This window comes from Fulvimarina endophytica (genome assembly GCF_003403015.1).
GTDB lineage: Bacteria > Pseudomonadota > Alphaproteobacteria > Rhizobiales > Rhizobiaceae > Fulvimarina > Fulvimarina endophytica.
The window spans coordinates 1-230686 of sequence record NZ_QURL01000002.1 but is presented as its reverse complement, the minus strand read 5'-3'; the positions used below and the strand labels follow the sequence as shown (position 1 = coordinate 230686).

The following is a 230686-nucleotide window of genomic DNA, read 5'->3' as shown; positions in this document are numbered from 1 at the left end:
CAGCAGACGACGCCGCGATGGCCCACCACGCGCTCGACGCTCAAGGTCGCCTCCTTGGCGACCGCGATCACGTGGTGGGGATCGGAATCGTAGGAGACGCCGAATTCCACGTCGACCCGCACGAGATCGTTGGAGAAGGACCAGTTGATCACCTTGTTGGTGATGAAGTCCTCGTTCGGGATGAGATATTCCTTGCCGTCCCGCGTCACCACCGAGACGAAGCGCGCGCGCAGTTCGCGGATCCAGCCGAAGGTGTTGTCGAGGGAGATCGTGTCGCCCGGTTTGATCGAGCGATCGAGAAGGATGATGATGCCGGAAATGAAGTTCGAGACGACCTTCTGAAGGCCGAAGCCGAGACCGACGCCGATGGCGCCCGAAAGGACGGTCAGCGCCGTGAGATCGACGCCGACGGCTGCCAGCGAGACCGTCAGCGACAGGAGAATCAGTCCGATCTTGAGGAACTTGCCGATGAGGACGCGAAGGGTCGGCGTCAGCTCTTCCGATTTCTGCACCCGGCCGTCGAGATAGCGGCCGACGAGGCTCGCCAGCCAGAGCGTGATGACCAGGATCAGGATGGACTTGATGATCATCAGCGCCGAGATGCGGTTGTCGCCGACATAGAAGGCGGCCGCATCGAGCGTGACGGTGAGCGGCCCCAGAAGGCCGAGGATGGAGAGCGCGACGATGCCCCAGGCGATCCATGTGATGGCGCGCGACAGGAGGCGGTTGCGCACCAGGCGCGAGGAGACCGAGATGACGAGAAGCGTCAGCGACAGCTTGAAGACGATCGAGACGATCTCGCTTCTCGGCCCGCCCGCGCTGATGTCGAGAAGCGTCGCGAGGAACAGGAAGACGACGAAATAGAGAAGGCCCATGCGCCGGCGGATCGCCACGACGACGCGCAGGAGACCCGGGGCTCCCTTGATGCGCCGGGCTTCGCGCTCGATCGGCTTTCGGGTCAGCCGGTCGGCGGCGAAGGCGAGCACGAGACAGACGAGGACGGCCCCGACCTGGGCCATCTGCGAGGGCTGGTAGAAGAAATCGAGCGCCATCCGGCCCCGCAGCAGAATCTGCTGCCAGAGCTCGTCGAGGCGCTCGATATCCATCAGTCGCGATCCCAGACCGGCGCGAAGGACGGATCGATGAGACGCCCGTCCGGCGAAGCGAGAGCGGAGATCTCCGCGATCTCGTCCTCTCCGAGCTCGATGTCGAAGACCGAGATGTTCTCGGACAGGCGGTCGGGGTTCGACGTGCGGGGGATCGCGCCGACATTGTCCTGGCTCATATGCCAGGCGAGCACGATCTGGGCGGGCGAGCGCCCGTGCGCCTCGGCGATCCGCGTGATCGGCTCCTGGCCGAGAAGATCGCCTCCCTTGCCGATGGGCGAATAGGAGATCATCGCCGAACCGTTCTGCCGGCAGGCCTCCAGAACGCTGTTCTGGGACAGCATCGGGTGATACTCGACCTGGTTGCAGACGAGGGGCTTGTCGGACACCGTGACCGCTTCGCGGAAGAGCGCGTTCGGGAAGTTGGCGACGCCGATATGCTTCGTGAAGCCTTGGGCGAGCGCGCCGTTCAGCGCGTCGATACTCTCCTCGAGCGCGATGTCGGGATTGGGCCAGTGGATCAGCAGCAGGTCGACCGGGCCGATGCCCAGCCTGTCGACGCTGGATTTGGCGGCCTCGATCAGCTGGGCGCCGGAGATGTCGGTCCACCAGACCTTGGTGGTCACGAACAGGTCCGCGCGGTCGGCGCCGCTCTGGCGGATGCCCTCGCCGACCGAAGCCTCGTTCTCGTACATGCGCGCGGTATCGATGTGGCGATAGCCGGTCTCGATCGCCTTGGCGACGAGATCGACGCACTGGTCGCCTTTCAGCGTGTAGGTTCCGAGCCCGAGTGCGGGGATGGACGCGCCATGCGCCTCGATGATCTTCATGATGGTCTCTCGATTGGGCTTTGGTCCTGCCGGCACTTCCGGCCTCTCTCCAAAGAAGATAGGCAGGGAGCCGATCGATCCAGAACGGGAAAGCCCGGAAATGTCGGAAATCGTTTCATCGCGCGCGCCCGAAGGTTCGGCCGGACAATCGCCCGCTCCGAGCGAGCGCGGCCGCGTCGTCGCCATCGACGTCGCACGAGCCCTCGCGCTCGTCGCCATGGCGATCTACCACTTCACCTGGGATCTCGACAATTTCGGCTATGTGCCGCGCGGCATGGCGACGAGCGGTGGGTGGATCGTCTTCGCCCGCTGCATCGCCTCCAGCTTCCTGTTCCTCGTGGGTTTCAGCCTCGTCCTCGCCCATGCGAAGGGCGTGCGCTGGAAACCCTTCTTCACGCGCCTCGCGCAGATCGTCGCGGGCGGCCTCGCGATCACGGTCGTCACCATGGTGGTGACGCCGGAAAGCTATGTGTTCTTCGGCATCCTGCAGCACATCGCCTTCGCCTCGCTCGCAGGCCTTCTCTTCATCCGGCTTCCCGCCGCTCTCACCTTCCTCCTCGGCCTCGGCGCGATCGCCCTGCCCTTCGTCTTCCGCAGCGAGGTCTTCGATCCGATCTATCTCGTCTGGATCGGGCTCAACGCGACTCCGCCCTTCTCCAACGATTTCGTTCCGGTCTTCCCCTTTTTCGGGGTCGTCCTTCTCGGCATCGCCTTCGGGCGGCTGACGGTGGACCGAAACCTCCTCGCCTTCGTGCGGCGGAGCGTCGATCCGAAGCTCGGGCCCTTGCGCCATCTGGCACTGCTCGGCCGTCACTCGCTGGCCTTCTACCTGATCCACCAGCCGGTTCTGTTCGGTCTCGTCTTCCTCGCGACCCTCGTCGTTCCGCCCGATCCGAACCTCGCCTTCTCGCGCGACTGCCGCCAGACCTGCCTTGCCACCAATAGCGAGGCGTTCTGCGCCAACTATTGCAGCTGCTCGAAGACGGCGCTCGACGAGACCGGGCTCTTCGGGTCCATGATGGCCGGGCAGCTGGACGAGATCCAGCGACAGAGCGTGCGCGACATCACGCAGCGCTGCTCCTATGAAAGCTATGAGCGCGAAGGCTTCGGTGCCGCGGCTCCGGGCTCCGGCGGCTGACCCTTCAGGACTGGCCGGCCGTCTCGCCGATCTCGGAGAGGCGGGCCTCGCAGGTCTCCTCGGCATTCTTCAGATCGCTGAGGAGGTCGGAGATGTCCCGCTGCTTCTGTTCGAGCTCGGCCTTTCGTGCGCGCACCTTTCCGAGAATCGACTGGAGCTGCCCCACCTCGCCCGGCGGTGCCTTGTACATGCCGACGATCTCGCGGATCTCGGCGATCGAGAAGCCGAGCCGCTTGCCGCGCAGGATGTTGCGCAGAAGCTGCCTGTCGGACTGGCGGAAGAGCCGCGTGCGGCCGCGGCGAACCGGATGGATCAGCCCCTCGTCCTCGTAGAAGCGGATGGTCCGCGTCGTCACGTCGAACTCGCGCGTCAGATCGGAAATCGAGAAAAATTCGTCCTGCATGGTGGTCGCGCGCCTTCCGTTCGGGCGGCGCTCCGCTGCCGCCCGGTCCTGCGATGCATGAAGCCAGATTTACGTAAAAGTCAAATCCGCTTCCGCCGCGACATCACAGATTGAACCACCAGGCCGCGAGCCCCAGAAAGGCGAAGAAGCCGACGACGTCCGTGACCGTGGTGACGAAGGTGCCGGAAGCCAGAGCCGGGTCGGCGCCGAGATTGTCGAGGACGAGCGGGATCAGGATCCCGGCGAGCGCGGCGGCGATCATGTTGACGATCATGGCGATCGCGATCACCTGGCCGAGACCGGCATCCTGGAACCAGACGGCCGCGACGAGGCCGATGATGACCGCGAAGAGAACGCCGTTCACGAGCCCGATCAGGCTTTCGCGCCGGATGATTCGCCCGGCATTGCGCAGATCGATATCGCGCGAGGCGAGCGCGCGCACGGCGACCGTCATGGTCTGCGTCCCCGCATTTCCACCCATGGACGCGACGATCGGCATCAGGACGGCGAGCGCGACCATATGCTGGATCGTCGCATCGAACAGGCCGATCACGAGGGAGGCGAGGATCGCGGTCGCAAGATTGACGAGAAGCCAGGTGAAGCGCGAGCGCACCGCCGTCAGAACCGTATCGGAGATCTCTTCGTCGCCGACACCGCCGAGGCGCTTGATGTCCTCCTCGGCCTCGGCCTGCACGATGTCGATCACGTCGTCGATGGTCAGGACGCCCACGAGCCTCTCGTCGCGGTCGACCACGGCCGCGGAGAGAAGATCGTATTGCTCGATGATCTGCGCGGCCTCTTCCTGGTCCATCTCGGCCGGAATGGCGTGGCGCGTGTCGTGCATGATCTCGTCGATCTTCTCCAGCCGCTTGGCCCGGAGGATCCGGTCGAGTTCGACCGCGCCGATCAGCTTGAACATCGGATCGACGACGAAGATCTGGGCGAAAGAGGTCGGCAGGTCCTCGTCCTCGCGCATGTAGTCGATGGTCTGGCCGACCGACCAGTAGGGCGGAACCGCGACGAACTCGGTCTGCATGCGCCGACCGGCCGATTCCTCCGGATAGTCCAGCGAACGGCGCAGCCGCATGCGCTCGCGGAAGGGCAAGGCGGCGAGAATTTCCTTGCGGTCGTCCTCCTCGATATCCTCGAGAATGTAGACCGCGTCGTCCGAATCGAGTTCGCCGAGGGCGGCCGCGATCTGCGGATTGGGCATGGCGCCGACGATCGAGAGGCGGATGGCCTCGTCGACCTCGGTGAGCGCCGAATAGTCGAAGTCCTCGCCGAGAAGGCGCACGAGGCCCTGGCGCGGCTCGTTGTCGAGAGTTTCGAGAATGTCGCCGAGTTCGGACTCGTGCAGGGGCTCGACGAGGGATTTGAGCGTCGGCGCGTTTTCCGCCTCGACCAGATCCTCGATTCGCGACAGGAACGCGCTTTCGACGAAGCCGTCCTCGTCATAGATGCCGAGGTCGCGAGCCTGCTCCGAGGTGCGGCGTGCATCCAGGGTTTCGATCATGATCCCTCCCTCTCCGGGCTCAAGCGCGAACAGCTGCGTTGAGGAGGCTCTAGAGGCTTTCGCCGGCCGGCGAAAGGCGCGATCGCGCCATAGACGACACAGGATCGTCAGCAGGCCTCGCTTACGACATTCGGGAAAATGGCCGGAAGGACGCAGGACCGGCTGCGCCGTTACCTTGCTCTATACCTGATCCGATAATCGCCGACGTCGGGCTGCATGAGCAACCTCGAAGCTGAAGCGAAATGCGAGGGGGACAGTCTATCCCCGCACCTTGCAGGAAGTGCGGGGTTCAGGGCGATTTCCTTAATGAAATCAACTGCCCCGAAAAGTAATGGTGCGGTCGAGAAGACTCGAACTTCCACGGGTTGCCCCACAGCGACCTCAACGCTGCGCGTCTACCAATTCCGCCACGACCGCACGCCGTGTCCGAAGCGTTGGTATCGCTTCGGTGAGCGGGCATGTAACAAGACTTGCCGAAGGCCGCAAGAGCAATTCTCGACGGCAGAGCAAGGGAAATGTTCGCGCCGATCAGAGGCGGCGGTGCGGAGGATCTTTCGTGGCCCGCGATCGCCGACTATCTTGCCGCGATGGCCGACCTCTCTCCCGCTTCGTTCCCTGCCCCCGCGGCGGGGCCGCGTCTTTCCACGAATGCCCGGCAGTTCCTGCCCGCCGAGGGCGCGCCACCGGTCGCGTGGACGATTCTGGGCGGCCTCACGCCCTATCCGCAGGCCCTCGCCCTCATGGAGGAACGCGTGGCCGCGATCGATCTCGGCGAGGCGCCGGAGACGATTTTCCTTCTCGAGCATCCCCCGCTCTACACGGCCGGGACGAAGGCGAACGCCGCCGACCTCATCGATGCATCCCGCTTTCCGGTGTTCGAGGCCGGCAGAGGCGGCGAATACACCTATCACGGGCCGGGCCAGCGCATCGCCTATGTCTGCCTCGACCTGAAGCGACGGCGGCAGGACGTGCGCGCCTTCGTCGCCGCGCTCGAAGCCTGGATCATCGCGACCCTCGCGGAGTTTCACATCAAGGGCGAGCGCCGCGAGGAACGGGTCGGCGTCTGGGTGGAGCGGCCCGAGCGGCCGCCGCTCGCGAACGGCGCCCTGGCCGAGGACAAGATCGCGGCGATCGGCATCCGGGTCCGCAAATGGGTCACGTTCCACGGCATCTCGCTGAACGTCGACCCCGATCTCGACCATTTTTCCGGCATCGTGCCCTGCGGCGTCCGCGAATTCGGGGTCACGAGCCTCGCCGATCTCGGGCACCTCGTCTCCATGCCCGAAGTCGATACGCTGCTCAGACGCAATTTCGAGGCGATCTTCGGCCCGGTCGTAAGCCTGTCCGAAGCGGACGAGGCGCGCGGATGATCAGGCGGTCGGCCTGATCTCGAAGTTTTCGAGAACCGCGAAATCCTCGCCGCCGTCCTCGCCTATATCGATCCTCTCCACGCGATCCACCGCCGCAAGCGAGGGCCCCTCTTCGAGATCGGCGAGAAATCGCCGAAGATCCTCGCTCGCGCCGGCGGCGAGGACCTCAACGGCGCCGCTGGACCGGTTGCGGCACCAGCCGGTCAGCCTCCGCATCTCGGCAGCCTGCCGCGTCCATGCGCGAAAGCCCACGCCCTGGACCCGGCCGTGAACGAGGACCCTGATCCTCTCCTGCGCCACCGCCACGTCTCCGTTCTTCGTTCACCGGGGAGAAACCATATGGCGCGTCCGGCACCTGGGGCGAAGAGCCCGCAGCACCGGCGCCTCGGGACAATTCGGCGGAACGGACTGATTCGGAAACACGAAATGACGTCGCCGCCGGTGGCGGCCCCCTTTCGTTCGATCGGCCCCGGGTGTAGTATCCCCCTACAGGTGACGGGAATTTTATCCGCAGCGTTTCATCGGAGAGTCATGTCATGTTCGACGACAGACCGATCGCCTGTCACCGGCAGCCGGCTGGCGAATTCCAGGGCGATTTCACCGAGGACGGGCAGTTGCACCTGATGGTCGCGGGCCTTCGCAACTACAATCTCGGCTTGCAGAAGCTCCTTTCCGCGCTCGCTCCCCAGGAGCCGACCGCAAACCGTGAACTTCTGGCTTGCGAAAGGGCACTTTCGCCCGTTTTGGCGAGGCGATCGACGAGGGATGCGGCCTCCCGCATGCCGTCCTTCGTTCGCGCAGCCGAGAACATCTCGTCGCAATCGCTTCCCCACCGCGCCTGAACCCGGGTCCGCCGAACCTGCAGCATGAGGTGGCGGGACTTGCCCGGTCCTGTCCTGCCGCGATCCTCGACGTCCTTCCCCCATGGTGGACAAGGATGGGCGTTCGGCCGTCCGGTACCGGTCACGATGGACAAATGCCAAGAGACCACGTAAGCCCTATTAAGGACAATTTTCCTCACTCCGTTCGGATAGCGAGGCCCATGTTTTCGCACGAGAGTATCTGGTCGGCGATCGATGGCCTGGCGGCGCGTCACGGTCTCACGCCCTCGGGCCTTGCGAAGAAGGCGGGCCTCGACCCCACCACCTTCAACAAGTCCAAACGCATGAGCGCGGACGGGCGGGCGCGGTGGCCGTCGACCGAATCGATCGCCAAGGTGGTCGAGGCGGTGAACTCCTCCTTCGCCGAATTCGCGGTTCTCGTCTCGGGCGAGCGATCGCCCCCCCAGATGACGATCCGCGACCGGGCGATCTCTGTTCCCCTTCTCGGCCTTGCCGAGGCCGGCGGAGGCGGGTTCTTCGACGATGCGGGCTTTCCGGCCGGTCACGGATGGGACGAGATCACCCTGCCCGATTCCAGCGGCGAGCCGATGTATGCGCTCGAGGTTTCGGGCAAGTCCATGGAGCCGCTCTATCGGGAGGGCGACCGGATCATCGTCTCGCCCACGGCCTCCGTCCGGCGCGGCGACCGCGTGGTGGTCCGCACCCGCGCCGGAGAGGTGATGGCGAAGATCCTCCAGCGGCGGACGGCCCGCACCCTGGAACTCGCCTCCGTCAATCCGGACTTTCCGGTGCGCCAATTCGCGATCGAGGATATCGACTGGATGGCGCGGATTCTCTGGGCGAGCCAGTAGCGGGCCGTTCGGATGCGGACGTTCTCTTCCCTCGCCCTCACCGCCTCCGGCCCGCTCGCTCTGGCGCTGGGGCTCTACCTCTTCGCCCCCGCAGCGATCGAGACCGAGGGCATGGACGGGGCAGGCGAGACCCGCGAGGTCATGTCCGAACCGGAGGCCGAAGGCGCTGTTGCGAGGCAGACCGGACGCCCAGATCCGGGTGGTGACACAGCGGATGACAGCCCGTCTTCCGGCGAGAGTACGGTGGGCGTCGACGGCACCGCGCCTCCGGGCGAGCTTCGCCGACTGCCCCCGCGCGAACCGCTCTCGCAGATCGCAGCGCCGGCCGAAGCGCCCGATCCCGTTCGCCTGCGCCTCCTGCCGCGCCCGGTCGCGCTCGACACGGCACGCCTTGCCGTCGGCGAGGGCATCGTCGTCCTTCCCGGTGTGGAAGGCCTGTCATCCAGCGAGCGCTGCGGCCAAAGCGGTGCGCAATGGCTCTGCGGCGCAAGGGCGCGAACGGCGTTCCGCACCTATCTCAGGGGCCGCTCGGTGGAATGCGAAGCGCCGGAGAATTTCGGCCGGCGCGAGGAGACCGTCACCTCCGCCTGCACTCTGGCCGGAGAGGACGTCGCGCAATGGGTGGTCGCCAATGGATGGGCACGGGCCGAGGCAGGCGGCCCCTATGGCGAGGCCGAGGCGCAGGCCCGAAGGGCACGCCTCGGCATCTGGGGCGAGCCGCCCCCGAGCCTCACGCCTCGGCCGTGAAGCGGCCGGCAAGCGCGTCGGCGATCATGGCCCGCGTCTCGTCGATCCCGTAAAGCGCCACGAAGGAGCCGAAGCGCGGGCCCTTCTCCTGTCCCAGAAGCACCTCGTAGAGCGCCTGGAACCATTCGCCCGAGACCCCCGGCCCGCCATCGGGCCCCTTCTTCTTCTCGTCCTGGTAACGCGGGATCGGCCGCGCGACATCGAGAAGCGCGTCCTGGATGGTCGCGGCATCGGCGTCGCGGGGAAGCTCGGCGAGTTTCCCGTCGAGGGTTACGAGCGCCCGGCGCTCCACCTCGTCCGGTGCCCGGAACCGTTTCGCCGGCTTCACGAAGTCGTCGTAATAGCGGATCGCATAGCCGACGAGATGATCGAGCCGCGGATCGCTCGCCGGCGTGACGCCCTCGTAATAGCGCGAGATGAACCCCCACAGGGTTTCGGCATTGGACGCGTTCGAGGCCGAGACGAGGTTCAGCAGCATGGCGAACGGAACCTTGATCGCCTCCGCCGGCGGCTCGCCGGAATGGATGTGCCAGACGGGGTTCTGAAGCTGCTGCTTCTCGTCCTGCCGCTGATAGGCCGAGACGAACTGATAGTAGTCGTCGACGGCCTTCGGGATCACGTCGAAATGGAGCTTCTTGGCCGCCTTCGGCTTGTTGAACATGAAGAAGGCGAGGCTTTCCGGCGAGGCATAGGTCAGCCATTCGTCGATCGTCAGGCCGTTGCCCTTCGACTTGGAGATCTTCTCCCCGTTGTCGTCGAGGAAGAGCTCGTAGTTGAACCCCTCGGGCGGGCGCGCGCCGAGCGCCCGGCAGATCTTCGAGGAGAGGTTCACCGATTCGATGAGATCCTTGCCGGCCATCTCGTAGTCGACGCCGAGCGCTGCCCAGCGCATCGCCCAGTCGGCCTTCCACTGGCACTTGACCGCCCCGCCGGTGACCGCCGTCTCGATCCGCTCGCCCGTCTCGGGATCGAGATAGGCGATCATGCCGCGCTCGGGATCGCGATCGACCATCGGCACCTGGAGGACGATGCCGGTTTTCGGATGGATCGGCAGGAAGGGCGAATAGGTCCCGCGCCGTTCAGGTCCCAGCGTCGGCAGGATGATCTCCATCACCTCGTCATAGACGGCGAGCATCTTCAGCAGCGTCTCGTCGAACCGGCCCGAGGTGTAGACCTCGGTCGCCGACGCGAACTCGTAGTCGAAGCCGAACGCATCGAGAAAGGCGCGCAGCCGGGCATTGTTGTGGGCGGCGAAGGAGGGATACTCATTGGAGAACGGGTCCGGCACGCGCGACAGGGGCTTGCCGAGATGGGTCTCCATCATCTCGCGGTTCGGCACGTTCGTGGGCACCTTGCGCAACCCGTCCATGTCGTCGGAGAAGCAAATCAGCTTGGTCGCGACCGCGCCTTGCGTCATCACCTCGAAGGCATGGCGCACCATGGTCGTGCGCTGCACCTCGCCGAAGGTGCCGATATGCGGCAGGCCGGACGGGCCGTAGCCGGTCTCGAACAGAACCGTTTCCGGCATGCCGCCGGCCTCGAACCGCTTGACGAGTTTGCGTGCTTCCTCGAACGGCCAGGCATTGGAACTCGTCGCGAGTTCGGCGATCTGGGAGGGCACGGCTTGCGGTGTCATGGCTCTTGGTCGTCCAGGGTTGGGCAGGGAGAAGGCGGTCCGATCGCGCGATCGGCATCCTTACGCCCCGATGTCTCGGTTTCGCACCGGATTTTCGAAACTAACGGCTCACGCCCATTCGCCGATGGCCGAAAGGCGCCTCGGACCGGACACGAGGTCTCGTCGGGGACGTTGCGAAGATGCAGCGCCCTCCTGCTCTATGAAGGGAACGCGGGTCCCGTCAACCTTGCCGCCGTCCGGCCGAGGGGCCTTCGGACTTGTTCGGCGGCCACCGGCTGCCTAGCTAGGCCTTCGAACGGAACGACGAAGAGGAAACCGGATGTCCGACGGACAAATCCAGGACGCGCTGATCCAGCTGATGCTCGCGGCGGCTGCCGCAGACGGAGCGATCAGCGACAAGGAATTGCGCGAGGTCGACGAGCTGATCTCCTTCCTGCCGGTCTTCGAAAGCTTCGATCGCGGCCGCCTTCCCGACATCGCCGATCGAAATGCCAGCCTCCTGTCGAGCGACGACGGCATCGACGCCATCATCGAACATCTGGTCTCGGTGGTGCCGGTGCGTCTCTACGAGACCGCCTACGCGCTCGCCGTGGAGGTGATTTCGGCCGATATCCGCACCACACAGTCCGAACTGCGCCTTCTGGAGATGCTGCGCGATACCTTCGACATGGACCGCCTGACCTCCGGTGCGATCGAGCACTCCGCCCGGGTACGCTATCGCCGCCTGCACTGAGGCGCCGGCGCGGGCCTACCAGGGATCGACCGGGAAGTAGCGCAGCAGCAGTTCGGAGAATTTCCCGCTTTCGACGACCTGGACGAGGGCATAGTCGAGAACGCGCGCGAGCTCCCGGTCGTCCGCCGGGACCGCGATGGCGAGCCCCTCGCCCAGATACTGGTCCGACAGGAACGGTCCGTCGGAAAAGGCGCAGCAGCCCTCGGCCGGCTCGCTTTCCAGCCAGAACGACAGGCTGACGCCGTCGCCGAAATAGGCGTCGACCTCGCCGGACTTCACGGCCTCCAGAGCCTGGCTGCGATCCTCGAAGCGGCGTGACGCGGCGCCTGGAAAGAAGGCGTCGAACATCGCCGCCTGCGCGCTCCCCTGAAGAAGCCCCACCGTCTTGCCCTGAAGATTTTCAGCGGCGGGCGCCTCGATCATCCTGTCCTTGCGCGTCACGAACCGCGCCGGGAAGCGCAGATAGGACTGGGTGAAGGCGAACTCGTTGCGCGTCTGGGGATTGACCGCAAGGCCCGCGATGATGGCCTCGCCGCCACCCCCGCGAAGCGTATCGGCGAGCTCTCCGAAGGCGAGCGCCTCCACCTGGCAGATCGGCAGGATGTTGAGTTCCTCGCAGATCGCGCGGGTGAGATCGACGTTGAAGCCGACGAGACGGCCGCGATCGTCGAGGAAATTGAAGGGCGGATAGTCCGTCGCCGTCAGGAAGCGCAGACGCTGCAGGTCGGGAAGCTTCGGCTGGGTCGAGCGCTGGCGCTGGTCGATGAAATTCGGAAGCTCGCCGTCCTGCGCCCTCGCCTGCCCCGGTGCGGCAGCGCCGACAAGCCCGGCAAGAGCGAGAATCGTCCAAACTTTCAACGCTCGCGCGAGAATCTCGCGCTTCGGTTTGTTTGTCGGCTCGTCCATCGCGTGCACTCTTCAACTACAGGGGACGGCAGGCAGTATCGCGCCACGATCCGTCCGGAGGGTCGCGTATTGGGTGGTCTATTCCGTGAGCGTTGTCGAGCCTGATCTCATCGCAGGCGGCCGCACGCTGCCATTCGCGATCGATGCCGCGCCGCCCTGCCCGGCACCGCGCTGGAAGATTCGCCTCCCTTCCATCGCCAAACTGTCCGAGGACGCCGGATCTTCCGTCGACCCTTTGCTCGACGACCTGTCGGCCCGTCTGTCTCTCGGCGCCCGCGACATCGCGCACGCGCGCCAGCGAGCCCTGGCCAACGGGACGGATCTCGCCGCCGAGCTGATCGCCAACCGGGTCGTCGGCGCCGAGGACTATGCGCGTGGCGCCAGCGCCTGTCTCGGCATCCCGGTCGAGGCGCCGGGACCGGATCATCTGGTGCTCATGGAGCGGCAGGGCGGCTGCGGACCGATCCCCGGCGCCCTCGAAACGTCGACCACGGATCTCGAACATCGCATCTTCTTCCATCCGCGTATCGAAGAGCTGAGCGCGCTGAAATCCATTCTCGCGAAGGACCCCGCCCTTGCAGCACGCTGCCGGGTGACGACCGAGGCGAAGATCCGGGAGAGGCGGTTCCAGACCGACGAGAAGCAGCGCCTCGAGCGCGCGACCCTCAGCCTCTCGGCCGAGCGGATCGACCAGTCGGCCCGGATCGTGCTCTCCGCCGGCCAGGGCGCGGCGCTCGCCCTTCTCCTCGCCGTCCTCGCATTCGGTCTCGCGACCCGCTTCTGGACGATCGTCCTGATCGTCCATCTCGTCTGCGCTTTCTGGTTCACGGCCTGGGTCTGTCTCCGGGCGGTGGCGGCCTTCGCGAGGCACAGGGCGCCGCCCGCCCCGCATTCGCCATCGGAGGAACCAGCACCGATCTACACCGTCGTCGTCCCCCTTCACCACGAACACGAGATGGTGGCCGCCCTCGTCGCCAATCTCGATGCCCTCGACTGGCCGAAATCGCGCACCGAGATCTTTCTCGTCTGTGAGGCCGACGATCACGGAACGATCGAGCCTTGCCGACGCCACACCGCCGACAAGCCGCAATTCTGCGTGGTAACGGTCCCGCCGGGTTCGCCGCGCACCAAGCCCAAGGCCCTCAATCACGTTCTGCCGATCGCCCGCGGCCGCTATCTCGTCCTCTACGACGCTGAGGATCGCCCCCATCCGGGCCAGCTCGTCGAGGCCTCGGACCGCTACCGCAGCGCGGGCGAGAGGCTTGCCTGCCTCCAGTCTCCCCTGGTCGTCACGAATGGTGGCGAGCGTTTCCTTCCGGCCGTCTTCGCGATGGAATACGCGGCGCAGTTCCGCGCGCTGCTTCCCTTCCTCGCCGGGGAGACCCTGCCCGTTCCGCTCGGCGGCACGAGCAATCATTTCCGGGTCGATCATCTGCGAGCCGTCGGCGGATGGGACTCGCACAATGTGACGGAGGACGCAGATCTCGGCATTCGCCTCGGCCGGCAGGGCTACGAGATCGGGACCCTTAGCCTTCCCACTTTCGAGGAGGCGCCGGAAACGCTTCCCATCTGGTTCAGGCAACGAACGCGCTGGCTGAAGGGCTGGCTCCAGACCTATGCCGTGCACATGCGGGACCCGGTTCGTCTTTACCGGGAACTGGGCTTCCGACGCTTTGCCGCGTTCCAGCTCATCTTTCACGGCATGGTCAGTTCCGCGCTTCTCTTCCCCTTCGCCTTCCTCTTCCTCGCCATGACCATGTCCATGCTCCGGCAGACCGGCTGGCCATCGCTGCTCTCGACCGATCTCCTGATCCTCGACATGCTGATTCTCGCGGGCGGCTACGGGAGTTTCGTCGCTCTCGTGTGGCGCGGCTCGGCGCCGAGCGAATGGCAAGGCTCCCTTCGCTTCCTGCCACTGGTCCCGCTCTACTGGCTGCTCGTCTCGGCGGCGAGCTACCGGGCCGTCTGGCAGCTTTTCCTGCGCCCGCACGACTGGGAGAAGACGCCGCACGGCCTTGCCGCGAGGGCGGACAAGCGCGATCCGCGCCATCGCATCGAACCGATCTTCGATATCCCCGGCCCGTCATGGGAGGGGCCGGAACAGACCTTCGGGCGCGCCGCCGGATGAGCAATGGGCGGCGCGCCCGCTCAGGCGTTCGTGGTTACGACGCGAGGGCCCGCAGAGCCGGATAGAGGTCGCGATAGCGCCGATAGGCCTCGCCGAATTCTGCGCGCAGCTCCGCCTTCGGCTCGAAGCTTCGCGCGATCGGCGGCATCGTCATGATGGTCGCCGGATCATCGCCGGTCGCCGCGCACAGGCCGAGGCGGGCAGCGCCGAGGGCCGCGCCGAAATCGCCAGCCTCCGGCAACACGACCTGCGTATCGAGGACCGTCGCGAGCAGACTCAACCAGTAGGGCGAGCGCGAGCCGGCACCGACCGCGACGAGGCGCGTCGGACGCGCATTCGCCGCGCCCGCCTCGAGGCAGTCCCGCATGGAAAAGGCGACGCCCTCCATCACGGCCCGGGTCAGCGCATCCCGATCCGTATCGGACTGCAGACCGGTGAGGACGCCGCGGATTTCGGCATCGTTGTGCGGGGTACGCTCGCCCGAAAGATAGGGCAGGAACATCTCGCGGCCGGGGGCCGAAATCTCCTGCGGCAGCCGGCCGGTGAGGTCGCCCGGCGCCTCCTTCAGAAGCTTGGAGAGCCAATCGATCGAACCGGCCGCCGAGAGGGTGACGCCCATCTGGTGCCAGAGCCCCGGCAGCGCGTGGCAGAAGGTGTGGATCGCGGTATCAGGGGCCGGATCGTATCCGGCCGCCGGCGTGAAGAGGACGCCGGACGTTCCGAGGGAGAGAAACCCGCTTCCCGGCTCGGACACCCCGACGCCGCAGGCCGATGCCGCATTGTCGCCCGCACCGCCCGCGACGACGACACCCCGCCCGAGCCCGAAGCGCTCGGCGAGTTCGCCGCGAAGCGTGCCAGACACCTCGGTCCCTTCCACGAGCCTCGGCATCTGCGAACGCGTCAGATGGGTGCGCTCCAGCATCCTGTCCGACCAGTCCCGCCCGCCCGTGTCGAGCCAGGCGGTTCCCGCCGCATCGGACATCTCCGAGACCCGTTCGCCGGTCAGCCAGAGGCGCAGATAATCCTTCGGCAGGAGAACCACCGAGACCTTGTCGAAGATTTCGGGCTCGTGACGGCGCACCCAGTCGAGCTTGGGGGCCGTGAAACCCGGAAAGACGATATTGCCGGTGATCGCGCGCGCCTCGGCATCGTCGAGTTCGGCCGCCTCCTTCGCCGATCGGGTGTCGTTCCAGAGAATGCAGGGACGCAAGGGGCGCCCGTCCTCGCCGACGAGCGTCGCGCCATGCATATGGCCGGACAGGCCGATCCCGGCGACTTTGGCGAGGGCATCCGGGTGTTCGGACTTCAGCCGCGAAAGAACCGCCTCGCAGGCCACGATCCAGCTCTCCGGGTTCTGTTCGGACCATCCGAAGGCCGGCCGCTCCACGCTCAGGCTCTCGCTCGCGGAGGCGACGGGCTTGCCGTCCTCGCCTACGATCAGTGCCTTGAGGGAGGATGTGCCGAGGTCGAGACCGAGGGTATAGGGCATGGCGGATTCCATCTGACGGACGTAAGGACGTACTCGGCGCCCGTTGTGCATGGGAAAGGCCGCAGGAGACAAGACCGCTTCGACGAGCCCCGGTTCGCCTTGCGAAATTGCCTGCATGGTCCGCGCCCATCGCAGTCCGGCCCGCCATCGACTATGTTCCCACGGCAGGCTGCACGCGACAGCCAAACCGGGAAGGACGGGTAGACAGCCGCATGAACCATGATCACGCCCATTCCGAGCATTCCCATGCACCGGCCCGGAAGCTGACGCGCAACCAGACGCTGGTCCTCGACGAATTGCGGGCGGCGACCCGTCCGATGAGCGCCTACGCCCTTCTCGACAAGCTCCGACCCGAGGGCCTCAAGGCGCCCCTGCAGGTCTACCGCGCGCTCGACAGGCTCGTGGGCGACGGAGCGGCTCACCGGCTCGAAAGCCTGAATGCCTTCGTCGCCTGCAGTCATGGCGGGTGCAGCGAGCACACGGCGACCGGCTTCATGATCTGCGAGACCTGCGGCAATGTGACGGAATTCGAGGACGACGACCTCGCCGACGAATTGCTGCGCAAGGGCCGGCGCCAGGGATTCGCCGTGCGCCGCGCCAATATCGAGCTGATCGGCAGTTGCCTCGATTGCGCCGAGGGCGAGGAAAGCGCGTCCTCGTGACGCACACGGTCTCGTGAACGCAGCGGTCACCGGCCTATAATGGAACCGTCGCGAAGCGTGTCTATTACCGCAACGAAGCCTCGCTCACGCGGCCCTCGCGCCGTTGGCGTTCCCACCTGTGGGACAGCGCTCCACCGAGGCACGAACGATACGTAGAATTCGAAGGTGACAGACCATGGCCACGAAACGTCAGGCAACTCTCCATCCGACCAAGCATCCGCTGTCCGAGAACACGCGCGGCGCGATGGTCGAACTCCTCCAGGCTCATCTGGCGACGGCGCTCGACCTGACCTACCAGACGAAGCAGGCCCACTGGAACGTGAAGGGCATGAACTTCATCGCCGTTCACAAGCTGTTCGACGAACTGCACGAAGAGGCGGAGGAATTCGTCGATTCGATCGCCGAGCGCCTCACCGCGATCGGTGGACAGGCCCATGGCACCGTCCATGCGGCGGCCGAGAACTCGCTGCTGGACGCCTATCCGCTGGATCTCGTTGATACCGAAGGTCATCTGCGCCGCCTGTCCGATTCCTATGCCAAGTGGTCGGCCGCCCTGATGAAGGGTGTCGAGGAAGCCGGCGAGGCCGGTGACGACCTCACCGAGGATCTCCTGACCGAGGTCGGCCGCGGCATCGACGAGGGCCTCTACTTCCTCGAAAGCCATTTCCAGGTGGTCGATACGAGCTATCGCAAGCAGGACTGACGGGTCCTTCGATCCGTTCGCATACCGGAAGCGCCGCGCCCATCGCGGCGCTTCTGTCGTTTCCGGGCGCAGATTCCTATATCCCCTCGGATCCAGGAACGCGGCGAATCGGATGGACAGGTGACGGCGAACGGCGAGCTATTCCCGCAAAGGACGGTGCCCGTTCTCGTTCCCCTGCCGGTGGACCGGCCCTATTCCTATGCGGTTCCCGAAGGCATGGAGGCCGAGCCGGGCTCGATCGTTCAGGTGCCGCTCGGACCGCGCCAGGTCGCAGGCATCGTCTGGGAGACGGCGGACGGCGATGACCGCGTCGACCCAAAGAAGCTCCGCCCCCTCACCCAGGTCTTCGACTGCCCGCCGATCGCCGAGGACATGCGGCGTTTCATCGACTGGGTCGCCGATTACACCCTGACGCCGCCCGGCCTCGTCGCCCGCATGGCCCTGCGCGCGCCGGCCGCCTTCGACCCCGAGCCGTGGATCGAGGGTCTCGAACTCACCAGCGAGCGGCCCGAGCGCATCACCGATGCCCGAAGGCGCGTTCTGGAGACGGCGGCCGAGACACAACTCTGGACGAAATCGGGCCTCGCCCATGCCGCGGGCGTCACGCCCTCCGTCGTCGACGGCCTCCACAAGCTCGGCGCGTTTCGAACGGTCAAGGTGCCGCCCCAGCCGGCGGTCGCACTCCCCGATCCGGGCTTCGGCCGGGCCGAGATGAGCGCCGAACAGAGGCAGGCGGCCGACGAATTGTCGAAGACCGGAGCCGAGCGGGCGTTCTCGGTGACGCTTCTGGAAGGCGTCACCGGCTCGGGCAAGACGGAGGTCTATTTCGAGGCCGTCGCCGCCGCCATCGAGGCGGGACGTCAGGTTCTTATCCTCCTTCCTGAGATCGCCCTCACCCAGAGCTTTCTCGACCGCTTCCATGATCGCTTCGGCGCCCCGCCCGCCGAATGGCATTCCGATATCAGCCCCAAACAGCGCGAGAAGATCTGGCGGCAGGTGGCCGAAGGCCGGATCAAGGTCGTGGCGGGCGCGCGCTCGGCCCTGTTCCTGCCCTTCGACGATCTCGGCCTCGTCATCGTCGACGAGGAGCACGACCCGGCCTACAAGCAGGAGGACCGGACCTTCTACCACGCCCGGGACATGGCGGTGGTGCGCGGCCGGATCGCCGGTTTCCCGGTGATCCTCGCCTCCGCAACGCCCTCGGTGGAAACGCGGGTGAATGCCGATCTCGGTCGCTACAGGCATCTGCGCCTCGAAAGCCGTTATTCGGAGGCGGCCCTTCCGGATCTTTCCCTGGTCGACCTGCGCCGCGCGCCTCCCGCCCGGGGACGGTTCGTCTCGCCGGTGCTGATGACGGCGATCAAGGAGACGATCGCAAAGGGGCAGCAGGCGCTGCTCTTTCTCAACCGCCGGGGCTATGCGCCGCTCACCCTCTGCCGGGTCTGCGGACACCGGTTCCAGTGCCCGTCCTGCTCCACCTGGCTGGTCGATCACCGGCTGCGCGGAACCCTGCAGTGCCATCATTGCGGCTTCGAGGTGAAACGGCCGGAGGCCTGCCCGGAATGCGGGACCCTCGACCATCTCGTCGCCTGCGGGCCGGGCGTCGAGCGGATCGCCGAGGAGATGCTGACGGATCTGCCGGACGCGCGCACCATCCTCCTCTCCTCCGACCTACCGGGCGGGGCGCGGCGGCTGCGCCGCGAGCTCGACGCCATCGCGGAGGGCGAGGCGGATATCGTGATCGGCACCCAGCTCGTGGCCAAGGGGCATCATTTCCCCCTGATGACCCTCGTCGGTGCGATCGACGCCGATCTCGGTCTTGCCAATGGCGATCCGCGCGCGGCCGAACGCACCTTCCAGCTGCTCCATCAGGTGACCGGCCGGGCCGGGCGGACCGGACTTGCGAGCCGCGGCCTCATCCAGACCTATCAGAGCGAGCATCCGGTGATGCGCGCGATCGCGAGCGGCGATACGGAGGCCTTCTATCGGCGCGAGATCGCCGAGCGCGAGCGCGCGCAGCTGCCGCCCTTCGGACGGCTCGCCGCCGTCGTCGTCTCCGCCAATACGCGCAAGGAGGCCGAGAGCCACGCGCGCGCGATCCGCAAGGCCGCACCCGATGATCCCGATCTCGAAATGCTCGGCCCAGCCGAGGCGCCGATCGCGGTCCTGCGCGGTCGCCACCGGTTCCGCCTGCTCGTCCAGGGGTCGCGCCGCGCCCCGCTTCAGTCCTATTTGCGTGCGACGCTTGCCGGAGCGCCGAACCCGCGCGGTTCGGTCCAATTGCAGATCGATATCGACCCGCAAAGCTTTCTGTGACGACTGGCGGGCGATCTTCCCTTAGGGTAAGCGGGTCGGATCGCGCGAGAGGAGTGGAGCGAATGAGGACATTGGAGATCTTCGCAGGCCGTCGAAGCGGCCGGATCGCCGGACTGCTCGGGCTGCTCCTCGCCTCGCTGGCCTGTCTCGGTCCCGCGGGAGCCCAGACGAATTCGCAGGCGAACACGAAGAGCCCCGACCTTCCCGCGCCGCCCTTCGAGGACGTGACGCCCGGCCAGACCACCGAGCCGAACACGGGCGATCCTTCGAAGACCCTCATTCTCGGCCAGTTGCATTGGGCCCCCATCGCAAGCCAGTGCAGCTTTACCGGCGGCATCGAGGACGCGCCGGTGATGACGACGGACGAAACCCAGCCGCTGGTCTTCGTCACCATGGCCTCTCCCAGCGCGAACAATTCGGCCGCGATCGAGCGCGGCTACATCATGGCGAACGGCATCGTGCGCGAACTGGAGCGCGGAAAGTCCTCCCCCGACAAGGAAGGACGGGTGACCACGCTCTGGCGCTCGGCGGGCGAACCGCGGATCAACGTGTCCGTCGCCATCACCGAGACCATGCAGACCGCCGACGGCATCGAATATGACGGCTCGCTGACGGTCCACTGGGGGGACAAGAAGGAAACCATGTCAATCCAGGGACGCTGCGTGCAGCCCCCCGAGAATCGGCAGGCGGGCAAGAGCTGACCTTCTTGCCTCAGTCCTCACCGAGTGCTTCGGTGAACGCGTCGAACCCCGCGAGGATTACCAGCCGGACGGGCTGCGCATGGCAGGCCGGCCCGAACACGTTCGCTTGTGCGCCGGATCATCGCGCTTGCTCTTGGCTGACGATTACGTAAATTGCAGCAACCTTGCGTCCGGTCCGCCGGACGGCTCGCGCATCCCGTGACGCGCGATCCGGCTCTTCGAATGCCGGACGAAAACGAATTGCCAGAAAGAAGCGCCCGGGGGCCGGAGGCTGCTCCAGGCGGCGCAGTGCCGAGACCGGGCAGGAGGAGACGGACATGTATCAGGCGCCGACCGAGGAAATCGTCCACACGCTGCGCCATGTGGCGGGGCTCGAGGCTGCCATGGAGGCGGGGCGCACCGGCGATCTCGACGCCGAGCTTCTTGAGGCGATCGTCGAGGAGGCGGGACGCTTCGCAACGGAGGGCATGGCGCCCCGCTTCTCCAATGCCGACCACGAGGGCGCGGTGCTCTCGGCGGGGTCCGTGACGACGCCGAAGGGCTGGCCGCAGATCTACAGGGACTGGCGCGAAGGCGGCTGGAATTCCCTCACCGGCCCCGAGGAACACGGCGGCCAGGGCCTGCCCATGGCCCTTTCGGCCGCGACTTTCGAGATGTGGAATTCCACCTCCATGGGGTTTGCCATCGGACCCTGCCTCACCGTCGGCGCGGTCGAGGCGCTGCTCGAACACGGCTCCGAGGCGCTGCGGGCGACCTATCTCGACAAGCTCGTCTCGGGTGAGTGGATGGGCACCATGAACCTCACCGAGCCCCAGGCGGGATCCGATCTCTCCGCCCTCAAGACACGGGCGGAACCCAAGGGCGACGGCACCTACCGGATCTTCGGCCAGAAGATCTACATCACCTATGGCGAGCAGGATTTCACCGACAACATCGTCCATCTGGTGCTCGCCCGGCTTCCCGATGCCCCGGCGGGCGTCAAGGGGATCTCGCTCTTCCTCGTGCCCAAATTCCTGGTCGGGGAGGACGGCTCGCTCGGTGCGCGCAACGACGTCGTCTGCAGCGCGCTGGAAAAGAAGCTCGGCATCCACGGCTCGCCCACCTGCACCATGATCTATGGCGACGGTGCGGGCGAGACCGGCGAGGCCGGGGCCGTCGGCTGGCTGATCGGCGAGGAGAACCGGGGCCTCGCCTGCATGTTCACGATGATGAACAATGCCCGGCTGCTCGTCGGCATCCAGGGCGTCGGCGTTGCCGAGGCCGCGACCCAGAAGGCCATCGAATTTGCCCGCGAGCGCCGCCAGGGCCGGGCGACCCGTCTTGCCAAGGGTGCCGAGCCCGCCGGCACCATGTCGCCGATCATCGAACATCCCGACGTCACGCGCATGCTTCTCACCATGAAGGCGCTGACCGGCGCGGCGCGCTCGATCTCCTATGCCTGCGGCCATGCAGGCGACATGGCGCGACATCACGCCCGGGCCGGGGACGGGGATGCGGCAAAATTCTGGAAGGACCGGGTCGATCTCCTGACGCCTGTCGCCAAGGCATTCTCCACCGATGCCGGCGTCGAGGTGGCGAGCCTCGGCATCCAGGTCCATGGCGGCATGGGCTATGTGGAGGAGACGGGCGCGGCGAAATTCCTGCGCGATGCCCGCATCGCACCGATCTACGAGGGCACCAACGGCATCCAGGCGATCGATCTCGTCGCCCGCAAGATCGGCCTGTCCGAGGGCGGCGCGGTGGCGAACTACATTCTCGAACTGCGGGCCGTTCTCGAAGAGCTCGAAACCCGCAATTCCGACGCCTTCGGCCGCACCGCCTCCATGCTCGATGCGGCCCTGCGCGAACTGGAAGCCGCGACCCGCTTCCTTCGCGAGGCACTTGCACGGGGCGAGAACGACACCGCGCTTGCCGGCGCGACGCCCTATCTTCGCCTCTTCGGCCTTGCAGCCGGCGGCGTCTATCTCGCAAAATCCGCCCTTGCCGGGGATCCGAAGGGCGAGCGCACGGCTCTTGCCCGCTTCATGGCGGAGAACCTCCTCGCCGAATGCCCGGCGCTCTCCGCGCAGGTCTGCCAGGGTGCCGACAGCCTGTCGGCGGGCCGCATCGCACTGGGACTGGACGCGGCATGAGCGAGCACATCGAAATCGGCCGCGCGGATGGCGTCCTCACCATCCGCATGAACCGCCCGGACAAGAAGAACGCCCTGACGCGTGCCATGTACGAGGCGATGACCGGCGCCATCGCGGCGGCGGAAGCCGAGGACGCGATCGGCTGCATCCTCTTTGCCGGCCTTCCCGGTGCCTTCTGCGCGGGCAACGATCTCGCCGATTTCATGGAGATCGCGAAGGGCGGCGGCCTGCCGACCGAGGTGCGCGGCTTCCTGCATGCGCTGGCTTGTGCCGAGAAGCCGGTATTCGCCGCCGTCGACGGCCTCGCCATCGGCATCGGCACCACGCTTCTCTTCCACTGCGATCTCGTCCTCGCGACCCCCCGATCGGAATTCCGCACCCCCTTCGTCGATCTCGGGCTGACGCCCGAGGCCGGCTCCAGCCTCATCGCCCCGCGTCTGATGGGCTCCCAGCGCGCCTTCCAGATGCTCGCGATGGGCCGCCCCTTCGATGCGGCCTTCGCGCGCGAATGCGGCTTCGTGACCGAGATCGTCGAGGAGGATGTCGACGGCTCGGGCCACAAGGCGGCCCGCGCCGTCGCCGACAAGCCGCGCGAGGCGGTGATGCTGACCAAGCGTCTCATCCGGGGCGACAGAGCCGATCTCCTCGCCCGGATCGACGAGGAGATCGAGATCTTCGCCGGGCGGCTGACGTCCAAGGAGGCGATGGCGGCCTTCCAGGCCTTCTTCAGCCGAAAGGGATGACGGAGCGGGCCCCGCGCCCGTTCCCGAACCGCGTCCGCGAACCATCTATGGTCTCATGACAGAGCCATCCTTCACCCGCCGTGTTCCGGGCGACGACGAGCGTGCGCGCGATATCTGCGACCATTGCGGCTTCGTGGCCTACGAGAATCCGAAGATCGTCGTCGGCTCGGTGGTCCGGCACGAGGGGCGCATCCTTCTCTGCCGCCGGGCGATCGAGCCGCGCCGGGGCTTCTGGACGATTCCGGCCGGCTATCTGGAACTCGGCGAAACGCCCGAGGACGGCGCGCGCCGGGAGGCCGCCGAGGAGGCCAATGTGAGGCTGCACATGGACCGCCTTCTCGCGGTCTATTCCGTGCCGCGCATCAGCCAGGTCCAGCTCATCTATCGCGCCCGTCTCGCCGATCCCTCCTTCTCGCCGGGCCCCGAAAGCCTCGATGTCCGTCTGTTCGATCCCGCCGATATTCCCCGCGACGAACTCGCCTTCCCTTCGGTCCACTGGGCGCTCGACCATGACGCCGAAGCCGAGGCCGGCGCGCCGCCCGTTCCCTTCGCCAATCCGCAAGGGGCGTCCGGAAGCGTCATGCCGAACGGCGAGCGGTTCGGAACGGACGAGATGTAGCGGGGGCGCTCCACCTTCTTGCGAAACGCCCACGCCGAGTGCCGGAATACCTATTCCGCGCCGGCGGTCCGGCGGATTTCCCTCGCCAGTTCCTCGGGAAGGTTGAGGCGGGCGGCGAGGAGCTCGAGATAGGCCTTCTCGGCCGGATGATCGGCGTCGATCGCGAGAACCGAGGCGGTGTAGATCTCCATGGCGATTTCCGGCGTCTTGGCCGCGCTCGCCAGTTCGTCGACGCTTCTGGGCCTGCGCAATTCGTCCATGACGAGCCCCTTCTCGTCGGACGGCATATCCATCTCGTCGATCTTGCCGTAGATCGCCCGCTCCTCCTCGGCATCGATATAGCCGTCGGCCTTGGCCGCCGCGATCATCGCCGACAGCATCAGCCGGGCGCGGCTGTCCTCCTCGCCCGAGGGCATGAAGGCGGTGCCGTGCGGCTCGGGAACCTCGTCCGCAGCAGCGGTCGAGGGCAGGCTCTTCACCGGTTCGGCACCGGGCAGCGCGGTCGCGCCCGGACGCGTCTGATAGGACTGATAGGCCTTGTAGGCGAGGCCCGCCACGAGAGCCGCGCCGCCGAGCTTGAGGGCCGAACCGCCGAAGGATTTGAGGGCCTTGCCGGACTTCTTCTTTCCGAAAAGCTGCGAGGCGAGGCCTCCGGCCAGCGCGCCGCCGATCGCCGAGCCGCCTCGCCCCTGAAGCATTCCGCCGACCTGATCGATCAGAGAGCCGGCTCCGCCCGATTGCCCCGCGCGGCCCCCGTTACCGGACTGAAGACCGGACTGCCGGTGGGAACCACCTTGTGCCTGGCTTCCGACGAAATCGGACAGGAGACGTTGAATATCCATGGGTTCGGGGCCTTTCGCGCTCGTTCACTCGCGGGGGATATCGAAACGAACGCGTCCCATGACAATGGTCGATCATTCCCGAAAGCGTCAGGAGGCGTCGGTGCCCTCGGCAGGTGCGATGGAGTGCTTGCGGATGATCGGATACTGGAACAGCATGAAGACGACCGTGATCGGCATCGTCGCCCAGACCTTGAACGCCACCCAGAAATCGGTCGAGAAGTTGCGCCAGACCACCTCGTTGATGCCGGCGAGGAAGATGAAGAACAGGCCCCAGTTGAGCGTCAGCTTGCGCCAGCCCTCGGCATCGAGCTTGAAGGCCTGGTCGAAGACATAGCCGAGCAGCGACTTTCCGAAGCAGAGACCGCCGAGAAGGATCGCCGCGAACAGGCCGTTCACGATGGTCGGCTTCATCTTGATGAAGATTTCGCTCTGCAGGTAGAGGGTCAGCCCGCCGAAGACGAGAACGACGATGCCCGAGACGAGCGGCATCAGCGGCAGGGTGCGCTGGATCGCGTAGGAGACAACGAGGGAGATCGCGAGCGCCGCCATGAAGAGCGCGGTCGCGATGAAGAGCGGCCCGCCCAGATCGTGGAGGACGGGGAAGGTGTCCGCCAGTTGCTCGCCGCGCGAATTGGCGAAGAAGAAGACGAGAAGCGGCCCGAGCTCCAGCGCGAATTTCAGGAGCGGGTTCATCTCCTTCTTCGCCGGGTTGTTGGGTGAGCGCTCGATGATGCGATCGGCCATCTGATGAAACTTCCCGTCGGTCTTCTGGGTCTCGTCCGCCCCATATCGGCGGACTTGAAGGCATTTCATAGACAGGCCCCGGCAAAAAGGCCTGATTTTCGCCGATCGGCACTCCTATATCGCGGGTCGGGCCAATAAGGCTCGTCGAATTGGTGGAGAGACCGGCGACCATGCGAGACATTTCCGATCACGACGACTTCGGCCGCAGGACGCGCGTCTCCCACCGCTTCGAGCGGTTCCTGGGCGGCTCTCCGCTGGGTGTCGGCGTTCGCCTCGTCCTCATGTCGATCGTCGTCGGCCTCATCCTGTCCTGGCTGGACATCAGCCCGCGATCGGTCATCGACTGGGGCGTCGACAGCTTCAACCGGGTGATCGACGTTGCCTTCGGCTCGGTCGAAAACGTCGTCACCTACTTCCTGCTCGGCGCTGTGATCGTAGTGCCGATCTTCATTATCTCTCGCGTCCTGAAACTGGGCGGGCGGCGGCGCTACTGACCGGTCAGTCCGCGCTCGCCTTCAGCGCCGCTCCCGCCGCCACCGGACCGAGAGTGCCGAAGAACAGTGTGAGCGCGCTGAGGATCAGGAAGGGCGGCATGAAGGGTTCGGGATCGTTCACCGCGCCATAGGTCGCCGAGACGCCGAAGATGAGCACCGGGATCGCCAGCGGAAGGACGAGCACCGAGACGAGGAGGCCGCCGCGCGGCAGGGCGACGGCCACCGCCGCGCCCACCGCCCCGATGAAGGTGATGGCCGGCGTGCCCACGAGGAGCGTCAGCGCGCTCGCGGCGATCGCCGTGGGCTCCAGCGCCAGGAACAGGCCGAGAAAGGGCGCCGCCAGAACGAGAGGCAGGCCGCCCGCCGTCCAGAGCGCCGCGCATTTGACGGCGACGACCAGAGCCATGGGCGTCCGGCCCATCACGAGAAGATCGAGCGTTCCGTCGTCCCGGTCCGCCTGAAACAGCCGGTCGAGCGTCAGGAGCGCCGAGAGCAGCGCGCCGATCCACAGGATGGCCGGGCCGATGCGCGACAGAAGGTTGAGATCGGGACCGATGCCGAAAGGGACCGTCGCGACGACGGCGAGGAAGAAGATGACGCCGGTCATCGCCCCGCCGCCGCCCGAGACGGCAAGGCGCAGGTCCCGAAGGTAAAGCGCGCCGAGAGCCTTCATATCCAGCCCTCCGCCTCGGCAAGTTCGCGTTCGTCGATCGTCGGCCCGGCGCCGGCCGTCCGCCGCGTGCCGGCAGCTCCCGCCGCGAGATCGAGGCGCTTCGCCTCGTCGAGCCCCAGAGGCTGGTGCGTCGCGGCCAGCACGATCCCCCCCGCCGACAGATGCCGTCCCATCACCTCGCCGAACCGGACCTGCGCATCCGCATCGAGGGCCGCGGTCGGCTCGTCGAGAATCCAGACATCGCGCGGTGCGACGAGGAGACGGGCGAGCGAGGCCCGCCTCTGCTGGCCGGCGGAAAGATAGCCGAAGGGCAGGCCCGTGAGATCTGGAAGACCGAGCGCGTCGAGCGCGTCCCGGTTCGACAGGCCGCCGCCGGCGAGCGAGAGGCTCGCGCGCCAGAAATCGAGGTTCCGGCCGACCGTCACTCCCGGCTTCATGGCGTTGCGATGGCCGACATAATGGGAGATCTCGGCAAGGGTCCGGGCGGCTTCGCCATCGGCGGCCAACGCACCTTCGATGACCACTTCGCCCGCGACCGGTGGCAGGAGACCTGCGAGCGTGCGCAGGAGCGTCGACTTGCCCGCTCCATTCGGGCCGGTGACGACGAGGGCCTCGCCGGCGCTCGACCTGAAATCGAGCGGTCCTGCGGCGATGGTTCGTCCACGCCCGACCGACAGGCCCTCGACCGAGATCGTCAGCATGGGGATCTCGTCAAAACATCGTCTTCAGGTAGCGCTCTTCCATGGCCCTCTGGGTCTCCACGGCATCGTCGGAAAAACCGATCTGGTCCTTCAGCATCTGCCCGAGCGTCGGCATGGTCCGGCGGTCGATGTGGCGATCCGGGTTCCAGAGTTCGGAGCGCATGAACGCCTTGGCGCAGTGCAGATAGACCTCCTTCGTCGTGACCACGAGCGCTGCGACCGGCGCCTTGCCGCCGACGGCCAGCCGTTCGAGCAGCACCGCATCCGTCGAGATCCTGGCGGAACCATTGATCCGCAGCGTCTCATCCATCCCGGGAATGAGGAAGAGCAGGCCGACCATCGGGTTTTCGATCACGTTCTCGAAGGTGTCGAGACGCTTGTTGCCGGGCCGATCCGGGATCGCGATGGTCCGGTCGTCGAGAACCAGCGTGAATCCGGGCCTGTCACCCTTCGGGCTGACATCGGGCAGCCGCCCCGGCGCCGACGATCCGATCACGACGAAGGGGCTCTTCTCAAGAAAGGCCTTCGCGTGGGTATCGAGCTGGCGCATCTCCTTCTTTATGGAGCGCTCACCCGGCGCGCCGTAGAGACCGCGCAAGGCCTCGATCGTCGTGATGTCGCTCATCTTCGGGATCTCCCAGCCTCGAATGATCGTCCCGGCCTGCGGTCATGCTGCGGTGTAGCATAAAATGTCCGGCGAACACCGGCTTCCCCTTTATCACGGTTCTAATCGGCGCTAAGTGACGGGGGCAACCATGCCAGCGACCGGTGTGGAACGTCATCAGCGCCGATCAGCGCGGCACCTTTCCTTGCCGAAGGTGCCCGAGGTGGACACAGCGGAAATGGTCGTACCCGCATCTTCGACGCGCGTTTTCCGCCGCGCGATGGGTGTTCGCCCTTCGGCCCTGGCTCGGCTTCAGAAGGAACGACATGCCAATGTCAAACCACCCGGACAGTTTCAATTGCCGCAAGACGCTCGACGTCGGCGGCAAGCCCTATGTCTATTTCGATCTCAAGGAAGCGGAAAAGAACGGCCTTGAGGGCATCGCCCGCCTGCCCTTCTCCCTGAAGGTTCTGCTCGAAAACCTCCTGCGCAACGAGGACGGCCGCACCGTCACGAAGGACGACATACTCGCCGTCGCCAAATGGCTCGACGACAAGGGCGCGGCCGGTCATGAGATCGCCTATCGTCCGGCCCGCGTGCTGATGCAGGACTTCACCGGCGTTCCCGCCGTCGTCGATCTGGCCGCCATGCGCGATGCGACCGAACAGCTCGGCGCAGACCCGAAGAAGGTGAACCCGCTGGTTCCCGTCGACCTCGTCATCGACCACTCGGTGATGGTCGACTACTTCGCTTCGCCCGATGCCTTCGACAAGAACGTCGACGCCGAGTACGGCCGCAACAAGGAGCGCTACCAGTTCCTGCGCTGGGGTTCGGAAGCCTTCCGCAACTTCCGCGTCGTGCCGCCCGGCACCGGCATCTGCCATCAGGTCAATCTCGAATACCTCGCCCAGACCGTCTGGACGCGTGAGGAGAACGGCGAGACGATCGCCTATCCCGACACACTCGTCGGCACCGATTCGCACACCACGATGGTCAACGGCCTCTCGGTCCTCGGCTGGGGCGTCGGCGGCATCGAGGCGGAGGCCGCGATGCTCGGCCAGCCGATCTCGATGATGATCCCCGAAGTGATCGGCTTCCGCCTCGACGGCAAGCTGCCGGAAGGCACGACCGCGACGGATCTCGTGCTGACCGTCACGGAGATGCTGCGCAAGAAGAAGGTCGTCGGCAAGTTCGTCGAATTCTACGGCCCGGGCCTCTCGAACCTCACGCTCGAGGATCAGGCGACGATCGGCAACATGGCGCCGGAATACGGCGCGACCTGCGGCTTCTTCCCGATCGACAAGGACACGATCGCCTATCTCGAGGCCACCGGCCGCGAGAAGGACCGCATCGCGCTCGTCGAGGCCTATGCCAAGGCGCAGGGCATGTTCCGCGAGGACGGAACCGAGGACCCGGTCTTCACCGATTCGCTCTCGCTCGATCTTTCGACGGTCGTGCCCTCGCTCGCCGGTCCGAAGCGTCCCCAGGACCGCGTGCCGCTGACCGAGGCGGCCAAGGCCTTCCACAAGGCGCTCCACGAGATCCGCGGCGGCCGCAAGACCGACGACAATCCCCAGTCCACCGGTGATTCCCGGTTCATGGACGAGGGCGCGACGCTTCCGAACGACGTTCCCGGCGATGTCGGCTATCGTCACGACGTCGAAGGTGCGGCACACGGCCTGTCCCATGGCGACGTCGTCATCGCGGCGATCACCTCCTGCACCAACACCTCCAACCCGAACGTGCTCGTCGCGGCCGGCCTCGTCGCCCGCAAGGCGCACGAAAAGGGCCTGACGGTGAAGCCGTGGGTGAAGACCTCGCTCGCACCGGGCTCCCAGGTGGTGACGGAGTATCTCGCGAAGGCCGACCTCCAGAAGGATCTGGACGCGATGGGCTTCAACCTCGTCGGCTACGGCTGCACGACCTGCATCGGCAATTCCGGGCCGCTGCCGGAGCCGATCTCCGAGGCGATCAACCAGAACGACCTCGTCGCCTGCTCGGTGCTTTCGGGCAACCGCAACTTCGAGGGCCGCGTCAATCCGGACGTGAGGGCGAACTACCTCGCCTCGCCGCCGCTCGTCGTCGCCTATGCGATCGCGGGTTCGCTCTTCGTCGACATCACGAAGGATTCGCTCGGCAAGGACAAGGACGGCAACGACGTCTACCTGAAGGACATCTGGCCGACCACGCAGGAGATCGCCGAGATCGTCCGCGAGACCGTGACGCGCGACATGTTCGAGAGCCGTTATGCCGACGTCTTCAAGGGCGACGAGCACTGGCAGAAGATCGATGTCTCGGGCGGCCTCACCTATGACTGGGACGACACCTCGACCTACGTCCAGAACCCGCCCTACTTCGAGGACATGGCTCAGGAGCCCGAGCCCGTCACCGATATCGAGGGCGCGCGCATTCTCGGCCTCTTCGGCGATTCGATCACGACGGACCACATCTCGCCCGCCGGTTCGATCAAGAAGGACGGCCCGGCCGGCGACTATCTGGTCTCCCATCAGGTGCGGCCGGTGGACTTCAACTCCTACGGCGCCCGCCGAGGCAATCATCAGGTCATGATGCGCGGCACCTTCGCCAATATCCGCATCAAGAACCAGATGCTCGACGGCGTCGAAGGCGGGATGACCAAGCACTTCCCGTCCGGCGAGGAGATGCCGATCTACGACGCGGCGATGAAGTACAAGGACGAGGGCGTGCCGCTCGTCATCTTCGCCGGCAAGGAATACGGCACCGGTTCCTCGCGCGACTGGGCGGCCAAGGGCACGATCCTGCTCGGCGTGCGCGCGGTCATCGCCGAGAGCTTCGAGCGCATCCACCGCTCCAATCTCGTCGGCATGGGCGTTGCGCCCTTCGTCTTCGCGCAGGAAGGCCAGTCCTGGGAGAAGCTCGGACTCACGGGCGACGAGAAGGTGACGATCGAGGGTCTGACCGAGATCAAGCCGCGCCAGGAGATGGAAGCGGTGATCGAGCGCGCCGACGGGTCGAAGGAGAGCGTGAAGATCAAGTCGCGCATCGACACCCTGGACGAGCTCGAATACTACAAGAACGGCGGCATCCTGCACTACGTCCTGCGCCAGCTCGCAGCGTAATCGAGGCCGTATCGAGCAGTCCCCGAAAGGGATCGCGAACCGAGGCCGCCGGACCACCGGCGGCCTCTTTGTTTTGACGGGAGGCCGTCGCGAACCGTTCCATCACGGCTCTCTCGCGCGAACGTTTGGCCCCTCACCCGCACGTGATTGGAGACCGGCGGGGCTCGCCCCTATCGTCCCGGTGCAGGATGAGGAAACGTGGGCACCGGTTTTTCCGCTCGCATCCTGCTTAACTGAGGGTCCGGAGCGCGGGTGTTCGAGACAATCGAAGGCCATCGCGCTCTGGGCAGCATCGGACCCGATCGTCCCGCAACGACACGAACCGGCAATGACAGAAGAGCGCCTGCTCCCGCACCGCACCATCGCCTCCCGGACCGGCCCTCGCGCCTTACCGCGCGGAGGAAACCGGCCCGCCCGTCCGCCCAGGCTCTCGGTGCTCGCGCTCGTGTCGGCGAGCCTCGTGGCAGGCACACCCGCCTTCGCCCAGACGGCCCTCGAAGGGCAGACCTCCATCCCGGTCGAGCATGTGGTGGAGCTCTTCACCAGCCAGGCCTGCAGCACCTGTCCGCCGGCCGGCAAGGTGATGGACGGGATCGCCGGCGAAGCGGGCGTCCTTCCCCTCACCTACCATGTGGACTACTGGGACTATACCGGCTGGCGCGATACCTACGGCTCGCCGGAAAACACATCGCGACAGCGAGACTACGGGGCGAGCTTCAACCTCTCGACCCTGTTCACGCCCCAGATCGTGATCGACGGCCGCGAACAGTTCGTCGGCACCAAGCCCCAGGAAATCGAGCAGGCGCTCAACGCCTTGCGGCCGATCGATGCGGGCGGACAGGCCCTGGTGCGAGCGCGGATCGCGGGTCGCAATCTGAAGATCTATGCGAGCCTCGAAAATACGGCGACGCAGGACGCGATGCCCGTCCTCATCGTCGTCACCTACGACAATCACGCAAGCACCAGCGTGACCTCGGGCGAGAACGACGGGGCGACGCTCACGACCACCCATCCCGTGCGGGACTGGCGGGTTCTCGGCGCCTGGTCGGGCGAGCCCATGAAGGTCACCCTTCCGATCTCCACCCTCACGGCCGGCGCGATCGGCGACAATGGCTGCGCCGTCCTCATCCAGTCGATGGGACGCGACGGGAGCCCCGGTCCGATCCTGTCGGCCGCGCGCATCGACCTGTCCGGCTATCGCTGACGCGGCAGGGCCTTATACCCGGCCGGACGGAACGCGGCCGGCCCGCTTCCCTCTTCGTTTCGCGCTTTGCCGTCCCCTCCATTCCATGTCACCATACCGTCACCAATCTGCTTGGCGCTCTTGCGGCCCGGCTTTCGCGGCTCCACCTGCGGTCTCGGTATTGGAAACCGGAGCATCCGGCGGCGGCGCGTCACGAGCCGAGCCCGAAGCCCGGCACGGGAAGAGAACTGCCGAACCCGGTCGCGCGGTCGCAGCCGCCTTCGCGAGATCGTCCGGCATCAGGCTCCGAAAGGACACGCGATCCGCATGACCGTCATCACAGACGACGCCTCCAACCTCATCGCCTTTCCCAACGGCCGCACGAGTGACGCGCAGATCGTCTTCGACAGGCGCGAACTTTCCGCCATCCTCAAGGTCTACGGCCGGATGGTCGCCGCCGGGGAGTGGCGGGATTACGCCATCGACATGCTGAAGGATCGCGCGGTGTTCTCGATCTTCCGGCGCTCCAGCGAGATGCCGATCTACCGGGTCGAGAAGAACCCGAAATTCGCCCGGCGGCAGGGCGCCTATCAGGTGGTTGCGGCCGGCGGCATGGTGATGAAGCGCGGGCACGATCTTTCGACGGTGCTCAACGTCTTCGACCGGCAGCTGAAGAACGCCGATAGCGGTCGCTGAGGCCCACGGAAGGACGCACGCCTCAGCGGCCGGGTCTAGTGAGTGACAGGCGGGCCCGGCGATTAGCGCCCGATCGTTCCGGGAAACTCGTCGGCGTCGGGGATCGTCCGACCCGCTTCCCCGAGGGGGCGCTGCATGAGGACCGTATCGATCCAGCGCCCGAACTTGAGGCCGGTCGCCTTCATCACGCCGATCTCCGCAAAGCCCAGGCGGCGATGGACGCCGATCGAGCCGAGATTGTCAGATCCGCCGATCACCGCCACCATCTGACGAAAGCCGAGGGCTTCGCAGCGGGCGATGAGATCTTCGAGAAGCCGCGATCCGAGCCCCTGTCCGCGTGCCTCGCGGGCGAGATAGATCGCGTTCTCCACCATCCAGTTATAGGCCGGACGCGGCCGGTACGGCCCCGCATAGGCGTAGCCGAGGATGGCGCCATCGGCCGCCTCACCCACGATATAGGGATAGCGCGCGTTCACCAGCGTCTCGAAGCGCCGCTCCATCTCCGCGATCCCCGGCGGCACGAGCTCATAGGTCGCCGTGCCGTTGAGGACCTCGTCCTCGTATATGGCGGTGATTGCGGCGATATCGCCCGAGACTGCGGGGCGGATCGAGATGTCGCGGTTCACGTCTGGCTGCTCCTTCGAAGGTGGTCCCAGGAATTCCCGGACCCGATACCGGAAACGGGTCCGAGGCTGCGGTGTCTATCTGACGCGTCGGACGGCCCGAAGACCGGGTCCACGTCCGGTCCGATGCCCGGGAGGCCATACCGTCCTGGGCCAGCCCTTGCACCATGCATGAAAAAGGGCGGCCCGAGGACCGCCCTTTCCGTTTCGAAGCTCACCTGCGACCCGGAGGGATCGCGCTCGGCGCCGAGCGATTATTCGCGGTTGCCGAAGAGCTGGAGCAGCATGAGGAACATGTTGAGGAAGTCGAGATAGAGGCGAAGCGCGCCCATCACGGCCTTGCGGCCGGCGACTTCCGAACCGTCGCCCTCATAGTACATTTCCTTGATCTGCTGCGTGTCGTAGGCGGTGAGGCCCGCGAAGACCAGGACGCCGATCACGGAGATCGCGAACTGCAGCGCCGGCGAGGCGAGGAAGATGTTCACGACCATCGCGATGACGATGCCGATCACGCCCATGAACAGGAACGAACCCCAGCCGGAGATGTCGCGCTTGGTGGTATAGCCGAAGAGCGACAGCGCGCCGAAGGTGGCGGCCGTGATGAAGAAGACCTGCGTGATGGATTCGCCCGTATAGACGGCGAAGATCGAGGCGAGCGACACGCCGACCAGCGCGGCATAGGCCCAGAACGTGCCCTGCGCGGCCGCGACGCTCATCTTGTGGACGCGGAACGAGAGGAAGAACACCATGCCGAGCGGGGCGAGCATGATGACCCACTTCAGCGGCGAGCCGAACAGGGTCGCGCCGAGTTCCGTGTAGCCGACGATCTGACCGGACCCGTCGGTCACGAAGGACAGCATGTACATGACATAGGCCGCGACGCCCGTGAGCGCAACGCCGCCTGCCATCAGGTTGTAGACCTTCAGCATGTAGCTGCGAAGGCCCTGGTCGATATCCGCTCGCGTACCGGCAGCAGGCACCGAGCGCATGCTGGAATTCCGATAATCAGCCATAGTCGTCTGTATCCTTTTACGAGTGTCCCGTCGGGTGCTCGATTTTGGCCCTCGGGTCGCGAGAGCGGGTTGATCAAGGGCCGCTGGCGGGACGCCCAGCGATGGCCATAATATGCGGTCTGGAAAAGCGTGAAACAAGACTTTCCAGCCGGCTGGAAGGGCAGGAATGCCCTATTTTGCTGAACTTCGCGTGAACACGATCCGGGCTCGGGAAGGCATCAGAGATTGCGCAGGATGGGTGCCGCCTTCTGTCCGAGGATGCGCCACGTGCCCGCCAGCCCGAAGCCGACCGTCAGCACCAGCGAGGTCGCGAGCGTGGCGAGCGCCACCGTCCAATCGAAGATGTAGGGAAGCGACATGATCCGGTCGACGACGAACCAGGAGGCGAGCGCTCCGGCCGCGATCGCGAAGATGCCCGTCGCAAGTCCGAGAAGCGCGTATTCGGTCGCGAACGCCTTGATCAGCGTCACGCGTGTCGCCCCGAGGGTCTTCAGCACCACCGCATCGTGAACCCGTGCCCGGTTGCCGGCGGCCAGTGCGCCCGCCAGCACAAGGATCGAGGCGACGAGCGCGACGCCCGCCGCGACGCGGATCGCGAGGGCGAGCTGCGCGATCAGGCCGTTGACGGCGTCGAGCGCGTCCTTCACCCGGACCGTGGTCACCGCCGGATAGGCATTGGTGATCGTGTTGACGATCTGCTTCTCGCGCGCCGCGACCTCCGCGTTCGAGCGATCGGCCCGGCCGTCGTCGAGGCTGAGGGTCGCAAGCCAGGCATGGGGTGCGCCCGCGAAGGTATTGGGCGAGAAGACCATCACGAAGTTGATCGAGAGGTCCTGCCATTCGATCGCGCGCAGATTGGCGATCTCGGCCGTGATCGATCGGCCGAGGACGTTGACGGTGATCGTCTCGCCCACTTCGAGGCCGAGTTCGCGCGCCTCCTCGTCCGCGAAGGAGACGAGCGGGGGCCCGTCGTAATCGGCCGGCCACCACTCGCCGGCGGTCAGCGTGGAATTCGCCGGCTCCTCGGCGGCATAGGTCACGCCCCGGTCGCCGCGCAGCACCCAGCCGCCCTCCTCCGGAATCTCCATGGTCGCGACGTCCTGATCGCCGAGCTTGGTGATCCGGCCGCGAAGCATCGGCACCGCATCGAGGGTCGAGCCTGGCGCGGCCTCCTCCACGGTCTGGCGGAAGCCGTCGATCTCGGCGTTCTGGATGTCCACGAAGAAGAAGTTCGGCGCGCGGCTCGCGAGCCCCGTTCCCACCTCCTGGCGCAGGTCGTAATCGATGATCGCGAGCGTCACGAGAAGCGTGAGCCCGAGGCCGAGGGAGAGGACCACGGAAGGCGTCAGGGCTCCCGGGCGGTGGATATTGCCGAGGGCGAGGCGAAGCGGCGTGGAGGCGACCTTCGGCGCGCGCCGGGCGAGCGCCATCACGCCCACCGCCACGAGGCGCAGGATGACGAAGGCGGCGGCCGTCCCGCCGAGGAAGGTCAGCGCGATCTGCTTGTCGCGCGCCATCAGGAGAGCGAGGCCGGCGATCGAGAGGGCCAGCACCCCCGTTCCGATGGCATAGGTCCAGCGCAGCCGCCCGGATGCGGTCGCGCCTGCATCGCGGAAGAGGGCTGTCGCGGCGACATCGCGCGTGCGGCCGAGCGGCAGGAGAGCGAAGGTCAACGCCGTCAGGAAACCGAAGATCGCGGCGATCGCCAGCGCACCCGGATAGAAGGACGCGCTCGCCGCGACCGGGATCACGCGTTCGAGAAAGTTCGCCGTGACGAAGGGCGCGATGACGCCGAGGATGAGCCCGAGCACGACGCCGACGGCCGCGATGGTCATGATCTGGAAGAGATAGACCAGCACCACCAGACGTCCGGCCGCGCCGAGGCTCTTGAAGGATGCGATCACCGGTCGCTTGCCGTCGAGATAGGCGCGCACGGCATTGGCGACGCCGACGCCGCCGACGATGAGGGCCGTGAGGCCGACAAGCGTCAGGAATTGCGAGAAGCGATCGATATTGCGCTGGAGCGACGGGGCCGCATCCTCGGCCGTCCGGATGCGGAAGCCCGATGTCGGGAACGCCTCGCGCGCCGCATCCGCGATGGCCTCGGGATCGTTCGTCGGCGGCAGCTTCAGCCGCCAGTCGTATTCGACGAGGCTTCCGGGCTGGACGAGACCGGTCGCGTTCAGCCCCTCGCGCGACATCATCAGGCGCGGGGCGAAGGCGAAGCCATCGGAGAGGATGTCGGGCTCCCGCGTCAGGACGCCGGTCAGTTCGACCTCGGCGTTCCCGAGACGCACGACCGCGCCCGGCTCCAGATCAAGACGGTCGTAGAGTTCCTGGGCGGCGATCGCGCCATATCGGCCGTCGCGCTCCTTGAACAGCGTCGAAAGCGGCGCATCCGGCACCGTGTCGACCGTTCCGTAGAGCGGATAGGCGCCATCCACCGCCTTCACTTCGGCGAGCGATTGGTCGGACCCATCCCCGGTGCGAACCATGGAGCGCAGGCCCGCCGTGCGGGAGACCTCGCCGAGCCCGTCGATATAGCTCGCCTCCTCCGGCGTCAGCTCGCGCTGGACGAGCTGGAAGCGCAGATCGCCCCCAAGGATCGCCCGACCCTCGCGCGCGATGCCTTCGCTCATCATCGAGGCGACGGAGTTGACGGAGGCAATCGCCCCGACGCCGAGCGTGATGCACAGAAGGAAGATGACGAAGCCCGAAAGGCCGCCGCGCATTTCGCGCAGGGCGAACCGCCAGGCAAGACGGATCGTCGGAAGAAGACCGGCCTCGGCGGTTCCGGCGGTGGAGGCCGGGACCGAATGGATGTCCGCCGCGCTCATTGGGCGGCTTCGCGCTCGACCGGCCCGGCCTCGCGGGCCGTGCGCTCGCCCTCGATGCGGCCGGACCGAACGCCGATCTCACGTTGGCAGCGATGGGCGAGATTGGGATCATGGGTCACGAGGACGAGGGTCATGCCCCTGCGCTCGCGTTCGGCAAAGAGGAGATCGGCGATCTGACGTCCCGTCGTCTGGTCGAGATTGCCGGTGGGCTCGTCCGCGATCAGGATCGCGGGCTCGGGCGCGAGAGCCCGCGCCAGGGCGACGCGCTGCTGCTCGCCGCCGGAAAGCTCGCCCGGATAATGGGTCGCGCGATCCTTCAGGCCGACATTGTCGAGTTCCTTGAGGGCCCGGTCGAAGGGATTCTTCGCACCGGCGAGTTCGAGCGGAACCGCGACGTTCTCGAGCGCCGTCATGTTGGGAATGAGGTGGAAGGACTGGAAGACGATGCCCACATTGCGGCCCCGGAAGGAGGCGAGTTCGTCCTCCGAGAGGCCGACCAGCGAGCGGCCGGCGATCTCGATCTCGCCCTCGTCCGCGCGCTCGAGCCCTGCGAGCACCATCAGGAGCGTCGACTTGCCGGAGCCGGACGGGCCGACGATGCCGACGGACTCTCCGCGCGCCACCTCGAGGTCGACACCTTTCAGAACGTGAACGGAACTCGCCCCGCTGCCGAGGGTCAGATGAACCTTTCGTAATCGGATCGCTGGTTCCGTCAAATCTCTCAAAACCTATATGGGAGGCATCTTGTTGCGCCGCGCTCTGCGCCTGCGCCGCCATATGGGGACCTCGATGCAGCGCTTCCAACCGTTTCTCGCCGTTCTGACGCTAGTGTTACCGCTGGCGATGCCATCCTTCGCCTCCGCGCAGCAGGCGGATGCGCCCGAGGAGCGACAGATCGTCGCCTTCGGCGACAGCCTTTCGGCGGGCTACGGGGTCGGCCCCGGCGAGAGCTTTCCCGAACAGCTGCAGGCCGCCCTTCGCGAGAAGGGCTACGATGTCAGCGTCGCCAATGCCGGCGTTTCCGGCGATACGACGAGCGGCGGCCTTGCCCGTCTCGACTGGTCCGTGCCGGAAAGCGCCGATCTCGTCATCGTCGAACTCGGCGCTAATGACGCGCTTCGCGGGATCGATCCGGCGATCACCCGCGAAAATCTCTCCGCGATCCTCGAAAAGCTCAAGCAGCGCGGCCAGAGGGTGATCCTCGCCGGCATGCTCGCCCCGCCGAACATGGGCGCGAACTATGCCGAGCGCTTCGATCCGATCTTTCCCGAGCTCGCAGAGCAGTACGACGTCGCCTTCTATCCATTCTTCCTCGAAGGCGTCGCGGCCGAGGCCGATCTCAACCAGGCCGACAAGATGCACCCGAACGCGGAGGGCGTCGCGATCATCGTCGACAACATCCTGCCGGTGGTCACCGAGGCGCTGGAGACCGAGGGCGCCGGCAGCTGATCGCCGGATCTCAGCGGTCGAACGGGCGCGGCAGGACCATCTGGCGCAGTGCCCGGCCGAGGCCGAGCGCGCCGTAGAACGGCGTCATCGCCCGCTTCCACTGGGAGATCCGCCAATCGGTCGCCCAGCCGGCGATTGCCTCGGCCTCGCGCAGCCACTCGGCGCGCAGACTGCGCAGATCGGCGGGGCGGGCGGGCAGTTCCGCAACGATATCGGCGCCATCGACCGTCAACCGCGCCCCGTGACGGCGGGCGAGAGCGACGATGCGTCGATTGTCTCGCGCACAGGTGATGACGATGCGCCGCACGCCGCGATTGCGGGCGCTGTTGATCATGCGGTCGAAGAGACGCCCCCCGAAACCGCGCCCCTGAAAGAGGGTCTCGATCGAAAAGGCCGCCTCGGCCGCCTCCCGGTCGCCCCGGTCGATGCGCAATTCGCCGACGCCTCTCAGGACACCGTTCACGAACAGGCCTTCGATGACGCAGCTCTCCGTGATGGGCTGGGCAGCATAGGTTTCGAGAAAGGCCTCGCCGACGAGATGGCCGAAGCGCGCGCGCCGTGTCTCGGTGTCGAGACGCTGGAGATGGCCGAGAAGCTCGCCGTTTTCTCCCGCCGTCAGCCGGCGGACGCGCACGCTCTCGCGCCGTGCCTCGAAAAGTTCGAGAAGCGGTGAGGTTTCGGCGATGGCGGGAGACGGGACGGAAGGAGCTTGCATCGGTTCGGTCCTTGAATATCGACCGCCGCACCGGGGGTGCGGCGAAGAACGCCTCCCGATCGCTCGTTGATGCAATACCTAATTGTCCATTGTGCGATGCGGAAGTGAGCTGTGCGCAAACCGGCTTCCCCCTTGCGGCATGGCTCGATCGATGAAAGCCTCCATGCCGCGACCATTCCTCCGCCGCCTTTCACGAACGGAGACTGCTCATGCCCCGCCTCTTCACCGCAATCCCCGTTCCTCAGACGGTCGCAACGACGCTGGGCTTCCTGACGGGCGGGCTGCCCTCGGCCCGCTGGATCGATCCGGAAAACTATCACCTCACCCTGCGCTTCTTCGGCGACATCGAGCCCAGAACCGCCGACGAACTGGTCGAGGCCCTCGATCGCATCGAGCGCCCGAGCTTCGATCTGACGCTTCAGGGCCTCGGCGCCTTCACGCCGAAAAAGCCCCATTCGATCCATGCGAGCGTGAAGCCGACACCGGAACTCGTCGAACTCCAGGGCGAGATCGACCGCATCGCCAAGCGCCTCGGCCTGCCCGCCGATGGCCGCAAGTTCACGCCGCATGTGACGATCGCGCGCCTTCGCCAGCCCAAGGATGCGGATGTCGCGAAGTTCCTGACGCTCAAGGGCGGTTATCGTTCGCCCTCCTTCCGCGTAAAGCGCTTCGGGCTGTATTCGTCGAAGGCCTCCACCGGCGGCGGACCCTACATCCTGGAAGAAGGCTTCGAACTCTTCGGCGGGGCCGAGTGGACCGACCACGAGGACGGGGCGGTCTCGCAGGCATCCGGCCGCACCTGACCTGATGCCGCCGGACGAACGAATGGCCCCCTCGGGTCAATCCACGTCCATAGAGGGGCTCGGATGCCGCTCGGGCTGCCAGCGGACATTCGAAGGCGATGCTTTCCCATGACCGCTGGTCTTGCACTTTCGATGCGCGGCGACAGGCCGCCCTTGAGGAAGTCCCGCGCGCGTCCCATCTGAAGCAGCGACCAGAACCGGGAGACGACGATGGCGCTCGACAGCAGCCGCATTCAGGACATTCTGCGCCCGGGCAGCCGCGAGAAGCGGGAGGAGAACGAGAGGACCGTTCGCGCATCCTTCTTCGACAAGGTGCGCTCGAACCTCAAACGCATCCCCTTCATGGAGGATGTGGTCGCCTCCTATTACTGCGCCCTCGACAGTCGCACCCCGGCCATGAGCCGGACGATCCTGTTCGCCGCCCTCGCCTATTTCGTCCTGCCCTTCGACATCATCCCCGACATGTTCCTCGGCCTCGGCTTCACCGACGATATCGCCGTCCTGCTCGCAGCCTTCCGGGCGGTTCAGTCGAACATCAAGCCGGAACACTACGACCGGGCCCGCGAGACACTCGACGGCCTCTGAGATCGCGCGGGTCGCCCGGCCATGCGGCGGGCCGCCGGCTCGTGACATTTTGCCCGGCGATCGATGCGGGGATGCCGCACTCTCGCCCGATTCTTTCCGTTTTTCATCGAACGTGATCGCCCGGCATCCGGGGACGGCCGCCCTCGCGACCGCCCCTGAAGCCGGGATCGACGCATGCGCGCCGCTCGCGTTAAGCCTTATGAACGCGAAGACATGCCATCGTTAACCTGCGGTAAAGGCAGGCCGTGCAATTGATGGCTTCAGGCGATGCCTTTCGGGGAGCGGCAAACCGTCCGGGGGCGCGCAGGAAGCCGTCCAGGCTTCACGGAACACGCAATCGAAGTGGGGAACCATGACCTTTCGGAAACTCCTGACTGCGACGGCGGCAATTCTCTTGATCTCGAGTGCCGCAAGCGCCGCGCAGACACCGACCCGGATGAACCAGTACAACGACTGGGGCACCTACGCCTACAACGACCAGAGCGGCAAGGTGTGCTACATCCTGTCGACGCCCAAGCAGATGCAGCCGGCCAATGTGGACCATGGCGACATCTTCTTCCTCATTTCCCAGAAGCCGGGCCAGGGCATCGCCTACGAGCCGCAGGTCGTCATGGGCTACGCGCTGAAGGACGGCGCGAAGGTCGAGGTGGACGTGGACGGCAAGAAATATTCGATGTTCTCCAAGCAGGAATCGGCCTGGATGGAGAATGCGGCGCAGGAGCCGCAGCTCATCGCGGCGCTGCGGGCCGGCCGTTCCATGAAGGTCTCCGCGACCTCGGCCCGGGGCACGAACACCTCCTATACCTACTCCCTGTCGGGCGTGACCGCCGCGTTGAACTCGATCAAGGACTGCAAGTAAGCGGTCTTCGGCGCGCCGCCTCCCTGCGACGGCGCGAGGGACCCGAAGTCTGGACTTGAAGAGAGCGCCCGGTTCCGCCGCGGCGCTCTCTTCGCGTTCGGCCGGTCTCGTCGGAGCCGTGCGAATGCGCGGTCGGAGCCGTTCGAGAGCTTCTCGTGACGGCGACGGGTTGAACTTGGGCGTCGAAAACGGCATCTAGCAGGGCAATTCCGTATGTTTGCGTCCGGTCCGACACCGTTCATGCGCCCTTGGCGGTGCGTGTCGACCGATCCGCTCATCCGACGTCAGAACAAGGCCCGTGCTCCCGATGTCCGCCACACTCGATCTCGCCGATCCGGCCAACCGGCCCGCTCCCGTCTCCGCGCGATCGGCAGCAGGCGCCGGCGCCGGCGCCGAGAAGCCGTCGCTCGTCGGCATGAGCCGCGAGGAACTCGCCGAGGCACTCGGCACGATCGGCATACCGGAGAAGCAGCGTCGCATGCGCGTCGGGCAGCTCTGGCACTGGCTCTACGTGCGCGGCGCCTCGGACTTCTCGCAGATGGCGAACATCTCCAAGGAGTTGCGCACGAAGCTCGCCGAGGCGTTCGAGATCGCACGGCCTGAGATCGTCACCGAACAGGTCTCCGTCGACGGCACCCGCAAATGGGTCGTCCGCTTTCCGCCGCGCGGCGCGGGTCGGCCCGTGGAGGTCGAGACCGTCTACATCCCCGAGGAAGGCCGGGGCACGCTCTGCGTCTCCTCCCAGGTCGGCTGCACCCTCACCTGCACCTTCTGCCACACCGGCACCCAGCGCCTCGTGCGCAATCTGACCGCGGGCGAGATCGTCTCGCAGGTGCTCCTCGCGCGCGACCGGCTCGGCGACTTCCCCGATGCCGACACGCCGGCCGGCGCGATCGTCCCGAACGAGGGCCGGCTCGTCTCCAACGTCGTGATGATGGGCATGGGCGAGCCGCTCTACAATTTCGACAATGTGGCGACCGCCCTCGGCGTCATGTCCGATGGCGACGGGCTGTCCGTCTCCAAGCGCCGGATCACGCTGTCGACTTCCGGCGTCGTGCCGGAGATCGTGCGGGCCGGCGAGGAGACCGGCGTGATGCTCGCCATCTCGCTCCATGCCGTCAACGACGAACTGCGCGACGAGCTCGTGCCGATCAACAAGAAGTATCCGCTGGAAAAGCTGCTGGAGGCCTGCCGCAACTATCCGGGGCTCTCCAATGCCCGGCGGATCACCTTCGAATACGTGATGCTCAAGGGCGTCAACGATTCCATGGAGGATGCGCGCAATCTGGTGCGGATGCTCAAGGGCATTCCCGCCAAGATCAATCTCATCCCCTTCAATCCCTGGCCGGGCTCGCGCTACGAATGCTCCGACTGGGACCAGATCGAGCGGTTCGCCGACTATGTGAACCAGGCCGGCTACGCCTCGCCGATCCGCACGCCGCGCGGCCGCGACATCTTCGCGGCCTGCGGCCAGCTGAAGTCGGAATCGGAGCGGATGCGCAAGACGGACCGCGAGCGGATGGAATCGGCCCGCATCCTCGAACTCTCCGGCAACGGCGAGGCCTGAGGGCCCTGCGGTGCGGCATGCCGCACTCGAAATGGCTCGCTCCCTCCCATATGTCGGTGCGGTATGACGATGTCCTCCATTCCCGCCCGTCCGGCCTGCCCATGTCACCCAGCGCTCGCCGCATCGGGGGCGCTGCTTCGCGTGCATAGCAGAGGATCTGAACGCCGGAGCCGGTTTCCCGGATATCCGGCGGGAACGAGGCCGCTCCGCGCGGTGCGCACCCTCCCGGTTCGAAAGGCGGCGGTCTGATCCATGGCGACCGTCCTGCGCTTCCTCATCGTCATCCCCTTCGCCTTCGTCCTCTCCTGCCTGACGAGCGCCTTCACCATCCTGTGGCCCTATCTGGATCTCGCCGACACCCCCGAGATGCACCGGCCCTTCGCCTATATCGATGCGGCCTTCGCCTTCTGGGCCCAGAGCGGGCAGATCGGCTCGACGCTGCTGATCCCCTGGACCATCTTCATGGCGCTGACCGAGATGTTCGGGCTGAACTCGCTCGTCCTGCACCTCGTCGCAGGTCTCGTCGGATCGGTCGCGATCATCCTCGTCGCCTATGGCAGCCCGCCGCCGAGCGTCTCCATCCAGGCCGCGATCCTGATCTCGGGCACCGTCTTCGCGCTCACCTACTGGGTGGTCGCCGGGCGCAGGGCCGGGGCGTGGCGCCCCTTGCGCAGATCACGCAGGGCCGAGCCCGCCCCACAGGCCGCCATCGACCCGGACGGGAAGGATGCCTGAACCCCTCGCCCTTCGCAGTGCAGGCAAAGACGTCCGCATCCACCTGACGCCGCTCGACCGTGTCCCGCCCGAGACGAGGCAGGCCTATGTCGGCCTGCTCGATCCCGCGGAGGCGAGCCGTCACGATCGCTTCAAGGTGGAGGGCGCGCGGCTCGAATTCCTGGTCGGCCGGGCGCTCCTGCGTCTGCGGCTGACGGCCTGCCGGCCAGAGATCGCGCCGACGGACTGGCGCTTTACGTCAAATGCCTATGGCCGGCCGGCGATCGACTGGCCTTCGACGGGAGCCGAAGCCTCGCCCCTCTTCTTCAACCTCTCCCATACGCGCGGCCTCGTCGCCCTCGCGGTCGCCGCATGCGAGGATATCGGCGTAGATGTGGAGACGATCGCGCGCGGCGCGCCGGATGCCGATGTCGCCCGGCGCTATTTCACCGCCACCGAAGCCGACTGGATCGACGATGCGCAGGAATTATCGGAGCGAACCGAACGCTTCTTCGCGCTCTGGACCCTGAAGGAGGCCTATATCAAGGCGCGCGGCATGGGCCTTGCCCTGCCGCTCGACGGCTTCGGCTTCGACTGTTCGCGCCGACCGCCGGAGATCGCCTTCACGCAAAAGATCGACGACCATGCGAGCCGCTGGCGGCTGGAGCGCCGATGCATCGGCGACGGGCATCGGCTGGCGCTCGCCGTCCCGTCCGCCCTCAAGGCCTCGCGCTATTTCGAGACCATTCCCCTCGTCGCGGGGCCACGGGAAATCCGGCCGCGCGTTTGCGAGGCCTTCGCGTGAGGCTGTTCGCCCTCTCCGATCTCCATCTCGGCCATGCCGCAAACCGCGAGGCGATGCACGAGATCCGTGCGCGGCCGGACGACTGGCTGATCCTGGCCGGCGATGTCGCCGAGAAGAACGAGCATATCCGCTTCGCCTTCGAGCTCTTCTCGAAGAAGTTCCGCAGGCTCGCCTGGGTGCCCGGCAATCACGAACTCTGGACGCGTCCCGGCACCGAGACGGTCCGCGGCGCCGAGCGATACGGCGAACTTCTCGGGATCTGCCGCGAATACGGAGTGCTGACGCCCGAGGACGATTATCCCGTTCTCGATCTCGAAGGCGGGCCGGTTCGGCTCTGCCCGATGTTCACGCTTTACGACTATTCGTTCCGACCTGCCGAGATCGCGCTTGAGGATGCCGTTGGATGGGCACGGGAAAGCGGCGTCCTGTGCTCGGACGAATTCTTCCTGTCGCCGTCCCCCCATGGTTCGCGAAGCGAATGGTGCCGGGAGCGCGTGGCGCTGACGCGCGGCCGGCTCGACGCGCTCGATGACGGCCTGCCGACGGTTCTCGTCAATCACTGGCCCCTGCGCGAGGACATGGCGGCGACGCCGCGCATCCCGCGCTTCTCGATCTGGTGCGGCACGCGGCAGACCGAGGACTGGCACAGGCGCTATCGCGCGAGCGCCGTCGTCTCCGGCCATATCCACATCCCCTCCTCGCGCCGCCTCGACGGGACGGCATTCGAGGAGGTGTCCTTCGGCTATCCGAAGCAGTGGCGCGGGCGCCGACCCGAGCCGGATATGGCGGTCAGGCAGATCCTGCCGGCCTGACCGGCGCATGAGCCCGAAAATTGGACTGGATTTTCGGGCCCGTGCGGAGACACGACGAGTTGGAGGATGGCGCTCAGACGCCGCGGCCGAGCCTGTCGAGGATGCGCGCCCAGGACCGCTGCCCCCTGTGGAACGAACTCATCTCGTATTTTTCGTTGGGCGAGTGGATCGCATCGTCGCCATTGCCGAAGCCGACCAGCAGGGTTTCCATGCCGAGCTGGTTCTTGAACTCGCCGGCGATCGGGATCGAGCCGCCCATGCCGATCATCGCAGCCTTGTTCGGCCATTCCTGCGACAGCGCTTCGCTGGCGGCCGCGATCCACGGACTGTCGAAGGGGAGCTGGATGGCCGGAGAGCCGCCATGGGGGTGGAATTCGGCGGTGCAATCGGCCGGGAGGCGGTCCTCGACGAACTGGCGGAACGCCTTGCGGATCGCGGCCGGATCCTGGCGGAAGACGAGCCTGAAGGAAATCTTGGCCTTGGCCTCGGCCGCGATCACGGTCTTGAAACCCGCGCCCGTATAGCCGCCGATCATGCCGTTGACTTCCGCGGTCGGGCGCGACCAGGTCTGTTCGAGGACGGAGCGCCCCGTCTCGCCGGCAGGCACCGAGAGGCCGACCTCGCCCAGAAAATCGCTCTCGGAGAAGTTCAGCGCGTTCCACTGCGCCTTCACGTCGTCCGGCACCTCGTCGACGCCGTCGTAGAAGCCGGGAAGCGTCACGCGGCCGTCGGCATCGTGAAGATCGGCGATGATCTTCGACAGGATGCGGATCGGATTTGCGGCAGCGCCCCCGTAATAGCCCGAATGCAGATCGCGATTGGCGGCCTTGACGACCACTTCCTCGCCGACGAGACCGCGCAGGCCCGTGGAGATCGCCGGCGTGTCGCGGTCCCACATATTGGTGTCGCAGACGAGGGCGGCATCGGCCTTCAGCTCGGCGCGATGGGCTTCGAGGAAGGGCAGGAGCGAGGGCGAGCCGGACTCCTCCTCGCCCTCGAAGAGGATGGTGACCCCGCAGGGCAGCGAGCCGGTCTCCGCCTTGTAGGCCCGGCAGGCCTCGACGAAGGTCATCAGCTGGCCCTTGTCGTCGGCCGCCCCCCGCGCGACGATCCGCTTGCGTCCGTTCGCGTCCTCGCGGATCACGGGATCGAACGGATCGCTGGTCCACAGCTCCAGCGGATCCACCGGCTGGACGTCGTAATGGCCGTAGAAGAGAACGTGCGGTGCGCCGGCGGGACCCTCATGGCGCGCGAGCACCATCGGATGGCCGGGCGTATCGCGCACCGAGGCCTCGAATCCGATGGCCGCAAGATCGCCCGCCAGAAAGTCCGCAGCCTTGCGGCAATCCTCCGCATAGCGCGGGTCCGTCGAGATCGAGGGTATCCGCAGAAGATCGAACAGCCGGTCGAGCGAGCGATCGAGATTGAGGTCGATACAGCTGAGGACGCTGTCGAGTGAAGCCATGGGGTGGGTCCTGATCGGTCGTGATATCGCGGCGAACCTACGGCATCGGGCGCAAAAGGAAACCATATTCGACCGGATGCGTTCGGATGTCCGGCCGGCGATCTGCCATGGTACCGATGACAGGCCGGGCGCGACGGGACCGGCCCCGCCGACCTTCAGGAAGGACTGGAGTGAAAATAGGAACCCCGGAAACGACAAGAGAGCCGCAGGGCCTGGAGGGGGATACGCCGCTGCGACTCTCTTGGTCTTCTGATGAGCGGGGGTCCCGGAGAGGGGGATAAGGACCACGGCGCTCTTAAGCCGGCGATAAAGCGGGGGACATGCTTTAGAGCCGCTGCGACGTTTCTGACGTCGTTGAGGAAAAGATGCGACTTCGAATGAAAAAAATCAAGCGCACGTCGAACGACGGCACGTCACAAGAGTGTGAGCAGATCAGCGCTCACAAAAAGCATGGAAATCGCGGGGACACAAGCCGATCGATCACGAGAATTGACGAACTGTGTCATTTGGATCACCCCTCTTGCGCGGGCGATCAGGCTCGAACGGAGATGCCGCGTCCTCAGTAGTCGAGAACGAGAGGATCGTCCGAACGATCACCGTCGCCATAGCGCTCGACGATCGCCGAGGACATCAGGAACACCTCGGAGGGGCTGAGATTGGCCATTCCGAAACTGGCGAACTGGCTCTCGTCGATATCGACGCGGGTCATCAGGACGACGCCCTCGTGGCGCGGATCGCGCCTGATCATCTTGAACAGGTCGTCCACCGTCTCGCCGTCGCCCTCCAGGATCTGCGTGATGACGCGTCCGTCGAAGGCGATGACCCCGCGAACCCCAAGCTTGCGATTGTGCTCGGTGGAATAGGCGACGATCTGTCGGAATTCCTCGCGGCTCAGGCCGTTGGCGATGCTGCTATAGGTGATGTGACGCATGCGACCGGTGGCTGTCATGAAGAAACGCGGGATCGGCTCATAGGAAGGGTGAAGGGATGAGCGAGGTCTCCCGCTCCGGCCGTATATATGAACCTTCGTTCAGAGCGTCAAAGCGGCGGTTCGGCGGGGGCGACACGTGCGCGCGGCGGCCGTTCGGACGAAATGGGGCGAGCGGACTTTATACAGTATTTGACTCGGGGCCGGGATTGGCCGATTTCCTTGCGCGAACACTCGACGACAAGGACATCTTCATGACCGAAATGACCGCCGTGAACGACATCGAGGTCGCGACGACCCTCAAGACTTTCATCGATGAGGAAGCGCTTCCCGAGACCGGGATCACGTCGGACGCGTTCTGGTCGAGCTTCTCGTCGCTGCTCAACGATCTCGCTCCGAAGAACCGCGACCTCCTCGCCGTCCGCGAGGACCTTCAGGAAAAGATCGACCAGTGGCACCGGGACCAGCGCGGCAAGCCCATCGATGCGAAGGCCTACCAGGCCTTTCTGCGCGAGATAGGCTACATCGTTCCCGAGGGTGAGAGCTTCGAGATCCAGACCGCGAACGTCGATCCGGAGATCGCCCTCGTTCCCGGCCCCCAGCTCGTCGTTCCGATCATGAACGCGCGTTACCTCCTCAACGCGGCCAATGCCCGCTGGGGCTCGCTCTATGACGGCCTCTACGGCACCGACGCCATGGGCGACGAGCCGCCGAAGGGCGAATACGACCGCGCGCGCGGCGCCCGCGTCGTCACCTGGGCGAAAAGCTTCGTCGACGGCGTCGCGCCCCTCGACCGGATCTCCCATATCGACGTGGAGCAGTACACGGTCTCCGACGGAACGCTGATCGCGCGGTTCGGCGACGGAAAGACGGCCCGGCTCAAGAACCCGCTCGCCTTCGTCGGCTATCAGGGCGATGCCGAGGCGCCGACGGCCATCCTCCTCAAGCACAACGGGCTGCATGTGGAGATCCGAATCGATGCCAATGATCGCATCGGCAAGAACGATCGCGGCAATGTCGCCGACGTGGTGCTCGAATCGGCCGTCACCGCCATCTGCGACTGCGAGGATTCGGTCGCGGCGGTGGATGCCGACGACAAGGTCACGGTCTATCGCAACTGGCTCGGCCTCATGAAGGGAGACCTTCAGGAGAGCTTCGAGAAGAACGGCAAGACCGTCACCCGCAAGCTCAACCCGGATCGGCAGTATACCGCGCCCGACGGCTCGACCCTCACGGTTCCGGGCCGCGCGCTCCTTCTCGTGCGCAATGTCGGTCACCTGATGACCAATCCGGCGATCCGTCTGAAGGACGGGTCCGAGGCGCCCGAAGGCATGATGGACGCGATGATCACGACGATGATCGCGATCCACGATCTGAAGAAGATGGGGGGCCTGCGCAATTCGCGCTCGCGCTCCGTCTACATCGTGAAGCCGAAGATGCACGGCCCCGCCGAGGTGAAGTTCGCCGACGAGATCTTCTCGCGCGTCGAGGATGCCCTTGGTCTCGACCGCCACACGATCAAGATCGGCATCATGGACGAGGAGCGGCGCACGACCGTCAACCTCAAGGAGTGCATCCGCGAGGCGAAGCACCGGGTGTTCTTCATCAATACCGGCTTCCTCGATCGCACCGGCGACGAGATCCATACCTCGATGGAAGCCGGCCCCGTGGTCCGCAAGACGGTGATGAAGGACCGCACCTGGATCAAGGCCTATGAGGACTGGAACGTCGATGTGGGTCTTGCCTGCGGTCTGCGCGGCAAGGCACAGATCGGCAAGGGCATGTGGGCGGCGCCCGCCAAGATGAACGACATGCTGAACCAGAAGGTCGGTCATCCCCAGGCCGGCGCGAACTGCGCCTGGGTGCCCTCCCCCACGGCCGCGACCCTGCATGCGACCCATTATCACCGGGTCGACGTCCTGTCCTGGCAGGAGGCGATCGCGCAGAAGGGCCGCCGGGCGATCCTCTACGACCTCCTCACCATTCCGCTCGCCAATCGCGCCAACTGGCCGGAGGAGCAGATCAAGGACGAGGTGCGCAACAATGCGCAAGGCATTCTCGGCTATGTCGTCCGCTGGATCGACCAGGGCGTCGGCTGCTCGACCGTCCCCGACATCAACGATGTCGGCCTGATGGAGGACCGGGCCACCTGCCGCATCTCCTCCCAGCACATCGCCAACTGGCTGCATCACGGTGTCGTCTCGCAAGACGAGGTCATGGCGGCCATGAAGGAGATGGCCGCGAAGGTCGACGAGCAGAACGCGGGCGATCCGAACTACGAGCCCATGGCCGGGAACTTCGATTCCTCGATCGCCTTCAAGGCCGCCTGCGATCTCGTGTTCAAGGGCCGGGTCCAGCCTTCGGGCTATACCGAGCCGATCCTCCATGCCCGCCGGCTCGAAAAGAAGGCCGAACGGGCGGCCTGAGCCCTCTTAAGATATCCGAAGCGCCCGTCGCCCGATCCGTCGCGATCCCGGCGCGGGCGCTTCGATCGTTTCATCATCAGACATCACGAACGGTTTTCCCATGAGCGAGCGCAGACTTCTTCTCCTTCCCGGCGACGGCATCGGTCCTGAAATCATGGCGGAGGCCGAAAAGCTGATCGCCATCCTCAATGCCGAGCGCTCGACCGGTTTTGCGACCGAGACCGCGCTCGTCGGCGGTTCAGCCTTCGACGACGGCGGCGAAGCGATCAGCGAGGCCACCATGGGTCTTGCGATGGGCGCCGATGCCGTTCTGTTCGGCGCCGTCGGCGGGCCCAAATGGGACGGCGTCGCCTATGACAAGCGCCCCGAGGCGGGGCTTCTGCGCCTGCGCAAGGACATGGAGCTCTTCGCCAATCTGCGCCCGGCGATCTGTTATCCCGCCCTTGCCGACTCCTCCTCCCTCAAGCGCCATGTGATCGAAGGGCTCGACATCCTCATCCTGCGCGAGCTGACCGGCGGCGTCTATTTCGGCGAGCCCAAGGAGATCGTCGATCTCGGCAACGGCCAGAAGCGCGCCGTCGACACCCAGGTCTACGAGACCTACGAGGTGGAGCGGATCGCGCGCGCAGCCTTCGAGCTCGCCCGCACGCGGCGCGGCAAGGTGACCTCGATGGAAAAGCGCAACGTCATGAAGACCGGCGTCTTCTGGAACGAGACCGTGACGCGCATCCATCGCGAGGAGTTCCCCGACCTCACCCTCGAACACGAACTCGCCGATGCCGGCGGCATGAAGCTGGTGCGCGAGCCCAAGCAGTTCGACGTGATCGTGACGGACAATCTCTTCGGCGACATGCTGTCCGACATCGCGGCGATGCTGACGGGTTCGCTCGGCATGCTTCCCTCGGCCTCCCTCGGCAAGGCCGACGAGGCGAGTGGGCGGCGCAAGGCGCTCTACGAGCCGGTCCACGGTTCGGCGCCCGATATCGCCGGTCGCGGGATCGCCAATCCGATCGCCATGATCGCCTCCCTCGCCATGTGCCTGCGCTACTCCTTCGCGATGGAGAGCGAGGCCGACGCGCTCGACGCCGCGATCGCGCAGACCCTCGAGGACGGCATCCGGACCGGGGACATCATGGCCGAGGGCTGCCAGAAGGTCGGAACCTCGCAGATGGGCGATGCGATCGCCGAGCGCTTCCGCACCCGCCTCGCGGCCTGACCCGCGCCAGACGCCGATATCGAAGGCGACTAAGACAGGATGCGTCGAGGCCCCGGCCTCAGGCCGCATCCTGTTGCAGTCTGTGGCGGGCAAGGAGACGCAGGCCCACCACCGACATCCAGGTCAGCATCCAGCTCGGATTGCCGCGTTCGAAGAGGAAGGACTCCAGGAAGGAGTTCAGCAGCATGAAGGTCAGGATCATCAGGAAGAGATCGGCGAGGACCTGATTGTCCCGGCCGGCGACACAGCGCGCATAATCCTTCATCGGCAGGAGGACGAGCACGAGAACGCCCATGGCAAGGCCGGGCCAGCCGATCGCGATCGCCAGATCCAAATAGCCGTTATGGGCGTTGACGATGCCGCGCGGGTCCCAGGCGAGTTCGAAGGGCGGCTCGGCCGTGAGGACGATCGGTCCCGGCCAGAAGGAATCGACGCCGAATCCGAGCCATTGGCGCGACTGCATGAGTTCGAGCGTGAACCGCCAGAGATCGCTGCGGCCCGTGAAGGTCGTTCCCGGCAGGAACCAGTCGAGAACGCTCTGCAGCGTATCGCTCATCACGCTGCCGAGCGTCATCAGACCGAGAAGCGTGACGGCCGCGAGCACGAGGAAGACCGGCAGGATGCGGCTGCCGAAGACGCGGCCCGCGAGCACGATGACGATCACGGCCGGAATGAGCGCGAGCGTCGTCTTCGACCCGGTCTTGTAGGCGAAGGCGAAGCTCAGGAGACCGATCAAGAGAGCCAGCTTGCGATCACCGCATCGCCACAGATAGACGGCGACGAAGCCGAGCGCCGCCATCACCTGGCCCGCCACGTTCTTGTGGCTGTAGATGCCGCGCCAGAGCCCGGAGTTCTGGGTTTCGATCTCGAAGCTCTGATGGATCGCGGCAGCCGGATAGAACAGGACGCCGAAATAGCAGAGGCCGAGCACCAGGAGGGCCATGACCGTCAGGCACAGGCGAAAGGCTCTCGCATCGGGCGGCAGCGACAGGGCGCCGGTCGCCGCGACCATGGCCGCGAGGGTGAAGAGGGCCGCGCGGAAGGCGAGATCCGGCCAGATCGAATTCAACGAGCCCAGAAGCAGCCAGGCTGCCAGAACGAGCCAGGCCGGGCGCAGCAGGGTCAGCGCGACGCGCTTATCGGTGAACAGGAGATGGGCGATGAGCGCGACCGCCGCCAAAAAGGCGTAGCCGTATTTGTTCACCGGATTGCTGCTCTCGACCGGCGTCGCCTCGTAGCCCATCGGGAACGGCACGAGCGTCATCACGAGAAGCGTGATGAGGGCGATGGCCGCCAGCGTTCGCGCCGCCGAAAGCACGCGATGCTCGAATGCGGGGCCGATGGCACCGGACCTGATCGTTTCGTCGTGCATGGGCCGCCAATCTCGCCGTTCGACAGCCGGCATCCAAGCACAGGCGGACCTAAGACATGGTTAACGAGAGGTTTCGGCGGGCATCGTGTTGAAACGAGGCGGAGGCGGAGCGGACCCCTAAGGCCCCTTCCGGACAGCCTCTTCCGCCTCTTCCCTCAGGGGCGGAAGAAAGGGACGTCGCCCTGTTCAGCGCTGGACGACGACCCGCGTATTGCTCATGCCGTGCTTGCGAACGAGGTTGTAGAAGCGCTTCGCATTGGCCGGATGGAGACGAACGCAGCCATGGGAGGCCGGACGCCCGAGCTTGGAAATCGCGCCGGTGCCATGGATCGCGTAGCCGCCGTTATAGAAGACGGAATAGGGCATGGGGCTCATATCGTATTTGCGCGAATGCCACATGCGGTGGACGCGTTTGGCGCTCCACGTACCGGTCGGGGTCCGGTATCCCTTGCGCGCCGTCGAGACCGGCCAGCGATAGAGAACCTTGCCGTTGTCGGAGACGGTCATGCTCTGGGAGGACAGATCGACCTTCGCGATCAGCCGGGCTTCGGCGCCGCGCGTCAGTCCTGCGGTCAGGAATGCGAGGGAGAGACAGAAGAGAATCGTCAAAGTCTTCATGAAATGGGCTCCAGCCGAAATCTTCGGTGACTGGGCATGGACGGATGTCGATGCCGATCATGCTTTGGACGTCTTTTCGACACATCTTCGACGTTTCCGATGAAGAGTCCATATCGTGAACCGTTTGCTTTCCCGGCTACGAAATTTGCGGGCCTGCGGCATTTTCAACCGCTTCTATACCGGCGACCCGGACCGCAGACCTCGACCATGGGACGCTGAACGATTGGAAACCACCCTTGTCGCGGGCTTTTGGACATCGCAGATCAAGAGGAACCGGCTGACGAATACCTGTCCCGTTCCGCATCCGCACATGCGAACGCATCGGACTCGCCCGTTAAGCTTGAAAAAAATTTTACTTCTGCTGCCTAAGTTCGCCGTCAGGACACGAAACCGTCAGGCAGGCAGACTGTGCTTCAAGCACTCAAACGAAACATCGCCATTATCGCGGGTGGATTTGCGATCACGATCTTCGTGATGGTCGGTGTCGTTTACGTCGGCTCGCAGACCATCAACGAGATCGTGGAGACGGAAGTCGCGGGCCGAACCGACAATTTCGCCCACCTCCTCGTGTCGGAGCCCGATGCGGTCGACGCCTTTCTCACGGGAATCAGCCGCAACCCGGATGTCGAGGCCACGATCCGCAAGATCGCCAATCTGTCGGGAATCACCCGCTTCTCGATCTTCGATCGAACGGGCGACGAGATCTATACGTCGCGCTCGGATCGGTACGACTGGCTGCTGCGGGACCGTCCCGGCGGAATGAGCAGCAAGGACTCGCTCTCGTCCTCCATCTTGGAGAAGACCGGGAACTGGCGGGTCCTCGTCCCGGACGAAGAGCACAACATCTCCTCCGTCCTGCGCCCCCTCCTGCGCAATGGCGAGCGAATCGGCTTCCTTCAGGTGAAGGCCGACCCGACCGCGAGCCATGCCATGTTCACGGGCCTGCTCTTCAAGGCCTTCGCCTATACCGGACTGATTTTCCTCGCTGCGACCGGCGTGCCGATCCTCGCCTTCCTCATCCGCCGTCGCCGGATCGCGGAAGCCGACGCCCGCATCGCCTATCTCGCAAGCCATGACAGCCTGACGCAGCTTCTCAACCGCGCCTCCATGCATGCCGAAACCGACACGCTGATGATGACGGCTCGCGCCACGCGCGAACGCATGGGCTTCTTCTTCATCGATCTCGACGAACTCGGCGAGATCAATGCCAGCCTCGGCCAGGCCAATGGCGACGAGATCCTGAAGATCATCGCCGCGCGGCTGGCCGGTCTGTGCCACAAGGACGACCTCGTCGCGCGGATCGGGCCGGACGACTTCGCGGTGCTGCGCCGGCGCCTCGGCAGCCTGAACGATGCCCGCGCCTTCGCCCGCCGACTGACCAATGCGCTCTGCGAGCCGATCGAGAGATGCGGCGAGATGGTCAAGCCGAGCATCTCGATCGGCTGCGCCATGGTCCCCGGCGACGGGCGCAGCCATACCGAGCTCGTCAAGCACGCCGAACTCGCCCATATGCGACACAAGTCGTCCAAGCAGGACGATCTCGTCTTCTTCGAAGCCTGGATGGACGAGGACAATCACCGCCGCCGCCAGATCGAGGCCCGGCTGCGCCATGCGATCGAGAGCGACGGGTTCGAGCTCTACTACCAGCCGCTGGTCTGCGGCTTCGACAACCAGGTTCTCGGCTACGAGGCGCTGATCCGACTGCGCGACGCGGAAGGCAAGCCGATCCCGCCGAGCGAGTTCATCCCGATCGCCGAGGCTCGCGGCTACATCAAGAGCATCGGGACCTTCGTCATCCAGGAGGCGACACGGCAGGTCGCGCAATGGCCGCAGGAGATCTTCGTTTCGGTCAACCTGTCCACGGTCCAGTTCGTCGACGGCGACCTCCTGAACATCGTCGCCGACGCGATCAGTGCGGCCGGCATCGAGGGCAAGCGGCTCGAACTCGAGGTGGTGGAGTCCCTTCTTCTCGAGCGCTCGGACGACGTCCTGCGGCAGCTGAAGGCGCTCCGCGGTCTGGGCGTCAAGATCGCCATGGACGACTTCGGAACGGGCTATTCCTCGCTCAGCTATCTCTGGCGCTTCCCCTTCGACAAGCTGAAGATCGACCAGAGCTTCATGTTCGCCATGGCGCGAGGCGAGACCAAGGTGGAGCAGCTCGTGCGCACCATCGTGTCGATGGCCCATCACATGGGCATGAAGGTGGTCACCGAAGGTGTCGAGGAGAAGGTGCAGGTCGACATGCTGCGCGAATGCGGCTGCGACCAGATCCAGGGCTACTATTTCGGCCGACCCGTTCCCGCCGAAGAGCTTGCGATCGAGAGCCTGCGCCAGTTTCGCCGAAACCATTCGGACCCGCGATCGGGTGACGAGGAGGGCCGGCAGGAGCCCGCATCCACCGCCACGGCTCGCATGACCGGCGATGCGCGACCCATCGAGGGTGACGCAGGCCCCGATCTCGGACAAGATGGCCGCGAGGACAGGCGCGCTTCGGCCTGATCCACGCAAGACCGGGGGCCCCGATGGAGCATGCATTCTGGCACGAGCGGTGGGAGAAGCGGGAGACCGCCTTTCACGAAGGCAGGCCGAACGCCCTTCTCGTGAAACACCTGCCGGTGCTCGACCTTCAGCCCGGATCCCGCATCTTCCTGCCGCTCTGCGGCAAGACGATCGACATTCATTACCTCCTCGCGCAGGGCATGCGGATCGTCGGCATCGATCTCAGCCCCATCGCCGTCTCGGACCTCTTCGAAGATCTCGGCCTGACACCTCGCATCTCCGAGGCCGGTCGCCTGACCCACTACGGCGCACCGGGGATCGATATCTTTCTCGGCGATCTCTTCGCGCTCGACCGGGAGACCCTCGGCGAGATCGACGCGGTCTACGACCGGGCGGCGATCGTCGCCTTGCCCCGCGAGATGCGCGCATACTATGCCCGGCACCTCGTCGATATCTGCGTGGCGGCGCCCCAGCTCTGCCTGACATTCGAATATGACCAGGCCCTGTTCGACGGACCGCCCTTCAGCGTGGAGGCGGCCGAAATCGATCACCTCTATGCCGCGACCCACAAGATCGCGCTTCTCGAACGCGGACGGGTGCCGGGCGGGCTGAAACGGCGCGAAGCGGTCGATCAGGCGGCCTGGCTCCTGACCCGGCGCTGAAGCAGCGGATCGGACCCGCGCGATAAATTCACGAGCCTCCAACGAAAAACCCCCGCCGACCGGATCGATCGACGGGAGCCTCGTCTGTGGGTCCGCGAACGCCCGAAAGGCCGCCGACCGTCCGCCCTACTCGGCGGCCTGCCGCTGTTTGTCCGACACCGAAACGCCGGTTCCGCTCTTCAGATGCTCGGCCACAAGGAAGGCGAGTTCGAGCGCCTGATTGGCGTTGAGACGGGGATCGCAATGGGTGTGGTAGCGGTCCGAGAGGTTCTCGGGGAGCACCGGCCGCGCGCCGCCGATGCACTCGGTCACGTCCTTGCCGGTCATCTCGATATGGATGCCGCCGGCATGGGTGCCCTTGGCCTCGTGAACCGCGAAGAAGCGCTCCACCTCGGCGAGAATGCGCTCGAAGGGCCGCGTCTTGTAGTTGTTCTGCGAGATCGTGTTGCCATGCATGGGATCGCAGGACCAGACGACCGTGCGGCCCTCGCGCTGGACCGCATCGATGAGCGCCGGCAGATGCTGCTCGACCTTCTCGTGGCCGAAGCGGGTGATCAGCGTCAGCCTGCCCGCCTCGTTGGCCGGGTTCAGCTTGTCGATGATCCGCAGCAATCCGTCCGGGTCCATCGAGGGGCCGCATTTGAGGCCGATCGGATTGCGGATGCCCCGGCAGTATTCGATATGGGCGTGATCTTCCTGGCGCGTGCGGTCGCCGATCCAGATCATGTGCCCGGAGGTCGCGTACCATTCGCCGCGGGTCGTGGAGTCCTCGCGCGTCAGCGCCTCCTCGTAACCCAGAAGCAGGGCTTCGTGGCTGGTGTAGAAATCGGTCTCCTGAAGCGCCCGATTGGTCTTAGAATTGATTCCGATCGCGTTCATGAACTCGATCGTTTCGGTGATCCGATCGGCGATCCGCCCGTAGCGCTCGGCCTCGGGGCTGCCGGCGACGAAACCGAGCATCCATTTGTGGACGTTTTCGAGATCGGCATAGCCGCCCTGCGCGAAGGCGCGCAGGAGGTTCAGCGTCGCCGCCGACTGGCGATAGGCCGCGACCTGCCGCTCCGGATCGGGAATGCGCGAATCCGGGTTGAAGTCGATCCCGTTGATGATGTCGCCGCGATAGGAGGGCAGGGTCTCGCCGTCCTTGGTCTCGGTGCCAGAGGAACGCGGCTTGGCGAACTGGCCGGCGATGCGGCCGACCTTCACCACGGGCTTGGAGCCCGCGAAGGTGAGGACGACGGCCATCTGCAGGAAGGCACGGAAGAAATCGCGGATCGTGTCGGCACCGTGTTCGGCGAAGCTCTCGGCGCAATCACCGCCCTGAAGCAGGAAACCGCGGCCATGGGCAACCTCGCCGAGCGCCGCCTTCAGCTTGCGCGCCTCACCGGCGAAGACGAGAGGCGGGAAGCTCTTCAGGCGCTCCTCCGTGCGCGCGAGCGCATGGGGATCGGGATAATCGGGAACCTGTTCGATCGGAAGCTTGCGCCAGCTCGACGGCGTCCATGTCTCGCCCATTGGTGAAAACTCCTTGCGGCCGACCTGGTGCAGCCGGCCTTCCTGTCGTCCTGATGATCGGTCCCATGGATCCGGCACGCCCGATGCCACGAAGGGTCAGGCGCGCGGGGTCCTCAGGACCGATTTTCCGGGCGTTTAAGCATTTCCACAAGCTTTTGTCACGGTACGCGAAACCGGCCCTGGCCCTGGGGGCGCGAGTGGCCTCCCCTGCCGGAGACGGAGCGCTCGCGCGGCCCGTGGACGGGATCTAACGCTTAGGCAGCGTGCCGCCGATCACGTAGCGAAGGATCTCGACCACCTGCTCCGATCGCTCGACGACCGCGCTCGATGCGGCGCAGACCTCTTTCAGCGCATGGGCATGTTCGGGCTGGTGCATGACGACGAGCTTCTTGCCGAGGGCCGCCGCCATGCCGGCATCGAAGGCAGCGTTCCACTGCTTGTATTTCTCGCCGAACCGCACCACCACGATATCGGCCTCCTCGATCAGGGTCGAGGTGCGGATCGAATTGAGGAGGGCGCCCTTGCGGTCGTGCCAGACCTTGTCGCTCTCCGCCCCCATGATGACGACGCCGCAATCGTCCGAGGCCTCGTGATCGGTCACCGGTGCCGAAAGGCGCACGGGAAGCCCTGCGGCCTCGACGCCGGCGGCGATCTCGTCGCGCCAGTCCGTATGGATCTCGCCGGACAGGTAGACCCTCCAGATCTTCTCGCTCATCGTTTGGTTTCCTCTCTTTGCAATCGGCCCGCCGCTCCCGCACGAACTCTCGTCTTCCCGCTCGGGGCGCAGCCGCTCAGCTGGGGTCGAACGCCATGGCACCGCGCGCGAAGACGAGGCGGTCGAACAGCTCCGCCTCACCGTCGCGCAGGGTCACCGATCGCGGATAGCGCGGCACCTTTCGATCCGCGAGAAGCCGCGTCTCGAAGCCCTGGGTGTGCTCGACGAAGGCGCGCAGGCCCTCCTCGCCGTAGAGATCGCGAAAGCCCTGCATCACCGCGTCGAGATAGCTCTGAAGGATCGCGCATCCCGCCTCGTCCGCCTGCTCGGCATCGGGCTCGGCCTCGTAGATGTTGACGGTGACGTCGGCGAGCGGCGCGTCCTCGATGACGATCCGCTCGGGCGGGATCGTACGGCGCTCGTAGCTCGCCTCGCGCTGGTCGACGCTCGGCAGGTTGTCGATGAGATCGTAGACCACGACACCTTGGATCGTCTGGCCCTCCGCCGGCTGCACCGACAGGAGAGCCATGTCCGCATCGCGGCTTCTCGGAAGCCAGACGCGCTGCCAGCCGAAGGCGGCCGCACGCCGGATCGCGAGGAAGCGCGTGCGAAGGGTCCGCGGATTGACGAGCGAGCCATAGCCGAAATAGGCGACGACCCGCCCCTCGGCCGCAAGCTCCGCCAGCTCGGGCGCATCGGGATGGATGGGAGGCCTCTGCGTCATCGTCACGCGGCGATCCGCTCTCCCTTCCGCAGCACGTAGCTCGGCTCGTACATCGTGACGAGCTCTTCTGCGCCGGTCGGATGAACGGCCATGGTCTCATCGAACTGGCTCTTGGACAGCCGTGCTTTGACCGCGATGCCGAGGACCTGGGCGAGTTCGCCCGCATCCTCGCCGAGGACATGAACGCCGAGCACGCGGTCGGTCTCCCGGTCGACGACGATCTTCATCAGCGTCCGCTCGTCGCGGCCCGACAGCGTGTGCTTCATCGGCTTGAAGTCCGTCTTGTAGACCGCGACCTCCTCGAAGCGCTGCGCTGCCTCCGCCTCGGTCAGCCCCACGGTGCCGATCTCGGGATGGGAGAAGACCGCCGTCGGAACGCTGTCATAGTCCGGCTGGGTCGGGTTGTTCTTGAACACGGTCTCGACGAAGCACATGGCCTCGTGGATCGCGACCGGCGTCAGCTGGATGCGATGGGTGACGTCGCCGATCGCATAGATGTTCTCGGCCGATGTGCGGGAATGGTCGTTGACCTTGATGGCACCGCGTTCGTCGAGCTCGACGCCGGCCGCCTCGCAGCCGAGCGTCTCCGTGTTCGGGCTGCGCCCGATCGCCAGGAGCACCTGGTCGGCATCGAGGATTTCGCCGCTGGAGAGCACGGTCTGGAAGCCGCCATCGGGCTTTTGGCGGACTTCCGTGAAGGTCTCGCGGCAGCGCACGGACATGCCGTTCTTCTTCATCTGCTGGTGCAGGCTGCTGCGCACGTCGTCGTCGAAGCCCTGAAGGATCTCCTGGCCGCGATAGACGAGGGTCACGTCGGTGCCGAGACCGAGGAAGATGTTCGCGAATTCGACGGCGATGTAGCCGCCGCCGAGAATGACGAGCTTCTTCGGCAGTTCCTTCAGGTGGAACAGATCGTCCGAGACCAGGCAGTGTTCGGCGCCCGGCAGATCCGGATGCGGATTGGGCCGGCCGCCGACGGCGATCAGGATCTTGTCGGCGGTTACCGTCCGGCCGGTCTCTGTGAGCTCGATCTCGTGAGGCCCCTTCAGCACCGCGCGGCTGAGAAGCGGTTCGGCGCCGGCCTTTTCGAGATTCGAGCGGTAGATTGTCTCGAGCCGGTCGATCTCGCGGTCCTTGTTGGCGATGAGGGTTTCCCAGCTGAACTCGCGGGTCCCCACGTTCCAGCCGTAGCCGGCGGCATCCTCGAAATGGTCGGCGAAGCGCGAGGCGTAGACCATCAGCTTCTTCGGCACGCAGCCCCGGATCACGCAGGTGCCGCCATACCGGTACTCCTCGGCGATGCCCACCTTCTTTCCGAGCATGGCCGCCCGCCGGGCAGCGCGCACGCCGCCCGAGCCCCCGCCGATCACGAAGAGATCGTAGTCGTAGCCTGTCATCGTCCCGTCCTGTCTGTCACGTCGTCACACGCAACCTAGTCGGGACGGCGGTGTTCTCAATCGCGCTGTTTCGAAGCAGCGAATTACTGGGGCGATCCGCCCTCCGCAGCGCCTTCCGCAGCACCCTCTGCCGGCGCCGGGGTCTCACCCGCCTGGGCGGCGTAGATCTCGTTCATGCCTTCGAGCGAGGCCTGGCGCAGGTCGCGCAGGATCCCATTGGTCCAGACATTGGCGGCACCCAGCGATTCGCGCGCGGCCCGGGGGCCCAGTTCGAGAAGCTTGCGGCCGGCTTCGGTGCTGTAGAACCCGGCGATCTCATTGAGCTCCTCCTCGGTGAAGAGGCTCGCATAGGCGCGGGCGATCTCGGTCTCGAGGGCGGCGCGGCGCGGCGCGAGCTCGATCGCCTTCTCGTCGACCATGTCGGAGATCTCGGTCTGGAGATCGGGATTGTTCGGGATGAACTCCGCCTTGGTCTGGGTCGCGGCGTTGAGGAGGATGTTGTCGAACTCGTCGCTCGCGCCGATCGCGTCCACCGCCTTGCGGGCGGCGGCGAGATGGCTTTCGGAGATCTCCGCCGGCTGCTGCTGCTCGCTCGCAGCGGGCGCTGCGCCCGCGTCCTGGGCGAAGGACGGTGTCGTGGCGAGGGCCGTCCCGAGAAGCGCGATGGCGCCGAGCGCCGAAACGAAGTCTTTGGTACGCAAGAGTTCAGTCTCCGTCCTGTGGTTGGATGCGCCGGCCGATTTTCAAGTCCCGCGCTCTCGTCATTGTCATGTGGTCGTCGGAGGTCGGCGATGGCCGCCGGTCCGTCAAGCCTCGATCGTCTCGATGCCGTCCTCGCCGGCGAGAATGGCGAGATCTGCCAGCTTGATGAAGAGGCCGTGCTCGACGATACCGGGGATCGCCTTCAGCGCGGCGTCGAGGGCTTCTGGGTCGGGAATACGGCCAAAAGATGCGTCGAGGATCAAATGGCCGCTATCGGTGATGTAGGGATCGTCCCCTGATTTCCGCAGCACGATCTCGCCCTCGAGCCCGAGCTTCTCGCCGGCCCGTCTGATGGCCATGAAGGTGGAGGTGAGCCCGAAACCGTTGACCTCGATCGGCAGAGGAAACGCGCCCAGCGTCTCGACCTTTTTGGATCGGTCCGCGATGACGATCATCCTCGTGGATGCGAACGCCACGATCTTTTCGCGAAGAAGCGCGCCGCCCCCGCCCTTGACGAGGCGCAGATCGCCATCGAGCTCGTCCGCTCCGTCCACGGTGACGTCGAGGATCGGCAGTTCGTCGAGCGTCTTCAACGGCACGCCGAGTTCCCTGCAGAGCTTTTCCGTGCGCTCGGAGGTGGCGACGCCCATCATCGTGAATCCGTCCTTCACCTTTCCGGCGAGAACGCGGACGAATTCCTCGGCCGTCGACCCCGTGCCAATTCCGATATTCATGCCGTCCGTGAGTTCCGCGGCGGCGGCCTCGGCGGCTTTCCTCTTCAGCGACGCGGCGTCGGACATGGACGATCTCCTCATTGAGCTCTCGGCCGGATGGGCACCGGCCCGGCCGCCGGGTCTTTCCGGGACTGGGCGTTTGAACTAAGCCCTAGCCTCGCACTTGTCGACGGCAAAGGCCGGGCATCGCCCGCCCCCTCCCCGTTTGCCGGCTGGATGAGAACGAGAGATCGACGGTTTTGGAGACATCGGACATATGACGAAGCTGGCAGTCTTCGACCTCGACGGAACGCTGATCGACACCGCGCCGGATCTCGTCGCCAGCCTCAACATATGCCTTGAGGCCGGCGGCTTGCCGCAGATCCCGATCGAGGTCGCAAGACCCCATGCGGGACACGGGGCGAAGGCGATGCTTGCCGCAGCCTACGCCCATTTCGGCGCCGATCTGCCGGTGGCGCTCGCAGAGGCCCATCTCGACCGGTTCCTGCGCCATTACGAAGCGAATATAGCCGAGACCTCGAGGCCCTTTCCCGGCGTCCTCGACGCCATGGAGCGCCTGGAGGCGGCGGGCTGGACGCTGGCGGTGTGCACCAACAAGCGAGAGCGTCTGGCGGTCAAGCTTCTCGACGAGCTCGCGCTTTCGGCGCGGTTCGCCGCCATCTGCGGGCAGGACACCTTCAGCGGCATGAAGCCCGATCCCGTCCATCTTGGCGGCACGATCGAGCGCTCGAACGGCTCGCCCGCACGAACCCTCATGATCGGCGACACGATGACGGACATCGCCGCCGCAAAGGCGCTCGACCTGCCCTCGATCCTCGTCGACTTCGGCTACGCCCCGGACGAGGCCGCGCGGGACGGCGCGACGCGGGTGATCTCAAACTACCGGGACCTGACGCCCGAACTCGCCGGACATCTCATCGCGGGCCGGATGCCCTCGGGGGATATTGGCGCGCAGACCTGAAGAGGCGACCGGCCGGTCTCAGGCCTGCTTCTCGGGCACCCGGACCTTCAGCCCGTCGAGGTCGTCGCGCATGATGATCTGGCAGGACAGGCGGGAATTGGGCTGCGGCTCGTAGGCGAAGTCGAGCATGTCCTCCTCCATCGCTTCCGGTCCCGCAAGCGTGTCGGTCCACGCCTCGTCCACATAGACATGGCAGGTGGCGCAGGCGCAGGCGCCGCCGCATTCGGCATCGATGCCTTCGACGTCGTTGCGGGTGGCGTTCTCCATCACGGTCGTGCCGCTTCTCGCATCGACCTCGATTTCCTCGCCGGTCGGCGTGACGAAGGTGATCTTTGGCATCGGATCTGGCTTCCTGGTCCTGTTGCGGGAGCCTTCGGCCCGCGCCCTATCGAAGATGCCCGGAGCTATCGGCATGAGGCCTGCGGCTGTCAACCGGAGGCGAACCCGGCAGGGCCGAGCTGGTCGTCAAACCAGCGCCGCGGCGTAGAGACGCGTTGCGACCATGGCCGCGATCAAGGCGTCGAACCGCTCGCCGCTCGCAGGTCCCGCTTCGAGGTCGGCTGCGGCATCGGCAAGGGTAAAGGCGCCCACATTGCGGGCCGTTCCCTTGAGCCCGTGGACGAGCGGCGCGCGTTCCGAGGCCGGCAGGCGGCGCAGTTCGGTCTCGGCCGCCTCGATCTGGCGCGCCAGCATGGAGAGGACGCTCCGCTCCAGCGCCCGGTCCCCGCAGGTCTGCCGTGCCAGATGGACGAGATCGATCGGACGCCCCGACGAGGGCGGGGCGACAGGCTGGCGGATGGTCGGCTCTGCGACCTCGGACAGGCGGGCTGCGACGGACATCGCCGGGTTCTCCATGGGCCCGAAATCGAAGACGAGCGGCCCGGGCTCGCCGTTCGATGCTGCGGCAAACGGATCATCGAAGCGTTAACGCGGGTTCTGCCGGAACGCGTGTGTCCGAGGGATGCAACAGGTCTTCCAACCCTTCGAACCGGGCACGGATGGCTGTCGTGCCGAGCCTTCGCGCCCATCCACAGAAAACGCAGCGCTCTTTCGCATGCGGCACCAGCAAGGATCCGGGCGATGGCGGTCGCCGATTAACCTTATATTTAAACTTGTCGAAACCCGAATTCATCGCGGTTCCTTTCCCATTTCGGGACCGATACGATAAGACGGAATACGACCGCGCATGAGAACGGGTCCGGCACGCGCCCCATGGTCGAGGCGCATCCGATCCCTGCCGCGTCCGACGCGCGCCGCTGGCGACCTCCTCAAGGGGGTCCGGGCGCACGGCCGAGACGCGAGTAACGAGTATGAAGGCGTAACGACGATGTCGAAGTCCAAAGCCTATGATCCGCTTTCCGACGAAGATGTGAGCGAGCTCGAAGCTGCGCTCGCGGCCGACATGGACGGGGACGCGGACCAGCCGAAGGCCGAGGGCGAGGCTTACGGCGAACAGGCCCAGAAGCCGGACGAGACCGATATCGACTTCTCCCTCGACGAGTTCGAGCGCCAGCTCGGCGAGACGGCCGAGCAGCTGCGCGCCGAGGACGACGTTCCGTTCGGGCCGACGGCGGCGAGCGCGGGTCTTGCCGGGGCAGGTCTTGCGGGAGCGGCAGCTGCCGTGCCGGCGGCCCGCGGCGAACCGGTCGTTACGGGTCTCGCGGCCAATCAGGACGCCGGTTCGAGCGCCTACCGGCCCTCGGGCACGAATGCCGAGAACGAGAGAAGCTTTGCCCAGCAGCGCGCGGCCAATGACGAGGAACGGCGCACCGCGACCATGGCGGACGCCCTCCTTTCGCGCCGGGCCTCGAACACCCCGCTGTGGATCGCCGCCGGCGTTTCCGTCGTCTGGCTCGCCCTCGCCGCCCTCCTCTCCTATCAGGTCTTCGGCGACCGGCTGACCCTGTCCGATCCCGGCCAGGGAACCCTCCTCGCGCTCGTCACGGCCGGGGCGTTCCTGCCCGTTCTCCTCTTCTTCGCCTTCGCCGTGCTGGTGCGCCGTTCGGGCGATCTCAGGCTGATGAGCCGATCGCTGGCCGAAGTCGCCTTCAAGCTCGTCGAGCCCGAGACGGTGGCGAGCGACCGGGTGGCGAGCGTCGGACAGGCCGTTCGCCGCGAGGTCTCCTCCCTCGGCGAGAGCGTCGAGCGCGCGCTGTCGCGGACGATGGAGCTCGAGAACGTCGTCCATGGCGAGGTGTCCGCCCTCGAGCGGGCCTATGCGGATAACGAGGCGAAGATTCGTACCCTCGTACGCGATCTCGGCTCCGAGCGCGAGCAGATGCTGTCCCATGCCGAGCGCATGCGCTCCTCGGTAGTCGGCTCGCACGAGCAGCTTCTCACCGATGTGGACCAGGCTTCCGAGCAGATCCTGTCGCGCATCGAGGAGGCGTCCGCCCGCTTCACCGCGCTCTTCGACGACCGGTCGCGGGCGCTCGCGGAGGACTTCTCCCAGCGCTCGGACACCATGGCGAGCCTCTTCGACGAGCGCTCCACCGAGATCAGCGGCCGCCTGTCGGCCAATAGCGAAGACCTGATCGAGCGGATCACCCGCAGCGGCGAGCAGGCGACCGAGACCCTGCGCCTCACCGGAGAGAACGTCGCGGGCGAACTCGATACGCGCCTCGTGACGATGAGCGAGCGCTCCGACCGGCTGATGGAACGGCTTTCCACCATCGGCGAGGACATCGAGTTCCGGGTCAAGTCCTCGGAGGAGCGCATCGGTGCCCTCCTCGAAAGCCGCGCCCAGTCGCTGACCGCGAGCACCGACGAGCTGGCCACCCGTCTCACCGCCATCGGCCAGGAGATGGAGCAGCGCCTGATCGCCTCGGGCGAGGCGATCAACGGCCTTCTCGCCGATCGAAGCGCGCGCCTCGGCGGCGAGAACCATCAGTTCCTCGAAGATCTCACCTCCGCCCTCGACGAGCGCTCGGTGACGATGTCCTCCCAGACCCGCAACTTCCTGTTGGGTCTCGAAGCCGCCTTCGAGGAGCGGTTGCGGGAACTGGCCGAAAAGAGCGGCGGCTTCCTCGGCGACCTCGACCGGGTCATCGAGCATCGCAGCGACGAACTCGATGCCCGCGGCCGCGGCGTGATCTCCAATCTGGACGGACGCCTCGGCGCCCGCACGGACGAATTCGAGGCGCGCTCGAACGCGCTCGTCGATCGCCTGGAGGCCCAGGCCCGGGAATTCGATCGCCAGCTGATGGCGACGAACGAGTCCGCGAGCGGCCTGTTCGAGGCTCGCGGCTCCGCGCTTACCGAGGATACCTCGCGCTTCATCGCCGACATGGCGTCGATCTTCGACCAGCGCCTGCAGGGTCTCGCCGGGGAGGCCCAGGCCTTCCTCACCCAGCTCGACGGCGCCTTCAACGAGCGCCTGCGCGAGATCGGCGAGCGCGACACGGTCTATATCGAACGCCTCGGCGAGAGCATCGACAGCCGCCGCCAGGCGCTCGACGACAATTCCACGCGCTTCCTGACGACCCTCGAGACCAGCCTTTCGGAGCGGACCGAACGGGCCGCGATGCTTCTGTCCGACACCAGCGAGCGGACCATCAACGATCTCGACAACCGCCTCGAGGCGATCGACCGTTCGCTCACCGAGCGCGGCGGCAATCTCGTCGATGCGCTCGACGAGCGGGCGCGGATCATCGAGGAGGCCACCCAGCGCATCTCCTATTCCCTCACCGAGCGCTCGCGCGAATTCGCCCGCGCCCTCTCCGAGCGGGCGCAGGAGATCGTCGAGGCTTTCGAGGCCGGTCACCGCGCGATCGCGACGCGCACCGATATCGTCGTCAACGACAGCGGCCGCATCTTCGAGGAACGCTCGAATGCCCTGCGCGCGCTCCTCGACGAGCGCCTGTCCGGCCTCAATTCCGTGTTGGACGCCGGCTCCGGCCAGATCGTCGCGGCGTTCGATACCGGCAATCAGGGCTTTGCCGAGCGCAGCGACATGGTTCTGGCCGAAACCCGCGCGATGTTCGACGACCGCCTGTCGGACTTCACCCGCCTCGTTTCCGACCGCGTCGGCGATATCGGCGAGAGCTTCGACGCGCGCCAGTCGGCCTTCGACGAGAAGGCGCGGGACCTGCGCGCGCTGATCGACGAGCGTCTGGATCGCCTCAATTCGGCGCTCGGCGAGCGATACGGCCAGTTCGGCGCGGTTCTTCAGGACCGTCAGGCCTCGTTCGAGCACCAGGCGAACGATCTGCGCGACGTTCTCGACGGACAATTGCAGACACTGAGCGGCCTTCTGGCCGCCAATACCGGTCAGATCGCCTCCTCCTTCGAGGACCGCCAGCGCGAATTCGAGGATCGGGCGCGCTCGCTCGTGGGCGATATCGAGGACCGGCTGTCGCATCTCACCCGGCAGGTGGACGCCGATCGCAACGCGATCATCCGCAGTTTCGACGAGCGCCAGGCCGTGTTCGACGAGCGCGCCGAACGCGCCCGCGCCCTCTTCGACGACCAGATGGCCGATCTGCGCGGTCTCCTCGACGAGCGCATGACGACGATCGGCGGCATTCTCGCCGCCGGCGCGGGCCTCGTCTCGGGATCGATGGAGGAGCGCCAGCGCGAGTTCTCCGAGACCGCGCGCAGCGTCTCCCTGGAGATCGAGACCCGGCTCGGCGAAATGGCGCGCGTTCTCGACGAGCGCGGCGGCGAGATCAATTCGGGCTTCGAGGAGCGGCGCGCGCAGTTCGAGCGGCAGGCCGACGGCCTTCGCACCACGATCGACGACCGGCTCGAAAGCCTCGGCGCGATGCTCGACGAGAGCACGCAGCGCGTCTCGAACGCCTTCGAGGGGCGGCAGTCGGCGTTCGAGGACCGGGCGAGGACGATCTCGACCGATCTCGACACCCGGCTCACCGACCTCGCGGCGCTTCTGGATGCCAGCGGCGGCCAGATCGCCGGCGCGCTCGACGACCGTGCCAGCGCCTTCGCGCAGACCGCGGACGGCATGCGCCGGACGATCGACGAGCGGCTCGCGAGCCTCACATCCATGCTCGACGAGCGTCGCAACCGCATCGCCGACACGATCGACGAGCGCCGCTACGCCTTCGACGACGCGGCGAGCGAGATCCGCAATCTCGTCGACAGCCGCCTCGAAAGCCTGAACCGGACGCTGACGGAGCGTACCGGCGCGATCTCCACGACCTTCGAGGACCGGCAACGCGACTTCGATCGCCGGGCCGAGGAAGTGCGCACCTATCTCGACGACCGCCTCGGGGAACTCGGCTCGCTGATCGAGGCCCGTTCGGGCCAGATGGCAGGGCTCTTCGACGATCGCCGCCATGCCTTCGACGCCAAGGCCGAGGAAGTGCGCGCGCTCATCGACGAACGCCTCGCCACCCTGTCCGATACGCTGGATCGGGGGCGCGAGGACATGCGCGAGACCTTCGACCAGAACCTTCGTTCCATGGACGGCCTCACCAGCTCGCGCATCGATGCCATCCACGACCGCACCCAGTCGATCGGCAATGCGCTGATCGCGGCCGTCGGCAATCTGGAATCCATCCTCTCCAACCGTCAGACCAAGCTGGAACAGGCGTTCGGCGAGCGCAATGCCGACCTCGAATCCAGCCTCGCCCTGAACTCGCAGACCTTCCTCGCCAATCTCGACGGGAAGGCGGGCGAGATGCGAAACGTCATCGAGGACAGCGTCCAGCGCATCGAAGCCCTGATCGGCATGGCCGACGGCATCGTCGCAAGGGGGCTCGAGGACAAGCAGGAAGATCTCGTCCGGGTCTTCGAGGATCGCGGACGCGCCCTTCAGGACCTCGTCGCGGAGAGCCGCGACACGCTGACGGGCGGGCTCGACGACCGGATCGCACAGATCGCGACGCTCCTTTCCGACAGGTCCGAACGCCTGAGCCAGTCGCTGCAGAGCGAGGGCGGCCGACTCCTCTCCTCCATCGAGGACCGCTCGAACACCCTTCGCTCGACCATCGACCGGGGCGGCGCCGATCTTCTGGCCGGCCTCGATCGACGTTCGGAGGCCCTTCGCGGCGATCTGGAAGACCGCGCGTCGATCCTCGCCTCGATCACCGAGGAGATCCGCGAGCGCATGCTGGCGGGGCTCGACGAGAGGATCGGCACGCTCGACGGACGATTCGACGATCTGGCGGGCTCGGTCGCCGCGGACGTCGCCTCGCGGGTGGACGCCCTCGCATCGGCGATCGAGGACGCACGCGGGGCGATCCGCGACAGCATCGACCGCCAGAGCGAACGCTTCCGCAACGATCTCGACGAGCGCTCCTCGGCCTTCTCGTCCTCGCTGAACTACAATGCGACGACCCAGATGGAGGCGATCGAGCAGGCTCTGTCCATGGTCATCTCGGGTCTCGACGAGCGCACCGAGCGCATCCGTGAGCTGGCGCTCTCCACCGAAGGCAAGCTCGTCGAGGATCTCGACAAGCGCGCGAGCAGTCTTGCCGAACAGGTCGCCGGCCGCGTCCAGCTGGCCGAAAGCGGCCTCCAGGGCCGCGCGGAGACCCTGCGCACGATCATCGGCGAGGCCCAGCGGCTGCTGGTCGACGGGCTCGACGAGCGGCTCGGCGCCATGGCCGCCCTCGTCGCCGCCTCCGAAACCACGATGCTGGCCGGGCTCGACGAGCGACGCGAAGCGATCGCCAGCGAATTGTCGGGCGGCGGTTCGGCCATCGCCCGCACGCTCCGCGAGCGCGTCGACGAGATCAACCGCTCCCTGAGCGAGGCCGACCGCAATCTCTCCTCCATCCTCGATCAGCGGCGCGAAAGTCTCGCCTCGACCATTGAGGAAGCCTCGCGCGTCGCCGCCGCGACCCTCGGCGATCGCAGCGACGAAGTGCGCCGCGCCATCGACGAGAGCGTCGCCAATGTCTCGACCGCCCTCGACGAGCGGCGCGGCGAGTTCCTCCATTCCCTCAAGGAGGGCTCGACCAGCCTCGTCGAAGCCGTCGACAGCCGCAGCGCCGCGATATCCTCGGCGCTGGAGCGCGGTCTCGCCAATGTGGAGAGCACGCTCAACAGCCGTGCGGGCGCGATCGCCGAGACCATCCGGGACACGATCGCCGAAGCCATGCGCTCGATGACCGGCGAGGTATCGCGGGCCCGCGAGAGCCTGCAGGGCGAGACCGACCGGATGGCCGACAATCTCTCGGGCATCGAGAGCCTGTTCACGGCTTCGGGCGAGGCCGCCCGCCGCCAGATCGAGGACGAGGCGAACCGCCTGTCGGAGCGCCTGTCCGCGCTGGCGGGGGAACTCGGCTCGCGCATCGGCCAGGCGGAGACCTCGCTCGACCGCGAGAGCCAGCGGATCGCCGAGAACATCACCGGGGCGACCACGGCGCTGCGCACTCTTTCGGAAGAGTCGCGCAACCGCTTCGCCACCGAGGCGACACAGCTTTCGCGCACGATCTCCAGTCTTGCGGGCGACATGCAGCGGGAGGTCTCGACGGTGCAGGACGGGCTCGCGGCCCAGCGCATGGCGCTGGCCGACGCCCTGTCCAACGTCACCGTCGGCGTCTCGGCGGAGTTCGAACGCAATTCCAAGCGCTTCGAGGAGATGATCCGCGAGACGGAAGCGCGCTTCCTCTCCTCCACCGGCGAGGGCCGCGAGGCCATGCGCGAACAGGCCGAGGCCATCGCGGCGCAGATCGCGGCCTCCGCCAATCTTCTCAGCGAGCAGGCATCGACGTCGGAGGTGGCCCTGCGCGAGAACACCGATCAGCTCGCACAGCGCATCGCCGGCGCCTCCCTGAGGCTGCGCGACGAGACCAATCATGCGGCCCGCAGCCTCGAGGACCGGGCCACCCGCTTCACCGAGGAACTGACGATCGTCTCGGCGCAGCTGGAGGAACTCCTGCAGAACAGCAGCCTCGACGAGGGACTGCGCCAGGTCGCGCAGACCGTGCGCTCCGAGATCGAGAACGCCTCCTCCTCGCTGAGGACCGAGGCGACGACGATCGCGGGCGAACTGCGCGGGGACATCGTCGGCCTCTCCCAGTCCTTCGTGCAGGATGCGCGGGAGGCGCGCGAGGAGCTTCTGTCGCGCAGCGCCGATCTTTCGGAACAGTTCTCCACCATCTCCGAGACGATCCGCCGGCAGACCGAGCAGGCCCGCCGCCAGCTTCTGGATGCGGCCGGAGCCATGGGCGACGAGATCGCCGCCAAGATGGAGGACTCCGAACAGCGGATCGCGGCGCGCAGCCGCGCCATGTCCGAAGAGCTCGAAGAGCGCACACGGACCATATCGGCGGTTCTCGCGACGAGTTCGGCCGAGATCCGGCGCATCATCGAGACCGAACTGAAGGAGCGTCTGGGCGAAGGCGAGCGGGGCATCGGCGAGCGCGCCCGCCGTCTCAGCGAGGAGCTTCAGGGACGCACGATCGAGCTCACCAATGCGATCGGCACCCAGCGCGAACAGCTGGTCCGCCTTCTGGAAGACGATGCCCAGCCGCTGATGGGCCAGCTCGCGAGCCGCGCCGACGATACGGTCGCCGCGATCAACGAGGCCGCGAACAACGTGATGCGCGCCTTCGACGAACGGGCCCGCAGCGCGACGGCCGATGTCTCGGACCTGCGCGAGAAGCTTTCCGGCGAGCTCGGATCGCTCATCAGCCGCCTCGGCCAGACCTCGGGCGACCTGCGCGGCCTCGTGGAGCAGAGCGCCGCAGATCTCAGCGCGATCGATGCCACGCTCCAGCAGTCCGGCGAGAAGTTCGCCGCCATGGCCGAGCAGGCCTCGCAGCAGATCGCCGAGACCGCGCGTACGCTCGAGAGCAATGTCGAACGTCTGGACCGCATCTCGATGGGCACCTTCTCGAAGGTCTCCTCCATGGTCGACGCCTTCGCCGAACACGGCGCCGCGCTCGGCCAGACGGTCCGGCAGATCGAGACCAGCGAGAGCCGGCTGCGCGAGACGATGGACGGCGGGCGCGGCAATCTCGACGAACTCGCCAGTTCGCTGGTGGCCAGGTCCGAGGAGATCGGCCGCAGCGTCGGGTCCTTCGAGACGCTCATGAACGACCTGTTCGACCGGACCGAGGAGCGTTCACGTTCGATCTCGGAGCGTCTGTCCTCCGACGTCGGGGGGACCCTCGACGATGCCGGACGCCGCCTCCAACACACCGAGGAGCGCTCGCGGGCCGCAGCCCGGGCGATTCGCGAAGCCGTGCAGAGCGCCGTCGCGGAAGCCACCGAACGCTTCGAGGGCGCGACCGACGAAATCCGGCGCACGGCCTCCGTGATCCAGGACGAAATGCATTCGGCCCGTTCGGAGATCAAGAAGGGCGTCTTCGACCTGCCGGAGGAGACACGGGAATCCACGGCCGCCATGCGCCGGGCCGTGACCGACCAGCTGCGGGCGCTGCGCGATCTCTCCGAGATCGTCCAGCGCACCGGCGGCGCGCTCGACATCGCACCGACGGCCGCCGCCGCGAAGGGCGCCGCCGCCTACACGGCCCCGGAGACGCGCCGGAGCGAGCCGGTCCGGCCGAGCGAGCCGCGGATGTCTCAGCCGGCGCGCGAGCCGGAGGCGCCCCGCCAATCCGTCCCGCAGCGCCCCGCGGCACCTGCGGCACCCGATCCGCAGCGTCCCGCCGCAGCCGCGCCGCGCATTGAAGAGGAACTCAACGACAGCGATTTCGAGGACCGGCTCGCCGCATCCTTCCTGATGGACGGCAATCTCGCCCGCGACATGCGCGGCTCCGACCCCGTGCGCATGGAGCGTCCGGCGCCGTCCTCGCCGGCTTCGGCGCCGACCGCCGGGCGGACTTCGGCTTCCGCCTACTCCCCATCGCCGTCCGTTCCGAGCTCGACATCGACGTCGTCCAACTCGACGTCCTCGCCGACCGGCCCCCTCCAGGGCCCGCCGACCATGTCCTCTGCCCGCGCGTCTTCACCAGTCCAGCCCGCCGCCCCGCAGGCGCGCGAACAGAACCGGGCCGAACCGGCGCCGGCACCGCGAGCCGATGCCGGGCAGCCTGCGGAGCCGCAAAGCCGCGGCTGGGTTTCGGACCTGTTGCGCCGCGCCTCCCAGGACGAGGACGCAACGGTTTCGGCTCCGGCCACCCCTGCTCCATCGGCGAGCGAGGACAATCCGGGCGACCAGCTGAAGAACCTCACCGAGGAGATCTCGAAGGCGATCGAGACGCGGACGGCGCGTGATCTCTGGAACCGCTACAATCGCGGCGAGACCCAGGTCTTCAACCGCCGGCTCTACACGATCCGCGGCCAGCAGACCTTCGATACCGTGCGCCGGCGCTTCCAGCGCGACGAGGCGTTCCGCAAGAGCGTTCTCGAATATATCGCCGATTTCGAGAAGCTTCTGGCGGAAGCGCGCCGGAACGACCCGAACGTGGATCTGACCGAGACCTATCTCACGACGAATACGGGCAAGGTTTATACCATGCTCGCCCATTCGGCCGGCAAGCTCGACCAATAAGGTCCCGATCCGGCGGCCCCGTCTTCGCCCGTCGCCGCCGGATCACCGATAACGCGATGTAAGACGCATCGAAGCGCCGAGACTCTCGGGGGGTGTGCGGACAGTTCGGAAATATCCGGATGACGGCCGTCCCACGGTCCGGACGCGATGAGAGGCACTGCGCCCGAACCGAGCCGAGTCGAGAGCCTGCCCACTCCCGTCACCGGCGGATCCGGACCTTCCCCTCGCCAGGCGAACAGGAATGGCCGTCTCAGGCCGCGCGAACCGCAGGGCCTTCGCTGAGATAGGTCGCCTCGGCCGGCGCGAGGACCTTGAGGCCACCCTGATCGATCTCGATCACGGTCTCGCGTTCGAGGCGAACCAGCTCCCCGTCCTGCACCGCCCGGTCCTCGTGATGACGGCCGTTGTAGAGGATCTTCACCCGCTTCACCTGGCTCGATTCGAGGTCGACATTCTCGCGCCAGGCGCCGCGCATGATGTCGAGGACGAGTTTGGAGACCCGCAGGAAGCTCTTCGCCTTGCAGACATAGACCCCGAGAACGCCGCCCTTCGGATTATCCGCGAACGGCACGTGATTGGTGCCGTAGAAATTGTTGGAAAAGGCGACCGCTGCGGTCTTGATGGTCCGCGTCTTGCCGTCGAGTTCAATCTCGAGCTTGATCTGGGGAAGGGTGCGGATGGCGATCCAGCCCGCCCGCCAGCTCGCGATCACCTTGCCGAACCGGCTTCGATAGGAGAACTTGTCGCGCATGCGCACCATGCGCGCATGCAGGCCGACGGCATATTGGTGGACGAAGACCTCGCCGTTCACACGGCCCACATCCACCGGGGTCACCCGCCCGGATGCGAGCGCTGCGGCCGCGCGTTCGAGGTCCAACGGAACCTGGATGGTGCGGGCGAAAAGGTTCATCGTCCCGGCCGGCAGGATCGCGAGCGCGACATCGGTGCCGGCGCATCGCGCCGCGGCCGCCGAAACGGTGCCGTCTCCCCCGCCCACCATCAGCACGTCGATATCGGTGCGCTGGAGGGCCTCGTCGATCGAGCGGACGATGTCCTCGCCGGCGCTTCGCCGGACATCCACGCTGTGGCCCTGGACGGTGAACTCGTCTTCGATGATCCGCGACAGCCAGTCGAGGTCGGTCGTCTTCAGCGTCCCCCCATCCTGGTTGAGAAGAACCAGAACCTTCATCGCTTCGCCTTTCCTGTCCGCCAAGACCGCATCGATAGCCATCGGATCGGTCGCCGCTGCCTCAAACGCGTGGGCACCGGATTGGTGCCGGTCCACGCCGAAGGCATTTCGTCATGCATGAAATATCTAAGGCGGAAAGGCGCGAAGACGACGTGCCCGTCGAACGGGCTCGCGGAGCGGAGGGGTACGGATCGGTCAGGCGCGGCGGCGAGGAAGACGGCCTTGAAGCCTCGACCAGCGTTACGCTTCACATCGAGACCCTGCCCGCGACTGGCGGGGGCGAAAGCCTGCTCCATCTAGACCGCCATTCGACCGAACCGCGAGGCCCGTCATGCTCGAGATCATCGTCATTCTTCTCATCATCGCGGCGATCGCGAGCCTTCTCGGCCTTCGCGGCGTCGCGGGCGCGGCGGGCGGTCTGGCCAAGTTCCTCATCTTCCTGGTCCTCGTGGGCGTCCTCGTCCTCCTCTTTTTCGGCGTCATCGTCTTCGCCTGACGACGCCGATCCGGCAGAGGCGTGAAGCCTCGCCGTTCCGTCGGCGCACGGCCGGATCGCCCCTCGCACGCCTTCAGACGCATGCACGCAATGCGCGAGCGTGGTGCCGCCGCACCGCGCCGCGCATCGCGTTGCCGGATCGCGTCTTCCGGGCCCTAGCTGGCCGTTTCCCATTGAACCGATTGAAGGAAATGATCGGCGCATCGGCCGGAACCTTCGCCAGCCGCGGTCATTTACCAGCCATCACCGCCGCACCCGGAAGCTTGGGAAGGCCTCTCGCGGCGCTGTCGTAACAAAGACAGACAAGGACATGACAATGCTACGCAGACTTCTCGTTTCGACTGCCCTTGCCGGAGTTCTCGCGACCGGAGCCTATGCTCAGGATGCGAACCAGAACGCGACGCAGGCCCCCGAGGCCGCGCAGACCGAGCAGGGCATGGACGGCCAGGCAGCAACCTCTGCGGACGCCTCCGCACAGCAGGGCATGCAGGGCTCGGGCAACTTCCTGCAGAACCTCTCCTCCGATCAGTATCTGGCGTCCAATCTGAACGGCAAGTCGATCTATGCGAGCGATGCGCAGGATGCCGAAGCCGTCGCGACCATCGACAACTTCCTTCTCGACGCCGACGGTCAGATCGTCGCCGCGATCGTAACGACCGAGGGCGAAGAGTCGAAGCAGGTGGCCGTGCCCTTCGATCAGATCCAGTGGACCATGATGGACGGCGAGCCGCGCGCGACGATGGCCTCCGGCGGCCAGGATCTCGCAGCGATGCCGGCCTTCCAGATGCCGGACGAGCAGAACGCGCAGGCCAGCGGTTCGGCAACCGGCGAACAGGCAGCGGGCGGCACCGCCGGCGGCGACATGGCGACGGGTGGCGCGACCACCGGCGGCGATATGGCAGCGAGTGGCTCGGCAACGGGTGGCGACATGGCGGCCAGCGGTTCGGCGGCCTCGACGGATAGTGCGGCGACCGCACAGTCCGACATGGCGGCCAGCGGCTCGTCCGACGCACCGACCATGGTGGGTGAGAACCAGTATCTCTCCCAGAACATCATCGGCTCGAACGTCGTGACCGGCACCGGTCAGGATGCCGAGACGCTCGGCAGCGTCAACAACCTCGTCGTCTCGTCCTCGGGTGAGATCGTCGCGGGTGTCGTCGGTGTCGGTGGCTTCCTCGGAATCGGTGAGAAGGACGTCGCGGTTCCGTTCGACGACCTGACCTTCAACCGCGAGGAAGACGGCACGCCGCAGATCGTCTACGCGTCGAACCGCGAGCAGCTGGAAGCAGCTCCCTCCTTCGATGACGAGCGTCCGCAGGACGGCCAGCAGAGCTCCGACATGAGCGGTTCGGCCGCGACCGGAACGGCCGCAGCCACGGGCGCAGCCGCCGGTGCCGCAGCAGGCTCGGCCGTCGACCAGACGAGCCAGGCCGCCGATCAGGCTGCCACGGAAGTCGGTCAGGCTGCCGATCAGGCCGGCAACAGCATGAAGCAGGCCGGCGATCAGGCGGCGCAGTCCGCTGAGAACGCCGCGCAGTCGACCGAGAACGCCGCAGAGAACGCGACTGGTAACACCGATGCGGCCGGCACCACGGCAGCAGCAGGTGCAGCCGGCTCGCAGGAAGGCATGGAGCCGGTCTCCGATACCTCGACGCTTACCGCTGACGATCTGATCGGTTCGTCGGTTGTCGGCCCGAACAACGAGACCGTCGCAGATGTCAGCGACATCGTCCTGTCGCCGGACGGCCAGGTCGACGCGATCATCGTCGACGTCGGCGGCTTCCTCGGCATCGGCGCCAAGCCGGTCGAAATGAAGCTCGACGAGTTGAACATCATGCGCGACTCGGGCGGCGACCTCACGGTTCAGTCCAACATGACGCAGGAACAGCTCGAATCGGCCCCGGAATACCAGGCGCCCGAGGAAGGCAACCAGCAGCAGAGCAACTGATCGGTTTCCATCGATCGAACATGACGATAGGCCCGCCTCGCGCGGGCCTATTTTCGTTCATGCCATACGATCTCCGGATCAGCCCGCATGGCGAACCTGGCCATAGGGCGAATGCAGATGATCGGTAGCGCCGTTTGCGAAGCGGTGCGGCGACAGGCGGCCCGATCGAGATCGCTCGAAACGCTCGCGCGAAACCTTTTTCCGGGCCAGAACGAATAATCGACAAGGGGCTTTCGCGCCTGGCCGTGTCGGACACGAATGCCGCGCCCCATTCGAACCGGGAGATGATCTTGACCCTACGCTTCGCTTCGAACCTTTCCGCCTTCACCGTCGCCGCGACCTTGGCGGCGACAGCCATCGCCTCCACCACCACCGGAACCGCGACGGCCCAGGAAACCCAGACCGCCATCTTCGCGGGAGGTTGCTTCTGGTGCGTCGAGAGCGATTTCGACCACGTGAACGGCGTTCTCGACACGACGTCAGGCTATATCGGCGGCGAGAGCCAGAACCCGACCTATCAGAACCATTCGGGACATCTCGAAGCGGTCCGGGTCACCTTCGACCCGTCCAGGGTCAGCTACGACAAGCTGCTGGACGTCTACTGGCACTCGATCGACCCGACCGACGGCGGCGGCCAGTTCTGCGACCGTGGCCACTCCTATACGACCGCGATCTTCGCGACGAATTCCGACCAGTTGAAGAAGGCCGAGGCGACCAAGGCGCAAGTCGCCAAGGACCTCGGGACCGTTGCGACGGAGGTGCGCAAGGCGTCCACCTTCTGGACGGCGGAAGGCTATCACCAGGATTATTACAAGAAGAACCCCGTCAAATATAAGTTCTACCGTGCCGGCTGCGGACGCAATGCCACGGTGGAGCGTGTGTGGGGCGACAAGGCCTATCAGGGCATCAAGGACGCCGTCGGCTGATCGTCGAATGGTCGCGGCGCGCCGGAAGGGTTGAACTCCCCCACGCCGGTGCGTTGGCCCGGATGGCGCATTCGGGTCTTAGCCGTCCTAACCGGGGAAGAACGATCCCCGGCCTCCTTCGACGAGGCAGCGGCCGGTTTCCCATCCGTCTCTCCTGCCCCGGTCGATCCGAGCGGAAGCGGCGGATGCGGCAGGCGTCTTACCGCGCCGGGGCCGCGATCCGGCCGGCGACGATCTTCCTCGAAAGGTTCAGCATGGCGATCGCCGCCACCGCGCTGTAGATGCCCATGGCCGCGAGCTGCGCCTCGTAGGGAACTTCCATATCGATCAGGAAACCGGTGAGACCGGGCCCGATCGCCGTGAACAGCACCGCCGCGGACAGAACCATCGAACGGATCGCACCGAGATGGGCGGCGCCGTAGAGTTCGGGCCAGAGCGAGCCGACCAGCGTCGACGACAGGCCCGTGCTGATGCCGAGGAGACCCATGAAGACGAAGATCGTCCACGTCCCATCGCCCACCGCCGCGACGAAACAGGCGGCGGCCAGGGGAACGAGGAAACTCGGCAGCAGGCGAACCGAGGTGTACCGGTCGACCGCCGAGCCCGCGAGAAGCGTGGTCACCACCGTCATTGCGCTCATCGCCGCAAAGCCCAGGGCGAAGATGTCGAGCGACCAGCCCTTCAGCTCCGTCAGATAGACCTGATGGAAATAGATCGTCGTCCCGATGAAGGGCGGCGCCAGAACGCCGACCAGCGCCACGTAGAAATTCGGATCGCGGAGCACCTCTCTGCGCGACCAGTCGCGCACCGGGACCTTGTCCGGACTCGGCGGCTCGGATGCGACGGGATCGCGTTCGCGCCTGACGAGCCCTGCGATGAGCGGAAGCGCGAGCACCAGCATCACGGCTGCGCCGGCCATCCACGCTCCCCGCCACCCGAAAGCCCCGCTCAGGGCCACGAAGGCGAAGGGGAAGAGCGCGGTGCCGAAATGCAGGCCGAGCGTCGTTACCGCGATCGCCCGCCCCCGGCTCGCGACGAACCACTTGCCGATCGCCGTATGCGAGATCTCGGTCATCATGCCCTGACCGAAGAGGCGCAGGAGATAGAGCGCGATCACCAGCGTCACGATCGATCCGGCCAGGGGCAGAGCGAGGGTCGCGACCGTCAGCATCGCCATCGAGCCGATCGACACGGCCATGATCGAATACCGGTCGAGAAGACCGCCCAGAAAGGGAAGGGTCGCCGCGCTCGCGAGGGTCGCCACCATGTAGATGAGGCCGAACTCGCCATGGCTGAGCGCGAAGGCCTCGCGGATCTGCGCGTTCGACAGGGAGATGAAGAAGGTCTGCCCGAAGGACGAGAAGAAGCACAGGAGGAAACCTCCCGCGATCCAGCGCATGTTGCGCGACAGGAAGGTCAGAAAATCGGGCATGGTTTTCGCATTCGGTTTCCATGCGACGGCGCAGCGCGAGACCGGGCGGTGGCGGCATGGTGAGGAGGACGTCCCGTCCCGCCGCCCGACGAGGGCGCGAGACGCGTGGCGACGCCGGCCGTGCGCGGACGGCTGGAAACGCCGCTTCGATCATCGCATGGGGGGACCGCATCCGTCACCCACCCCGGATCGTCAGCCGGGAACATACACGGCCGTTCCCCCGTTACCGAATCCGATAATTTTAGTCTGGAGATGAGGCTTCATGAGCAATACCAATCCGCCGAGCGAGCCCCGGGACCGAACCGTCATCGTCAACAACGATCGCGGATCGGGTGGCGGCGGAGGCGGCGGCGGCGGATGGCTCCTCGCCGGCGCTCTCATCGTCGTCATCGCCATCGGGGTCTTCTTCGTCTTCGGTGGCGGCGTCCCGTTCCTCGGCGGCGGTGGTGGCGGCGGCGACATCAATGTCGAGGCGCCCGACATCAACATTCAGGCTCCAAGCGGTGGTGAGGCGGGCAACGCCAACTGATTGCCGCAGCGCCAGCCGGCCCGTTCGATCTCATCGGTCGTCGGGCTCATCGGGTTCCCGTCTTTCAATGACGGGCCCGATCGGCCATATAGCCGGCATGAGCGGACAGATTGACGACATGAAGCGGTTTTCCGTGCCCTTCGCGCGGATGAACGGGCTCGGCAACGAGATCGTCGTGGCGGACATGCGCGGCGCTGCGACGCGTATAGCGCCCGATGCCGCCCGCGCGCTCGCCCGGTTCGAGGATACGCGCTTCGACCAGATCATGGCGATCCACGACCCGCAGACCCCGGGCACGGACGCCTATGTGCGGATCATCAACCGTGACGGCTCGGAGGCCGAAGCCTGCGGAAACGGCACGCGCTGCGTGGTGCAGGCGCTTGCATCGGAGACGGGAACCCGTGCCTTCACCTTCGAGACCCGTGCCGGGCTCGTCACCGCGCGCGAAGGCGAAGACGGGCTGATCTCGGTGGATATGGGCCGGCCGCGCTTCGGCTGGCAGGAGATCCCGCTCGCCGAGGAATTCCGCGACACCCGCGCCATCGAACTCCAGATCGGCCCGATCGACGCCCCGGTGCTTCACTCTCCCTCGGTCGCGAGCATGGGCAATCCCCACGCCATCTTCTGGGTCGCGGAGGATGTCTGGTCCTACGATCTCGAACGCTTCGGCCCGGTGCTCGAAAACCATCCGGTCTTTCCTGAGCGCGCCAATATCTCGATCGCCCATGTGACCTCGCCCAACGCCCTGACGCTGCGCACCTGGGAGCGCGGTGTCGGCCTGACGAGGGCTTGCGGCACGGCGGCCTGCGCCGCCGCCGTCTCGGCCGCGCGCACCCGCCGGACCGGCCGCCTGGTGACGGTCACCGTCCCGGGCGGGGATCTCCTCATCGAATGGCGCGAGGACGACGGGGTCATGATGACGGGGCCGGCGGAATGGATGTGGTCCGGCCGCCTCGACCCCGAGACCGGTGATTTCGTGCGCGATCCCGAAGCCGAAGAGCTGCCGGAGATCGCCTGATGAGCGTCGACGTCGTCTCCTTCGGCTGCCGCCTCAACACCTACGAGGCGGAGGTCATGAAACGCGAAGCCGATGCCGCAGGGCTCGGCAGCGCGGACCGTCCGGCCATCGTCTTCAACACCTGCGCGGTGACCGCCGAGGCCGTACGCCAGGCCCGCCAGCAGATCCGCAAGGCGCGGCGCGAGAACCCCAACGCACGCATCGTCGTCACCGGATGCGCGGCCCAGACCGAGCCCGCGCGCTTTGCCGAGATGGCCGAGGTGGACGCGGTCATCGGCAACGAGGAGAAGCTCAAGGCCGCAAGCTATGCCGCGATCCCCGATTTCGGCCTCGGCGCCGAGGAGAAGGTCCGCGTCAACGACATCATGAGCGTCACCGAGACGGCCGGCCACATGGTGGACGCCATCGAGGGCCGGGCCCGGGCGATCGTCCAGATCCAGAACGGATGCGACCATCGCTGCACCTTCTGCATCATCCCCTATGGACGGGGCAATTCGCGCTCCGTGCCCATGGGCGCCGTGGTCGAACAGGTAAAGCGCCTCGTCGCCAGCGGCTATAACGAGGTCGTTCTGTCGGGCGTCGACATGACGAGCTGGGGCGCAGACCTGCCCGGTCGCCCGCGGCTCGGCAGGCTGATCCAGGCGATCCTCGCCCATGTGCCGGACCTGCCGCGCCTGCGCCTCTCCTCGATCGATTCGATCGAGGCGGACGAGGCGCTGGTCGAGGCGATCACCGGCGATCCGCGCGTCATGCCCCATCTCCACCTGTCGCTGCAGGCGGGCGACGACATGATCCTGAAGCGCATGAAGCGACGGCATCTGCGCGATGATTCGATCCGCTTCTGCGAGGAGATCCGGGCGAAGCGCCCGGATGTCGTCTTCGGCGCCGATCTCATCGCCGGTTTTCCGACCGAGACCGAGGCGATGTTCGAAAACAGCCTGAGGCTCGTTGAGGATTGCGGGCTGACCTTCCTCCATGTCTTCCCCTTCTCGCCGCGCCAAGGAACGCCGGCCGCACGGATGCCGCAGCTCGCCAAACCTGTCATCAAGGAACGGGCCGCGCGCCTGCGGGCCGCCGGAGACGCGGCCTTTTCCGCCCATCTCGACCGCCAGATCGGCTGCGAGCGCTCCATCCTCGTCGAGCGCGAAGGGCTCGGACGGGCCGAGGATTTCACCCTCTGCCGCATCGACCGGGGCGAGCCCGGCTCGCTCGTTCGCGCAAGGATCGACGGCATCGAGGACAAAATGCTCCAGGCCCGCGTGCTTGCGATTTGAACCGGCAACGCCAATTGATGCGTCAACGACGCCGCTCCCAGTAAGAAAGACGATATCGTATGGCCGAGAAGAAGGGTTTCTTCAGCAAGATTTTCTCGTTCGGAAACGCGAGCGAGGAAGAGCGGACGCCGGACCACGGGACGACCCCGCGCCCCAACGATGTCGAGGTCGGCCGCGAGGACGCGCCCGATCCGGACCTGCGTCCCCAGGCCGCCGCCAATGTGCAGGCCGATGCGGAAGCGGGCGCCGAGAATTCGGAGAACGGCGGAATCACGCCGGTCAGCGAAATGGGCAGGAACGGAGAGACCGCCGGTGATCACTCCGCCTCCGACGCGTCCTCTCAAAAAAAAACTTAAACGACGGGCCTGACGAGACAGCGCAGGGCGAACCGGCCGATCTTGCGGGCGCGGTCGACGCGCCCACATGGTCGCCTTCTCAGAGCGAAGACGGGCCCGAGGATGCATCGTCGGAATTCGGCTTCCTAGACGCAGACGATCCCTCGGACGACACCGAAAGCGAACATCCGGCAAACGGCAAAGCCGAGGACGACTTCTCGTTCCTCGATGAACCGGTCTCGGATTCGCCGGATGACGAGGAACGGCACGAACCGGCAGCGCTCGACGCCGATCCCCTCCCTTCGCGAAAGCCCGAGCCCCTTCCCGTCCCGATCGCGCCGACCGGGCGCCGCGAAGAGCGCTCCGAGCTTCAGGTCGGCGATCCTGACCGCGTCTCGGCCCCGGCCGATGCCGGCCATGAGACCCATGCGCCCACATCGGTGCCGCAGGCGGGCGAACATCATCCGGAATTGCCACCGGTCTTAGAGGACCCCGAACGCAAGACGGCCATTGAAGCTGCGGCGGACGACGAGCCGGACTTCCTGCGGCCCGGCACCGATGCCGGCGACAGCGATGACGAGGAGGCCGATTTCTCCTGGCTCGACGCCGATGTTCCGTCCGACGACGAGACGCCATCGGGCGGCGGCGCGCGGCGCGAGAAGCCGCTGCCGGAGATTTCCGGCGAGGACGGTTTCCGCCTGCGGGAAGCTGCCAAGCGCGACGACCAGGCCGTCGCGCAGGCTCCGAAGCTTCCCTGGCTCCAGCGCCTGCGCGAGGCGCTCGGGCGCTCGTCGAGCAATCTGACCGGCTCCATCACCTCGATCTTCACCAAGCGCCGCCTCGACGACGACGTGCTCCAGGATTTCGAGGACGTGCTGATCCAGGCCGATCTCGGCGTCGAGACGGCGATGCGGATCACCGACCGCCTGTCGGAAGGGCGCTACGGCAAGGAAGTCTCAGGGGGCGAGGTGAAGCGGGTTCTGGCCGAGGAGATCGAGCGCACGCTCGATCCCGTCGCCCTGCCCCTCGAACTCGACCTCGAAAAGGTGCCGCACGTGATCCTCGTCGTCGGCGTCAACGGCACCGGCAAGACGACCACGATCGGCAAGCTCGCCGCCAAGCTGACGAGAGCCGGCGTCAGCGTGACGCTCGCGGCGGGGGACACCTTCCGCGCGGCGGCGGTGGAGCAGCTGAAGATCTGGGGCGAGCGCACAGGCTCGCAGGTCGTCGCCCGGCCGATCGGCGCGGATGCGGCGGGCCTTGCCTACGACGCCTACGACGTCGCGGTGAAGAACAAGTCGGACGTGCTGATCATCGACACGGCCGGGCGCCTTCAGAACAAGACGGAGCTGATGGCGGAATTGGAAAAGATCATCCGCGTTCTTCAGAAGCGCGATCCGGAGGCGCCGCATACGGTTCTCCAGACGCTGGACGCCACCACCGGCCAGAACGCCATGAACCAGGTCGACATCTTCCGGAACGTCGCCGGCGTGAATGGGCTGGTGATGACGAAGCTCGACGGCACGGCCCGTGGCGGCATCCTCGTCGCCATCGGCGCCAAGCACAAGCTGCCGGTCTATTTCGTCGGCGTCGGCGAGGGCATCGACGATCTCGAGCCCTTCAAGGCCCGCGACTTCGCCAACGCCATCGCGGGCATCGAGGGCGACCGGGCGCTCCAGACGGCTGGTTGAGGCCCGCGGCGGGCGGCGGAGGTCGTCCGCCCTCCCGCCCGGCGAATGTCGGGAATGGGGAGCACCCTTCCGTCCGGTGGCCGGGGGTTCGCGGGTCCGCACGGACCGCTCGTCCCCCGCCCCGTTCGCCCGGTCTGCGAAGCGCCTCCGTGAGCGGTCTGCACTCGGCGACAAAACTTCCTCTCGCAGCGCTTGCGGCCATCCTTCGCACCGGTTATATGGACCTCCATCCACCGGCGCGGTTCCCGTTTTGCGCCGGATGGAACACAGTCGGAGTGTAGCGCAGCCTGGTAGCGCACCTCGTTCGGGACGAGGGGGTCGCAAGTTCGAATCTTGCCACTCCGACCACTAACCCCTTGCAGCGCAGGCCTTTGACGACGCGGTAACGGTGAACAATCACCCCGCCTCGAAGATCGGGGTGAAACCGGGGTGTTACGATGCCGTTTCGGGCCACAGTGATCGCTCGCAATGGCGGTCGATTTCTCGGATGATCGCATCCGTCGCCGCCGCCGCCTCACGCAAATATTCCGAGTCGACGATCTCGTAATGGGCCGTGGTATCCTGCTGCAGATGACCGAGCCAAAGTTGCCGCTGCTCCCGATCGACGCGGATGCCAGGCACCATCCTGACCCTGGTTGCCATGAACGAGCGGAACGTGCGCGACGTGATCCGATGCCCACCAGCCTCGACCAGCTGGTTGACCGCTGCGGTCAGCTCCTTGTTGTTCTCCTTGCGGGTGAGGCGCCGGATCTCCTTCTCATCGGTCCCGGCCTCGGCCAGCATCCAGCGAGCATTGGTCCGCTGCATCGCCTTCTTGATCACCCCGGCCCCCTGCCCGCGATAGATCAGCGGCCGGCCGGCCTTGAACTCGACCGGCCGTCCCTCCTCTCGCAGCGATTTCGCCAACGCCTTGTCGGCCTCTTCCCAGGCCGGCATCCAGGCACGCAGATTGTCGGTCAGGCGGATGATGGGACGCCGCTTGTGCGTCTGTAGCCGCCCGGGTTCGTTCAGATCGACGAGGCCATTGCGAAGGGACACCTGTTTCGAGAGATCGAGCTCCTCGATCGTCTCACGTCTGGCCCAGGTGTTGAGAGCGAGGATCACGAAGCGAAAGACGTGCTCGGCCCGGATCGCGTCGATGAAGCTCGCCACTTCCTCGTAGGTCGGCACCCAATCGGCCCGCCTTGGCATATCGACGGCGAGGTTGTTCTCGCGCGCGGTTTCGACGATCCACCTCGGCTCGAAACGGATCTGCGGTGCGCTCGATAGCAGCTGGACGTTTCGGCGGTTCCCGTCCGGGTCTCTCACCGCCTGCTCCTTCGTCGCGAACTTCACGGCAGCGGATACGACGCTGAGGTTCCGCGAGATCGTCGCGGACGAGTGGCCCTTCTCGGCCGCCGACCACACGACGAACTCTTCCTGCCAGTCTCGCCGAAACGCCGAGACCTTCACGGCCTTGGGGACCTTCTTCACCTCGAAGAGCCAGTGCAGAACCAGTTTCGCCGCGGCTCTTGCGTGCTCCTCGGAGACGATCCGCTTGTTTTCGAGGTAGTGGGAGAGGACCGAAACGAGCATGACGCGGTCCGGTCCGAGCGGATCTGCGGCGCCTGCCGCAGGGCTCAGTGCGATCGCTGCTAGTTTCTCTTTGGCTTCCTCGAGATCGCTTGTGCCAAGAGATTTGCGGCGGACTCTTCCTCCTCTCTCGTCATACCAATGGCGGAACCACCGTCCGCTTTGCTCGTGCTGCCCGAGCCACTGGCCTGCGATCTCGAAGCGTCCGTCGCCCGATCCTCTTCGTCTTGCCAAGGTTCCGAATCTCCACCGTGCAGCTGTCGCCGGACATAATCCTCCAGCCACTGTTCGGTCACAAGGCGACCCCTTCCGACACGGCAATGACGCAGCTCGCCCTTTCGGATGGCATCGAGCAGCTTGTCGCGCTTGAAGATCTGGAATCGTTCGACAGCCTGGTCGACCGTCATCAGCGCCGCGAGGTCGACTTTCTCAGTGCGATTGACCGCGTTGCTCATCGCCAGATCCTTTCCAGCCCGAACAGCTCGTAGATCGCGAGCCGTCCCTCAGGGTATCCGAAGTGGAAGGCGTTCTTCGACCACCTCGGCCGCCAGCGCTTGCTGTTCTGGAAGTGGTAGAGGCCGATGCGAATGTTGACGATCGTGTCGCTCATTGTTCGGTTCTCCCCTCTCCTGTTCTTGAACTGTTCATGTCGCTATCGTAGGTTTCCGGCATGGGATCGCTCTCGACCGGCAGTTCCATATCGCCGCCGCTCGGAACGCTCCGTCTCCGGGCGGCGGTTTCGTTTTCACGGAACGCCCGACGCGCCTCACATTCGGCCACGACGGCGGCAGTCCCTTTCACTCTGCGATCCAGCTGATCGCGCGGCTCTTGGGGACCAACGGGACCCGGCCGCCCCCGAGCCCTGATTGCGGCGACTTTCTCCTCGAATGCCGCCCGCTCGGGCCCGGTCATCTTCACCGGTGGCGGAGCCGGCAGCTCTTCGCGGAGCGTCAGGAGCCGTTCGAGGCGCGCGCGATCGAGCGCCCATCGCGCGGTGACATCGTCGACCACGCCGGCGACCTCCGTCGCAGTCGGCATCCAGGTGGGCGAGAGGCTGGTCTTGCGGCCGATGATCAGACGGACCGCCTCGCCGACGGCCTTGACCGGCTTGCCATCGAGGGCGAGCAGGAAGCCGTCGAAGACGCGGGCATCGTCAGCGGACTGGTCCGCTTCGCTCGCGAACTTCCGCCGCGCTTTGAAATTCGAGATCAGCATTTCCGCCGCCCACTCGACGACCTCGCTCTTCTCGGCCGAGCACCGTTCGCGTTCGAGGAAGTCGATGTCGCGGATCGCACGGCCGATCTCGCTTCGCTCGACCACGGACAGGCCGCGTCCTGCCGAAAAGACGTACATCATTCCGTCAGTCCGCTTCGTCCGGGTCTCCAGGGACGAAATCAGCGAACTGACGGCGTCGGAAGGCTGCTGCGGCTGTGAAACGGCCGGCAGCGGAGCGGAGCGGGGGGCGAGCTGAGTCATGTTCGTTTCTCGGATCGAAGGGAACGACGTTGCTGGAAGGGGGGCGGGCGGCGAGCGTCAGGCGGTGATCGCGGGCATCGAGGACCGCGCCCTCGAAATACGACCAGGTCCGGATCGGCGATCGTCGATGCTGGCGAGCCTTGCCGGCGATCGCCGGGATGATGTCCCGGTCGAGATCGCAGCCGGCGGCGATCCAGCTTTCGATCACGCTGAGATTTCGCAAGGCGGGCGAAGGCGCATGGATCGCGGAGGCCGCGGCCTCTCGCAGCCGGTCTTCGAGCAGGTCGAGATCGGCGTTCGGCGGCGGCGCGGCGGAAGCGGGGATCAGAAACGGCGGATCGGCGACATCGTCGCATTCCAGGACCGGCCGAGCGGCATCGCCCGATTTCGCATCGCGCGGCTCAGCTGAGCCGGCAGGCTCTCTGTTAACGAGGGTCTGTTCTTTAGATGTGACGCTAGGCGTCACAACAGATGTGATCTCTGGCGTCACAACAGATGTGACGTCCTGATCACATCTCTTCGTGTTCGAGCCCGCTTTCTTGATCGTGTTTTGATCGCACGACTTCAAGGAACCCCGTCCTATCGGCGCCTTCGTCTTGGCCTGTCGCGGTGCTTCGATCGCATCGAACAGACCGAGTTGGCCGGCCATGCCGTTCGAGACGAGCACGCGATAGTCGAGCGAGCGCTTCATGCCCGCGCGAGGCTTCGGCTGGACGTAGCCGAGGTTCGACAGCTTCTTCAGAGACCGGTTGACGGTCTCGCGGGAGAGGCCCAACTCCTCCCCGATCGCACCCTGCTTTCGGGTGCAGATGCCGGTCTTTCCGCTGGCGTGGGCGCATAGGATGCCGAGCACGCGAACATCGGTGCGCGATAGCCGGCCATCCGTGAAAGCATCTTTCGGAACTTTGCCCCACTCGCTCATCCGCACATCCCCCACTCATTGCAGGCTGTGCCGATGTCTTGGTGAAGCTGATCATTAAGCAGGCTGTATTGCCGTCCGCCTCGGTCCGTCTTCGCCCACTCGACCATGCGACGGACGCCAAAACCGGCTCCTATCAGGTCGTTAGGGATGTTTCCCGATCGATCGAGATCAACCCATTCGTCGCGCATGATCGGATCATTGACGATAGCGAAGAAGGTCGCGTGCCCTCGCTTACAGGCCTCCGAGACAAGGCGCTCCCATTCCTCCAGCCGATCGACCTGTTCGGGAAAGCGGCGATCAACAAGCGCGAGTTCGGCTTTCGAGCAGTTGATGCACGGAAAGCATCCAACGCGCTTGAGACCCCAGCCGTAGAGCGGGTTTGGCTCGACGCCATGTCGCCGAGCGATCGCGAAAACCTCGTCGACGCTGGTAACGCGCAGGAGTGGTCGGAAGACGTATAGGCGGCCCGGCAGATCGTTGTGAGAGACAAGCCGCTGGAACGGCGGCAGATCCCGTCGAACGATACTCTCGGCCGCGCGCACGCCCTGCCATGAGATTACGGTTGCGCCGGTCGCGAGAAGCGGGCGCGTCACCTGCTTGTCGATCGGCATGACCTTGAGTTCGGCCGTGCAGAACTGCGCCTTGCGGCTGGGAAACCGGCCCTTCCAGAGGCATAGATCTAGGAACGGGTTGCCGGTCGGGTGCAGGACGTCGAGCGCACGCGCGACGAGATCGGCCGGAACGCCGTGGTCCTCCCAATTCCGCTCGATGAAGCGCCGCTTGCCGGCGATCCGGTCGGCGAAGTCAGCTTTCACCCATTCGACCTTCGGGCCGCCCGTCTTTTCGTGCAGCGTGTTGACGGCCTCATAGGTGGCCGGGTGTTCGTTGCCGGTGTCGGCGGCAACGGCCCGGAACGGGAGACCGCGCTCGATCGCCCGGCAATAGGTGGCGGTGGAGTCCTTGCCGCCGGAAACGGAGACGACGTGTTTCATTCCGCCGCCGCCCCGAACAGGTCGACCTGCTCGCTTCTCGCGCGGCTGGGCCGCGGCGTCGACATCAGCGCTGCAGGCCGAGCTGCGGGCTGTTGCCCGTTGGTATCCAGAACCAGGCGACCGGCCTGTGAACGAGCGCTCGTCGCCTCGCCCCGCTCCTTCGCCGCTCCAGACAGTCGGTAGCGCACCGGAGCGATGCCCGGCCCGAAGACGAAGGCCGGACCGGGCAGCAATGCCGCCTCGCGGATATCCAAGGCGGTGACCGTTCCAGGCGCGGCCGAGCGCAGATGGCGGACAATGCCTGCGCCGCGCGTCTCGAGCGGGCCGGCGAGCCAGGACCCATCCACCGGCCCCTTCTCAAGAGCCGCAACGAAGTCTTCGAGACCGTTGTGAGCGGTACCGAAGAAAGACACGGACGCGATGCGGCCGGCTCGCGGGAAGGTGGAGACCGAAGCGATCATTCGGCGGCCTCCAGCATATCGAACATCGAACGCTGTGAGCGCGCCTGATCCAGGGCATATGTCGCCGCCTTATTGAGCCAAACGACCTCTTCACGCTCACGCGCGCCATCTGCGAAGGCCTTAAACGTCCGGCGCTCCCAGCCGGAGAGCTTCCGGTCGTAGAGCCAGTGGGCGTAGCCGGAGACGATCACCATCCCCTCGAGCGATTTAAGCGCGTCGAGAAGGGTCGCATGATCGGCATTGCTCAGTTCATGGCGATAGAGATGCTTCTTGCAGTAAGGATTCCGGCGCGACCGAGTCTCATGGACGTATGGCGGGTCCACGTAGTGGAGCGTCTGCGGCCCATCGTGCTGCCGCATGATCTTGATGGCGGGGCCGCATTCGATCGTCACCCCGCGAAGACGTTCGGTGAGTGGTGGAAGGCATGCTGGCAAATTGCGCCAGTCATGGGCCGGCGTTGTCCCGGAGCGTGTCGAGTTCGATCGGAAACCGGTCGAATTCGCCCCCGTCGACTCGCTATGAGCTGAGTTGGCCCCGAAGCCCTGAAAACTGCGAACCACGAGGCGGCGGGCGGTCTCTACCGGATCGTTGCTCGTCCCATAGGCAGATCTCAGTTCCGTTCTGGCATAGGGTGTCAGCTCTAGCCTCCGGATAAGCTCGCTCGCCTGCTCCGGGTCCCTCAGCACGCGGAAATAGGTCACGAGCTCGTCGTCGAGATCGTTGTAGATCTCGGCATAGGCGCGCGGCTTGCGCAGCAGGACGGAAGCGGCACCACCGAAGGGCTCCACGTAGCAACGGTGCGGGGGCATCATGGCGACGATCGACGGCGCAAGACGCCATTTCCCGCCGAACCAGCGCAGGGCTGGCCTCGTCGGCGCGATCATTCGGCGGCCTCCCGTCGCTCCGGATCGGCTTCAGCGCCCCATCGATCCCAGCCGGGCCGCGCACGACGCGCGAACATTTCGAGCTTCGGAAGGTTCGGGAAGTAGCCTTCGATGATCTCGTGAAATGCGTCGGGCTTGGCGCTGTGAGGTCCGACCCGCGCGTCAATCACGCTCGGGCTTTGCGTTCCCATCGCGGGTGCAGGAATTGCACCGCGCGTGGCGATGAGAAGCGGCTCGTGCTTGTTCCGGCTCCAGTAGCCGGTCCCGATCCGATCCTTGTTCCAGATCAGATGCGAGCGATACGAGAAGCCCCACGCGTCAACGACCCTCAGTGCATCAGGCAGCATCGGCGCCGTTGCCCAAAGGAAGAGAACGGCGTCTCTTGCGGCCGGGACTGGTAGCGCGCAGATATCGTCGGTCGACGACGTGGGATAGTGGTTATCGGCCGATCGATCCATGCCGGTGATGCGGCTATAGGTTTCGAACCGCCAAGGCGGGTCTGCGAGGATGACCCCATAAACCTTCGGGCCGTCGAGAAGTGCGGCGCCTTCGCGGATCTTCTCGGCGAGTTCAGCTTCCTTCGCATCGCGTGCCTCGCGCTTGGTCGCCGCGCGATACAGATCGTTCGTGACGCGCTCGTTCTCTTTCTCGAGACGCTCTCGACGTTCGGCCATCACACTCTCGAACTCGTGGTTCGGAATGGCTGCGAATTGCCGCGCGCGATGTGCGAGGTAGGGATCAATCCCGACGTCGGCGAGAGTCGGCTTTGAAGAACTGCACTCCTCGTCCGACGTAGTTCTGCGCCGCCCACCCTCGCTCAGATTTCCCTTCGCCCGCTCCTCTGACATAATCTCGCCGATCCGGCGCTCGGCCCGAATACGAATCTCGGATGCGTCGATTTCGAGGGTCTTGTTCTTGGCCTGTCGTGCGTAGGCTTTGAGCGCCTCGGACTGGTTGCGAACCTCCTTCACCTCGTCGACCGATTTGGCCTCGGCAATCGCCCGGCAAGCCGCATCGTAGAGAACGAGGGCGGCTGTCACGCTGCACCTGCGGTGTCAGTTGTGACACTTTCTGAAACCGTGCTCGTGATCTCGATGCCGAGCGCGGCCGCCCACTGGAAGAGATCCATGGCGTTCGGCGTCGACGTGCCGAGCTCCCAGCGCTTGACCGTCGCAAGGCTCATTCCGGTCAGGTCGGCAAGCGTCTGCTGGCTCCAGCCCAGCGCCTTGCGCTGGCGCATCAGCTGGCCCTGCAGCTTCATCCAGCTCTTCTGCCATGAAATGGGAGGGGGTCCCGATGGTCGGGTCGTCATGATCTTGCTCCGTCAGGTGTCAGGCGGCTCGCCCCGCCTCATTCGTCAGTCGGTTTGGGAAGGATCGCCGTCGGTGGCCCGATCGAACGGGGCGCATCGCTGCTGATAGGCTTGCTGAAGCGCGCGATAGGCGCCGCCCGCGACACCCGTCATTTCACGGGAGCGGTTCCACATGCGGTTGAAGTAGCTGGCCGGGATGTTGAGCTTGTCGGCCAAGCGACCGCGAGCCGCACCGATCGTGTCGCCGGGCCCCTGATACTCGTCCGTCGTCAGGCGCGAGAGCCAGAGCTTCGACTCCTTGAGCGCCTCGATATCGTGATCGACCGGTCTGCGGCGCAGTTCCGAGAACATCAGGATATGGACGGGCTCGGAACGAAGTGTTCCGTCCTCGGAAGAACTCTCGCCGGACGTGGCGCGTCCCCGGCCGGCAATCTTGAGCGCATGACGGACGAAGGCGATCAGCTCGAACTTTTCGAAGAACCGGACGCTGCGGTCCGGTGCGGCCGATGGGACGCCTACTGGTCGGCCCGCATCGCATCGTTCCGGCAGAACAGGGAAAGGGTCGATCGGGGCGAACATCAGGCCGCCTCGGATGCTGGCAGAAAGTCATCGGCGGAGAGGGTCAAACCGGTCTCTCGCGCTGCCGCGATCAGGGCGGGAGCGTGCTTGATCGGGATGATTCCTCCGGTGCCGCCCTTTTCCTTCGGGCGACACCAGTTTGAGACGCGCGTGCGATGAACACGAACGATCTTCGCGACTTTGGTGGGGCCACCGAGGGCCGTAACGATGGTCGAAGCAGGTTCCATGGCTACAAACGTAGCGCAACAATTCGGCGCTGTGAAGTAGCGATTTTAGAACGCGCGCGACGTAGCGCCACGCGCTACAAAGGGGGCATGTTGGATCAGTGGCTCACCGAACTGCTCGCGCGAAGCGGAATGTCCCAGGCCGAACTGGCGCGCCGGCTGACGGCCGAGCTCAATCGGTCGATCGACCGCGCGGCGGTCAACAAGATGACGAAGCGCAAGCGGAACATCGATGGTGACGAGGTCCTCGCGATCGAGCGGATCTTCGGCGATCAAGCACCGCGAAGCGAATCGCTTCCTGCAAGGCCGGTGGATGCGGCGCCGCCGCAGCATATCTCTGGGCGAGATCTGGTCGGCGGCGCTGATCTGCCGGTCTACGCCGCAGCTCGAGGCGGCGACGGACACATCATCGTCACCTTCGACCCGGTCGAGTTCGTCAAAAGGCCTGCGCCGCTGGCTCATGTGAAGGAAGGCTACGGCCTGCTGGTTACAGGTGACAGCATGGTGCCGGCGTATCGGCCGGGCGACACCGCTCTTGTCAATCCGCGCCTTCCAGCCGAGCGCGGCGAGGACGTCATCCTTTACCACAATCCGCCCGACGGCGAGGCCGAGGCTACGGTGAAGCATCTGGTCGCGTTCAACGATCGAGAATGGACGCTCCAGCAATACAATCCACCGGAGACATTCACCTTGTCGCGGATCGAATGGCCGATCTGTCACCGCGTCGTTGGGAAATACAATCGGCGATGAGCATCCGGTTGGGTCGTCCGCTGTCATGGATCGCAGCGGTCGGAGGGCTACTCGTCGTCTTGGCGGCCGGTAGTATCGCCCGGTACGACGTGGTTTCGAGCGACAAAGGTTTTGTCTTCGCTTTCGACCGCTTCTTCGGGCAGCACGAGGTTTGCTATCCGGCAGGCGGTTCGTTCTCCTGTTTCGCCATCGCATGGCCACAGGCGGGAGATGCAGTTTCGCCTGCTTCGATCCCTGCACAGGATCGCAATCTCTTCGAGGACCTCATTCCTCGCGGGGAATGAAAGCGGGGCCGCCGCGCCACCGCTCCCGTGTCTCAGGCGGCCATGTCCTCGACCTCGGCCGGCACCTGGCCCGACGCAAAGATGATCTGAGCCTCTTCGAACTCACCGAGGGCCGGGTCGCCCTCTCGCGAGAACGCGACAACCCCCACCTTTCTCTTTCTCTCCATGAGCCTCTGAGACATTCGCGTCGCTTGCTCCTGCGACTGCACCTCGACTGCCGGGTCCGCGATCAGCACGCCTCGCTTGCCGATCTCGAACGATTGCACGACGAAATTTGTGATCCTCACGCTCTTACTCCTACGCTGCTCACCGCGACATCGTGACTCGGAAATGAGAACATAACAAGAACTGTTCCGGTGCAGTTGTGGATTACCTGTGCGCAACGTTTTCGTTTATCGCTACATTTGTAGTTGACATGGGTAGCGTGTAGCGCTACGTTTTGTCTCATCAGACGATGAGAGCGAGACCCCCATGAGCGTCACCAGCAGCAGCCAGACCGTCGACCGCTCGACCTCCTACGGGCGGCCCGCTCCCTTCGAGGACGGCGGCGTTCTCTTCCAGATGCATAGTGCGATCACCGACCTCTACGGCGGCGATCCGCACGATCTCGAAACTCTGCCCCGCCTCGACGAGGCGCAGCGGCGGAAGGCCAATGCCCTCTTCAAATGGCGGCGCCACAGGCTGATCCGCGACCGTCTCCCCGCGGAGATCCGAACCCTCGCCCTCGAAGCCATCGACGAGCTCAACGCGCGTCGTCCGGCGGCCTGACATTGCGGTCGCCGGCATGCGGGCCGTCGTCTCCAACGCCAGGGAGATCGGCATGATGAAATCCTACCTCCAGCGGTTACGCCGCGTCCTCGTCTGGCAGGACGGGTCGACGGCCAAGTTCGAGGCCTATGCCGCGAACTATGCGCGAAAGGCCGGCCTTTCCTTCTTCACCGAACAGCAGCTTCGCGAGATTTCCGAAGCTCGTACCGCTGATTATCGGAGTGGGAGACGGCTCGAGCGCGAGAACCGCGCCCGGCGGACCTCGTCCGAGGGGAGTGCTGCGGCATGAACCAGGCGCGCACCATCGCCGTCGCATTCGCCGGCACCGCTCTACTCGCGGCCCTCATGACCCTCGGTTTCATCGCTGACGGCGCACTGGAGCGCACCGGTCTCGCCAACCAGGAAACGACCCTGGGTTCGTCCTACCGGACGGCATCGGAAGGTCCGCGATGATCGCCGCCATCAGCCTCGAAGATCGCGAGCGGATGCTCGCCGAAGCCCGTCTCGAAAATGCGCAGCGCCCGACCGATTGGCGGCGCGACCGCATCGACGAGCACGAACGCGCCATAGAGCGCCTCCTCAAGCAACGCGAAGGACAGCACCCATGAAGATCACCCTTTTCGAGCCCGGCGTTCCGATCACGAAACCCGGCCTCTATCCGGTTCCCGAAGCGACCTATCACGGCGACGATCTCTGCCACGAGCCGTCCCTGTCCTCGACGCTCGCCCGCATCATCATCGACGAGTCGCCGCTTCACGCCTGGCACGCCCATCCAAGGCTCAACTCCGACGTCGAGGACGAGGACGAGAGCACCGGCACGATGAATGTCGGCAGCGCGATGCACGCCATGCTGCTCGGCAACGGCCGGGGTATCGCGGTCTGCGACTTCAAGAACTGGCAGACCAAGGCCGCGAAGGAAGAGCGCGACATCGCGATCGAAAGCGGCCTGACGCCGATCCTGATCGGTCAGCATCGACGGGCCGAGGTCCTGGTCGCGCTCGCCCGCAAGCAGGTCGCGCAGTATCAGGATCTCCCCGACCTGTTCGGCCCCGGCGCGATCCTCGAACACGCGGCCATCTGGCAGGAAAACGGCCGTTGGTGCCGGGCTCTCATCGACATCATCCATCCCTACCCGGATTTCATCGCGATCGTCGATTACAAGTCGACCGAGCGCAGCGCGGCCCCTGCGACCGTCGGCCGTCAGGTGTTCGACATGGGCTACGACGTCCAGCTCGCGTTCTACCGGCGCGGCATCCGGCGCCTGTTCCCGAACGATCGCCGGCCCATCCGCTGTTTCCTGATGTCCCAGGAGCGCGGCGGGCCGGGCTGTCTCTCGATCACGGAGCTCGACGAGGATGTTCTGACGCTCGGCGACAAGAAGGTCTCGGCCGCGCTCGCCCTGTGGGATCGTTGCCTGACGGCAGATCTCTGGCCCGGATATCCGCCCTTCCCGTCGACCGTCACGCTGCCCCCTTACATCGAGAGCAAGTGGCTCCAGCGAGAGATCAACGACGACGCCTTGGCCGGCGCCGGCTATGCCTTCGCCGTTCCCCTTCATGACGACGAGCCGCGTGCGATCGATCCCCGCTATCTCGAGGCGGGCTGATGATGGACCGCGCCCTTCTTCTCCAGGCGCAGCGCCGCCTGACCGCGTCCTTCGCACCCGAGGACGATGATGGTCGGGTGCTCGATCGCACCGAGCGCGGCGCGATCGCGATCTTCGGCGAGGTCACCGGCACACGGAGCTTCGACCTCGCCCGCCGGAAATGGGACGCCGTCGCCCGCCCCCTCACCAAAGAACGCCACCGCCGCGAAGCCGCCGCCTGCCTGCGCGCGGCGGGCTGAACCTTACTCCGATCGAAAGACCCCGACCATGAGCGCAGTTGCCGAAACCATGACCGAAACCGGGACGGACATCGTCGCGACCGTCGAGCGAGACCCGTCCCTCGTCCTCGTCGACGAGACCAAGCTCGACGCCTTCTACGAGGCGATGGCCGAGAAGGTTCGCGCCCACAAGCCGGACCTGTCCACCGACAAGGGCCGGAAGGCCATCGCTTCGCTGGCGCATGAAGTCTCCAAGAGGAAGGTCGAGGTCGACAAGGCCGGCCTGCGGCTGACCGAGGACTGGCGCAAGCAGATCGGCAAGGTGAACGAGGCCCGCAGGTCGATGTCCGCGCGGTTCGACGCCCTGCGGGACGAGGCCCGCCAGCCGCTCACCGATTGGGAGACCGCCGAGGAGGTTCGCAAGAACGCCCGCGAGCGGGACATGGCTGAGCTCGCGGATCTCGCCGCGATCACGCCCTCGACGACGGCCGACGAGATCCGCGAGCGCATCGCGCAGCTCGAAGCGATGGAGATCACCAAGGAGACCCATCAGGAATATGCCGAGCCGGCGGGCGCCCGCCGTGACAACGCGCTTCACACCCTGCGATCCGAACTCGTTCGGGCCGAGCAGGCCGAGGCCGATCGCCGCGAGCTCGAAGCTCTTCGCGAGCAGCGGCGCCTGCAGGAGGAGAAGGAGGCGGCCGAAGCCGAAGAGAGGCAGCGGGAGGCGGAACGCATCGAGCGCGAACGGCAGGAAGCGGAAGCGGCCGAAGCCGAGCGTCAGCGCCAGGCGCGCGCGGCCGAAGCCGAGAGGATGCGCCAGGAGGAAGCGGCCGAACGGGCGCGGGAAGAAGAGCGGCGCCGCCTTCAGCTTGAACACGAGGCCGAGCTGCAGCGCATCCAGGACGAACACGATGCCGAGGCTCGCAGGCGGGAGGACGAAGAGAACGCGCGCATCGAGAATGAGAGGAAAGAGCGCGAAGCCGCCGAGGCCAGGGCCGCCGACATCGCCCACCGTTCCGAGGTCATGAAGGCGGCGAAGGTCGCGATCATGGACGCGGGCGAGATCGACGAGGCGAAGGCGAAGGCCGTCGTGCAGGCGATCGTCGCCGGCCTCGTGCCGAATGTCGCGATCCGGTTCTGAGGCGTCCCGTGAAGCACGCCCCCCCTCCGAACCCCCATCCACTTTTCGCCGATCGGCGGGCCGGGCAATGCGCCTGGCCCCTCTGGCCGGATCGCGCGCCGGCCTTCTCCGAAAAGCGCTGCTGTGGCGCGGCCGTCGAGGACGGCTCCCGCATCCCGTACTGCGCCGAGCATCTGGACGCCCAGCGCAACCCCGCCGCTGCGGCCCGACGGTCCGCTCCGCGCAGGACCCTTCAACTCACCAGTATCGGAGCGTGAAAATGGCTCATCAGCAGACCATCATGATCCCGCAGACCGAAGCCGATTTGTTGAACCTGATCGCGAAGCGGGTCACCGAGGCAATGACCTCCGTGATTCAGCTCGCCGAGACGCCCGAACAGGCTTTCGTCTTCGCCTCCATGGGGCACACCTCGGCCCTCGGATGCCTCGCCGGCGCATATGCCAACTTCGCCGGCTTGGACTTGAACGAGGTCGACCCGGTCGATGTCGCCGAAACCATCCTGCGGCTCGGGCGCGAGACAAAGGCCCGCAGCGCCCCATCGGCGGAGACATCAGATGGCCGATAACACCAAGATTGAATGGACCGACGCGACCTGGAACCCGATCACCGGCTGTTCCGTGGTCTCCCCCGGTTGCACCAACTGCTACGCCATGAAGCTCGCCGGCTCGCGGATGAAGAACCATCCGTCTCGCGCCGGCCTGACGCGCGAGAGCAAGGCCGGCCCGGTCTGGACCGGCGAGGTCCGCCTCAACGAGCAATGGCTCGACCAGCCGCTCCGGTGGTCCAAGCCGCGCATGATCTTCGTCTGCGCGCACGGCGACCTGTTCGCGGAGGGCGTGCCCGACGAGTGGATCGACCGCGTGTTCGCGGTGATGGCGCTCGCAGACCACCACAGGTTTCAGGTTCTTACGAAGCGCCCGGAGCGGATGCGAAAGTATCTGCTCAGTCCTGAGGTGAAATCGCGCATAGCGATGGCGATGGCGGTCTATTCATCCAGCGCCACTCTCGACGCCATCAGGCGTTGGTCGTCGCTTTGGGGCACGCGCACGGCAGAAGGTTGGCCGCTCCCCAACGTCTGGCTCGGCGTCTCGGTCGAGGACCAGACCCGCGCCGACGAGCGCATCCCGATCCTACTCGACACACCGGCGGCGCTCCGCTGGATCAGCGCCGAGCCGTTATTGGGGCCGCTAGATTTCTGCAAGACCAGCGCCGCCATGACATTCCCAAATCACCCCTGGCGCAATGGCCCCATCCTTCAGGGCATCGACTGGATCGTCGCCGGTGGCGAGAGCGGCCCCGGCGCCCGGCCGATGCACCCGGACTGGATCAGGTCTCTCCGCGACCAGTGCGAGGCGGCCGAGGTGCCGTTCCTGTTCAAGCAATGGGGGGAGTGGGTGCCGATCTGCGAAATGGAGGAAGAGGCGACCAATGCCTGTTACCGCAGCAACCGGATCGCGAAAGATCACGAAGATCAGGGAACGCTCGACGAGGTCTACGGCAGACGGCAGATCAAGCCTTCACATGTTCTGCATCGCGACGGCTCTCGACACGGCATTCTAGAACCGATGGCGTTCCAGGCGGGAACGGGCGCGATGACGATGTTCGCGATCGGCAAGAAGGCCGCTGGCCGAACGCTCGGCGGCGTCACGCATGACGGCTTCCCGGATGCGCGGCCATGAGCGGACGTAAATGGTGCCCAGACAATTGGCTCGACGAATTCATCCCCACGCTCTGTGACGATCCATCCGGCTTCATCGTCCCGACAGATGGCGGATGGCGCTTGCGACCGACGGATTGGGACGAAAGCCAAGAAGGGTGGGATCAACCGCTGGAGCCGGGGCAGATCGTCGACTTCTGCTACACGGAAGATCGAGGAACCGTCGTCGTCTCGTTCGAAGCGGACGGGTCATGGCGTGCGGTTACGCCGGTGCCATCTGCCTCTCACTTCTGGGTTTTCGAGCCGGACGGGCCGCTGGGAGATACGCTCGACGATCTGATGGATATGCTGAAATCGGACGGCTGGTTCGATGATGTCGGTCCGGGCGAGCATGAGATCGGCGCTTATTACTGGTCTCACGCCTTCTCTTTTCGGTTCGACGGCGCACGCTTTGTTCCGTGCCTGGAAGACACGCCAACGCAATGACCCGCCGTGCTCCAACGCCCCTTCCGCCGCCGACCATGGAAGAGCGAGCGGCCGCCGCCGAGGCCGCCCGCGCCATGCGCGCCGTGATCGCCGACCACTCGAAGCTCGGCGATCCGATGGTCGGGCACGTCGATCTTTCCCAGCCCAAACGCGCCTACTGGTTCAAGTCGTGGCGATCCATGCCCGGCCTGATGCTGATGAACGGCCGTTACAGCCACGCCTGCCTGCCCGGCTGGGAATACCGGCGGAGCGAAATCCTGTCCGAACTGATCCCTGATCTCGATGCACTCGCCGAACGCGGCGAACGCCCAACGGAGGCGACGTCCTGATGCCATATGCCGAAAAAACGAAGGTGCCGGTCGGTCAGACGAAGAGCGAGATCGAGCGCGAGGTGATGAAGCGGAATGGGTCCGCGTTCGGCGTGATGCAGGAGCGCGACCGCGCCATGGTCATCTTCGCGATCGGCGATCGGCGCATCCGCTTCATCCTGCATCTGCCGGCAGAGGCGTCCTATCAGGTGATCTGCTCGCGCTGGCGGGCTCTCGGCTTGGTCATCAAGGCGAAGCTCGAGTCCGTGGATGCTGGGATCGAGACGCTCGAAGACGCCTTCATGGCGCACATCGTCATGCCGGACGACAGCACGGTTTCCGAACACATCCGCCCCCGCATCGCCCAGGCTTACGCGACCGGCACAATGCCGGCCCTTCTCCCGCCGACGAAGGATTGAGCCGATGACCGATCGTTTGATCCCGTTCACCGGCTTAATGATGTCTGCTCTCCTCGACGGCCGGAAGACGCAGACGCGGCGGGTTTTGCGTCATCAGCCTGCCGAACCGTGCGATTTTGCGGGCTTCTATGAGGTTCCTGGAAGTGGGCTTTTGCAATGCCGGCTCCAAGGCGAAAGCACGCTTCTCTCGCAGGCAGTCGGTTACGCTACCGGCGATCGCCTCTGGGTGCGCGAGGCTTTCAGCGGCCCGCATGGATGCCGAAACCTCCCGCCGCGTGATTGGCCGGTCGGTTGTCCGATCTGGCGCTGGGCCGACGGCAACCCAACCGAAGGCGATTGGACGAAACCAAAGCCCCCCATGTTCATGCCCCGCTGGGTCTCGCGCCTGACCCTCGTTGTGACCGAGGTCCGCGTCGAGCATCTGCAGGACATCAGCGAGGACGATGCTCGGGCCGAGGGCATGGCCGTCACATGGTCCGGCAACATGGCCGAAGGGCCGTCGAAGTTTGCCGATGAGAACTTCGCGGAACTTTGGGACAGCCTCAATGCCAAGCGCGGCTACGGCTGGGACACGAACCCCTGGGTCGTCGCCATCACCTTCACCGTCCACCAGTCCAACATCGACGCCATGACCGAGCGCGAGGCCGCCTGATGTTCGCCGGCGGTCCTTTCGTCCTCATCCGCGACGGCGTCGAGATCGCGCGCCATCCGCACCGCATCACCTGCGTCATGGAAGCGATCGACCGCAAGCTTGCGGTCCGGAACCCGAACGGCACCGCCCTGGTCGAGGGCGTCGAGATCCGGCCCGTCCAAAGCACCCCGCAACAACACTGAAACGGAGCACACCCATGGGAATCACCTACAGGCCCGCCGTCCGCCAGGGCGAAAAGCTCATGATCGGCTTGGCCGGCCCCTCCGGAAGCGGAAAGACCTTCTCGGCGCTCAAGATCGCGACCGGTATCCAGGAAGTCGAAGGCGGCGAGATCTTCGTCATCGACACCGAGAACCGCCGCGCCGCCATGTATGCCGGCAAGTTTCGCTTCCAGCACGGCGAGATGCACGCCCCGTTCACGCCCGAGGCCTATTGCGAAGCCATCGAGGCGGCTGTGAAAGCCGGCGCGAAGAGCATCGTGATCGACTCCATGAGCCACGAGCACGAGGGCGAAGGCGGCATCCTCGAAATGCACGAGGCCGCGCTGATGAAAATGGCGGGCAACGATTTCGGCAAGCGCGAGAAGGTGAAGTTCACCGCCTGGATCGAGCCGAAGCGGCGTCACAACAAGTTCGTGAACCGGCTTCTCCAGATCAACGCCCACATCATCATGTGCTTCCGCGCGAAGGACAAGCTCAAGATGGTGAAGGTCCAGAAGGGCGACCGCGTTGTGAACGAGCCCGTCTCCGCCGGCTGGCAACCGATCGCCGCCGACCGTCTCGAATACGAGATGACGACGCTTCTCGTTCTCCCCCCGAACGCCAAGGGCAAACCCGACCTCTCGGCCGAAGCGACCAAGATCCCCGAGCCGATCCAGCCCATCATCAAGGAAGGCTGGCAGATCAGCGAAGGGCTCGGCGTCGAGCTCGCCAAGTGGGCGCGCGGCGACAACAGCAACGACAATGCGGCTCCCGGCCGCGTAACCAATCGGACGAACGGCGCGACCTCCTCCCAAGGCGCCGCGTCCGGTGACGGGTTTTCCCGCCCCTTGCGAGAAGATCCGGCCCACGGAGCCCCGCCGTCACCTCCTCCCGGCGGCGGGGCTTCGATCCTTCATCAGTTCAACACCGTTCTTCGGAGCGCCGCCGACCAGGATGAGATTGCCGCGCGCTTCGAGGGGTTCGAGGATTTCGGCAAGCTCGGCGAATACGAGCGGTCAATCGCCCGAAACGTCTACAAGCTGCATCTTCGCCGCGTGTCCGGCGATATGAGCATTGAAACGATGGACATCGCGGTTCGTGACGTCTTGGAAGAGGCTCCGGCATAAAGAGCCAAATGATGCCGGCACGCGTAAAACCGGTTGCTCGGTAAACTTCGATTGAAGCGGATACCGAACTTCGTCAGGGAATGTCCCCGTATTCGAATAACATTGCCGGCTCATCGAGAATGATAGAACTCGTACAATCGTGAGTAGGTTGTCAGCTTGAAAACTCCGTCACGTACACTGTGACACGGTATGTGTTGGATAAATGTTCCAAGTTGAAAATCGTTAATGAGGCGTGATCCCTAAGCCTGCCAAGCCGCACAGAACGGCTTGTAACAGCGAGAACGCGCGAAAACCGTCACTCTTCGTTTAAACGCACTGCCGCGCGCTCACGGCCTTCTTTGGCCGATTTTGAGCCACTCTGGTATTCAGGGCTTGCCGAAGCATTAACACTCAGGTACACGAATACTTGGATATGCCATCGGCGCCGCTCCACGCAGCTCTCCGTCATCCTCGAATTTGAGGAATACAGAAGCTTCGGCGGGTGATCTGTCGAAGGAGTGGCTAGGCTCATCCAGCCTTCGCAAGAAGGAGATGGCTATGCGCGTTGCATGTCCAATCTACCGCCCGGTGTCTGTAATAGACTACTGGCGGCTCCGGTTCGGCAAGTGGGAACATGTGGTCTCACATTGCCGTCGTTGGCCCCGTTCCTAGCGGGATCAACATAACCGAATAAGTGCCAACTTGGCCTCGCTTCGGCGAGGCCTTTTTTTATGCGCATCTAAGTGCGTAGGTCTTTCCTACGTTTCTTTCGTTTAAACGTAAAGGGGTTGACACCAAAAAGGCTTGACAAAGCCAATTGGAACGAAACGGGATCAGCCCATGTCCTGCGACCGTTGCGGCTAGCTCTCTAAAGGCGATCAAAGGCCTGAGAGCTTTTCCACAGGTTTGTCCGAACCCACTTCATCTGTCCAAGATAGACCGATTTCGGTAGGCGCTAGGAGGAAAGTCGGACATCGGTTGAAGTTACGGTCCGCTTCTTGAATTGGACAGTTGCGAGATCGGGATCAGGGACGGCTTTCAGAGCGCGCCTCCATCCTCGCGTCGATCCTCTCGAGAAGACCGACCACGTTCTTCAGCTGCGATTCCATCACCGCCATACGCGACGAGGATTCGCCCCCCACCTTTTCCAGCGTGCTGATCCTAGCGTCCGACCGGGCGATGTCCCGCTCGTTCATCTTCGATCGGCCGTCGATGCCGTTCACCCACGTCAAGCTCGATGCGGCCTGAACGAGGAAAACGATCAGGATCCCCGGCGCGAACCAGGCGCGCACGGTCTCCATGGTCTGGTTCATATCGTGTCTCCATCATCGATCGACGCCCCGAATGGAGCGCCGATCCTGGCCTCTTCAGGCGGTGAGCGGAAGCCGCGCGCGCAGACGCTCGGCGACGAGTTCCTTGAGAGCGGTTTCGGTCAGCCCCATCCGTTTCAGAAGGTCCGGGGACTTCTGGATCATCCGGTTCGCGACGGCCGCGACTTCGACGCTGTCGACGGTGATGGAGAGATGGGGCTGGATGCGGTCCACCGCCTTGTCCCCCAGCGTTTCGATGCCGCGCCGGATGCCCTCGTAGAGCATCAGGTTGTCGCCCTGCTGCATGATGGCGAGATCGATCCCGGTCTTCTTCTTCAGGACGGCAACGCCGTAGAGAATGATGCCGAGAAACAGCGATGCGATGGCCGGTGCGATGAGATCGATCGTGCCCTGCACGAGCGGCGTGAAGTCGATCTCCGCCGCATGGACAGGCAGCGCGGCGACGACAGGGAGGATGGCGATCGCCATCATGGATGCGAGAAAGCGCATGGTCGGTTTCCTTATGCTTCGTTGGTGAGGAGGGACGGCCATGGCGAAAGACGCGCCATAGCCTGATGGCTAGAGCCGAGCCGCCTGGACGTGCATCCAGTCGAAGTTCCGGGCGCGGCCGAGCGAGAGCCAGCCTTCGGCCTCCCACGCCTGCCAGAAGGGCAGCGCGTCAGCGTGCGACAGTCGCGCCTCGGGCCGCCCGGCGTTGAGCGGATTGCGCGCGTTGTCGAAGTCGATCGCGATGCCCCACGAATGCATCGAGTAGGCCGAGCCGCCTCGCATCCGGCGGACGTTCAAGGAGCCGGCGAAGAGATTGAGCCCGAGCTCGGCGCGCTCCTTCGCGCTGTAGAGCTGCGCCACGCGCTCGAGGACGCGCAGCGCGGACGGCGCGACCTTCTCGTGAAGCGACATGCGCCGAGCCCGCACGCCGCGATCGTAGGCGAGAACCATGTCGAAGGGGATTTCGATGAGCGTCTGGCGCGTTCCTATGGCGCCGAAGAACGCCGGCACATCCGCCTGCCGCGGCCAGGTCTGCGGGACGAGCTTGATCTTCTGAATTTCGGCTTCGGGCAGATCAGCCGGGCGAATGACGCCCGCCGGCAGCGCGCTCGCCGTGAGGCGCAGCGCCGCGACGACGCGCTCGTCTGCCGTGCCGTCGACAGGGAAGCCGCGAGAGCGCTCAAACGCCTTCAGGGCGGCGATCGTCACCGGACCGATGACGCCGTCGATCGCGCCGCACGGGAAGCCGTGCGCGGTCAGTCTGCTTTGCAGCCACTCTTCAAAGGACATGCTATGCTCCCTCACGCAAAAAACCCGCTGCGGCGGGATGCCGAGCGGGTGCGGAATGTTCAGACTGCTGTTGGGCTTGGAGTTGGACCACGCGACGATCGCCGCGATGGCGGCCGTCGTCCTTCTCTTCGGCCTCGTGGCGGGGCACCGCGTCCATTTCTGGCTCTGGTACGCATCGCCATGGGTCCGCCGGCATGTGCCGGCGGATTCGGGTGCATGGATCGGCCTGATTGCCGGATCCGCTGTTCTGCTACTGTGAGACCCGGCCGAGCTCTTCGCCGCGCTCGCCCAGCCGGTCGAGCTTTTCCATGATGTTCGCCATCGCGGCGTCGAAGGCGCTCTGACTGATCATGTTCCGCTCTCTCTGGCGGGCCAGTCTGCGGGCTTCGGTCCGCAGTTCATCCTGGATCTTTCGAAGGTCGTAGGCGCGCCAGGCGAGACCGGCCTCGACGTCCTGCGGTTTCAGCTTGATGCCGACGGACGAGGCAAGCGCTTCGCCGACACCGTAGGGCCGGCCCTGCGCATCCGTCGCGCCTCGCGCGGCGTTGCCGAGCTTCTCCCAATACCAAGAGCCGGGCACCCATGCCGCCGACGGCATCCACGCCTTCCATAGGTATTCGCCGTGCTTCGTCGCGATTTCGGCGCCTGTGTCGGTATCCCGATTGGCGATTTCCTCGCCGGTGAAAGCCTGTTTGTTGAAGGCCATTTCAAAGGCCATCTGGACCGGACCACCGAACTGGAGCGGAGCCGGGATCGGTAGAGCGCTCGAGCCTTGGTTCGTGTCGAAGACGTCGCCCGACGGTATCCATCGGCGAATGTCGAGGAAGACCGGATTGCCGTGTTCGTCGCGATACGGCATCCGAAGCATTCTCGGCACGCCCAGCCACGTCCAGCCTTGTTCCTGTTCGCGCAGGCTTGCGCGCTCCTTCTCCTCCTCGTCCTCGCCGTCCCAGGCGTAGGCGAGCGCGTTCACCGCGTAGGCGATGGCGAAATACTTCGCGAGCTTCCACGGCCGGGTGGCGATGGCCTTGGCGACGAGAGGGGTCGCCCGGTAGCTGTAGGAGATGAACGGCAGGACCGTGTTGCGGGCCGCGTTCACCCACGGCGCCCGGATGTCGTAGTCGAGGAACTGCTGACGGGCGTGATCCGCCGCCGCCTTCGGGCTGTCGCCCAGCTCGCGCCGGCGCATGTACGTCGCCATGCGGAAAACCTCGTCCTCGATCCGGTAGGCGTCGATCATCTTGCGATCGGCCGTCTTGAGCGCGGTCGCGACACGATCGGCCAGCTTGCCGAGGAGGCCAGCCCGGGCGAGGAACGAGTTCTCCGCGCCGCCCTGCTGCTGCTTCACCAGGTCGTCGAGGATCGGCTGAAGGATCGTCGTCCGGATTTCCTGGCTCATCATGTCGCCGCCGAACGCGCCGTTCTCCATGGCCTCGCGGAAGTTCCTGTCCCCCTTCGCATAGGACCGGATGCCGGACGCGAGATCCTGAAAGCGGACGTCGCCGAAGTCCATGAACATCAGGTTGGACATCACGTTGTTCATGTGAACGACCGGCGAGCGGGCCGTCTTGTTCAGCTTCCACTGTGTCAGGAGCATCCGCCACGTGCCCGGCCGGTTCATGACGTCGATCTCGTTGAGGTCGCGCCAGATTTCGGCACGCACGAACATGCCCGACAGCGCGCCCCACCGGCGCTTTCCGCCGGAGTTGGGGATTGCGGTATCGGGGACGCGGACCCACTGGAGTTCGGTGTCGATCGCGAGGCGGCTCACGTCGCCCGCGTTCTTCCACTTGCCGGCGGGCTCGTCGATCCTCGCCCATTCCTCGTTCTTGGCGATGTCCTGATAGAACCGGCCGGTTGCCAGGTCGTGCGCCATCATCATGTACGTCTTGCCGATGGTGTAGCGGGCGTCGAGGATCTCGCCCATCTTGCCGCGCTCGGCCTTCGTATAGTCGCGCCAGAGGACGAACCGGCCGTTCTGCCGGCCCCGAACCTCCCAAGTTCCGCGATCCTGGAAGCCCGCGAACGTCTCGGGGATCTTGCGATCGGCCGGCCAGTAGGCGCGCTCGAGCGTCTTGCCCTTGCCGCCCATCATGTCGTCCTGCACGCGGTCGAGGATGCGAACCTTCTCGCCCTTCTGCGGAACGCCGCGCCGGGCCTCGGACCATTCGGGATCGCTCTTCACCAGCTTCTCGAGCGGGACCTCGAAGAACATGCCGCGTCCCTTGAACTGGTCGCCGATGATCTTCTTCCGGTTGTTCCCCATGATCTTCGAGGCCATGCGGGCAAGGCCGTTCTGTTCGCTCTCGTGCTTGAGATAGACGCGGTGCAGATAGGCGCCGCGATTGCGCTCGAAGCTCTCGGCGGACAGGAGCCCAAGGTTGACCGCCTCCTGCCCGAGATCGTCGATCGCCACGCGGATCGGCTCGGCGAGCTTCTCCATCGCGGCGTCGTTCACCGGCTCGCCGCTCAAGATCGCCTGAAGGACTTTCGCCTCCTCGATACCGACCTTCTGTTCGGAGAGGGACTTGAGGACTTCGGTGCCCTGCATCATCACGCGGCGCTCGTCCTGCGCCCGATCGCGGTCCCGCTCGACATAGGCGGGATCGAGCCCGTAGCGATCGATCAGGCCGGCGCGGGCCGTCTCAAGCGCGCCGTCCATCCAGGCGAACCGGCCTTCGGGGTGCGGCCGCCACTTGGTGATCGCGTATTCGAGCGCACTGAACGCCTTCTCGCCCATCGCAAGTCGGCGATCCTTGGTGAGGCCCCCGGGGAGATACTGGAACGGGGCCGCGATGGCGCGGTCGATCGGCTGGCCTTTGGCGAGGAAGGATTGCGTTCGGCGCTGCGGTTCCAGATCGCGCCCTGCGAGATCGGGAGCGATGTCGAACTGTGCGCCGCCCATTTCCGAAAAGGCGTCGGAGCCGGACGCCATGCGGGCGTCTCGATCCTTCATTTTGCCGGAACGCGCCGTGTCGAACACGTCCTCGAACGTCTGATATCCGAGACCGCGCAGATAGTTTCGGGTGCGCTTCACCGCCTTGAGGATGCGATCCCAGGCCGTCCGAATGCGTCCCTTGATCCGGATCGGCGCTGGCCCGCCGGCATCCATGCGGTCGGCATAGATCGCAAAGGCCTCTGCCTCGACCTCGATCTGGCTCATTCGCAAGGCCTGCGCCTCGCGTCCGGGCGTTTTCGCGACGATCGCGCGAAGCGTCTCGGTCTCGTTCGCCAGAAGTGCCTTCTCCTGATCGCTCAGGAACAATCTCTGAAGGCGATGGAAGCTTTCATGATACGCCGTGCTGCGACCGTCGCCGGGGTTGTTGAGAGCGATCCCGATCATGTCTCCCACGGGCTGGTAGAATCCGCCGACGGCAACGGTCTCTCCATCCCTGCCGGCTCGTCCCCAGGCCTTGAGCCCTGGGTTGTTGATCGGAACGTCGATCCGTTCGTAGAACTTCGCCATCGACAGGCCGGAGACCTGGCGGACGATTTCGAGGATCGCCTGCTGTTCGTCTTCCGACAACCGCGGCTCGGCAGCGGCGTCGATGGAGCTCCATCCTTCGAACGCGGTGAACTGTGCGCCATCCGTTTCCGCTTTCGGCGCCGGCTTCGCCTTCGGCCTCAGTTTTGCGATGAGCGCGTTGTGCTTCTCGCGGGTCTCCTCGAACTCCTTCTCCTTCGGCCATTGCGTGACGCCGCGCGCTTCGAGCTTCGCGATGTCCTCGGCCTTCTCCGTCGCCAGGCGCTCGCTCGCGATGGCGTTCTCTTCGGATGCGCGGATCCTGTTGCGCAGCTTCATGATGACGCCGATCGCCGAGTCCTCGGCAGAGAACGGTGCTTCATGCGGAACGGCAGTCTCGACGGAGACGAACGGGATGCCGTTATCGGCGACGTCGAACCGGAGCTTGACGCCATAGAGCGTGCCGATCTCACCCTTCGTCGCGCCGGCTTCGGTCTTCTTCTTGACCAGGTTGCCGAGCGCCTCGGCCGCCTCGTTCGTCTTGTCGAAGGACGTCTTGCCGATCGTCGCACGGAACTCGTCCGTCTTGATCTTGGCGTCCTGACGATAAAGCGGCGCCTCTCGCTTCGCGCGGGCGAGCTGGCGCCTCATCATGTCGAGCGTGTCGGCGGTCCGTGTGATCTCGCGCATATGCTCGCGGCGCTGGTTTTCCAGCGTGCGAAGAGTCTTGCGCAGGCTCATTTCAGCGAGAATGTCGGGATTGCCGGATGCGGCGGCCTTCATCTCGGCCGCGTTAGCCGCTTCGCCGCCGACGTCCTCGATCTCGCGACCGCCCGCGCCTTTGCGGACCTGTTCGATGAACCGGGCCTTGGCCTCGATCGTCTGCCACATGCGGGCGTCGAGCGTCCGTTCGGTGGCATAGCGGTTGATCTCGATCTCGAAGCCGTCCGGATCGGCGGCATAGAGCTCGTTGCCCTGCCGGATGATCCGGCCTTCGCGCTGCTCCAGATCGGACGGACGCCACGGCGCGTCCATGTGGTGAAGGCCGACCAGGCGGTTCTGGACGTTCATGCCGGCGCCCATCTTCTGGGTCGAACCGAACAGCACACGGATGCGGCCCGAACGGACCTTACCGAAAAGCTCGTCCTTCTGAAGCTCCGTGTTCGCGTCGTGGATGAACGCGATTTCCGCTTCCGGAATGCCGCGCCGGATCAGCTTGGCCTTGAGATCGTCATAGACGGAGAAGTCGCCGGACAGGGCGTCGATCTCGTCCGGCGAGAGCTTGTCGAGTTCAGCCTGTGCCGCCTCGGCCTTGTCCGCATCCTTGCCTTCGGCGGCGTCGATCAGATCCCGGATGCGCGCGGCCTCACGGCCCTTTGCGGCCTTCGGCGTCGAAAGGTCGATGAACACGAGCTGTGTGCCGCGATCGGCGTTCCACTGGTCGTAGAGGGCACGGATGCGGTCGGCCGCATTGTTGATCTTCGACTTCGGATTGTCGCCGTAGTCGGGATCGATCAAGCGCATGTCGAGCGCGGCCTTGCGCGCATCGCCCATGATCTTGAGCATGTTGTCCGCGCCCTTCTCGGGACGCTTCGGCATGTTCTCCGAACGCCAGACGAGCGAGCCTTCCAGATAGTTCTCCGTCTCGTTCCCGTCCGCATCCTTGAGCGGGATGCCGATATAAGCCGCCTGGTCGTCGCTGCGCGGGACGATGATGTTCTGCGGCTTCCCGCCCTTGATCTTCGGGATCGGAAGCTTTTTGCCGAGCTTCGCGAGCTGCCGGTTGATGTCGTCGCGGTTGATGACGTCCGCGAACGTCAGGTAACGCTGCATCAGCTCGGGCATGTTCACGAACTTCGCGAACCGCGAGGTCAGCTTGTATTTGCCGGACGGGCTGATCTCCCAATCCTGGACGACTTCGCCGAACTGGCGCGCCCAGGCGTCGAAGTGGATCACGCCGCGCGAGCGCATGTCGTCATAGTCGAGGTAGCGGCCGACGGTATACATCTCGGCCATGGTGTTCGAGATCGGCGTGCCGGTCGCGTGGACCACGTTACGCTGGCCGTTCCGACGCAGGATGAACTGCGTCTTCATGAACATATCCATGGCCTTCTGGGAGCCGGTCGGGTTGCCGAGCCCCATCACGCCGCGCTGCTTCGTCACGAAAGCGAGGTTCTTGAACTCGTGCGCCTCGTCCACAAACAGGGCATCGACGCCAAGTTCGCCGAACGTCAGATTGTCGTCCTTCGCGCCGCTTTCGGCGAGACGCTTCAACCGCTCTTTCAGGCTCTCGCGCTGCTTCTCGGCCTGCTTCACCGTGCGATCGTCGCCGGCCCCTTCCTTGGAGGCGCGTTTCATCTCGACGATCGCGTCCTCGATGTCGGTCAGTTGCTCGTCGAGGATCTCCTTCTGGAAATCATGGTCGAGCTCCACCTTGCCGAATGAAGAATGGGCGACGATCACTGCGTCCCAATCGCCGGTCGAAATGCGCGCGAAGAGGCGCTTACGGTTCTGCTTCTCGAAGTCCTTCTTCGTCGCGGCCAGGATCCGTGCGCCCGGATAGAGCTTCACGAAATCCTCGGCCCACTGGCCGACGAGATGGTTCGGGACGACGAGCATGGGCTTGCGCGCGAAGCCGGTGCGGCGAAGCTCCATCGCGCCGGCAACCATCGTGAAGGTCTTGCCGGCGCCGACGACGTGATCGAGGAGGGTCGTTCCGCCCTGCACGATCCGCCAGACCGCGTTTTTCTGCGAAGGGCGAAGCTCGACGATGTCGTCGCCGACCTTGCCGGGGAACGTCAGGTGCGAGCCGTCGTATTCGCGGGCGATCGTCGTGTTGAACCGCTCGTTGTAGATCGCGGCCATGTCGCGCCGGCGAGCGTCGTCGGTCCACACCCAGCGCCGCCATTCGTCGGCGATCTTCTTGGACTTCTCCGTCGCGGCTTCGGACGCTGCCTGGTTGAGGATGCGGCTCTTGTCCGCCATCACGTCGTAGATCTGGACGCCGCGCTGCTCGAGCGCCGCACGGATCGTCGCGCCGATGTCGGCCCGGTCGGTCGCATACTCGACGTTCGCCGAGTCCTTCACTTGGCCGAGCGTGACGTTCCACTGGCCGGTGACGGGCGAATACGACGCCTTGCCGCCGCCCGCGCCGGTGATGTGGTCGATGAAATCAGCCATGTATTGCGGCGGCACCCAATGGGCGCCCGGCTTCACGTCGATGTCCGCGGCTTCGATATCCGCCGGCTGGACGGCTTCGAGGGCCTCGACGTTGCCCGCCATGTCGCGGTTCGTCTTCGCCGCCTCGCGGGCCTGGGCGAGCTTCGCCTTCACGTTGCCCGACAGGTATTCCTCGCGGGTGACGATATCGCCTGACGGCGTCTTGAACAGCAGGCCGGAAAGCTCGTCGAACAGCGACGTTTCCGAGCGGTCCGTCATGCGGGACATCATGTCGAGATCGACACGGCCGGCGACGGACAGGGATGCGGTGAGAGCGTCCTTTGCGTTCGCGGCCTTGGTCGGAGCCTTGTAAGGCGACTGCGTCCGCTTGGTGAAGATCGCGGCCTTCTCCGCGCTCGGCGCGCGGGGCGTCTCCCCGGTCTTCTTGGCGATCGCCGCCGAGATGCCCTTGTCGAACCGATCCTCGAGCGCGGCGAGCTGGGGCCAGGTCGGGTCCTCGCCGAAGATGCGGCGGTTCGCATCCGTCGAGATCGGCCCATTCGCCTTCACGAACGCATCGTAGGCGGTGTTGAGGTCCTGACGCGCGGCATCGATCTGGCGATCGGTGGCGTTCGGGTCGAGCTGGAGCGCACGGAGTTCGGTCAGCACGTCGCGAACCTCGATCATGCCCTTGGCTCGATCGAGACCCTTGCCGGTCAGTCCGGAAGGCTCCGCGTTCTGCTTCGTGCCGAAGTCCTCGCCGCGCACCATGACGTTGCCATCGCCGTCGAGGAACATCGATCCGACCTTCACGGTCTTATCGACCTGGGCGGCATTCGATCGCTCGACGATCTGGTTCGTCCAGTCGCCCATGACGTCGCGCGGGAGCTTGGCGATCGCCGCATTCAGATCGGCCGTGAGATCCTGCCCCTCGCGGGCGACCAGCGCGGTTGCGCCGGCCCGGTACATCGTGCCGTAGCTGCCGAAGTCGCCGAGCATCATGTCGGGGTTGCGGACGAAATACTCGTTGAGGGGAATGTCCTCGCCGCCGTTCGGATCGGTGACATACTGCGTCCCGGTCCATGTCTGGCCGGTCGGGGCTTCGCCGTCCTTCAGCTTGCGCAGGAAGATGATGTCGGTCGTGACGTCGGTGCCGGCGTTCTTCGAGAAGGCGTTGTTCGGCAGGCGGATCGCGCCGAGAAACTCCGTCTTCGACGCGATGTAGTTCCGCGCCTTGTCCTTCACGACCGCGTCGAGGAACGAGTTGGAGACCACCATGCCGAGGACACCGTCCTGACGCAGGAGGTCGACCGACTTGGCGAAGAACATATTGTGGATGGAGAAGTTGTTCAGATGCGGCCGCTTCGGGTCGAACAGCTTCTGGGAGCCGAAGGGCGGATTGCCGATCACGGCATCGAAATAGCCGTCGGGCGCGGTGAAATCCTGGAAGCCCTGATGATGAATGTCGGAGGCGCCGTAGAGCGCCTTGGCAATGGCGGCGGTAATGTTGTCGTACTCGACGCCGGTGAACCGCGCCTTCACGTCGGCCGGGCGAAGCCCGAGGAAGTTGCCGACGCCGACGGACGGTTCGAGGACGCGGCCGTTCTTGAAGCCGAACCGCTCCATCGCCTTCCAAACACCGGCCACGACCTGCGGGCTGGTGTAGTGCGCGTCCTGGGTAGAGCGCCGCGCTGCCGCAAGCTCTTCCTTGGAGAGCGCCTTTTCGAGCTTCTTCGCTCGGCTCTCCCATCCTTCGGCATAGGTGCCGTCTGGACGCTTGAAGGCCTGCGGGATGCCGCCCCAGCCGACATAGCGCGCCAGAAGGCGCTTCTCGGCTTCGGTCGGCGTCATGCCCTGGAGGTCTTCGAGAATATGGATAGCTTCGAGGTTGTTGTCGAACTTGGTCTTCTGACCGCCCGCGCCGATCTCGTCAGGCTCGGTTATGCGGAAGTCGCTTCGTCCTCGTCCTCGTCCGGTATCGCGATCTGTCCGCCGATCGCCGTCGCGAACAGTTGGTGTTCCGGCTTCTCGTCCGGTGTCGGCTCCGGTGTCGGGAGAAGGATCTCCATCGCGAACTCCTTCGCTTCGTCCTCCCTCATCCCCTGCGACCGGGCCTCGTCCATCGCTCGGCGCGCTTCGGCCACCTTCTGATCCAGCCAGATCGCCACTCGGCCCTTCTCGGCCAGTTGGGCGTGCAGCTTCGGCAGATTGTCCCTCAGGTGCGTCTTGGCGATTGCCCGCCATTTCGTTTCGTTCATCTGTGCGGGCTCCCTCTGTCTGCGGCGGGTTCTTCTCACCCTTTTCGATACGCTTGACGAGAGCATCGAAAAGATCATAGGCCTCATCCGAAATGGCTTCGGTCGTGTTGAAAGCCTTTGATCCGTCGGTGCCGTAGCGGTTGATGTCGAACGGATTTCGACGATCAAGAACACGGTCGATGTAGGACGAGTCGCCGTCATAGGCGCTTCCCAACAGGCGTTCGATCTTCTGCGCGGTCCTCTTGATAGAACGGCCCCAGGTGGGATCGTCGTAGAATTCCTCGAGCGTCTTCAGCCACTCGCGAACCATACCAGTCTCTTCGTCTGTGACGAAGGATTTCGAGGCGCTATCGGCAGGCGCGGCATCTGCCTTCGCGGGCTTGGGCTGGGCAGCTTCCGGCTCGGGGTCGGTCTGCACTTCTTCTGCACGAACTGGTGCAATTTCTGCACCAGTTGCCGGATCGGCCGGTTTTTCGGTTTCGGTTGCCTCGGGGACCGTCGGTGTTTCCGGCTGGGCGTCTGTTTTGGTTTCAGGTTTGGTCGCGCGCGCCAAATCGACCAAATCGGTCTGATCTTTCGACGAGCCGAACATGCCGATGTCCATGTCGGCCTGCGGCTTCGTTGACCGTTTCCCCTCGCTCGCGCGGCGCTGGAGAAGGTCTTGGTCGCGGACTTTCTCCGCGCCGGGGATTACGAGCTGAGGTTTGCCGTCGGCTCCGACTTCCTCATCCGGCGATCGGCTGCCAGCCTGGCGCTCGCCGCCGCCGCTTTCCTCGCCCGCTCCAAGGCTTCCGCCCTCTGCGGGTGCTGCTGGGCGAGCGTCTTCAACGCGCGGCTCGCCTGACCCCATTGCTTCGGTGTCAGCTTCCCACGGGAGTCGCCCGTCGCCCGGGGCGTCGTTTCCGAAGAATGGGATGCCGATGCTGGCGTCGACGTATTGGGCTTCATCAGGAGTAAGCTCCGTATCGAGAAGGCGTTCTGACGCTGCGATCACCGCGTCTTCGTGGTTCGCTCCACGATCGACGAAAGACATCGCAAGATCGAAGAATTCCGGATCGGTGGGAAATCCGTAGACGTCGATCAACCGTGCTATTTCTGTAGCGGAATCCGCGACAACGGGCGAACGGTTTCTTTCGGCCTTCGGCTCGAACTCCTGCTCGGCACCGAATGCCTGCTCCTCTGGCTGCACCGCTGCAATCTCGTCGGGCGTGCGGAGAGGATCGCCGGCCATCTCGCGCCGAAGGCCCTCGATGATCGCTTCCTCGCGGACGTATCCGTTGCCGTCGTCGGGACCATCATGGAACAACGGGTTCTCGGCCCAGACGAAATTGTCGGCCGCGCCGCGTCCGCCCTTGCGGAACAGGCCGGGCGCGGTTCGCGAGTTGATGCCCATGGCGCGCAGGTTGCCGGCGAGTGGCGAAGTCGGATCGATCCCGCCAGCCTGCTTCAGCATCGTCGTGACAGGCTTCTTCGGAAGCGAGGGCTGACGTGCCGGCGCGGCCGCGAACGCCTTGCCGGTCTTCCCGCTTTTCAGCCAATTCTTCAGCCCGTCGACCGTGGTTTCGGTGACTGCCTGCACGCGATCGAGCGCGCGACCATCCGAGAACGCGCCCTCATAGATCTGCGCCACGTCCTGCTCGCTGGTGACGCCGACGAAAACCTTGACCTCGTCGAACTTGCCAGTGTCGGCGTCCTTCTGGTCGACCACGAACACACGATCGGATGACGGATCCTCGCCGACATAGACGTCGACCGGGTCTCCATCGGCACCCTTCGTGCCTTTGAAATCCCCGTAATGGGCCGGCATGGTGACTTCCCATGCGGAGCCATCGCGCCCGACGCCGCGACGAGTGCCGCCCTTCGGCGTCTCGATCGCGATGTCCATGCCCTTCCAGCGGACATGCCCCTTCGCGTAATTGCCCGCCTCGGCCTGTGCCGGCGTCGGGTCCGCGATGCGCGGCGCGACGGTGTCGATATCCTGCGGGGCGGTGATCTCAAGCGGCGCTTTGCGCGAGCCGTCGCCCTTCGGCGTCAGTCCAGTCGACAGGGCTTCAGCGGGCAGGATGGGTTCGGCGGGGCGATAAGGCTTTCCGCTAACGACTGCATCTCTCTGCGCAAGAATCTCTTCGGTGTCGCGATACGGAATTGTGACTGAGCCGGACTCTCCACTAACGGTCACACCATAGGAGCGAAGCCGGGATATTTCGTCGGGGGTTAGAGAGATGATCGCACTGCCGTCGTTCGTGCGCGGCGCATCAATCAGAAGGCTTGAAAATTCACCAAGATCGTCGTTGCCAAGGATCTCAACTGGCGACGGTGTTGCGGGCCCGCCGATCGTGGCATCTTGGATCTCGCTATCGAACGACTGATCGGCCGCAAGCTCGCGGCCGAACGCCTGGTCGAAATCGGCATTGAACGCGGTCTCGCGTTTCGCCGCGGCCTGCACGTCGGTCGCGACCTCTCGATCGAGTGCGCGTTCGAAGCGGGAGTCGAAGGACTGATTGTCGTTCGTGACGGGAGGCAACCGGCCGGGTTCGCCGGGGGTGCGCCCATCGAGGATCGCCTTGCCGTCGTCGATCAGATCGTTCGAGATCGGCGAGGCGCGATCGTCAGCCGTCAGACGCGGGCTATCCAGCCGCTCGCGATCGACGGGAACGGGAACGACCGTCGGCTCGGGAGCCGGCGCCGAGATCTCGTCCTCAACCGGATCGAGAATGGATTCGGCCGGTGCCGCGCCGTCGGGGAGGAGATCGTCGAACCCGGATTGCGACGGGGACTTGCCGGCGATGCGCTCGCCAGCAGCGACACCACCGCCGACCACGCCGCCGAAGATACCGCCCGCGACAGCACCGGTCGCCATCCGCTTGCCGGCCTCGGCAAGGGACATAGGCGTCTTCGTGCCGGCCGTCTCGCCGGTATATTCGATGCCTTCCTGACCGGCTTCTGTCACGGCTTCTTTTGTGCCGGCCTTCGCGGCGCGGGACGCAATCCCGCCGACCGCATCGTCAAGGCCGAACACCCCTTTCGCGCCGATCCGCTCGAACAGGGCGGAGGCGACCGCCGCCGGCATCGCAGTCACGAGATCGCCGAACGTGACGTCCTCGGGCTTGCGCTCGTCGTTCGTCGCGCGGGCTTCACCGATCTCGTTCGTGCGCCCCATCACATAGGCGGGCAGATTGATGATGGCCGCCGCCATATCGGGGAGAGACGCGAGGCCCTGTTCGATGGCGAAGGGAACGGCGCGCTTGAGCGGCGCCTCCCACAGCTCGTCCATGGTCATCTGGCCGGTGTCGCCCTTCGGCGAGAAGTCCCGGAGCCAGCCGCCGACGGCATCGGTCGCCTTCTTCAGCGGCGTATCGGCTGCGATCTCTTCTTCGGTGAGGCCGGTCGGGAAGCGACGTTCGAGCGCATCGCCCCCGCCTTCGATCAGTCGGCCCGCGCCCTCGACGATGTTTCCGGCCAGTTCTGGAACGCGATAGGCGCCCGCCGTCAGGCCGGTGACGACGGAATTGCCGAGCGTCGAAGCACCGTCGTAGAGCCATGAGCCCCAGCCCTGTTCTTCACCTTCGGGCTCGGATGCAGGCTTGGATGCCGGGATCAGATCAGAGAACGCACCGCCTGCCGCAGACTTCGGCGAGGAGGAAGAAGGACGGGCGTTCGGGATCAGGTCGTCGAAGGCTCCCATGTCAGAGGCCTACCTTCGACGGATCGATCCCGAAGGATTCGAGCCGTGCCTTGACCGCGTTTGCCGGCGCGCCTGCCGCAAGAGCGTCGTTCGCCTGTTTGATGATATCGGCATCCGAAGCGCCTTCGGGGCGGGACACCGGCGCGGTGCTTCTGCTCGGCTCCTCTTCCGTCTCGAGGCCGAGGTTCGTGCGGATGCGGATGCGGTTGCGCTCGCGCGATTCCTCGATCGCTTCTCGCGACGGGGGCACGAGACCACCGCCCAGCTCGGTATCGACGGCCTTCTCCACCATCCGCTCGACGTCGGCCGGAGTGGTCTGCTTCTCGCTCGCCCTCTTGAGGATCGTCCATGCCTCCTTCGAGTCGGTGGCGATTCCCTCACGGACGAGCCAATTGGCGGTCTGCACGTCAGCCGGATCGTTGGACTTGGATGGGGCGGACTTGATGGGGTTGCCGTCCTGATCCTTGACAGGGCGCACGGTGTCGCCATCGCGAAGCAGCGTTACGCCGTCGGAGCCGGTCATGACCTCTTCCCGACCCGCGCGCGATTCCTCACGGCGCGCTTCGCGATCGAGGCGGCTTTCTTCACGCGACAACTCGTTCTGCTCGGCTTGGAAGCCACGCGCCGTCGCGGCCTCCTTCGAACGGAAATCGCGATCGGCCTGCTCACGCTGGAGCAAGCGGCTGTGTTCGAGTTCGGAGATCGCGGCCTCGCGCCGGGCCCGCGCCTCGGCGACGATGCCCGCGCCCGCACCCTTGGCCGCACCGGCGGCGAGAAAACCGAGAAGCCCGGCCATCAGCGTTCTCCTTGCGGCATCAGGCCGCCACGGCGTTTCGGGGGGGCTTCGGACGTCGCTGGCGCCTGGGGCTGCGCCCCGGCCGCCTCGTCCTTCTGAGCGAGGTCCATGAAGAGGCGTTCGAGCTGGCCGGACTGGTCCATCTCTTGGAGCATCGCGAGATCGGCCTTCGCGGCCTCACGGTCGATGTCGCCGCTTTGCTCGAGGATCATCCGAAGCTGATCCATCGTGCGGAACATCGCGCCTTCCAGCGCATCCCGGTCCTGGCTGTAATCCTTGATCCCCGCCCGCCGCGAGAGTTCGGCGAGGTCCTCGAAGATTTCCTTGGCGCCCGCGAACGCGACATCGCCGGGGAGCTTCTGGCCGGCATCCTTCGCAGCCTTCATGACGCGCGCGATCACCATCGAGGCGGTGACGGCGAGGCCTTCGAGCGGATCGTCGCCGCCCGCGAGCATTTCAAGAACCTTCGGGATGAACTTCTTGTCGTAGACCATGAGGAAGGCCTTCGAGACGAATTTCTCGTAGAGCGCCTGCTCTTCCGGCGAGGCCGGCTGCTCTTCGGAGGTCAACATGCGCGGCTGCGGCGCTGCGCCGGCCGTTGACGGGTCGGCGGACGGCGGCGCACTATTCTCGCCCATGGGAGCCTGACGAGGGTCCATTCGTTATCTCCCGAAATGGCACGCTCGATCGGAGACTGAGCAATGCTGAGAACGATGATGTTCGTGGGGATTTTGCTTGCAGCGGGTCCTGCTTGGGCCGGCTGCTATGACTACACGGACCCGGCGGCTCTTCAGTCCGCGCCGAGAGCCGAGATCTGCGTCAGCGGAGCGTGTGAAACGACCGCCATTCAGTTCGAGTGCGGCAACGCCAATGGTGCCACGGTGGCCTACCAGAACGGCTGGCGCGTGGATTATGCCGGGGATGCGGACCCGGTCGTCACCGCGCCCGACGGTAAGCCGCTCGAAGACCGCACCGCCCTCGTCTGCCGCGATATCGACGCGGATGCGTGTCGCTTCGGCTAGAGCCTATAGGGCGCCGATGACGGCGCTCCGCTCGCACCCCATTTCTCTTCCGGCGTCGGCCGCTTCGTCGGATCGTTGAAGCCGAGATACTTCGCCGCGAACTCGGTTGCGGGCGGGGGCGGCATCGCCGGGACGTCCTCGATCACAGGATCGGTCGCCCGCTCCTTCATGCCGGAACCGATGCCGGCACGGCCCGTCTCCCGGCGCTTGGCTTCCTTCGCGGCCTGCTCGTTCGGGTCGAACGTGTTCTTGTCCCGAAGCGACAAGGCCATATCCCCGGCCGTCGGAAGTCCCAGCATTGGTGCAGCCAGGCTGTAGGCCGCAGCCGGCATCCCAAGCCCCGGTATCATGCCGACGCCGATGTCGATCGCGCCCGCGACGGCCTTGTCGACGATCGTGCGCTCGGCCGGAACCGCAGCTCGGGTCGGAGCTTGGGTCGGAGCTTGGGTCACGCTCTCACGCGGGGCAGGTTTCGGCTGCGCGGCGGGCTTCGCCAGATAGGTCTCTGCGAAGCGCTGGGCCGGCTTCGTGGTCGGCGTGGGGGCGCGGGTCGGCTGAACTGCGGGTGTGGTGACGTCCGCGATTGCTGCCGGCGCTCCTGACTTGATCCTGTCGGGGGCGATCGTCGGAGAGTAGGCGGGAGCCGCTGGCGCGGGGACCGACGATGCCATTCGGGTCGGTTCGTTCGGGGATAGCCCCATCGGCGCGGAGAGCGCGTCCAGCCGTCCGGTCAGGGCGGTGTTCTGCCTGTCCGAAAGAACCGTCTGCGTCCCGCGCATGGTCGGCGCGGGAGCCGGGGATTGCGTCGGGGCCGCGAAACTCGAAGCGGCCGGCGTCATCGCCTGGGACGAGCGGAACGAGGGCGCTGCCTCGGCCGTCATGCTCGGGCGCGACGTCGGCGAGGGAATGCCAGCTCGGCCCGGGTTCGTGGCCCTGGCGGTCGGGGTCGGGCCGATGTCGGGGGTCGCTGCCTGTGCGACGGCCGATGGAGCGCCCGCGCCGCCGCGCCGCGACGTCACGCCGTCGATCGCACCGGAGTCGACGAGACCGCGTGCCAGACCGCCGACGGTCGCACTGGAGACCGATGCCTTGTTCAGCCCGTCGCCGTCGTATCGGCCTCTGCCGGTCGGCCCCTTCAGCGCGGCCCATTCGCTCGCGAGCCGATCGTGGAACCGTTCCGGCGCGATCTCACCGTTTCGTCTGGCCTGCGCGGCTCGATTGTCGATCAGGCCGACGGCGAGTTCGTCCTGCACCGCCTTGGTGAAACGGGTCGTGTCCGGATTGATGTTCGAGCGGGCGACCTGTTCGGCGAGCGTGCCCGCGACGGTCTGATAGGCGCCGACGGCCGTCGTCGGGTGGCCGCGCGCGATCATGCCGCGCTGATAGTCCTGAACCTCGGAGATTGTCATGTCCGTGAGGTTCGCGTGCGTGGGCGCGCCTCGGCGCCCGGTCACGAGCCCATTATACGGATCGGCAACGCCGGTTCTCGGGTTCGGAGCTCTCTGCGCTTCGGCGTTGCGAATGGTGGAGAGGGCGTCGGCGATGGCGGTCTGCTTCGCCATCGACTGATCTTCGGCTTGCCGGCGCGCCTGCGCGAAGCTCTGGCCGTAATTCGTGCCCTCGGCCCGCCTCTGCGCGCCCAGCGCTGCCATGCTGGCGTCTTCCGCCGCGCGGGGCGAGGAGACGGGGCCGCGTGCGTTGCCGAGACGGCCGGCAAGATTCCTGTCCTGCGAGGGCGAAAGCCCGGTCGGTGCGGCGCGTGCGCTCTTCTCGGCGGGTTGGCCGATCGCGCGTCCGGTACCGGCGTCGACTGCGCCGCTCAATCGGCCGGCGAGGTTCGCCTCCTGGGACCGCGAAAGCGTCGACTTCGCCGAGCTGGTCGCTTCGGACCGCGAGGTTTTCCCTGTCGCCGTCTGCGTGCTTGTCCGATCGGCCTCGGCGGCCGCCCTGGCTCCACCGGCTGGCGAGGAGGCCGCCGGCCCTCTGGTGTCGCGGGAGACGTTGCCCCGATCCGATTTCGATGAGCCACCGCCCGCCGCTGCGCGCGCGCCGCCCGCAGGCGACGAGGCGGATGGTCCGACGCTCTTCGACGTGCTTCGGCTCGAGTCTCTCGACGACGATCCGACGCGGCCGCCCTTGTCGCTGCTGGAGCTGGTCGACGACTTCGACGATTCGCGCCCCGAAGACTCGCGCCCTGACGATCCAGATGATGAAGACGATGAAGACGACGACTTGCCCGAAGACGATGAGCTCGACGACTTCGACGAGCTTTTCGTGGACTTGCCCGATCCGTCGCCGCCGGGATCGCTCGCGCCGCTGCCGCCAGGGCCGATGCCGCCGCCACGAGATGACGACTTGCTCGACGACGACGAGGAAGAGGACTTGCCGGACGACGATCCTTTCGATCCGCCACTCGGAGACGAGGATCGGCCGCCGCTGTTCTCGGAACTATCGCTGCGGCTACCGCCAGTGCCGCCTCGGGAACTGCCGAGACCATGGAGCGCCATCGCCCACAAGGACCAGCGAAGGGAGGAAAGGTGCCTCATCATCATCCTTTCCCTGCCCCAGAACGCAGAAAACCCCGCAGGCGGTTGGCCTACGGGGCTTTCTGTTCATCGTGGCGGGGACGGCATTCGCGCCGCCCCCTGGCTCTCCGGGTATGAAATGCGGGGGTCGACCTAGAAGGCCGGCACCCTGTTAATTCCTGCGTAAGCCCGACCGGGTCCGGCGTCAAGTTCACGCCATCACGACGCGGCCGGCATCCTTGTCATAGGTCCAACGGGAATACTTCTCGGCCGGCGACGGACGGGCCGTATTGTCGCCCTGGAACGGCGTCTCGTAGGCCGCCGGGTTGACGTTGTAGCTGGCCTTGAGCCGCATCTCCTTTTCGAGTTCGGCGGCGCGCTGCTTGTCGTATTCCTCGGCCTGCATCTGCATCTTCCGGTCTTCACGCTTGCCCTCGTACCAAGAGCTGATGCCCTCTCCGAGGCCGGCGATGACGTTCCCGCCCGTCTCGGAGGTCAGGAAGCCCATGAGCCCGCCGCCTCCACCACCGGCCCCTGCCGCCGCCGCACCGCCGCCTGCCGCCAATGAGGAAGGCGCGGCGCTCGTCGCGCCGGTCGGGGCAAGCCCGGTTGACGTGTTCGCCGGGGCAATGCCCCCGCCGCTGTCCGCCGCAGCCCCGGTGATCCCGCCTCCCGCGCCATAGCTCGAGATGCCGCCCGTCAGCGCGCCGATCCCGCCGCCGACGAGCGCGCCCTTCGCGAATCCGCCCCCGGTCAGCGCCGAAATGCCACCACCCACGACGGCGCCGATCGCCGCCTGCCCGATCGCGCCCGTCAGGACGCGGCCGAGCGTCGAGCCGCCGAACGACGAGGCAACGCTCGTCAGGCCTCCGGACGCCATCGACTTCGCCCCGGTCGCGGCCCCGGCCGTGAAGGTCGAGGCCGCCACACCGGCGACGGCACTGGTGACACGCGCGGCGGCCGAGCCGACGGCGGTGAAGGCTTTCGTGATCCCTGAAACGATTCCACTCATCGTTCGATCTCCATGCGATAGATTTCGCCGTAATGGGTCATACCGAGGCGTTCGAGGGCGCGCCCGGCCTCTTTCGGGTCATCGCGAATGATCGCCGACGTCCCGCATTTCACCTCGAAGCAGTCGGGGGCGGACTTCGCCCATTCGACCATGGACCGCATCAGCGCGACCGGGTCGCCCGGATCGACGTCGAGAGAGGCGAGCCAGAAGATATCGGACGCCATCATGCGATCGAGGATGCCGTAGAGCCGCGACATGGTCCCGAGGATGACGCCCGAAATCCGCCCGTCCGCCTTCTCCGCGACCATGAGGAAGGTGCCGCCCAGATTGACCGATCCGTGACGCTGGATGGACTGGACGAGGAGCCGCTTCGCCTCGCGCTCGTCGAGCATCACGTCGGTCCTGGCGTAATGCGATCGACGGTGCCCCTCGTGGAGGAGGGAGACGATGCCGGCGATGTCGGCATAGGTGGCGGGGCGGACGGTCATGGGTTCACCAGTTCAGATCGACGACGTAGAGCTGCTCCACGAAATTGATCTGCTTGTCGCGCATGGCGCGGGCCGACGCCAGTTGCGCTCCGCGCGTGTTCTCGTCGAGGTTCGTGTTCGCCATGATCGCCGAATACTGGTCGGCGAACATCGTCTCCATGTTCGTGAGGAACTGAGCGGCCGCGTTGCGATCGGAGGATTTCAGGTTCCAGCCCGCGAGCTTCTCCTGAAGCGCGCGATCAAGGTTCCGCTCGTTCTGCTGATAGGCGATCTCCTGCCCCTGCATGGCGGCCTGGGTATAACGCTGTTCGCGATCGAGAGTGACCCTGGTAGCCAGATCGCGGGCGAACTGGCTCTCCTGAAGGTTTCGATCCGCCCATGCCATCCCTTCACGAGAAGCGATGTCCCGGCCCTGCATGACCTCCTGCAAAGCCCGTTCCGCCGCCGCCAGTCCCTCACGGCTGGCGATGTCGCGGATCTGCTGGCGATCGGTCGCGCCGATGCTGGCGCTCTGCATCCGCTCCTGAAGATCCCGTTCCGCCGCGGCCATCTGCTCGCGCGAGCCGATATCGCGTCCCTGCATCGCTTCTTGCAGCGCGCGATCGGCGGCGGCGAGCCCTTCGCGCGAAGCGATATCGCGGATCTGGGCCTGTTTCGTCGCATCCAGGCTGGAGTTCTGGAGCTTCTCCTGAAGCGCCCTGTCCGCTGCGGCCATTCCCTCGCGGGACGTGATGTCCCGGCCTTGGAGCGCCTCCTGCAACGCCCGGTCGGCCTCTGCCATGCCCTCGCGCGACGAGATATCCCGCCCCTGCAAAGCCTCTTGAAGCGCACGGTCGGCGGCCGCCAGACCTTCCCTCGATGCGATGTCCCTGATCTGCGCCTGCTTGGTCGCGTCGAGGTTCGAGGCGAGGAGGCGTTCCTGCAAAGCGCGGTCCTGCGCCGCCATTCCTTCGCGGGACGCAATGTCCTTGCCCTGCATCAATTCCTGCAAGGCGCGGTTCGCCGCGTCCATGCCTTCGCGAGACGCGATATCGCGGATCTGCTGCCGGTCGGCGGCGGCGATCTGGTTCGACTGCAACGCCGTGTCGAGATCCCGCTGTGCCTTCGCGAGAGCCTCGCGGGAGGCGATATCCTTGCCCTGCATGTCGCGCTGCAGACCGCGATCCAGCTCGGACTGACCGGCAAGGAACTGTTGCTGATCCTTCTGGCCTTCCATCGTGTAACGGAACTGGTCGGCCGCCATGTTCTTCTGGAACGCCTGGTTGGCGTCCTGGCTGGCGATCGGGAGCGCCTGCCGGATCATCGCATCCTGACTGGCGCCGATCGCCATCGAGGAGTTCAGAAGGCCCCGCCGGTTGGCCATCTTGAGGCCGTCGGTCTTGGCCTGCTGCATCAGGGGCGAGTCCTGCGACGTGATCGCGTTGACCTTGTCGGCGACACTGTCGTTCAGCGTCGGCGTGGTCGGCACTTTCGGCGCGGCGCCTGTCCCGGCCGCGAGACCGTTGTTCGCCGGCTTCGCGGCGGCCGGTGCGGCGCCGGCCCCGGTGGTGGCGCTGGAAAGGAGCTTCATCGGGTCGGTGGTGGTCGCCATAGTCGCGCGCCTTTCAGGGTGTCAGTTTGGGGAGACCCAGCGCCACCACCACAAAGGCGGTGCCGGCAGGCGCGTTTTCAAAGGGACCGGCCGAAAGGACCAGCGTGCCGCGTGATCGCTTCACGATGATCTTCGCCCCGGTCGCGGTGATTTCGGTCGCGGTCGCCTCAACAAATTGGTCGCCCGACCAGCCCGGTACGGGGATGACCGCTGGCGGCGCCGCGAAGGGCTTGGCGAAGTTGACCGTGACGGCCGTGCCGGCCGTGACCACCGATCCGGTGATGCGTTCGGACTGGAATTGCCCGGCCCGAAGGCTCGCGATATCGGCGCGGATCTGGGCGATCTCGGCGGCAAAGCTTCTGTCCGCCGCTTGGCCGATCGCATCGACCGATGTGAGGGCGGGTTTTCCCTCGCTGCCGACGCGAACCAGCTCCTTGCCCGTCAGGGTGTCGAGGAGGGGAAGACGCGGGGCCATCAGTCGTCCGAGGGGGCGAGGATTTCGTCGGCGCGTTCGGCTCCGAGCGTATCGACGATGATGGTGCGGAGCGCGAGATAGACCTCGCTGCCGTGAACGAAGCGCATCGTTGCGCCGATCAACTCCATCGTCCGCACATCCGAGTTCGAGATCGCCAACGAGATCAGCGATGCCTCGTCGGTCGTGCAACGCTCGAAGACGTCGTACCGGCGCGTGGTCGGTGCCGGCAGGGATGGCGGATCGGACGGAATCTCGATGACCTGATCGCCTACGAGGCGCGCCCGCCCGACGAGACCGGATGCCTTGTCGAAGAGTTCTTCGGAGACCTCCGTGAACCCCTCGACGTTCATATTGCTCGTCATGGCCTGAACGATCAGGTCGGCATCATCCGTTAGAAGCTGATGGATCATTGTCATGCGGTGAGAACCCTGATGAAGCTCGAGCTTGCGGTGGCGAAGCCATCGTTGGTGCGGGCGAAGACTTGAACGCGATATCGTGTGCCGATCCCGAGGCCGGTGAACATTTCCGTCGACGTCAGCGTCTTGAAATCGTTGGCGTTGATGATCGTCGGCATCTCGACGCCGCCTCCGAAAACCTGCCCGTTATCGAGGTTCTGGAAGACCACTTTGCAGTAGCCAAAGATCGCACCTCCGGCGCTTAGTTGGACGAAACCCGTCGCGACCATGGTGGACCCGGTCGCGGTGAAATCGACGAAGGCGAGAGGTTCTGGCGCCGGGCCGACGGGCTGCTCGGCGCGCGATGAGCTGTAGGTCTGCGGGACGGCCAGTCCGAGGATGCTGCGCGCGGCTTGGGGATTTGCAGCCTGTACGAGCGCGCGGCCCGTTTCTCCCGAGTCGGTGATCTGCACGACGGGATGTCCGTGAGCAGTCGGCGCCTTCCCGGCCAGCGCGTCCGCGATCGGCCCCGACTGCGCCAGCTCCGTCTCGGACTTGTTCGTGACGCGGTCGATCGCAAGAGCCTGCTTGACCTTCGCCTTGGGCGTCGGGCGAGCGTAATTGTCAGTCCCGAGGCCGGTCGCGTTCTGGGTCAGGAAGAAGCCGCAAGACGCACTGCCATCGTCGCCGTATTCGGTGCGCAGGAGGCGCACGGCGATATCGCCGAAGACGTCTCGGACGGCGGCCGTGTCGGCGACATTTCCCGTGCGGGCATGGTAGCCGTCGATGAAGTCGGAATCCATGCCCGACCCCGGTCCGCCATTGCCGGGATACCAGACGTCCACGCCATTGACGCGGGGTGCCGCTTTCGTGTCCCAGCGGCCTGCACGGAAGTCGTAGAAGCCATTGATGGAGCCATCATAGGTCTCCATCCCCATGCCCCACCATCCGGAAAGCTTCATGTTGAAGACGCTGTAGCTCGCGAAATCGCCATTTCCGGAGAAAAGGCCGTTGGTACTGCCATAAGGGTTCGTGATCTTCAGACCCGGAACACTGAGCATCCCGGTCATTTCGTCGCCGCCCCTGTTCACCTTGTCATTGATGCCGAGGCGGGCCTTCACGACGCCCACAGATGTCGGGCGAGCATAGTTGTCGGCGCCGGCTCCAGTTCCGTTCTGCGTCAGGAAGAAGTGCGCGCCCGTGGAGTCATCGGCGGGGAATTCGGTCCGCACCAGACGGACGTTGATATCGCCGGCGCCGTCGCGAACCGCCAAGGTGGACGGCGTTGCGCCCAAGGCCGCATGGAAGCCATCGGTATCGTCGGCACTGAGGCCAGACCCAGGGCCACCATTGCCGGCGTGCCAGATGCGGTTGCCATCACGCCGCAGATCCTGGCCGCCGTTGACCTGGATAACGCCCGTCCCTTGGAGCGTGATATCCATCCAGCCGTTCTCGACCGGATCGGACAGGACACGAGCGTTCCCGAAATAGACCGCACCGCCGCCCGCCCGGATGTTACCGTTGACGTCGAGCCTCTGTTGGGGCTCCTGCGTGCCGATGCCGACGAGTCCATCACCTCGGATCTTGAAGAACGAGAGAAAGTCCCCGCCGACGAGATCGCTGCCGGCTTCCAGAACCGTCGAGCCGACGCCGCGCCAGTTATTCTTGATCAGCAGGCCGTTTCTGCCGGCCGCGTTGATCGCGTTGTAGATGATGGCCGCCCAAGTTCCTGCGGGCTGACTGTTGCTGTCCGGATTGGTTCCCGTCTTCACGACGAGACGGCTGAAAGCTCCCGCCATCCAGTCCCGCAACTGCCCGAGGCTGAAACGCCATTGGGTGCCGGACTTGCGCAGGTTGAGGAGATCGCCCTCCTCGAAGGTGCCCGACGCGCCATTCAGCGACGACCAGTCGGTGACGAGATATCCATCCTTCGATGCCAAGCCCGGACCGGTATTGCCGGCATCCCAGATGACCTGACCGTTGCGAAGAAAATGGCTGCCACCGTCGACGTTGACCGTGCCGGTGCCAAGCTGTGCGAGCTGCAAGTTGCCGTTTGCGCCTGGTCCTCGGCCCAGCCGTGCGCTGTAATCGCCGCTGCCGTCTGCAGCGTGGAGATCGATATAGGCAGGACGATCGCCCGCCCCATCTGCATTGACTTCGAGACCTTCAACACTGCTGACCCGTTGTTGAAAGAAGTTATCCAGCCAGTCGCGAAGCTGCCAGAGCCGGAAGCGCCACTGGCTTCCGCTCTTGCGGAGGTTCAGCTCGTCGTTGTCGTCGAACGTCCCGGCCGCAGCATTGAGCGTCGACCAGTCCGTCGCGATCGTCCGATCGACGTTCACGGCGCCATCGGCCAAGAGGCCGGCGCCAGCGGTCACGCGGCCAACGCCGAGAGCGGCGCGCGCGCCCTCTGTGGTGGACGCGCCAGTTCCGCCATGCTCGATCGCGAGATCCGTGCCGAGCGCCATGCCGCCGGCGAGGACCATATCGCCGTTCTTCGAGATCTTGGCCCGGTTCTCGCCCCCGACCTGCAGGCTGAGTAGCAGCGAGTCCGCAGCCGAGGCCGCGTCCGACACGTTCATTCCGATGGCGGTGAACGTCGTGAACGCGCTCGACCAGACATCGGTCATGTCGTGAATAGGCTGGGTCGCCATGATGACCTCCCTTATCGAAGCTGGCGGCGCGCCGCGTAGAACATCGTCAGCGCAGCGAGGGTGTGGGGATCTTCGGTTGTGTGGTCCGACACGATGGTCAGGGCGATGTTTCGCCCGAGGCCGGACAGATCGTCGGCGTGGATTTCGCCGGACATCGCGACCGTCCAGTCGATGCTGCCATAGGGCGCATCGGCCGGGTTGGAGAGCAAGGACCCGGCCGGGATGGCGTAGGACCGCAGCTCGCCGGCAAGGTTGTCGCCCATGCTGTAATCGACCGCGTAGGCGATCCCGATCGACATCGGCGAAAGGCTGTCCGTCTCGATGCGGGCGGACTGGAACCGCTTCTCGAGCATCGGCTGGCGTTCGCTGTTCCAGGCGAGGCGCACATAGGCCGGCACGGACGCGCCATCGAAGGACGGGCCCTTGTCGAGCTCGTAGACGTAGCCGTCGGTCGATCCGACGAACATGCGTTCGCCTTCGCCCTCGCGGAACTCGCCCGAACACGCGGAGAAGACCGGCGTCGGGAAGCGGATCGGCATGATCTCCGGAGCTTCGCGGCCGAGGTAGAGGATGATGCCGGACCCGTCGTTCCAGAACAGGCGGACTTGGTCCTTCGCCTTGGCGACGAGGGACGCGGCCACGGCTACGCCGGCATCACGTTTCGCGCGGAACAGCGGTTCGACCAGTTGGGAGAGCGTGCCGAGCGTCCAATCGCCGAAGGCGGCCGTCGTGGACAGCTTCCGGAGGCCGCCCTCGTCGAGGTAGATCGGCGTCTCGCCGCCCTGCTGGGTCGACCAGCGGGCCGCGCCGGCCGCGTCCGAGATCGGCCGCATCTCGAACGTGTCCTGATCCGTGCCGACCAGATACTCGATGCGGGACTGGCCGAAGATGACGAGCGACGTCGAGACCGACGAGAGGAGCCCGGTCGGGGCCGTACCGAAACCGATCTCGCCGGCACCGGACGAGGTCCGGAAGTCGAGCGGTTCGCCGACGCCCGAGTGCATCAGAGAGCCGGCGTCGAACGTCAGGAACAGGTGGTTGCTGTATTGGCCGATATGGGCCGGGCGATCGTATTCGCCGCGGGCGATGATGGTCGCGCCGGTGCGTGAGACGATCGTGGCGTTCGCCCGGGTGACGATCGCGACGACGTCGTCGAGCGTGCCCGCCTGATTGCCCGTCTCGATCGGGTGATAGGTCTCGCCGTCGAACTCGAACGCCTTGCCGACACCGTTCGCGCCGTAGAGGCGACGGCGCCGCGCCGCGCCGTAGAAATTGTGCGCCATCAGGTCATAGCGGCCGCCGGGCGAGATGGTGATCGGCTCGATCGTCCGCGCGTTCACGCGCCCGCCCTGCACGTCCGTCACGGCTTCCTGCGTGAACTCCCCGACGATATCGGACAGGACGAGGTAGCCCGCCGCCGAGCCGTCCCAGACGCCGGACTGGACGACGACGCGCCGGACGATCGCGCTCGCGGACGAGGTCTCGCCGACGAGTGCATTGCCCTCGACGATCTCCACGGAGCCGCCGGTGAAACGCATGACGTGGCCCGGCATGATCCGGCGCCATCCGGTCATCGTCGAGCGCCACATCGCGCCCTGGCCGTCCTCGTTGTCGCGGAAGGCGTAGAGTGCGCCGGCATAGACATAGACGCCGCGCACCGGACCGATGCCAGGCACCTTTCTGATGGCCGCGCGACGGGCGGCGATGTCTTGGGCGTTTGCGCCGAGAGACGGAGAGGGCCGACCGTCGAACCGCTCATATCCGCCGATGCGCCGATATCCCCGCGCCTCGGGCTCGTAGTTCATGGCGGCGATCGCCCGTCCCGCCGGCATTGCCATGGCCGGGGTGATGAGATCGAGCCCGCCCCTCAACAAGACGGATGAGGGACGGAGCACCATCAGCAGAAACCTTCCGCCACGCGAATGACCGGCAACTGCTCGCGCTCAAGCTGGCTGAACCCGCGAAGCTGGCGGAGCTGGTAGAGTGCCAGTGTCGGTGCGGCCTCGTCGTGCGTGGCAAGCAGGACAAGGGCCGTTTCGACGATGACGTCGTGGTGATGCGCCGGCATATCCGGCACGTCGGCATTACTCACCAGCTCCTGAGGAGCGAGCCGATAGGGCGCTCGAAACAGGAACGCGCGGGTCGGGCGCGGATGAAGGATGATCGCGCCGCGCGGGCTGATTGTGAACGAATGGGGGCGATCCCCTCCGAGCGATGTCCCGAGAAGCGAGAGATACGCGCGATAGTCCATGAACCGGAGGCGCGATGCCTGACCGGTTGAGGGATCGAGCAGGTGGAATCGGTCTTCGCGATCGTCGCCCGTGCATTCCCATTCGCGAAACCGGGTGATGCCGAGAGATGGCGCATCGTACTGCGCCTTGCCGGCGACGATCGTCCCGTCGAGAAGAACGTCGCGCAGCCAGCCCCAATCGCGGTTGGCGTTCTGGATCTGGCGGTAGGCGTCGTTCGTCCACCGCACGATCTTTCCGATCCGGTCGTTGGTGTTCTCGACGGTGGTGATCTGCGAGCCGGCGACGGTCCCCGACTCCGAGCCGACTTTTCGCGCGAGGTCGAGGAACGTCGGCATCGGATCAGTAGGCCCGGATTACCGAGAAGGGGTAGATATGGACCTCTTCCTTGCCGATGATCTTCTGGTTCTCGTCCTTCGTGAAGACGGTCTTCTTCGCGTTGTCGAGGACGCGGACGTACTTCACCGGGACGTCGACTTCGATGCCGCGCATCACGCGGGCAACCCGACCATTAACACCGATCGGAACGGCGTCCGTACCGCCCGGCACGCCTTCCTGCTTCGGGATGACGATGCGAACGGTACGTTCGTCGTCCATTTCGGCGATCTGGGCATCGGTCGGGTTCTCGACCGGCTCCACTTCCTCTTCGACCTCGAATTCGGTCTCGGAGAAGCCGGCTTCGGCGATCTTCGCCTTGAGCTGGGCCTTGGTCGGGGTGCCCTCGATTTCGAGGCCGAGGGTCTGGGTCGCGAGCATCATGAGCTGGGCGACGGTGGCATCGGTCATCTTGACCTTGGTGGTATCGGTCATGGGTTCGCTTCCTGATGGTTGAGGGGCATTCCGCCTTTCTGCACCGGCGATCGGTGCAGAAAGATCGAAGGCCGGTGCAGAAAGGCCGCCGCGAGAGATCCCGCGACGGCCGAGTTTGATGAGAGTTTGACGGACCCTGTGCGCCTTAGAGCTCGCTCGACGCGACCTCGAGACGAGCCATCCAGAGCTGGTTGAGGATGAGAGCGACGTGCCACATCTTCCAGCCGACGGTGCCGCGCTGGGCGAGTGGGTCCGACTTCTCCGCCTTGCCGACCGGGATGATGACCGGAGAGATGGCGCCGGGCCCCTTGAGCGGAACGATGCCCCAGGCTTCGCGACCGAAGTAGAGGATCGGGTAGACGTCCGCGTTGGCCCCACCCTGGGAGACCATGTTGCCCTTCGCACCACCGGCGTTGATGAACGGGTCGAGGTCGGGCGACAGGATGTAGCGAACATCTTCCACACGTCCGATCTCGTGCTCGCACAGCAGGGTGCGCGTGCCGTATTCCGACGTAGGGATGAAGCCGGGCAGGCCACGAATGTCGCTTTCGAGATCCGTGTGACCGACGGCGACGTACGCCGCCTCGACCGGCTTGGTGCCGATCTTGATCGAGGCGTCGAGGATGTTCGAGACCTTCTGCGCCTTTTGCGCCTTCAGCGTGCGGGTGATGGCGCGCTGCTTGGCGAGAGAGATCGGGGTGTTCACCACGTTGCGGGCGGCGCCGTTGGCATAGAAGACGTTCGTGCCGGCACGCAGGACGGCGTAGTTGAGCGCCTCCTTGGTGCGGCCGATGTTCTCGCCGTGCATCAGGGTGAGATCGTTGAGGACCGGGTCCTCGTGGGTGTCCTCGATGACGTCGGTGATCGAGGACCAGTCGCCGTACTGCGAGAGCGTCGCGCTGACGTCCTCGTAGCCGAAGTTGCGTTCACCGGGGGTGACGCCTTCGGTCAGCGGGGTGGTTGCCTCGGCGAACGGGATCGGACGACGAAACTTGATCGTCAGCGACTTGTTCTTCGGCATCGGCCGGACGAGGGGTCCGGTCTTTTCGAGAACGACGACGGCTTCCGCGTGCTTGAGCATCTGCCGTTCGGCATAGACGTTCGTGCGCTGCGAGATGCCCGCCTGATTGGACGTAATCATTGATCTGAACCTTCTGGATCAGAGTAAAGGGAGGGGTTCGGGTCTGCCGATGCGGTCAGCGCGCAGCCGCCTGTGCGGCTTCCGCCCGTTCGAACGCATCCCAAATCTCGTCGCGGTCGCCTTCCTCGGGGATGCCCGAAGAGGCCGGCCGGCGAGAGGCGCGGGAGGGGTTCGCGGTGGACTGGAGCTGGCGTTGACGCCGCGCATCGAGCGAAGGCTTACCGGTCTGGGTCGCGGCGGCCGCAGCGGCCTCTCCCATTCCAAGAAACGCCTTGTAGAGGCTGGCGACGTTCGAGGCCTCGGCGGCATTGACGATGGTCTGGGCGTTGCGGGCGAAGGCATCGCGGACCGCTTTCGGCTGGTCATCGACCCATGCCGTGAAGCGCCCTGCGTCCTGTCTCACAACCTCCTCGAAATCGGGATGCTGCTGGCTGAACTCGTCGGCCTCGGTCTGGAGAAATTCCGAAAGCTCGGTCTGGGCGGCGCTGCGGCGGCCTTCCTCTGCTTCGGCAAGCGTTGCGACGTCTCCCTGCACCGCTGCGAGCGCCTGCTGTAGGGGCCCTGCGATCTCGGGATAGTCTTCCTTGAGGGAGGCCAGAGACGTCTCCAGTGTCGGTCGATCGCCCGACGCTGGCTGACGCGGCTGTGCCGCCTTCACAAGCTCGTCGTACCGCCGTTGTGTGGCGGTGTACCGGCCGTTCGCGGATCGCTCCTTCTGGGCGAGCTTCGCGTTATCGGCCCTCATCTGTTCGAATGCGGCGCGGTGCGTTTCGGGGACGCCCGACCAGTCGAGATCCTGCACCGCCGCCTCGGCGGTCGCGGTGTGTTCGACGGCGCCGACTTCGTCGGCCGTCGCCTGGGGCTCTCCATCACCGTCAGCCGGCAAATCATCTTCGGCGTCCGCGCCGAAACCGTCGGCGGCTGCATCCGCGTCCGGATCGGCCGTAGTCAGGCCCTCGCTGGCGTCGAACTCGTCCCACAGGGCATCGGTGTCGTCGATCTCGACGGCTTCCGGTTCGACGGCTTCCGGTTCGACGGCGGCGTTCGGCTCTTGTCCCTGGACGGTCATGGTGGGCTCCTGTCAGGCAGCGCGCACGAAAAAGGCCCCGGTGGATTGCCGGGGCCGTGTGCAGGCGTGGAAGATTGATAAGGGGTGGGTCAGTAGGTCGGCGCGTCGCCGACGATCGGGGGTGTGGGCGTACCGAGCGCCAGGATCTCGCGCATGGCCGCAACCCGTCCGCGCTCGAACTGCGTCACGTCGTGCGCGGTCGCAAGCTCAAGACGATCCCGCGATTCCCCGATCTTCGTCTCGACGTGCTTCTTCACGGCGCCCCAGGTCGGGCTGGTCGGATCAACGCTCACTGATGGTTTCCGTGACAGTGTGCGTGAACTTCGGCCTGGCGCGATAGACCAAGATCGCACCGAAAAGCATGACCGCAACAGACGACCAGACCCAACCTGATGAGAACAGGAAGTAGCCTGAGGTACCAGCGAGGCCGACGACCGACAGGTAGAAGGCGATGAAGACCGCGAGGATCGACACGTTCATCGCACAATCTCCGCGAGCGCGCCCATGATCGCCGTCGACGCGCGAAGCCACGTCCGGAGCGGCGTCGGCCGGTCCATGGTGATCTCGAACACCGGATCATCCCGGAATGGTCTCACGTCTTCCATCAGAAATTTCCTCCGCCCGTCGGGCCTGTGCGTTCCGTCATAGCGGCCTCGGCCGCGAACATGCGTTCCTTCGAGGCGATTTCCCTCTCGGATTTCGCCATCATCGCGCGAAGCTGATCCATCTGCATGTTCATTTTCTCCGCGAGCGTCATCATCGCGGTCTCATGATTCAGCTCGGCGACCCTCACGCGGGTTCCGGCTTCCATGTTCGCCAGCTCGACCTTGACGCTCAACTCTTCACGCTTGAACTCGATCTCGATGGCCTTCGCGTCTGCAGCCGGGTCCGACGGCGGCTCGGAAGCCTTCGCCATGATTGCGTCGATCTCCTCCTCCGTCAGCAGCACTTCGTCCGCCGGGACCATCATCGACTGGAACAGCTTCTTGAGGAGCGGGCGGTTCTTCAGCATCGCGCCATAGACTGGATGCCCGCCGAGCTGCGTGGCGATCACCATGAGGTTTTGCGCCTGCATCTCTCGAACGAGAAGGACGGACGAGCCTCGCGCATCGACCCCGTAATCGCCCTTGATCTCGTCCTTCGGTGAGAACTGCATGTTCCAGTCGTAGAACCGGGTGATGTTCGGCACGGTCACGTCGTCGTCGAAGTTCTTTACGATGCGCCGGAACGTCACGTTGGCGGCGTTCATCAGGAGCGCCTGGCCGAACGCGGTCTTCTGCGGTGTGGCGCCCTGTTCGCCCTGCGCGATCGAGGGCATCGCCGTCATGTCGTCGATGAACTGCTTGGAGATCGCGATGATGTTCGCAAGCTCCTCCTGGTGCATGTCGATCTTGACGGCCGTGAGCGGGAGCTGATCCTTCGGGACGCCCTTCTTGGCGAGCCATACCTTGCGCGGCTCGATCTTCCACTCGCCGTTCGCCGGCTCGATGACGTTCTGATCCATCACGAACTGCGGGCCGGACGCGATTGCCGCATTGTCGAGCATTGCGCGCCAACCGGCGTTCAGCGAACGCTGCGGGTCGGCCATGATGTACGGGATGCCGTAGCCGAACAGCGAGCCCTCGTCCTTTTCGAGGTTGAAGACGGAATAGATCGTCTCGCCGGAATCGAACGGATACGGCGCGATCTTCAGGACTTCCCGGTCGCAGAACCACAGGACGACGTTGATCTCGTCGAGCGGATCCAGGTCCTCGACGTCGGCAAGCGTCTCATCGTCCTGCTTTGCGAGAGCGATCGTGCGGACGTCCTCGGCCGAGAGCGGCCCCGAATACTCGAAGACGTGATAGGTCTGCTTCCCGACGGCGTTGAGCTGCTGGGTGATGTCGCGGATCTGCGTCACGAACGACGGCGTCTCCTGCTTCGGCTTCGCCTTGAGAAGCCTGCGGATCGCATCCTTGTCGAAGCCGGGGAGACGGGAAAGCTTGCGAAGCTGCTTCTCGTTCATGAGGTGGCGCTCAAAGTCGCCTTCGCCATCCTGGATCGTGCGGGCGTCCATATCGGGGAAGAAGTGCCATAGGTCGACGTAGCGCATCGATGGCGTCGGAGCTTCCTCCTCGACAATCATCTGAAATTCGCCGGCCCGCTCGCCGTCCTTCTGCTTCTTCCAGCCCTTGCGGACGCGGTCGCCGGTGATCGGCCCCTTGCAGACGCCGGTGCCGTACTTGCAGGCGTCGTCGATCATGTCGCGCATCGCGGCGTGGTAGCTCGAAGCGCGAAGCTGATCGTCGATCTCGGCCGTCATCGCCTCGGAACGCTTGGTCGCCTCGTCGAGGATCTCGCGCAGGCTCTTTGCCTTCTCGCTCGCAAACGCAGCCTTGTCCTGCAGCTCCTTCAGCTTCGGGTCCGGTTGCCCGGCCGGCGCACCGTTTGGCCCGGTTGCGGCCTCCGCCTGCTGATCCTGCACGGCCTTGAGCTGCTTTTCGATCTCCTGCAGGGCACGCACCGAATTGGCTGCGTCTTCGATCAGGAGCGGCACGGGCGTGGGCTGAATGCCCCAATTCCGGTCATCAGTCGGGAACAGGAGGTCCATCAGGCGCGCGGACATCGCGTTCGTCTTCGGCCGGGTCAGGTTCACGAACAGCTTCGACTTGCCCGCGGCGCGAAGGCTCTTGTCCGTCGCCTCGTCGTACCGGCCGTGGTACTGCGCGAGATCGTCGAGCCAGCGTTGCTCGAGCGGCAGACGCTTGTCGATCCGGTCTCTCACTTCCTTCGTGAGATTGTCGACGACGGATGCGAGCCTCTCGCCCAGCGTGACCGGGTTGACCTCCGGCTTCTGGACGGCGAGCGCCGTGGAGCGGTCCATCAGTAGCCTGCCGTCGTGTCGGAAATGCCGGAGCCCATGTCGCCGTACCTCTCGGGAGCTTGGACGGCGGCGATCTGATCCCAATTGACGATCAGATACCGGAACGTGTCCATCAGGTGGTCGTGCTTCTTGATGATCTTGCCGTGCTCATCGCGCCGGTAGAGGCGGTATTCAGCGGCGAAGTTCTGAAGCGTGGTGAAGATCTTGATCCGCCCGAGGGAAAGCCCTTCCCAGCAGACGTAGAGGCCGCTCTCGACGCCGTTGAGCGCCGGGACGAGGTTGAGGCCTTGGTTCTCATAGGCCTCGAAAAGCTGCTCGCCGTCCTTCTGGGACCGGCCTCGGGATGCCGGGTCGATCGCACCCTTGATCCATGCGCCTCGCGCCTTGATCGCGGTCGCGTGGATGACGGGCTCGGCCTGGCCCCGGTAATGCTCGGCGTAGCAGTAGATCACGCCGTCGTTCGGGTTCTGCGCGCCCCAGAGCGCGGCGGTTCGATTCCAGCCGACGTCGAGGGCGTATCCCTTCTTCCAGTGGCGCGGGATCGCGAAGGGCTTCACCGAAACCTCTTCGAGCTGGATCGGATAGATCGCGCCGGCGCCGAGCGAGGGGATGCCCTTGGACCGCGCGTCCCGCAGGAACGGCGGGGTGGAGTTGAGAAGGTCCTTCTTCGTCTTCTCGGTCAGGTGCGGGACGTCGTCCCAGCCGGCCTGGATCATGAAGCGGGAGGGGGAGATTTCAGGCATCGAACCCCCTATTCGGCCGGCCGCATGTCGGCTGGCATGAACTGCAACACGGTCTCGGACAGACCCTCGAGCGGCGTGAACGTCAGGATCACGATGCCCTCCGTGGTCGCGGTGCGGATTAGGCACTCGCCGTAGACGTCGAGGGGGCATTCCTCGTCGAGCCAGATCCCGTGCTGCGCCGTGCCCTCGAACGATCCACGGCCCTGTTGGAAGCTCTTCATTCCGAGCGAGGACCATCCGCCCGAGACGTGCTTGATCTTGATGACGTCCGCGAAGTCCTGGACGCCCTGTTTCCACGTGACCGCGCCGATGTCCTGCCCGGGGATCATCCCGGCGCCCGAGAAGCCCTTGCGCCCCTTGCCGACCGGCACGACCTCGCCGAGCAGCTCTTTCTGGACGATGTCGCGGCTCGTCTCGTTGGTCTTGCCGGCGGCCCACCAGCGGACGGGGTTCTCGAAACGCTTGCCCTTCCACCAGTGCGGATAACGGCCGGTCAGATGCACCGTCGTCTCGAACGCCCCGCCGACCGTCTTGCCGACGCGGTTCGCTGCCATGAAGCACCGTTCCGAGTGGGTCGCGCCCAAGGAGAAGAACTCCAGGTGCTTCGGGTATTTCTCCCTTGCGAAGGTGGTCGATCCGTCGATCTGGATCGTGTCCTCGTCGGGGAACATCCGGAAGAACTTGCGCTGTTCGTGCCGCTTCTTCTTCTCGGCCAACAGGAGGGCGAGCCGTTCGCGTGCCTCGCGATCGGACATCGTCACCCCTTCGGCGTGTTCTGTGCCTGCAGGCGATCGATCTCTGCTGCGAGCTCGTCGTCGGAAAGCTCGGAATAGGCGTGCTTGACCTCGACCTCGCTCTTGTCGACGAACATGCCGAGATGGCGGGCGACGAGTTCCATCGCCTTGTCTTGGTCGCGCGTTTTGAGTTCGAGCCCGTCCTTCGTCTTCTTCACGCCGGCATAGAGCTTGCGGGCCGCGCCGGTGAGCTTGCGGGTGTCGGCGAAGAACACCGCCTCCTCGCCCTCGCCCGCGCATTCGGGACAGTCGGGGTGCGCCGGCCTGGTCGGGTCGAAGCCGAAGCCACCGGCCTCGTCTGGCAGCGCCTTCTCGGCCTTCACCGCCTCGTCACACGCGATCTGGTATTCGCCCTCGCGCCACTGGTATCCGTGGTTCTCGCCCCAGCAATGCCGGCAGTTGACGCGGCGAAGCTGGGAAAGCTCATTGGCCTCGGCCGTGGCGATGGCCCACCAATGCTGAAGCACCATGTCGGCCGTGATCTCCGTGCGCTCCGATCGCGCGGTCTGCGCCGCGGCGATGGCCGCCTGGATCTCCGGCTTGCCCAAGAGCTCGTGCCCGATCGAGTAGGCCGTCTTGTCGCTGTACCCGGCGCGGATCGAAGCTTGGGTCGCGTTGAGGTCGACGAGGTATTCCTCGACGAAACGGGCCTGCTTGGGCGTGAGCTTGTCAGTCATCGCGCGGCTGCTGTTCGCTCTCGTCGCGGATGTTGATGCGCTTCCAGACCTTGCCGCACCGGCAGCGGAGGCGGTGGCGGATGGCCGTCGGCGTGTGGCTCGCCTCGAGGATGGTGATGTTCTCCCGCGATCCGCACTGGATGCAGAGGAACGCCATCAGCGGACGCCAACGATCGACGAGGGCGAGGCCGATACCTGCCCGATCGCGTGAGGTACCGCCAGCCCGAGGGCGAGAGCCAGGAAGAGCGGAGGCAGGGCGTGGAACGGGATCATGCGGTCGCGATCTCGAACAGATCCGCGACGAGCTCGTCCTTCCGGGTGTGAAACCGCTCGGGGTTGCGGTCGCAGGGCGTCAGAACCTTCACCCGCTCGATCAGGTCGAAGAGGACCGAGCGCTTGATGGTGACGTCCGTGCCGGCCGTGTCGTCGGCCTGCATGTTGCGGGCGTGCGCGGGCGGCGTGGCCGTCGGCGCCGGGATGATGGAGAGCGGGGCTGGCGCCCCTTTATCCGTATCGGACATGGGGCACCTCAACAAAAAACCCGCCTTCGTGGGGCGGGTCGGGTCGGTCAAACTGTCAGGCTGCGTCCCAGGAGGCGGGTACGCTCTGTTTGTGTGCGCAGCTATAGCCCAGCTCCGGAGATCGCTCAAGTGGCACCTTGTCGGTGATCAGAGCGGACGCCCCGTATCGTCCTGGTGGAGCTCTCGCCCTTGCTCGGGCGGGTGCCGGGCCATGATGCGCCCGCCGTGCCGCAGGATGAGCCGAGTGCCGATCTCATACCAGACGATCGCCGCCCAGAAGCGGCGCGCCCAGCGCAGATCGGTGAACTCTGCGATGTGCTCCTCGCGTAGATCGCCAGGATCGAGGTCACGCTCGATGATGAAGCGCTGCGCCGTTCGTTTGGCCACTTGTTCCTCTTTCGTTCCGACCGATGGAACGAGATAGCAGGGCCGAAGCCGTCTGCCTACAGGAACCAGAAACCGAAGGCGCCACAAACGAGGAACACGACGATCAGGCCCACGACCGTTCGCCAGGTCGGCTCGGGACCGCCATAGTCCGGGGACTTGTCGTAACCACCCATCGCCTGTCTCCGCTTACTGTTGGGCTGTGCCTATCGCCGCGCGGGTCGCCAACCAGCCGCCTTCGCCTCGGCTTCCGAACAGAACCAGCGTTCGCCATCCGCCTCGTCGATCTTCGTCCGGCCGTAGTTCTGTTGACCGGGCATGTGGTAGATGCGGCCATTCGACGAGATGTTCCCTTTGATCGGGCATCCTTCCGGCTGGCCGGCGGCGACGCGCTCGCTCTTTAGCCGATCGCCGCGGCGCCACTTCGACGGCTCGACGAACTGACCCTGCCAGATCCCGCGACGCGCGGCTCGAGCCTCGGCCTCTTCCTGGTCGTAACGTCCGTCGCTGTATTGGTCGTATTCGACTGCCCAGCCTTGGCGGACGAGCTCAGCGTTCAGCACTACGTTTCCAGACGTGACGCATTCGGCAACGATCCGGCCATAGCGATCGCGATCCTCTTCGAAGCATTGGACCCGACCGTTCCGGCCGATGATCGCGGCCAGCGCGTCGGCCGATCGCGTACCGCAGAGATATCGCCGGCCGCTGGCATCGTCGCACGTTTGGCCGCTTTCGGGTGCATCGATCCCGTAGAGCCTGATCCGCGCATCCGTGCCGGTAACGCCGATCGTGTCGCCATCAACGACCGTTGCGGCCCCTGCGATTTGAGCAGCCGCTGGAGCCGTCGACATGAGCAATAATGCCGCGATTATGCCGGCAAACGGCTTTCCTGAAAGTAGCATATCGACTCCCTAAGACGTGCATGCAACCGTATCGGCACAGAGGGAGGATTGCCATGAAATTGCTGTTGGTTGCACTCGCGATTAGCCTCACGCCGGCGCCTACGGTCCAAGACCTTCGAGATCTCGGACGCAAGCCCGTCATCGAACAGATGACACCACGCCCGGACTATGCGCAGAGCTGCTGCAAGCGGTGCAGCAAGGGCAAGCCCTGTGGGGACAGCTGCATTTCGCGAAACAAGAACTGCCAGAAGGGCAAAGGGTGCGCCTGTTGATCGAGCAACGCCGATAGTACGGCGCCACCTCAGGTTTCTTCAACAACCAGCTGTCACCCGGATGTGCTCGGCGGTCGCAAGAGCGATGCCTTCCCGCTCGGCCGCGCGAATGACGGAGACGGACGCCTCGACCGGCGAAACCACCAGTCGAGGCCCGTGCAGGGGTTCCCGAGCCGGTGCCACCGTCTGCGACTGCGCCCGCCCCATCATGCTGCCACGACATGGTCGCGATCGGGATCCGGTCCGACGCCGAAGTGAGCGACGAGAGCCTTCACCCCAGCCAGGAACGCCGGAAGATGCCGGGGCAGGATCTCGACCTGATCGCGGATGACGCGGCCGACGGCCCATGTCGCGGTCGTCCCGTCCATCTGGCCGGCGAGGCGAAGAACGTCCTGCGCCTTGTCGAAGCGGTCGGTCGCAAGGGCGGTGGCTGCGCCTGATGGCCCGGCGGTAATCCGCCGCGGCTCGGAGGCGATCATCGCGCCGAGGGCGCTCTGGCTCTTGGGCTGAGGCGCTTCGGAGACGCGGGAGAAGCGCGCAACGACGCGGGCGTAATGTTCGAGGGCGAGGAGCTCGATACGGGTGATCTTGCCCTTGAGGTGCATCCGCCCCTCGATCGTCGAGGCGTGCGGACTTGCGGCCTGGGCTGCGGACAGTCCGTAGACCCGTTGGCGTGCCGCCTGCGTTCTGCCCTGGAGTGTGAGACCGAGCCGGACTTCGCGCCGCTCTGCGTCTCGTTGCTCGCGCCGAAGCTGCTCGGCGCGTTTCGCGATGTTGGTCTTCGACCTCGAGATCGCGCCGCTCGGCGTCCTCTCCACCCCGGCGATCGGCCGGCGTCCTGCTGCTGACATTTTCCCCACAGTCTGGCTGTGTGTCTCGACCACACGGCTAATCCCGAAGCACCATAAGCCCGAAGGTTCCATCGTCAGCAAGGTTTAATTTTTCAGACGGCTGTAAACGGCCTTTTACGGGGTCCAGGGCGTCGTTTTCAGCGAAGCTCTGTCGTCCCCTACCTTGATCAATGACGGGGTCAATTCGGGGTGTTATCTGTGTCGTTGAGATGGTCTGAACGGCCCTCGAAACACCCGCAATCCCTGTGAACAGTGCCGAAATTGCACCCCGATTACAGGAATACTCTCGTTCGGGACGAGGGGGTCGCAAGTTCGAATCTTGCCACTCCGACCATTTCTTCTTTGATCTCCATCACCTTCCGCATGAACGAGCGAATCGTCGTCGGCCTCGGCAGGGTCCTGCTTAGGCGATGGAGCGGAGCCATTTCTCGTAGTCGCGATCGCCGTAGACGCCTGTCGAAGCGGCAGATCCCGACGAGGTGCGGAAGGCTTCGCGGGCATCGCGCGGACTGAAGCCGAACTGTCGGCGGAATGCGCGGGAATAGTCGCTCTCGCTCGAAAAACCCCACTTCCAGCCGATTTCCGAGATCCGGACCTTGCCGGTCTGCGTCGACAGAAGATCCCGCAGGCTTCGTTGGAGCCGGCGCTGTCGCACATAGGTGCGAACGCCGCCGAGCGGCTCGAAGAGCGCGTAGAGGCTCGAGCGCGAGATGTCGAAGGCCGCCATGATCTGGTCGGGCCCGAGAGACGGGTCCATGAGCCTGTCGTCGATATACCGGCGGATGGCGAACAGCGCGGACTGACGACGCAGGTGCCGGGGCGCCTCCGAATGGCCCGACAGGCTGGTGATCAGCGATTTCCCAAGCTGCGCGACCGTCGCACCCATGGTCTGCGCGTCTTCGATCGACATGCGATGGCGCATTGCATGCACGGACTGGACGGCGCCCCGGAAGAATTCGGCGAGCGGCTGGTCGCCGGCGACGACGCGCATATGCTGCTCGTCGAGGCGGGCGATGTCGGCTTCGAATGCGGAGCGCGGCAGAACCAGGGAATAGTTGGCGAAATCCGCATTGACGTTCTCGATGGGTTCGGCGAGGTCGAGGATGAGGATATCGCCGGCCCTCGCCTTCATCCCGCCGCCCATGGCCTCGCTGCCGCCGCGATCGAAGAACTGCAGCATGAGATGATCGGCACCGTCTTCGATGATCTTCTTCGGCGATCGCCTGAAGATTTGCGAACCGGCCACGCACCGTCCGATCAGGCTGGTGCCGATATGGGCCGATTCCAACCGGGCCTCGAAGGGAGAGGAGGCCTGCCGCTCGTCCCGCTCGACATCGAAGATCACGGAGATGCTGCTCTGCCAGAGGGCGAACTTCTCCTCTCCCGTCACGTCCTCCGTCGTGAAACGGGACACTTCGACGGCCGGCTGTTCAACGCTCTCCATTCCCTGCCCTACCCAATACGCGGCGAATCACGCCCAAACGCCCGCCCGACATGTCCGTGATATAGGCAGGGAGAGAAGTTTGCGACCGCAGGATGCGATCCCTTGGGACGCCGCCCCCCGCGCATCCGTGATTCAATTCTGACGGACAGGGTGCCAGTGCGATGCCTGCATTATCACAAGTCCGTGTCCAGACGAACGGTCAAGAAATAGCCGATTCCTTCGGACGGCAGGGATAAAGCCTTCGCCCGCCCAGGCGTTAAGGAACGGCGAGTAAGGCGCAACGCCCCACGCTCCTTATCGAGAGCCGATTCGGGTCGGCCCCTCCGGCATCGTCCGGAATGTCCGACCCGGTGAAGCCGCCGCGGCCGTTCAACACCCCACGGTCGCGGCGACAGTTTCGGAAGCGTCGGTTCGGGTATGATGCCCGGGCCGGCGCAACCGTTCTGCTCTTCGCTCGCTCCGCTTCCGCTTTCCATCCAGGTCACCCCGCGACAGACCCCACGCAGTCGCAATCTTCGGCAGAAGGCAGGAGGGCGCCCGACGGGGCACCCCGTGCGAAGCCTCAGGGCCGACGGCGCGGACACGCATGGTCCGGTCTTGCCTTCCCGCGCCGTCCATCGGATGAAACGAATTGGGAACCATGACGCAGGGGAGCATCACGATGGACCGGACCGACACCATGCCGCAGGGCGAACTCACCGTTCGCATTCCCGCAATGCCCGGCGATGCGAACGCCAATGGCGACATCTTCGGCGGTTGGGTGGTCGCCCACATGGACATGGCCGCCGGCATTCGCGCGGCCGAGCGCGCCCGGGGCCGCGTCGCGACCATCGCCATCCAGACGCTCACCTTCAAGAAGCCGGTGAAGATCGGCGATACGCTCTGCGTCTACACATCCCTCGAAAAGGTCGGGAACACCTCGATGACCCTGTCCATCGAGGCGTGGACCCAGAGCCGGACCTCCCGCAAGGAGACCAAGGTGACCGAAGGCATCTTCGTCATGGTCGCCATCGACGACGATGGCCGCAAGATGTCGCTGCCGCCGGCTGCGGTCTAGGACGCCTGAGCGAAGGCTCCCTCCCGGGCGAAGAGGTGTGTCCAGGCAGGTCCGCCGGCCGGGCCAGCCATGGCGGACTTAGGCCAGGATGACGAACGGAAGAGCGGCAGTAATCTTTTCTTAACCATGGATCTTCATCTTCGGTTCATGGCTGCGGCACGCGCCCGGCCGGTCCCCGTCATTCCAGCCCGCAGAGATCCGCGCGAGCCATGGCCGCTTACCGTCCTTCCTCCGGTCCGATCCTGCCGCGCTCCCTGCTCGCAGCGACCGTTCTCGGCGGCGCGCTTCTTGCCGGAGCGCCGGTCCATGGACAGGACGCGCCCCGATCGCCCATCGGCCAGGATCGCCTGACCGACGACCGGCCTCTGACCGAGCGCCCGTCCCTCACAGACGACCTGCGGCTGAACGCGACCTCGGGAGATGCCCTCGCGCCCTTCGGACGAACCGGATCGCTCGCATCCGGCGAGATCGGCGATCGCGATATCCGCGACGGCGGTCTCGCAACCACTGCCCGCTCGCCCATCGAGACGGACGCGGAGGCGAACGAGGAGGACGACGGCGCCGATCGCGAGGACGAAAGCGCCGCAACCGGCTTCGACATCTTCGCCGGTCCTTCCTCGCAGCCCGCCCCGAACCGGGCACCGACGGCGAGCGCTTCGGACCCCGCATCCCCGGAGCAGGCGGGCGAAGCCGAGCCTCGCACCGTGGAGGCCAGCCAAAGCCTCCCGGGCGGCCGCGATCCGCTGGCGACAGGGGCTGTCGCGCCCCTCCCCGGCGATGCGGCGGGACCTGCCGCAAGACAGAACCCCCGTGCCCAGACCTTCGCGAACGCGCCTCTCCTGCCCGGAATTTCGGGCGAAGCGCTGCCGGTCGATTCGCTTCTGCGCACGGTCAGTCCGGCCCAGGCGATCGAGCGGATCGTGCGCCCGGCCGAAGCCGATCCCTTCGCGCCCGTGGGGCTCAGGGCCGGAAGCGTGCTGATCTATCCGGAACTCACCCAGCGGCTCGGCCTCTCCTCCAATCTCGAGCGGGAAGCCGGCGGCAAGGGCGGCGCATTCTCCGAGACGAGCCTCGAGATGCGCGCGCTCACCGACTGGGCGCGTCACGGAGCGGAACTCAACGCGCGCCTGACCTATCGGCGCAATTTCGCAGGGCGCGAGAAGGACGATCCGGAAGCCGCCGTCGACGGCCGGATCGATCTCGACCTCGGCGCACTCACCAGCGCGACGCTGCGCGGCGCCCTTAGCTATCGGCGGGAAAACGAACTCGATCCCGTCGTCGATGTCGGCGGGGCGACCCGGCCGGAAATCCTCACCAGTTCGCTCGGCGGCGAGATCAGCCACGAGTTCGGCCTCGGCACATTGACCGGCGGGGCGACGCTCGCGCGCGAACATTATCTCAGCAATGCGCCCGGCATTCCCGATCTCAGCTATACGACGGCGACCGCGAACCTGCGCGCCGGCTACGACCTGTCGCCGGCCCTGTCTCCCTTCGTGGAAGGCAGCCTCGGCAAACGCATCTTCGACGACGAGAACCGGATCGGCGGCGATGCGACGATCTCCTCGATCCGCACGGGGCTCGCCGTCGACATCGCGCAGAAGCTTCGCGGCGAGGTCGGGCTCGGCTATGCCTGGAACGCTCCCGAGAGCGGCGAGACGAGCAGCGCCCCGACGATCGACGCGAACCTGACATGGTCGCCCCGTCGCGGCACGGATATCGTCCTCGCCGCCCGCACCGCGTTCTCGCCCGAGGCAGGCGGCGGGTCGAGCATCGACTACGAGACGTCGATCGCCCTTCTCCACGCCGTCAACAACCATCTCGATCTCAACGGCTCGGTAAGGGCGATCGTCGAGACCGCCGACGATCTGCCGGCCGTAAGCTTCCAGGGATCGGATCCGTTCGGTCTCGCCGCCGAAGCCGGCTTCACCTACTGGATCAACCGGTCCCTCTCCCTCGTCGGCCTCTACGAATACGAACGTCGCTACGAGGCCCTCGACGAGAACGACTGGAGCGCCAACACCGTCAGCCTCGGCGTGCGAATGAGGCGCTGACGCCTCGTCGCGCCGACGCCTCTCGCATCACGGACCGGAGGCCGGACGGCAAATCCCGCGGGCCCTTGTGTTTCGGCCCGGTTCAGTCTCGCGGCTGAACCTCGTGCAGGAGGCGGTGAATGTCGTCGATGACCTTCTCGCGGATATCGGAGCGCCAGAGAGCGAAGGCGATATTGGCTTCGATGAAGCCTTCCGGCGAGCCGCAGTCGAAGGTCCGGCCCTTGAAGGGATGAGCCGCGAAGCTCTGCTCCTGGAACAGGGTCTGCATGCCGTCCGTCAACTGGATCTCGTTGCCGGCGCCGCGCTCCGTGCGCTCGAGAATCTTGAAGATCTCCGGCTGGAGAATGTAGCGGCCCGAAAGATAGAAGTTCGATGGCGCGTCCTTCGGATCGGGCTTTTCCACCATGCCGGTGATCTTGAACCCGGCGCCGACGTCCTCGCCCTTGCCGACGATGCCGTATTTGTCGGTCTCGCTCGGATCGCATTCCTCGACCGAGAGAACGTTGCCGCCGGTCTCGCTGTAGAGATCCATCATCGAGGCGAGGCAGCCCTTCTCGGCCTGCATGATCATGTCGGGAAGGAGCAGCGCGAAGGGCTCGTCGCCGACGAGCTCGCGGGCGCACCACACGGCATGGCCGAGGCCGAGCGGCGCCTGCTGGCGCGTGAAGCTCGTGGTGCCGGGTGCGGGCTGGAGGTCGTTGAGGATCTTCAGCCGGTCCGTCTTGCCCTTCTCGGCAAGGCTCGTCGCAAGCTCCATCTGGATGTCGAAATAGTCCTCGATGACCTCCTTCGAGCGCCCCGTCACGAAGATCATGTGCTCGATGCCGGCCTCGCGGGCCTCGTCGACCACATACTGGATGATGGGCCGGTCGACGACGGTCAGCATCTCCTTCGGGATCGACTTGGTGGCCGGCAGGAACCGCGTTCCAAGCCCTGCGACGGGAAATACGGCTTTGCGGACGCGCTTCATCGATCGAACTCCGGATGGCGGTGGCACAGGTCGGGTTCAAGAATAGTCTTTTCGCGCGAAAGGCAACACTGTCCGAATTTCGCCGGAAAAGATGGTTATCGACCCCGGGGGATGGATGAGAACCCGCTCGAACGGGACTTCACGGCCACCATGGTGAACGAAACGTTAACGGTCTTGAGCGATCGTCTCGTTTCACGACCGGATCAACGAGGGGACCGCGCAGTCATGAAGTATTTCACACGTCTTTCGTCACGACTTGCAGCGGTGGCCGGTGCAGCAGCGGTCGGGTTCGCGCTCACGCTGGCCCCGGGCACGGCCCGGGCCGATGCAGGCTTCCAGCGCTGGATCCAGTCCTTCGAGAACACCGCCGCCCAGAGCGGCGTGCGGCGGGACGTCTATCGCCGGGCGTTCGCGGGCGTCACCTCGCCCGATCCAGACGTTCTGGAAAAGGCCCGCTACCAGCCCGAATTCCAGTCCAAGGTCTGGGACTATATCGACAACCGCGTCAACGACATGCAGGTGCAGACGGGCCAGGCCTACCGGCAGCAGCTCTCCGGCTGGCTCGACCGGATCGAGAGCCGCTTCGGCGTCGACCGGGACATCCTGCTCGCCATCTGGTCGATGGAGACCGATTACGGCCGGATCCTCCAGCGCGACGACGTGATGAAGAGCCTGCCGCGCTCGCTCGCCACCCTCGCCTATCAGGACCAGCGCCGCGCGAAATTCGCCCGCCAGCAGCTCATCGCGGCCCTGAAGATCGTCCAGGACGGCCATATCAAGCCGAACGAACTGATCAGCTCCTGGGCCGGTGCCATGGGTCACACCCAGTTCATTCCGACGAGCTACCGGGCCTATATGGCCGACATGGACGGCGACGGGCACGCCAATATCTGGGAATCCGTTCCCGATGCGCTGGCGACCGCTGCGAACCTCCTCGCCAAGAACGGCTGGCAGACCGGCAAGACCTGGGGCTACGAGGTGCGCGTGCCGGCGCAGTATCGCGGCGGCAAGCTGGAGCGTGACAACCGCTCGATCAGCCAATGGGCCTCGCTCGGCTTCACGCGGGCCGACGGACGGCCGCTGCCCAATATCGGCGACCGGGCGAACCTCGTGCGCATGGCCGGCGATTCCGGCCCGGCCTTCCTGATGATGAAGAACTTCTTCGTGCTGAAGTCCTACAACAATGCCGACAAATACGCCCTCGCCGTCGGCATGCTGGGTGACCGGATCGGCGGCTTCAGCGGCCTCGTGAACGACTGGCCGCGAGGCTATACGCCGCTCTCGATGGACGAACGCTTCGAGCTGCAGAAGCGCTTGGCGTCGAGGGGCCTATATGACGGTAAGATCGATGGTAAGATCGGCTCCGGATCGAAGGGCGCAATCATCGCGGTCCAGTCTCGGGCGGGCCTTCCCCAGGACGGAAACCCGTCCAAGGAAGTGCTGAACTACCTGCGGCAGAACTGACGTCGCGCACGCGGCGAGGACGGCATGCGCCAGGCATCGGCGCGTGCCTTCACCGAGGAGACCACGCATGACGGCAACGGCGACGGCAAGGCATCGTGACATCGCAGCCCGGCGGCCATCGCTGCGCGCGGTGACGGCGCTCCTCGCCTTCGTGATTGCCGTCACGGCCGTCCTGCCTGACGGACGCGCCTATGCGCAGCAGCGGCCCAAGACCATCGTCGAGATGCTGTTCGGCCAAGGCAACCGGTCCGTCGAGACCCGCCCGACGGTCAGGAAGCGCGTGATCCGCAAGAAGAAGCGCATCAGCAATCCGCGCGCGCGGCCCGAGGCGAGCCGTTCGGCGAGCCGCAAACCGGCCGCCTCGCGCCCGTCTTCCTCGGCTGCCAAGCGCACCGGCACGGCAGCCGGCGCGACGGGAGCTGCGGCCGCAGCGTCCGGCGCGGCGGCCGGGGCCTCCGCCCCCATCGACAAGAACGCCGACGCCAAGACCATTCTCGTCGTCGGCGACTTCCTGGCCGATGGCCTCGCCGATGGCCTGTCGGCCCAGTATGCCGATGACGAGATGATTGAGGTCGTGGCCCGCACGAACGGCTCGTCGGGCCTCGTGCGGCAGGATTTCTACGATTGGCCGGCAGAGCTCGGCCCCTTGATCGACGAGATCGAACCCGACGTCCTGACCGTCATGATCGGCGCGAACGACCGCCAGCCGATGAAGCTCTCGGGCGGCATCCTTGCCGTGCGTTCGGATGGTTGGACGGCCGAATACGAAAAGCGCGCGACCGATCTGGCGCGGGTCGCCGAGGAGAAGAACGTCCCGGTGATCTGGATCGGCATGCCCTCGTTCAAATTCGATGCGATGAGCGAGGACATGGTCTTCCTCAACGACATCTACAAACGGGCGGCCGAGCGGGTTTCGGGCGAATTCGTCAGCGTTTGGGACGGCTTCGTCGACGAGGCGGGGGGCTTCGTCTATTCGGGCCCCGACATCAACGGCCAGAACGCACGTCTGCGCGCTGGCGACGGCATCGCAATGACGGAAGCGGGCAAGGAAAAGCTCGCCTTCTTCGCCGAAAAGGCTCTCTCCCGTGTGCTCGGCGAGATCTCCCCGCAGGTCGCCCTCGGCGAGGAGGCCCTGTCCACCATGCAGCTTCCGCCGGCAACGAACGCCGCCAATGCGGCGGTTGCCGCGCCCATCGCGCTCGGCGATCTCAGCCAGTCGGGCAGTGACGACCTTCTGGGCACGCAGCCCGCGGGCTCGCCCTTCGCCTTCGAACCATCCCCGCGCGACCGTCTCGTCCTCAAGGGAGACCAGATGGCCAGCCAGGACGGGCGCGCCGACAACTTCGCCTGGAATACCAAGACCGACGCCCTGCGCACCGACCCGCCGGTGCTCTATCGCGGCACGATCGATCTGAAGACGATCACCGAGGGTTCCGGCATCGAGCCTCCGCCCGAAATGCCGAACATCTTCGACGCGATCATCGAGGACTGGAAGAGCGAGGAGACGGCACCCGGCGAGACCGCTCGCTGAGATCGGTCAGCAAAAAGCCGCAACCTCGACAGGCGAGGCTGCGGCATTCTTTCATGCATCGACGGGCAGTACCCTGACTGGCGCCCTGGTCCCGCTCCGGGATATCCCCGGCACCCGTCGCCAATCGCGAGTCTCTGGTCTCGGGTCGCGGAGACGTTTCCTCCAGGCCAGACCGAAGGAACGTCCACGGGACGTCCCCTCGCCCATTCCGGATATTGTCGCCTCAGCGCGGCAGCGTGGTCTTTCCCATGAGATCGAGATCGATCGCGCGTGCCGCCTGACGGCCTTCGCGGATCGCCCAGACCACCAGCGACTGGCCACGACGCACGTCGCCGGCGCTGTAGACCTTGTCGACCGACGTTCTGTAGCCCTGATCGTCCGCCGCGACGGCGACATTGCCGCGCCTGTCCTTGGTGGTCTTCAGGCGGTCGCCGAGCTCGGAGAGGACACCGGTCTCGAAGGGACCGGCGAACCCGATGGCGATGAAGGCGAGATCGGCCTTGATGATGAATTCGGTGCCCTCGATCGGCTTGCGGTTCTCGTCCACCTCGGCGCATTTCACACCGGTGAGAACGCCGTCCTCGCCGACGAAGTCGAGCGTGGCGACCTGGAAGTCGCGCACCGCGCCCTCGGCCTGGCTGGAGGAGGTGCGCATCTTGGTCGCCCAATAGGGCCACACCGTCAGCTTGTCTTCGCGCACCGGGGGCTTGGGACGGATGTCGAGCTGGGTCACCTTGACCGCACCCTGGCGGAAGGCCGTGCCCACGCAGTCCGACGCCGTATCGCCGCCGCCGACCACGACGACGTGCTTGCCGCCGGCCCAGATATCCTCTTCCGGCCATCCGGTGGACGCGATATTCTCGCGGCCGACACGCCGGTTCTGCTGAACGAGATAGGGCATCGCGTCATAGATGCCTGAGAGGCCGTGATCGGGAATGCCGGAGGCGCGCGGCGTCTCGGCACCGCCGCAGTAGAGCACCGCGTCGTATTCGGCCATCAGCGATTCGACGCTCTTGTCGACGCCGATATTGACGCCGCAGAGGAAGCGGACGCCTTCGGCCTCCATCTGCTCGACGCGGCGGTCGATATAGTGCTTCTCCATCTTGAAGTCGGGAATGCCGTAGCGCATCAGCCCGCCCGGGCGCGACTCGCGCTCGTAGAGATGGACGTCGTGGCCGGCACGCGCGAGCTGCTGGGCGGCCGACATGCCGGCCGGTCCCGAACCGATGATCGCAACGGTCTTGCCGGTCTTCTCACGCGGCGGCTGCGGCTTGATCATGCCGAGCTCGTAGGCCTTGTCGGCCAGCGCCTGCTCCACCGTCTTGATGGCGACCGGCACGTCCTCGAGGTTCAGCGTGCAGGCTTCCTCGCAAGGGGCCGGGCAGATGCGCCCGGTGAATTCGGGGAAGTTGTTGGTGGAATGGAGGTTGCGGATCGCAGCCTCCCAGTCGCCCTGATAGACGAGGTCGTTCCAGTCCGGGATCTGGTTGTGGATCGGGCAGCCCGTCGGCCCGTGGCAGTAGGGAATCCCGCAATCCATGCAGCGGGCCGCCTGCTTGGCGACCTCGGGCTCGGACATCGGCAGGGTGAATTCCTTGAAATGCCGGATACGGTCCGAGGCCGGCTGATATTTCGGCGTCTGACGATCGATTTCGAGAAAGCCGGTGACCTTACCCATTCCCCACCTCTATCCAACCTGCATGCTGCCGCGATGCGCTGCGAAACGCCTCTTCGGATCTCTTCTAAAATGATTTTCCCGCCGGCGTCAGCCCCGCAGCCAATTCTCGGCGCGACAGGGGGAATGCGACGGGATGCTCATGCGTTGTCTGTCATCAAAACAGCGCCAAATGCAAGCGCCGGAGCCGCCTGAGCCTTATGTCGTGGCCGAATGAGTGCCGATAGGCCGCAGACGCGGTCGAAATGCCCTGCCCGGCCCTGTCTCCGCGAACGGCACTTCCTGCCGACGGGCGCACACCCGCCGACGCACCCGCGAACACGAAAAGGCCCGCTCGCGGCGGGCCTCGTCCTGTATCGGGAGTTGAAGACGGATCGTCCTCCGCTTTGCCTGCGCGGCGATCAGATCTCGGTCGCCTTGAAGCTCTCGCGATTGGAGATGAGCGCCCACCAGTCGGACAGGCCGTCCACCTCGGTCATGAACTCGTCCTTGTGGGGCGTCTTGCAGATATAGGCGACGAGCGGCGCCAGATAGAGATCGGCGATGGAGATCTGCTCGCCGGCGAGATACTGGTCCGAACCCTTGATCTTCATCAGCTGCGTCAGCGCGTGCTTGGCGTCCTTGATACCCTTCTCATGGGCCGCATCGTCCTTGCCGCCGACGAAATCGGGGAAGAGGTGATAGCCGACGACGCCTCCGACGACCGGGCCATAGGTGTAGGAGTCGACGATGCTCGTCACCATGTCCATGCGCGCACGGCTCTTCGGATCGGACGGAACGAGCGCGATTCCGGGCAGCAGCGTGTCGAGATACTGGCAGATCGCCGGCGTCTCGATGATGCGGAAGCCCTTGTGGTCGAGAACCGGCACCTTGCCGAAGGGATGACGTTCGAGATGCTCCTCGCTCTTGGGCTCGCCCTCGAGCACGTTCACCGGAACCTGCTCGTAATTGCCGCCGTGCTTTTCGGCGAACACCATCTTGACGGTGCGCACATAGGTGGATCCGTCGAAACCCCAGAGCTTGTAATCGGCCATCGTCTTTTTGTCCTTCCTTGCTGAACGATTCACGTGAAACCGGCGAAGTGAACGCCGCTTCCGGTCCCGTAACTAGGCAGGCTTGGCGATTATGCGATGGGCGAGCGTGCCCAGAAGGCACAATCGCGGCCTTCGAAACGAAGAACCCCGGATCGCGGGCGGGCGATCCGGGGCTCCGGAAAGACGTGAGGAAGCGGCTTATTCGGCCGCGACGCCCATTTTCATACGCTCCATTTCCTGAAGGGCCCGGCGATACTCGACCGGCATCACCTTCACGAATTTCGGACGGTAGTGCTCCCAGTCGTCGAGCATCTGCTTGGCCCGGGCCGAGCCCGTATAGTGCAGATGGTTCGAAATCAGCTGGAAGAGGCGCTCGTCGTCGTGCCGCGTCATGTCGGAGGAGACGTCGACGCGGCCCTTGTGCTGCAGATCGCCGCCGTGATGGTGCAGCTTCTCCAGGAGGTCGTCCTCCTCGGGAACGGGCTCCAGATCGACCATCGCCATGTTGCAGCGCTCGGAGAAGTCGCCGGCCTCGTCGAAGACATAGGCGACGCCGCCCGACATGCCCGCGGCGAAGTTGCGTCCCGTCTGGCCGAGAATGACCACGACACCACCGGTCATGTATTCGCAGCCATGATCGCCGACGCCCTCGACCACCGCGATGGCGCCCGAATTGCGCACCGCGAAGCGCTCGCCGGCAACGCCCCGGAAATAGCACTCGCCCGAGATCGCGCCGTAGAGGACCGTGTTGCCGACGATGATCGACTCCTCGGGGACGATCCGTGCGTTCGGATCGGGCTTGACGATCAGGCGGCCGCCCGAAATGCCCTTGCCGACATAGTCGTTGGCCTCGCCCGACAGCTCGAAGGTGATCCCCCGGGCGAGGAACGCCCCGAAGCTCTGGCCGGCGGTGCCCGACAGCTTCACCCTGATCGTGTCGTCGCGCAGGCCCTTGAGGCCGAAGCGCTTGCAGACCTCGCCCGAGAGCATGGCACCGGCCGAACGGTCCACGTTGATGATCTTCGTCTCGATCTCGACGGGCTGGCGCGAGGCGAGCGCCGGCTCGGCCTCGGCGATAAGCTTGCGATCGAGAACATCGTCGATCGGATGCTTCTGGCGCTGGGTCCAGCGCAGCTCCTCGGCTTCGGCCTGCGGCTTGAAGAAGACGTTCGCGAAATCGAGCCCGCGCGCCTTCCAGTGCTCGATCACCTCCCGCTTGTCGAGCCAGTCGGACTGGCCGATCAGCTCGGAGAGGGAGCGGACGCCCATCTCGGCCATGAGCAGACGAACTTCCTCGGCCACGTAGAAGAAGAAGTTCACCACATGCTCGGGCGCGCCCTTGAAGCGCTGGCGCAGGACCGGGTCCTGGGTCGCCACGCCCACCGGGCAGGTGTTGAGATGGCACTTGCGCATCATGATGCAGCCGGCCGCGATCAGCGGCGCGGTGGAGAAGCCGAACTCGTCCGCCCCGAGCAGCGCGCCGACGATGACGTCGCGGCCGGTGCGAAGGCCGCCGTCCACCTGCAGGCAGATGCGCGAGCGCAGACCGTTGAGGACGAGGGTCTGCTGGGTTTCGGCAAGGCCCATCTCCCACGGGCTGCCCGCGTGCTTGATGGAGGTGAGCGGCGAGGCGCCGGTTCCCCCGTCATAGCCGGAGATCGTCACGTGATCGGCGCGCGCCTTGGCGACGCCCGCCGCGACCGTACCGCAGCCGACCTCCGAGACGAGCTTGACCGAGATGTCGGCCGCCGGATTGACGTTCTTCAGATCGTAGATCAGCTGGGCCAGATCCTCGATCGAGTAGATGTCGTGATGGGGCGGCGGCGAGATGAGGCCGACGCCCGGCGTCGAGAAGCGCACCTTGGCGATGGTCGCATCGACCTTGTGGCCGGGAAGCTGGCCGCCCTCGCCGGGCTTTGCCCCTTGCGCGATCTTGATCTGCAGCATGTCGCCGTTGACGAGATATTCCGTCGTCACGCCGAACCGGCCCGAAGCGATCTGCTTGATCGCCGAGCGCTCGGGATTGGGCGTGCCGTCCGGCAGGGCCGAGAAGCGATCGGGCTCCTCGCCGCCCTCGCCCGTGTTCGACTTGCCGCCGATGCGGTTCATCGCCTTGGCGAGCGTCGTATGGGCCTCGCGCGAGATGGAGCCGAAGGACATGGCCCCGGTCACGAAGCGGCGCACGATGTCCTTGGCCGGTTCGACCTCGTCGAGCGGCACCGGCTTGCGCCCCTTCTCCTCCGCGCTCTTGATGCGGAAGAGCCCGCGAATGGTCTGCTGCTCGGTGCTCGCCTCGTTCACCTGGCGCGCATAGTCCTCGTAGCGCTCCCAGGAATCGGTGCGCACGGCATGCTGCAGGGTCGCAACGTTGTCCGGCGTCCACATGTGCTTCTCGCCGCGGATGCGATAGGCGTATTCGCCGCCGACGGCGAGCGAACGGGCGAGGACCGGATCGTCGGAGAAGGCCGCCGCATGGCGCGTGGCGCTCTCGCGTGCCACTTCCTCCAGGCCGATGCCCTCGATCTGCGTCGCCGTGCCCGTGAAGTAGCGCGCGACGAAGCTGGAATTCAGCCCGATGATGTCGAAGATCTGGGCGCCGCAATAGGACTGGTAGGTCGAGATGCCCATCTTGGACATGACCTTCAGGATGCCCTTGCCGATCGCCTTGATGTAGCGCGTCACGACCTCGGTCGCGTCCACCTCCGGCGGGAAGTCGCCGCGCTGGTGCATGGCGAGCAGGGTGTCGAAGGCGAGATAGGGGTTGATCGCCTCGGCGCCGTAGCCGGCGAGACAGGCGAAGTGATGCACCTCGCGCGGCTCGCCCGATTCGATGACGAGGCCGGCCGCGGTGCGCAAGCCCTTGCGGATCAGGTGATGGTGCACGGCCGCGCAGGCGAGCAGCGCCGGGATCGGCAGGCGATCGGGACCCACCTGCCGGTCGGACAGGATGATGATGTTGTAGCCGCCGATGACGGCCGCTTCGGACCGCTCGCACAGGCGCTCGAGCGCCCCCTCCATGCCGCCCGCCCCTTGCGAGGCCGGATAGGTCATGTCGATCGTCTTGGTGTCGAACCGATCCTCGGTATGGCCGATATTGCGGATCTTCTCGAGATCGCCATTGGTCAGGATCGGCTGGCGCACCTCGAGGCGCTTCTTGCGCGAGGAGCCTTCCAGATCGAAGATGTTCGGGCGCGGGCCGATGAAGGAGACGAGGCTCATGACGAGTTCCTCGCGGATCGGATCGATCGGCGGGTTCGTCACCTGGGCGAAGTTCTGCTTGAAATAGGTGTAGAGGAGCTTGGCCTCGGACGACATCGCCGAGATCGGCGTGTCGGTGCCCATGGAGCCGATGCCCTCCTGGCCGGTGGTCGCCATCGGCGCCATCAGGCCGCGGGTGTCCTCGATCGTGTAGCCGAAAGCCTGCTGGCGGTCGAGCAGGGAGACGTCCGAACGCGAGGCGCGCGGGGCGACCGGCTTCAGCTCTTCCAGGATGATCTGGGTGTTCTTGACCCACTCGCCATAGGGATTGGCCTCGGCCATCTCCCGCTTGACCTCCTCGTCGGAGACGATGCGGCCCTTCTCCAGATCGATGAGCAGCATGCGGCCCGGCTGGAGACGCCACTTGCGCACCACCTTGGACTCGTCGATCGCGAGCGTGCCGGCTTCGGAGGCCATGATGATCAGGTCGTCGTCCGTCACCACGTAGCGGGCCGGGCGAAGGCCGTTGCGGTCCAGCGTCGCACCGATCTGGCGCCCGTCGGTGAAGGCGACCGCGGCCGGTCCGTCCCACGGCTCCATGAGAGCTGCGTGATACTCGTAGAAGGCCTTTGTCTCGCGCGACATCTGCTTGTTGCCGGCCCAGGCCTCGGGGATCAGCATCATCATCGCATGGGCGAGCGGATAGCCGCCCTCGACGAGGAATTCGAGCGCGTTGTCAAAGCAGGCGGTGTCGGACTGGCCCTCGTAGGAGATCGGCCAGAGCTTGGAGATGTCGTTGCCGAAGAGCTCCGAATCGACCGAGGCCTGGCGGGCCGCCATCCAGTTCACATTGCCGCGCAGCGTGTTGATCTCGCCGTTATGGGCGACCATGCGATAGGGATGCGACAGCTTCCAGGAGGGGAAAGTGTTGGTCGAGAAGCGCTGATGGACGAGGGCGAGCGCGGATTCGAAGCGCTCGTCCTTCAGGTCGGCATAGTAGTCGCCGAGCTGATAGGCGAGGAACATGCCCTTGTAGACGATCGTGCGGCAGGACAGGGAGACCGGATAGAAGCCCTGGTCGCGGCCGTCTTCCTCGGCCTGCACCCGGTTCGAGATGACCTTGCGCACGATGTAGAGCTTGCGCTCGAACTCGTCCTCGCTCGCGATCTCCGCCGGGCGGGCGATGAAGAGCTGCTTGTGCACCGGCTCGGTCGCGACGATTTCCGGCGCGGTGGAGAGAGAGGCGTTGGAGACCGGCACCTTGCGCCAGCCGATCAGCGACAGACCCTCCGACTGGATCGACTCTTCGACGATCTCGACGATGCGCGCGCGCAGCGCCTCGTCGCGCGGCATGAAGAGGTGGCCGACGCCGTAATGGCCGGGCTCGGGCAGTTCGATGCCCTCTTCACCCATCACCGCCTTGAAGAAGCCGTGAGGGATCTGCACGAGCATGCCCGCGCCGTCGCCCATCAGCGGGTCGGCGCCCACCGCGCCGCGATGGGTCAGGTTCTCGAGGATCTCGAGACCCTTGGAGACGATCGAATGGGACTTGGCGTTCTTCATATGCGCGATGAAGCCGACGCCGCAGGCATCGTGCTCGTTGCGCGGATCGTAGAGGCCGGCGCGCGAGGGGCGGGCCGGATCGAACGGGACGGCGGTCGAAGGGGTCGTCGTCACGGCGGCCGAAGCGCCGAGTTCGAGGGATGGCGTCCTGTTCGTCATCGCGTCGTCGTCCTCTCTTCGCGCGGCAAGCGGCCGGCGCGTCTATCGTCAATCATGTCGATGGCTGCCGCGACCTTCCCCATCCTCATGGGTCGGCCGCGAATGGTCCCATCCGCCGGAGGGCCCGTGCACGGAAAGCCCTGTCGCTCCCGCCGGACCCGTCGTCAGGCATGTCGGCGCCGTTGCGACCGGCCCCTGATTTATGGCAGCAATGCTGTCCTATTAGCGGCAATATGCCAGATGCGCAAGATAGCGGCAAGCCGACCCATTGCCGCTCCGTCGCCGGGCAGCCCTCGCTCTGTCAGCGGAAACTTGCACGGATCGCCGGGCCACGATAGGGCCACGGCATGATCTTCGCATCCGACAACTGGTCCGGCGCTCATCCCGCCATCAACGAGGCAATGGCGCGCGAGAGCGCCGGCATGGCCGCGGCCTATGGCGAGTCCGTGCTCGACAAGGCGGTGGAAAAGCGCTTCGACGAGATCTTCGAGCGCAAGGTCGCCGTGTTCTTCGTCGGCACCGGCACGGCCGCCAACTCTCTCGCCTTTGCCGCCGTCAACCGTCCGGGCGGCGTGGTGCTGTGCCATCGCGAGGCGCATGTGATCGAGGACGAATGCGGCGCGCCCGAATTCTTCACCCACGGCGCGCGCATGGCGCCCGTCGACGGCGCGAACGGCAAGATCGATCCGGACAATCTGAGGCGCGAACTCGCCCGCTTCAAACCCGATTTCGTCCATGCCGGCCAGCCCATGGCGGTGACGATCAGCCAGCCGGGCGAAGCCGGAACCCTCTATTCGGCAGCCGAGATCGAGGCGATCGCCGCGATCACGCACGAGCGCGGACTGGCGCTCCACATGGATGGCGCGCGCTTTGCCAACGGCCTCGTGGCGGACGGTCGCTCGCCGGCCGACATGACATGGCGGCACGGCGTCGACATCCTCTCCTTCGGCGCGACGAAGAACGGATGCTGGTGCGCCGAGGCCGTCGTCTTCTTCGATCCCGCCAAGGCCGAGCAGTTCCGCTATATCCGCAAGCGCGGCGCCCAGCTCTTCTCCAAGACCCGTTTCGTCGCCGCCCAGTTCATGGCCTATCTGGAGAACGGCCGCTGGCTGGACATGGCAGCCGACGCCAACCGTATGGCGGACAGGTTGCGGGCCGGTCTCGACGCCTCCGCCGCCGGCCGGCAGGCCTGGCCGACGCGCTCGAACGAGATCTTCGCGGTCTTTCCGCGCGAGACGGCAGAGCGGCTGCGCGCCGGTGGGGCCGTCTTCTACGACTGGAACGCCCCCCATTCCATGCACAACATCACCGGCCCCGACGAAAGCCTTGTGCGCCTCGTGACCTCCTGGTCGACGAGCGAGGCGGATGTCGATCAATTCCTGGCCCTTCTCGGAACCCTCTGATCCACCCACGGATTGCCTCTTCGATCCGCCTCGAAAGACGGGTCCGACAAAGAAGAGGAGGCTTTCGATGTCGACCAGTGCATTCGAACAGGGCAAGCTCGCCTATCGGGCCAATCTGCCGATGTCGGCCTGCGAATATCCGCAGGGCTCCGATTTCAGAACCCAGTGGATGGCAGGCTGGACCCATTGCCAGCGAACAGACGAAGCTCGCGGCCATGCGGAACCGGCCTCGGACATGATGGCCGATGTGGCACGTCGGCGCATGCGCGCCTCGAACGTGCCTCGGCAGAGCTGACCATCGAGACCGCCCGGTCTCCGAAAGCGAGATCGGGCGGTCTTGAGGCCGGAAGCCGTTCCCTCGCGGACGCCAGAAAAGCCCGCCCAACAGAATACGGCGCCCCTTTCGGGACGCCGTCCAATCATCAGAGTCTGAACGGAGGATCAGGCCGCTTCGGTGTCGATCGCCTTGGCGTTCTGATTGCCGACGCTCTGGATCTCGATCTTGCGCGGCTTCATCGCCTCGGGAATGACCCGCTTCAGTTCCACGTGGAGCAGCCCGTTCTTGAGGCTGGCGCCGCGGACCTCGACGTGATCGGCGAGTTGGAAGCGACGCTCGAAGGCGCGCCCGGCAATGCCGCGATGCAGGTATTCCACCGACTGATCGGCTTCCGTCTCGGCCTTCTCGCCCTTCACGGTCAGCGTGTTCTCACGCGATTCGATGAAGAGTTCGGCCTCGGAGAAGCCCGCCACCGCCATGGTGATGCGGTAGTCGTTCTCGGCGGTCCGTTCGATATTGTAGGGGGGATAGGTCTGGCCACCCTCCGGCTGCGAGACATTGTCGAGCATCGAGAAGAGACGATCGAAGCCGACGGTCGAGCGATAGAGGGGAGCGAAGTCAACGTGACGCATGGATGTTCTCCTGAAGAAGCAACGATTTGCGTGAATGTCGAACCGATCCGAAGCGCCCCATTGAGGCGACGCTGTCCGGTCCGTGGCCCCTTTCGGCGGCCACGATCCAAAGATGGTTTTTCGCATTTTGCCGTTCAAGAGATCGCGGCGACGATGCGAGCGGATTTTTTTCGGGAGGGCCAAAATTTCTTTCGAACCCGGGGCGCGCTCCCGTCACTCGTATAAGAAGCTGATCGTACTGCCCGATTTCACCCCGGCTGTCGCAAACCTGAACTCTGGATGAACGACGGCGTCTGCTTTCGTTCACTTCTTCTCAAGCATGGTCGATCCGCAACGAGGGGAACGCGTCGACGTCGCCCATTCGCTCGCTATATTGATAAGGCAGGCGTATCGCCTTTTGATTCGCATACGGTTCGCAAGCGCCTCGCGCCCGAACCGATCCAAACCGGTCGCAGCGTCCCGTCCCTTCCGCTGTGGCCGTCAGAGCCGGAGGATTCCTCAGGAGGATCTTCCGGCTCGCCCTTCTCCTCAGATCGACATCGGCCCGGCATTTCTTCTCGCCCCCGGGATCGGCGGTCTTTGACGGCCGCGCGCCCGGCACGCTATGAGGTCTGGGACCGCCTGCCGGCTCCGCGAGAAACCGGATGCCGCCCGCCATTTCCGCCCGGAACCCCCATGTCGCAAGCTGATACACCCGCAGGGTTCGTGGAGATCCCTGGCAATCCGCCGCCGCCCAATCTCGTCGCCAAGCTCGTGACGACGCCCGATGGCCTGGAACTGCGCTGCGCGATCTCGCGTCCGCACGGTGCCTCGCGCGGCACGATCCTCGTTCTTCAGGGGCGGAACGAGACGATCGAGAAGTATTTCGAGACGATGGCCGATCTCAACGGCCGCGGCTTCACCGTGGCGACCTTCGACTGGCGCGGCCAGGGCGCGTCCGAGGCGCGCGCGCCCAAGCCCGGCGAGAGGGAAAGCGCGTCTGTCGAAGACGGCCGGCGGCTCGGCCATGTGCGCGGCATGGCCGGTTATCGCATCGATCTCGAATGCGTCATGAAGAGTCTGGTGCTGCCGGACTGCCGCCCGCCCTACAGCGTCCTTGCCCATTCCATGGGTGGGCTCGTCGCCCTGTCGGCGAGCGATGTCCTCTCCAACAGGATCGAGCGCATGGTGTTGAGCGCTCCGCTCGTCGCCCTGCCCGGACGCACGATCACGAAAAGGCTCGTGCGTGGCTTCTCACTCGGCGCCCGGCTTGCAGGCTTCGGGCGGTTTCCCGTCCGTCGCAACGCCCTGCCCGGTGCCGTCGGCACGCCGCCCGACAATCCGCTGACCAGCGATCCCCGGCGATTCGATCGCAATCGTCGTCTGGCGACGACATATCCCTCGCTCTTCCTCGGCGCGCCGACCTTTTCCTGGGTCGCGGCGATGACGGGCGCGATGGCCCGTCTCGAGCGCTCGGCGGTGATCGCGCGATACGGCATTCCGACGCTGTTCGTGTGCGCGGGCGCCGACCGCGTGGTCTCGACGAAGGCGGCCGAGCGGCTCGCCTGGCGGATGCGCTCGGCATCGAGCCTCAGCCTGCCGGGCGCGCGGCACGAGCTTCTGCAGGAAAGCGACCGGTACAGGCTGCCGCTTCTTGCGGCGCTCGAAACCTTCTTCGAGCCCTCGATGCCGATGCCGGAGGCCGGACATCGCCCCGAGGACGCCGGCGATGCCGCCGACGGGAAACAGGCGCCGGCAAGGCCGGCGGAGTTCGCCTGACGGCCCTTCGAGGGTTGCCGCAGCCTCGCCAGCGCCGGGCGCTTCAGGACCCGCTCATCCGGTCCATGATGTCGAGGGCGGCCGGGGCGAGAATGATGACGAGCAGCACCGGCAGGAAGAAGACGATCATCGGCACCGTCAGCTTCGGCGGCAGGGCGGCGGCCTTCTTCTCGGCCGCGTTCATGCGCAGATCACGGTTTTCCTGCGCCATCGTCCTCAAGGCCGAACCAACGGGCGTTCCGTAGCGCTCGGCCTGGGTCAGCGCGGTCATCGTGGCGCGCACGCCGTCGAGATCGGTGCGGGCGATGAGGTTCTCGTAGGCGGTCCGGCGGTCGGGAAGATAGGACAGCTCGGCGCAGGTCAGCATCATCTCCTCGGCAAGCGGCACCGACTGGACGCCGATCTCCTCGGCGACCTTGCGGAAGGCCGCTTCGATGGATTTGCCGGCCTCGACGCAGATGAGAAGCAGGTCGAGCGCATCGGGCCAGGCGCTCTGGATCGAGGCCTGACGCTTGGCCGCGGCATTGCGCAGATAGACCACCGGCAGGACGAAGCCGATATAGGCGAAGATCAGGCAGGCGATGAGCCGCATCAGCGGCGGCTTTTCGGCGAGAAGACCCGCGCCGTAGATGCCCGCGAGCGCGGCCGCGAACAGAAGACTGGCAAGCGAGATGCGCGCGAACAGGAACAGGGTGAGGTGACGCTGGGACCGGAAGCCCGCGACGCGAAGCTGGTTGGTCGTCGCATCGTCGACGAGGGCCTTCTTCAGGTTCAGCGATTCCACGACCCGGGCCGCAAAGCCCCGCTCCTCGGTCTGCCGAAGTCCGCGCTTGCCCTGCGCGCGTTCGCTGCCGAGACGTGCGCGCTCGCGCGCCCTCACCTCCTCGCGCTCCAAGGCCACCGACTTCATGCGGCCCTGCAAGCGGTTGCGGGCCATCTGCGGCAGGATGACGGCGAGAAGGCTCGCGAAGATCGCAAGCGACAGCACGATGCTGAAAAAGGTTTCAGGTCTGATGCCGATGATCGCGAAGACGCCCTGCACGTCGCGCTCCTTCCCTGCTTGCCGAATATGTGAGGCCGACTTGCGCCGGCCGATGATCCCGAAAGGCCGCTCGCGCCCCTAGACGTCGAAATTGATCATCCGCCGCATCACGAGGATGCCGGTCGCCATCCAGAGGCCGCAGCCCAGGAGGATGATGTTGCCGCGCGCATCATGAAAGAGTGCGGAGAGATAGTCGGGCGCCGTGAAATGGATCATCAGCGCCACGCAGACCGGGATCGCGCCGATGATGGTGGCGGACGCCTTGGCCTCCATCGAGACCGCATCGATCTTCTGGCGCATCCTGCGGCGATCGCGCAGCACGCGCGAGAGATTGCCGAGGGCCTCGGAGAGATTGCCGCCGGCCTGGGCCTGGATGGTGATGACGATGGCGAAGAAGTTCGTCTCGGGCAGCGGGATCTGGTTGTAGAGCCGCTCGCAGGCCTCGCCGAGCGGGACGCCGACCTGCTGGGCCTCGATGATCTTGCGAAACTCGCCGGCGACCGGCTCGGGAACGTCGCTGACGACGGTGCGCAGGGTGTCGTTGAGTGGAAGGCCCGCCTTCACGCCGCGCACGATGAGATCGATCGCCGTCGGGAAATGGTTGGAGAACGCCTTGATCCGCGCCGCCTTGCGCCGGGCGAGGAAGACGCGCGGAAGACCGAGGCCGGCCACGATGCCGATCCCGATCGCAAAGAGCAGCGGAATGCCGAACAGGAGGACGACGAAGCCCGTGACGAAGCCCGCCGCCGCCGAGACGAGACGGAAGGAGCGCGCCGAGATCTTCAGACCGCACTGCTTGAGGGTCTGCTCGAGCGACAGCTTCTGCCCCTTGAAGCCGCGCTCGCGCACGCGGTTCTCCATGTCCTTGAGATTGTTCTGCAGGGTCTTTCGGCGCTTGGCCTGTTCCTGCAGCCGGTCGCGGACCTGCCCGGCGCGCGCGCGCGCGGCCTCGTCGCGCGAATAGACGGTCTTGCGTTCCGTCACGCGCTTGTTGTTGGCGATCTTCGGCTGGAGGATCGCATAGGTCACGCCGCCGACCGCGATGGTCGACAGGACGACGAAGAGGAGGACCGCGAGGGGGCTCACCGGAAGGTTCCTTCCGGCTCGGCGCCCTGGCTCGCGTCGAGGGCGGCGGCGAGACGCTTTTCCTCGCCGAAATAACGCGCCTTGTCCCAGAACCGGGGACGACCGATGCCGGTCGAGCGATGCTTGCCGATCAGCTTGCCGTTCACGTCCTCGCCGAGGATGTCGTAGACGAAGAGATCCTGGGTGATGATGACGTCGCCTTCCATGCCGATCACTTCCGTGATGTGCGTGATGCGGCGCGAGCCGTCGCGCAGGCGCGCCGCCTGCACGATGATGTCCACCGAGCCGCAGACGATCTCCTTGACCGTGCGCGAGGGCAGCGAATAGCCGCCCATGGCGATCATCGATTCGATACGGTTCAGGCACTCGCGCGGCGAGTTGGCGTGGATCGTGCCCATCGAGCCGTCATGGCCGGTGTTCATGGCCTGCAGGAGGTCGAACACCTCCGGGCCGCGCACCTCGCCGACGACGATGCGTTCGGGCCGCATGCGCAGGCAGTTCTTGACGAGATCGCGCATGGTGATCGCGCCCTCGCCCTCGATATTCGGCGGGCGGGTTTCCAGGCGCACGACATGGGGCTGCTGGAGCTGGAGTTCGGCGCTGTCCTCGCAGGTGACGATGCGCTCGTCGGCGTCGATATAGTGGGTGAGGCAGTTGAGCAGCGTCGTCTTGCCCGAGCCCGTGCCGCCCGAGATAACGACATTGCAGCGCACCCGGCCGATGATCTGGAGGATCTGCGCGCCTTCCGGCGTGATCGAGCCGAACCGGACCAGTTCGTCGAGGGTCAGCTTGTCCTTGCGGAACTTGCGGATGGTCAGCGCGGCACCGTCGAGGGCGAGCGGCGGGGCGATGACGTTGACGCGGCTTCCGTCCGGCAGGCGCGCGTCGCAGATCGGCGAGGTCTCGTCGACGCGGCGGCCGACCTGGCTGACGATGCGCTGGCAGATGTTGAGGAGCTGCTGGTTGTCCCGGAATCGGACATTCGTCTCGATCGTCTTGCCGCCGACTTCGATGAAGGTCTGCTTGGCCCCGTTTACCATGATGTCGGCGATGTCGTCGCGCGCCAGAAGCGGCTCGAGCGGACCGTAACCCAGAACGTCGTTGCAGATGTCGGCGAGCAGGTCTTCCTGCTCGGCGATGGTCATCGCGTAGTTCTTGATCTGGATGATGTCGTTGACGATGTCGCGGATTTCCTCGCGCGCCGTCTCGTTGTCGAGGGCGGCGAGCTGCGACAGGTCGATGGTGTCGATGAGGGCGCCGAAGACCTGGCTCTTGCGCTCGTAGAAGGCCTCGTCGCGGCGACCTGCGCCGCGCGCGCTCTCGGCGGCGGGCTTGGCCGGCGCGGCAGGTGGCGCGGCGCGGCGCGATGCGGGCGGGGCGACGTCCAGAAGCTGGGACCGCATGCCGCCCGAAGACTGCACGGGGCTTGGCGCGGCCCGCTCCTTCAGGGCGACCGTCTGGGAATGGGCGGGTGCCGCCGGCGGCGGCGGAGCGGCATTCCCGGTCTGCGTCCGTTTACCGAACATGGTGGGTCTCCCGACCTTGTTTGACAGGGGTCGGCCGGGTGGATCGCGGGCGCGGAGCAGGCCTCCGCATCCGCGACCCCTCGGCCGAGGAAGCGCCTCAGGCGGCCGACTTGCGCAGGCCCAGCCTGTCGAGGAGGCTCGGCTTCTTGCGGATCTTCGGCCCGGACCGCGACGTCAGGCGATAGGCGAGTTCGTCGAAATGGTCCGCGATGGGGCTCTTGGGCGCGCTCTGGCGGATCATCAGCCCGCCATTCGCCGCCTCGCCGAACACCTGCGGGTCGAAGCCGATCTGGATCGCGGGTTCCAGATTCAGCGGCTCGCAGAACTCCGCGATGCTGATTTCCGGACGCTTGGGCATGCCGACCTGGTTGAGGACCAGGATCGGCGGGGTATCGTTCGGCCTCAGCTTGGCCAGCGTCTCGACGAGGTTCTTGCCGTTGCGCAGATTGGCCAGATCCGGCGTCGCGGTGATGACCACCTGGTCCACCTCGGCGAGGACCGCGCGCGTCCAGTCGCTCCAGACATGCGGCAGGTCGAGCGCGACGATCGGCGCGGTGCGGGTCGCGGCCTCGAGAAGGATCCGATAGGCCTCCACCTCGAACTCGTAGGTCCGGTCGAGTACGGAGGGCGCGGCAAGAAGCGACAGATGGCTTCCGCACTTGGACAGGAGGCGGTCGAGAAGGGTCTCGTCCATTTCGGCGGACGAGGCGAGCGCCTCGAAGACGCCCTGCGGGGGATCGCGGTCGAAATCGATATTGGCCGTGCCGAAGGGCAGGTCGCAATCGACGAGGATGGATTCGGTCTCGAACAGGGTCGAGATCGCCCAGATGGCGTTGTGGGCGACGGTGGAGGACCCCACCCCGCCCCGCGCGCCGAGAAAGGCGATGGAGCGGCCGAGCGGCTCCTCGGCGCCGCTGACGAAGATATCGGAGATCGCGCCGAGAATATCGGCCATCGAGATCGGGGCGACGAGATATTCCGAGACCCCGCAGCGCAGGAGCTCGCGATACAGATGGACGTCGTTGTCGTGGCCGATGACGACGACCTTGGAGCCCGGATCGCAGACGTCGGCGAGCCTGTCGAGGGCCGCCATGAGGTCCACCGAACTCAGGCGAGCCTCCAGGATGACGAGGTTCGGCGTCGGCGCCGAGGCGAAATGGTCGAGCGCCGCACGCAGGCCGCCCATGTTCACCTTGAAGTTCGTCTTTGAGACGCGGCGATCCACGCTGGCGGTTTCGAGCGTCTTGCGCACGCCGTCGCTTTCGCAGAAGGCCTGGATCGAGACACGGGGGATCGGCCGGATGTTCTCGACGACCTCGGCGGAGGGGTCGTCCGAGTGCGGATCGGCGATATCGGAACGGGACAGATCGGCCATCAGTAAGCGCTTTCCATTCGGGGCCTGCTGGAGGTGAAGCTCTCGCCCTTGCGGTATTTCTCGATGACCGTGTCGCGACGCTCGCCGTCGACCGGTCCCATGCCGCGCGGTGAAAGAAGATCGCGCGGATCGGCGATCTGGGCCGCGAGGTTCTGCTGGCTCGCGCAGCCGAAGTTGAAGTAGTTCTCGTTCTCCGACGTATCGCCGAGATCGCTCGGCCAGCGGCCGCAGGGTGCGGTCTTCGCCGTCAGCGTCGCGAAGGCGAGACGGATCGGCGTCGGCCGCAGCGCATCGTGGGCGGCATAGCTCTGCAGGATCACGCGGTCGCGGGAGACGCCGGATCTGGCGAGGACGGCCAGCGCTTCGTGGGCGACGAGCGAGGCGGCGGCCGAGTTGCGCGAGCCGTAAGGAACCAGCACGGCCATGGTGTCGGCACCCGACATCCGGAACCGGCCGGCGAAGTCCTGGACACGCGAGGCGTCGGCGGTCGCAAGCCTTCGGTCGCCGCTTACGATGGGGATGTCGATGGCCGTCTCGGATTCCGAGACGACGATCGGATGACGGGTGCGGTAGTCGTCCGGGATCGAGCCGACCTCGATGTGATGGACGTTTCCGCAGCCGCCTGCCGCAAGGAGCAGGCCGAGGAGCGATGCGGCTGCGAGGGGCCGGGCGAACGAGGGTCTCATGGCGCAGGCGTCTCCCGGTTCACTTGTAGATATAGCCGACGACCCCGTGGTAGCGGCCGGGCGGCAATTGGGTTTCGGAATGGCCGTAGATGCGGTTGATGCGGCCGAGGAAATTGCCCGCGCCATCGCTCGAGAAGGCGAGACCGTCGTCGGGACGGGCGAGCGCCTCGCGGGCGACCGGGCGCACCAGATAGGGGGTGACGATGATGACGAGTTCCGTTTCGTAACGCTGGAAGTCGCGCGAGCGGAACAGGCTGCCGAGGATCGGGAGCTTGGAGAGGCCCGGGAAGCCGGAGATCACCTGGCGGACCTCGTCGCGCACGAGACCGGCGATGACGAGGGAGCCGCCCGATGGCAATTCGACCGTGGTATCGGCGAGGCGCTTCCTGATGCCGATGACCGCCGTCGCCGGGATCCTGGACTTCTGATCGCTGCCGAGATTGAACGGGCTTTCGAAGGTGGGCTCGGAAACGCTCGTGCGCAGCTTGAGGCTGATGCGGCCCGGGGACAGGACGACGGGCGTGAAATCGAGACCGATGCCGTATTCGACGTTGCGGGAATTGAGGGTGTACTGGCCGTCCTCGATCTCGACATCGACGACGCGGCCGTTCGCGTCGCGGATATTCGTCCGCTTTTCGGGCGTGAAATCCCGTCCGCTCGGCACCGAGAACTCGCCGCCGACCTTGAAGCTCGCGCTCTCGCCCGAGATCGCCGTCAGGCTGGGTTCGGCGAGCGTGCGCATGACGCCGGCTTGCTCCATGGCGCGCAGCTGGGTCGACACATCGGTCGAACCGTTGTTGTAGCCGAGGCCCGCGAACTGTCCGCCGAGCGCGTTGCCGAGGCCGAAGACGTTGTCCGTCACCGCGCCGAAGGTCACCCCGTCGATCGCGGTGGACACCGCGCCGTCGAGGCCGAGCTGCTTGACCACGGACCGCTGCACTTCGGCGACCGTGACCTTCAGCGTGACCTGATCCTCGCCCTCGATCTGGAGGAGGTTGATGATCTGGCTCTCGCGCCGGGACTCGCTCGCAAAGGCGACGTCCGCGCCGCCATTGGCTTCGCCGCCGGCCGAGGCCTGCCGGATGTAGTTGCCCGTCGTCGCCTCGCCGCCCGTCAGATAGGCGCCGGCGATCTGGCCGACGCGCTTGGCGTCGAGCGGGGTGCGCACGCGGCCGGTGAGGACGACGTTGTCGTTCATGATCTCGACGGTGACGTCGGAGTCCGGCACGTAGCGGCGGATCGCAGCGGCCAGCCCCGTCACGTCGCGCTCGATCCGGATCTCGATCGAGGCGATCTGGCGGTTGGCCTTGTCGAAGACGATGAGATTGGTCTGTCCGACCTGCTTGCCGAAGAGGTAGATGTGGCGCTTGTCGCGCGTCAGGGCGTCGGCGACCGAGGGATTGGCGACGAGGATGTCGTGGGCGTCGGCGGAAAGCTCGATCACCTTGGACTTGTCGAGGCCGAGCTGGATCGTCGTGTTGCCCATGCCCACGGGGACGTAGTTCTCGTCGGCCATGGCCGGCAGGGGCGTGCCGACGACAGCTCCCGCGAGCGCCGCCGAGATGCAGAGGGTCCGCAGGAAGGCACTGATCGTCATCGCCGGCTCCTTTGCCTTGGTTCGAATGGGGGCAGCGGTCATTGCGGCACCTTCACGTCCTGGACGTTTCCGTAGCGCACGATGCGCACGTCGCTGTTGCGGGCCTTTTCCTCGGCGAGAAGGAAGGCGGCATAGCCCTCCGAACCCGGGATCGAATCGGCGAGAGAGCGCAGGGAGAGAACGAAGCGATCGGCGATCTGCTGGGCCGCCGTCAGGGCCTCGGCCTGGGGAGCATCCACCTCGAGCGTCGCGACGGAGCCGAGGACGGTCCGCTGGCCGTCGGCATCCTCGACGGTCTGGTCGATGGCGAGGACCCTGAGATTGCGCAGCACCGTCTCGGTGATGATCTGCGGCTCCCCACCCTCCGGCGATTCCTTGCGCCGGGTCATGATCACGTCGACATGGTCGTTGGGAAGGATGAAGCCGCCTGCGGCCGTTGCGGCCGCGATCTGCACGGCGACGGCGCGCTTGCCGGCGGGCAGGAGAGCGGAGAGAAATCCGGAATCCGACTTGATCAGCTTGGCTTCGCGAACTGGCTCGCCCGAAAAGAAGGCCTGCCGGGCGATCGTGCCGCTCAGTTCCTCGATGGCGTCGGGTCGGCTGGTCTTCATGATGAAGCCGCCGCCGATCCCGTCCACCGGCCATTTCTGCCAGGAGAAGCCGGATGCGGCGATGCGAGCCCCCATCGGAACGTCGCCCGAGGAGACGAGGACGTCCTCGAGCTTGACGGGAGGCTGTGCCGGGGATGCGGTGATGATCACCGTCTCCGAGGGCTCCGGCGTCGCAAGATTGAGTGCGAGGAAACCGGCGCCCACGGCGGCGAGGCCCGCGACTGCGATAACGATGATCTGACTTCGGTTCATCGAGCCTTCCCCTGCGTCATGCCCGATCGGTCTTCGGGCCCTCTAGGGGTGTTATTGCTCGGCAATCATCAATGTATGGTTAACGGACCGTGAAAGATTTCGTCGGTTGGGATTTCAACTGACCCGTGCGGCAAGTTCCCTTCGGGCGCGCGGCGCCGCGCCGCGCAGGAGCACCGCATCGGTCAGCGCCATGGCCAGAAGGAAGGCGACCGCGCCACCGATCAGGTCGAAGAGGTGGTGGCCACCATGGATGACGACCGCCGGCAGCATCAGAAGGTTCAGAACGAGCATCGGAGGAAACAGCCAGCGCACCGAGGCGGCCGAGACGATCGCCAGAAGGGCGAGCACGGTGTGGAAGGAGGGAAAGGCGACGAGACCCAGGGTCCGGACGGGATCGATCACCGTGACGCCGACCTCCGAGACCTTGCGCAGAAGCGCTCCATAGGCCGGATCGACGACGGGGTTCACGGCCGCGACGACGGCCTGCGGCAATTCATAGTAGGCCATGGTCCCAAGGCTCGGCCAGAGCGTCCACCAGGCCACCACGCCGATCGCCGCGAAGGTGTAGCAGAGGAGAAGACGGTCGAATTCGGCCTGCCGGCCGGAAAAACCGAGAACGAGCAGCAGCACGACGAGTTGGATGCTCGTGCTCTGATAGACGTAGCGCAGGATCTCGCAGGCCAGAGGATACCGGGCCGCGAACTCCATGGCCTCCCGCCAGTCGAAGCCGATCAGCGCGTCCATTCTGACGAGAGCATCGTCATGGGTCCCGCCCGATAGCGGCAGCAGCAGGAGGTTCAGCGTCGCAAGGGCTGCCGTGACCACCAGCAGAAGGGCGATACCGATCGCGACGGTCCCGATGGCGAGGCTTCGTCCGGTGATACGGTAGACCAAGCCGATGGCGAGCATGAGCGCGCCGCAGATCGCGAGAAAGACGAGGCCGCCGCTTTCGACGGACACCGCCTTGCGGACGAGGAGGACCGCGCTGAGGGCGATGGCGATCGCCGCGATACCGGCGAGCCATTTCTCGCACCGGGTCACGAACATCGGCGGGGCTCCCGCGTGACGCGACCGCATCAGAGACGAGGTCGCCGGACCCGTCCGCAGGACGGGCCGATGAAAGGGCGGACGGGCCGGCCGAAAGCCGGCGGTTCTAAGTGAGACGCTTCGCTGCGGCAGATCAGAAGCGCAGAGCCGCGTCCAGGAAGGGCCCCTGCGCATAGGCGTGAAGGCCCGCGAAGGCCAGCGCCACGCCGAAGGGGATGCCGGTTTCCCTCGACAGAAGTCGGTCGGCGAAGACGATACCCGTCGCCGGAACCGCGATGGACCTGACATAGATCATGGCGATCGCCATGATGCCGCCCACGATCGTCGCGTCGAACACGAACGGCAGGGCTGCCTCGGGACCGATCCAGAAGGCGGTCGCGGCCATCAGCTTGGCGTCCCCGCCCCCGAAGACGTTGAGGGCGAAGAGGGCGAAGCCCATGACGAAGGCGGCAAGGCCGAAGGCCATGTGGAGAGCGGCCGTCTCGAGGGACATGCCGGACAGATAGGCCGCGAGGGGAAAGCCGGCGGCAAGCAGCAGGCAGAGCCGATTGGGGATCGTCATCGTCAGGATGTCCGAAACCGCGGCGGCCGAGAGGCAGGCTGCGAAATAGAACACCAGAAAGAGATAAGCGAGGCTCATATCGAAGCTCCCGGCTGGCGGATCATGCAAGACGAAAGCAACCGGCCATGCGGATCACGACCGGTTGCCGACATTCCTGACCGAGACGTGTCTTCGACCGATGGAGCCCCGCGCGGTCGTCGCGTGGCAAGGCTCCCTCTACGAGAGCGGGCTCGATCTCCCGGTCGCGGCATCGGACGGGAGCCCGATGCCGGCGACCGATGAGGATTAGCTGGCAGGCGCGAGAGCGTTCTTGATCGTCTCGAAGGTGTTCTCCATGGTCGTGCCGAGCGCGGTGATGGCGCTGATGCAGACAACGGCCATGAGACCGGCGATCAGAGCGTATTCGATGGCGGTTGCGCCGGATTCGTTCTTCAGAAAACGGCTGAACATCTTGGACATGGAAGTCCCCTTTCGTTGATTTCGACAGCACGCCCGTCGACTTGTTCTCATCGATCGGATGACAGCAACCTAGCGCCGTGATCTTTCTCCGCTCTTAACGGCCGACTTGAGAAATGCGGCCCGCCCCCCCGCTGCGGGCATGGTTAACGCAGCGTAAAGAGCGTCTTTACGCTCCATTCATCACGATCGGGCAGATTGACGCCATCCTTCTCTCCACCGTCATTTGCCAGGACCGCCCATGACCGCCCTTCTCCGCACGACCGGTTTCGCGCTCCTTGCAGCCTGCCTCGGCGCCCTCGGCACGAGCGGAGCGCTCGCCTCGGACCCCCTCCTCTCCGTGGAGGTGGATCATGCCAAGATCCTGGAGATCGATCGCGGGGCCGGCACGGTGATCATCGGCAATCCGGCGATCGTCGATGTCGAGGTCCTGAGCGGATCGCGCCTCGTCCTCACGGGCAAGAGCTACGGCATCACCAATGTGATCGTTCTCGACCGCAACAACGAGGTGCTCATGGACGAGCAGGTCGCGGTTCATACCTTCGAGGACAACACCGTCCGCATCTATCGGCAGGCGCAGCGCCAGACCTATGCCTGCGCGCCGAAATGCGAACCGACCGTGACGATCGGCGACAACGAGTCCGTGTTCACCGCCGCCTCCGATCAGTACAATGTACGCCGCGGCATCGCGGAGACTGCGGCGAAATAGGCGTCCGGGTTCTTCGGCAGTCGCCCCCGTCCTCGCGCAGCATTCCTCCAAGCTTCGGCCCCGATCGCGCATCGGGTCCGGGGCTTTCATTGCTTGACGAAGGATCGGACGATCCGCACACCGGGTCCACTTTTCGTCCCGATGCTTTAGTTTCCACCGCGCAAGACATGTCGCGGAGGCATCGGTGCCAAGGGCCATCATCATCGTTCTGGATTCCTTCGGCATCGGGGCAGCGCCCGATGCGGGCGATTTCGGCGACGCGGGCGCGAACACGTTCGGCTCCATCCTGAAAGCCTGCGAGAGCGGGGCGGCGACCCGCACCGGCCTGCGATCAGGTCCGCTCCACATTCCGAACCTGAAACGCCTCGGCCTCTTCCATGCTGCCGGCATCGAGACCGACGGGGGCGCCGCCGAGGCGATCCACGGGCGGGCGCGGGAGATCTCGCGCAGCAAGGACACGCCCTCCGGCCACTGGGAGATCGCCGGCGCGCCGGTCCCTTTCGAATGGGGGACCTTCCCGAAGACCCGCCCCGCCTTTCCCGCTTCGCTGATCCGCCAGATCATGGATGACAGCCATATCCCGGGCATTCTCGGCGACCGGCACGCCTCGGGCACGGATATCCTACGCGAAGAGGGAGAGGAGAGCGTGCGGACCGGCAAGCCGATTTTCTATACCTCGACCGATTCGGTGCTGCAGATCGCCGCCCACGAGACCCATTTCGGCCTCGAACGCCTGATGGCGCTGTGCGAGACCGCACGCAGGCACTGCGATCCGCTCAACATCGCTCGGGTCATCGCGCGGCCCTTCACGGGGGAGAGCGCCGAGACGTTCAGGCGGACGGCGAACCGGCGCGACTTCTCGGTCCCGCCGCCCGGCGAGACGCTTCTCGACCGGGCGACGGCAGGCGGACGATGCGTCTTCGCCGTCGGCAAGATCGCCGACATCTTCGCCCATCGCGGCGTGAGCGAAGTGCTGAAGGCCGACGGCAACATGGCCCTCGTCGACGCGACCCTCGCCGCGATCGGCAGGGCGCGGAGCGGCGATCTCGTCGTCTCCAATCTCGTCGATTTCGACATGGTCTACGGCCACCGCCGCGACGTCGCCGGCTATGCCGCGGCCCTCGAGGCGTTCGACGCGCGGCTGCCCGAGATCGAGGCGGCGCTTGATCCGGGCGATCTTTGCGTGCTTACCGCTGACCACGGCTGCGATCCGACCTTCCCCGGAACCGATCACACCCGCGAAGAGGTGCCGATTCTGGCCTTCGGACCGTCGATCGCGCCTCACGACATCGGAGTGAGGACGAGCTTTGCCGATATCGGCGCGAGCATCGGCGTCCATCTGGACCTCGGCCCCGGCCGGTTCGGCACTTCGTTTCTCTGACACGGCGCGAGCGAGCCGCCTCGCCGCGCCGACAACACGACGGAAGATCTCATGGACGGCGTCACCATCATCGACCACCCCCTCGTGCAGCACAAGCTGAGCCTGATGCGCAAGAAGGAGACCTCGACGGCCTCATTCCGCCGGCTCCTGCGCGAGATCTCGACGCTCCTCTGTTACGAGGTGACGCGCGACCTGAAGATCACCCACGAGACGATCGAAACGCCCATGTGCGAGATGCAGGCGCCGCTTCTCGAGGGCAAGAAGCTCGTCTTCGCCTCGATCCTCAGGGCCGGAAACGGTCTCCTCGAAGGCATGCTCGACCTCGTGCCGGCCGCCCGCGTCGCCCATGTGGGCCTCTACCGGAACGAGGAGACGCTGGAGCCGGTCGAATACTATTTCAAGGCCCCCGAAAGCATGGCCGACCGGCTGACCATCGTCGTCGATCCCATGCTCGCCACCGCCAATTCGGCGATTCTCGCGGTGGAGCGGCTGAAGCAGCAGGGCGCCTCGAACATGCGCTTCCTGTGCCTCCTCGCCGCCCCCGACGGGCTCGAACGCTTCACCAAGGCTCATCCGGACGTTCCGGTCTTCACCGCCTCGATCGACAGCCATCTCGACGAGAACGGCTATATCGTGCCGGGCCTCGGCGATGCGGGCGACCGCATGTACGGCACCAAATAGCCCTCGGCCGGGTCCGAGCACGGCCGCGAGGGGCCGGGTGCGTTAGGACGCCGTTCACCGCTGCGAGCGAAAAAGCGCGAGCAGGCCCGTCCTTGATCCTTCGTAAGGCTCACCCGGTTTAGGTTCGGAGGCGATATCGAACCGCTTCCGGACCGGCCCATGCTCAATCGCGCGATCGTCCTCCTGTCAGTCTGCTCCTTCGGCGGGCTCGCGATTCCTTCGGTCTACGAGACCTATGTGAAGGACAATCGCGCAGGGCTTGAACTGGTGGAGCCGAAGACGGCGGTGGTGGAGGCGAACATCGGCCCGGACACCGCCGCTATGGGCATGACCGGCGGTCCGTCGGTCACGCTCGATGCCGATGCGTCCGGCCACTTCGTGACGAAGGCGCGCCTCAACGGCATGGCGAGCGAGGTGCTCATCGATACGGGCGCGAGCCGCGTCGCCATCCCGAAATCGGTCGCCGCCCGGATCGGCATCTATCCCGCGCCGGGCGACTGGACGGCCGAGGTGAAGACCGCCAACGGCACGGCAAGAGCCGCGCGGGCCCGGATCGATCGGATCGAGATCGGACCGATCGCCGTACGAGGCGCCGACGCCCTCATCCTCGAGGACGGAGCGCTCGGCATCACCCTCATCGGCATGAGCTTCCTGTCGGAGCTGAAGCGCTATTCCGTGGAGGACGGCCGCCTGACCATGGTGAGGTGACGGGTTCGAACGCCGACAAGCGTGCCGGAAACGCCGACGGCTTGCGCAGTCACGGCGCGAGCGCACGGCGCGCAGCGCCCCGTCAGCCGAGATCCTCGGTCTCAAAGGCGAAGGGCAGAAGCTCGCCCATGGTCGTAGTCCGCTTCTCGCCCGATTGCGGATCGCAGAGATGGATCTTCGTCTGCGGATCGGCGAATTCGGCGATGCGCTGCCGGCATCCCCCGCACGGGGTGCAGAATGGGAGCTTCTCGGCGATCACCGCGAGTTCGGCGATCCGCCCGCCCCCATCCATCACGAGATGGCCGATCGCCGTCGTCTCGGCGCACCAGCCTTCGGGAAAGCTCACCGATTCCACGTTGCAGCCGGCATAGATGCGCCCGTCCGTGGTCCTCAGGGCCGCGCCAACCGGGAACTTCGAATAGGGCGCATGGGCCTTCCGCATGGCGGACCGTGCCTTGGCGAAGAGGTCGTCGGCCATTGAGGAACTCGCTTTCTGTCGAAGGATCACCGGGTGTCGGAAGAGGCTATCCGATCGCGCGGGGGATGGCATCCGTTTTCCGCTGCGGGCAACCGGTTGCCCTTCACCACCTCCGGGCGCCTCGCTTCGGCGGCGAAAATGGTGGACAAGACCCCGGTTTTCGCGCCAGTCTCGGGCTCGAACTTCACATCCGAACGGAGCGTTGACCGTGGCCGAGACCGATTCGTCCATCCTCAGCCGTCTGGAGGATCTGGAAGTCCTGACCAGCCATCAGGCCAAGACGATCGAGGAATTGTCGGACGAGCTTGCCAAGGCGTTCGCCGCGATCCGGCAGATCCAGCGCAAGCAGGAACACCTGACCGACCGGATCGGCGCGGTCGAGGATGGCGGCAACAGGCCGGAAATCACCAAGCCGCCCCACTACTGAGACCGGCTCGTTCCCTGAAGACACCGGCCGGCCTCATCGCCGGCCGGAGGATCCTTCGAGATAGGCGACCGCCTTCGCCGCCCCCATCATCCGGGCCGCATCGAGCGCGCTCGTCCCATCCGCGCCCCGGGCGTCGAGATCGGCGCCCCGACCGGCGAGCATCGCCAGGAGTTCCACCCTGTCGAACATCGCCGCGATGACCGCCGGCGTCTTGCCGGACGGCCCGCCGTCGTTCACGTCGGCCCCGGAGGCGATCAGGAGCTCGGCGATCGCCCCTTCGCCCTTGAACATCGCGCCCGCGAGCGGCGTCTGGCCCCGATCGTTCGCAAGCCCCGGATCGGCGCCGTGATGAAGCAGAAGGCGGACCGCCTCGATCTGCCCGTGATAGCTCGCGAGCATCAGCAGCGTGTCGCCCTTCTCGTTGCGCAGATCCGCCGGTAGTCCCCCTTCGAGCAGCGGCGCGAGCGTTTCCGTGTCGCCGGACCGGGCGGCCCCGAAGACGCGGCCGGCAAAATCGACGACCTCCTGATCGGGTGTCTGTGCATCGTTCATGGACGTCCTTTCGGTCTTGGTTTCGAGCGCGAAGGCTTCGGTATTCCTATTGCAGCGGCGGGATCTGGCCGAGCGGCAGGACGCCCGCCGAAAGCCGGCCATTGTCGGCGTTGATCCGCAGGACGGTCCGCCCGTTCTCGGTCCTGCCCACGAACGGCACCACCGATGCGACCGTCTGCGCGATCGAGGCCGCCTGCGGCACGGCCTCACCGACGATCGCGGCAAGCCGTTCGGGCGAGGTCAGGGCGAGTTCGAAATCGCCGTTGAGGAGCCCGGTATCCGTAAAGGAAAAGTCTCCCGACAGTTCGGCCCCGGAGGGCTCGCCTTCGAAGGTGAGCGCGAGCGAGCGCAGGGTGCCGCTGCGCCCAGCGAAGAGGTCCAGCGGGGTCTGGCCGGCCGCGCGCCCGGACAGCCAGTCCGCCGCGCCGGCGATGGTCAGATCCGTCGAGAGGTCGAAGGCCGGAACGGCGCTTGCCGCCGCAAGCTCGACCCGCGCCCCCGTCTGGCGCCCGGAGATGTCGAGATCGCCGTCGCGCCGGCGCGCATGCAGCTCGCCGTCCGAGGCGGAATAGACGGGGGTGCCGTCGATCGTCGTCGTCGGGGCGTCCGTATGGAGCGAGAAGCGGTCGAGCCCCTCGGTCCAGAAGCTCGTGCTTGCCTGGGCGAGGCTCCAGCCGAGATCGATCACCGGACCACCCGCCATCTCGATGCGCACCGGGGCGTCGAGTTCGCTGACGACCCGGTTCGGCTGATAGATCTGGGCGGCACTGCGGAACGCGCCGCCTTCGACGGTCAGACCCTCGGCCGGGTTCGAGATCCCGACATCGTCGCAGACGAGACCGATTCGGAACGGATAGCCGGTGACGTCCTGCCCCGAGCAGGTGATGGAGACGCCGCGCGCCTCGGCCTCGGCGATCTGGCGGGAGACGAGACGGTCGAGTTCGTGGGCGGCATAGAACCAGAAGCCGGTGAGCGCGAGGACGAGAAGGACCGCGACCGCGATGATCCAGCGATAGGCGCGCGCGACGCGGCGCGGTTCCGAGGTTGACGAAGACACCGCAACTCCCTTTGACATATTGAGCTTGGACGAAACGACATAGCGGATACAAATGGGCGGAAACGATGACTTCTGGGTGTTCGGTTACGGCTCGCTCGTCTGGAACCCGGGCTTCGACTACCTGGAGCGCAGGAGCGCGCGGCTCGCCGGCTTCCACCGGTCTCTTTGCGTGCGCAGCCATGTCCATCGCGGCACGCCGGAGCGGCCGGGTCTCGTCTTCGGGCTGGACCGCGGCGGCTCCTGCGTCGGCATGGCCTACCGGGTCGCGGGCCGCGACCACGAAGCGGTCATGGCCTATCTGCGCGCCCGCGAACTCGTCACCCACGTCTATCGGGAACGGGCCGTCTCGATCAGGCTGACGGGCGGCGGCAGCGTCCACGCGGTGACCTATGTCGTCGATCGGGGCCACCCGCAATATGGCGGCAAGATCGCGGCCGAGGACGCTGCGCGCATCGTCATGACGGCCCATGGGCGGTCCGGCCCGAACGTCGAATACGTGACCAATGCGCTGACCGAGATCCATGCCCTCGGCCTTCGCGATCCCTGGCTCGAAACCGTCGCCGCTCACCTCAAGCGCTGACTTGTCGACCGGCGAGGCCGGTCGCGGTCAGTTCCGCGCCGGCCTCACCCCCTCGCCCGGGTCCTCTTCCGGCCATTCGACCAGATGGTCCTCGAAGTCCTCGATCGGCATGCCGTCTTCGCTGATCGTGCGGCCCTGCACCGAGACGCCGGCCTGATGGACCGTCTCGCGGTCGCCGGAGACGAGATGGTGCCACCAGTAGAGATCGCGCCCCTCCTCAACCAGACGGTAGGCGCAGCTCGGCGGCAGCCAGCCGATCTCGCGAACGGTGCGGGGGGTCAGGCCGACGCAATCGGGAACGGTCTCGTGCCGCCTCTCGTAGTTCGAGCAGCGGCAGGTCGCATCGTCGAGAAGGGTGCAGGCCACATTGGTCCAGACGATCTCGCCCGTGTCGAAATCCTCCAGCTTGTTGAGGCAGCAGCGCCCGCAGCCGTCGCAGAGGGATTCCCACTCCTCGACGCTCATCTCGTCCAGCGTCTTTTCCCGCCAGAACGGTTTGTTGCCGGATTCACGCATCGCCGAATTCTCTGAATTGGTGTCGCAACTTTTTACCGCCGGGATTATAGATAAGGGACGATCCTGCGAAGTTTGAATTGCCCGTCCTTCTGCAGTTCGGGCCATACAGCATTTCGACCCATGGCGGCACCCGACGCGTGACAGACCAGCCGAAACCCAAGCGATCCCATAAGACTCCCTCGCGCCTCATCGAGGTGGATGCCTGGATCGATTCCTCGCTGTTCCGCTTCCGGAACGGCTTCTCCCAGTGGTGGGAGGGCGTGACGATCCAGTCGCGGCGTATGCGCGCACGCGGCTTCTACAGGATCGTCTTCGAGCTGGCCGGCGAAGGATTCACGCTCGGCGTCGCCGGCTTCATCCTGCTTCTTCTCCTCGCCCAGCCCGCGATGCGGATGACGGCGAACGGGCTTCCGGAGGAGGCGGACTTCTCGGTCACCTTCCTCGACCGCAAGGGCAACGAGATCGGCCAGCGCGGCATCCTGCGCGCGGCCGCGGTTCCGATCGACGAACTGCCGGACCAGTTCATCAAGGCGGTGCTGGCGACGGAGGACCGTCGCTTCTTCGAGCACTGGGGCATCGACTTCTTCGGCCTGGCCCGCGCGCTCGGCGAGAACGCCAGAGCCGGCGGCGTCGTCCAGGGCGGCTCGACGCTCACCCAGCAGCTCGCCAAGAACGTCTTCCTGTCGCCCGAGCAGTCGCTGGAGCGCAAGATCAACGAGGCGTTCATCTCGCTCTGGCTCGAGACGCACCTTTCCAAGCGCGAGATCCTCGCGATGTATCTCGACCGCGCCTATATGGGCGGCGGCACATTCGGAGCGGCGGCGGCGGCCGAATTCTACTTCGACAAGTCGATCCGCGACGTCAATCTCGGCGAGGCCGCGATGCTCGCCGGCCTGTTCAAGGCGCCGGCCAAATATGCCCCGCACATCAACCTGCCGGCGGCGCGCGCCCGCGCCAACGAGGTTCTGACCAATCTCGTCCAGGCCGGCTTCATGACCGAGGGCCAGGTGGTCGCGGCCCGGCGTCAGCCCGCCTCGGCGGTGGACCGCTCCCAGCGCCAGTCGCCCGACTACTTCCTCGACTACGCCTTCGAGGAGACCCAGCGGCTGGTGCGCGAGAACGATCTCGGCACCCGCAATCTCGTCGCGCGCACCACGATCGACATGAAGCTCCAGGCTCTCGCCGACGAGGCGGTCGACTACAACATGCGCCAGTTCGGCAAGACCTACGACGTGGAGCAGGCCGCGATGGTGGTCCTCTCCGACGATGGCGGCGTGCGCGCCATGGTCGGCGGGCGCGATTACGGCCAGTCCCAGTTCAACCGCGCGACCCGCGCCCTTCGCCAGCCGGGCTCCTCATTCAAGGTCTATGTCTACGCGACGGCCATGCAGCAGGGCATGAAGCCCGACGACACGATCATGGACAGCCCCTTGCGCATCGGCAACTGGGCGCCCCAGAACTACGGACGCTCCTTCGCCGGACGGGTGACGCTCAAGAGCGCGCTCGGCCGCTCGCTGAACATTCCGGCCGTGCGCCTCTATCAGAAGGTCGGCTTCGACAACACGGTCAAGCTCGCCAAGGAGATGGGCATCGAGTCCGATCTGCGCGGCGACAAGACCATGGCGCTCGGAACCTCCGAGGTGACGGTTCTCGATCAGGCGACCGCCTATACCGTCTTCGCCAATGGCGGATATACGCCGAACCGGCATGCGATCTCGCAGCTGACGAGCGCCGAGGGACGCATCCTGTGGGATGCGCGCCGCGATCTGCCGCCGCGCCGGGAACTTCTGAACCCGGAGGCCACGAAGAACATGAACGACATGCTCGTCGGCGTGACCGAATCCGGCACCGCACGGCGCGCGCAGCTCTCCATGACCCGCGCCGGCGGCAAGACCGGCACCACCCAGGGCTATCGCGACGGCTGGTTCGTCGGCTTCACCGGCAATTTCGTCGGCGCGGTCTGGTACGGCAATGACAGCTTCCGACCGACCAAGAAGCTCACCGGCGGCTCGCTGCCAGCGATGACCTGGCAGCGCTTCATGGAAGCGGCCCACCAGAACATCGAGCTGAAGCCGATCCCCTATATCGACAACCCTTTCCCCGAGGGCGGGCGCGATGTGGGCGAGCCGGTGGACAATCCGCTGATCGCGGCCGGCCAGACCGGGCTGACACCCGATGCCGAACATGTCCTGTCGGAGATCGGCACGCGGTTCGAGGATCTGGCGCCGTTGACCGGCGAACAGGTCGCCTCCGCCGCCTCCGAGAAGCCCGTCCCGCTCGCCGCATCGAGCGACGAGCGGCAGACGGTCGAGAACTAGCCTGCCGTGGAGGGACTGACCGACAGATGCGGCGAACACGCGCGTCGCGGGACCGCCGGCCCGAACGCGGCTTTTCGCAGCCGGTCGCTCGCCGCGCCCGCGTTTTGCGTCTAGACCCCGCCCCACGATCGGTTGGAAGCAGCATTCATGCGTTATCTCCTTGCCATAGTCCTGGCGATCGGCATCGCGCTCGGCCTCGGCGGCTGGTCGGCCAAGCTTGCGATCGACGGCGGGACGAACTTCGATACGGTGCAGCTCGGCCCTTGGGTCGCAAGCCCGCTGATCGGGACCCAGGACGCCGATCCCTATGCGCGCGCACGGCTCGCAAAGCTCGCCCAGCTCACGCTCGGCGGCGGCGAGGGCATCATGTTCCAGGCCGAGGAGGACGATGCCGGGCGCAGGCTGCGTCTCGAATGCTCCTATCTCCTGTCGGGAAGCACGCCGGCAGCACGCTTCTTCACGGTCTCGGCCCATTCCGATACGGGCCTCGTCGACCTGCCCCAGCGCGGACGGCCGGGCTGGCTGACCTCGAACGCGCTGCTTCGGGGCGAGGACAACGGCTTCACCATCGCGGTCGGCCCGAGCGCGCGGGCCGGCAACTGGCTGGCGACGGACGGAAGCGGTCCCTATCGCCTGACCTTCGCCCTCTACGACACGCCGGCCAGCGCCATCACCGGGGCCGCTGGGCTGGCGATGCCCTCGATCACCCGGCAGGAGTGTCGCACCGATGGCTAGATATGTCCTCGCGATCCTGATCGGCCTCGTCGGCGCCGGCCTCGTCCACATCGCCATCGTCTTCATGATCCCGAACGTCTCGGACAACAGCGCCTGGAGCCGCCTCAGCGGCCTCGGCGACTATTTCGAGGTGGTTCGCATCGGCCCCTTGCGCGATGCCTCGGTCGTGCGGCCGCCACTGGCCGAGGAGGAGCTTCCCGCCGACGGGGGCCTTCGCCGGTCCTTCGCCTTCTCGGACCCCGCCTTCCTCGTGGCCAGCTGCCGATTCGCCCTCGACGGCGGCCCCGTCGAAATCAGCGCCAACGGCACGATCGACAATTTCTGGTCGGCCTCGATCTACGACAGCCAGGGCGACAATCTCTATTCGATCAACGATCGCGCGGCGATCGGCGGGCTGGTCAATCTCATCGTCGGAACGCCGCAGCAGATCGAGGATGTGCGCGCGACGACCCTTCTGGAGGACAGCTCCGCCCTCCCCGTGGTCGTCGACGTGCGCACCGGCTACATGACGATCCGCGTCCTGATCGACGAGGAGAGCAAGCGTCCGGCAGCCGACGCCTTCCTGAAGACGGTCTCGTGCCTGCCCATCGATATCCGACCGACCGCAGCCATGCCGTCGGAACCGGGCCCAGCCGGCGAGGCCCGAACCGATGCGCCCGGCCCCGCCCCCGCCCCCACCTTGGCGGGCTGATCGCAAGATCGCGGTAACCACGCGCATCGAACGCCTCGCCCCTGGCGCCTTGCGAGCGCCCTCGCGGCGCCATGGATCGGCCACGGGTCCTCATCTGTTGCCGAATGGTCTCAGCCCTTGTGGTTCCGGCAAGACGGGCTCGATCGCTTCAATTTGAACGATTGCGTTAACCATTCCACTTAACGGCGCGGCAATCTTTCTTACGGCATTCTCACCTTCGTCGAAACCTTCGGGAAACCATCGGAGAACGGGATGCGCAGCCAGTTGCCGAGCCTTTACCGGGCGTTGGAAAAGCCGAAGGCGGCAAATGGCTACGACGCGATCGCAACGGCGGCGGCGCTGAATTTTCTCGCGCTTCCCTCCCCCTCCAAGCGCCAGGAAAAGGCGCTGACCAGCCTGATCGCACCGGTCTGGTCGCATCTTGCCGCAGAGACCCAGGCCTATATCAAGGCCGAATTCGCCCAGCGGGGCACGGTCCCGGCCGCGATTCGCGCAATCTACGAGACGAGCGCCGGCGGAGCGCCCGTCACCAGTTCCGCGGAATCCGCCTCCCCGATCGCCGATATGGGCGTCCTGGCCGAAACCGCCGTGGGCGAGCCCCGGCCCGAGCGCACCGCCCGGTCGGCGCAGGAGGCCCGCGACACGCTGAAATTCCTCGTCGCGAAACCGGAGCGTCCACGCAACGCGCCCAAGGGCAAGAAGCCGATCGTCGAGATCGCCCGTTCGCGCAATATCGACGCGCTTCGCGATTTCCTGGCGCAGGAGCTGTTCCTGGGGCAGGAGGAAGCGGCGCGCTTTCTGTCGTCCGCCGATAGTCCCCTGCTCCTCGCGGCGCTCAAGGCCCTCGACCTTTCGACCAGCGATGCGATGACCATTCTGATGTTCGTCGACGAGACGGTGGCGACCAGCATCAGCGCCTTCACGGTGGCCAAGAACCAGTACGAGCAGCTTTCCTTCGAAGCGGCGGCCGCACGCCTCGGTCTTGCCCCGATCGAGGGTACGCCCGCAGCCCGCCACGAGCCCCTGAGCGCCGATCTTCCGAGCCCCAACCGCTCCGATCGCCCCCGGCGCGCCTTCTTCGGACGAAGGTTCGGAACCGCGAACCTGCGCAAGGCGAGCCGGTCCTGACGAAGCCTCGCACGGGTTACGGAGAAGACCGGCGGATCGCCGCTCCTTGAGGTCTCGGACCGCTCAGCGAACCACGGTCAGCGTCTTCGCCGCGCGGGTGATGGCGGTATAGAGCCAGCGTTCGCGGCTCTCGCGGAAGGCCCAGGCCTCGTCGAACAGCATGACGTCGTCCCACTGGGAGCCCTGTGCCTTGTGGACCGTGAGCGCATAGCCGAAATCGAAATCGTCGAACCGCTTCTTGGTCGACCAGGGCGTGTCGGCCTCGGGATCCTCGAAGGCAGCCTTGAGGAGCCGGATCTTCGCCGCACCCTTGTCGATGTCGTCGTCCTCGGGCCTGACGATGAGGTTGATGCCTGGCTTCACGGACTCCTTGCTCGCGGTCATCACCTGCCAGAGGGAGCCGTTGAGAAGGCCCTTCTGGGGGTCGTTGCGCAGGCAGACCAGCTTGTCGCCCACCTGGGGCAGGACGTCGGCGAAGCCCTTCAGTTCGCGCAAGCGCCGATTATAGGCCCGCCGCGTGCGATTGGTGCCGACCAGCACCTGATCGGCAGCCAGCACCTTGGCCTGCTCGACCTCGCGCTTGCCGATGACCTGCACGGTTCCGTAGTCCCCATGCATGATCTCCCGGCCCTCGCGAACGTCGAGGGCGAGCCGCACGATCGGGTTGTCGCGCGCCTGGCGGTGGATCTCGGTGAGGAGGAAGTCCGGTTCGGCCTCGGTGAAGAAGCCGCCGCCCGAGACCGGGGGAAGCTGGCCGGGATCGCCGAGGACGAGGATCGGCGTGCCGAAGCTCATGAGGTCGCGCCCCAACGCTTCGTCCACCATGGAACATTCGTCGATGACGACGAGCCGGGCCTTCGCGACCGGGCTCTGACGGTTGAGGGAGAAGGTCGGCGAGACGCGGGCCGTTCCGGTCTCCTCGTCCGCCACCTCCTCCTCGCCCTTGGGCCGGTAGATGAGCGAATGGATCGTGCGGGCGGTCTTGGCGCCCTTGGAGCGCAGCACCTGGGCGGCCTTGCCGGTGAAGGCGGCGAACTGCACCGGCCCGTCCACTCCTTCGGCGAAGTGCCGCGCGAGCGTGGTCTTGCCGGTTCCCGCATATCCGAACAGCCGGAAGATCGGGCTGTCGCCGTTCTCCAGCCAATCGGCGACGGCCTTCAGCGCCGCGTCCTGTTGTGGTGAAAACTGCAAGGAGAAGCGCCTCGTCCGGTTTCCCGTTTCGTTCCCTTCGGCATAACCGCCCTCTCGGACCGGCGCAATGGACGCGGCCGCTTTCACGGGAAGGGCGCATATTTCCGGTTTCACGCCGCAACGCCTTCGCGTATCGTCCCCCCATGAAACGGCAATTCCCCTTCACCGCGATCGTCGGCCAGAGCGAGCTCACCTCGGCCCTCAAGCTCGCCGCGATCGATCCGGGCATCGGCGGCGTCCTCGCCTTCGGCGACCGGGGCACCGGCAAGTCGACGGCGGTCCGCGGGCTGGCGGCGGTCCTGCCGCCCCTGAAGGCCAATGACTGCCCCTATCGCTGCGATCCGGCAAGAGCGGACGCGTTCTGCCCGGTCTGCGCGGCCGAGCTCGAAGCCGGCCGCAAGCCGAAGATCGTAACGGTGCCGGTTCCCGTGGTGGATATGCCGCTCGGCTCCTCGGAGGATCGGATCACCGGCGGGCTCGACCTCGAACACGCGCTCCTCACCGGCGAACGCCGGTTCGAGCCCGGGCTCCTCGCCAAGGCCAATCGCGGCTTTCTCTATATCGACGAGATCAATCTCCTCGAGGACCACCTGGTCGACCTCCTCCTCGACGTCGCGGCCTCCGGCGAGAACGTGGTCGAGCGCGAGGGTCTGAGCCTCAGGCATCCGGCCCGCTTCGTCCTCGTTGGCAGCGGCAATCCCGAAGAGGGCGAATTGCGGCCCCAGCTTCTCGACCGTTTCGGACTGTCCGTCACGGTCACGACGCCGAACGACGTGAAGACGCGCATCGCCGTGGTAAAGGCCCGCGACCGGTTCGAGCGCGACCCCTCCGCCTTCCTCGATGAATGCGAAGCCGCGGAGCGGGCGCTGCGCGATCAGTTGGAGGCCGCCCGCGCCCGGCTCGACGCGGTGAACGTCTCGGACCGTATTCTGGAACAGGCGGCCCAGCTCTGCATCTCGCTCGGAACGGACGGACTGCGCGCCGAACTGACCCTGGTTCGCGCAGCGCGGGCGCTGGCGAGCCTCAGGGGCGAGAGCGAAGTCGGCTTTCCCCATCTGGCGGAACTCGCGCCCTCGGCCCTCGCCCATCGCCTGCGCCGCAATCCGCTCGAGGAGTCGGGGTCGGGCGCCCGCATCGAACGGGCCCTTGCCGAACTCGACGCCGCCTGATGGAGGCCCTGTTCGCCGAACGCCTGAAGCTCTCGCCGCTGGCAGAAACCGCGATCGCCCTTCTCAACGCCGACCCGAGCCTCGGCCTCGTTCTCACCGCCCGCCCCGGCCCCTTGCGCGACCGCTTTGTCGAGACGCTGTGCGCTTGTCCGCGCTGGCACGGTGCCCGCCACTTGGCGCGCCGCGATCTCGGCCCCGCCGCCTTCGGGGCGGATCGGCTCGGCTCCCTCGTACCGATGCCCGAGAATGCCGGGACCGAGACCCCGGCGCCTCGATCCCTCGCACCAGCGCGGCCGATGGGGAGGACGGCAGGGGGCCACCGGGCCGCACCGCTCATCCTCGCCGGTGTCGATCGCTGCACGGTCGCCGATGCGGCGGGTCTCCTCGGCCAGATCGGCGACGGCCATCCGATCCTCGCCCTCGACGAAAGCCTCGGCGACGATGCCCTGCCCAGCAATCTCGCCGATCGTCTCGGCCTCTGGCTCGACCTGTCGGCGCCCGATGCCGGAGCCATCGAGGACGCCGACGGGTTCGGCGACGATCTGGCCTGCCTCGCCCCGGCCGTGCCGTCCGGTCCCGTGGATCCCCTCTCCGTGCATGTGCCGGAGCCGATGATCGACACGATCTGCGAGGCAGCGGCGGCCTTCGGCATCGCCAGCCTGCGCGCGCCGCTTCTGGCGCTTTGCGCCGCGCGGGCCTCGGCCGTCTGCGCCGGCCGCGAAAGGGTGGAAGACGAGGACGTTCTCCTCGCCTGCCGCCTCGTTCTCGCCCCGCGCGCGACCCGGGCACCGGTCGCCGGGGAGCCCGAGACCGGCGAGAGCGAGGAGCCCGGCCGGGACGAGACCGAAGACGCTTCGCCGCAAACATCCCCCGACGAAACGCAGTCGGCGCAGGAGAAGCGGCAAAGCGCCGCCAATGACAGCCGGTCCGACCCCGAGGAGAGCCCGGAAGGCGGCGAGACCTCCGATGCGGACCATCGCAGCGAGATTGCGACCGAGGATGTCGCGATCCCCATCGATCTTCTCCAGAAGCTCGCCGCCATGGTGCGTGGAAACCAAAAGCAGGCCGGCGGGCACGGGCGGCGCGGCGCCGGCGCGAAGACCAAGCCGGGCGCATCGCGCGGGCGCCCGCTCGGCAGCCGGCCCGGCCATCCGCGCAACGGGCCGCTCGATCTCTCCGCGACCCTGACGGCCGCCCTGCCCTGGCAGCGGTTCCGCAAGAGGCTATTCGAGCGCCTTTCGGACCGCGCGGTCATCCTCATGCCGGACGATCTGCGCATCCGCCGCCTCGAGGCCCGGCGCGAGACGGCGACGATCTTTCTGGTCGACGCCTCGGGCTCGGCCGCGCTCGCACGCCTCACCCAGGCCAAGGGCGCCGTCGAACGCATTCTCGCCGAATGCTACAAGCGCCGCGACCGGGTGGCCATGGCAAGCTTTCGCGGAACCGGGGCCGAGACGCTTCTGCCCGAGACGCGCTCCCTGACCCGCGCGCGCAAGGCCCTCGCAGGCCTTGCCGCCGGCGGCGGAACGCCGCTTGCCGCAGGTCTCGAACGGGCCGGCGATCTCGCGCGCGCCTCGGAGGGGCAAGGGCGAACGCCTCTCATCGTGGTTCTCACCGACGGCAAGGCCAATGTCGCGCTCGACGGGGTCGCCGGCCGCTCGGCGGCATGGGAGGATGCCCGGCGCAAGGCCGAAGGTCTGAGATCGGACGGTTTTGCGAGCCTCGTCATCGACCTCGCCTCCCGGCCCGGCCAGCATGCCCGCGACCTCACCCAATCCTTAGGGGGGCGCTATCTCGCTTTGCCCGCCCATGACGACGGCGCGGTGCTGGCCGATGCGGTCGCCGCCGATCCCACCAAGAAGGCCCGCCCATGATCGCCGGACACGGCATGCCGCCGACCGACTGGCCCCTTGCCCGCCACAGCCGCCGCGTAACGGCCGGCGGCGTCGACTGGCACGTGCAGGTGATGGGCGAAGGCCCCGATCTCCTTCTCATCCACGGCACCGGCGCCTCCACGCACTCCTTTCGGGACATCGCGCCGATCCTTGCCGAGAGCCATCGAGTGATCATGGCCGACTGCCCCGGCCTCGGCTTCACCTCCCGCCCCTCGCGCCCCCTCACCCTCCAGACCATGGCGAGCATGCATGCGGAGATGCTGGCAAAGCTCGGCGCCGCGCCGAAGGTCGTCGTCGGCCATTCGGCCGGTGCGGTGATCGCCATCGAGATGGCGCTCGACGGCCGCATCGCGCCGGAGCTTCTCGTCTCCCTCAACGGTGCGCTCCTGCCCTTTCCGGGCCTTGCCGGCCGGCTGTTTCCGAAGATCGCGAAGGTGGTCTATCGCAATCCCATCGTGCCGCGCTTCTTTGCCTATCGCGCCAAGAGCGAAAGCGCGGTCTCCGGTCTTCTCGACGGAACGGGATCGGTGCTGAGCCCCGAGGGCAAGGCGCTCTACGCCCGCCTCTTCCAGGACAGGCACCACGTGGCCGGCACGCTGTCCATGATGAGCCATTGGGATCTCGACCGTTTCTCAGGCAGGCTCGACCGGCTGACGATCCCCCTGCTCCTCCTCACCGGCGACCGGGACAAGGCGATCCCGCCTTCGGTGAGCCACCGCGTCGCGGACCGGGTTCGAAACGGCCGCGTCGTAGTGCTCGACGGGCTCGGCCACCTCGCTCACGAGGAAGCGCCCGAACGCGTCGCAGGGATCATCGCGGAGGAAGCGAAGACGGTTTCCGACGGGTCGAAACAGGCGGAGGTCTGATCGGTCCGGTCGATCCGACGACGCCGCGAGCGCCGGCGTCGCCGGTTTGCTCCAAGCGCTTTGGGGAGACGCCGACCATGGCGACGCATCTGATCCGCATTCTGGCCGTTGCCGGTCTCGCATGTCTTTCGCCCTATCTCGCGCACGCCCAGTCGAGCGGCGCGAACGGCTCCGGGGACATGGCGGGATCGAAGGACGGCGAGGCACGATCGGCGATCGAGCAATGCCTTGCGGGAGCCGGCGCACAGGATCCGCAGAGCTGTATCGGGACCTATGCGCAGAGCTGCGGCGAGAGCGAGGAGGGCCAGACGACGCAAGGCATGACTGATTGCATCGGCCAGGAAACGGATGCCTGGGACGCGCTTCTCAACGAGAACTACGAGGCGCGCATGACCGAGGCCAAGTCTCTCGATGCCGAGCGCGATGCCGAGGGCGTCCTCTCGGACAACGAGGCCGCCCCGCTCCTTCGCAAGGCCCAGCGCGCCTGGATCGCCTATCGCGACGCCGAATGCGACCGCATCTTCGAACTCAGCAAGGACGGCACGATCCGGCTTCCCGAGACCGCCTCCTGCACGAACCGCCTCACCGCCGAGCGCGCGCTGGCGCTCGGCGATGATCAGCCATGATCCCGTGCGGGGCTCCGGGTTCCGATCGAGAGCCCATCGGGCTGTTCAGAGCGGCGTGAAGTCGGTATCGGCACGAACCCTGCGGCAATAGGCGGCCATCAGCCGGGCGCAGTTCTCGATATCCTCGAGGCTGACGACCTCGCACGGGGTGTGCATGTAGCGCAGCGGAACGCCGATGAGGCCCGTCGCCATGCCGGCCCGGTTGATCTGCATCGCGCCGGCATCCGTCGGCGTGGCGGCGGGCGCGCCGATCACCTGACAGTCGATACCCGAATCCTTCGCGGCGTCCTTCAGCATGGAGAAGACAACCGGATTGATGTTCGCGCCGCGCGTGATGCTGGGGCCCTTTCCGATGTCGAGCCGCCCGTGGCGCGTCTTGCTGACGCCCGGATAGTCGATCGCGTGGCTCATATCGACCGCAAGACCGGTCTGCGCCCCGATATCGAAGGCGGCTGTCCTTGCGCCCCGCGAGCCGATCTCCTCCTGCACGGTCGCGACCGTGTAGACGCCGACTTCGGGATCGAGACCGCCCTCCTCCTTCAGGAGCCGAAGCGCTTCGGCGACGATGAAGCAGCCCGCCTTGTTGTCGAAGCCGCGCGCGCTCGCCCGCCCGCCCATGAGCGTCTGGAACTCGTACTGATAGGTCGCGATGTCGCCGATCTCGACGACGGCCTCGGCCTCTGCACGTGAGGAGGCGCCGATATCGATCCACAGATCGTGCATTTCGGGCTTGGCCTTGCGCTCATCGGCGGTCAGGAGATGGATCGCCTTGCGCCCGATGACGCCCGCGACGCGCTCCTTGCCGTGCACCCAGACGAGCTGGCCCACCGGCACGACGCTGTCATGTCCGCCGACCGGGCTGAAATAGAGGAGACCCTCGTCGCTGACATGGTGAATCATGAAGCCGATCTCGTCGAGATGGCCAGCGAGCATGATCTTCATCGGCGCGTCGGGATTGAGGACCGCGCTCACATTGCCGTTCACATCCGTCACCGTGCGGTCGGCGAAGGCTTTCGCATAGGTCCGGTAGACCGCCGCCGCCGGTTGTTCGTATCCGCTCGGCGAATGGGCCCGGACGAGGTCCTTCAGGAATTCAAGAGATTCGGTTCGCATATGCGTCAGCCCCTCCGTGTCGCAAAATCGTTTCGCCGCATCCGCGGCCTGGGGTGGCCCGGCGAGCGAGCCCCAGGGCCGAGGAACCTCGATCGCCGGATTTCGATCCGGCAAACGCAGAATTGATTGTAAGGCGCAGCCGGCAACGAGTTTCATCCCCGGGTGAGCGTTGCACGCCCGGCCCTTTCCTCTGTAGGAGACCGGACAGTCGCCGGCACGAAGGAGTGGCTCATGCGTCTTCGGGTCGAGGCCGATCTCAGATACTGGCTTCCGGGGCCTTCGGACGTTCTTCTGGCCATCGAGGCGGCGCCCACCGAAGAGCAGACGCTTCTCGACGACGGCCTCGTCGTCAACGCACTCGGCCCCCTCACCACCGTTCCGGGCGACGACGGCATCGGCCGGCGCACCTGGCTGCGCGCCGATGGCGAGTTCGTGGCGAACTACCGGGGCACCTTCGAGGTCGAACGCGAGGTCGATCAGCTGGCCCGGCTCGCGGTCACACCCCGTCACGAATTGCCGGCAGCCGTCATCCCCTATCTGTGGCCGAGCCGCTTCTGCCAGTCCGATCTCTTCGTCTCCTTCGTGGAAAGGGAGTTCCGGGGCCTCGAAGGCGGCGCGCTGATCGCGGCCATGGCTTCCTGGATCGGCTCCCATATCGACTACACCATCGGCTCCAGCCACGGCCGCACGAGCGCGGTCGACACCTTCGTCGCCCGCCAGGGCGTCTGCCGGGACTATGCCCATGTCATGGCGGCCTTCACCCGGGCCGCCGGCATTCCCGCCCGCCTCGTCTCGGCCTATGCCTGGAAGCTCGAACCCCAGGATTTCCACGCCGTCGTCGATGTCTGGCTGGACGGGCGCTGGCGGCTCGTCGATGCGAGCGGCCTTGCGCCGACCGAAGGCCTCGTGCGCATCGCCGTCGGGCGCGATGCGACGGATATCTCGTTCATGACCGTCTTCGGCTCGGCCGAATTCGTGGCGCAGGACGTCAGGGTGACCCGGCTCGAAGAGGATGCGAGCCCGTCCTGCGGGGCGACCCGGCCGGATGCTGCGGACGAAAAGGCGGCCCCGTCCTCCGCCGCCCCCGCGCAATGACCTCGCCCGCCCGCCCGCCGGCTCAGAAGAACCGGCGCGGCATCTTGTAGGGCAGCATGGTCTGGACCACCGGATTGCGGAACCGGTCGAGATCGAGGCTCTCGTGCATGGCGACCGTCTTCGTGCCGAACAGGGTCGTCTCCACCAGCGAGCGGGCATAGAAGGGCGAATCCTCGAGGGTCTTTCCCACCCGCGTCCCATCCGGGTCCTCGGTGCGCGTCGTTCGCTTCATGCGCCAGAAGCTGGTGGCGAGCCGCTTCAGGGCCGGAGGTTCGAAGTCGATGACGTCAGCCTTCGGGTCGAACTTGATGGCGAGCGTCAAGGTCTCGCCGTCGCGCTCGATCAGGTCGTAGAGGACGGCGGCGCCGCCGGGCACGCAGGCCCGGCTCCAGTTCCAGCTGACGAACCGGTCTTCCAGCGGCTCGGCGCCGGTGTTGAAATCGAGATAGCCGTGGCCGTTCCAGGCAAGGCCCGGATCCTCGAAGCGCGCTTCGACCCGGGCGCAGGGCGCGATCGGCCACCAGCAGTGACGGCCGGCCCGGTCGAGCGGCATCGGCCGGTGCTGCAGGGCTTCGGGATAGAGTTTGACGGTGCCGCGCACACGCCTCGGGATCAGCGGAGTGATCTCGTCGATCGTCACGGTCAGGCAGTCGCCGTCCCATTCCATCGCACTGGGGCCCACGGACAGGACCCCGGCGCTGCGGGACAGATCGCGGCTGCCCCGTTCGGTCATCGCCCATCGCCGGGCGCCGCGCCCGTAGAGCGCGCAGTTGATCGAGACATGGTTTTCGGGTCGTCCGCGCCCGGTCATCTTGTAGTAGGGTGAGAAGACCGAGCCGACGAAGCCGATGATCGTCAGCCCGAACGCGCCGTCGTCCGAGATCGCGTCGCAATACCACCAGGCATATCCCCCCGGCGGGACCCGCTGGTCGAAGCGTGGTCCATCGCGATAGCCCTCGCCGCCAGGGTCCCCGAGAGGGAGGCCATCGGCACGCCCGCTCCCGGATGGGCGCTCCCGCCGCACAGATACAGTCCCGGGATCGCCGAGCGCGCGGTGGGCCTGCGGAACGACGCCGTCGACCCATGAGAGGCCCGCCCGTAGAGCGCTCCGCCCGTCCCCGGAAAGAGGTCCGAGTACGCCGAGGGCGTCGAAACTCTGATCGAATCGGGGTCCCATCGGAGCGTGAGCCCCGACGCCCGGAGCCTGGAAAAAGCCGCGTTCACGCATGCTTCGATCTCCTCCTGGTGGAATGGGCGGCGCCCCTCGCCGAGCGCCGGCGCATTGACGATCAGAAACAGGCGCTCGGGGCCCTCGGGCGGCGGGGCGCCGTCGTCGCCGCGATCCTCGGCGCAGACATAGACATTGGGATCGCTCGGCAGGCGCGCCTCGGCGAACACCTCCGTGAACTCCAGCATGGGATCTTCGGCGAAGAAGACCGTGTGATGGGCGAGCGCCGGACCCGCGACCTCGGCGCGCACGGCGATGCCGAGCGCCGACAGGGACCGCTGGCGCGGATCTTCGGGCGGGTCGAAGGCCTTCGCGGCGGACGAGCCGAAAAGGCCGCCGGTGATCGCATCCGCATCGCAATTGGCAAGGACGATATCGGCGCGGATGGTCTCGCCGCCCGCCAGCGCGACGCCGCAGGCCCGTCCGTCCGCAACGAGGATCTCGCGCGTCTCGGTGCCGTAGCGCATCTCGACGCCCCTTCGCCGCGCAAGCGCCTCGACCGCCTCGGCGAGCTTCGACATGCCGCCCTCCACACGCCAGACGCCCCGCGCTTCCACGGCCGCGATCAGGCGCAGGGTCGAAGGGGCCTCGTAGGGCGAGGAGCCGACATAGGTGGTGTAGCGAGCGAAGAGATGGCGCAGGCGCGGGTCCGAGAATTCCGAGCGCAGCACGTCCCAGACGCTGCGATGGGCCCCCAGCCGCGCGATCCGCAGGGCTCCGGACAATCCGGCGCGCATGGTCAGCTCGATCGGGCTCGCCGGACGATCGACGCTCATGAAGATCGGATCGAGAAGATCGAGGACGTCCTGCGACCGGTCCATGAACGCGGCGAATTCACGGGCCGAGCGGCGTCCGGCAAAGGCTGCGACCGCAGCGACCGATCGCGCCCGATCGGGATAGAGGTCGAGGCTCGATCCGTCGGCAAAGACGTGCCGGGCGACGATGTCGAGGCGCTCGATCGCGACATGGTCGTCGAGCCGCTCGCCGCAATCCTCGAACAACGCGTCGAACACGTGGCGCTTGGTGAAGACCGTGGGCCCTGCATCGATGGCCGCCCCGCCAACCTCCACCCGCCGCATCTTGCCGCCGGGCCCGGCCGCGCGCTCGCACACCGTCACCGCGTGGCCGGCCGCGCCGAGCCTTGCGGCTGCGGTCAGCCCGCCGATACCGGCGCCGATGACGACGACATGCATGCGCGTTCCTCTGGCGTGTCTGCAGCAAAGCGGATGGCCGACGCGAGCGATCGGCAAAAGTGTCAATTCAATTTGACACTTTACCGTCCTCATGTCCATTTCAACCGGCCCCTTGAGGAACCGCTTCGCGCTTTCACCGGTCCCCGACCCGGGTTGAAGGGACGACTGGACGGACACGGAGAACGGATAGTTGGACGAGACGAGGCCGACATTCGCGGTGCGCTGGCGCTCGCTTAGAAACCGTATCCTTCTGGCGCCGCGCTTCCATCGCATTGCACTGGCATCGCCCGTCGGACGCTTCTTTGCCCGGCGGTCCGCCCGGAAGCTGTTCGATCTGACGGCGGGCTTCGTCTATTCGCAGGTCCTCGTCGCCGGCGTTCGCTCGAAGCTTTTCGAGCATCTCGTCGAAGGTCCCGCCACTGTGAGCGAGATCGCGGCGGCGACCGGCCTGCCCGAGGATGCCGCGAGGCGGCTTCTCGCCGCGTCGGCATCCCTGGATCTCACGGACCGGCTCGCCGACGGCCGCTTCATGCTCGGCGCGCAAGGGGCGGCCCTTCTCGCCAATCCCGGCGTCGCCGCGATGATCCGCCATCACGACGCGCTCTATGCCGACCTGCGCGATCCGGTCGCCGCCTTGGAGCGGCGCGGCGGCGGCGATCTCGCACGCTTGTGGAACTATGACGGCGATACGGGAGAGCCGAGCGCCGAGACCGCGAGCTATACGGCCCTGATGGCCGCGAGCCAGGATCTCGTCGCGCGCGAAACCCTGCGTCTCTTCGATGTGCGGCCGTTTTCGGCGATCGTCGATATCGGCGGGGGAAACGGCCGGTTCCTCACCCATGTCGCAGATCGGAACGCCCACGCGGAACTCCACCTTCTCGACAGGCCGAGCGTCCTGCCGCTTGCACGCGACGCCTTGTCCCACCGCCCGGACAAGGAGCGGTTCACCCTGCATGGCGGGCATTTTCTCACCGCACCCCTTCCCGAGAACTGCGACCTCGTGACCCTGATCCGCGTTCTCCACGACCATGACGAAGAAGTGGTGGAGCGCCTTCTCCGGCGCGTCTACGAGACCCTCGAGCCGAGGCGCGGCACCCTCCTCGTCTCCGAGCCCATGGCCGGCGCGCGAGCGCGCTCGCGAATCGGCGACGCCTATTTCAACCTCTACCTTCAGGCGATGGGTTCGGGCCGGCCGCGCATGGCGTCCGAGCTCTGCGACATGCTGAGGCAGGCAGGCTTCAGACGCGTGCGCGCCCTGCCCTCCGGCATGCCGATCGCAACCTCTGCGATCGTCGCCGAGATCGGCTGAGCCGGGCGGTCAGCGTCCTTTTCGATTGACATTCGAACGTGTCTAGATAGGTTGACACCAACCACAGGAGTCCCCAGAGGATGCCCCGCACCGACGCTATCATCTTCGAACAACCCGGACGGATCGCCCTCGCGGCAACCGGGCTGAAGACGGTAGAGACTTGCGAGGCGCTCATCGAGATCGAGGTTTCCGGCATTTCCACGGGAACCGAGCGGCTTCTCTTCACCGGCGAGATGCCGCCCTTCCCGGGCATGGGCTACCCCCTCGTTCCCGGCTACGAGGCCGTCGGCCGCGTGGTCGAGAGCCGTGCGGAGGACCGGATCGCACCCGGCACGCGCGTCTTCGTTCCCGGCTCCCACGGATTCACCGAAGCCCACGGCCTGTTCGGCGCCCAGGCGAGCCATCTGGTCGCCCGCACCGACAGGCTCGTGCCCGTGCCCGCTGGAAGCGGCGACGACGCCGTGCTCCTCGCACTCGCGGCCACCGCCCACCACGCGGTGGCGGCGGGGGAGACGCTGCCGGAACTCATCGTCGGTCATGGCGTCCTCGGACGCCTTGCAGCCCGTCTCTGCCGAGCCCTCGGGGCAGCGCCGACCGTCTGGGAAACCAACGAGGCCCGCCAAGCGGGCGCGGACGCCTACACCGTCGTCGATCCGGGCGAGGACGAGCGGCGGGACTATCGCTCGATCCTCGATGTCAGCGGCGATGCGGGCATTCTCGATACGCTGATCGGGCGGACCGCGCGCGGCGGCGAGATCGTGCTCGCAGGCTTCTACAAGGCGCCCCTGTCCTTCGTCTTTCCGCCCGCCTTCATGCGCGAGACGCGCCTGCGGATCGCCGCCGAATGGGCGCCGGGCGACATGGACTCGGTCCTTGCGCTGATCGCCGACGGACGCCTGTCGCTCGGCGGTCTCGTCACCCACCGGGCCGAGCCGCGCCAAGCGGAGGCGGCCTATCGAACGGCGTTCGAGGACGCCGACTGCCTGAAGATGATCATCGAATGGAGGGAAGGCGCATGAGCGCACTCGCACAGACCGAAACCCGAAAGGGCCAGGCCGAGATGCATTCCGCCCTCCGGCAGGAAGCGTCCGAACCGATCGACACGCCGGCGACCGGGCCGGCCACCAAGGAAACCCAGATCATCGCGATCTACGGCAAGGGCGGCATCGGCAAGTCGTTCACCCTCGCCAACCTTTCCTACATGCTGGCCCAGCAGGGCAAGCGCGTCCTCCTCATCGGCTGCGATCCGAAGTCGGACACCACCTCGCTTCTCTTCGGCGGCAAGGCCTGCCCGACCATCATCGAGACCTCGTCCAAGAAGAAGGCGGCCGGCGAGGAGGTCGACATCTCCGATGTCTGCTTCAAGCGCGACGGCGTCTTCGCCATGGAACTCGGCGGCCCGGAAGTCGGGCGAGGCTGCGGGGGACGCGGCATCATCCACGGCTTCGAGCTTCTGGAAAAGCTCGGCTTCCACGAATGGGGCTTCGACTACGTCCTTCTGGACTTCCTGGGCGACGTGGTCTGCGGCGGCTTCGGCCTGCCGATCGCCCGCGACATGTGCCAGAAGGTCATCGTCGTCGGCTCCAACGACCTGCAGTCGCTCTACGTCGCCAACAATGTCTGCTCGGCGGTGGAATACTTCCGCAAGCTCGGCGGCAATGTGGGCGTCGCCGGCATGGTCGTGAACAAGGACGACGGCACGGGCGAGGCCGCGGCCTTCGCCAAAGCCGTCGGCATTCCGATCCTGTCGGCCATTCCTGCCGACGAGGACATCCGCAAGAAGAGCGCGAACTACCAGATCGTCGGCAAGCCCGGCGGTCGCTGGGCATCGCTTTTCGAGGAGCTGGCCGTCGGCCTTGCCGAAGCCCCGCCGCTGCATCCTACGCCCCTCGATCAGGACGGGCTGCTTGCCCTGTTCTCCGGCGAGGAGACCGGCCGGGACTACGTGCTCGCGCCGGCGAGCCAGGAGGACATGCGCGGCCGCCCCGTCGAGACCAAGCCGTCCCTCGAAGTCGTCTACGACAACGCGTGAGGCGACCCTGATGGCTATCGACCCCCACGATCATCGCAAGGACGACGGGCCCGGCAGCGCTCCGCGTGAGCCGTCCCGCGCCAATGTCGTCCAGGCGAAGGACGGCGATGTCGGCTGCCATGCCGGCAAGGCCGAAATGCTGGCGGCGGCGCGCAAGGCCGGATCGAGCGAGATGCTCGACCGCTATGCCGCCGACTATCCGCTCGGACCCCACGACCAGCCCCAGAGCATGTGCCCCGCCTTCGGCTCCCTGCGGGTGGGCCTTCGCATGCGCCGCACGGCGACCGTTCTGTCGGGCTCGGCCTGCTGCGTCTACGGCCTCACCTTCACCTCGCATTTCTACGGGGCGCGCCGCACCGTCGGCTACGTGCCGTTCAATTCCGAGACCCTGGTGACGGGCAAGCTCTTCGAGGATATCCGTGACGCGGTGCACGACCTCGCCGACCCGCTGCTCTACGATGCGATCGTCGTCACCAATCTGTGCGTGCCGACGGCCTCCGGCGTGCCCCTGCGCCTCCTGCCTGAGACGATCGACGGCGTGCGCATCATCGGCATCGACGTGCCGGGCTTCGGTGTGCCAACCCATGCGGAAGCCAAGGACATTCTCGCCGGCGCCATGCTCAAGCGGGCGCGCGAGGAAGCTGAGGCCGGTCCCGTCTCGCGTCCGAACCGCTCGGCCAGCGACAAGCCCGAGATCGCGCTTCTGGGAGAGATGTTCCCGGCCGATCCGATGATCATCGGCCAGCTTCTCGAGCCGATGGGCCTTGCCGCGGGACCGGTCGTTCCGACCCGCGAATGGCGCGAACTCTACGGCGCCCTCGATTGCGCGGCGGTCGCGGCGATCCATCCGTTCTATACCGCGAGCGTTCGCGAGTTCCAGGCGGCCGGCCGCCCGGTCGTGGGCTCGGCGCCGGTCGGCGTCGAGGGCACCGAAGCCTGGCTCTCGCGCATCGGCGCAGCAGCAGGCGTCGGTGAGGACGCGATCGCGAACGCCAAGAACGCCATCCTGCCCGCAATCCGGGGAGCCCTGTCGGCCAAGCCGATCTCGGGCCGCATCACGCTTTCGGGCTATGAGGGGTCCGAGCTGCTCGTCGCCCGCCTCCTCGTCGAGAGCGGCGCGGATCTTCGCTATGTGGGCACCGCCTGCCCGCGCACGCCCTGGTCCGATCACGACCGCGAATGGCTGGAAGCGCGCGGCGTCCACGTGAACTTCCGCGCCTCGCTGGAGGAGGATCTCGCGGCCTTCGAGGAGTTCCGCCCGGATCTCGCCATCGGCACGACGCCCGTCGTCCAGAAGGCCAAGGAAAGCGGCACGCCCTCCCTCTACTTCACCAATCTCATCTCCGCCCGGCCCCTGATGGGTCCGGCCGGAGCGGGCTCGCTCGCCGAAGTGATCAATGGCGCGATCGCCTCCAAGCCCCGCTTCGACGCGATGAAGGCCTTCTTCGAGGGCGTTGGGTCCGGCGAGACCGCCGGCGTCTGGTCGAAGGCTCCCGAGAAGAAGGCCCCCGTCAGCCGCCGCGAGGATGTGCCGATCCGCGCAAGGTCGCGGGCCGATGCCGTCGCCGACAGCGTGGCCGCGAGCGAGGGAGGCGTCTGATGCTGGTCCTCGATCACGATCGCGCCGGCGGCTACTGGGGCGCCGTCTACGTCTTCACCGCCGTCAAGGGTCTTCAGGTCGTCATCGACGGCCCGGTGGGCTGCGAGAACCTGCCGGTGACCTCCGTCCTTCACTATACGGACGCCCTGCCGCCCCACGAGCTGCCGATCGTCGTGACCGGGCTTGCGGAGGAGAACCTCGGCCAGACCGGCACCGAGGGCGCCATGAAGCGCGCCCATGCTGTGCTTGATCCGAGGCAGCCCTCGGTCGTCGTGACGGGCTCGATCGCCGAGATGATCGGCGGCGGCGTGACGCCGGAAGGCACCAATCTCAAGCGCTTCCTGCCGCGTACCATCGACGAGGACCAGTGGCAGGCCGCCGACCGGGCGCTGAAATGGCTCTATACGGAATACGGGCCGAAGAAACGGAAGCCCCGTGAGAAGGCGGCGGACGCAAAGCCGAAGGTCAACATCGTCGGGGCCGCCTACGGCATGTTCAACATGCCCTCCGATCTCGCGGAGATCCGCCGTCTCGTCGAAGGCATCGGCGCGGAGGTCAATCTCGTCTACCCGCTCGGCTCGCATCTGCGCGATACGCCGAAGCTCGACGAGGCCGACGTCAATATCTGCCTCTATCGCGAGTTCGGACGCCAGCTCTGCGAGGCCCTCGACAAGCCCTATCTCCAGGCGCCGATCGGCCTCCACTCGACCACCGCCTTCCTGCGGGCGCTTGGCGAGCTGACCGGCCTCGACCCCGAGCCCTTCATCGAGCGCGAGAAGCACACGACGATCAAGCCGCTCTGGGACCTGTGGCGCTCGGTCACCCAGGATTTCTTCGGCACGGCAAGCTTCGCGATCGTGGCGGCGGAAACCCATGCCCGGGGCATGCGCCACTTCCTCGAGGACGAGATGGGCCTGCCCTGCCGGTTCGCGATCTCGCGCAAGGCCGGCGAGAAGACGCGCAACGACGAGGTCCGCGCGAAGATCCGCGAGACCAAGCCGCTGATCGTCTTCGGCAGCTACAACGAACGGATGTATCTGGCCGAAGCCGGCTCGCGCGCAGCCTTCATCCCGGCATCCTTCCCGGGTGCAGCCATCCGGCGCGCGACCGGTACGCCTTTCATGGGCTATGCCGGGGCGACCTATCTCGTCCAGGAAGTCTGCAACGCGCTGTTCGACGCGCTGTTCTTCATCCTGCCGCTCGGCACCGAGATGGACGCGATCCCCGCAACGCCCGCCCGCGAGAAGTCGAGCATCGGCTGGTCGCGGGCTGCCTCCGCCGCGCTCGAGCGCGCGATGGCGGGCGAGCCGATCCTCACGCGCATCTCGGCCGCCAAGCGCTGGCGCGACGACGCCGAGCGCCGGGCGCTCGCCGACGACGCGATCGCCGTCGAGCCGCGCCATCTCGATCCGTCCCTTCTCGGCGAGACGGAGGATGCCTCGTGATCCGATGCCCAGCCTTCAGCATGCCCTTCCCACAGCCAAAGGAGACTGTCCGATGAGCCTGGTTACCCGTCATGCGTCCCCATCGCTTTTTTCGTCGGAGCGCCGCGAATATCGCCTGATGTTCGCCCTGAGCTTCCCGCTCTTTCTCGCGGTGGCCCTTCTGTCGCGCGTTCTGCCGGCCTCCGTGAGGCCGCTCCCCTTCGAGCCCGGACGGTATCTGTCCGTCCTGTCCGATGCGCGCCGTGCGGCGCACTCGGTCCTGCCGCACGCATTCATGCGCTGAGGCTCGAACCCCGCTTCCTCGCCGCCCGTTCCCGCAGCGGTCTGGCGACGAAGGCATCCGAAACAACGGAGAAAGGCAATGTCCAATACATCACATACCGGGTCGGACGCGGGAACGCTCACCGGCCTGACCGAGAGGGAAGCGAACGAGTTCAACTCGCTCTTCATCAAGTCCTTCGCCGGTTTCACCGGAGTCGCGATCGTCGCCCACATCCTCGTCTGGATCTGGCGGCCGTGGCTTCAGACCCCCGAGGTCGCGGCCAGCCTGCATGACGCAGCGCACCCGCTCCTCTCCATGCTCAGCTAGGAAAGGCTCGCATCATGGCCCAGATTTGGCTGCTTTTCGATCCGCGCCGCGCGCTTATCGGCCTCTTCACCTTCCTCCTGGTGTTGGCGCTCCTCATCCACTTCATCCTCCTGTCGACGGCCCGCTTCAACTGGCTGGCAAACCCGACAGCCGAGTCCAGTCAGAACCAGCAGGTGGGTGCACTCGTCGTCGATCCCCGGAACGGCTGACGCGTCTCAATCCATTCACACCGGGGGCGTGCGTTCCGTTCGGCCCCGGTTTTCCTCAAGACGAAAAGCCTGTCACCGCCGAAGGGAGCCGGACGCCATGGCCATGTTGTCATTCGAACAAAAGTACAGGGTCCGCGGCGGCACGCTCGTCGGCGGCGATCTGTTCGATTTCTGGGTCGGCCCGTTCTATGTCGGCTTCTTCGGGGTCACGGCGGCCTTCTTCGCCCTGCTCGGTTCCCTGCTGATCTTCTACGATATCAGCCAGGGCACCGAGACCAACATCTTCGCCTTCTCGGTCAATCCGCCATCGATCGAATACGGGCTCGGACTTGCGCCTCTCAACGAGGGCGGCATCTGGCAGATCGTGACCATGTGCGCCGTCGGCGCCTTCGCGTCATGGGCGCTGCGAGAGATCGAGATCTGCCGCAAGCTCGGCATCGGCTGGCATGTGCCGATCGCCTATTCCGTCGCGGTGTTTGCCTATGTGACCCTCGTGGTCTTCAGGCCGCTGCTTCTGGGCGCCTGGGGCCACGGCTTCCCCTACGGCATCATGAGCCATCTCGACTGGGTCTCGAACGTCGGCTACCAGTTCCTGCATTTCCACTACAATCCCGCGCATATGCTCGCCGTGACCTTCTTCTTCACGACGACCATGTTCCTCGGGCTCCATGCAGGCGTCATCCTCGCGGTCGTCAACCCGCCGGAGGGCGAGACCGTCAAGTTCGGCGAGACTGAGAACGCCTATTTCCGCGACTACATCGCCTATTCGGTCGGCCCCTACGGCATTCACCGGCTCGGCCTGTTCTTCGCGTTGAACGCCGGCTTCTGGAGCGCCGTCTGCATCGTCATCTCCGGCCCGTTCGTCGATGTCGGCTGGCCGTATTTCTATGACTTCTTCCTCCAGACACCTGCCGCCATCGGCAACATCTCTTACTGAGGGGACGGGACCCATGGGCTACTATTCCTCAATCTACTTCCGTTCCCAGATCCGGGGGCCGTTCGATCCGGGTGTCGCGCTGCCCAAGCACGACCTGCCGCGCATCCAGGAGGCGAAGGCCTTCAGCTACTGGCTCGGCAAGATCGGCGATCCGCAGCTCGGGCCGCTCTATCTCGGCTGGTCGGGAACGCTCTCGCTCCTCTTCGGCTTCATCGCCATCGAGATCATCGGGCTCAACATGTGGGCCTCGGTGGACTGGGACCCTTACGCCTTCGTGCGCAATCTTCCCTTCCTCTCCCTTGATCCGCCACCGGCCAAATACGGGCTCAATCCGTTCGTGCCGCTCGGCGACGGCGGCTGGTGGATCCTCGCGGGCTTCTTCCTGACGGTCTCGATCCTCCTGTGGTGGGTGCGCAGCTATTCGCGCGCCCGGGCCTTAGGGATGGGAACCCACACCTCCTGGGCGTTCGCCTCGGCGATCTTCCTCTTCCTTTCCCTCGGCCTCTTCCGTCCGATCCTGCTTGGCACCTGGTCGGAGGCGGTTCCCTTTGGCCTCATCACCCATCTGAACTGGACGGCATCGGTCTCGGTCCTCTACGGCAACTGGTACTACAACCCGTTCCACATGCTCTCGATCGTCTTCCTCTACGGATCGACCATGCTCTTCGCCATGCACGGCGCGACGATCCTCGCCGTGTCCCGCTTCGGCGGTGAGCGCGAGGCCGAGGAGATCGTCGATCGCGGAACGGCGGCCGAGCGTGCCGGTCTCTTCTGGCGCTGGACCATGGGCTTCAACGCCAGCTACGAATCGATCCACCGCTGGGCCTGGTGGTTCGCGGTCCTCACCACCTTCTGCGGCGCGATCGGCGTCCTTCTCACCGGCACGGTCGTCGACAACTGGTATCTGTGGGGCGTCAAGCACGGCATCGCACCCACCTATCCCTCGGTCTATCCCGACTTCCCCGTTCCGACAGGCTCCGTGCCGGGAGGCGCACAATGACGAACGAACGCCGCAAACGTAAGGCGCCCCGCCACCGCGTCGCCCCCATCATCACCGGCGTCCTGGCATTGGCCGCCGTTCTCGTGATCCTGACGGTTCCGCCCTGGGTGCTGCCGCCGATCGACGCGATCTCCACGGGACCGCGGGCGATCGAGATGGTCCAGTTCAAGGACGCCGACCGCAAGCCGAACTATACGCTTCCCGAAGCCTTGCCTGCGGCCGAGCCCTATGAGGGCGAGCAGAAGGCGAGCGAGCTCTACGAGAACGTCGAGGTTCTCGGAGATCTGTCGGAAGGCGAGTTCACGCGCCTGATGCTGGCGATCACCGAATGGGTCTCGCCGGAACAGGGCTGCGAATACTGCCACAATGTGGAAGAGGGTTTCGCGTCCGACGCCGTCTATACCAAGGTCGTCGCACGCCAGATGCTGAAGATGACGCGGCATCTCAACACCGCCTGGCCCGAGCACGTCGCTCCGGCCGGCGTCACCTGCTTTACCTGCCACCGGGGCAAGAACGTTCCCGACGAGAGCTGGTACAAGCAGAACCCGCCCTCTGGCGACCAGTTCATGGGCAAACCCCGCCCCTGGCATCTCGAAGCGAAGACCATCCAGCAGTTCTTCCCGAGCGTTCCCTATCAGGAATACTATCTGGACGAGCAGCCCCAGTATAAGATCCAGGCGAGCCAACCCCTGGTCTCGGCCTCGGGTCGCTCCAACACCGCGCGGGAACAGTCGGCGGAAGACATGTATCTTCTGATGATGCAGAACGCGAACTCGCTGGGCGTCAACTGCACCTACTGCCACAATTCGCGCGCCTTCTGGGACTGGTCCCAGTCGCCTCCCTTCCGCTGGATCGCCTATTGGGGCATCCGGATGGTCCGCGACATCAACATCGACTACATCACGCCGATCACCGACGTGTTCCCGCCCGAACGCCTCGGCCCGCTCGGCGATCCGGCCAAGGTCCATTGCGGCACCTGCCATCGCGGCGAGACCAAGCCGCTCGGCGGATACGACCTGATGCACGCCTATACGGCGGGTCTCAGCGAGGACGGCAACGTGCCCGACCCCTCGCCCAAGCAGGCGATCCTTCTCGGCACGGCCAAGCCCGTCGCCGCGGAAGGCAACGCCTTCGACCAGGAGGGCGAGGTTCAGCCGACCCCGGCTCCCGTCTCCGAAAGCGCGATCGAACAGTCGGTCGCACCGGATCAGAGCGGTTCCCAGTCCGGCGACGGTGTCGAGTACGAGTCGCAGACCGAACCCGGCCAGCCGGTCGATGCACCCGCCATCGAGGGCGCGACGGAAGCCCTGCCGCCGGAAAGCCCTACGCAATCGGCCCCTCCAGGCGATTATCCGACGGGCGTCGATGCCCCGGACGGGGCGGCGCCGCAGCAGATGCGGCCAGGCACGTCCGTCGTCGATGAGGACGGCACCGCCGATGCCCCCTCGGCCGGAGATCCTGGAACCGGTTCGGAAGCCCTGACGGCGACCGATCCCGAGCCCGCCTCGCCGACGGATGGCACGAGCCAGCCGACGCCGCAGAACGAGGGCAACACCAGCATGACGCCCGGCCAGCAACCGGAGAACAGCGTCGGCGGGGCAGGTTCCGCCGGCGAGGCTTCGGCCCAGCAGCCGTCCGGATCGGCATCCGGCGCCTCCGCGGGGAACGGCTCGCAAGCGGCACCGGCGAGCGGCGGTTCCGGATCGGGCGGCAACCGCACGCCGACGATCACGGTCCTGCCGCGCCCGTCGAACTGACGCCAGGACTTCCAGCCTCGGGCGCCGCCGATCTTCACCGGCGGCGCGCCGGGCAAGGTCCGAACCCAGCATCGGAACAAGAGCCTCGCCGGTCCGACGGCGAGGCTTTTTCGTCTCCGGTCACGGGCGGCCTCGAACGAGACGATCCGCAAGGCGATCGAATGCGGCACAGCACGTCGCTTCACGGGGTCGCATCACGGGTCAGCCGGACCCCGGATCGGAACCAGCCCATGCGGCCTTTCGCCTCGCAGCGAGTCTGGCGGCGTATCGTTCGCCTTTAACGGATCAGCCGAAACGGGAAGCTTCATCGCGTTCCTTACGGCGAAACGCCGCCTTCCCACACGCTTCGGAACCTTGCGGGCAGGCATGCGAGATCGTGCCCATGCGGGGCCGCTAACCACCAGACGAAAGATGGCCCGGCGCCCCCCGTCGGTGATCTTGCTCGCCGGTCGCCCCGGCATAATTTGTCGGCAAACAGGGGACGGACTTCCATGAAATTACCGATGAGCTTCGACCAGGCGGTCGACGCCCTTAAGGGTGCCTTGCCCATCAAGGAGACGACGGCCGAGGTGACGCGCGAGCGGGCGGGCCCCGCGCGGCTCCTGATGTTCGGCTATCTGTCCTACATCATCCTCGGATGGATCCTCCTGAGCCTGCCGCTCTCCCACGGCGAGACAACCGTCTCGGCCCTCGACAATCTCTTCGTCGCCGTTTCGGCCGTGTCAACCACCGGTCTTTCGACGGTGGATATCGGAACGAACTACAACTTCATCGGTCAGATCGTCATTCTGATCCTGATCCAGTTCGGCGGTCTCGGCTATATGACGCTGAGTTCCTTCGCCTTCCTGGCGATCCACACGAATATGAGCGAGACGCAGGAGAAGACGACGCGGGCCGCGTTCCCCCTGCCCCATGACATGACGCCCGCCTTCTTCATCCGCTCGGTCGTCTTCTTCACCTTCGCAACGGAGATCGTCGGCGCCACCGCCCTCTACGTCTTCTTCCGCCTCTACGGCGTCGAGGACGCTCTGTGGAGCGCAATCTTCCATTCGATCTCGGCCTTCTGCACGGCCGGCTTCGCGCTCTACTCCGACAGCTTCATGCGCTTCTCCGACAATACGGGCATTCTCCTCGTCATTTCGGCGCTGAGCATTGCCGGCTCGATGGGGTTCATCATCATCGCCGATGCCGTCCGGCGCTTTGCGGGACGGGCGAGCCATTTCGGGTTCACCAGCAAGGTGATCCTGCGCATGACGACCATCCTGATCGGGTTCGGCACCCTCCTCATCTTCCTCGCCGAGCCGACGGTGGCGAGCCTTCCGCCCGCCGAAAGGCTGCTGACATCCTTCTTCCAGGCCATGACGGCCTCGACCACGGTCGGTTTCAACACCATCGACATGTCGACGATCTCGAACGCCGTCATCATGGTGCTCCTTGTCCTCATGGTTATCGGTGCGTCGCCTTCGGGAACGGGCGGCGGCATGAAGACCACCTCCTTCGCCGCGCTCATCGCGCTTGTGCGATCGACGCTGAAGGGCCGCGACAGCGTGCGGTTCTTCAAGCGCACGGTGCCCGATACCCAGCTCAACCTCGCGGCGACGACCCTTTGCTGCTATCTCGGCTGCATCTGCGTCGCGCTTTTCATCCTGTTCCTCACCGAGTTCGGCGCGAGCTTCAACGCGCTTCTCTTCGAGGCGGTCTCGGCCCTCGGCACCGTCGGGCTGTCCCACGGCATCACCGGGGATCTGTCGGATCTCGGCAAGCTCACGATCATCGGCCTGATGATCATCGGGCGCCTCGGCGTTCTCACCTTCGGCCTGGCCCTCGCGATCCCCGACGAGACGCGTGAGGAAGAAAGCGACAACGATCTCGCGATCTGACGATCAGCGGGAGGAGAAATCATAAGGACGGGCTCGAAGAGCTGAGGCGGGAGACGGGTTCGGCTGGGCTCGAGGCTTCGGCGCTTCGGGCGTGCCGCTCAAAGCTCTCGGCAAGGCCGCTCACCCGCCCCCGGACGGGGGCGAGCGGGTCCAGACCCCATCGCACGCCCGGCACGAAGCCGAGGCACTGACATGCAGTGCGGCGCACACGTAAGGGCATGGGATGCTGGAGTGTGGGTCGGACGATCCGTCCCGCCGGGACCCGATCCTGCCTGATCTACCGATACGCCGCGGCATCGGGCGCAGCTACGCCTTCCGGTTCCGGATGATCCGATGGCACGGGACGCGAAGAGGGGTGCGGCTCGGATCCCGAAGCCGGCCCATCGGCTCGAGTAAGCGATCGCCGAGCGGACTCCCGACCGGCTCAGATGCCGGACCGGACGGCCGTCACCACGCCGTCCTCATCGTCCGGTCTCGTCCGTGCCGGTCCTTCGGTCAGCCGGCGAAGGCCGGAGTGGCACCGAAGCTGGTGTCGGGGCGTTCGTCCTCGACAGTCTGGCGGGCTTCGCCCGGAATCTCGAACAGACGGTCGAGCTTGGCGAGATCGAGGGATTTGCCGATGGCAAGCGCCCGAGCCGTTTCGTTGACGGCCGGGATGTGCACCGCCATGGACGGGCGACCACCAGCGATGTCGAAGCGCATCCACCCCTCGCCCGAGCGCACGATCCCTTTCATCCGATCGACCCGTCCGGCATAGCCGCGCGCCACCTGATCGAGACGGGCGGCGAGCTCGTCCGGCCCGATCGGCCGCGTCAGCGCGCGGCTCCAGGAGCCGAGGCCGAGGCCCGGCTCGGGATGACGATGGCCGTGACCATGGCTTTGACCATGATGATGCCCGTGATCATGCCCGTGCCCGTGCCCGTGGCCGTGGCCGTGGGCATGACCATGGTCGTGATCGTGATCGTGCTCGTGATGGCCCGCGTGCTCGTGACCGTGGCCATGGTCGTGATGGCCCGCATGAGCGTGACCGTACTGATCCTCGTCCTCGAACTCGGAAGCGGCCGCGTGGACATAGATCGCCTGGTTCGGTGCGAGCTCTTCCTCAACCGCCCCGTAGCGGGCCGGCAGGATCTTCGCTTTGGGATTGAGCGCGATCAGCGTTTCGCGCACGGCGCCAAGCTCGCTCGGCGAGACGAGATCGATCTTGTTGAGGATGAAGACCGGCGCGATCCGTGCCTGAATGTCGAAGTATTCGGGCATACGGGCGTAATCGCCGAGAAACGCCCCGGCATCGATCACCGTGAAGAGCTTCGTCGCCTTCACGTTCGTCGCGATCTCGGGGGCTGCCAGCACCTGGAGAAGGGAGGCGACATCGGCAACGCCCGAGGGCTCGATCATGACCCGGTCCGGCGCCATGGTCGCCACGACCTCGCGCAGCTGGGCCGAGAGATCCTTGCGCAGGGAACAGCAGATGCAGCCGTTCGGCAGTTCCACCACATCGGCCCCCTGCCCCGAGAGCAGCGACCCGTCGATCCCGAGCTCGCCGAAATCGTTGACGAGGACGACCGTTTTTTCCGCCGGGTTCGCCTCGTTCAGCATGCGGCGAAGCGTGGTCGTCTTGCCGGCACCGAGGAAGCCCACCACGATCTCGACGGCGAAGGGCTTGCGGGCACCGCGCGACTTCAGCGCCGGGGACCAGATCGCCCCGGCCGGCATCGGCAGGACGAGCATCCAGTGTTCCAGGATCGCAAGCGCCATCAGAACGCCGAGGAAGGTGTAGCCAGCCTTCTCGAAGGCCGTCGCACCCTCGGCGAAGGCAAAGGCGAAGAGCAGAACCGTGATCACCGTCGAAATGGTGACGGAGAACGGGAAGAGGAGGTTCATCGAGCGCTTGTTGAGGAAGCCCTTGAGGAATTCCAGATGCTCCGGCAGAAATTCCTCGTTGAGATTGCGCACGCCGAAGAAGACGTTGAGCTTGGCGCTCTGGTGCATCCACCACAGCACCATGAAGGTCCACATGCCGATCTGGTTCGGCGCGCCCCATGTCAGCCAGACCACCGCGACGGCCGCGACGATGATGGCGAGCTCGTGATAGAGGCTCGTCTGCACGGCATGGACGAAATGCGGCCAGCCCCGGCAGTTCTCCGGACAGGGCTGTTTCCGCGAGCCCGTGACATAGCCCATGTAGAAGCTCATCTCCTGCCAGCCCCAGGCGAGAAGACCGAAGGTGAAGGCGTAATAGGCGCCGGTGACGCTCGTATCGCGGGCCGACCATTCCAGACCCCAGAGCGAGAGCGCGAAGACGACGGTCGCGCCGATCATGGAATACTTGAACGTCTTCTGGGGCAGGCCGTCGAGATAGATGATCACGACGGTCGAGGCCCACCAGACGACGAGGGCGAAGAGGGCCGGGAGGACATATTCGGTCATTGGAGATCGTCCCTTATGCAATGGGGTGTTCGGGCGACGTGTCGTCGCGCCGCAGGTCGCGAAGGCCGCCCCTGCCCCCGCGATAGGCTTAAAAGCTCCGTTCGGCGGCCGATCACCGGCACTGACGCGAACGGTTGCCGCCGAGGCGACCCGCCAGAGGATCCGGCCGGCGCTGCCGCCGCCTCAGTAGGCCGGAACGAGCGTTCCGTCCGCGGGGATCTCGTTGGGGATCGCCGGCATGGCGTAGAGGCTGGCGAAGATCGCCGTCGCCCTCGCGCGGCCCGCCGCGACCTTGAGCTTGCCGCCAAGGCCGCCTTCGCGTCGGCCCGCCTCGATCTGCCGGCTTGCGGCAAGAAGCCGGTCGAGCCCGCGCTGGAACCTCGGATTTTCGATGTCGAGGGCGAGCGGGAAGACCTGTTTGGAAATCTCGGTCGTGATGCGGAAGACCGTCATGCCGTATTGGCTGGGATCGATCGCGAAGGCCTTGTGGAATTCGGGCCGCGCATGGTCGCGGACATACATGGTCGAGAAGACCGCCAGCAGGAAGAACTTGATCCAGAGCTTGTTGCGGCCCTTCAGCACCCGGTCGTCGGCCCGCATCAGGAGCGCGAAGGCCTCGCCGTGGCGGAACTCGTCGTTGCACCACTTCTCGAACCACTTGAAGATCGGATGGAAGCGCTTCTCCGGATGACGCTCCAAGTGGCGGAAGATCGTGATGTAGCGCGCATAGCCGATCTTCTCGGACAGATAGGTCGCATAATAGATGAACTTCGGCTGGAAGAAGGTGTACTTCTTCTCGCGGGTGAGGAAGCCGAGATTGACCCCGATGCCGAATTCCTTGAGCGCGTCGTTGATGAAGCCCGCATGGCGCGCCTCGTCCCGGCTCATATAGGAGAAGAGCTCGCAGATATCGGGATTGGTCCCGCGCCGCTTCATCTCCTTGTAGAGGACGCAGCCGGAGAACTCGGCCGTGAGGGAGGAGACGAGGAAATCGACGAATTCCTTGCGCAGCCCTTCCGGCAGGTCTGCGAGATCGATCCGGTCCCAGTTCTCGTCGCGCTTGAAGTGGCCGCGATTGGGATCGGCCTTCATCTCCGCGATCAGCGCGTCCCATTGCGGACGAACGCCGGAGACGTCCACCTTGTCGAGCTTGTCGAAATCGGTGGTGTAGAAGCGCGGGCTGAGAAGCGTGTCTTCCTGGGCGGACTTCGTCGTCTCGTTGATCGGCTTGGCGTAGGGGCGTGCGCCCGCGATCTTTGCAGGAGCGTTCATAGGGTCGCCTTTTCGGAGAATGAGAACTCGCAGAGCTCCATGAATTCGAAGTCGCCGGTCATCCGTGTCCAGGTGCGCTCGATCCATCCCGCACGGCGGATCGTGGCCGTCCGGCGAAACTCGGCTTCGTCACCATAGGGAACGGCGATCGGCTGACCATGAACCACGACTTCGTCGCCCGGCCCCACCGTCACGCCGCCATCGAAGCGGACGTGAGCATGCAGGCTCTCGAAGGTGTTGGAGATCTCGACCGTGCAGTCGACGGTCTCTTCCGCTCCGCCGAAGAGGGTTCGCAACATCAGCTTTTCGCGTCCTCCCAGTTCAGGAATCCGGCGAACACCTCGGTGTTCTCTCTGCCGAACGCCCTCAGTTCGACCAGCCGCCCGGTTTTCGGGTCCTCGATCACGAGGCGTCCGTCCGCCTTGAGGGCCAGCGTATAGGCACCGCTTTCCGGCACCCCCCTGATTGTGCGGTAACGCTTCAGATTGCGCAAGGACTCCACAGCGAAGCCGCCCGATGCGGTGGGCGCTTCGAGGAGCCTCTCGCCGGTATTTGCGTCGCTGACGACCGCGATCTCGGGATTGGTGTCGTCGAGCGCGAGCGCCCGCGAGGCGACCGTCTGGATGGCCGGCGTATGGAAGGCACCGACGCCGGTTCGATTGCTGACGAGGCCGAAGACGACGGTCGAAAGCGCAAGGAGCCCGGCCGCGACGAGGATCGCGGCGGGGATCGGACGCTCGGGCGTCGGATAGAACTTCAGCGGCTTTCCGTCCACGCTGGTCAGGCGGCGGCTCATGCGAGAGCGGCCTCCGACCCGTATGGTTCGGCGCCGGCCTGCCCGACGCTCTGACCGAGCTGCGCGGTGCCGCCGGTCGCGGCAAGCGCCCGTGCCAGCGTGCCCGCGACCCTTTCGGCGTCCGGAATGGCGCGCAGCATCGGCTCGGCCGCCCGCAGCCTGAACGGGCGCGCGAACGGCCAGAGCTGGAAGTAGAACGGACGCGAGCCCTTGGGCAGGACAAGCGGAATGTCGCCCGTGCCGTCACGGTAGACGCGAAGGCCCGCGGCCTCGATATCCTTCAAGGGGATGTTCAGCTGCGAGGGCAGTGCGACGCCGTAGCGCATCACCACCCGTCGATCCGTGACGATGAAGCCGGTGCTGCGGGCATAGAGCAGCGCCACGACCATCAGGATCGTGCCGACGATGCAGAAGGCGATGACGAGCGGCATCGCATGGGCGAAGCCCATGGCCCAGGACCCGGTATCGTTGTGGACCGAGCCGATGCGCCAGGCGATGAGGACGGCGAAATACGCCGTCACCCATTTCATGCGGAACGCCTTGACGGCGAAGCGCCACCAGTCGGGCTTGCCCTGCCACAGGATGCGTTCGCCCTCCGGAAGCTCGGCTTCGGAGATCTCAGGCCGGATATCCGCGGTTTCGTCGAGTTCGATCTGTTTCATAGGAAGGGTGCCTGTGCGCCGTTCTTGGTATAGAGCGTACCGCCCGCGAAATAGGCCGTGAGACGATCTTCCTCGCGCGCCGTGATGTGTTCCTCATTGCCGAGAGGCGGTACGCGAAGGAGCTGTTCGCGGCTGAGCATGCCGAAGGTCATCCGGCCCTTCCGGGTGTCGGCGAAGGCGAAGGGAGCCAGAACGACGCCGCCGGGCGCCCCCTCGCTCATCTCGATCTCCACATAGCGGATGAAGTATTCGATCTCGTTCACCCACAGGTCGCGGACCGTGCCCACCGGCGCGCCGTCGGCCGCATAGACCGGCATGCCGACGAGTTCGGGACCGGACGATTCGACATGGTAGTTCGGGTTCTTGCGCAGGGGCGAGAGCTGGAGATGACCGTCGATGGTGCGCAGGGGCTCCTCGGCCTTCAGCGCGTAGGACGCCGGACCGACGCCGTCGAGAAGGGGATCGCCGTGGGGAATGATCGGCGAGCCGGGGAAGGCGTAGGCGGGGCCTGCGTTCAGCTCGCGCTCCTTCTCGGGATGGGGAGCGTATTTCACGGTGCCGTCGGGCAGCAGGAACGCCTTCGGCTTGGGCAGCCCCGGGAAGCCGACCACGGCCATGCGATTGGCGGTTCCGCGCGTGCGGTCCGAGACCAGGGGATAGCCCTCGCGCTTGTCCTCGCCGCGCAGGTAGAAGACCAATGCGAGGAAGAACAGAAAGAACGTGATGACGAGAAGCAGTGGCAAGTCCAGCTGCTCGGTGAACGCTCCTGTCGGCATGGCTCTTGACTCCTTGGTCAGTTCGGAAGGTCGGGGAGACCGAAACGCCCGGTCGGGGCGGATCGCGGCTCCAGGAGTTGCGGGCGCACGAGCGGCCCGAGAACGAGGAGAGCGGCGAACAGAAGTCCGATCTCCAGATGATAGACGACGCTGTAGGCGGCCGCGGCGCCCTGGAATGCGGGGCCGAGCACGTTGATGTCGGCGAGTTGGGCGACCTGATCGCGCACGGCACCGCCGGCGGCGACCGACAGGCCGATGGCGACCGCCTGGACGGCGCCCCAGATGCCGAGGACGAGCCCCGAGCCGAGCTTGGCGTGGCCGATGCGGTGCATGACGGCAAGGAGCATGGACACCGAGAACAGACCGCTGCCGAGGCCGATGATGAAGACGCCGGCCGAGAACAGGGCGACCGAACCGAGGGCCCCGGCGAGGATCACCAGCGAGAAGGCCGGAATGCCGCCCATCAGCCCGATCGCGGCGACCACGTTGGGATTGGCGTTCCAGCGACTGTGAAGGCGGGCCGCGAGGGCGAAGCCCGCGAGACTTCCCGCCGCGAGAAGCGCCGTCAGGAGCGTCGTCGCGCCGACGCCCATGTCGAAGACCTGACCGCCATAGGGCTCGAGCAGCACGTCCTGCATGCCGAAGGCGGCCGTCCCGACGGCGAGCGCCAGAAGAAGGCGCTTCAGATCGGCCTGCCCCGCCAGAAGCTCGCGCACCACGGTGAAGAAGCGCGGTGTGTCGCGGGCCGCCTGCGGGCTCGGCTCACGATCGCGCCGACGCGGCTCCTGCTGCCAGATGGCGATCGTGGTCAGGAGGATCGTCAGGACGGCCGACCCCTGAAGCACGCGCACGAGGCCGATATAGGAGAAGTCCTTCAGCAGCTGACCGATCGCCAGGGCCCCGCCGAACATGCCGACGAGCAGCATGGTGTAGAGCATCGCCACGATGCGCGGACGCTTCTCGTCGGTCGCAAGGTCGCAGGCGAGCGCAAGTCCCGCGGTCTGCACCGTATGGACGCCGAAGCCGACGAGAACGAAGGCGAGCAGCATTGCCGCCTGGCCGACGATCAGGGCCTGCGACTGTCCCTCCGAGACGATGAAGAGGGCAAAGGGCATGATCGCGAGCCCGCCGAACTGGGTCATCGCCCCCATCCAGACATAAGGCGTGCGCAGCCAGCCCATATAGGACCGGCGGTTGTCCGACTTGAAGCCGATGAACGCGCGGGCCGGGGCGATGACGAGCGGCAGGGCCATGGCGACCGCGATCAGCGAGATCGGAATGCCGAGTTCGATCGCCATCACGCGGTTGAGGGTACCGCCGAGGATCACGAGGGTGATGCCGACCGAGACCTGGAACAGCGACAGCCGCATCAGGCGCGGCAGCGGCAATTCGTTCGTGCCGATATCGGCGAAGGGCATGAGGGCGCGCCATTGCCCGATGCGCTTCGCCTTCAGCCGGTCGAGATCGGTCGGAACGGTCATGCCCGTCTCAGCTCCAGGGCATGGCTCTTGTAGAACCCGGTATCCACCCGCGCATCGCGGCCCGGACGGAAGGCGACGAGCGCCGGTTCGCGGGATATCGCCTCGAGCAGCCGAGCCTTGGCGACCGGAACGATGGCCGGCGAGCGGTCCGCGCGCGGAAACAGCTTGCCGACCCGGTGCATGGCGGCCAGAAGCGGCGTCTTCGGCGCGAAGGTGACGACGAGCGAGCGTTCGGTGCGGCCGGCCAGCCGCGACAGGGTCATCACCGCATCGGCCGGTTCGTAATGGATGAGGGAGTCCATCATCACGACATGGTCGAAGCGCCCGAACCGCTCGTCCAGCATGTCGCCGGCAACGAACGAGATGCGATCGCCGAGACCTTCGGCCGCTGCAAGCTCGGCCGCATGGCCCGTCAGCGTCGGCGACAGGTCGACCGCGACCACCTCGGCCCCGCGCCGTGCCGCTTCCATGGCGAGGGCGCCGGTGCCGCAGCCGGCATCGAGCAGGCGGCAGCCGCCAAGATCGGCCGGCAGATAGGACAGGAGCGTCTCGCGCATGGCGTCGCGGCCGGCACGCACGGAGGCGCGCACCCGGCCGACCGGCGCGGTGGAGGTGAGCTTCTTCCAGGTCTCGGCCGCCGTGCGATCGAAATAGGTCTCGATCTCGGAGCGCCGGGTCTCGTATGTCATCGCCTCGCCCATCGGGGTCCCTATTCGAAACCGAGGAAGTCGAAGATTTCGCGGTCCTTCATGGACCGGGCCTCGTTGGGCTCGGTGCCGGCATAGAGCGTGGCGGCAAGGCGCAGATATTCGTTCTGTACGGCCTCGAGTTCCGGCGAGGGCTCCATCTCGAAGAGGGTCGACTTCTTCAGCCGCGAGCGGCGGATCGCGTCGAGATCGGGGAAATGGGCAAGCCGCGTCAGCCCCGTATGGGCGGCGAAGCGATCGATCTCGTCGGTGCCGGCGGAGCGGTTGGCGATGATGCCGCCGAGGCGCACGTCGTAGTTCTTGGCTTTCGCCTGGATCGCCGCGACGATGCGGTTCATGGCGAAGATCGAATCGAAGTCGTTGGCGGTGACGACGAGGGCCCGGTCGGCATGCTGGAGGGGTGCCGCGAAGCCGCCGCAGACGACGTCGCCGAGGACGTCGAAGATCACGACGTCCGTGTCTTCCAGCAGGTGATGCTCCTTCAGGAGCTTCACCGTCTGGCCGACCACGTAGCCGCCGCATCCCGTGCCCGCGGGCGGCCCGCCGGCCTCAACGCACATCACGCCGTTATAGCCCTCGAAGACGAAGTCCTCGGGCCTCAGTTCCTCGGCATGGAAATCGACGGTCTCGAGAATGTCGATGACCGTCGGCTGCAGCCGCTTGGTGAGGGTGAAGGTCGAATCGTGCTTCGGATCGCAGCCGATCTGCAGCACGCGCTTACCGAGCTTGGAGAAGGCGACCGACAGATTGGAGGAGGTGGTCGACTTGCCGATCCCGCCCTTGCCGTAGACCGCGAACACCTTCGCGCCGTCGATCTTCGGGCCCGTGTTCATCTTCACCTGGACCGACCCCTCGCCGTCCTCGCGGCGATAGACGGTTCCCGGCAGCTGCAGCGTCGTCTTCAGACCGGCCATCACGCAGCCTCCATTTCCTTGGTGTGTTTGTCCGTCGGCTGGGGCAGGATGCCCTCCAGCCGGTCTTCGAGATCGGCGCTCGCATCGAGGAGCGCTGCGCGTTCGGCATCGCTCGGCCGCCAGAACTTGCGTTCGTCGGCCTCCAGCAGACGTTCGGCCATGCGGGCGGACGCCGTGGGATTGAGCGCCGCCAGACGCTCGCGCATCTCGGCGTCCAGCACGAAGGTCTCGGCGAAGCGCTTGTAGACCCACGGGCTCACCTGGCCGGTGGTCGCCGACCAGCCGAAGGTGTTCGTGAGATGGTTCTCGATCTGGCGCACGCCCTCATAGCCGTGGGCGAGCATGCCTTCGATCCATTTGGGATTGAGCGCGCGGGTGCGGGTCTCCAGCGCGACCTGCTCTTCAAGGGTCCGAACGGTGCCCTTTCCGCGCGTGTCGTCGCCGATATAGACCGGGACCGGACGGCCGCGAACCTCGGAGGCCGCGCGGCTGACGCCGCCGAGCGTATCGAAATAGTGGTCGATGGTGGTGACGCCGAGTTCCACCGATTCGAGGTTCTGATAGGCGAGATCCACCGTCTTGAAGGCCGCCGTCAGAAGCGCGCGCCGCTCGCTGGTCTTGCCCGTCCGGTCGATCGCGAAGCATTTGCGGCGGGTATAGGCGTTGGCGAGTTCGCCCGCCTCCTCCCAGGATCCGCCATCGATCATCAGATTGACGTTCGAGCCATAGGCGCCGTCGGCATTGGCGAAGACGCGAAGGCAGGCCGTCTCGATATCGCATCCAGCTTCCGCCGCATGGGCGCGGGCATGCTTTGCGACGAAGTTCATCTCGTCCGGCTCGTCGGCGGTGGCGGCAAGCCAGGCCGCTTCTGCGACGAGCTTCGACTGGAGCGGCAGGAGATCGCGGAAGATGCCCGAAAGGGTCACCAGCGCGTCGATACGCGGGCGTCCGAGCTCTTCGAGGGAGAGGAGCTTCGCGCCGGCGAGGCGGCCATAGCTGTCGAAACGGGGCACCGCTCCCATCAGGGCGAGCGCCTGGGACAGGGAGACGCCCTCGGTCTTCAGGTTGTCGGTTCCCCAAAGGACGAGGGCGACGGTCTGGGGCAGTTCGCCGCCACCGGCCGCATGGCGTTCGAGCAGGCGATCGGCCTGGCGCCGGCCTTCCTCGACGGCGAACGCGCTCGGAATGCGGAAGGGATCGAAGCCGTGGATGTTGCGCCCGGTCGGAACGACCGCCGGATTGCGCAGGATGTCGCCCCCCGGAACGGGCTCGATATAGCGGCCATCGAGGGCCCGCATGAGGGCTGGCGTCTCGTGGTCGGCGGTCAGATCGCGGGCGAGATTGCGGAGGGTCTCGACGACCTCTTTCGCCTTTGCCGGATCCTCGGCCGCAAGGCTTGCAAAGGCCGGCTCGGACCGGAGCGCCCCCTCCGCCTCGCCGTCCGCGATCCGCATCGCGCTTTCGGGCGTGATCGGCGTTCCGATCTGGGCCTCGGCCACCGCCTTCAGCCAGCCGGCGCGGTCCTCGCGCGAGGCGGGACGGCCGAGAACGTGGAGCCCGTTCGGGATGAGCGTCGCCTCGAGTTCCAACAGCCCCGCCGAGAGCGCGGCGATCCCCGTCTCGCCCGGAGCGAAGTCGAGATCGAGCAGACCGGCCTGATCGGCCACCAGGGCAAGGAGATCTTCCCGCTCGCCTTCGGCCTCCGGTTCGAGGCGGCGCAGCCGGTCGAGCGAGGATTTCAGGTCGATCAGGCCCTTGTAGAGCCCGGCCTCTGCGAGCGGCGGCGTGAGGTGGGAGACGAGAACCGCGTTCGCCCGGCGCTTGGCGAGCGCGCCTTCCGAGGGATTGTTGGCCGCATAGAGATTGACGTTGGGCAGATCCCCGATCAGCCGGTCCGGCCAGCAGGTCTCGCCGAGCCCCACCTGTTTGCCCGGCATGAATTCGAGCGCGCCATGGGTGCCGAAATGCAGAACCGCATCGGCGCGCAGATCCTCGCGCAGCCAGCGATAATAGGCCGAGAAGGCATGAGTCGGGGCGAAGCCGCGCTCGAAGAGAAGGCGCATCGGGTCGCCCTCGTAGCCGAAGGCCGGCTGGACGCCGACGAAGACATTGCCGAAGGACCGGCCGTAGACGAAGAGGCTCGCCCCATCGCTCTGATGACGGCCCGGCGCCGGGCCCCACTGGGCCTCGATCTCGGCGAGATGGCGCTCGCGACGAAGATGGTCCTCGGCCGGGATCTTCGCATGGACGTTGACGGGCGTGCCCGTCCGTTCGGCATTGCCGCGAAGGATCGCCTCGCGCAATTCGTCGGTGCTTGCCGGCACGTCGACCCGGTAGCCCTCGGTCTTCAGCGCCTTCAGCGTGTTGAAGAGCGACTCGAACACCGAAAGGTGGGCCGCCGTTCCGACGCTTCCGGCATTGGGCGGGAAGTTGAAGATGGTGATGGCGAGAACGCGCTCGGCCCGGGCCTTGCGGCGAAGCGCGACGAGGCGCGCCGCCCGGCCGGCGAGCATCTCCGCCCGGCCCCTGTCACAGGCCATGGCCCGGTGGCCGGAGGGCTGCGCGACGGCCGTGCGCCCGCCATAGACGTTCGCGCCGATCGCCCCGTCGATTTCGGGGATGGCGACCATCATCGTCGCTTCCACCGGCGACAGTCCTGCGGCGGAGGCGCGCCACTCCTCCAGCGACTGGAACTCGATCGCCTGGCCGGCGATCAGCGGCACGTCGAGTTCGCGCATGGCCGTCTTCGCGGCGTCCGCATCGTTATAGGCGGGACCGCCCACCAGCGAGAAGCCGGTGAGGCAGACGAGCGCGTCGATCGCCGGCTTTCCGTCGGGCGTCTTGAAATAGGCATCGATCGCCGGACGCGAGTCGAGACCGCTGGCAAAAGCCGGAACGACCTTCAGACCCCTGGCCTCGAGCGCCTCGATGACGCCGTCGTAATGGGCGGTGTCCCCGGCGAGCACGTAGGAGCGCATGACGAGGATGCCGACCGTGCCGTTCGCCCCCTGCCCCCGGTTCGGCAGGCTCTCGAGCCGCGTCGCGATCTGACCGCGAAGACGCGGATGGTAGAGCCCGACATTCGGGTATTCGATCGGCTCGGGCGCCGTCAGCGGGTCGGCGCCGAGGGCGCTCCTGTCCGGCGCATAGCGCGAGACGAGGAAACGAATGAGGTTGGTGAGGTTCTCCGAGGAGCCGCCGAGCCAGTATTGCAGGGTCAGGAAATAGGCACGCAGGTCCTGGGCGGTGCCCGGAATGAAGCGCAGGATCTTCGGCAGGCGGCGCAGCACCGTCATCTGCCTTGCGCCGGACGCCGGCCTGTCCTTCTTGCCGTCGCCCTTCAGCTTCTTCAGGAGCTTCAGGACACCGCCGGCTTCGCGGCCCATGTCGAGCTTTCCGGCGCGCGTGAGCTTGACCACTTCGCCCGCCGACAGGATGCCGAAGAACGCCGAGCAGGTCTCGCGGCGAGCCTTCAGGGCCGGCAGGATCGGGGCGATATGCGGCTCCATGAACAGCATGGACGCAAAGACGATATCGGCCGCCTCGATATCGCGGATGCAGGCATCGATCGCCGCCGGATCGCGATCGAAATCGGTCGCGGCGTGGAAGCCGATGACGAGACCGGGGATCTCGGCGGCGAGCCGTTCGCGGGCGACGGACAGGGCGCCGCCCATATGGCTGTCGAGCGTGACGACGACGAGACGGGGGCCGGCGCTCTCCTTCGAGACCGGGCCGGCCGAACCGCTCGCGCCCTCAGCGCGCAAAGTGGGCTTTGGCGTCATAAAGCGTCTCCACGGTAATCTCGGTCAGACCACGGTCTTCTGCGAATTTCTCCGTGTTTCTCCGGGCCTTTGCGCGCACGAAGAAGGGAATTTTCTTGAGTTCGGCTTCCGCATCCCCGGCCCACAGGCTGGTCCGGGTTTCGGGGGAGCGTGCGGCGGCTTCCGTAGGCATTGGCGCGGGCGCAGCGACCCGGATCGCCTCGCTCTCGGCCGAAACGCGCGCGCCGGGGCCCAGATGCGACGGCAGGGCATCGTCCGTGAACTCGAAATCCTCCCGGAACATGCCGAGCAGATGCTCTTCGAGACCCATGACGAGGGGATGGACCCAGGTGTCCCACAAGACGTTCGCACCCTCGAAACCCATCTGGGGCGAGTAGCGGGCCGGATAGTCCTGGACGTGGACGGGCGCCGAAATGACCGCGCAGCCGATGCCGAGCCGCTTGGCGATGTGGCGCTCCATCTGGGTGCCGAGGACGAGTTCGGGGCCCGCCTCGGCGATCGCCGCCTCGACGTCGAGATAATCGTCGGTGATCAGCGCCTCGAGGCCGTGGGACTTCGCCGCCTCGCGCACCGAGCGCGCATGCTCGCGGCTGTAGGTGCCGAGACCCACGACCTCGAAGCCGAACTCCTCGCTCGCAACGCGTGCGGCGGCGACGGCGTGGGTCGCATCGCCGAAGACGAAGACGCGCTTGCCCGTGAGGTAGTTGGAATCGACCGAGCGCGAGAACCACGGAAGCCGTGTCGCACCATTCGCTTCGTTCGCCGGAAGGCCCGCGAGCCCCCTCACCTCCGCCAGGAATTCGCGGGTCGCGTTGACGCCGATCGGCACGATGGTCGTGAAGGGCTGGCCGAAGGTCTTCTTCAGGAGCCGGGCCGCCTGCTCGCCGATCTCGGGATAGAGAACGACGTTGAAATCGGCATCCTTCAGGCGGGCGATATCGGCAGCGCTCGCGCCCAGAGGCGCGACGACGTTGACGTCGATCCCGGTCTCGGCGAGCAGCCGCGAAATCTCCGTCACGTCGTCGCGGTGCCGGAAGCCGAGGGCCGTGGCCCCGAGGATATTGCAGGAAGGCCGCGCTCTGGCGGGCTTCTCTCCGGCCTCGGGCTCGCCCGAAAGGTGCCGGACGATCTGGTAGAAGGTCTCGCCCGCGCCCCAGTTCTCCTTGCGCTGATAGGAGGGCAGTTCCAGGGGCACGACGGGGCAATCCAGCGCGGCCGCCTTGGCAAGCCCCGCCGGATCGTCCTGGATGAGTTCGCCCGTGCAGGAGGCGCCGACGAGCATCGCCGCCGGCTGGAAGCGCTCATAGGCCCGGATCAGCGTCGACTTGAACAGCTCGGCGGTATCGGAGCCGAGATCGCGGGCCTGGAACGTGGTGTAGGTCACCGGCGGGCGCTTGTCGCGCCGCTCGATCATGGTGAAGAGCAGATCGGCATAGGTGTCGCCTTGGGGCGCGTGAAGAACGTAGTGCACGTCCGTCATCGCAGTCGCCACGCGCATGGCTCCCACATGGGGCGGTCCTTCATAGGTCCAGACGGTCAGTTGCATCTCCGCTCCTCCTCAGACCCGAAGCCGCGTGCGCCGGTCGAACGGGCGCGCGAAGAGGCCGGCGAGATCGCTCGCCTGGTCGTAGCCCTGGATCGGCGTGAACAGGAGTTCGATCGACCATTTCGTGGTCAGACCCTCGGCCTCCAGCGGATTGGCGAGACCGAGACCGCAGACGGTGAGATCCGGGCTCGCGGCGCGGACACGGTCGAGCTGGCGGTCGACGTCCTGCCCCTCGGAGAGCGTCACGCCCTCGGGCAGGAGCGCCAGCTCCTCCGACAAGTGCGCCTTGTGGATGAAGGGGGTCCCGATCTCGACCGGCTCCATGCCGAGTTCGCGCGACAGCATCCGGGCGAGCGGGATCTCGAGCTGGGAGTCGGGCATGAAGAAGATGCGCCGGCCGGCGAGCGTCTCGCGGAACGGCTCCAGCGCCCGCCTGGCGCGCGCCTCGGCCGAAGCGGTCGCCGAGCGGAACGTCATCGGATCGACGCCGAACGCATCGGCGGCGGCCTTCAGCCAGGCGGTCGTTCCCTCGGCGCCGAGAGGGAACGGGGCCGGGATATGGGTGGCGCCGCGCTCGCCGAGCATCCGCGCCGTCTCGGCGAGGAAGGGCTGGGCGAGCAGCATCTTCGTGTTCGGGCCGACGGCCGGAAGATCGCGCGAGCGGCGCGGCGGCAGGAAGGCGACCTTGCCGAGACCCATGGCGCCGAAGAGACGGGCGAACTGATCCTCGACCACATCGGCGAGCGCGCCCACGACGAGGAGCTCGGGCGCCTTGGACCGCGACTGCGGAAGTTCGGGAACGAGGCTCGCAAGGCAGCGATCCTCGCCCTCGGTGAAGGTCGTCTCGATGCCTGAGCCGGTATAGTTGAGGACGCGCACATCCGGCGAATACTGCGCCGACAGCCGGGATGCGGCCCGCGACAGGTCCAGCTTGATCACCTCGGACGGGCAGGAGCCCACGAGGAAGAGAAGCTTGATATCGGGCCGGCGCTCCAGAAGGCGCGAGACGACCTTGTCGAGCTCCTCGTTCGCATCGGCCATGCCGGCGAGATCGCGCTCCTCCATGACCGCCGTTCCGAAACGGGGCTCGGCGAAGATCATGACGCCGGCGGCGGACTGCATCAGATGGGCGCAGGTGCGCGAGCCGACGACGAGGAAGAAGGCGTCCTGGATCTTGCGATGCATCCAGACGATGCCGGTCAGGCCGCAGAACACCTCGTGCTGGCCGCGTTCGCGAATGACCGCAGGCTCGGTGCAGCCGGCCTTCGCCGTCGCGCGCTCGGGAAGGAGGGAGACCGTTCCGCTCATGCCGGCACCTCGCGCGCACCGGCACCGGCGGTCGCGGGCACCCCTTCGAGGCGTGCGGCCCTCAGCTTGAGAACGAATTGCGCGGCATTGATCGCGTAGGCGGCATAGGCGACGAGAGCGACGAGAAGCTGCTCGGTCGCGGTGCCGTAGCCGGCGAGCGCCATCACCACATAGGCCGTATGGAGGGCGATGACGCCCATGGAGACGACGTCCTCCCAGAAGAAGGCCGGCGCGAACAGCCACTTTCCGAAGACCACCTTCTCCCAGATCGAGCCGGTGACCATGATCGTGTAGAGGACGAGGGTCTTGACGATGACGGAGGCCATGGCGGCACCATGCCCCTCGCCGGTGAGAATGGCCCTGACGACGAGACCGAGGGAAACCAGGAAAACGAGGAACTGGACCGGCGCTAGAACGCCCTGAACCAGGGTCCAGCGCGTGCCGTCGCGCCTGCGGCGCTCGACGGCGGAGTAAAGTCCGCGCCCACGGCCGCGACCATCGGTGAGGAGGCCTGGACCATGACCGTTCGAACGTGAGGCGTTGGTTTCGAGGCTCGACATGGATGGCACTCTGAACCTCCGCACCGAGCACTGTCAAGTTGACTTTACACTTGGCTCCCGGCCATCCCGTCGCGATCCAGTTTGGCTTGGTTCCAGGGAAAACGCCGCACGCCGCCTTGCGCGGCCTCGCGTAATGAGCGAGGATCGACTTTCAACGGCAGGGCGGTCACGAACGCGGCACTTCGGTAGCGTTCCGCCTCGGCCGCAGATCGCCGGAATGCTGAGCTTTGCCTCGGATCATCGCCGCTTCGATCGGGAGAGTTGTTATCGAAGCCGCCAATTTCGCAGCGCGTTCGGTCTCCGTGTATCGATAGCTGGATGGGAGGGGAAGCACGCATGGCTTACATAACCCATGATGGCGACATCGCTATCTCCGATCGCTACCCGAACGACCCCCGGGACAAGTCAAGCAGGATTGACATGAGCACGGCGCCTCGGCCCGCGCGGCAGGAATCGGACGGCATGTCCGCGGCCGGCCCGGACGCGGAACGCTTCCTCAACGCCGGTTGCGGATTGGAAGAGGCCGTGCGCCGGGCCGTCATACCGCGCCTCTATGCCCATCGGCTCACGAGCCCGCCGGCCGCAGCCCATGGGCGGGCGGTGGACGAGACCATCGCCTCGAACGGGGTGGACATTCTGTCGGTCGGCGCCGCGGTCGAGCGTCTGCGCCGGCTCGTCCTTGCGGGCCGCACGGACGACCAGCGGGCGCTCCTTCTCCATCTGCACGGCAAGGGTCTCACCCTTCGCTCCATCATCGAGCAGATCGTGGTTCCCGTCGCAGACGAGATCGGCAGGGCCTGGGCGGACGACGAGATGAGCTTTGCCGAAGTCACCCTCGTGACCGGCAGGCTGCAGGTCGCCGTCACCGATCTCCTGTCCCGAACAGTGCGGCCGCAAGGCGGCACCTCCTCCCTTCTCATCGCTTCCATGCCCGGCGACCAGCACGTGTTCGGCGCATCGGCCCTGTCCGGCCTTTTGAACGAGGAGGGCTACGGCACGGACACGATGCTTTCGCCGAGCGCGGAGGATCTCTGCCGGATGGCGGGCGCGCGCGCCTACGCCGCGATCGGACTGAGTTGCAACAGCGACAGGACCGCGCCGCACCTTGCGCGGCTCATCGGCGACCTGCGCTCGGCCAGTCTCAACAGGCATGTTGCGATCATGGTCGGAGGATGGGCTTTCAAGAGCGGGAGCGAGTCGCTACATGATATCGGCGCCGATTTGATCGTGACCGATGGACGCAGCGCGATCGAAGACATCAGGAACCTTCTCGCCCCCGCCGTCGAGAGATCGATCTCTCGCGAGGCCCACTGAACGGATCTGGACGTCATGGGAGTAAATTTCGCAGAAGGCGGACGGGCATTCTCCAATCCCGATCGGTCTTTCGCCAATTTGGATCCCGGACTGATCGCCTCGCTCGTCACGGCGACCGCCGACTTCGCGCTTCTCATCGATCGTGAGGGTGTCGTCACCGATATCGCCATGCGGCAGGACGTCTGCCCGCCCGACGTCTATCGAAACTGGATCGACCGCCCCTTCGTCGACATCGTGACGAGCGAAAGCCGCCTGAAGGCCAAGCGCCTGCTCGGCGATATCGACCGGCAGAACGAGACGCGGCGCGAGATCAACCATGCCATTCCCGGCGCGCCCGATCTGCCCGTCAGCTATACGATCCTGCCGCTCGAGCGGGACAGGGGATGCGTCGCGCTCGGGCGCGATCTGAGATCGGTCTCCGACCTTCAGCAGCGCCTCATCTCGGCACAGCTCTCCTACGAGCACGAAGCAGAGCGCCTGCGCACCGTGGAGGCGCAGTACCGCATCCTCTTCGAGACCGGAGCGGCCTGGCATCTCGTCGTCGATCCGGCGACCCGGACCCTCGTCGAGGCGAACGCAGCCGCCCGCAACGGGCTCGGCGCGGCCAATCCGAAGGGCATGTCGGTCGAGACTCTGTTCGCCAAGACCTCCCTCGAAGACTTCGACCGGATGATCGCCGGCGCCTATTCGTCGGGCCAGACCGTGCAGGGCATGCTGCGCTGGCGCGCAAGCGAGGGAGACGCCGCCCCAGTCGCGGTGCGGTTCTTCCGCCATCTCGGCCAGTCGCGCCTGTCCCTGCAGATCGGGACCGCCCTGCCCGCCACGGCCGCGAGCCAAGCCCGCGACGCGGAAAACCTCCTCGGCGAACTTGTCTGCGCCTCGCCCGACGCGATGGTGGTGCTCGACGACGCGATGCGGGTGCGCACGGCCAATCAGAGCTATCTCGACCTCGTCCAGGCGCCCGATCTTGCGCAGATCATCGATCAGGATCAGAGCGACCGGATCGGCCATCGGGGCGTCGAGATGCGCGTTCTCAGAAACGCCATCGACAATCAGGGCACGGTGCGCAGCCTCTCGACGACCATGCGCCCCGATCACGGCATGCCGGTTCCCATCGAGATCGGCGGTTCCGCCTTCGAGACGGAAGACGGCCGCCATTACGGGCTGGTAATCCGCCGCAGCGAGCGCGGCGCCCTGCCCCAGGCCGGGCAGGCAGCGCCCGAAATGCGCCCCGCCAACGACATGGTGGGCCTGATCGGGCAGATGCCGTTGCGTGAGATCGTCCGCGACACGACGGATATCATCGAACGTCTCTGCATCGAGGCCGCGCTGGAGCTGACCGGTGACAACCGGGCCTCGGCCGCCGAACTCCTCGGCCTCAGCCGGCAGGCGCTCTACACCAAGCTGCGCCGCTTCGGCATTATCGGCGAAGCCGGCGAGGCGCGCTGACCGGCGGATTTGCCGTAAATTCCTTCTCTCGCAAGGCGCTCGTGAGTGTCCGGGGATGGCTTTGCCGCCTTTAAGGCATTGGTGATCGCCGCGTTCTCGCGGATTGCGGAACGCAATCGGGCATGCCGCTTTAGAACCTGTCAAGTTTAGTTGACATGTAAGGTCCAATGGACCTAGCATCCTCGGCATGAGCCGAACCGTTGCCCCCCTTCCCAGAGCATCGCGCATCAAGGCCTCGGCATTGCTGGCGGTCCTCAAGCCCGTCACGTGGTTCGCACCCGTCTGGGCGTTCGCATGCGGCGGCATCTCGGCGCTCGGCAGCATGCCCGCCGGCACGGACCCGATGGCGGTCCTGCGCGACGTGCTGCTCGGCCTGATCCTCGCCGGCCCCATGCTGTGCGGGGCGAGCCAGGCGGTGAACGACTGGTTCGACCGCCATGTGGACGCGATCAACGAGCCCCATCGCCCGATCCCCTCGGGCCGGCTTCCCGGACGCTCCGGCCTGATGATCGCGATATGCTGGACGGCGGGCTCGCTGCTTCTGGCCTCGCTTCTCGGACCGGTCGTCTTTGCCGCAGCGGCGCTCGGCTGCGCCTTCTCCTGGGCCTACAGCGCACCGCCGCTGCGCCTCAAGACCAATGGCTGGTACGGCAATGCCAGCGTCGCGATCTCCTATGAGGGTCTGGCCTGGATCACCGGGGCCGCGCTCGTCGCGCAGGGGCTTCCCTCGAGCGAGACCGTCCTCCTCGCGCTTCTCTATTCGCTGGGCGCCCACGGCATCATGACCCTCAACGACTTCAAGTCCATCGAAGGCGATCTGCGCTTCGGCATCCGCACCCTGCCGGCCCGCTACGGCCCGGGGCCCGCGAGCCGGATCGCCTGTGCCGTCATGGCCGGGGCGCAGGTCCTCGTCGTCGCCTGCCTTCTCGCCTTCGGCCATGTCCTCGCCGCCATCGGCGTCGCGCTCCTCCTTGCAGGCCAGATCGCCCTCATGCCCCGCTTTCTCGCCGATCCCGCAGGCGAAGCGATCCGCTACAACGCAACCGGCACCGGCCTCTACGTTCTCGGCATGATGATCGCGGCCATCTCGCTGGGGCTCGCATGAGCCGGCCCGCGACGTCCGGTTTCACCTGGGGCCAGATCTTCCGCCTCGCCCTCGTCCAGACGGCGATCGGCGCCATGGTGGTCCTCACCACCTCGACCATGAACCGCGTTCTCGTCGTCGAGCACGGGCTCGCGGCCATGGTGCCCGGCGCGCTCGTCGCGCTTCATTACGTCGTGCAGATGGCCCGGCCGGCCTTCGGCCACAGGGCCGATCGCGGCCGCAACCGCACCCGCTGGATCGTCGGCGGCCTTGCGGTTCTCGCCGCCGGAACGGTGCTCGCGGCCTATGCCACCGGGCTTTCCGGTTCGAACCGCCCGGCCGGCCTCTCGCTCGCGACCCTCGCCTTCGTCCTCATCGGCGCAGGCGTCGGCGCCGCCGGCACCAATCTTTTGGCGCTCGCCGCGGCCGGAACCGCGCCCCATCGCAGGGGACCGGCCGCGACCTTGATGTGGACGCTGATGATCGCCGGCTTCGCGATCACCGCGGGCCTTACCGGCAGCTTCCTCGATCCCTTCTCCGACCTGCGCCTTCTCCAGGTGACCGCGGTGGTCTCGGTGCTGGCGCTCGCCATCGGAACTCTTGCCACACGCGGCGTCGAGGCCTCCGTGCCCGCCCTCGGCGCGGACGCGCCCGCCACGGACGAGGCGCCGGTCTTCTCGGCGACCCTCGCCGAGGTCTGGCGCGAGCCGGCCACGCGCCGCTTCACGATCTTCGTCTTCGTCTCCATGTTCGCCTACAGCGCCCAAGATCTCGTGCTGGAGCCGTTCGCGGGGCTCGTCTTCGCGATGACGCCGGGCGAGACGACGCAGCTTTCCGGCATGCAGCATGGCGGCACGCTGATCGGCATGATCGCGGTCGCCCTTGCGGGTCTTGCCTTCGGCAAGGCCTATCCCGGCCTTCTACGGCTTCTGTGCGTGGCAGGCTGCATCGGCTCGGCCGCCGCCTTCTGCGCCCTCTTCGCCGCCTCGCGCACAGGTACGGGCTTCCCGCTGAGTGAGGCCGTCGCGACCCTCGGATTCTTCAACGGCCTCTTCGCCGTGGCCGCCATCGGCTCGATGATGGGCCTTGCCTCGGGAACCGGTAGGGAGGCCTCGCCGCGCCACGGAATCCGGATGGGATTGTGGGGCGCGGCCCAGGCGATCGCCTTCGCGCTCGGTGGCTTTGCCGGAACCGCCGTGGTCGACATCACCCAACATGCGACGGGATCGAGCGCGGATGCCTATGGCGCGGTCTTCCTCGCCGAATGTGTGGGCTTCCTCGTCTCGGCCGTCCTTGCCTGGCGCTGCGTCGGCTTGGCTGCGCAAGGGACCGAAAGCCGGTCTCTCGCCCCCTCCAACCTTTCGGGATATGCGGCATGACGACGACGACGAGGACAGACCTCCGACCGACGTCCGAAACCCCGCCGAAGACGGCCGGGGCATCGGGACCGGGCATCGACGACTTCGATGCCGTCGTCATCGGCGGCGGGCCGGCCGGAGCGACCGCCGCCCTGCGCCTTCGCGAGGCCGGTTTCCATACGGCGATGATCGAGCGCGGCGGCCGCATCAAGCCGTGCGGCGGGGCGATCCCGCCCAGGCTGATCGAGGATTTCGCCATCCCGCAGCATCTCCTGAAGGCCCGCATCTCCTCCGCGCGCATGATCGCGCCGTCGGGCAAGACCGTCGATATGCCGATCGACGGCGGCTATGTGGGCATGGTCGACCGGGAGGAATTCGACGAATGGCTGCGCGAGCGCGCGGCGGCGCGCGGCGTCGTGCGCATCACCGGCGTCTTCGACGATCTGGCCGATGGTCCGACCGGCAGACGGCAGATCAGCTACAAGGCTGAGGACGGCTCGCTCCACAGCGTACGGGCGCGTCTCGTCATCGGTGCGGACGGCGCCCGCTCGGCGGTCGCGAAGAAGGCCCTGCCCAACCAGAAGCAACCCAAATCCGTCTTCGCCTATCACGAGATCGTCGAGGCGGACGGCGGCGCGGCCGAGTGTCCCATGGCGCGCGCCGACCGGTGCGACGTCTTCTATCAGGGTGCGATCTCGCCGGATTTCTACGGCTGGGTGTTTCCCCATGGGAAGACGGTCAGCATCGGCACGGGAACGGCGAAGAAGGGCTACGGCCTGCGCAAGGCGGTCGCGGATCTGCGCGCTGCCTCCGGCTATGAGATGGCCGGCACCGTGCGGCGCGAGGGCGCGCCGATCCCGCTCAAGCCCATGAAGCGCTGGGACGACGGGCGCAACGTGATCGTGGCAGGCGATGCGGCAGGCGTCGTCGCACCCGCCTCGGGCGAAGGCATCTACTATGCCATGGAAAGCGCCCGGATCGTCGCCGATTGCGGGATTGCGTTCCTGCGCACCGGCGAGGCGTCCGAGCTCGCCCGTGCCCGCAAGATCTTCATGGGCGACCATGGGACGATCTTCATGATTCTTGGAATGCTTCAAAGTGTCTGGTATCGGTCCGACTGGCTGCGCGAACGGTTCGTCTCGATCTGCCGCGATCCCGACGTCCAGCGCCTGACCTGGGAATCCTACATGCACAAGCGCATGTCGAAGGCCAGTCCGACCGCCCATGCGCGGATCCTCTGGCAGAATCTTGGACACTATCTCGGATGGAGAACGGCCTGATGCACGCGACGAAGACCGAGGCCGCAACTCTGTCCCGCAAGCCGGCGACGTCAAGGACGAACTGCCCGCTCGGATATGAGCGCGTCGAACTTCCCCCGGAGGTCGATTACGCCCGCCATTTCGCCCATGCGATCGAAGCCCTTCACGCCGAGAAGCGCTACCGGGTGTTCGCCGATCTGGAGCGGATTGCGGGCCGGTTTCCCCAGGCGATCTGGCGCAACGAGGGCGAGGCGCGCGAGATCACCGTCTGGTGTTCCAACGATTATCTTGGAATGGGGCAGAACGCGGCCGTCACCGAGGCCATGACCCGCACCGTCACCGCCATGGGCTCGGGCGCCGGCGGCACGCGCAACATCTCCGGCACCAACCATCCGCTGGTCGAGCTCGAGCACGAACTCGCCGACC

At 66.0% G+C, this 230686-nt stretch carries 210 protein-coding genes, 2 tRNA genes and 1 pseudogene (1 of these 213 cut by a window edge); 101 read left to right on the top strand and 112 right to left on the bottom strand.

Annotated elements, in window-relative coordinates; translation table 11 throughout:
- Positions 1-1106, bottom strand: the 5' portion of a protein-coding gene (locus tag DYI37_RS04485) for a mechanosensitive ion channel family protein (RefSeq protein WP_116682015.1). It extends 295 nt beyond the left edge of the window; the window shows 1106 of its 1401 coding nt (coding positions 1-1106); its start codon is at positions 1104-1106; the stop codon falls past the left edge of the window.
- On the bottom strand, positions 1106-1936 hold the full coding sequence (locus tag DYI37_RS04480; RefSeq protein WP_116682014.1) for an aldo/keto reductase: 831 nt from the start codon (positions 1934-1936) through the stop codon (positions 1106-1108). Before DYI37_RS04480 ends, DYI37_RS04485 begins: the two co-directional genes overlap by 1 nt.
- Before the next feature lie 100 nt (positions 1937-2036).
- On the opposite strand from DYI37_RS04480, the gene DYI37_RS04475 reads away from it, so the two are divergent.
- Positions 2037-3074, top strand: a complete 1038-nt coding sequence (locus tag DYI37_RS04475) for a heparan-alpha-glucosaminide N-acetyltransferase (protein ID WP_245413773.1) — start codon at positions 2037-2039, stop codon at positions 3072-3074.
- Positions 3075-3078: 4 nt separating this feature from the next.
- On the opposite strand, the gene DYI37_RS04470 is transcribed toward DYI37_RS04475, so the two are convergent.
- From DYI37_RS04470 to DYI37_RS04460, 3 genes are all read right to left on the bottom strand, one after another.
- Positions 3079-3477, bottom strand: a complete 399-nt coding sequence (locus DYI37_RS04470; protein ID WP_116682013.1) for a MerR family transcriptional regulator — start codon at positions 3475-3477, stop codon at positions 3079-3081.
- A 103-nt stretch (positions 3478-3580) separates the two neighbouring features.
- Positions 3581-4990, bottom strand: coding sequence for a magnesium transporter (gene mgtE / locus DYI37_RS04465; RefSeq protein WP_116682012.1), 1410 nt, complete (start codon positions 4988-4990; stop codon positions 3581-3583).
- Between the two features lie 332 nt (positions 4991-5322).
- Positions 5323-5407, bottom strand: a tRNA-Leu gene (locus tag DYI37_RS04460).
- A gap of 170 nt (positions 5408-5577) precedes the next feature.
- Between DYI37_RS04460 and lipB the strand changes: the two genes are divergently transcribed.
- Complete coding sequence (lipB, locus tag DYI37_RS04455) at positions 5578-6360, top strand: lipoyl(octanoyl) transferase LipB (protein WP_116682392.1); 783 nt, start codon at positions 5578-5580, stop codon at positions 6358-6360.
- Here the strand turns inward: lipB and DYI37_RS04450 are convergent, their stop codons facing one another.
- The gene (locus tag DYI37_RS04450; protein WP_116682391.1) at positions 6361-6660 is read right to left on the bottom strand and encodes an acylphosphatase; all 300 of its coding nucleotides are present in this window, start codon (positions 6658-6660) and stop codon (positions 6361-6363) included. It lies immediately after the preceding gene.
- Positions 6661-6896: 236 nt separating this feature from the next.
- On the opposite strand from DYI37_RS04450, the gene DYI37_RS04445 reads away from it, so the two are divergent.
- From DYI37_RS04445 to DYI37_RS04435, 3 genes are all read left to right on the top strand, one after another.
- A complete protein-coding gene (locus tag DYI37_RS04445) occupies positions 6897-7202 on the top strand; it encodes a hypothetical protein (protein ID WP_116682011.1) in 306 nt (101 codons plus the stop codon).
- A 200-nt stretch (positions 7203-7402) separates the two neighbouring features.
- Positions 7403-8053, top strand: coding sequence for a S24 family peptidase (locus DYI37_RS04440; RefSeq protein WP_116682010.1), 651 nt, complete (start codon positions 7403-7405; stop codon positions 8051-8053).
- A 12-nt stretch (positions 8054-8065) separates the two neighbouring features.
- On the top strand, positions 8066-8800 hold the full coding sequence (locus DYI37_RS04435) for a thermonuclease family protein (RefSeq protein ID WP_116682009.1): 735 nt from the start codon (positions 8066-8068) through the stop codon (positions 8798-8800).
- Here DYI37_RS04435 and DYI37_RS04430 read toward each other — a convergent pair.
- Complete coding sequence (locus DYI37_RS04430; RefSeq protein WP_116682008.1) at positions 8784-10436, bottom strand: lysine--tRNA ligase; 1653 nt, start codon at positions 10434-10436, stop codon at positions 8784-8786. The genes DYI37_RS04435 and DYI37_RS04430 overlap by 17 nt on opposite strands.
- Before the next feature lie 319 nt (positions 10437-10755).
- Here DYI37_RS04430 and DYI37_RS04425 point away from each other — a divergent pair, with 319 nt between their 5' ends.
- Positions 10756-11169 (top strand): tellurite resistance TerB family protein, encoded by a 414-nt coding sequence (locus tag DYI37_RS04425; RefSeq protein WP_116682007.1) that lies wholly within the window; start codon positions 10756-10758, stop codon positions 11167-11169.
- A 15-nt stretch (positions 11170-11184) separates the two neighbouring features.
- On the opposite strand, the gene DYI37_RS04420 is transcribed toward DYI37_RS04425, so the two are convergent.
- Positions 11185-12075: a transporter substrate-binding domain-containing protein gene (locus DYI37_RS04420; protein WP_116682390.1), complete on the bottom strand. Its 891-nt coding sequence runs from the start codon at positions 12073-12075 to the stop codon at positions 11185-11187.
- Positions 12076-12160: 85 nt separating this feature from the next.
- On the opposite strand from DYI37_RS04420, the gene DYI37_RS04415 reads away from it, so the two are divergent.
- Positions 12161-14203: a glycosyltransferase family 2 protein gene (locus DYI37_RS04415; protein WP_158555083.1), complete on the top strand. Its 2043-nt coding sequence runs from the start codon at positions 12161-12163 to the stop codon at positions 14201-14203.
- A gap of 34 nt (positions 14204-14237) precedes the next feature.
- On the opposite strand, the gene xylB is transcribed toward DYI37_RS04415, so the two are convergent.
- Positions 14238-15692, bottom strand: coding sequence for a xylulokinase (gene xylB, locus DYI37_RS04410; protein WP_116682389.1), 1455 nt, complete (start codon positions 15690-15692; stop codon positions 14238-14240).
- Positions 15693-15904: 212 nt separating this feature from the next.
- Between xylB and DYI37_RS04405 the strand changes: the two genes are divergently transcribed.
- From DYI37_RS04405 to DYI37_RS04375, 7 genes are all read left to right on the top strand, one after another.
- Positions 15905-16354, top strand: coding sequence for a Fur family transcriptional regulator (locus DYI37_RS04405; RefSeq protein WP_116682005.1), 450 nt, complete (start codon positions 15905-15907; stop codon positions 16352-16354).
- Between the two features lie 175 nt (positions 16355-16529).
- Complete coding sequence (gene dps, locus DYI37_RS04400; RefSeq protein ID WP_116682004.1) at positions 16530-17057, top strand: DNA starvation/stationary phase protection protein Dps; 528 nt, start codon at positions 16530-16532, stop codon at positions 17055-17057.
- A 120-nt stretch (positions 17058-17177) separates the two neighbouring features.
- Complete coding sequence (locus tag DYI37_RS04395; RefSeq protein WP_116682003.1) at positions 17178-19373, top strand: primosomal protein N'; 2196 nt, start codon at positions 17178-17180, stop codon at positions 19371-19373.
- A gap of 62 nt (positions 19374-19435) precedes the next feature.
- Entirely contained in the window at positions 19436-20074 is a 639-nt protein-coding gene (locus tag DYI37_RS04390; RefSeq protein WP_147307883.1) for a hypothetical protein, read from the top strand.
- Between the two features lie 317 nt (positions 20075-20391).
- On the top strand, positions 20392-22206 hold the full coding sequence (locus DYI37_RS04385) for an acyl-CoA dehydrogenase family protein (RefSeq protein ID WP_116682001.1): 1815 nt from the start codon (positions 20392-20394) through the stop codon (positions 22204-22206).
- On the top strand, positions 22203-22949 hold the full coding sequence (locus DYI37_RS04380) for a crotonase/enoyl-CoA hydratase family protein (protein WP_116682000.1): 747 nt from the start codon (positions 22203-22205) through the stop codon (positions 22947-22949). Before DYI37_RS04385 ends, DYI37_RS04380 begins: the two co-directional genes overlap by 4 nt.
- Positions 22950-23004: 55 nt before the next feature.
- Positions 23005-23568 (top strand): NUDIX hydrolase, encoded by a 564-nt coding sequence (locus tag DYI37_RS04375; protein ID WP_116681999.1) that lies wholly within the window; start codon positions 23005-23007, stop codon positions 23566-23568.
- 50 nt (positions 23569-23618) lie between these two features.
- Here DYI37_RS04375 and DYI37_RS04370 read toward each other — a convergent pair whose 3' ends face one another.
- Both DYI37_RS04370 and DYI37_RS04365 read right to left on the bottom strand, forming a co-directional pair.
- A complete protein-coding gene (locus DYI37_RS04370) occupies positions 23619-24410 on the bottom strand; it encodes a tellurite resistance TerB family protein (protein WP_116681998.1) in 792 nt (263 codons plus the stop codon).
- 87 nt (positions 24411-24497) lie between these two features.
- Entirely contained in the window at positions 24498-25154 is a 657-nt protein-coding gene (locus DYI37_RS04365; RefSeq protein WP_116682388.1) for a septation protein A, read from the bottom strand.
- Between the two features lie 170 nt (positions 25155-25324).
- On the opposite strand from DYI37_RS04365, the gene DYI37_RS04360 reads away from it, so the two are divergent.
- Positions 25325-25648, top strand: a complete 324-nt coding sequence (locus DYI37_RS04360) for a DUF6460 domain-containing protein (RefSeq protein ID WP_116681997.1) — start codon at positions 25325-25327, stop codon at positions 25646-25648.
- Between the two features lie 4 nt (positions 25649-25652).
- On the opposite strand, the gene ccmB is transcribed toward DYI37_RS04360, so the two are convergent.
- The 3 genes from ccmB to DYI37_RS04345 are packed head-to-tail and all read right to left on the bottom strand — an operon-like array spanning position 25653 to position 27647.
- Positions 25653-26321 (bottom strand): heme exporter protein CcmB, encoded by a 669-nt coding sequence (gene ccmB, locus DYI37_RS04355; protein WP_116681996.1) that lies wholly within the window; start codon positions 26319-26321, stop codon positions 25653-25655.
- On the bottom strand, positions 26318-27022 hold the full coding sequence (gene ccmA, locus DYI37_RS04350; protein ID WP_116681995.1) for a heme ABC exporter ATP-binding protein CcmA: 705 nt from the start codon (positions 27020-27022) through the stop codon (positions 26318-26320). The genes ccmB and ccmA overlap by 4 nt, the downstream gene beginning before the upstream one ends.
- A 10-nt stretch (positions 27023-27032) precedes the next feature.
- Positions 27033-27647, bottom strand: coding sequence for a pyridoxamine 5'-phosphate oxidase family protein (locus DYI37_RS04345; protein WP_116681994.1), 615 nt, complete (start codon positions 27645-27647; stop codon positions 27033-27035).
- A 311-nt stretch (positions 27648-27958) separates the two neighbouring features.
- Here DYI37_RS04345 and acnA point away from each other — a divergent pair, with 311 nt between their 5' ends.
- The 3 genes from acnA to DYI37_RS04330 all read left to right on the top strand — a co-directional run bounded on the left by acnA (position 27959) and on the right by DYI37_RS04330 (position 32603).
- Positions 27959-30724, top strand: a complete 2766-nt coding sequence (gene acnA, locus DYI37_RS04340) for an aconitate hydratase AcnA (RefSeq protein ID WP_116681993.1) — start codon at positions 27959-27961, stop codon at positions 30722-30724.
- A 433-nt stretch (positions 30725-31157) separates the two neighbouring features.
- Positions 31158-31928 (top strand): DUF1223 domain-containing protein, encoded by a 771-nt coding sequence (locus DYI37_RS04335; protein ID WP_158555082.1) that lies wholly within the window; start codon positions 31158-31160, stop codon positions 31926-31928.
- Between the two features lie 306 nt (positions 31929-32234).
- Positions 32235-32603 carry a DUF2794 domain-containing protein gene (locus tag DYI37_RS04330; protein WP_116681991.1) on the top strand — a complete coding sequence of 123 codons (369 nt, stop codon included), beginning with the start codon at positions 32235-32237 and terminating at the stop codon, positions 32601-32603.
- 62 nt (positions 32604-32665) lie between these two features.
- Here DYI37_RS04330 and DYI37_RS04325 read toward each other — a convergent pair whose 3' ends face one another.
- The 4 genes from DYI37_RS04325 to DYI37_RS04310 all read right to left on the bottom strand — a co-directional run bounded on the left by DYI37_RS04325 (position 32666) and on the right by DYI37_RS04310 (position 37792).
- On the bottom strand, positions 32666-33229 hold the full coding sequence (locus DYI37_RS04325; RefSeq protein ID WP_116681990.1) for a GNAT family N-acetyltransferase: 564 nt from the start codon (positions 33227-33229) through the stop codon (positions 32666-32668).
- Positions 33230-33480: 251 nt separating this feature from the next.
- Positions 33481-34239, bottom strand: coding sequence for a Bax inhibitor-1/YccA family protein (locus DYI37_RS04320; protein ID WP_116681989.1), 759 nt, complete (start codon positions 34237-34239; stop codon positions 33481-33483).
- Positions 34240-34457: 218 nt separating this feature from the next.
- Complete coding sequence (locus DYI37_RS04315; protein ID WP_116681988.1) at positions 34458-37076, bottom strand: ABC transporter permease; 2619 nt, start codon at positions 37074-37076, stop codon at positions 34458-34460.
- Positions 37073-37792: an ABC transporter ATP-binding protein gene (locus DYI37_RS04310; RefSeq protein ID WP_116681987.1), complete on the bottom strand. Its 720-nt coding sequence runs from the start codon at positions 37790-37792 to the stop codon at positions 37073-37075. Before DYI37_RS04310 ends, DYI37_RS04315 begins: the two co-directional genes overlap by 4 nt.
- 61 nt (positions 37793-37853) lie before the next feature.
- Between DYI37_RS04310 and DYI37_RS04305 the strand changes: the two genes are divergently transcribed.
- A complete protein-coding gene (locus DYI37_RS04305; RefSeq protein ID WP_116682387.1) occupies positions 37854-38525 on the top strand; it encodes an arylesterase in 672 nt (223 codons plus the stop codon).
- Positions 38526-38535: 10 nt separating this feature from the next.
- Here the strand turns inward: DYI37_RS04305 and DYI37_RS04300 are convergent, their stop codons facing one another.
- Positions 38536-39240, bottom strand: coding sequence for a GNAT family N-acetyltransferase (locus DYI37_RS04300; protein WP_116681986.1), 705 nt, complete (start codon positions 39238-39240; stop codon positions 38536-38538).
- Positions 39241-39449: 209 nt separating this feature from the next.
- Between DYI37_RS04300 and thpR the strand changes: the two genes are divergently transcribed.
- The 7 genes from thpR to DYI37_RS04265 all read left to right on the top strand — a co-directional run bounded on the left by thpR (position 39450) and on the right by DYI37_RS04265 (position 45385).
- Positions 39450-40043, top strand: a complete 594-nt coding sequence (gene thpR / locus DYI37_RS04295) for an RNA 2',3'-cyclic phosphodiesterase (RefSeq protein ID WP_116681985.1) — start codon at positions 39450-39452, stop codon at positions 40041-40043.
- 210 nt (positions 40044-40253) lie between these two features.
- Complete coding sequence (locus DYI37_RS04290) at positions 40254-40628, top strand: YkvA family protein (protein WP_116681984.1); 375 nt, start codon at positions 40254-40256, stop codon at positions 40626-40628.
- 352 nt (positions 40629-40980) lie between these two features.
- Complete coding sequence (locus DYI37_RS04285; RefSeq protein WP_116681983.1) at positions 40981-41487, top strand: invasion associated locus B family protein; 507 nt, start codon at positions 40981-40983, stop codon at positions 41485-41487.
- A 307-nt stretch (positions 41488-41794) separates the two neighbouring features.
- A complete protein-coding gene (rlmN, locus tag DYI37_RS04280) occupies positions 41795-43054 on the top strand; it encodes a dual-specificity RNA methyltransferase RlmN (RefSeq protein ID WP_116681982.1) in 1260 nt (419 codons plus the stop codon).
- Positions 43055-43306: 252 nt separating this feature from the next.
- On the top strand, positions 43307-43789 hold the full coding sequence (locus DYI37_RS04275) for a hypothetical protein (RefSeq protein ID WP_116681981.1): 483 nt from the start codon (positions 43307-43309) through the stop codon (positions 43787-43789).
- Positions 43782-44573 carry a 4'-phosphopantetheinyl transferase family protein gene (locus DYI37_RS04270; RefSeq protein WP_116681980.1) on the top strand — a complete coding sequence of 264 codons (792 nt, stop codon included), beginning with the start codon at positions 43782-43784 and terminating at the stop codon, positions 44571-44573. Before DYI37_RS04275 ends, DYI37_RS04270 begins: the two co-directional genes overlap by 8 nt.
- Positions 44570-45385 carry a metallophosphoesterase family protein gene (locus DYI37_RS04265; RefSeq protein WP_116681979.1) on the top strand — a complete coding sequence of 272 codons (816 nt, stop codon included), beginning with the start codon at positions 44570-44572 and terminating at the stop codon, positions 45383-45385. Before DYI37_RS04270 ends, DYI37_RS04265 begins: the two co-directional genes overlap by 4 nt.
- 73 nt (positions 45386-45458) lie before the next feature.
- On the opposite strand, the gene DYI37_RS04260 is transcribed toward DYI37_RS04265, so the two are convergent.
- Positions 45459-46850 (bottom strand): M20/M25/M40 family metallo-hydrolase, encoded by a 1392-nt coding sequence (locus DYI37_RS04260; protein ID WP_116681978.1) that lies wholly within the window; start codon positions 46848-46850, stop codon positions 45459-45461.
- A gap of 559 nt (positions 46851-47409) precedes the next feature.
- Positions 47410-47799 (bottom strand): BLUF domain-containing protein, encoded by a 390-nt coding sequence (locus DYI37_RS04255; protein ID WP_116681977.1) that lies wholly within the window; start codon positions 47797-47799, stop codon positions 47410-47412.
- Between the two features lie 233 nt (positions 47800-48032).
- Here DYI37_RS04255 and DYI37_RS04250 point away from each other — a divergent pair, with 233 nt between their 5' ends.
- On the top strand, positions 48033-50204 hold the full coding sequence (locus DYI37_RS04250) for a malate synthase G (RefSeq protein ID WP_116682386.1): 2172 nt from the start codon (positions 48033-48035) through the stop codon (positions 50202-50204).
- A 100-nt stretch (positions 50205-50304) separates the two neighbouring features.
- Complete coding sequence (gene leuB, locus DYI37_RS04245; RefSeq protein WP_116681976.1) at positions 50305-51420, top strand: 3-isopropylmalate dehydrogenase; 1116 nt, start codon at positions 50305-50307, stop codon at positions 51418-51420.
- A 58-nt stretch (positions 51421-51478) separates the two neighbouring features.
- On the opposite strand, the gene DYI37_RS04240 is transcribed toward leuB, so the two are convergent.
- Positions 51479-52792, bottom strand: a complete 1314-nt coding sequence (locus DYI37_RS04240; RefSeq protein WP_158555081.1) for an O-antigen ligase family protein — start codon at positions 52790-52792, stop codon at positions 51479-51481.
- 186 nt (positions 52793-52978) lie between these two features.
- Complete coding sequence (locus DYI37_RS04235; protein ID WP_116681974.1) at positions 52979-53410, bottom strand: L,D-transpeptidase; 432 nt, start codon at positions 53408-53410, stop codon at positions 52979-52981.
- Positions 53411-53818: 408 nt separating this feature from the next.
- On the opposite strand from DYI37_RS04235, the gene DYI37_RS04230 reads away from it, so the two are divergent.
- Positions 53819-55909: a putative bifunctional diguanylate cyclase/phosphodiesterase gene (locus DYI37_RS04230; protein WP_245413770.1), complete on the top strand. Its 2091-nt coding sequence runs from the start codon at positions 53819-53821 to the stop codon at positions 55907-55909.
- A 23-nt stretch (positions 55910-55932) separates the two neighbouring features.
- Positions 55933-56571, top strand: coding sequence for a thiopurine S-methyltransferase (tmpT, locus tag DYI37_RS04225; RefSeq protein WP_116681973.1), 639 nt, complete (start codon positions 55933-55935; stop codon positions 56569-56571).
- A gap of 126 nt (positions 56572-56697) precedes the next feature.
- Here tmpT and DYI37_RS04220 read toward each other — a convergent pair whose 3' ends face one another.
- The 6 genes from DYI37_RS04220 to rpiA form a co-directional block, all read right to left on the bottom strand.
- Positions 56698-58086, bottom strand: a complete 1389-nt coding sequence (locus DYI37_RS04220; RefSeq protein ID WP_116681972.1) for a class II 3-deoxy-7-phosphoheptulonate synthase — start codon at positions 58084-58086, stop codon at positions 56698-56700.
- A 247-nt stretch (positions 58087-58333) separates the two neighbouring features.
- Positions 58334-58801: a YtoQ family protein gene (locus tag DYI37_RS04215; protein WP_116681971.1), complete on the bottom strand. Its 468-nt coding sequence runs from the start codon at positions 58799-58801 to the stop codon at positions 58334-58336.
- 76 nt (positions 58802-58877) lie between these two features.
- On the bottom strand, positions 58878-59525 hold the full coding sequence (locus tag DYI37_RS04210; protein ID WP_116681970.1) for a gamma-glutamylcyclotransferase family protein: 648 nt from the start codon (positions 59523-59525) through the stop codon (positions 58878-58880).
- A gap of 2 nt (positions 59526-59527) precedes the next feature.
- Positions 59528-60922, bottom strand: a complete 1395-nt coding sequence (gene gor, locus DYI37_RS04205) for a glutathione-disulfide reductase (RefSeq protein WP_116681969.1) — start codon at positions 60920-60922, stop codon at positions 59528-59530.
- Positions 60923-61005: 83 nt separating this feature from the next.
- Positions 61006-61623 (bottom strand): DUF2059 domain-containing protein, encoded by a 618-nt coding sequence (locus DYI37_RS04200; protein WP_116681968.1) that lies wholly within the window; start codon positions 61621-61623, stop codon positions 61006-61008.
- Between the two features lie 105 nt (positions 61624-61728).
- Positions 61729-62424 (bottom strand): ribose-5-phosphate isomerase RpiA, encoded by a 696-nt coding sequence (rpiA, locus tag DYI37_RS04195; RefSeq protein ID WP_116681967.1) that lies wholly within the window; start codon positions 62422-62424, stop codon positions 61729-61731.
- 190 nt (positions 62425-62614) lie between these two features.
- Here rpiA and DYI37_RS04190 point away from each other — a divergent pair, with 190 nt between their 5' ends.
- Positions 62615-63319 (top strand): HAD hydrolase-like protein, encoded by a 705-nt coding sequence (locus DYI37_RS04190; RefSeq protein WP_116681966.1) that lies wholly within the window; start codon positions 62615-62617, stop codon positions 63317-63319.
- Between the two features lie 18 nt (positions 63320-63337).
- Here DYI37_RS04190 and DYI37_RS04185 read toward each other — a convergent pair whose 3' ends face one another.
- Together DYI37_RS04185 and DYI37_RS04180 are read right to left on the bottom strand one after the other, a co-directional pair.
- Positions 63338-63658 (bottom strand): 2Fe-2S iron-sulfur cluster-binding protein, encoded by a 321-nt coding sequence (locus tag DYI37_RS04185; RefSeq protein WP_116681965.1) that lies wholly within the window; start codon positions 63656-63658, stop codon positions 63338-63340.
- A gap of 126 nt (positions 63659-63784) precedes the next feature.
- Complete coding sequence (locus DYI37_RS04180) at positions 63785-64159, bottom strand: Hpt domain-containing protein (protein WP_147307882.1); 375 nt, start codon at positions 64157-64159, stop codon at positions 63785-63787.
- A gap of 487 nt (positions 64160-64646) precedes the next feature.
- On the opposite strand from DYI37_RS04180, the gene DYI37_RS04175 reads away from it, so the two are divergent.
- A complete protein-coding gene (locus DYI37_RS04175) occupies positions 64647-73745 on the top strand; it encodes an apolipoprotein A-IV repeat region-like domain-containing protein (RefSeq protein WP_116681963.1) in 9099 nt (3032 codons plus the stop codon).
- 250 nt (positions 73746-73995) lie between these two features.
- On the opposite strand, the gene DYI37_RS04170 is transcribed toward DYI37_RS04175, so the two are convergent.
- Positions 73996-74934, bottom strand: a complete 939-nt coding sequence (locus DYI37_RS04170) for a diacylglycerol/lipid kinase family protein (protein WP_116682384.1) — start codon at positions 74932-74934, stop codon at positions 73996-73998.
- Between the two features lie 331 nt (positions 74935-75265).
- On the opposite strand from DYI37_RS04170, the gene DYI37_RS04165 reads away from it, so the two are divergent.
- From DYI37_RS04165 to msrA, 3 genes are all read left to right on the top strand, one after another.
- Entirely contained in the window at positions 75266-75430 is a 165-nt protein-coding gene (locus DYI37_RS04165) for a DUF1328 family protein (RefSeq protein ID WP_116681962.1), read from the top strand.
- Positions 75431-75746: 316 nt separating this feature from the next.
- Positions 75747-77378, top strand: a complete 1632-nt coding sequence (locus DYI37_RS04160; protein WP_158555080.1) for a PRC-barrel domain-containing protein — start codon at positions 75747-75749, stop codon at positions 77376-77378.
- A gap of 341 nt (positions 77379-77719) precedes the next feature.
- Positions 77720-78304, top strand: coding sequence for a peptide-methionine (S)-S-oxide reductase MsrA (gene msrA, locus DYI37_RS04155; RefSeq protein ID WP_245413799.1), 585 nt, complete (start codon positions 77720-77722; stop codon positions 78302-78304).
- A gap of 199 nt (positions 78305-78503) precedes the next feature.
- Here the strand turns inward: msrA and DYI37_RS04150 are convergent, their stop codons facing one another.
- Positions 78504-79736: an MFS transporter gene (locus tag DYI37_RS04150; RefSeq protein WP_116681960.1), complete on the bottom strand. Its 1233-nt coding sequence runs from the start codon at positions 79734-79736 to the stop codon at positions 78504-78506.
- A 262-nt stretch (positions 79737-79998) separates the two neighbouring features.
- On the opposite strand from DYI37_RS04150, the gene DYI37_RS04145 reads away from it, so the two are divergent.
- The 4 genes from DYI37_RS04145 (at position 79999) to DYI37_RS04130 (ending at position 82913) form a co-directional block, all read left to right on the top strand.
- The gene (locus DYI37_RS04145) at positions 79999-80265 is read left to right on the top strand and encodes a hypothetical protein (RefSeq protein ID WP_245413769.1); all 267 of its coding nucleotides are present in this window, start codon (positions 79999-80001) and stop codon (positions 80263-80265) included.
- Positions 80266-80362: 97 nt separating this feature from the next.
- Positions 80363-81283 (top strand): diaminopimelate epimerase, encoded by a 921-nt coding sequence (gene dapF / locus DYI37_RS04140; RefSeq protein ID WP_245413768.1) that lies wholly within the window; start codon positions 80363-80365, stop codon positions 81281-81283.
- Positions 81283-82557, top strand: a complete 1275-nt coding sequence (gene mtaB, locus DYI37_RS04135) for a tRNA (N(6)-L-threonylcarbamoyladenosine(37)-C(2))-methylthiotransferase MtaB (protein WP_116681959.1) — start codon at positions 81283-81285, stop codon at positions 82555-82557. The genes dapF and mtaB overlap by 1 nt, the downstream gene beginning before the upstream one ends.
- Before the next feature lie 59 nt (positions 82558-82616).
- A complete protein-coding gene (locus tag DYI37_RS04130; protein WP_116681958.1) occupies positions 82617-82913 on the top strand; it encodes a hypothetical protein in 297 nt (98 codons plus the stop codon).
- A gap of 125 nt (positions 82914-83038) precedes the next feature.
- Here the strand turns inward: DYI37_RS04130 and DYI37_RS20225 are convergent, their stop codons facing one another.
- Complete coding sequence (locus tag DYI37_RS20225) at positions 83039-83320, bottom strand: hypothetical protein (protein ID WP_116681957.1); 282 nt, start codon at positions 83318-83320, stop codon at positions 83039-83041.
- A 12-nt stretch (positions 83321-83332) separates the two neighbouring features.
- Between DYI37_RS20225 and ftsY the strand changes: the two genes are divergently transcribed.
- Positions 83333-84583, top strand: coding sequence for a signal recognition particle-docking protein FtsY (gene ftsY, locus DYI37_RS04120; protein ID WP_116681956.1), 1251 nt, complete (start codon positions 83333-83335; stop codon positions 84581-84583).
- 271 nt (positions 84584-84854) lie between these two features.
- Positions 84855-84931, top strand: a tRNA-Pro gene (locus tag DYI37_RS04115).
- An 84-nt stretch (positions 84932-85015) separates the two neighbouring features.
- On the opposite strand, the gene DYI37_RS04110 is transcribed toward DYI37_RS04115, so the two are convergent.
- The 11 genes from DYI37_RS04110 to DYI37_RS04065 form a co-directional block, all read right to left on the bottom strand.
- Positions 85016-86158, bottom strand: coding sequence for a hypothetical protein (locus DYI37_RS04110; RefSeq protein ID WP_116681955.1), 1143 nt, complete (start codon positions 86156-86158; stop codon positions 85016-85018).
- A gap of 59 nt (positions 86159-86217) precedes the next feature.
- Positions 86218-86610 (bottom strand): helix-turn-helix domain-containing protein, encoded by a 393-nt coding sequence (locus tag DYI37_RS04105; protein ID WP_116681954.1) that lies wholly within the window; start codon positions 86608-86610, stop codon positions 86218-86220.
- Positions 86607-86765: a hypothetical protein gene (locus DYI37_RS19910; protein ID WP_158555079.1), complete on the bottom strand. Its 159-nt coding sequence runs from the start codon at positions 86763-86765 to the stop codon at positions 86607-86609. The genes DYI37_RS04105 and DYI37_RS19910 overlap by 4 nt, the downstream gene beginning before the upstream one ends.
- Positions 86762-87511, bottom strand: coding sequence for a hypothetical protein (locus DYI37_RS04100; protein WP_116681953.1), 750 nt, complete (start codon positions 87509-87511; stop codon positions 86762-86764). Before DYI37_RS04100 ends, DYI37_RS19910 begins: the two co-directional genes overlap by 4 nt.
- 4 nt (positions 87512-87515) lie before the next feature.
- Positions 87516-88553: a helix-turn-helix domain-containing protein gene (locus DYI37_RS04095; protein ID WP_116681952.1), complete on the bottom strand. Its 1038-nt coding sequence runs from the start codon at positions 88551-88553 to the stop codon at positions 87516-87518.
- The gene (locus DYI37_RS04090; protein WP_116681951.1) at positions 88550-89545 is read right to left on the bottom strand and encodes a phosphoadenosine phosphosulfate reductase domain-containing protein; all 996 of its coding nucleotides are present in this window, start codon (positions 89543-89545) and stop codon (positions 88550-88552) included. Before DYI37_RS04090 ends, DYI37_RS04095 begins: the two co-directional genes overlap by 4 nt.
- Complete coding sequence (locus DYI37_RS04085; RefSeq protein WP_116681950.1) at positions 89542-90006, bottom strand: hypothetical protein; 465 nt, start codon at positions 90004-90006, stop codon at positions 89542-89544. The genes DYI37_RS04090 and DYI37_RS04085 overlap by 4 nt, the downstream gene beginning before the upstream one ends.
- Positions 90003-90890, bottom strand: coding sequence for a DNA adenine methylase (locus DYI37_RS04080; RefSeq protein WP_116681949.1), 888 nt, complete (start codon positions 90888-90890; stop codon positions 90003-90005). The genes DYI37_RS04085 and DYI37_RS04080 overlap by 4 nt, the downstream gene beginning before the upstream one ends.
- The gene (locus DYI37_RS04075; protein WP_147307881.1) at positions 90887-91861 is read right to left on the bottom strand and encodes an MT-A70 family methyltransferase; all 975 of its coding nucleotides are present in this window, start codon (positions 91859-91861) and stop codon (positions 90887-90889) included. Before DYI37_RS04075 ends, DYI37_RS04080 begins: the two co-directional genes overlap by 4 nt.
- Positions 91862-91926: 65 nt before the next feature.
- Positions 91927-92151: a helix-turn-helix domain-containing protein gene (locus DYI37_RS04070; protein WP_158555099.1), complete on the bottom strand. Its 225-nt coding sequence runs from the start codon at positions 92149-92151 to the stop codon at positions 91927-91929.
- 96 nt (positions 92152-92247) lie between these two features.
- On the bottom strand, positions 92248-92781 hold the full coding sequence (locus DYI37_RS04065; protein WP_116681946.1) for a hypothetical protein: 534 nt from the start codon (positions 92779-92781) through the stop codon (positions 92248-92250).
- 155 nt (positions 92782-92936) lie between these two features.
- Between DYI37_RS04065 and DYI37_RS04055 the strand changes: the two genes are divergently transcribed.
- Both DYI37_RS04055 and DYI37_RS04050 read left to right on the top strand, forming a co-directional pair.
- Positions 92937-93755, top strand: a complete 819-nt coding sequence (locus tag DYI37_RS04055; protein WP_245413767.1) for a LexA family transcriptional regulator — start codon at positions 92937-92939, stop codon at positions 93753-93755.
- Positions 93752-94039 carry a hypothetical protein gene (locus DYI37_RS04050; protein ID WP_116681944.1) on the top strand — a complete coding sequence of 96 codons (288 nt, stop codon included), beginning with the start codon at positions 93752-93754 and terminating at the stop codon, positions 94037-94039. Before DYI37_RS04055 ends, DYI37_RS04050 begins: the two co-directional genes overlap by 4 nt.
- Positions 94040-94071: 32 nt before the next feature.
- On the opposite strand, the gene DYI37_RS04045 is transcribed toward DYI37_RS04050, so the two are convergent.
- Entirely contained in the window at positions 94072-94305 is a 234-nt protein-coding gene (locus DYI37_RS04045; protein WP_147307879.1) for a hypothetical protein, read from the bottom strand.
- Positions 94306-94510: 205 nt separating this feature from the next.
- Here DYI37_RS04045 and DYI37_RS04040 point away from each other — a divergent pair, with 205 nt between their 5' ends.
- The 15 genes from DYI37_RS04040 to DYI37_RS03975 all read left to right on the top strand — a co-directional run bounded on the left by DYI37_RS04040 (position 94511) and on the right by DYI37_RS03975 (position 102624).
- Positions 94511-94807, top strand: coding sequence for a hypothetical protein (locus DYI37_RS04040; protein ID WP_116681942.1), 297 nt, complete (start codon positions 94511-94513; stop codon positions 94805-94807).
- Between the two features lie 52 nt (positions 94808-94859).
- Complete coding sequence (locus DYI37_RS04035; protein ID WP_147307878.1) at positions 94860-95096, top strand: hypothetical protein; 237 nt, start codon at positions 94860-94862, stop codon at positions 95094-95096.
- The gene (locus tag DYI37_RS19905) at positions 95093-95260 is read left to right on the top strand and encodes a hypothetical protein (RefSeq protein WP_158555078.1); all 168 of its coding nucleotides are present in this window, start codon (positions 95093-95095) and stop codon (positions 95258-95260) included. The genes DYI37_RS04035 and DYI37_RS19905 overlap by 4 nt, the downstream gene beginning before the upstream one ends.
- On the top strand, positions 95257-95415 hold the full coding sequence (locus tag DYI37_RS19900; protein WP_158555077.1) for a hypothetical protein: 159 nt from the start codon (positions 95257-95259) through the stop codon (positions 95413-95415). Before DYI37_RS19905 ends, DYI37_RS19900 begins: the two co-directional genes overlap by 4 nt.
- On the top strand, positions 95412-96413 hold the full coding sequence (locus tag DYI37_RS04025; RefSeq protein WP_116681939.1) for a PD-(D/E)XK nuclease-like domain-containing protein: 1002 nt from the start codon (positions 95412-95414) through the stop codon (positions 96411-96413). Before DYI37_RS19900 ends, DYI37_RS04025 begins: the two co-directional genes overlap by 4 nt.
- A complete protein-coding gene (locus DYI37_RS04020) occupies positions 96413-96652 on the top strand; it encodes a hypothetical protein (RefSeq protein ID WP_147307877.1) in 240 nt (79 codons plus the stop codon). The genes DYI37_RS04025 and DYI37_RS04020 overlap by 1 nt, the downstream gene beginning before the upstream one ends.
- A gap of 28 nt (positions 96653-96680) precedes the next feature.
- Positions 96681-97775, top strand: a complete 1095-nt coding sequence (locus DYI37_RS04015; protein ID WP_116681937.1) for a hypothetical protein — start codon at positions 96681-96683, stop codon at positions 97773-97775.
- Between the two features lie 259 nt (positions 97776-98034).
- Positions 98035-98340, top strand: a complete 306-nt coding sequence (locus tag DYI37_RS04010; RefSeq protein ID WP_116681936.1) for a hypothetical protein — start codon at positions 98035-98037, stop codon at positions 98338-98340.
- Positions 98330-99454 carry a phage Gp37/Gp68 family protein gene (locus DYI37_RS04005; protein WP_116681935.1) on the top strand — a complete coding sequence of 375 codons (1125 nt, stop codon included), beginning with the start codon at positions 98330-98332 and terminating at the stop codon, positions 99452-99454. The genes DYI37_RS04010 and DYI37_RS04005 overlap by 11 nt, the downstream gene beginning before the upstream one ends.
- Positions 99451-99918, top strand: a complete 468-nt coding sequence (locus DYI37_RS04000) for a hypothetical protein (protein ID WP_116681934.1) — start codon at positions 99451-99453, stop codon at positions 99916-99918. Before DYI37_RS04005 ends, DYI37_RS04000 begins: the two co-directional genes overlap by 4 nt.
- A gap of 74 nt (positions 99919-99992) precedes the next feature.
- Positions 99993-100247 (top strand): hypothetical protein, encoded by a 255-nt coding sequence (locus tag DYI37_RS03995; protein ID WP_147307876.1) that lies wholly within the window; start codon positions 99993-99995, stop codon positions 100245-100247.
- Positions 100247-100645, top strand: a complete 399-nt coding sequence (locus DYI37_RS03990) for a hypothetical protein (RefSeq protein ID WP_199520077.1) — start codon at positions 100247-100249, stop codon at positions 100643-100645. The genes DYI37_RS03995 and DYI37_RS03990 overlap by 1 nt, the downstream gene beginning before the upstream one ends.
- Before the next feature lie 4 nt (positions 100646-100649).
- Entirely contained in the window at positions 100650-101297 is a 648-nt protein-coding gene (locus tag DYI37_RS19750; protein ID WP_147307875.1) for an ASCH domain-containing protein, read from the top strand.
- On the top strand, positions 101297-101479 hold the full coding sequence (locus DYI37_RS03980) for a hypothetical protein (protein ID WP_116681930.1): 183 nt from the start codon (positions 101297-101299) through the stop codon (positions 101477-101479). Before DYI37_RS19750 ends, DYI37_RS03980 begins: the two co-directional genes overlap by 1 nt.
- A 14-nt stretch (positions 101480-101493) precedes the next feature.
- Positions 101494-102624, top strand: a complete 1131-nt coding sequence (locus DYI37_RS03975) for an AAA family ATPase (protein ID WP_116681929.1) — start codon at positions 101494-101496, stop codon at positions 102622-102624.
- A 1004-nt stretch (positions 102625-103628) separates the two neighbouring features.
- Here the strand turns inward: DYI37_RS03975 and DYI37_RS03970 are convergent.
- From DYI37_RS03970 to DYI37_RS03960, 3 genes are all read right to left on the bottom strand, one after another.
- Complete coding sequence (locus DYI37_RS03970) at positions 103629-103916, bottom strand: hypothetical protein (RefSeq protein ID WP_116681928.1); 288 nt, start codon at positions 103914-103916, stop codon at positions 103629-103631.
- 54 nt (positions 103917-103970) lie between these two features.
- Positions 103971-104423 carry a hypothetical protein gene (locus tag DYI37_RS03965; RefSeq protein ID WP_116681927.1) on the bottom strand — a complete coding sequence of 151 codons (453 nt, stop codon included), beginning with the start codon at positions 104421-104423 and terminating at the stop codon, positions 103971-103973.
- A gap of 69 nt (positions 104424-104492) precedes the next feature.
- Complete coding sequence (locus DYI37_RS03960; RefSeq protein WP_116681926.1) at positions 104493-105212, bottom strand: peptidoglycan-binding protein; 720 nt, start codon at positions 105210-105212, stop codon at positions 104493-104495.
- A 55-nt stretch (positions 105213-105267) separates the two neighbouring features.
- Here DYI37_RS03960 and DYI37_RS03955 point away from each other — a divergent pair, with 55 nt between their 5' ends.
- Positions 105268-105471 carry a hypothetical protein gene (locus DYI37_RS03955; RefSeq protein ID WP_116681925.1) on the top strand — a complete coding sequence of 68 codons (204 nt, stop codon included), beginning with the start codon at positions 105268-105270 and terminating at the stop codon, positions 105469-105471.
- Here DYI37_RS03955 and DYI37_RS03950 read toward each other — a convergent pair.
- The 3 genes from DYI37_RS03950 to DYI37_RS03940 are packed head-to-tail and all read right to left on the bottom strand — an operon-like array spanning position 105463 to position 119145.
- Positions 105463-117777, bottom strand: a complete 12315-nt coding sequence (locus tag DYI37_RS03950; protein ID WP_158555076.1) for an Eco57I restriction-modification methylase domain-containing protein — start codon at positions 117775-117777, stop codon at positions 105463-105465. The genes DYI37_RS03955 and DYI37_RS03950 overlap by 9 nt on opposite strands.
- A 1-nt stretch (position 117778) precedes the next feature.
- A complete protein-coding gene (locus tag DYI37_RS03945; protein WP_116681924.1) occupies positions 117779-118573 on the bottom strand; it encodes a hypothetical protein in 795 nt (264 codons plus the stop codon).
- Entirely contained in the window at positions 118573-119145 is a 573-nt protein-coding gene (locus DYI37_RS03940) for a hypothetical protein (RefSeq protein WP_147307874.1), read from the bottom strand. Before DYI37_RS03940 ends, DYI37_RS03945 begins: the two co-directional genes overlap by 1 nt.
- 150 nt (positions 119146-119295) lie before the next feature.
- Here DYI37_RS03940 and DYI37_RS03935 point away from each other — a divergent pair, with 150 nt between their 5' ends.
- The gene (locus DYI37_RS03935) at positions 119296-119595 is read left to right on the top strand and encodes a hypothetical protein (RefSeq protein WP_147307873.1); all 300 of its coding nucleotides are present in this window, start codon (positions 119296-119298) and stop codon (positions 119593-119595) included.
- Here DYI37_RS03935 and DYI37_RS03930 read toward each other — a convergent pair.
- The gene (locus DYI37_RS03930) at positions 119592-121247 is read right to left on the bottom strand and encodes a lysozyme family protein (RefSeq protein ID WP_116681921.1); all 1656 of its coding nucleotides are present in this window, start codon (positions 121245-121247) and stop codon (positions 119592-119594) included. The two genes, DYI37_RS03935 and DYI37_RS03930, sit on opposite strands and share 4 nt — an antisense overlap.
- On the opposite strand from DYI37_RS03930, the gene DYI37_RS03925 reads away from it, so the two are divergent.
- Complete coding sequence (locus tag DYI37_RS03925; RefSeq protein WP_147307872.1) at positions 121246-122277, top strand: hypothetical protein; 1032 nt, start codon at positions 121246-121248, stop codon at positions 122275-122277. The genes DYI37_RS03930 and DYI37_RS03925 overlap by 2 nt on opposite strands.
- Before the next feature lie 54 nt (positions 122278-122331).
- On the opposite strand, the gene DYI37_RS19895 is transcribed toward DYI37_RS03925, so the two are convergent.
- The 23 genes from DYI37_RS19895 to DYI37_RS03815 form a co-directional block, all read right to left on the bottom strand.
- The gene (locus DYI37_RS19895; protein ID WP_158555075.1) at positions 122332-123132 is read right to left on the bottom strand and encodes a TrbL/VirB6 family protein; all 801 of its coding nucleotides are present in this window, start codon (positions 123130-123132) and stop codon (positions 122332-122334) included.
- Positions 123129-123620 carry a GNAT family N-acetyltransferase gene (locus DYI37_RS03915; protein WP_116681919.1) on the bottom strand — a complete coding sequence of 164 codons (492 nt, stop codon included), beginning with the start codon at positions 123618-123620 and terminating at the stop codon, positions 123129-123131. The genes DYI37_RS19895 and DYI37_RS03915 overlap by 4 nt, the downstream gene beginning before the upstream one ends.
- Positions 123621-123624: 4 nt before the next feature.
- Positions 123625-125211, bottom strand: a complete 1587-nt coding sequence (locus DYI37_RS03910) for a coiled-coil domain-containing protein (protein WP_116681918.1) — start codon at positions 125209-125211, stop codon at positions 123625-123627.
- A gap of 13 nt (positions 125212-125224) precedes the next feature.
- Positions 125225-125686: an H-type lectin domain-containing protein gene (locus DYI37_RS03905; RefSeq protein ID WP_116681917.1), complete on the bottom strand. Its 462-nt coding sequence runs from the start codon at positions 125684-125686 to the stop codon at positions 125225-125227.
- Entirely contained in the window at positions 125686-126102 is a 417-nt protein-coding gene (locus DYI37_RS03900; protein ID WP_147307871.1) for a hypothetical protein, read from the bottom strand. Before DYI37_RS03900 ends, DYI37_RS03905 begins: the two co-directional genes overlap by 1 nt.
- A complete protein-coding gene (locus DYI37_RS03895) occupies positions 126099-128657 on the bottom strand; it encodes a hypothetical protein (RefSeq protein ID WP_210209327.1) in 2559 nt (852 codons plus the stop codon). Before DYI37_RS03895 ends, DYI37_RS03900 begins: the two co-directional genes overlap by 4 nt.
- An 89-nt stretch (positions 128658-128746) precedes the next feature.
- A complete protein-coding gene (locus DYI37_RS03890) occupies positions 128747-130633 on the bottom strand; it encodes a hypothetical protein (protein WP_116681914.1) in 1887 nt (628 codons plus the stop codon).
- Positions 130633-131322, bottom strand: a complete 690-nt coding sequence (locus DYI37_RS03885) for a phage adaptor protein (RefSeq protein WP_116681913.1) — start codon at positions 131320-131322, stop codon at positions 130633-130635. Before DYI37_RS03885 ends, DYI37_RS03890 begins: the two co-directional genes overlap by 1 nt.
- A 4-nt stretch (positions 131323-131326) precedes the next feature.
- Positions 131327-131794 (bottom strand): hypothetical protein, encoded by a 468-nt coding sequence (locus DYI37_RS03880; RefSeq protein WP_116681912.1) that lies wholly within the window; start codon positions 131792-131794, stop codon positions 131327-131329.
- 145 nt (positions 131795-131939) lie between these two features.
- Positions 131940-132935, bottom strand: coding sequence for a N4-gp56 family major capsid protein (locus tag DYI37_RS03875; protein WP_116681911.1), 996 nt, complete (start codon positions 132933-132935; stop codon positions 131940-131942).
- Between the two features lie 55 nt (positions 132936-132990).
- A complete protein-coding gene (locus DYI37_RS03870) occupies positions 132991-134004 on the bottom strand; it encodes a hypothetical protein (protein ID WP_116681910.1) in 1014 nt (337 codons plus the stop codon).
- Between the two features lie 89 nt (positions 134005-134093).
- Positions 134094-134297, bottom strand: coding sequence for a hypothetical protein (locus DYI37_RS03865; protein ID WP_116681909.1), 204 nt, complete (start codon positions 134295-134297; stop codon positions 134094-134096).
- Positions 134287-134484 (bottom strand): hypothetical protein, encoded by a 198-nt coding sequence (locus DYI37_RS03860; protein ID WP_116681908.1) that lies wholly within the window; start codon positions 134482-134484, stop codon positions 134287-134289. The genes DYI37_RS03865 and DYI37_RS03860 overlap by 11 nt, the downstream gene beginning before the upstream one ends.
- Positions 134485-134608: 124 nt before the next feature.
- Positions 134609-136867 carry a hypothetical protein gene (locus DYI37_RS03855; RefSeq protein ID WP_116681907.1) on the bottom strand — a complete coding sequence of 753 codons (2259 nt, stop codon included), beginning with the start codon at positions 136865-136867 and terminating at the stop codon, positions 134609-134611.
- The gene (locus DYI37_RS03850) at positions 136867-137610 is read right to left on the bottom strand and encodes a phage terminase large subunit family protein (protein ID WP_116681906.1); all 744 of its coding nucleotides are present in this window, start codon (positions 137608-137610) and stop codon (positions 136867-136869) included. The genes DYI37_RS03855 and DYI37_RS03850 overlap by 1 nt, the downstream gene beginning before the upstream one ends.
- A gap of 8 nt (positions 137611-137618) precedes the next feature.
- A complete protein-coding gene (locus DYI37_RS03845; protein ID WP_116681905.1) occupies positions 137619-138365 on the bottom strand; it encodes a terminase large subunit domain-containing protein in 747 nt (248 codons plus the stop codon).
- Positions 138366-138367: 2 nt separating this feature from the next.
- Complete coding sequence (locus DYI37_RS03840) at positions 138368-139081, bottom strand: terminase small subunit (RefSeq protein WP_116681904.1); 714 nt, start codon at positions 139079-139081, stop codon at positions 138368-138370.
- The gene (locus tag DYI37_RS19890; RefSeq protein ID WP_158555074.1) at positions 139074-139238 is read right to left on the bottom strand and encodes a hypothetical protein; all 165 of its coding nucleotides are present in this window, start codon (positions 139236-139238) and stop codon (positions 139074-139076) included. Before DYI37_RS19890 ends, DYI37_RS03840 begins: the two co-directional genes overlap by 8 nt.
- 112 nt (positions 139239-139350) lie before the next feature.
- Positions 139351-139602 (bottom strand): hypothetical protein, encoded by a 252-nt coding sequence (locus tag DYI37_RS03835; protein ID WP_116681903.1) that lies wholly within the window; start codon positions 139600-139602, stop codon positions 139351-139353.
- A 147-nt stretch (positions 139603-139749) separates the two neighbouring features.
- Positions 139750-139989, bottom strand: coding sequence for a hypothetical protein (locus DYI37_RS03830; RefSeq protein WP_116681902.1), 240 nt, complete (start codon positions 139987-139989; stop codon positions 139750-139752).
- 203 nt (positions 139990-140192) lie between these two features.
- Positions 140193-140888: a thermonuclease family protein gene (locus DYI37_RS03825; RefSeq protein ID WP_116681901.1), complete on the bottom strand. Its 696-nt coding sequence runs from the start codon at positions 140886-140888 to the stop codon at positions 140193-140195.
- A 478-nt stretch (positions 140889-141366) separates the two neighbouring features.
- A complete protein-coding gene (locus DYI37_RS03820; RefSeq protein WP_147307869.1) occupies positions 141367-142011 on the bottom strand; it encodes a hypothetical protein in 645 nt (214 codons plus the stop codon).
- A gap of 403 nt (positions 142012-142414) precedes the next feature.
- Positions 142415-143455: a helix-turn-helix domain-containing protein gene (locus DYI37_RS03815; RefSeq protein ID WP_116681899.1), complete on the bottom strand. Its 1041-nt coding sequence runs from the start codon at positions 143453-143455 to the stop codon at positions 142415-142417.
- Positions 143456-144095: 640 nt separating this feature from the next.
- Here DYI37_RS03815 and DYI37_RS03810 point away from each other — a divergent pair.
- Together DYI37_RS03810 and DYI37_RS03805 are read left to right on the top strand one after the other, a co-directional pair.
- Entirely contained in the window at positions 144096-144512 is a 417-nt protein-coding gene (locus tag DYI37_RS03810) for an acyl-CoA thioesterase (RefSeq protein WP_245413766.1), read from the top strand.
- A 209-nt stretch (positions 144513-144721) separates the two neighbouring features.
- On the top strand, positions 144722-146563 hold the full coding sequence (locus DYI37_RS03805) for an outer membrane beta-barrel protein (RefSeq protein ID WP_116681898.1): 1842 nt from the start codon (positions 144722-144724) through the stop codon (positions 146561-146563).
- 82 nt (positions 146564-146645) lie between these two features.
- On the opposite strand, the gene galU is transcribed toward DYI37_RS03805, so the two are convergent.
- Positions 146646-147533: a UTP--glucose-1-phosphate uridylyltransferase GalU gene (galU, locus tag DYI37_RS03800; protein WP_116681897.1), complete on the bottom strand. Its 888-nt coding sequence runs from the start codon at positions 147531-147533 to the stop codon at positions 146646-146648.
- Positions 147534-147758: 225 nt separating this feature from the next.
- Between galU and DYI37_RS03795 the strand changes: the two genes are divergently transcribed.
- A complete protein-coding gene (locus DYI37_RS03795) occupies positions 147759-148997 on the top strand; it encodes a lytic murein transglycosylase (protein ID WP_116681896.1) in 1239 nt (412 codons plus the stop codon).
- A 67-nt stretch (positions 148998-149064) separates the two neighbouring features.
- The gene (locus tag DYI37_RS03790) at positions 149065-150528 is read left to right on the top strand and encodes an SGNH/GDSL hydrolase family protein (RefSeq protein ID WP_116681895.1); all 1464 of its coding nucleotides are present in this window, start codon (positions 149065-149067) and stop codon (positions 150526-150528) included.
- 223 nt (positions 150529-150751) lie between these two features.
- On the opposite strand, the gene DYI37_RS03785 is transcribed toward DYI37_RS03790, so the two are convergent.
- The 3 genes from DYI37_RS03785 to gltB form a co-directional block, all read right to left on the bottom strand.
- Positions 150752-152206 carry a glutamate synthase subunit beta gene (locus DYI37_RS03785; RefSeq protein ID WP_116681894.1) on the bottom strand — a complete coding sequence of 485 codons (1455 nt, stop codon included), beginning with the start codon at positions 152204-152206 and terminating at the stop codon, positions 150752-150754.
- A 398-nt stretch (positions 152207-152604) separates the two neighbouring features.
- Positions 152605-153237, bottom strand: a complete 633-nt coding sequence (locus DYI37_RS03780; protein WP_116681893.1) for a glutathione S-transferase family protein — start codon at positions 153235-153237, stop codon at positions 152605-152607.
- A 198-nt stretch (positions 153238-153435) separates the two neighbouring features.
- On the bottom strand, positions 153436-158157 hold the full coding sequence (gene gltB, locus DYI37_RS03775; protein WP_116681892.1) for a glutamate synthase large subunit: 4722 nt from the start codon (positions 158155-158157) through the stop codon (positions 153436-153438).
- Positions 158158-158504: 347 nt separating this feature from the next.
- On the opposite strand from gltB, the gene DYI37_RS03770 reads away from it, so the two are divergent.
- Positions 158505-159560 (top strand): threonine aldolase family protein, encoded by a 1056-nt coding sequence (locus tag DYI37_RS03770; protein WP_116681891.1) that lies wholly within the window; start codon positions 158505-158507, stop codon positions 159558-159560.
- A gap of 67 nt (positions 159561-159627) precedes the next feature.
- The gene (locus DYI37_RS03765) at positions 159628-159855 is read left to right on the top strand and encodes an Rmf/CrpP family protein (protein WP_116681890.1); all 228 of its coding nucleotides are present in this window, start codon (positions 159628-159630) and stop codon (positions 159853-159855) included.
- Between the two features lie 146 nt (positions 159856-160001).
- On the opposite strand, the gene DYI37_RS03760 is transcribed toward DYI37_RS03765, so the two are convergent.
- On the bottom strand, positions 160002-160469 hold the full coding sequence (locus DYI37_RS03760) for an Hsp20 family protein (RefSeq protein WP_116681889.1): 468 nt from the start codon (positions 160467-160469) through the stop codon (positions 160002-160004).
- 675 nt (positions 160470-161144) lie between these two features.
- Here DYI37_RS03760 and DYI37_RS03755 point away from each other — a divergent pair.
- A complete protein-coding gene (locus DYI37_RS03755; protein ID WP_116681888.1) occupies positions 161145-162227 on the top strand; it encodes an alpha/beta fold hydrolase in 1083 nt (360 codons plus the stop codon).
- A gap of 43 nt (positions 162228-162270) precedes the next feature.
- On the opposite strand, the gene DYI37_RS03750 is transcribed toward DYI37_RS03755, so the two are convergent.
- The 10 genes from DYI37_RS03750 to DYI37_RS03705 all read right to left on the bottom strand — a co-directional run bounded on the left by DYI37_RS03750 (position 162271) and on the right by DYI37_RS03705 (position 172470).
- Positions 162271-163269: a type II secretion system F family protein gene (locus tag DYI37_RS03750; RefSeq protein ID WP_116681887.1), complete on the bottom strand. Its 999-nt coding sequence runs from the start codon at positions 163267-163269 to the stop codon at positions 162271-162273.
- Positions 163270-163347: 78 nt separating this feature from the next.
- A complete protein-coding gene (locus tag DYI37_RS03745) occupies positions 163348-164355 on the bottom strand; it encodes a type II secretion system F family protein (protein ID WP_116681886.1) in 1008 nt (335 codons plus the stop codon).
- Positions 164352-165881 (bottom strand): TadA family conjugal transfer-associated ATPase, encoded by a 1530-nt coding sequence (locus DYI37_RS03740; protein ID WP_116681885.1) that lies wholly within the window; start codon positions 165879-165881, stop codon positions 164352-164354. Before DYI37_RS03740 ends, DYI37_RS03745 begins: the two co-directional genes overlap by 4 nt.
- Before the next feature lie 97 nt (positions 165882-165978).
- Positions 165979-167256, bottom strand: coding sequence for a CpaE/TadZ family protein (locus DYI37_RS03735; RefSeq protein ID WP_116681884.1), 1278 nt, complete (start codon positions 167254-167256; stop codon positions 165979-165981).
- Positions 167256-167942, bottom strand: coding sequence for a CpaD family pilus assembly protein (locus tag DYI37_RS03730; RefSeq protein WP_116681883.1), 687 nt, complete (start codon positions 167940-167942; stop codon positions 167256-167258). Before DYI37_RS03730 ends, DYI37_RS03735 begins: the two co-directional genes overlap by 1 nt.
- A 19-nt stretch (positions 167943-167961) precedes the next feature.
- Complete coding sequence (locus DYI37_RS03725; protein WP_116682377.1) at positions 167962-169539, bottom strand: type II and III secretion system protein family protein; 1578 nt, start codon at positions 169537-169539, stop codon at positions 167962-167964.
- A gap of 38 nt (positions 169540-169577) precedes the next feature.
- Positions 169578-170402, bottom strand: coding sequence for a Flp pilus assembly protein CpaB (gene cpaB, locus DYI37_RS03720; RefSeq protein WP_116681882.1), 825 nt, complete (start codon positions 170400-170402; stop codon positions 169578-169580).
- A gap of 114 nt (positions 170403-170516) precedes the next feature.
- Positions 170517-171449 carry a phosphatase PAP2 family protein gene (locus DYI37_RS03715; protein ID WP_158555073.1) on the bottom strand — a complete coding sequence of 311 codons (933 nt, stop codon included), beginning with the start codon at positions 171447-171449 and terminating at the stop codon, positions 170517-170519.
- A 133-nt stretch (positions 171450-171582) separates the two neighbouring features.
- Positions 171583-172089 (bottom strand): A24 family peptidase, encoded by a 507-nt coding sequence (locus DYI37_RS03710; RefSeq protein WP_116681880.1) that lies wholly within the window; start codon positions 172087-172089, stop codon positions 171583-171585.
- Between the two features lie 207 nt (positions 172090-172296).
- Positions 172297-172470, bottom strand: coding sequence for a Flp family type IVb pilin (locus DYI37_RS03705; RefSeq protein WP_116681879.1), 174 nt, complete (start codon positions 172468-172470; stop codon positions 172297-172299).
- Positions 172471-172708: 238 nt separating this feature from the next.
- On the opposite strand from DYI37_RS03705, the gene DYI37_RS03700 reads away from it, so the two are divergent.
- The 4 genes from DYI37_RS03700 to DYI37_RS03685 all read left to right on the top strand — a co-directional run bounded on the left by DYI37_RS03700 (position 172709) and on the right by DYI37_RS03685 (position 175946).
- Positions 172709-173176, top strand: coding sequence for a pilus assembly protein N-terminal domain-containing protein (locus DYI37_RS03700; RefSeq protein WP_116681878.1), 468 nt, complete (start codon positions 172709-172711; stop codon positions 173174-173176).
- 184 nt (positions 173177-173360) lie between these two features.
- On the top strand, positions 173361-174557 hold the full coding sequence (locus DYI37_RS03695; RefSeq protein ID WP_116681877.1) for a phosphopentomutase: 1197 nt from the start codon (positions 173361-173363) through the stop codon (positions 174555-174557).
- A gap of 51 nt (positions 174558-174608) precedes the next feature.
- Entirely contained in the window at positions 174609-175238 is a 630-nt protein-coding gene (gene upp, locus DYI37_RS03690) for a uracil phosphoribosyltransferase (protein WP_116681876.1), read from the top strand.
- Between the two features lie 159 nt (positions 175239-175397).
- On the top strand, positions 175398-175946 hold the full coding sequence (locus DYI37_RS03685; protein ID WP_116681875.1) for a retropepsin-like aspartic protease family protein: 549 nt from the start codon (positions 175398-175400) through the stop codon (positions 175944-175946).
- 82 nt (positions 175947-176028) lie between these two features.
- On the opposite strand, the gene DYI37_RS03680 is transcribed toward DYI37_RS03685, so the two are convergent.
- Complete coding sequence (locus tag DYI37_RS03680; RefSeq protein WP_245413765.1) at positions 176029-176424, bottom strand: cytidine deaminase; 396 nt, start codon at positions 176422-176424, stop codon at positions 176029-176031.
- 208 nt (positions 176425-176632) lie between these two features.
- Between DYI37_RS03680 and DYI37_RS20245 the strand changes: the two genes are divergently transcribed.
- Positions 176633-176851 (top strand): SlyX family protein, encoded by a 219-nt coding sequence (locus DYI37_RS20245; protein WP_245413764.1) that lies wholly within the window; start codon positions 176633-176635, stop codon positions 176849-176851.
- A gap of 33 nt (positions 176852-176884) precedes the next feature.
- On the opposite strand, the gene DYI37_RS03670 is transcribed toward DYI37_RS20245, so the two are convergent.
- Positions 176885-177403, bottom strand: a complete 519-nt coding sequence (locus DYI37_RS03670; protein ID WP_116682375.1) for an ankyrin repeat domain-containing protein — start codon at positions 177401-177403, stop codon at positions 176885-176887.
- Positions 177404-177449: 46 nt separating this feature from the next.
- Entirely contained in the window at positions 177450-178460 is a 1011-nt protein-coding gene (locus tag DYI37_RS03665; protein WP_158555072.1) for a DUF2125 domain-containing protein, read from the bottom strand.
- A gap of 52 nt (positions 178461-178512) precedes the next feature.
- Between DYI37_RS03665 and DYI37_RS03660 the strand changes: the two genes are divergently transcribed.
- Positions 178513-179040, top strand: coding sequence for a gamma-glutamylcyclotransferase (locus DYI37_RS03660; RefSeq protein WP_116681872.1), 528 nt, complete (start codon positions 178513-178515; stop codon positions 179038-179040).
- A gap of 27 nt (positions 179041-179067) precedes the next feature.
- Here the strand turns inward: DYI37_RS03660 and DYI37_RS03655 are convergent, their stop codons facing one another.
- Positions 179068-179556: a YcgN family cysteine cluster protein gene (locus DYI37_RS03655; protein ID WP_116681871.1), complete on the bottom strand. Its 489-nt coding sequence runs from the start codon at positions 179554-179556 to the stop codon at positions 179068-179070.
- Positions 179557-179693: 137 nt separating this feature from the next.
- Here DYI37_RS03655 and DYI37_RS03650 point away from each other — a divergent pair, with 137 nt between their 5' ends.
- The 4 genes from DYI37_RS03650 (at position 179694) to DYI37_RS03635 (ending at position 184428) form a co-directional block, all read left to right on the top strand.
- A complete protein-coding gene (locus tag DYI37_RS03650) occupies positions 179694-181874 on the top strand; it encodes a transglycosylase domain-containing protein (protein ID WP_116682374.1) in 2181 nt (726 codons plus the stop codon).
- 147 nt (positions 181875-182021) lie between these two features.
- A complete protein-coding gene (locus DYI37_RS03645) occupies positions 182022-182609 on the top strand; it encodes a DUF1214 domain-containing protein (RefSeq protein WP_116681870.1) in 588 nt (195 codons plus the stop codon).
- The gene (locus tag DYI37_RS03640) at positions 182602-183300 is read left to right on the top strand and encodes a DUF1254 domain-containing protein (RefSeq protein ID WP_116681869.1); all 699 of its coding nucleotides are present in this window, start codon (positions 182602-182604) and stop codon (positions 183298-183300) included. Before DYI37_RS03645 ends, DYI37_RS03640 begins: the two co-directional genes overlap by 8 nt.
- Before the next feature lie 252 nt (positions 183301-183552).
- Positions 183553-184428 (top strand): hypothetical protein, encoded by an 876-nt coding sequence (locus DYI37_RS03635; protein ID WP_116681868.1) that lies wholly within the window; start codon positions 183553-183555, stop codon positions 184426-184428.
- A gap of 63 nt (positions 184429-184491) precedes the next feature.
- On the opposite strand, the gene DYI37_RS03630 is transcribed toward DYI37_RS03635, so the two are convergent.
- Positions 184492-185619, bottom strand: a complete 1128-nt coding sequence (locus tag DYI37_RS03630) for an ATP-dependent DNA helicase (RefSeq protein ID WP_116682373.1) — start codon at positions 185617-185619, stop codon at positions 184492-184494.
- A gap of 143 nt (positions 185620-185762) precedes the next feature.
- Here DYI37_RS03630 and bchI point away from each other — a divergent pair, with 143 nt between their 5' ends.
- From bchI to DYI37_RS03610, 4 genes are all read left to right on the top strand, one after another.
- The gene (bchI, locus tag DYI37_RS03625; protein WP_116681867.1) at positions 185763-186788 is read left to right on the top strand and encodes a magnesium chelatase ATPase subunit I; all 1026 of its coding nucleotides are present in this window, start codon (positions 185763-185765) and stop codon (positions 186786-186788) included.
- The gene (locus tag DYI37_RS03620) at positions 186788-188662 is read left to right on the top strand and encodes a VWA domain-containing protein (RefSeq protein WP_116681866.1); all 1875 of its coding nucleotides are present in this window, start codon (positions 186788-186790) and stop codon (positions 188660-188662) included. The genes bchI and DYI37_RS03620 overlap by 1 nt, the downstream gene beginning before the upstream one ends.
- Positions 188659-189549 carry an alpha/beta fold hydrolase BchO gene (bchO, locus tag DYI37_RS03615; protein WP_116681865.1) on the top strand — a complete coding sequence of 297 codons (891 nt, stop codon included), beginning with the start codon at positions 188659-188661 and terminating at the stop codon, positions 189547-189549. The genes DYI37_RS03620 and bchO overlap by 4 nt, the downstream gene beginning before the upstream one ends.
- Before the next feature lie 77 nt (positions 189550-189626).
- Positions 189627-190175 carry a lysozyme inhibitor LprI family protein gene (locus DYI37_RS03610; RefSeq protein WP_116681864.1) on the top strand — a complete coding sequence of 183 codons (549 nt, stop codon included), beginning with the start codon at positions 189627-189629 and terminating at the stop codon, positions 190173-190175.
- A 45-nt stretch (positions 190176-190220) separates the two neighbouring features.
- On the opposite strand, the gene DYI37_RS03605 is transcribed toward DYI37_RS03610, so the two are convergent.
- Entirely contained in the window at positions 190221-191288 is a 1068-nt protein-coding gene (locus DYI37_RS03605; RefSeq protein ID WP_116681863.1) for a M42 family metallopeptidase, read from the bottom strand.
- 231 nt (positions 191289-191519) lie between these two features.
- Between DYI37_RS03605 and DYI37_RS03600 the strand changes: the two genes are divergently transcribed.
- A complete protein-coding gene (locus DYI37_RS03600) occupies positions 191520-192383 on the top strand; it encodes a transglutaminase-like domain-containing protein (protein ID WP_116681862.1) in 864 nt (287 codons plus the stop codon).
- A 22-nt stretch (positions 192384-192405) separates the two neighbouring features.
- Here DYI37_RS03600 and DYI37_RS03595 read toward each other — a convergent pair whose 3' ends face one another.
- Both DYI37_RS03595 and crtD read right to left on the bottom strand, forming a co-directional pair.
- Positions 192406-193116 carry a carotenoid 1,2-hydratase gene (locus tag DYI37_RS03595; RefSeq protein ID WP_116681861.1) on the bottom strand — a complete coding sequence of 237 codons (711 nt, stop codon included), beginning with the start codon at positions 193114-193116 and terminating at the stop codon, positions 192406-192408.
- 122 nt (positions 193117-193238) lie between these two features.
- Positions 193239-194804, bottom strand: a complete 1566-nt coding sequence (gene crtD / locus DYI37_RS03590; protein ID WP_116681860.1) for a 1-hydroxycarotenoid 3,4-desaturase CrtD — start codon at positions 194802-194804, stop codon at positions 193239-193241.
- Between the two features lie 190 nt (positions 194805-194994).
- Between crtD and DYI37_RS03585 the strand changes: the two genes are divergently transcribed.
- From DYI37_RS03585 to DYI37_RS03530, 12 genes are all read left to right on the top strand, one after another.
- A complete protein-coding gene (locus DYI37_RS03585) occupies positions 194995-196113 on the top strand; it encodes a methyltransferase (protein ID WP_116681859.1) in 1119 nt (372 codons plus the stop codon).
- A gap of 80 nt (positions 196114-196193) precedes the next feature.
- Positions 196194-197132, top strand: coding sequence for a chlorophyll synthesis pathway protein BchC (gene bchC / locus DYI37_RS03580; protein WP_116681858.1), 939 nt, complete (start codon positions 196194-196196; stop codon positions 197130-197132).
- A gap of 41 nt (positions 197133-197173) precedes the next feature.
- Complete coding sequence (locus tag DYI37_RS03575; protein WP_245413798.1) at positions 197174-198145, top strand: chlorophyllide a reductase iron protein subunit X; 972 nt, start codon at positions 197174-197176, stop codon at positions 198143-198145.
- 10 nt (positions 198146-198155) lie between these two features.
- Entirely contained in the window at positions 198156-199745 is a 1590-nt protein-coding gene (gene bchY, locus DYI37_RS03570; protein ID WP_116681857.1) for a chlorophyllide a reductase subunit Y, read from the top strand.
- The gene (bchZ, locus tag DYI37_RS03565; RefSeq protein ID WP_116681856.1) at positions 199745-201190 is read left to right on the top strand and encodes a chlorophyllide a reductase subunit Z; all 1446 of its coding nucleotides are present in this window, start codon (positions 199745-199747) and stop codon (positions 201188-201190) included. The genes bchY and bchZ overlap by 1 nt, the downstream gene beginning before the upstream one ends.
- A gap of 52 nt (positions 201191-201242) precedes the next feature.
- Positions 201243-201473: a hypothetical protein gene (locus DYI37_RS03560; RefSeq protein WP_116681855.1), complete on the top strand. Its 231-nt coding sequence runs from the start codon at positions 201243-201245 to the stop codon at positions 201471-201473.
- Positions 201474-201551: 78 nt separating this feature from the next.
- The gene (gene pufB / locus DYI37_RS03555) at positions 201552-201779 is read left to right on the top strand and encodes a light-harvesting antenna LH1, beta subunit (protein WP_116681854.1); all 228 of its coding nucleotides are present in this window, start codon (positions 201552-201554) and stop codon (positions 201777-201779) included.
- A gap of 14 nt (positions 201780-201793) precedes the next feature.
- A complete protein-coding gene (gene pufA, locus DYI37_RS03550) occupies positions 201794-201988 on the top strand; it encodes a light-harvesting antenna LH1, alpha subunit (protein ID WP_116681853.1) in 195 nt (64 codons plus the stop codon).
- Between the two features lie 97 nt (positions 201989-202085).
- A complete protein-coding gene (gene pufL, locus DYI37_RS03545; RefSeq protein ID WP_116681852.1) occupies positions 202086-202925 on the top strand; it encodes a photosynthetic reaction center subunit L in 840 nt (279 codons plus the stop codon).
- A gap of 13 nt (positions 202926-202938) precedes the next feature.
- Positions 202939-203925 (top strand): photosynthetic reaction center subunit M, encoded by a 987-nt coding sequence (gene pufM, locus DYI37_RS03540; protein ID WP_116681851.1) that lies wholly within the window; start codon positions 202939-202941, stop codon positions 203923-203925.
- Positions 203922-205682 carry a photosynthetic reaction center cytochrome PufC gene (gene pufC / locus DYI37_RS03535; protein WP_116681850.1) on the top strand — a complete coding sequence of 587 codons (1761 nt, stop codon included), beginning with the start codon at positions 203922-203924 and terminating at the stop codon, positions 205680-205682. Before pufM ends, pufC begins: the two co-directional genes overlap by 4 nt.
- Positions 205683-206173: 491 nt before the next feature.
- Positions 206174-207562, top strand: a complete 1389-nt coding sequence (locus DYI37_RS03530) for a TrkH family potassium uptake protein (RefSeq protein ID WP_116681849.1) — start codon at positions 206174-206176, stop codon at positions 207560-207562.
- Between the two features lie 495 nt (positions 207563-208057).
- Here the strand turns inward: DYI37_RS03530 and puhE are convergent, their stop codons facing one another.
- The 13 genes from puhE to bchF all read right to left on the bottom strand — a co-directional run bounded on the left by puhE (position 208058) and on the right by bchF (position 223796).
- The gene (gene puhE, locus DYI37_RS03525) at positions 208058-209992 is read right to left on the bottom strand and encodes a putative photosynthetic complex assembly protein PuhE (RefSeq protein ID WP_116681848.1); all 1935 of its coding nucleotides are present in this window, start codon (positions 209990-209992) and stop codon (positions 208058-208060) included.
- Positions 209993-210175: 183 nt separating this feature from the next.
- A complete protein-coding gene (acsF, locus tag DYI37_RS03520) occupies positions 210176-211264 on the bottom strand; it encodes a magnesium-protoporphyrin IX monomethyl ester (oxidative) cyclase (protein ID WP_116681847.1) in 1089 nt (362 codons plus the stop codon).
- Positions 211261-211563, bottom strand: a complete 303-nt coding sequence (locus DYI37_RS03515) for a hypothetical protein (RefSeq protein WP_116681846.1) — start codon at positions 211561-211563, stop codon at positions 211261-211263. The genes acsF and DYI37_RS03515 overlap by 4 nt, the downstream gene beginning before the upstream one ends.
- Complete coding sequence (puhC, locus tag DYI37_RS03510) at positions 211563-212060, bottom strand: photosynthetic complex assembly protein PuhC (RefSeq protein ID WP_116681845.1); 498 nt, start codon at positions 212058-212060, stop codon at positions 211563-211565. The genes DYI37_RS03515 and puhC overlap by 1 nt, the downstream gene beginning before the upstream one ends.
- On the bottom strand, positions 212057-212722 hold the full coding sequence (gene puhB, locus DYI37_RS03505; RefSeq protein ID WP_116681844.1) for a photosynthetic complex putative assembly protein PuhB: 666 nt from the start codon (positions 212720-212722) through the stop codon (positions 212057-212059). Before puhB ends, puhC begins: the two co-directional genes overlap by 4 nt.
- Positions 212719-213498 carry a photosynthetic reaction center subunit H gene (gene puhA, locus DYI37_RS03500; protein ID WP_116681843.1) on the bottom strand — a complete coding sequence of 260 codons (780 nt, stop codon included), beginning with the start codon at positions 213496-213498 and terminating at the stop codon, positions 212719-212721. The genes puhB and puhA overlap by 4 nt, the downstream gene beginning before the upstream one ends.
- Positions 213499-213515: 17 nt before the next feature.
- Positions 213516-214979: a BCD family MFS transporter gene (locus DYI37_RS03495; protein WP_245413763.1), complete on the bottom strand. Its 1464-nt coding sequence runs from the start codon at positions 214977-214979 to the stop codon at positions 213516-213518.
- A complete protein-coding gene (bchM, locus tag DYI37_RS03490) occupies positions 214976-215680 on the bottom strand; it encodes a magnesium protoporphyrin IX methyltransferase (protein WP_116681842.1) in 705 nt (234 codons plus the stop codon). The genes DYI37_RS03495 and bchM overlap by 4 nt, the downstream gene beginning before the upstream one ends.
- A gap of 8 nt (positions 215681-215688) precedes the next feature.
- On the bottom strand, positions 215689-216600 hold the full coding sequence (gene bchL, locus DYI37_RS03485) for a ferredoxin:protochlorophyllide reductase (ATP-dependent) iron-sulfur ATP-binding protein (protein ID WP_116681841.1): 912 nt from the start codon (positions 216598-216600) through the stop codon (positions 215689-215691).
- On the bottom strand, positions 216600-220382 hold the full coding sequence (locus DYI37_RS03480; protein ID WP_116681840.1) for a magnesium chelatase subunit H: 3783 nt from the start codon (positions 220380-220382) through the stop codon (positions 216600-216602). Before DYI37_RS03480 ends, bchL begins: the two co-directional genes overlap by 1 nt.
- A complete protein-coding gene (bchB, locus tag DYI37_RS03475) occupies positions 220354-221928 on the bottom strand; it encodes a ferredoxin:protochlorophyllide reductase (ATP-dependent) subunit B (protein WP_116681839.1) in 1575 nt (524 codons plus the stop codon). The genes DYI37_RS03480 and bchB overlap by 29 nt, the downstream gene beginning before the upstream one ends.
- 12 nt (positions 221929-221940) lie before the next feature.
- Positions 221941-223236: a ferredoxin:protochlorophyllide reductase (ATP-dependent) subunit N gene (locus DYI37_RS03470; protein ID WP_116681838.1), complete on the bottom strand. Its 1296-nt coding sequence runs from the start codon at positions 223234-223236 to the stop codon at positions 221941-221943.
- A complete protein-coding gene (bchF, locus tag DYI37_RS03465) occupies positions 223233-223796 on the bottom strand; it encodes a 2-vinyl bacteriochlorophyllide hydratase (RefSeq protein ID WP_116681837.1) in 564 nt (187 codons plus the stop codon). Before bchF ends, DYI37_RS03470 begins: the two co-directional genes overlap by 4 nt.
- A 420-nt stretch (positions 223797-224216) precedes the next feature.
- Between bchF and DYI37_RS03460 the strand changes: the two genes are divergently transcribed.
- From DYI37_RS03460 to DYI37_RS03435, 6 genes and pseudogenes are all read left to right on the top strand, one after another.
- Complete coding sequence (locus DYI37_RS03460; protein ID WP_158555071.1) at positions 224217-225110, top strand: cobalamin B12-binding domain-containing protein; 894 nt, start codon at positions 224217-224219, stop codon at positions 225108-225110.
- A 15-nt stretch (positions 225111-225125) separates the two neighbouring features.
- Positions 225126-226559 (top strand): transcriptional regulator PpsR, encoded by a 1434-nt coding sequence (ppsR, locus tag DYI37_RS03455; RefSeq protein WP_116681835.1) that lies wholly within the window; start codon positions 225126-225128, stop codon positions 226557-226559.
- A 187-nt stretch (positions 226560-226746) separates the two neighbouring features.
- Positions 226747-227664: a chlorophyll synthase ChlG gene (gene chlG / locus DYI37_RS03450; protein WP_116681834.1), complete on the top strand. Its 918-nt coding sequence runs from the start codon at positions 226747-226749 to the stop codon at positions 227662-227664.
- Positions 227661-229022, top strand: coding sequence for a BCD family MFS transporter (locus DYI37_RS03445; protein WP_116681833.1), 1362 nt, complete (start codon positions 227661-227663; stop codon positions 229020-229022). The genes chlG and DYI37_RS03445 overlap by 4 nt, the downstream gene beginning before the upstream one ends.
- Positions 229019-230281 (top strand): geranylgeranyl diphosphate reductase, encoded by a 1263-nt coding sequence (locus DYI37_RS03440; protein ID WP_116681832.1) that lies wholly within the window; start codon positions 229019-229021, stop codon positions 230279-230281. Before DYI37_RS03445 ends, DYI37_RS03440 begins: the two co-directional genes overlap by 4 nt.
- A pseudogene (locus DYI37_RS03435) lies at positions 230281-230686 on the top strand (5-aminolevulinate synthase); the annotation flags it as partial. The gene DYI37_RS03440 and the pseudogene DYI37_RS03435, both read left to right, overlap by 1 nt.

Coding starts and splice junctions, on each gene's coding strand:
- DYI37_RS04180 (WP_147307882.1), bottom strand. CDS start 64,159: ATGTCCGTCGCAGCCCGCCTGTCCGAGGTCGCAGAGCCGACCATCCGC.
- DYI37_RS04390 (WP_147307883.1), top strand. CDS start 19,436: ATGAGGACATTGGAGATCTTCGCAGGCCGTCGAAGCGGCCGGATCGCC.
- DYI37_RS03950 (WP_158555076.1), bottom strand. CDS start 117,777: ATGGGAGCCTTCGACGACCTGATCCCGAACGCCCGTCCTTCTTCCTCC.
- tmpT (WP_116681973.1), top strand. CDS start 55,933: ATGGAGCATGCATTCTGGCACGAGCGGTGGGAGAAGCGGGAGACCGCC.
- DYI37_RS04440 (WP_116682010.1), top strand. CDS start 7,403: ATGTTTTCGCACGAGAGTATCTGGTCGGCGATCGATGGCCTGGCGGCG.
- DYI37_RS03875 (WP_116681911.1), bottom strand. CDS start 132,935: ATGATTACGTCCAATCAGGCGGGCATCTCGCAGCGCACGAACGTCTAT.
- DYI37_RS04035 (WP_147307878.1), top strand. CDS start 94,860: ATGATGAAATCCTACCTCCAGCGGTTACGCCGCGTCCTCGTCTGGCAG.
- DYI37_RS20225 (WP_116681957.1), bottom strand. CDS start 83,320: ATGGGTCTCATGGCCGGCATCGGCCGGGGCCGAGACGCGGTCAGGATC.
- DYI37_RS04090 (WP_116681951.1), bottom strand. CDS start 89,545: ATGAAACACGTCGTCTCCGTTTCCGGCGGCAAGGACTCCACCGCCACC.
- DYI37_RS03805 (WP_116681898.1), top strand. CDS start 144,722: ATGGCCGCTTACCGTCCTTCCTCCGGTCCGATCCTGCCGCGCTCCCTG.
- DYI37_RS03860 (WP_116681908.1), bottom strand. CDS start 134,484: ATGAACGTGTCGATCCTCGCGGTCTTCATCGCCTTCTACCTGTCGGTC.
- DYI37_RS04065 (WP_116681946.1), bottom strand. CDS start 92,781: ATGTTCGCCCCGATCGACCCTTTCCCTGTTCTGCCGGAACGATGCGAT.
- pufC (WP_116681850.1), top strand. CDS start 203,922: ATGACGAACGAACGCCGCAAACGTAAGGCGCCCCGCCACCGCGTCGCC.
- DYI37_RS03470 (WP_116681838.1), bottom strand. CDS start 223,236: ATGAGCGGAACGGTCTCCCTCCTTCCCGAGCGCGCGACGGCGAAGGCC.
- DYI37_RS04130 (WP_116681958.1), top strand. CDS start 82,617: ATGGCCGAGAAGAAGGGTTTCTTCAGCAAGATTTTCTCGTTCGGAAAC.
- upp (WP_116681876.1), top strand. CDS start 174,609: ATGGACGGCGTCACCATCATCGACCACCCCCTCGTGCAGCACAAGCTG.
- DYI37_RS03760 (WP_116681889.1), bottom strand. CDS start 160,469: ATGCGTCACGTTGACTTCGCTCCCCTCTATCGCTCGACCGTCGGCTTC.
- DYI37_RS03705 (WP_116681879.1), bottom strand. CDS start 172,470: ATGTCCAAGATGTTCAGCCGTTTTCTGAAGAACGAATCCGGCGCAACC.
- bchB (WP_116681839.1), bottom strand. CDS start 221,928: ATGCAACTGACCGTCTGGACCTATGAAGGACCGCCCCATGTGGGAGCC.
- puhB (WP_116681844.1), bottom strand. CDS start 212,722: ATGAAACAGATCGAACTCGACGAAACCGCGGATATCCGGCCTGAGATC.
- pufM (WP_116681851.1), top strand. CDS start 202,939: ATGGGCTACTATTCCTCAATCTACTTCCGTTCCCAGATCCGGGGGCCG.
- DYI37_RS03770 (WP_116681891.1), top strand. CDS start 158,505: ATGATCTTCGCATCCGACAACTGGTCCGGCGCTCATCCCGCCATCAAC.
- DYI37_RS04360 (WP_116681997.1), top strand. CDS start 25,325: ATGCGAGACATTTCCGATCACGACGACTTCGGCCGCAGGACGCGCGTC.
- DYI37_RS03685 (WP_116681875.1), top strand. CDS start 175,398: ATGCTCAATCGCGCGATCGTCCTCCTGTCAGTCTGCTCCTTCGGCGGG.
- DYI37_RS03975 (WP_116681929.1), top strand. CDS start 101,494: ATGGGAATCACCTACAGGCCCGCCGTCCGCCAGGGCGAAAAGCTCATG.
- DYI37_RS04435 (WP_116682009.1), top strand. CDS start 8,066: ATGCGGACGTTCTCTTCCCTCGCCCTCACCGCCTCCGGCCCGCTCGCT.
- bchC (WP_116681858.1), top strand. CDS start 196,194: ATGCCCCGCACCGACGCTATCATCTTCGAACAACCCGGACGGATCGCC.
- DYI37_RS03740 (WP_116681885.1), bottom strand. CDS start 165,881: ATGTTCGGTAAACGGACGCAGACCGGGAATGCCGCTCCGCCGCCGCCG.
- rpiA (WP_116681967.1), bottom strand. CDS start 62,424: ATGTCCGACGCCGCGTCGCTGAAGAGGAAAGCCGCCGAGGCCGCCGCC.
- DYI37_RS03495 (WP_245413763.1), bottom strand. CDS start 214,979: ATGACCGTTCCGACCGATCTCGACCGGCTGAAGGCGAAGCGCATCGGG.
- DYI37_RS03600 (WP_116681862.1), top strand. CDS start 191,520: ATGCGTCTTCGGGTCGAGGCCGATCTCAGATACTGGCTTCCGGGGCCT.
- DYI37_RS04385 (WP_116682001.1), top strand. CDS start 20,392: ATGTATCAGGCGCCGACCGAGGAAATCGTCCACACGCTGCGCCATGTG.
- DYI37_RS03785 (WP_116681894.1), bottom strand. CDS start 152,206: ATGGGTAAGGTCACCGGCTTTCTCGAAATCGATCGTCAGACGCCGAAA.
- dapF (WP_245413768.1), top strand. CDS start 80,363: ATGAGCGGACAGATTGACGACATGAAGCGGTTTTCCGTGCCCTTCGCG.
- DYI37_RS19890 (WP_158555074.1), bottom strand. CDS start 139,238: ATGGCGTTCCTCTGCATCCAGTGCGGATCGCGGGAGAACATCACCATC.
- DYI37_RS04005 (WP_116681935.1), top strand. CDS start 98,330: ATGGCCGATAACACCAAGATTGAATGGACCGACGCGACCTGGAACCCG.
- DYI37_RS04290 (WP_116681984.1), top strand. CDS start 40,254: ATGGCGCTCGACAGCAGCCGCATTCAGGACATTCTGCGCCCGGGCAGC.
- DYI37_RS04425 (WP_116682007.1), top strand. CDS start 10,756: ATGTCCGACGGACAAATCCAGGACGCGCTGATCCAGCTGATGCTCGCG.
- DYI37_RS04055 (WP_245413767.1), top strand. CDS start 92,937: ATGAACACGAACGATCTTCGCGACTTTGGTGGGGCCACCGAGGGCCGT.
- DYI37_RS03620 (WP_116681866.1), top strand. CDS start 186,788: ATGGAGGCCCTGTTCGCCGAACGCCTGAAGCTCTCGCCGCTGGCAGAA.
- DYI37_RS03925 (WP_147307872.1), top strand. CDS start 121,246: ATGCTGGCGTCTTCCGCCGCGCGGGGCGAGGAGACGGGGCCGCGTGCG.
- DYI37_RS03715 (WP_158555073.1), bottom strand. CDS start 171,449: ATGTTCGTGACCCGGTGCGAGAAATGGCTCGCCGGTATCGCGGCGATC.
- bchM (WP_116681842.1), bottom strand. CDS start 215,680: ATGGGCGAGGCGATGACATACGAGACCCGGCGCTCCGAGATCGAGACC.
- DYI37_RS04420 (WP_116682390.1), bottom strand. CDS start 12,075: ATGGACGAGCCGACAAACAAACCGAAGCGCGAGATTCTCGCGCGAGCG.
- pufB (WP_116681854.1), top strand. CDS start 201,552: ATGTCCAATACATCACATACCGGGTCGGACGCGGGAACGCTCACCGGC.
- DYI37_RS03905 (WP_116681917.1), bottom strand. CDS start 125,686: ATGGCCCCGCGTCTTCCCCTCCTCGACACCCTGACGGGCAAGGAGCTG.
- DYI37_RS04175 (WP_116681963.1), top strand. CDS start 64,647: ATGTCGAAGTCCAAAGCCTATGATCCGCTTTCCGACGAAGATGTGAGC.
- DYI37_RS03700 (WP_116681878.1), top strand. CDS start 172,709: ATGACCGCCCTTCTCCGCACGACCGGTTTCGCGCTCCTTGCAGCCTGC.
- lipB (WP_116682392.1), top strand. CDS start 5,578: ATGGCCGACCTCTCTCCCGCTTCGTTCCCTGCCCCCGCGGCGGGGCCG.
- DYI37_RS03575 (WP_245413798.1), top strand. CDS start 197,174: ATGCATTCCGCCCTCCGGCAGGAAGCGTCCGAACCGATCGACACGCCG.
- crtD (WP_116681860.1), bottom strand. CDS start 194,804: ATGCATGTCGTCGTCATCGGCGCCGGTATCGGCGGGCTGACCGCAGCC.
- DYI37_RS04370 (WP_116681998.1), bottom strand. CDS start 24,410: ATGGATATTCAACGTCTCCTGTCCGATTTCGTCGGAAGCCAGGCACAA.
- DYI37_RS03955 (WP_116681925.1), top strand. CDS start 105,268: ATGTTCAGACTGCTGTTGGGCTTGGAGTTGGACCACGCGACGATCGCC.
- DYI37_RS04320 (WP_116681989.1), bottom strand. CDS start 34,239: ATGGCTGATTATCGGAATTCCAGCATGCGCTCGGTGCCTGCTGCCGGT.
- puhA (WP_116681843.1), bottom strand. CDS start 213,498: ATGCCGACAGGAGCGTTCACCGAGCAGCTGGACTTGCCACTGCTTCTC.
- DYI37_RS03725 (WP_116682377.1), bottom strand. CDS start 169,539: ATGACGATCAGTGCCTTCCTGCGGACCCTCTGCATCTCGGCGGCGCTC.
- DYI37_RS19910 (WP_158555079.1), bottom strand. CDS start 86,765: ATGAGCGACACGATCGTCAACATTCGCATCGGCCTCTACCACTTCCAG.
- DYI37_RS04480 (WP_116682014.1), bottom strand. CDS start 1,936: ATGAAGATCATCGAGGCGCATGGCGCGTCCATCCCCGCACTCGGGCTC.
- DYI37_RS04375 (WP_116681999.1), top strand. CDS start 23,005: ATGACAGAGCCATCCTTCACCCGCCGTGTTCCGGGCGACGACGAGCGT.
- DYI37_RS04020 (WP_147307877.1), top strand. CDS start 96,413: ATGATGGACCGCGCCCTTCTTCTCCAGGCGCAGCGCCGCCTGACCGCG.
- DYI37_RS03480 (WP_116681840.1), bottom strand. CDS start 220,382: ATGACGCCAAAGCCCACTTTGCGCGCTGAGGGCGCGAGCGGTTCGGCC.
- DYI37_RS04015 (WP_116681937.1), top strand. CDS start 96,681: ATGAGCGCAGTTGCCGAAACCATGACCGAAACCGGGACGGACATCGTC.
- DYI37_RS03710 (WP_116681880.1), bottom strand. CDS start 172,089: ATGAGCCTCGCTTATCTCTTTCTGGTGTTCTATTTCGCAGCCTGCCTC.
- DYI37_RS04345 (WP_116681994.1), bottom strand. CDS start 27,647: ATGAGCGACATCACGACGATCGAGGCCTTGCGCGGTCTCTACGGCGCG.
- DYI37_RS04160 (WP_158555080.1), top strand. CDS start 75,747: ATGCTACGCAGACTTCTCGTTTCGACTGCCCTTGCCGGAGTTCTCGCG.
- DYI37_RS03835 (WP_116681903.1), bottom strand. CDS start 139,602: ATGTCCGATACGGATAAAGGGGCGCCAGCCCCGCTCTCCATCATCCCG.
- DYI37_RS04220 (WP_116681972.1), bottom strand. CDS start 58,086: ATGGGCGAGACATGGACGCCGTCGAGCTGGCGCAAGCTTCCGATCGAA.
- DYI37_RS19905 (WP_158555078.1), top strand. CDS start 95,093: ATGAACCAGGCGCGCACCATCGCCGTCGCATTCGCCGGCACCGCTCTA.
- leuB (WP_116681976.1), top strand. CDS start 50,305: ATGAGCGAGCGCAGACTTCTTCTCCTTCCCGGCGACGGCATCGGTCCT.
- DYI37_RS03670 (WP_116682375.1), bottom strand. CDS start 177,403: ATGAACGATGCACAGACACCCGATCAGGAGGTCGTCGATTTTGCCGGC.
- DYI37_RS04305 (WP_116682387.1), top strand. CDS start 37,854: ATGGGGACCTCGATGCAGCGCTTCCAACCGTTTCTCGCCGTTCTGACG.
- DYI37_RS04255 (WP_116681977.1), bottom strand. CDS start 47,799: ATGACAGCCACCGGTCGCATGCGTCACATCACCTATAGCAGCATCGCC.
- DYI37_RS03885 (WP_116681913.1), bottom strand. CDS start 131,322: ATGCCGACGTTCCTCGACCTCGCGCGAAAAGTCGGCTCGGAGTCGGGG.
- gltB (WP_116681892.1), bottom strand. CDS start 158,157: ATGACGAACAGGACGCCATCCCTCGAACTCGGCGCTTCGGCCGCCGTG.
- DYI37_RS04210 (WP_116681970.1), bottom strand. CDS start 59,525: ATGACGCAGAGGCCTCCCATCCATCCCGATGCGCCCGAGCTGGCGGAG.
- DYI37_RS04285 (WP_116681983.1), top strand. CDS start 40,981: ATGACCTTTCGGAAACTCCTGACTGCGACGGCGGCAATTCTCTTGATC.
- DYI37_RS03910 (WP_116681918.1), bottom strand. CDS start 125,211: ATGGCGACCACCACCGACCCGATGAAGCTCCTTTCCAGCGCCACCACC.
- DYI37_RS03870 (WP_116681910.1), bottom strand. CDS start 134,004: ATGACCGTCCAGGGACAAGAGCCGAACGCCGCCGTCGAACCGGAAGCC.
- DYI37_RS04260 (WP_116681978.1), bottom strand. CDS start 46,850: ATGGCTTCACTCGACAGCGTCCTCAGCTGTATCGACCTCAATCTCGAT.
- DYI37_RS04270 (WP_116681980.1), top strand. CDS start 43,782: ATGCCTGAACCCCTCGCCCTTCGCAGTGCAGGCAAAGACGTCCGCATC.
- DYI37_RS04080 (WP_116681949.1), bottom strand. CDS start 90,890: ATGATCGCGCCGACGAGGCCAGCCCTGCGCTGGTTCGGCGGGAAATGG.
- DYI37_RS03965 (WP_116681927.1), bottom strand. CDS start 104,423: ATGCGCTTTCTCGCATCCATGATGGCGATCGCCATCCTCCCTGTCGTC.
- DYI37_RS03610 (WP_116681864.1), top strand. CDS start 189,627: ATGGCGACGCATCTGATCCGCATTCTGGCCGTTGCCGGTCTCGCATGT.
- DYI37_RS03855 (WP_116681907.1), bottom strand. CDS start 136,867: ATGGACCGCTCCACGGCGCTCGCCGTCCAGAAGCCGGAGGTCAACCCG.
- DYI37_RS04025 (WP_116681939.1), top strand. CDS start 95,412: ATGAAGATCACCCTTTTCGAGCCCGGCGTTCCGATCACGAAACCCGGC.
- DYI37_RS04000 (WP_116681934.1), top strand. CDS start 99,451: ATGAGCGGACGTAAATGGTGCCCAGACAATTGGCTCGACGAATTCATC.
- DYI37_RS04365 (WP_116682388.1), bottom strand. CDS start 25,154: ATGGCCGATCGCATCATCGAGCGCTCACCCAACAACCCGGCGAAGAAG.
- pufA (WP_116681853.1), top strand. CDS start 201,794: ATGGCCCAGATTTGGCTGCTTTTCGATCCGCGCCGCGCGCTTATCGGC.
- DYI37_RS03595 (WP_116681861.1), bottom strand. CDS start 193,116: ATGACCGAACGGGGCAGCCGCGATCTGTCCCGCAGCGCCGGGGTCCTG.
- bchL (WP_116681841.1), bottom strand. CDS start 216,600: ATGGCCGGTCTGAAGACGACGCTGCAGCTGCCGGGAACCGTCTATCGC.
- DYI37_RS03970 (WP_116681928.1), bottom strand. CDS start 103,916: ATGAACCAGACCATGGAGACCGTGCGCGCCTGGTTCGCGCCGGGGATC.
- DYI37_RS03945 (WP_116681924.1), bottom strand. CDS start 118,573: ATGGCCGGGCTTCTCGGTTTTCTCGCCGCCGGTGCGGCCAAGGGTGCG.
- mtaB (WP_116681959.1), top strand. CDS start 81,283: ATGAGCGTCGACGTCGTCTCCTTCGGCTGCCGCCTCAACACCTACGAG.
- acsF (WP_116681847.1), bottom strand. CDS start 211,264: ATGAACGCTCCTGCAAAGATCGCGGGCGCACGCCCCTACGCCAAGCCG.
- DYI37_RS04085 (WP_116681950.1), bottom strand. CDS start 90,006: ATGATCGCTTCGGTCTCCACCTTCCCGCGAGCCGGCCGCATCGCGTCC.
- DYI37_RS04190 (WP_116681966.1), top strand. CDS start 62,615: ATGACGAAGCTGGCAGTCTTCGACCTCGACGGAACGCTGATCGACACC.
- DYI37_RS04475 (WP_245413773.1), top strand. CDS start 2,037: ATGTCGGAAATCGTTTCATCGCGCGCGCCCGAAGGTTCGGCCGGACAA.
- DYI37_RS04315 (WP_116681988.1), bottom strand. CDS start 37,076: ATGAGCGCGGCGGACATCCATTCGGTCCCGGCCTCCACCGCCGGAACC.
- DYI37_RS03930 (WP_116681921.1), bottom strand. CDS start 121,247: ATGGCAGCGCTGGGCGCGCAGAGGCGGGCCGAGGGCACGAATTACGGC.
- DYI37_RS03900 (WP_147307871.1), bottom strand. CDS start 126,102: ATGACAATGATCCATCAGCTTCTAACGGATGATGCCGACCTGATCGTT.
- DYI37_RS04405 (WP_116682005.1), top strand. CDS start 15,905: ATGAACCATGATCACGCCCATTCCGAGCATTCCCATGCACCGGCCCGG.
- DYI37_RS03960 (WP_116681926.1), bottom strand. CDS start 105,212: ATGTCCTTTGAAGAGTGGCTGCAAAGCAGACTGACCGCGCACGGCTTC.
- DYI37_RS03445 (WP_116681833.1), top strand. CDS start 227,661: ATGAGCCGGCCCGCGACGTCCGGTTTCACCTGGGGCCAGATCTTCCGC.
- DYI37_RS19900 (WP_158555077.1), top strand. CDS start 95,257: ATGATCGCCGCCATCAGCCTCGAAGATCGCGAGCGGATGCTCGCCGAA.
- ppsR (WP_116681835.1), top strand. CDS start 225,126: ATGGGAGTAAATTTCGCAGAAGGCGGACGGGCATTCTCCAATCCCGAT.
- DYI37_RS04010 (WP_116681936.1), top strand. CDS start 98,035: ATGGCTCATCAGCAGACCATCATGATCCCGCAGACCGAAGCCGATTTG.
- DYI37_RS04445 (WP_116682011.1), top strand. CDS start 6,897: ATGTTCGACGACAGACCGATCGCCTGTCACCGGCAGCCGGCTGGCGAA.
- DYI37_RS04300 (WP_116681986.1), bottom strand. CDS start 39,240: ATGCAAGCTCCTTCCGTCCCGTCTCCCGCCATCGCCGAAACCTCACCG.
- DYI37_RS03980 (WP_116681930.1), top strand. CDS start 101,297: ATGTTCGCCGGCGGTCCTTTCGTCCTCATCCGCGACGGCGTCGAGATC.
- DYI37_RS04105 (WP_116681954.1), bottom strand. CDS start 86,610: ATGAGCAACGCGGTCAATCGCACTGAGAAAGTCGACCTCGCGGCGCTG.
- DYI37_RS19895 (WP_158555075.1), bottom strand. CDS start 123,132: ATGAGTGGAATCGTTTCAGGGATCACGAAAGCCTTCACCGCCGTCGGC.
- DYI37_RS04170 (WP_116682384.1), bottom strand. CDS start 74,934: ATGAAGGTTCTGGTTCTTCTCAACCAGGATGGGGGGACGCTGAAGACG.
- DYI37_RS04215 (WP_116681971.1), bottom strand. CDS start 58,801: ATGAGCGAGAAGATCTGGAGGGTCTACCTGTCCGGCGAGATCCATACG.
- DYI37_RS04100 (WP_116681953.1), bottom strand. CDS start 87,511: ATGATGTACGTCTTTTCGGCAGGACGCGGCCTGTCCGTGGTCGAGCGA.
- bchI (WP_116681867.1), top strand. CDS start 185,763: ATGAAACGGCAATTCCCCTTCACCGCGATCGTCGGCCAGAGCGAGCTC.
- DYI37_RS03990 (WP_199520077.1), top strand. CDS start 100,247: ATGCCATATGCCGAAAAAACGAAGGTGCCGGTCGGTCAGACGAAGAGC.
- DYI37_RS03755 (WP_116681888.1), top strand. CDS start 161,145: ATGTCGCAAGCTGATACACCCGCAGGGTTCGTGGAGATCCCTGGCAAT.
- DYI37_RS04330 (WP_116681991.1), top strand. CDS start 32,235: ATGACCGTCATCACAGACGACGCCTCCAACCTCATCGCCTTTCCCAAC.
- dps (WP_116682004.1), top strand. CDS start 16,530: ATGGCCACGAAACGTCAGGCAACTCTCCATCCGACCAAGCATCCGCTG.
- bchY (WP_116681857.1), top strand. CDS start 198,156: ATGGCTATCGACCCCCACGATCATCGCAAGGACGACGGGCCCGGCAGC.
- pufL (WP_116681852.1), top strand. CDS start 202,086: ATGGCCATGTTGTCATTCGAACAAAAGTACAGGGTCCGCGGCGGCACG.
- DYI37_RS03820 (WP_147307869.1), bottom strand. CDS start 142,011: ATGTCAGCAGCAGGACGCCGGCCGATCGCCGGGGTGGAGAGGACGCCG.
- DYI37_RS03890 (WP_116681914.1), bottom strand. CDS start 130,633: ATGGTGCTCCGTCCCTCATCCGTCTTGTTGAGGGGCGGGCTCGATCTC.
- DYI37_RS03880 (WP_116681912.1), bottom strand. CDS start 131,794: ATGACCGATACCACCAAGGTCAAGATGACCGATGCCACCGTCGCCCAG.
- DYI37_RS03655 (WP_116681871.1), bottom strand. CDS start 179,556: ATGCGTGAATCCGGCAACAAACCGTTCTGGCGGGAAAAGACGCTGGAC.
- puhE (WP_116681848.1), bottom strand. CDS start 209,992: ATGACCGAATATGTCCTCCCGGCCCTCTTCGCCCTCGTCGTCTGGTGG.
- DYI37_RS04250 (WP_116682386.1), top strand. CDS start 48,033: ATGACCGAAATGACCGCCGTGAACGACATCGAGGTCGCGACGACCCTC.
- DYI37_RS03635 (WP_116681868.1), top strand. CDS start 183,553: ATGCGCAGCCAGTTGCCGAGCCTTTACCGGGCGTTGGAAAAGCCGAAG.
- DYI37_RS04235 (WP_116681974.1), bottom strand. CDS start 53,410: ATGAAGACTTTGACGATTCTCTTCTGTCTCTCCCTCGCATTCCTGACC.
- DYI37_RS03640 (WP_116681869.1), top strand. CDS start 182,602: ATGGCTAGATATGTCCTCGCGATCCTGATCGGCCTCGTCGGCGCCGGC.
- DYI37_RS03440 (WP_116681832.1), top strand. CDS start 229,019: ATGACGACGACGACGAGGACAGACCTCCGACCGACGTCCGAAACCCCG.
- DYI37_RS04110 (WP_116681955.1), bottom strand. CDS start 86,158: ATGCTCGTTTCGGTCCTCTCCCACTACCTCGAAAACAAGCGGATCGTC.
- DYI37_RS03940 (WP_147307874.1), bottom strand. CDS start 119,145: ATGTTGACCTCCGAAGAGCAGCCGGCCTCGCCGGAAGAGCAGGCGCTC.
- DYI37_RS03605 (WP_116681863.1), bottom strand. CDS start 191,288: ATGCGAACCGAATCTCTTGAATTCCTGAAGGACCTCGTCCGGGCCCAT.
- DYI37_RS19750 (WP_147307875.1), top strand. CDS start 100,650: ATGACCGATCGTTTGATCCCGTTCACCGGCTTAATGATGTCTGCTCTC.
- bchF (WP_116681837.1), bottom strand. CDS start 223,796: ATGTCGAGCCTCGAAACCAACGCCTCACGTTCGAACGGTCATGGTCCA.
- DYI37_RS04040 (WP_116681942.1), top strand. CDS start 94,511: ATGAGCGTCACCAGCAGCAGCCAGACCGTCGACCGCTCGACCTCCTAC.
- DYI37_RS03780 (WP_116681893.1), bottom strand. CDS start 153,237: ATGGCCGATTACAAGCTCTGGGGTTTCGACGGATCCACCTATGTGCGC.
- DYI37_RS04185 (WP_116681965.1), bottom strand. CDS start 63,658: ATGCCAAAGATCACCTTCGTCACGCCGACCGGCGAGGAAATCGAGGTC.
- puhC (WP_116681845.1), bottom strand. CDS start 212,060: ATGAGCCGCCGCCTGACCAGCGTGGACGGAAAGCCGCTGAAGTTCTAT.
- ccmA (WP_116681995.1), bottom strand. CDS start 27,022: ATGCTGACGATCTCGGTCGAGGGCCTGTCGGTCGGGCGTGGACGAACC.
- DYI37_RS03790 (WP_116681895.1), top strand. CDS start 149,065: ATGACGGCAACGGCGACGGCAAGGCATCGTGACATCGCAGCCCGGCGG.
- DYI37_RS03645 (WP_116681870.1), top strand. CDS start 182,022: ATGCGTTATCTCCTTGCCATAGTCCTGGCGATCGGCATCGCGCTCGGC.
- DYI37_RS03810 (WP_245413766.1), top strand. CDS start 144,096: ATGACGCAGGGGAGCATCACGATGGACCGGACCGACACCATGCCGCAG.
- DYI37_RS04145 (WP_245413769.1), top strand. CDS start 79,999: ATGAGCAATACCAATCCGCCGAGCGAGCCCCGGGACCGAACCGTCATC.
- DYI37_RS03915 (WP_116681919.1), bottom strand. CDS start 123,620: ATGACCGTCCGCCCCGCCACCTATGCCGACATCGCCGGCATCGTCTCC.
- DYI37_RS04470 (WP_116682013.1), bottom strand. CDS start 3,477: ATGCAGGACGAATTTTTCTCGATTTCCGATCTGACGCGCGAGTTCGAC.
- galU (WP_116681897.1), bottom strand. CDS start 147,533: ATGAAGCGCGTCCGCAAAGCCGTATTTCCCGTCGCAGGGCTTGGAACG.
- xylB (WP_116682389.1), bottom strand. CDS start 15,692: ATGCCCTATACCCTCGGTCTCGACCTCGGCACATCCTCCCTCAAGGCA.
- bchO (WP_116681865.1), top strand. CDS start 188,659: ATGATCGCCGGACACGGCATGCCGCCGACCGACTGGCCCCTTGCCCGC.
- DYI37_RS03735 (WP_116681884.1), bottom strand. CDS start 167,256: ATGGCCGATCTGTCCCGTTCCGATATCGCCGATCCGCACTCGGACGAC.
- ccmB (WP_116681996.1), bottom strand. CDS start 26,321: ATGAAGGCTCTCGGCGCGCTTTACCTTCGGGACCTGCGCCTTGCCGTC.
- DYI37_RS03660 (WP_116681872.1), top strand. CDS start 178,513: ATGGGCGGAAACGATGACTTCTGGGTGTTCGGTTACGGCTCGCTCGTC.
- rlmN (WP_116681982.1), top strand. CDS start 41,795: ATGTCCGCCACACTCGATCTCGCCGATCCGGCCAACCGGCCCGCTCCC.
- DYI37_RS03795 (WP_116681896.1), top strand. CDS start 147,759: ATGAAGTATTTCACACGTCTTTCGTCACGACTTGCAGCGGTGGCCGGT.
- DYI37_RS04095 (WP_116681952.1), bottom strand. CDS start 88,553: ATGAGCGAGTGGGGCAAAGTTCCGAAAGATGCTTTCACGGATGGCCGG.
- DYI37_RS04380 (WP_116682000.1), top strand. CDS start 22,203: ATGAGCGAGCACATCGAAATCGGCCGCGCGGATGGCGTCCTCACCATC.
- acnA (WP_116681993.1), top strand. CDS start 27,959: ATGTCAAACCACCCGGACAGTTTCAATTGCCGCAAGACGCTCGACGTC.
- cpaB (WP_116681882.1), bottom strand. CDS start 170,402: ATGAACCGAAGTCAGATCATCGTTATCGCAGTCGCGGGCCTCGCCGCC.
- DYI37_RS03995 (WP_147307876.1), top strand. CDS start 99,993: ATGCGCGCCGTGATCGCCGACCACTCGAAGCTCGGCGATCCGATGGTC.
- DYI37_RS03845 (WP_116681905.1), bottom strand. CDS start 138,365: ATGTCCGATCGCGAGGCACGCGAACGGCTCGCCCTCCTGTTGGCCGAG.
- DYI37_RS03515 (WP_116681846.1), bottom strand. CDS start 211,563: ATGTTGCGAACCCTCTTCGGCGGAGCGGAAGAGACCGTCGACTGCACG.
- DYI37_RS04240 (WP_158555081.1), bottom strand. CDS start 52,792: ATGCACGACGAAACGATCAGGTCCGGTGCCATCGGCCCCGCATTCGAG.
- DYI37_RS03460 (WP_158555071.1), top strand. CDS start 224,217: ATGAGCACGGCGCCTCGGCCCGCGCGGCAGGAATCGGACGGCATGTCC.
- DYI37_RS03825 (WP_116681901.1), bottom strand. CDS start 140,888: ATGCTACTTTCAGGAAAGCCGTTTGCCGGCATAATCGCGGCATTATTG.
- mgtE (WP_116682012.1), bottom strand. CDS start 4,990: ATGATCGAAACCCTGGATGCACGCCGCACCTCGGAGCAGGCTCGCGAC.
- bchZ (WP_116681856.1), top strand. CDS start 199,745: ATGCTGGTCCTCGATCACGATCGCGCCGGCGGCTACTGGGGCGCCGTC.
- thpR (WP_116681985.1), top strand. CDS start 39,450: ATGCCCCGCCTCTTCACCGCAATCCCCGTTCCTCAGACGGTCGCAACG.
- DYI37_RS04275 (WP_116681981.1), top strand. CDS start 43,307: ATGGCGACCGTCCTGCGCTTCCTCATCGTCATCCCCTTCGCCTTCGTC.
- DYI37_RS03530 (WP_116681849.1), top strand. CDS start 206,174: ATGAAATTACCGATGAGCTTCGACCAGGCGGTCGACGCCCTTAAGGGT.
- DYI37_RS04165 (WP_116681962.1), top strand. CDS start 75,266: ATGCTCGAGATCATCGTCATTCTTCTCATCATCGCGGCGATCGCGAGC.
- DYI37_RS04150 (WP_116681960.1), bottom strand. CDS start 79,736: ATGCCCGATTTTCTGACCTTCCTGTCGCGCAACATGCGCTGGATCGCG.
- DYI37_RS04050 (WP_116681944.1), top strand. CDS start 93,752: ATGAGCATCCGGTTGGGTCGTCCGCTGTCATGGATCGCAGCGGTCGGA.
- DYI37_RS03560 (WP_116681855.1), top strand. CDS start 201,243: ATGAGCCTGGTTACCCGTCATGCGTCCCCATCGCTTTTTTCGTCGGAG.
- DYI37_RS03850 (WP_116681906.1), bottom strand. CDS start 137,610: ATGCCTGAAATCTCCCCCTCCCGCTTCATGATCCAGGCCGGCTGGGAC.
- DYI37_RS03680 (WP_245413765.1), bottom strand. CDS start 176,424: ATGGCCGACGACCTCTTCGCCAAGGCACGGTCCGCCATGCGGAAGGCC.
- chlG (WP_116681834.1), top strand. CDS start 226,747: ATGAGCCGAACCGTTGCCCCCCTTCCCAGAGCATCGCGCATCAAGGCC.
- gor (WP_116681969.1), bottom strand. CDS start 60,922: ATGACAGGCTACGACTACGATCTCTTCGTGATCGGCGGGGGCTCGGGC.
- DYI37_RS03730 (WP_116681883.1), bottom strand. CDS start 167,942: ATGAGACCCTCGTTCGCCCGGCCCCTCGCAGCCGCATCGCTCCTCGGC.
- DYI37_RS04070 (WP_158555099.1), bottom strand. CDS start 92,151: ATGAAGCTGCAGGGCCAGCTGATGCGCCAGCGCAAGGCGCTGGGCTGG.
- DYI37_RS04430 (WP_116682008.1), bottom strand. CDS start 10,436: ATGACACCGCAAGCCGTGCCCTCCCAGATCGCCGAACTCGCGACGAGT.
- DYI37_RS03840 (WP_116681904.1), bottom strand. CDS start 139,081: ATGACTGACAAGCTCACGCCCAAGCAGGCCCGTTTCGTCGAGGAATAC.
- DYI37_RS03815 (WP_116681899.1), bottom strand. CDS start 143,455: ATGGAGAGCGTTGAACAGCCGGCCGTCGAAGTGTCCCGTTTCACGACG.
- DYI37_RS03765 (WP_116681890.1), top strand. CDS start 159,628: ATGTCGACCAGTGCATTCGAACAGGGCAAGCTCGCCTATCGGGCCAAT.